This is a genomic window from Terriglobales bacterium (genome assembly GCA_035561515.1).
Taxonomy (GTDB): Bacteria; Acidobacteriota; Terriglobia; order Terriglobales; family Acidobacteriaceae; genus DATMXP01.
Genome location: DATMXP010000023.1, coordinates 1 through 194,196 on the forward strand (window position 1 = coordinate 1; position 194,196 = coordinate 194,196).

Annotated in this window: 161 protein-coding genes and 1 tRNA gene; 85 read left to right on the forward strand and 77 right to left on the reverse strand. The window is 56.9% G+C overall.

Features of this window, described 5'->3' with window-relative positions; translation table 11 throughout:
• Positions 1–1,504: pyridoxal-dependent decarboxylase (locus VN577_10310; GenBank protein HWR15213.1), on the forward strand; the 1,504-nt coding region annotated here is incomplete at its 5' end.
• Here VN577_10310 and VN577_10315 read toward each other — a convergent pair.
• The 3 genes from VN577_10315 to VN577_10325 all read right to left on the reverse strand — a co-directional run bounded on the left by VN577_10315 (position 1,501) and on the right by VN577_10325 (position 3,252).
• Positions 1,501–1,851, reverse strand: a complete 351-nt coding sequence (locus tag VN577_10315; protein HWR15214.1) for a hypothetical protein — start codon at positions 1,849–1,851, stop codon at positions 1,501–1,503. The two genes, VN577_10310 and VN577_10315, sit on opposite strands and share 4 nt — an antisense overlap.
• Complete coding sequence (locus VN577_10320) at positions 1,848–2,771, reverse strand: serine hydrolase (GenBank protein ID HWR15215.1); 924 nt, start codon at positions 2,769–2,771, stop codon at positions 1,848–1,850. Before VN577_10320 ends, VN577_10315 begins: the two co-directional genes overlap by 4 nt.
• A gap of 127 nt (positions 2,772–2,898) precedes the next feature.
• A complete protein-coding gene (locus tag VN577_10325) occupies positions 2,899–3,252 on the reverse strand; it encodes a hypothetical protein (GenBank protein HWR15216.1) in 354 nt (117 codons plus the stop codon).
• Positions 3,253–3,432: 180 nt separating this feature from the next.
• Between VN577_10325 and VN577_10330 the strand changes: the two genes are divergently transcribed.
• A complete protein-coding gene (locus VN577_10330; GenBank protein ID HWR15217.1) occupies positions 3,433–4,011 on the forward strand; it encodes a hypothetical protein in 579 nt (192 codons plus the stop codon).
• A gap of 469 nt (positions 4,012–4,480) precedes the next feature.
• Here the strand turns inward: VN577_10330 and VN577_10335 are convergent, their stop codons facing one another.
• The 7 genes from VN577_10335 to VN577_10365 all read right to left on the reverse strand — a co-directional run bounded on the left by VN577_10335 (position 4,481) and on the right by VN577_10365 (position 12,164).
• Positions 4,481–5,656 carry a glycosyltransferase family 2 protein gene (locus VN577_10335; GenBank protein HWR15218.1) on the reverse strand — a complete coding sequence of 392 codons (1,176 nt, stop codon included), beginning with the start codon at positions 5,654–5,656 and terminating at the stop codon, positions 4,481–4,483.
• Positions 5,656–6,885 (reverse strand): MFS transporter, encoded by a 1,230-nt coding sequence (locus VN577_10340; GenBank protein HWR15219.1) that lies wholly within the window; start codon positions 6,883–6,885, stop codon positions 5,656–5,658. Before VN577_10340 ends, VN577_10335 begins: the two co-directional genes overlap by 1 nt.
• A 76-nt stretch (positions 6,886–6,961) precedes the next feature.
• Positions 6,962–7,927: a signal recognition particle-docking protein FtsY gene (ftsY, locus tag VN577_10345; protein ID HWR15220.1), complete on the reverse strand. Its 966-nt coding sequence runs from the start codon at positions 7,925–7,927 to the stop codon at positions 6,962–6,964.
• Positions 7,928–8,044: 117 nt separating this feature from the next.
• Positions 8,045–9,853: an HD domain-containing phosphohydrolase gene (locus VN577_10350; protein ID HWR15221.1), complete on the reverse strand. Its 1,809-nt coding sequence runs from the start codon at positions 9,851–9,853 to the stop codon at positions 8,045–8,047.
• A gap of 140 nt (positions 9,854–9,993) precedes the next feature.
• Positions 9,994–10,524 carry a hypothetical protein gene (locus VN577_10355; protein HWR15222.1) on the reverse strand — a complete coding sequence of 177 codons (531 nt, stop codon included), beginning with the start codon at positions 10,522–10,524 and terminating at the stop codon, positions 9,994–9,996.
• A 102-nt stretch (positions 10,525–10,626) separates the two neighbouring features.
• Positions 10,627–11,241: a PAS domain-containing protein gene (locus VN577_10360; GenBank protein HWR15223.1), complete on the reverse strand. Its 615-nt coding sequence runs from the start codon at positions 11,239–11,241 to the stop codon at positions 10,627–10,629.
• The gene (locus VN577_10365; GenBank protein ID HWR15224.1) at positions 11,238–12,164 is read right to left on the reverse strand and encodes a prepilin peptidase; all 927 of its coding nucleotides are present in this window, start codon (positions 12,162–12,164) and stop codon (positions 11,238–11,240) included. The genes VN577_10360 and VN577_10365 overlap by 4 nt, the downstream gene beginning before the upstream one ends.
• Before the next feature lie 310 nt (positions 12,165–12,474).
• Here VN577_10365 and VN577_10370 point away from each other — a divergent pair, with 310 nt between their 5' ends.
• Positions 12,475–14,049: a radical SAM protein gene (locus VN577_10370; GenBank protein HWR15225.1), complete on the forward strand. Its 1,575-nt coding sequence runs from the start codon at positions 12,475–12,477 to the stop codon at positions 14,047–14,049.
• Here VN577_10370 and VN577_10375 read toward each other — a convergent pair.
• Together VN577_10375 and VN577_10380 are read right to left on the reverse strand one after the other, a co-directional pair.
• Positions 13,992–15,506 (reverse strand): alginate export family protein, encoded by a 1,515-nt coding sequence (locus VN577_10375; protein ID HWR15226.1) that lies wholly within the window; start codon positions 15,504–15,506, stop codon positions 13,992–13,994. The two genes, VN577_10370 and VN577_10375, sit on opposite strands and share 58 nt — an antisense overlap.
• Positions 15,507–15,570: 64 nt before the next feature.
• On the reverse strand, positions 15,571–16,044 hold the full coding sequence (locus tag VN577_10380) for a glycosyltransferase (GenBank protein HWR15227.1): 474 nt from the start codon (positions 16,042–16,044) through the stop codon (positions 15,571–15,573).
• Positions 16,045–16,133: 89 nt separating this feature from the next.
• Between VN577_10380 and VN577_10385 the strand changes: the two genes are divergently transcribed.
• Together VN577_10385 and VN577_10390 are read left to right on the forward strand one after the other, a co-directional pair.
• Complete coding sequence (locus VN577_10385) at positions 16,134–17,081, forward strand: L-lactate dehydrogenase (GenBank protein HWR15228.1); 948 nt, start codon at positions 16,134–16,136, stop codon at positions 17,079–17,081.
• A gap of 120 nt (positions 17,082–17,201) precedes the next feature.
• Complete coding sequence (locus VN577_10390; GenBank protein ID HWR15229.1) at positions 17,202–17,843, forward strand: hypothetical protein; 642 nt, start codon at positions 17,202–17,204, stop codon at positions 17,841–17,843.
• On the opposite strand, the gene VN577_10395 is transcribed toward VN577_10390, so the two are convergent.
• Both VN577_10395 and VN577_10400 read right to left on the reverse strand, forming a co-directional pair.
• Positions 17,827–18,435 (reverse strand): tetratricopeptide repeat protein, encoded by a 609-nt coding sequence (locus VN577_10395; protein ID HWR15230.1) that lies wholly within the window; start codon positions 18,433–18,435, stop codon positions 17,827–17,829. The genes VN577_10390 and VN577_10395 overlap by 17 nt on opposite strands.
• 112 nt (positions 18,436–18,547) lie before the next feature.
• Complete coding sequence (locus tag VN577_10400) at positions 18,548–19,312, reverse strand: OmpA family protein (protein HWR15231.1); 765 nt, start codon at positions 19,310–19,312, stop codon at positions 18,548–18,550.
• Positions 19,313–19,677: 365 nt separating this feature from the next.
• Here VN577_10400 and uvrC point away from each other — a divergent pair, with 365 nt between their 5' ends.
• The 3 genes from uvrC to VN577_10415 all read left to right on the forward strand — a co-directional run bounded on the left by uvrC (position 19,678) and on the right by VN577_10415 (position 22,469).
• Complete coding sequence (gene uvrC / locus VN577_10405; GenBank protein HWR15232.1) at positions 19,678–21,504, forward strand: excinuclease ABC subunit UvrC; 1,827 nt, start codon at positions 19,678–19,680, stop codon at positions 21,502–21,504.
• 229 nt (positions 21,505–21,733) lie between these two features.
• Positions 21,734–22,111 (forward strand): hypothetical protein, encoded by a 378-nt coding sequence (locus VN577_10410; GenBank protein ID HWR15233.1) that lies wholly within the window; start codon positions 21,734–21,736, stop codon positions 22,109–22,111.
• Positions 22,112–22,256: 145 nt separating this feature from the next.
• The gene (locus tag VN577_10415; protein ID HWR15234.1) at positions 22,257–22,469 is read left to right on the forward strand and encodes a hypothetical protein; all 213 of its coding nucleotides are present in this window, start codon (positions 22,257–22,259) and stop codon (positions 22,467–22,469) included.
• A 222-nt stretch (positions 22,470–22,691) separates the two neighbouring features.
• Here the strand turns inward: VN577_10415 and VN577_10420 are convergent, their stop codons facing one another.
• Positions 22,692–24,434: a tetratricopeptide repeat protein gene (locus VN577_10420; GenBank protein HWR15235.1), complete on the reverse strand. Its 1,743-nt coding sequence runs from the start codon at positions 24,432–24,434 to the stop codon at positions 22,692–22,694.
• Positions 24,435–24,554: 120 nt separating this feature from the next.
• On the opposite strand from VN577_10420, the gene VN577_10425 reads away from it, so the two are divergent.
• The 19 genes from VN577_10425 (at position 24,555) to VN577_10515 (ending at position 40,519) form a co-directional block, all read left to right on the forward strand.
• A complete protein-coding gene (locus VN577_10425; GenBank protein ID HWR15236.1) occupies positions 24,555–25,490 on the forward strand; it encodes an ABC transporter ATP-binding protein in 936 nt (311 codons plus the stop codon).
• The gene (locus VN577_10430; GenBank protein ID HWR15237.1) at positions 25,487–26,263 is read left to right on the forward strand and encodes an ABC transporter permease subunit; all 777 of its coding nucleotides are present in this window, start codon (positions 25,487–25,489) and stop codon (positions 26,261–26,263) included. The genes VN577_10425 and VN577_10430 overlap by 4 nt, the downstream gene beginning before the upstream one ends.
• On the forward strand, positions 26,260–27,195 hold the full coding sequence (locus VN577_10435; GenBank protein HWR15238.1) for a hypothetical protein: 936 nt from the start codon (positions 26,260–26,262) through the stop codon (positions 27,193–27,195). Before VN577_10430 ends, VN577_10435 begins: the two co-directional genes overlap by 4 nt.
• A 14-nt stretch (positions 27,196–27,209) precedes the next feature.
• Entirely contained in the window at positions 27,210–27,893 is a 684-nt protein-coding gene (lolA, locus tag VN577_10440) for an outer membrane lipoprotein chaperone LolA (protein HWR15239.1), read from the forward strand.
• Positions 27,894–27,988: 95 nt separating this feature from the next.
• The gene (locus VN577_10445) at positions 27,989–29,206 is read left to right on the forward strand and encodes a type II secretion system F family protein (protein ID HWR15240.1); all 1,218 of its coding nucleotides are present in this window, start codon (positions 27,989–27,991) and stop codon (positions 29,204–29,206) included.
• Positions 29,207–29,232: 26 nt separating this feature from the next.
• Entirely contained in the window at positions 29,233–30,894 is a 1,662-nt protein-coding gene (locus VN577_10450) for a GspE/PulE family protein (protein HWR15241.1), read from the forward strand.
• Positions 30,894–31,784, forward strand: coding sequence for a hypothetical protein (locus VN577_10455; GenBank protein HWR15242.1), 891 nt, complete (start codon positions 30,894–30,896; stop codon positions 31,782–31,784). Before VN577_10450 ends, VN577_10455 begins: the two co-directional genes overlap by 1 nt.
• A 1-nt stretch (position 31,785) precedes the next feature.
• Complete coding sequence (locus VN577_10460; protein HWR15243.1) at positions 31,786–32,403, forward strand: hypothetical protein; 618 nt, start codon at positions 31,786–31,788, stop codon at positions 32,401–32,403.
• A gap of 41 nt (positions 32,404–32,444) precedes the next feature.
• Positions 32,445–32,939: a hypothetical protein gene (locus VN577_10465; protein ID HWR15244.1), complete on the forward strand. Its 495-nt coding sequence runs from the start codon at positions 32,445–32,447 to the stop codon at positions 32,937–32,939.
• Complete coding sequence (locus VN577_10470; protein HWR15245.1) at positions 32,939–33,577, forward strand: hypothetical protein; 639 nt, start codon at positions 32,939–32,941, stop codon at positions 33,575–33,577. The genes VN577_10465 and VN577_10470 overlap by 1 nt, the downstream gene beginning before the upstream one ends.
• A 4-nt stretch (positions 33,578–33,581) precedes the next feature.
• On the forward strand, positions 33,582–34,562 hold the full coding sequence (locus VN577_10475) for a type II secretion system protein (protein ID HWR15246.1): 981 nt from the start codon (positions 33,582–33,584) through the stop codon (positions 34,560–34,562).
• Positions 34,563–34,586: 24 nt separating this feature from the next.
• A complete protein-coding gene (yacG, locus tag VN577_10480) occupies positions 34,587–34,829 on the forward strand; it encodes a DNA gyrase inhibitor YacG (GenBank protein HWR15247.1) in 243 nt (80 codons plus the stop codon).
• Positions 34,810–35,316, forward strand: a complete 507-nt coding sequence (locus tag VN577_10485) for a phosphatidylglycerophosphatase A (protein HWR15248.1) — start codon at positions 34,810–34,812, stop codon at positions 35,314–35,316. Before yacG ends, VN577_10485 begins: the two co-directional genes overlap by 20 nt.
• Positions 35,317–35,318: 2 nt before the next feature.
• Complete coding sequence (locus VN577_10490) at positions 35,319–36,383, forward strand: hypothetical protein (protein HWR15249.1); 1,065 nt, start codon at positions 35,319–35,321, stop codon at positions 36,381–36,383.
• Between the two features lie 97 nt (positions 36,384–36,480).
• Positions 36,481–36,861 (forward strand): hypothetical protein, encoded by a 381-nt coding sequence (locus VN577_10495; protein HWR15250.1) that lies wholly within the window; start codon positions 36,481–36,483, stop codon positions 36,859–36,861.
• 98 nt (positions 36,862–36,959) lie between these two features.
• Positions 36,960–38,207 (forward strand): competence/damage-inducible protein A, encoded by a 1,248-nt coding sequence (locus tag VN577_10500; protein ID HWR15251.1) that lies wholly within the window; start codon positions 36,960–36,962, stop codon positions 38,205–38,207.
• A 4-nt stretch (positions 38,208–38,211) separates the two neighbouring features.
• Positions 38,212–38,793: an RNA 2',3'-cyclic phosphodiesterase gene (gene thpR / locus VN577_10505; GenBank protein ID HWR15252.1), complete on the forward strand. Its 582-nt coding sequence runs from the start codon at positions 38,212–38,214 to the stop codon at positions 38,791–38,793.
• 26 nt (positions 38,794–38,819) lie between these two features.
• On the forward strand, positions 38,820–39,491 hold the full coding sequence (gene plsY / locus VN577_10510; protein HWR15253.1) for a glycerol-3-phosphate 1-O-acyltransferase PlsY: 672 nt from the start codon (positions 38,820–38,822) through the stop codon (positions 39,489–39,491).
• Positions 39,488–40,519, forward strand: a complete 1,032-nt coding sequence (locus tag VN577_10515; GenBank protein ID HWR15254.1) for an NAD(P)H-dependent glycerol-3-phosphate dehydrogenase — start codon at positions 39,488–39,490, stop codon at positions 40,517–40,519. The genes plsY and VN577_10515 overlap by 4 nt, the downstream gene beginning before the upstream one ends.
• 41 nt (positions 40,520–40,560) lie before the next feature.
• Here VN577_10515 and VN577_10520 read toward each other — a convergent pair whose 3' ends face one another.
• Positions 40,561–41,625: a BON domain-containing protein gene (locus tag VN577_10520; protein ID HWR15255.1), complete on the reverse strand. Its 1,065-nt coding sequence runs from the start codon at positions 41,623–41,625 to the stop codon at positions 40,561–40,563.
• Between the two features lie 179 nt (positions 41,626–41,804).
• Positions 41,805–42,233 (reverse strand): hypothetical protein, encoded by a 429-nt coding sequence (locus VN577_10525; protein HWR15256.1) that lies wholly within the window; start codon positions 42,231–42,233, stop codon positions 41,805–41,807.
• Between the two features lie 10 nt (positions 42,234–42,243).
• On the opposite strand from VN577_10525, the gene VN577_10530 reads away from it, so the two are divergent.
• On the forward strand, positions 42,244–43,239 hold the full coding sequence (locus VN577_10530; protein HWR15257.1) for an L-threonylcarbamoyladenylate synthase: 996 nt from the start codon (positions 42,244–42,246) through the stop codon (positions 43,237–43,239).
• Between the two features lie 92 nt (positions 43,240–43,331).
• Positions 43,332–43,793, forward strand: a complete 462-nt coding sequence (locus tag VN577_10535; protein HWR15258.1) for an SET domain-containing protein-lysine N-methyltransferase — start codon at positions 43,332–43,334, stop codon at positions 43,791–43,793.
• 30 nt (positions 43,794–43,823) lie between these two features.
• Here the strand turns inward: VN577_10535 and VN577_10540 are convergent, their stop codons facing one another.
• The 3 genes from VN577_10540 to VN577_10550 all read right to left on the reverse strand — a co-directional run bounded on the left by VN577_10540 (position 43,824) and on the right by VN577_10550 (position 45,908).
• Positions 43,824–44,180, reverse strand: coding sequence for an STAS domain-containing protein (locus tag VN577_10540; protein HWR15259.1), 357 nt, complete (start codon positions 44,178–44,180; stop codon positions 43,824–43,826).
• Between the two features lie 80 nt (positions 44,181–44,260).
• Entirely contained in the window at positions 44,261–44,860 is a 600-nt protein-coding gene (locus VN577_10545) for a DJ-1/PfpI family protein (GenBank protein HWR15260.1), read from the reverse strand.
• Positions 44,861–44,864: 4 nt separating this feature from the next.
• Positions 44,865–45,908, reverse strand: coding sequence for an aldo/keto reductase (locus VN577_10550; GenBank protein HWR15261.1), 1,044 nt, complete (start codon positions 45,906–45,908; stop codon positions 44,865–44,867).
• 150 nt (positions 45,909–46,058) lie between these two features.
• Between VN577_10550 and dnaX the strand changes: the two genes are divergently transcribed.
• From dnaX to VN577_10580, 6 genes are all read left to right on the forward strand, one after another.
• Entirely contained in the window at positions 46,059–47,828 is a 1,770-nt protein-coding gene (gene dnaX / locus VN577_10555) for a DNA polymerase III subunit gamma/tau (GenBank protein ID HWR15262.1), read from the forward strand.
• Between the two features lie 30 nt (positions 47,829–47,858).
• Entirely contained in the window at positions 47,859–48,173 is a 315-nt protein-coding gene (locus tag VN577_10560) for a YbaB/EbfC family nucleoid-associated protein (protein HWR15263.1), read from the forward strand.
• Positions 48,174–48,231: 58 nt separating this feature from the next.
• Positions 48,232–48,831, forward strand: a complete 600-nt coding sequence (gene recR / locus VN577_10565; GenBank protein ID HWR15264.1) for a recombination mediator RecR — start codon at positions 48,232–48,234, stop codon at positions 48,829–48,831.
• Positions 48,832–48,909: 78 nt separating this feature from the next.
• On the forward strand, positions 48,910–50,622 hold the full coding sequence (gene ggt, locus VN577_10570) for a gamma-glutamyltransferase (GenBank protein ID HWR15265.1): 1,713 nt from the start codon (positions 48,910–48,912) through the stop codon (positions 50,620–50,622).
• A gap of 243 nt (positions 50,623–50,865) precedes the next feature.
• The gene (locus tag VN577_10575) at positions 50,866–55,374 is read left to right on the forward strand and encodes a hypothetical protein (GenBank protein HWR15266.1); all 4,509 of its coding nucleotides are present in this window, start codon (positions 50,866–50,868) and stop codon (positions 55,372–55,374) included.
• Positions 55,375–55,532: 158 nt separating this feature from the next.
• Positions 55,533–57,515, forward strand: a complete 1,983-nt coding sequence (locus VN577_10580) for an ATP-binding protein (protein HWR15267.1) — start codon at positions 55,533–55,535, stop codon at positions 57,513–57,515.
• 61 nt (positions 57,516–57,576) lie between these two features.
• On the opposite strand, the gene VN577_10585 is transcribed toward VN577_10580, so the two are convergent.
• The 3 genes from VN577_10585 to VN577_10595 are packed head-to-tail and all read right to left on the reverse strand — an operon-like array spanning position 57,577 to position 60,229.
• Positions 57,577–58,167, reverse strand: a complete 591-nt coding sequence (locus VN577_10585) for a 2-oxoacid:acceptor oxidoreductase family protein (protein HWR15268.1) — start codon at positions 58,165–58,167, stop codon at positions 57,577–57,579.
• Complete coding sequence (locus VN577_10590) at positions 58,158–59,075, reverse strand: 2-oxoacid:ferredoxin oxidoreductase subunit beta (protein ID HWR15269.1); 918 nt, start codon at positions 59,073–59,075, stop codon at positions 58,158–58,160. Before VN577_10590 ends, VN577_10585 begins: the two co-directional genes overlap by 10 nt.
• Positions 59,072–60,229 carry a 2-oxoacid:acceptor oxidoreductase subunit alpha gene (locus tag VN577_10595; protein HWR15270.1) on the reverse strand — a complete coding sequence of 386 codons (1,158 nt, stop codon included), beginning with the start codon at positions 60,227–60,229 and terminating at the stop codon, positions 59,072–59,074. The genes VN577_10590 and VN577_10595 overlap by 4 nt, the downstream gene beginning before the upstream one ends.
• A 515-nt stretch (positions 60,230–60,744) precedes the next feature.
• On the opposite strand from VN577_10595, the gene VN577_10600 reads away from it, so the two are divergent.
• From VN577_10600 to VN577_10610, 3 genes are all read left to right on the forward strand, one after another.
• Positions 60,745–61,539, forward strand: coding sequence for a protein-disulfide reductase DsbD domain-containing protein (locus tag VN577_10600; GenBank protein ID HWR15271.1), 795 nt, complete (start codon positions 60,745–60,747; stop codon positions 61,537–61,539).
• 10 nt (positions 61,540–61,549) lie between these two features.
• A complete protein-coding gene (locus VN577_10605; GenBank protein HWR15272.1) occupies positions 61,550–62,155 on the forward strand; it encodes a thioredoxin family protein in 606 nt (201 codons plus the stop codon).
• A gap of 254 nt (positions 62,156–62,409) precedes the next feature.
• Positions 62,410–62,610 carry a cold-shock protein gene (locus VN577_10610; GenBank protein HWR15273.1) on the forward strand — a complete coding sequence of 67 codons (201 nt, stop codon included), beginning with the start codon at positions 62,410–62,412 and terminating at the stop codon, positions 62,608–62,610.
• A gap of 320 nt (positions 62,611–62,930) precedes the next feature.
• Here VN577_10610 and leuS read toward each other — a convergent pair whose 3' ends face one another.
• On the reverse strand, positions 62,931–65,645 hold the full coding sequence (gene leuS, locus VN577_10615; protein ID HWR15274.1) for a leucine--tRNA ligase: 2,715 nt from the start codon (positions 65,643–65,645) through the stop codon (positions 62,931–62,933).
• Positions 65,646–65,982: 337 nt separating this feature from the next.
• Between leuS and VN577_10620 the strand changes: the two genes are divergently transcribed.
• Positions 65,983–66,309 carry a GIY-YIG nuclease family protein gene (locus VN577_10620; protein ID HWR15275.1) on the forward strand — a complete coding sequence of 109 codons (327 nt, stop codon included), beginning with the start codon at positions 65,983–65,985 and terminating at the stop codon, positions 66,307–66,309.
• Positions 66,310–66,939: 630 nt separating this feature from the next.
• Here VN577_10620 and VN577_10625 read toward each other — a convergent pair.
• On the reverse strand, positions 66,940–68,151 hold the full coding sequence (locus VN577_10625; protein ID HWR15276.1) for an ATP-binding protein: 1,212 nt from the start codon (positions 68,149–68,151) through the stop codon (positions 66,940–66,942).
• Between the two features lie 846 nt (positions 68,152–68,997).
• Entirely contained in the window at positions 68,998–69,936 is a 939-nt protein-coding gene (locus VN577_10630; GenBank protein HWR15277.1) for a deoxyribonuclease IV, read from the reverse strand.
• A 100-nt stretch (positions 69,937–70,036) separates the two neighbouring features.
• On the opposite strand from VN577_10630, the gene VN577_10635 reads away from it, so the two are divergent.
• The 4 genes from VN577_10635 (at position 70,037) to VN577_10650 (ending at position 73,201) form a co-directional block, all read left to right on the forward strand.
• On the forward strand, positions 70,037–70,336 hold the full coding sequence (locus VN577_10635) for a hypothetical protein (GenBank protein ID HWR15278.1): 300 nt from the start codon (positions 70,037–70,039) through the stop codon (positions 70,334–70,336).
• Between the two features lie 97 nt (positions 70,337–70,433).
• Complete coding sequence (gene aroF / locus VN577_10640) at positions 70,434–71,483, forward strand: 3-deoxy-7-phosphoheptulonate synthase (protein HWR15279.1); 1,050 nt, start codon at positions 70,434–70,436, stop codon at positions 71,481–71,483.
• Between the two features lies 1 nt (position 71,484).
• On the forward strand, positions 71,485–72,633 hold the full coding sequence (locus VN577_10645) for a beta-propeller fold lactonase family protein (protein ID HWR15280.1): 1,149 nt from the start codon (positions 71,485–71,487) through the stop codon (positions 72,631–72,633).
• A gap of 85 nt (positions 72,634–72,718) precedes the next feature.
• On the forward strand, positions 72,719–73,201 hold the full coding sequence (locus VN577_10650; GenBank protein HWR15281.1) for a CoA-binding protein: 483 nt from the start codon (positions 72,719–72,721) through the stop codon (positions 73,199–73,201).
• A 31-nt stretch (positions 73,202–73,232) separates the two neighbouring features.
• On the opposite strand, the gene VN577_10655 is transcribed toward VN577_10650, so the two are convergent.
• Positions 73,233–74,156: a YihY/virulence factor BrkB family protein gene (locus VN577_10655; GenBank protein ID HWR15282.1), complete on the reverse strand. Its 924-nt coding sequence runs from the start codon at positions 74,154–74,156 to the stop codon at positions 73,233–73,235.
• 162 nt (positions 74,157–74,318) lie between these two features.
• Between VN577_10655 and VN577_10660 the strand changes: the two genes are divergently transcribed.
• The 10 genes from VN577_10660 (at position 74,319) to VN577_10705 (ending at position 83,573) form a co-directional block, all read left to right on the forward strand.
• Positions 74,319–75,614 (forward strand): efflux RND transporter periplasmic adaptor subunit, encoded by a 1,296-nt coding sequence (locus VN577_10660; GenBank protein HWR15283.1) that lies wholly within the window; start codon positions 74,319–74,321, stop codon positions 75,612–75,614.
• On the forward strand, positions 75,614–76,582 hold the full coding sequence (locus tag VN577_10665) for a tetratricopeptide repeat protein (GenBank protein HWR15284.1): 969 nt from the start codon (positions 75,614–75,616) through the stop codon (positions 76,580–76,582). The genes VN577_10660 and VN577_10665 overlap by 1 nt, the downstream gene beginning before the upstream one ends.
• Before the next feature lie 152 nt (positions 76,583–76,734).
• A complete protein-coding gene (locus VN577_10670; protein HWR15285.1) occupies positions 76,735–78,060 on the forward strand; it encodes a TolC family protein in 1,326 nt (441 codons plus the stop codon).
• 178 nt (positions 78,061–78,238) lie between these two features.
• The gene (gene hpnJ, locus VN577_10675; protein ID HWR15286.1) at positions 78,239–79,756 is read left to right on the forward strand and encodes a hopanoid biosynthesis associated radical SAM protein HpnJ; all 1,518 of its coding nucleotides are present in this window, start codon (positions 78,239–78,241) and stop codon (positions 79,754–79,756) included.
• 69 nt (positions 79,757–79,825) lie between these two features.
• Complete coding sequence (locus tag VN577_10680) at positions 79,826–80,260, forward strand: hypothetical protein (GenBank protein ID HWR15287.1); 435 nt, start codon at positions 79,826–79,828, stop codon at positions 80,258–80,260.
• A complete protein-coding gene (locus VN577_10685; GenBank protein ID HWR15288.1) occupies positions 80,257–80,637 on the forward strand; it encodes an EamA family transporter in 381 nt (126 codons plus the stop codon). The genes VN577_10680 and VN577_10685 overlap by 4 nt, the downstream gene beginning before the upstream one ends.
• Positions 80,638–80,707: 70 nt before the next feature.
• Positions 80,708–81,463, forward strand: a complete 756-nt coding sequence (locus VN577_10690) for an MBL fold metallo-hydrolase (GenBank protein HWR15289.1) — start codon at positions 80,708–80,710, stop codon at positions 81,461–81,463.
• Positions 81,464–81,507: 44 nt separating this feature from the next.
• Entirely contained in the window at positions 81,508–81,990 is a 483-nt protein-coding gene (locus VN577_10695) for a DUF4149 domain-containing protein (GenBank protein HWR15290.1), read from the forward strand.
• Between the two features lie 126 nt (positions 81,991–82,116).
• The gene (gene ychF, locus VN577_10700) at positions 82,117–83,202 is read left to right on the forward strand and encodes a redox-regulated ATPase YchF (GenBank protein ID HWR15291.1); all 1,086 of its coding nucleotides are present in this window, start codon (positions 82,117–82,119) and stop codon (positions 83,200–83,202) included.
• Positions 83,203–83,222: 20 nt separating this feature from the next.
• The gene (locus tag VN577_10705; GenBank protein HWR15292.1) at positions 83,223–83,573 is read left to right on the forward strand and encodes a hypothetical protein; all 351 of its coding nucleotides are present in this window, start codon (positions 83,223–83,225) and stop codon (positions 83,571–83,573) included.
• Here the strand turns inward: VN577_10705 and VN577_10710 are convergent.
• Positions 83,564–84,241, reverse strand: coding sequence for an EcsC family protein (locus tag VN577_10710; protein ID HWR15293.1), 678 nt, complete (start codon positions 84,239–84,241; stop codon positions 83,564–83,566). The two genes, VN577_10705 and VN577_10710, sit on opposite strands and share 10 nt — an antisense overlap.
• Before the next feature lie 134 nt (positions 84,242–84,375).
• On the opposite strand from VN577_10710, the gene VN577_10715 reads away from it, so the two are divergent.
• The 6 genes from VN577_10715 (at position 84,376) to VN577_10740 (ending at position 92,660) form a co-directional block, all read left to right on the forward strand.
• The gene (locus VN577_10715) at positions 84,376–86,043 is read left to right on the forward strand and encodes a ribonuclease J (GenBank protein HWR15294.1); all 1,668 of its coding nucleotides are present in this window, start codon (positions 84,376–84,378) and stop codon (positions 86,041–86,043) included.
• Between the two features lie 66 nt (positions 86,044–86,109).
• Entirely contained in the window at positions 86,110–87,237 is a 1,128-nt protein-coding gene (locus VN577_10720) for a hypothetical protein (GenBank protein ID HWR15295.1), read from the forward strand.
• Positions 87,237–88,202 (forward strand): threonine/serine dehydratase, encoded by a 966-nt coding sequence (locus VN577_10725; GenBank protein ID HWR15296.1) that lies wholly within the window; start codon positions 87,237–87,239, stop codon positions 88,200–88,202. The genes VN577_10720 and VN577_10725 overlap by 1 nt, the downstream gene beginning before the upstream one ends.
• 45 nt (positions 88,203–88,247) lie before the next feature.
• Positions 88,248–89,171: a hypothetical protein gene (locus VN577_10730; protein ID HWR15297.1), complete on the forward strand. Its 924-nt coding sequence runs from the start codon at positions 88,248–88,250 to the stop codon at positions 89,169–89,171.
• Positions 89,172–89,214: 43 nt separating this feature from the next.
• Positions 89,215–90,072, forward strand: a complete 858-nt coding sequence (locus VN577_10735; GenBank protein ID HWR15298.1) for an undecaprenyl-diphosphate phosphatase — start codon at positions 89,215–89,217, stop codon at positions 90,070–90,072.
• Between the two features lie 191 nt (positions 90,073–90,263).
• Positions 90,264–92,660 carry a DNA translocase FtsK gene (locus tag VN577_10740; GenBank protein ID HWR15299.1) on the forward strand — a complete coding sequence of 799 codons (2,397 nt, stop codon included), beginning with the start codon at positions 90,264–90,266 and terminating at the stop codon, positions 92,658–92,660.
• Positions 92,661–92,724: 64 nt separating this feature from the next.
• Here the strand turns inward: VN577_10740 and VN577_10745 are convergent, their stop codons facing one another.
• Positions 92,725–93,237 (reverse strand): hypothetical protein, encoded by a 513-nt coding sequence (locus tag VN577_10745; protein HWR15300.1) that lies wholly within the window; start codon positions 93,235–93,237, stop codon positions 92,725–92,727.
• A gap of 178 nt (positions 93,238–93,415) precedes the next feature.
• Between VN577_10745 and VN577_10750 the strand changes: the two genes are divergently transcribed.
• The 4 genes from VN577_10750 to VN577_10765 are packed head-to-tail and all read left to right on the forward strand — an operon-like array spanning position 93,416 to position 99,420.
• Positions 93,416–96,385: a DUF2339 domain-containing protein gene (locus VN577_10750; GenBank protein ID HWR15301.1), complete on the forward strand. Its 2,970-nt coding sequence runs from the start codon at positions 93,416–93,418 to the stop codon at positions 96,383–96,385.
• Positions 96,382–98,094, forward strand: coding sequence for a M48 family metalloprotease (locus tag VN577_10755; GenBank protein HWR15302.1), 1,713 nt, complete (start codon positions 96,382–96,384; stop codon positions 98,092–98,094). Before VN577_10750 ends, VN577_10755 begins: the two co-directional genes overlap by 4 nt.
• A gap of 12 nt (positions 98,095–98,106) precedes the next feature.
• Complete coding sequence (locus VN577_10760; protein ID HWR15303.1) at positions 98,107–98,520, forward strand: secondary thiamine-phosphate synthase enzyme YjbQ; 414 nt, start codon at positions 98,107–98,109, stop codon at positions 98,518–98,520.
• Between the two features lie 36 nt (positions 98,521–98,556).
• Positions 98,557–99,420 (forward strand): helix-turn-helix domain-containing protein, encoded by an 864-nt coding sequence (locus tag VN577_10765; GenBank protein HWR15304.1) that lies wholly within the window; start codon positions 98,557–98,559, stop codon positions 99,418–99,420.
• Positions 99,421–99,736: 316 nt separating this feature from the next.
• Here the strand turns inward: VN577_10765 and treS are convergent, their stop codons facing one another.
• The 8 genes from treS to VN577_10805 all read right to left on the reverse strand — a co-directional run bounded on the left by treS (position 99,737) and on the right by VN577_10805 (position 110,405).
• Positions 99,737–103,105, reverse strand: coding sequence for a maltose alpha-D-glucosyltransferase (gene treS / locus VN577_10770; protein ID HWR15305.1), 3,369 nt, complete (start codon positions 103,103–103,105; stop codon positions 99,737–99,739).
• Between the two features lie 100 nt (positions 103,106–103,205).
• Positions 103,206–104,339: an ABC transporter permease gene (locus VN577_10775; protein HWR15306.1), complete on the reverse strand. Its 1,134-nt coding sequence runs from the start codon at positions 104,337–104,339 to the stop codon at positions 103,206–103,208.
• 5 nt (positions 104,340–104,344) lie between these two features.
• Complete coding sequence (locus VN577_10780) at positions 104,345–105,478, reverse strand: ABC transporter permease (protein ID HWR15307.1); 1,134 nt, start codon at positions 105,476–105,478, stop codon at positions 104,345–104,347.
• Positions 105,478–106,425 (reverse strand): ABC transporter ATP-binding protein, encoded by a 948-nt coding sequence (locus VN577_10785; GenBank protein ID HWR15308.1) that lies wholly within the window; start codon positions 106,423–106,425, stop codon positions 105,478–105,480. The genes VN577_10780 and VN577_10785 overlap by 1 nt, the downstream gene beginning before the upstream one ends.
• Positions 106,422–107,381, reverse strand: a complete 960-nt coding sequence (locus VN577_10790) for an ABC transporter ATP-binding protein (GenBank protein ID HWR15309.1) — start codon at positions 107,379–107,381, stop codon at positions 106,422–106,424. Before VN577_10790 ends, VN577_10785 begins: the two co-directional genes overlap by 4 nt.
• Complete coding sequence (locus tag VN577_10795; GenBank protein ID HWR15310.1) at positions 107,371–108,360, reverse strand: efflux RND transporter periplasmic adaptor subunit; 990 nt, start codon at positions 108,358–108,360, stop codon at positions 107,371–107,373. Before VN577_10795 ends, VN577_10790 begins: the two co-directional genes overlap by 11 nt.
• Before the next feature lie 10 nt (positions 108,361–108,370).
• Complete coding sequence (locus VN577_10800) at positions 108,371–109,717, reverse strand: TolC family protein (protein HWR15311.1); 1,347 nt, start codon at positions 109,715–109,717, stop codon at positions 108,371–108,373.
• Positions 109,718–109,721: 4 nt separating this feature from the next.
• Positions 109,722–110,405 (reverse strand): TetR/AcrR family transcriptional regulator, encoded by a 684-nt coding sequence (locus VN577_10805; GenBank protein ID HWR15312.1) that lies wholly within the window; start codon positions 110,403–110,405, stop codon positions 109,722–109,724.
• 45 nt (positions 110,406–110,450) lie between these two features.
• Between VN577_10805 and VN577_10810 the strand changes: the two genes are divergently transcribed.
• Entirely contained in the window at positions 110,451–111,098 is a 648-nt protein-coding gene (locus tag VN577_10810; GenBank protein ID HWR15313.1) for a YceH family protein, read from the forward strand.
• A 66-nt stretch (positions 111,099–111,164) separates the two neighbouring features.
• Positions 111,165–112,829 (forward strand): B12-binding domain-containing radical SAM protein, encoded by a 1,665-nt coding sequence (locus VN577_10815; GenBank protein ID HWR15314.1) that lies wholly within the window; start codon positions 111,165–111,167, stop codon positions 112,827–112,829.
• A 2-nt stretch (positions 112,830–112,831) separates the two neighbouring features.
• On the opposite strand, the gene VN577_10820 is transcribed toward VN577_10815, so the two are convergent.
• From VN577_10820 to VN577_10840, 5 genes are read right to left on the reverse strand one after another with little or no spacing between them, the layout of a single operon-like run.
• Positions 112,832–114,259, reverse strand: a complete 1,428-nt coding sequence (locus VN577_10820) for a Ni/Fe hydrogenase subunit alpha (GenBank protein ID HWR15315.1) — start codon at positions 114,257–114,259, stop codon at positions 112,832–112,834.
• A gap of 9 nt (positions 114,260–114,268) precedes the next feature.
• Positions 114,269–114,799 (reverse strand): hypothetical protein, encoded by a 531-nt coding sequence (locus VN577_10825; protein HWR15316.1) that lies wholly within the window; start codon positions 114,797–114,799, stop codon positions 114,269–114,271.
• Positions 114,796–115,512: a bidirectional hydrogenase complex protein HoxU gene (gene hoxU, locus VN577_10830; GenBank protein HWR15317.1), complete on the reverse strand. Its 717-nt coding sequence runs from the start codon at positions 115,510–115,512 to the stop codon at positions 114,796–114,798. Before hoxU ends, VN577_10825 begins: the two co-directional genes overlap by 4 nt.
• 11 nt (positions 115,513–115,523) lie before the next feature.
• Positions 115,524–118,682 carry an FAD-dependent oxidoreductase gene (locus VN577_10835; protein ID HWR15318.1) on the reverse strand — a complete coding sequence of 1,053 codons (3,159 nt, stop codon included), beginning with the start codon at positions 118,680–118,682 and terminating at the stop codon, positions 115,524–115,526.
• A complete protein-coding gene (locus VN577_10840) occupies positions 118,682–119,221 on the reverse strand; it encodes an NAD(P)H-dependent oxidoreductase subunit E (GenBank protein ID HWR15319.1) in 540 nt (179 codons plus the stop codon). Before VN577_10840 ends, VN577_10835 begins: the two co-directional genes overlap by 1 nt.
• A gap of 425 nt (positions 119,222–119,646) precedes the next feature.
• Here VN577_10840 and VN577_10845 point away from each other — a divergent pair, with 425 nt between their 5' ends.
• The 6 genes from VN577_10845 to kynU are packed head-to-tail and all read left to right on the forward strand — an operon-like array spanning position 119,647 to position 126,610.
• Entirely contained in the window at positions 119,647–121,101 is a 1,455-nt protein-coding gene (locus tag VN577_10845; protein HWR15320.1) for a 2-hydroxymuconic semialdehyde dehydrogenase, read from the forward strand.
• Positions 121,102–121,103: 2 nt separating this feature from the next.
• On the forward strand, positions 121,104–121,520 hold the full coding sequence (locus tag VN577_10850) for a RidA family protein (GenBank protein ID HWR15321.1): 417 nt from the start codon (positions 121,104–121,106) through the stop codon (positions 121,518–121,520).
• Positions 121,521–121,523: 3 nt separating this feature from the next.
• Complete coding sequence (locus tag VN577_10855; protein ID HWR15322.1) at positions 121,524–122,054, forward strand: 3-hydroxyanthranilate 3,4-dioxygenase; 531 nt, start codon at positions 121,524–121,526, stop codon at positions 122,052–122,054.
• A 6-nt stretch (positions 122,055–122,060) separates the two neighbouring features.
• The gene (locus VN577_10860) at positions 122,061–123,971 is read left to right on the forward strand and encodes a tryptophan 2,3-dioxygenase family protein (GenBank protein HWR15323.1); all 1,911 of its coding nucleotides are present in this window, start codon (positions 122,061–122,063) and stop codon (positions 123,969–123,971) included.
• Complete coding sequence (locus tag VN577_10865; GenBank protein HWR15324.1) at positions 123,968–125,332, forward strand: NAD(P)/FAD-dependent oxidoreductase; 1,365 nt, start codon at positions 123,968–123,970, stop codon at positions 125,330–125,332. Before VN577_10860 ends, VN577_10865 begins: the two co-directional genes overlap by 4 nt.
• Positions 125,333–126,610: a kynureninase gene (kynU, locus tag VN577_10870; GenBank protein HWR15325.1), complete on the forward strand. Its 1,278-nt coding sequence runs from the start codon at positions 125,333–125,335 to the stop codon at positions 126,608–126,610.
• Positions 126,611–126,650: 40 nt separating this feature from the next.
• On the opposite strand, the gene VN577_10875 is transcribed toward kynU, so the two are convergent.
• Positions 126,651–128,099 carry an aminoacyl-histidine dipeptidase gene (locus VN577_10875; protein HWR15326.1) on the reverse strand — a complete coding sequence of 483 codons (1,449 nt, stop codon included), beginning with the start codon at positions 128,097–128,099 and terminating at the stop codon, positions 126,651–126,653.
• Positions 128,100–128,242: 143 nt separating this feature from the next.
• Here VN577_10875 and VN577_10880 point away from each other — a divergent pair, with 143 nt between their 5' ends.
• Positions 128,243–129,553 (forward strand): cation:proton antiporter, encoded by a 1,311-nt coding sequence (locus tag VN577_10880; GenBank protein ID HWR15327.1) that lies wholly within the window; start codon positions 128,243–128,245, stop codon positions 129,551–129,553.
• 80 nt (positions 129,554–129,633) lie between these two features.
• Here the strand turns inward: VN577_10880 and VN577_10885 are convergent, their stop codons facing one another.
• The 5 genes from VN577_10885 to VN577_10905 are packed head-to-tail and all read right to left on the reverse strand — an operon-like array spanning position 129,634 to position 138,403.
• A complete protein-coding gene (locus VN577_10885; GenBank protein HWR15328.1) occupies positions 129,634–131,646 on the reverse strand; it encodes a DUF4962 domain-containing protein in 2,013 nt (670 codons plus the stop codon).
• Between the two features lie 59 nt (positions 131,647–131,705).
• Positions 131,706–135,191 (reverse strand): carboxypeptidase regulatory-like domain-containing protein, encoded by a 3,486-nt coding sequence (locus tag VN577_10890; GenBank protein ID HWR15329.1) that lies wholly within the window; start codon positions 135,189–135,191, stop codon positions 131,706–131,708.
• 37 nt (positions 135,192–135,228) lie between these two features.
• The gene (locus VN577_10895; protein HWR15330.1) at positions 135,229–135,996 is read right to left on the reverse strand and encodes an SDR family oxidoreductase; all 768 of its coding nucleotides are present in this window, start codon (positions 135,994–135,996) and stop codon (positions 135,229–135,231) included.
• Positions 135,997–136,004: 8 nt separating this feature from the next.
• Entirely contained in the window at positions 136,005–137,324 is a 1,320-nt protein-coding gene (locus VN577_10900; GenBank protein ID HWR15331.1) for an MFS transporter, read from the reverse strand.
• A complete protein-coding gene (locus tag VN577_10905) occupies positions 137,321–138,403 on the reverse strand; it encodes a LacI family DNA-binding transcriptional regulator (GenBank protein ID HWR15332.1) in 1,083 nt (360 codons plus the stop codon). The genes VN577_10900 and VN577_10905 overlap by 4 nt, the downstream gene beginning before the upstream one ends.
• A 266-nt stretch (positions 138,404–138,669) precedes the next feature.
• Between VN577_10905 and VN577_10910 the strand changes: the two genes are divergently transcribed.
• The 10 genes from VN577_10910 to VN577_10955 all read left to right on the forward strand — a co-directional run bounded on the left by VN577_10910 (position 138,670) and on the right by VN577_10955 (position 149,488).
• Complete coding sequence (locus VN577_10910; protein HWR15333.1) at positions 138,670–139,845, forward strand: MFS transporter; 1,176 nt, start codon at positions 138,670–138,672, stop codon at positions 139,843–139,845.
• Positions 139,845–140,924, forward strand: a complete 1,080-nt coding sequence (locus VN577_10915) for a hypothetical protein (GenBank protein HWR15334.1) — start codon at positions 139,845–139,847, stop codon at positions 140,922–140,924. The genes VN577_10910 and VN577_10915 overlap by 1 nt, the downstream gene beginning before the upstream one ends.
• Before the next feature lie 2 nt (positions 140,925–140,926).
• A complete protein-coding gene (locus VN577_10920) occupies positions 140,927–143,149 on the forward strand; it encodes a molybdopterin-dependent oxidoreductase (protein HWR15335.1) in 2,223 nt (740 codons plus the stop codon).
• The gene (locus VN577_10925; protein ID HWR15336.1) at positions 143,146–143,772 is read left to right on the forward strand and encodes a 4Fe-4S dicluster domain-containing protein; all 627 of its coding nucleotides are present in this window, start codon (positions 143,146–143,148) and stop codon (positions 143,770–143,772) included. The genes VN577_10920 and VN577_10925 overlap by 4 nt, the downstream gene beginning before the upstream one ends.
• Positions 143,769–144,296: a Rieske 2Fe-2S domain-containing protein gene (locus VN577_10930; GenBank protein HWR15337.1), complete on the forward strand. Its 528-nt coding sequence runs from the start codon at positions 143,769–143,771 to the stop codon at positions 144,294–144,296. Before VN577_10925 ends, VN577_10930 begins: the two co-directional genes overlap by 4 nt.
• Positions 144,297–144,533: a DUF6755 family protein gene (locus tag VN577_10935; protein ID HWR15338.1), complete on the forward strand. Its 237-nt coding sequence runs from the start codon at positions 144,297–144,299 to the stop codon at positions 144,531–144,533.
• A gap of 137 nt (positions 144,534–144,670) precedes the next feature.
• On the forward strand, positions 144,671–145,369 hold the full coding sequence (gene araD, locus VN577_10940; GenBank protein ID HWR15339.1) for an L-ribulose-5-phosphate 4-epimerase AraD: 699 nt from the start codon (positions 144,671–144,673) through the stop codon (positions 145,367–145,369).
• Positions 145,370–145,385: 16 nt separating this feature from the next.
• A complete protein-coding gene (locus tag VN577_10945; protein HWR15340.1) occupies positions 145,386–146,798 on the forward strand; it encodes an L-fucose/L-arabinose isomerase family protein in 1,413 nt (470 codons plus the stop codon).
• 12 nt (positions 146,799–146,810) lie between these two features.
• Positions 146,811–148,397, forward strand: a complete 1,587-nt coding sequence (locus VN577_10950) for a ribulokinase (protein ID HWR15341.1) — start codon at positions 146,811–146,813, stop codon at positions 148,395–148,397.
• A gap of 50 nt (positions 148,398–148,447) precedes the next feature.
• Positions 148,448–149,488 carry a LacI family DNA-binding transcriptional regulator gene (locus VN577_10955; protein HWR15342.1) on the forward strand — a complete coding sequence of 347 codons (1,041 nt, stop codon included), beginning with the start codon at positions 148,448–148,450 and terminating at the stop codon, positions 149,486–149,488.
• Positions 149,489–149,507: 19 nt separating this feature from the next.
• Here VN577_10955 and VN577_10960 read toward each other — a convergent pair whose 3' ends face one another.
• Positions 149,508–150,752: an SGNH/GDSL hydrolase family protein gene (locus VN577_10960; protein HWR15343.1), complete on the reverse strand. Its 1,245-nt coding sequence runs from the start codon at positions 150,750–150,752 to the stop codon at positions 149,508–149,510.
• 268 nt (positions 150,753–151,020) lie between these two features.
• On the opposite strand from VN577_10960, the gene VN577_10965 reads away from it, so the two are divergent.
• Entirely contained in the window at positions 151,021–152,124 is a 1,104-nt protein-coding gene (locus VN577_10965) for a LacI family DNA-binding transcriptional regulator (protein ID HWR15344.1), read from the forward strand.
• A 7-nt stretch (positions 152,125–152,131) separates the two neighbouring features.
• Here VN577_10965 and VN577_10970 read toward each other — a convergent pair whose 3' ends face one another.
• The 19 genes from VN577_10970 to VN577_11060 form a co-directional block, all read right to left on the reverse strand.
• Positions 152,132–155,116 carry an alginate lyase family protein gene (locus VN577_10970; protein ID HWR15345.1) on the reverse strand — a complete coding sequence of 995 codons (2,985 nt, stop codon included), beginning with the start codon at positions 155,114–155,116 and terminating at the stop codon, positions 152,132–152,134.
• A 41-nt stretch (positions 155,117–155,157) separates the two neighbouring features.
• The gene (locus VN577_10975) at positions 155,158–157,701 is read right to left on the reverse strand and encodes a DUF4861 family protein (GenBank protein HWR15346.1); all 2,544 of its coding nucleotides are present in this window, start codon (positions 157,699–157,701) and stop codon (positions 155,158–155,160) included.
• Between the two features lie 94 nt (positions 157,702–157,795).
• Positions 157,796–158,149 carry a cupin domain-containing protein gene (locus tag VN577_10980; protein ID HWR15347.1) on the reverse strand — a complete coding sequence of 118 codons (354 nt, stop codon included), beginning with the start codon at positions 158,147–158,149 and terminating at the stop codon, positions 157,796–157,798.
• 61 nt (positions 158,150–158,210) lie between these two features.
• Positions 158,211–159,002 (reverse strand): 2-dehydro-3-deoxy-D-gluconate 5-dehydrogenase KduD, encoded by a 792-nt coding sequence (gene kduD / locus VN577_10985; protein HWR15348.1) that lies wholly within the window; start codon positions 159,000–159,002, stop codon positions 158,211–158,213.
• A 57-nt stretch (positions 159,003–159,059) separates the two neighbouring features.
• On the reverse strand, positions 159,060–159,890 hold the full coding sequence (locus VN577_10990; protein HWR15349.1) for a 5-deoxy-glucuronate isomerase: 831 nt from the start codon (positions 159,888–159,890) through the stop codon (positions 159,060–159,062).
• Positions 159,891–159,959: 69 nt separating this feature from the next.
• Positions 159,960–163,259, reverse strand: a complete 3,300-nt coding sequence (locus VN577_10995) for a carboxypeptidase regulatory-like domain-containing protein (protein HWR15350.1) — start codon at positions 163,257–163,259, stop codon at positions 159,960–159,962.
• Positions 163,260–163,440: 181 nt separating this feature from the next.
• Positions 163,441–164,277, reverse strand: a complete 837-nt coding sequence (locus VN577_11000) for an IclR family transcriptional regulator (GenBank protein HWR15351.1) — start codon at positions 164,275–164,277, stop codon at positions 163,441–163,443.
• A 146-nt stretch (positions 164,278–164,423) separates the two neighbouring features.
• Complete coding sequence (locus tag VN577_11005; GenBank protein ID HWR15352.1) at positions 164,424–165,836, reverse strand: efflux transporter outer membrane subunit; 1,413 nt, start codon at positions 165,834–165,836, stop codon at positions 164,424–164,426.
• Entirely contained in the window at positions 165,833–168,904 is a 3,072-nt protein-coding gene (locus VN577_11010) for an efflux RND transporter permease subunit (GenBank protein HWR15353.1), read from the reverse strand. Before VN577_11010 ends, VN577_11005 begins: the two co-directional genes overlap by 4 nt.
• A 6-nt stretch (positions 168,905–168,910) precedes the next feature.
• The gene (locus VN577_11015; protein HWR15354.1) at positions 168,911–170,035 is read right to left on the reverse strand and encodes an efflux RND transporter periplasmic adaptor subunit; all 1,125 of its coding nucleotides are present in this window, start codon (positions 170,033–170,035) and stop codon (positions 168,911–168,913) included.
• A 31-nt stretch (positions 170,036–170,066) separates the two neighbouring features.
• Positions 170,067–170,612, reverse strand: coding sequence for a hypothetical protein (locus tag VN577_11020; protein HWR15355.1), 546 nt, complete (start codon positions 170,610–170,612; stop codon positions 170,067–170,069).
• Positions 170,605–170,910, reverse strand: coding sequence for a hypothetical protein (locus VN577_11025; GenBank protein HWR15356.1), 306 nt, complete (start codon positions 170,908–170,910; stop codon positions 170,605–170,607). The genes VN577_11020 and VN577_11025 overlap by 8 nt, the downstream gene beginning before the upstream one ends.
• Positions 170,911–171,074: 164 nt before the next feature.
• Positions 171,075–173,168 carry a sigma 54-interacting transcriptional regulator gene (locus tag VN577_11030; protein HWR15357.1) on the reverse strand — a complete coding sequence of 698 codons (2,094 nt, stop codon included), beginning with the start codon at positions 173,166–173,168 and terminating at the stop codon, positions 171,075–171,077.
• 179 nt (positions 173,169–173,347) lie between these two features.
• Complete coding sequence (locus tag VN577_11035; GenBank protein HWR15358.1) at positions 173,348–174,352, reverse strand: ROK family protein; 1,005 nt, start codon at positions 174,350–174,352, stop codon at positions 173,348–173,350.
• Between the two features lie 114 nt (positions 174,353–174,466).
• The gene (locus VN577_11040; protein HWR15359.1) at positions 174,467–175,645 is read right to left on the reverse strand and encodes an MFS transporter; all 1,179 of its coding nucleotides are present in this window, start codon (positions 175,643–175,645) and stop codon (positions 174,467–174,469) included.
• A 15-nt stretch (positions 175,646–175,660) separates the two neighbouring features.
• On the reverse strand, positions 175,661–176,410 hold the full coding sequence (locus VN577_11045) for an SIS domain-containing protein (protein HWR15360.1): 750 nt from the start codon (positions 176,408–176,410) through the stop codon (positions 175,661–175,663).
• 48 nt (positions 176,411–176,458) lie between these two features.
• Positions 176,459–178,720 carry a beta-galactosidase gene (locus VN577_11050; protein HWR15361.1) on the reverse strand — a complete coding sequence of 754 codons (2,262 nt, stop codon included), beginning with the start codon at positions 178,718–178,720 and terminating at the stop codon, positions 176,459–176,461.
• A gap of 68 nt (positions 178,721–178,788) precedes the next feature.
• Positions 178,789–182,259, reverse strand: coding sequence for a carboxypeptidase regulatory-like domain-containing protein (locus VN577_11055; protein ID HWR15362.1), 3,471 nt, complete (start codon positions 182,257–182,259; stop codon positions 178,789–178,791).
• A 238-nt stretch (positions 182,260–182,497) separates the two neighbouring features.
• Entirely contained in the window at positions 182,498–182,935 is a 438-nt protein-coding gene (locus VN577_11060; GenBank protein ID HWR15363.1) for a hypothetical protein, read from the reverse strand.
• 224 nt (positions 182,936–183,159) lie between these two features.
• Here VN577_11060 and VN577_11065 point away from each other — a divergent pair, with 224 nt between their 5' ends.
• On the forward strand, positions 183,160–183,588 hold the full coding sequence (locus tag VN577_11065; protein ID HWR15364.1) for a hypothetical protein: 429 nt from the start codon (positions 183,160–183,162) through the stop codon (positions 183,586–183,588).
• Here the strand turns inward: VN577_11065 and VN577_11070 are convergent.
• From VN577_11070 to hutU, 8 genes are all read right to left on the reverse strand, one after another.
• On the reverse strand, positions 183,585–186,062 hold the full coding sequence (locus VN577_11070; GenBank protein ID HWR15365.1) for a CHAT domain-containing protein: 2,478 nt from the start codon (positions 186,060–186,062) through the stop codon (positions 183,585–183,587). The genes VN577_11065 and VN577_11070 overlap by 4 nt on opposite strands.
• A 29-nt stretch (positions 186,063–186,091) precedes the next feature.
• On the reverse strand, positions 186,092–186,937 hold the full coding sequence (locus VN577_11075) for a choice-of-anchor P family protein (protein HWR15366.1): 846 nt from the start codon (positions 186,935–186,937) through the stop codon (positions 186,092–186,094).
• Positions 186,938–186,980: 43 nt separating this feature from the next.
• A complete protein-coding gene (locus VN577_11080) occupies positions 186,981–187,661 on the reverse strand; it encodes a zf-HC2 domain-containing protein (protein HWR15367.1) in 681 nt (226 codons plus the stop codon).
• Positions 187,662–187,797: 136 nt separating this feature from the next.
• Positions 187,798–188,382 carry a sigma-70 family RNA polymerase sigma factor gene (locus tag VN577_11085; GenBank protein ID HWR15368.1) on the reverse strand — a complete coding sequence of 195 codons (585 nt, stop codon included), beginning with the start codon at positions 188,380–188,382 and terminating at the stop codon, positions 187,798–187,800.
• 146 nt (positions 188,383–188,528) lie between these two features.
• Positions 188,529–188,604: transfer RNA gene (locus tag VN577_11090), tRNA-Phe, on the reverse strand.
• A 149-nt stretch (positions 188,605–188,753) separates the two neighbouring features.
• The gene (gene hutI / locus VN577_11095) at positions 188,754–190,010 is read right to left on the reverse strand and encodes an imidazolonepropionase (GenBank protein ID HWR15369.1); all 1,257 of its coding nucleotides are present in this window, start codon (positions 190,008–190,010) and stop codon (positions 188,754–188,756) included.
• Positions 190,011–190,520 (reverse strand): DinB family protein, encoded by a 510-nt coding sequence (locus VN577_11100; GenBank protein HWR15370.1) that lies wholly within the window; start codon positions 190,518–190,520, stop codon positions 190,011–190,013. It abuts the gene before it with no gap.
• A gap of 2 nt (positions 190,521–190,522) precedes the next feature.
• Positions 190,523–192,202 carry a urocanate hydratase gene (gene hutU, locus VN577_11105; protein ID HWR15371.1) on the reverse strand — a complete coding sequence of 560 codons (1,680 nt, stop codon included), beginning with the start codon at positions 192,200–192,202 and terminating at the stop codon, positions 190,523–190,525.
• A gap of 124 nt (positions 192,203–192,326) precedes the next feature.
• Between hutU and VN577_11110 the strand changes: the two genes are divergently transcribed.
• Positions 192,327–192,656, forward strand: a complete 330-nt coding sequence (locus VN577_11110; GenBank protein HWR15372.1) for a hypothetical protein — start codon at positions 192,327–192,329, stop codon at positions 192,654–192,656.
• Between the two features lie 193 nt (positions 192,657–192,849).
• Here the strand turns inward: VN577_11110 and VN577_11115 are convergent, their stop codons facing one another.
• Positions 192,850–193,350, reverse strand: coding sequence for a hypothetical protein (locus tag VN577_11115; GenBank protein ID HWR15373.1), 501 nt, complete (start codon positions 193,348–193,350; stop codon positions 192,850–192,852).
• Positions 193,351–194,196: the final 846 nt, after the last annotated feature.

The window sequence follows — 194,196 nt, forward strand, 5'->3', positions numbered from 1 at the left end:
TCTAAAGACCTCAGGACGTCCATCCGCCCAGCGGAGGGCGATCAACCGCATGAACTTTCAACTCGATCACTCTTCCCGCCAGCGCCTCGGCTACAAACTCATCGACCTCATCAACGAGTACTTCGACTCCCTCTCTGACCGCCCCGTTCAGCTGCCCCTTGAAGAACGCACCTTCGGGCAGTTGCGCGACGTCATGCCCGAAATAGGCGAAGAAGCCAACGCCGTCCTCGACGAAATGGCCCACGAGCTAATCAACAAGGGATTCCACGTCCCGGCTGCCAACTACTTCGGCCTGATGAACCCCACGCCCACCTATATGGCGGTCCTCGCCGAAGCCTTCGTCGCCGCCATCAACCCGCAGCTCGCTTCCCTGGCCCGCTCGCAACTCGCCTCGAAGATTGAAGCCGAAACAGTCCGCTGGATCGGCGAGCGCATCTGGGGCGCCAACGGCCAAAAACCAAAATTCGACGGAACCTTCACCAGCGGCGGAAATGAAGCGAACTTCAGCGCCCTTGCAATGGCGCTCGCAACGCATCATCCTTGCGCGCTCGACGACGGATTCGCTGGTTGCGGCGATCGACCCGTTCTTTACGCTTCCGCCGAAAGCCATCATTCGCTCGACAAATCCGCAGGATTGCTTGGTATCGGTCGCAAAGCCCTTCGCCGAATTCCCGTCAACGCGCGTCTGCAACTCGACGTAGCCTTGCTCGACCGTCAGATCCAGGCTGATGTAATTGCTGGCTTCAAACCGTTCGCTGTCGTCGGAACCGCTGGAACAACGAACTCAGGCGCAGTTGACGACCTGAACGCGCTCGCCAACATCTGCGAGCGCTACGGACTTTGGTTCCACGTCGACGGCGCTTACGGCGCAGCTGCAACCTTCAGCGACAAGCATCGCAACCTCGTCGCTGGAATCGAACGCGCTGATTCGGTCACGATCGATCCGCACAAATGGCTCGCGATGCCGTTCGCCGCAGGTGTCGTTCTCACCCGTCGCGCTGAGATGTTGCAGAAGACCTTCGGCGTCGCAACGCCTTACATGCCGAAAGTCGCAGGCGCGACGATCATCGATAACTTCAAGGTCAGCGCGCAATGGTCGCGCCGAATGAATTCCCTGAAGCTCTGGCTCACGTTGCGCGTTCACGGTCGTCAGGCTTACGAGCAGCTCATCGACGAGCAACTGAGACTCGCCCGCAAGTTCGCCGACTGGATCAAGCAATCCGAGCACTTCGAACTTGTCCACGAACCGCAACTCACGATCGTCAACTTCCGCCCGCGCGGAATTGCCGATTCCGATGCTGCGGCCGCAAACGCTACCATCGTCGATGAGATCACGCGCGATGGTCGCCGCTGGCTTTCGCAGACTGTTGCCGGCGGAAAAGACGTTATCCGCATGATGGTCATCAGCTATCTGACTTCGGAGAAACAGCTTCAGGAATTGCAGGAAGCGCTCACGGCAGCAGCGCTGAAGACGGCTCGCGTGCGCCAACGTGCGAACGTCTAATCAACGCCGAGCGTTGCCAGCAGCTCTTCAAGGTCTGTAGGACTGATCAGCAACTGTCGGCCTTCGGTCATCATGTGCTCGACCTCGTCAAAGCCTCGGAACAGCCGCATCTTCGCGGATGCGTAACGTTCCGCATCGACGAGCTTGCGCTCATGCTGCTGTTCCCACTCTTCGAGCGCACGGTCCAGCAGAAACACGCTGACCGAATAAGTGGTCTTACGATCCGTTGTCACGTCGAAGACGAACTCTGTCGCCGCTTGGGCCAGCGCTCGTCGCTGCCCGACAAAGTAATACTGGTACACAAAACCGGTTTCTCCGGTGTATGACTTCATGCGGCGGATCGTCATGGCTCCGGCGCCGCCATTGCACGCCCGTAATAGGAAGACCGCCCCAAGCGATCGAAATAGTTGTAAGCCGCTTGCGTGACTTCGACGATCGCTGTCTCGCCTTCATCCATATCTTTCAGGAACGTCGTCATCACGGCGATTACGAACGGACGATTTGGCGCGTAAACGACGCCGAAGTCGCAACGCACCGCGTCCAGTTCGCCCGGTTTGTCTGCCACTCGCACCGATTCACCAAGCGCCCGTTGCATCGGACTGCTCTTGGAAGTCGAGAGCATCTTCAGCAGGTCGTTCGTAAGCTGCTGATTCGCCACTTTCCCGCGATAGATCGCTTCCATCAGCATCATCAGCTCACGAGGTGTCGAGACGTTCTCGCGGCCCTCTTTGGCCGCATTCACGTCCATCATCTTGCGCTGTAGTTTGGTCTTCGTCAGCGTAAAGTCGTGAAGCATGGCGTTGACGTTCTGCATGCCAACCTTGTCGATGAGCACGTTGGTCGCGGCGTTGTCGCTGACCGCAACCACCATCTGCGCCAGGTCGCGCAAGGTCAGTTTTGTCACACCGGGAGTTAAGCCGTTGAATATGGCGCTGTCCGGCGCATCGTCTTCCTTACGGACGATGTATGTATCCGTCAGGTTGAGTGTTCCCTTCTCTGCCTGGCGATACAGTTCGGCGAGCAGCGCAACCTTGATCGAACTGGCTGTCGGGAACACTTCGTCCGCGTGGTAATACATCGTTTCGCCATTCGTCAGGTCGAGAATGGCGACTCCCATATAGCCATCGAGACGCCTGTCCACGTCCTTGATCGTCTCTTCCAGCTTGCCCTTCAGCCCGCGCTGCTTCTCCGAGGCAGCGGGCGGCGTACTCTGCGCCTGCGCGTACAAAACACACAACATCATGACTGCCAGAAAGATCTTGTTCATCTAGGCCTCTTGTATGAGGAGGCCATTATAGGCGGATTAGCGGCGGATTTTGTGATCGAGTGACAAACTGATGCGAGTCGGTAGCAGCAGAGATATGCAAGGATTTGCACAGTTTCTCAAGAAAAATTCAACTTTGACGTAGAGCACGCTTCAATGCCAAGGCGATCTCACCGGCCGTAACGGGCTTGTGCAACACCGTTGCATTGCATTGCTCGAGGTCGCGGAGGAGGAACGACAATCGCAGCGGCAGTAGCGCAATTACATGCCGCGCGTGGGTGCAAACGAGTGCTAGTTGCGCACGCGATTGGGTCAGATCCGGCCGAAGAGTATCCATGTCGAGTATCGCCACAGCCCAGTTCTGTTGCGGAGGCATCGATTCCACGTCCGTGATGACTTGCGGCGCGAGGGCCAGTTCTGGAAGAATTTCTGTGAGTGTTCCGGTCCACTGTCTTTGGCGGGTAACGCAAAGGGGGCGCAACATGCAACCACCTTACCCTCGTTTAGGGGAAATGCTCTGAAAATCCGCCCAGGCTGCGGACTTTGGAAATTCATTCCGGGCCGAGTTCCTCTTTGGGAACACTCCGAATATCCCGAACCCCCAACTTGCACGCTCCAGTCAGCATCTCAACCAGAGTAACAACAGCCGATTTCGAGGTACGCCATGCAAGGTAAGAGATTGCTCTATGTTTCTTTCGCCGTTGTGTTGCTATGCACACTTGCTGCCGCGCAGACATCGACGATTCCCAGTGGTACTGAAATCAAGGTACGCACAGACCAGCAGATTACCGCTACTGCGGCCAACGCAGGCCGCACATATCCAGGCACAATCAGCGATGCAATTACGGACAGCTCCGGAAACACGGTGATCCCGAAGGGCGCTCGCGCGCAACTGAGGGCCGTAAAGGACGGAGAGAAGGTGATGCTCGACCTGACGTCCGTAACGGTTGATGGTCGCAAGTATGCGATCGAGTCTTCGAGTTACAAGCAAGGAAGCCTGGGCAAGAACAAGACTACCGCTAAATATGCGGGTGGTGGAGCACTAGCAGGAACCCTGATCGGTGCGGTTGCCGGTGGCGCGAAAGGGGCGCTCATCGGTGCAATCGCGGGTGGCGCTGCCGGTGCCGGCGCACAAGTCCTTACTCAGGGCAAGAAGATCGACATCCCGGCCGAAACCGAGCTGACGTTCAAAACCGCCCAGGATCTGAGCATGCGCCAGGTACGCGCAGGAACCCGCCGCTAATCCCGAGGCCGAAACATGCTTCCGAGCCCGCCGGTTGAGGCGGGCTTTTCTTCTGGCAAGTCTCGCCTATGATTTGCGCTTGCCGTTACGCGAATCGAAGGAATGGCGAACTTTTGATTCGCTCAGTCCCGCGCGGCGCCAGAAGTACCAGGACCGCCTAGCCTCGGCAAGATTGCCCAATGCGATGTACCCACCTGCGGTTGGCTCAACCAGTCCACGTTCCCAGCGAGACACAGTCATCGCCGTAACGCCAATGCGGTTGGCCAATTGTGTTTGGGTCAGATGCAAACGCTTGCGGAGATCTCCGATGCACCTGGCCCATTCAGAAAGAGAGCTTGCTTGCTGCCCTGCCATTTTTGAACCACTCAAACCAGGAACTTGTCTTTAAAAGTTCGACACGCCACTATAGCACATAACGCCAACGCTAAGCGGCCAAAAGCCAAGCTGCTATTGGCGATTGGAAAGGCGGTCAGCCTTTCACCAACCCTCGTCTGAGTTCAGCAAGCGAATAGTGAGTTCCACGCCAGATCACACCGTTGTGGCGCAAGGTGTGGAGCATGGATCGAAGGAAAGTGAAGATCAAAAGTCCGGCGCTAATGGGATGGAAGAAGAAGTAGAACGGCCAAATGGGTGAGTACCACGACATGCCGACATAGAGGCAGAAGACTGAGAACAACGAAAGCACATAGCCCAGTTTGGCGAGCCCCGGGGCAAACCAGAATCCCACAAACGGCATAAGGTTGAACAAAGCGATGAGAAAGCACATTCCGAGGGCCCGGGCTACGGAGAAATGCATCAGAGCGAAGAAGTTCTTGGTGAGATTGCTGCTCAGGGCCCATGCGCCCGCACCCCACGGCAACAGCAACAAGTCCCGTCCGAAGACGTTGTACTGAAGAAATCCCGAGTCCTTGATCAACTTCCCCATGCGCATATCTTCGATGATTTCCATCTTGAGCTTTTCCATTCCGCCGATGGCATCGAAGACGCTCTTCTTGACCAGGTTAAAAGCACCTACTCCCATATGGTCCCGTGCCTTTGGGTCCGACGTTTTCCACGGCCGGTGCCCGAAAACGAAGAGCATGTTGAAACCGGCGAGCATGATCTTCTTACTGACGCTCCAATCGATGTGCGTCGGAAACATCACGAGGTGGTCGGCATTGACGCTGATGGCGTAAGCCATTGCGCGACGCAATGCATCATGACGAAAGACAACATCGGCATCAGTGAACAGAAGCCAATCGCCCGTCGCGTGCTTCGCACCAACCGACATGGCGTGGGGCTTCCCGAGCCACCCTGAAGGCAGATTGTCGAGGTGAACGACCCTGAGGCGGTGATGAGCGTCGTGTTCGCGGGCGACATGCTCCATGAGGGCGCCGGTACGATCGGTGGAGCGATCGTTAACGGCGATGACTTCGTAGTTCGGCCAGTCAAGCGTAACGAGCGAACGCAAGGCGGACTCAATCTCTTCTTCCTCATCACGCGCAGGGACGATGATGCTGATTCGTGGTGGATGGAGCGGTGGCTTTTTGTCCCATGCCGGCTGTGAGATTTCAGCAACTTTGCGCATGCCGAGACCGGCGTCAGCCGCACGCCACACCCACAGTGCAGCAAGCAGCACGCCCATCGCCCACCAGAAGATCAGCATCACGCAGTTACTCCTTCGTCTTTATGGGGAGGCAACTGCGGCGCATACTTCATTCCGAAGAACAGGACCGCAACACCCAGAAGCACTGCCGCCACTGCTGACAGGAACCCCGTCTGCAACGACGATCGATCGGAGATCTCGCCAATGATGCGCGGCGACGCTGCATCCCCGAGGAGATGGATGGTGAATAGATTCACTGCGATTGCAGTGGCGCGGATGCTGGCGCCGACTGAGTTCACCACGGCCGCATTCAAGGGTGCCGTGTTCAGAAACAACAGGAACTCCGCGACGAAGATGGCGGGATACATCAGCGGTCCGGTGGTATAGATCGCGATCAACATGGCCGGGACCCCGATGAGCAAAGTGACCGCCGAAACCAGGTAGTACGCACTCCGGGAGCGGGTTAGCAGCCGATCACCGAGCCAACCACCGATCAGCGTGCCCGAAATGGACGTCACGGCTGTGATGGCGCCAAAGATGAGGTTCCCTTCCGCCAGCGGAATCTCGCGCGTTCGATAGAGGAACGTTGGCATCCACGCTGACATCCCCCCTAAAGCAAACGTCACCATGGCCATTCCCAGGCTGGCCGTCCAGAAAGCACCATTGCGAAAGAGTCCCCAGAAGTTACTGCGCTCCGGCGCCTCTTTAAGCAGATCCTTCTCGCCCCGGCGGGGTTCGGGAAGGAATATCAGTGCAATCGCGAGCAGGAAGCCAGGAGCGGCCGCTACGTAGAACGGGAACCGCCAACCGAAGTGATGGCCGAGGGAGCCGCCGAGCATGTATCCCGCGGCTGCACCGAGACCGATATTGAGATAGAACCAACCGAAGACTCGCCCGCGCTTGTCTTCCGAGAAGAGGTCGGCGAGGAACGACGGAGCGATCGTTACAAACGTCGCTTCGCCCAGTCCGACGATGGTGTGCCGAATAAGAAGCGTCTCGAAGTCGTAGGTGATCGCGGTCATCAACGTTGCCACGCTCCAGACCATTGCGCCACCGATCATGAGCCATTTCCGCGAATAGCGGTCGGCAAGGAACCCGACGACCGGCGCGGTGAACATATAGCAAAGAAAGAACGCAGTGGTCAGGAAACCGTAATCGGCATCGCTGCGCGGGAACTCCTGCTGAAGTAACGGGACCACCGCGAAAAGCACGTAGCGGTCCACGTAGTTGAAGAAGTTAAGGCCCGACAGGATGGCCAGTGCGAGGAGTGGGTGATGTCGGCGTGACATTCGGGATTGCCGGAATATATCAGCGGAGGAGCCGCGAAGGAAGTAAGACCACGAGCACCTTCCCTGCGGCTCTCATCTAGTCGAACAATGAATCCACGAAGGCCTGTGGATCGAACGGGATCATGTCTGCTTTTTGCTCTCCGACGCCCACGTAGCGCACTGGCACGCCGAGCTCATTTGCAATGGCGACTACAATTCCGCCCTTTGCCGTGCCGTCTAATTTCGTGAGCACGATGCCGGTCACGCCCGCGGATTCCGTGAAGAGTTTGGCCTGCTGCAGGCCATTCTGTCCGGTGGTAGCGTCAACGACCAGCAAGGTCTCATGGGGCGCGCCAGTGATGAACCGTTGTGCGGTACGGCGCATTTTCTCGAGCTCGGTCATGAGGCTCGACTTCGTGTGCAGACGACCGGCGGTATCCACGATCACATAGTCGACACTACGGGCCTTTGCGGCTTGTAGTGCGTCGAACAATACGGCTGCCGGGTCTCCGCCGGGCTTTGTCTTGATCACTTCCGTGCCGGTACGTTCCCCCCAGACTTCGAGCTGCTCGATGGCCGCCGCGCGGAAGGTATCCGCAGCGCAAAGCAACACGGTCTTGCCTTGGCCGCGAAGGACATTCGCCAATTTTCCGATGCTCGTGGTCTTGCCTGTCCCGTTGACGCCAACCACCAGAATGACTTCGGGTTCGCCATCTACGGCTTTTACCGGCTCGATATTCGCGCGCGTAAGGACGTTGAGGACCTCCTGCTTGAGAAGAGTTTTGAGCTCGGAAACGTTGGCGATCTGCTTCCGATCAGCCTTATCGCGAAGGCGCGCAAGCAACTGATCCGTGGTCTTCGTTCCGAGGTCGGCGCCGATCAACGTGGCTTCCAGATCGTCCAGCGTGCCGCGGTCGATCTCCTTGCTCAGGGACACGACTTCCTCAATGCGCTCGCTCAGGTTCTCGCGCGTGCGCGTGACCGCCTGCTTCATGCGCTCAAAGAGGCCCTGTTTCTTCTCTTTCGGCTGTTCCTCGGTATTTCCGAATAGCGTCTGGATCATCTATGAGTCCGGTTTTAAAGGGATAGAACACTCATTATACGGGGATGCAAGCAGGAGGCTGCACGGGCACGAGAAAAGGCACAGTTGCCTGTGCCCTTGTGGTTAGCGGAGATGTCCTTAGTCGCCGGCGACCGTTGCCGCTGCCTTGGCCTCTTCCGGCACCGGAGGCGCTTGGGCCGGCTGAGCCTCTGTTTCGCTTACCGCTCCAGCCCGGTGGATGCGCAGATCTCCGCGCTCGAAGATCTTGGTTAAGGCGGCGACGACCCTCGGATCGAGGCGATTGCGTCCGAGTGTGTTGATGATCTTCAACGCATATTCCGGTTCGTGCGCGGCCTGATAGGGGCGGTTGGTGGTCATGGCGTCGAAGGTATCGGCGACGGCGATGATGCGCGCGCTAACCGGAATTTCTTCACCCTTAAGTCCGTACGGATACCCCTTGCCGTCCATTGACTCGTGGTGGAGTTCGATACCGGGGATCATCTCTCGCAGTTGTTCCACCGACCGCAGGATGTTTGCGCCGCGGACGGTGTGCGACTTCATGATCTCGTACTCTTCCGGCGTCAAAGCGCCCGGCTTCTTGAGGATGCGATCCTCGATACCGATCTTGCCCACGTCATGGAGTTGAGCGGCGATGCGGATCTTCTCGACTTCGTCCTGCTGCATCCGCAACTCCTTGGCGATCATGACGGAATACTTCGTGACGCGATCGGAATGGCCGCGGGTGTACGGGTCCTTTTCGTCGACCGCTCCGGCGAGCATCTGGATCGAGTTCAAGAAGAGCTGGCGGTTCTCTTCGGCAGCCCGCTTCAGGTCCTCGACGAATTGCTCGAGGTCCTCGCTCATGACGTTGAACGTGTGAGCAAGTTCGCCGATCTCGGTTCGGCTCTTCAAGTTCACGCGCTGGCTGAAATCGCCCTTAGCAATGGCCCGGCTCTTATCGGTGAGAACCTGGAGGGGGCCGGTGATGCGGCGAGCAGCACCGATACCGACGAATGCGCTGATCAGCACCATCAGGAGCGCCAGCAGGTTCGCGGTCTTTTGCATTTCGAAAACGTCGTGATAAGCCTCGTGCTGCGGCTTCTGGGCGATGACAGCCCAGTTCAGCGAGCTAACCGGCGAATACGTTCCCAGCATGTCGATCTTGCGGCCATTGTCGATCATCGGGAACTCGGAAGTGACTGGGCTTTTGCCACTCGACTCCTCGAAGCTCTTCACGATGTCGAGTTTCGACATGTCGAGGCCTGTCGCGAAATGCGCGACCGTGGGACCGACTACGAGCCTGCCTTCGCGGTCAACCACGTACGTCAGCAACCGGCTGCTAAGTTGATCGAGATTGTGGGACAGGAAACTGAGATCGACGGCGGTCCCGACCATGCCGACAAATCGGCCACCAGCCGTAACGGGCACCGTGACCACAATGACGGTCCGGCGGTCCTTTCCGGAACCAAGCGATAACGCCTGACCCGTATAAGGACGGTTCTCACGTGCCGCCGAAAAGCCGCGGTACAACTCGCGCTGCAGGAACTCGTCCGGAGTGACCTTGCCGACGGACTGGCCTTTGCCTTCTCCGTTGAGTAGGGTTGCGTATGCAATGTCGTTGGAAGAGGAGACGAACCGCTCAAGGAGTGCCCGGAGTTCCGGCGTACTCACCTTCCCGCCACTGATGTCGCCACCACTCATGACCTGGATCGCCGAAGACAAGTTGATCAACATCGATTCCAGGTTGGTCATGCGTTGCGAGATTTCGTCTGAAAGCGCACGGGTAATGGTGTTCTGCAACAACATTTCGTTCGTTTTCAGGCGATCTCGGTTAATGGCAACGACTTGGCGGGCGTAGAAGTACATCGGGACCACCGAGACGAGCATCAGCACGCCGATGATCAGGTACAGAATCGGAATTCGTTGTGGAACCGCGAGTTTCGGCAAAAGACTCTTCCCCACGACAGGAAACCGTGGCCCGCTTGTTGCGGAAACTTAAGCCGAAATTCTATCCCGAGTTGCTGAATTTCGAGCCGATTAGTAATTAGGGTGGTTAATTACTGAAGTACCGGGACTCCCGGATGTCGTTACTCCAGTTGGCCCACGGGAACGCCTGCCTTGCGAGCGTCCTCTTTCGTGTCTTCAAGTTTCTGCTTCGCGGTCGCCAGCGCCTGTTGCTTTGCCTTGTGCTCGTCTTCGTACTTCTTCTCGTCTTCGAACCACTTCTTGGAATCGCGCAGCTGGTTGCCGGCGTCGGCGTAGTAGGTGGCGACGCGAACCTGATGCTCGCGTTCCATCAGGTTTAGTTCTTTGTCCAGTGCGGCGACGGACTCCTTTTGGGCGGCTACTTTTTTCTTCCAGTCGCTGGCCTTCTCGGCTGCGGCTTTATCGTCACCGGCGGCTGATTTCGCCGTGGTGGAACTGCCGGCGTTCGCAGGGGCGGGAGCCGGTGCTGCGTCCGGAGAAGGCGCTATATCGTCGTTTGTGTATACCTTTGTGGCGGCAGGCTTGCGTTCGCTACGGGCTTTCTTCGCGGCGTCGCCGAGGGACTGAGACCACGCCAAGCCGCACACGAGCAGCATCGTCATTAACACTACGCAGCTAAACATGCGCTTCATAACCGCCTCCAAGTACCTGAAACTCGAGAAAATTCTACTCCGATTCTCTTCTCTTTCTACTTCGATCCGGCGCCGGAAACGATAAGGTAAATGCCGGACGCACTAGCTCAACAGGCAAACCACTACGGTCACCAGTTGCGATGTATCACGAATCGGCAATAGTGAAAGATGCAATTCCCTGGCCGCTCCCGAGGGCGGAGCGTACATCGCGGGGACATCTCGGTATTCCACGCCAGTCGCCAGCACATCACGGATTGCCTGCGAGATCCCGCCAACGGCTCCGTTGGAAGACGGCAGATCCACGGCCTGTAAGCCGCGAAAGACTTCCATGGCGCTCATGTTCACAGGCGATGCATATCCGAGTAGCTGCCTGGCGGCGGGATTCGCTTTCTGAACCATTAACGTCGGGGTGAACATGATGACGCCAACACCGACGTTCTCGAAAACAACTTGCGACAAAGTTTCTGCATGCGCAAACCGTCGGGCTTCCGCAGCCAGTTGCGACTGGAGTTCCTTTTCGCGATTCTTCAGGTCAGCTATAACACCCTGGAACGCTGCCGTGGCGAAGTTGGTCGTTTCGGCGCGGGGAGTATTCGCCCTCACCGGGGTCGAGGCGACCGTTTCCTGCCGAACGTAACGCAGCATGAGGAAGCCGAAAAACAGGACTCCGCCGACTATGAGAATCGTGCCGATCAGCTGAAATGCCAACGGGCTCACAGGTACAGCCTCCAGTACCAGTGCAACAGTTGGTTTCCGAAGAAAAGTGCGAATAGAGCCATGCCGCCCAGAAATACCCCAAACGGCATCTGGTAATAGCGATAGACGAGCTTGGCCGAACGCCACGCGCGTTGTCTTGCCAGCTCCGGGGTTTCGCGATGGCGTAGCATGCGTCGGCGAGTGCGCTGGCTCCAGATATGCAGGATCATGGCCATGCCGAAGATCGTGCCCAGCAGCGACGCAGCAAAAATCGTGAAGACGGTCAGCTTCACTCCAAGAAAGGCGCCGACCATGGCCATTAGTTTCACGTCTCCGAATCCCATGCCTTCCACGCCGCGCGCGTGCAGGTAGACGAACCCGACTCCGAAGATGAACGCCGCGCCAACGGCAGCCCCGAAAAGAGAGTCGGTGAAAGACAGGAGTCGCCACGACCAGCCCCTCATCGTGGGTGGGCTGAAGAAGGCGGGCAGAATGTCGGCGAGCAACTGATCAACCGGGACAAACCAGCTGAAACCCAGTCCGATCGCGAGTCCAGGCAGAGTGAGCTTGTCAGGTAACAGTTTCCATTCGGCATCGATAAAAATCAGGCCGATGATCAGGAAAGAGAACACGCAATATTTCAGCGTGCTGAATGTCAGTCCGAAATTCCAGTAACTCGCGAGGAAGAAGAACGCTGTCAGCAACTCCACCATCGCATAGCGGGGTGTAATCGGCGTCCGGCAATTGCGGCAGCGGCCGCCAAGAAAGAGCCAGCTCAATACGGGAATATTATCGTAAGGCTTAATTTCTTCGTGACAGACCGGGCATGCCGATGAAGGAAAAACTACCGATTGTTTGCGCGGAATGCGATGTATGCAGACGTTCAGGAAACTCCCGAACAGCAGCCCAAAAACAAAACTGCCGATGGCGAAAAAGATGTCCATTGAGTGACGTGATGCCGATTATATGTCGCTTTCGCGCAACCTTGATCGTACTCCGCACCTCTTAGGTACATGTCCTGCGGCGAAACGCAGCGCGATTTTGGGCTCGATCACAGTCCGGAAGGTGACATTTGGCGGCAACGCAACGTATAGTTGCTGGTCGAACACTGACACTTTTCTTTCCGCGCACCAGAGGGCAACAACGCCCAGCAGGCTTCCAGTTTCGCGCTGGCCTATTCCCGGTAAACCCGCATGATGCAGTGGGTTCACCTGCTTCCCGGCTTCTAAAGCCAGATCTCTGCAAAGGACTTAAATGAGAGTTCACCTGGTTCATCCGAGTGACACCGCTTATGGCACCGCCGTAGTAACTCCCCGTTGGCTGTTTGTGCTCGCTGCGGCTACTCCCCGCAAGTTCGGGGATCCTCTTCTCATCGATGAATCGCTGGCTCCCTTTGACCTCGATACCGTTCAACGCGGCGACGTAGTCGGGATCGGCATTCACACGGCGAATGCGCTGCGTGGATACACTCTCGGGAAACTCGCGCGCGAACGCGGGGCATACGTGATCTTTGGTGGTATTCACCCGACGATTTTTCCGGACGAGCCGCACGAAACGGGAGGCGCCCACTCTGTCGTTCGAGGCGATGGAGATCTTATCTGGGCACAGGTGCTCGAAGACTGCACTTCCGGAACCCTGGGTCGTGTTTATGAGGGCGGGAGAGTCAGTTCTGAATCGTTCAAGTCTGCGCGGTGGGATCTGCTTCCCCCAAAGAAGTACATGTGGGCAACGGTGCAGACGCTTCGCGGTTGTCCCAAGCACTGTTCGTTCTGCTCAGTGTGGAAGACGGATGGCCAGAAGCCCCGGCAGCGGACAAGCGATGCCGTGGTGGAAGAACTCGTGGAACTGCGCAGGCGTGGCTTCCGGTACGTGGTTCTGGCCGATGACAATTTTTATCCGGTGAGCCTCACGGACCTGAAACTCGCGGCAAAGAACAACCCGGGACGCCTGAGCGAACTGCAAGCCATCCGAGCGGAACGCTTCGAGCTCATGTCGCGTCTCTCACGGTTGCCCTCGGACATGGTCTTCTTCACTCAGATCACGATGGAGGCGGCTGAGGATCCCGATTTCCTCCAGGCCATGCATCGAGCACATATCAAGGGTGCACTCGTGGGCATCGAGGCCGTAACTCCGGAAGGGCTGAAAGACGTATTTAAGGACTTCAACTCCGCCGGTGAAGAACTCGTGCAACGGCTACGGACATTCCGCAAGCATGGAGTGCATGTGCTGGGCTCGTTCATCTTCGGCTTGCCAAGCGACCGTGAAAATACTTTCGCTGCAACTGCCGCTGTTGCAGAGCGGGCTGATCTCGCCTTTGCGCAGTTCGTAATGCTTACCCCATTTCCAGGTACGGTGGATTACAAAAAGTGGGAAAACGAGATGGGCGGCAATGTCACGCACATCTCAGGGGTGCCGATAACGCGCCGTTGGCTGATTCCACATGAGCAGCGGCCCAAGTTGTACTGCAAGCATCCGGTGATGTCCGAAGAGGATATCCGCCAGCGTACACAGGCCGTTTGGGACAGTTTCTACAGCTTGCCGTCAATCTGGAGGCGCGCCCAGTTTATTAAGACGCTGAAGAACCGACTGGCTTTCGTGCTGATTTCCAAGATTTACCGCCAGATGTACGCCGACACAGGAATCGCAAACGACAGCGCTCGTGCCGCGCGATCAACGAAATTCGTGCGTTGGCTTACCGTGCCGTGCCAGCGGCTGTTTGCGGGACGTCCGATGCCGGACTTGCAGGTGCCGCAACATAACACGGTGGTCCTTCAGAACCTTACGACCGTTTCAACGTATCCGAAATTGGAGTCCTGCTCGCCGGAGTAAATGTTCTTCGGCACTCCTTTTCCAAAGACGTGACCGAAATAGCCGCCGATAGTGAGGTTGCGCGAGACCTGGTAATCCGCACTGACGTCCCAGAGATTACCCAGACCTCGTGCGCCCGTGCTGGGCCGCCCCGTGTACCCAAATGTCCTGGGCTGGAATGCACCGCCGCCCTGGTACCACAAGTCTTTCCTTGAAGTGAGCCATAGCGCATGGGCATCTGTGCGGACGGTCAGCTTGCCCGGGCGAAGCATCAGGGAAACGAACGCGTCCGTGTTGTTCATCTGGTTGAAGAACGGATACCGGGCATAAATGCGAGGCGTCGGCATCACGGAAAAGAACGTGTTGTGGTCACTATCAGTGGGATTCCCATCGCCTGTGCTCACAAAGTATCCAGCGCGGAGCCAAGGTTTCAGAGAGGTGTTCTTAGGCTGCCATCCCCCCTCGAGCGCTACCGCGCCCGCACGATGGTTCTGCAAACCCCACTGCCCTGTTTGTCCCGCGGCCCACAACAGGAAATCAAAGGTGCCGCTGTTCGTTTCCAGCGCGTGCAGGTAGTGGAAACCAAAGGTACCGATGTTGATGTTCTCCAGTTGGTCCAGTCCTGTTCGCATTACCGCCGGACGATTATCGGTCTTCAACACACCGCGGACATCCTGGTATCCCAATCCAAAGACGCGCAGTTCACCCGCACTGGTTTTCGTTCCCACTGGGACAGTGAGGGCGCCATATTCCCAAGAGACGTCCAATTCACCCAGACCATCCACCTGAAACACACCGCGAGTGGGCCTTGCGGCGGCGAATGTCAGGTTCGAGCTTCCCGCATTAGCTGAGAAACGTACACCATCCTGACTGCGTCCCGTAACCGAGAAGCCAAAATCGCCCAGGAGGCGGTGCGCGATACGAGTCTGCTTCAGAGATGCCAGAGTTTTGTTCTGGGGTGTGGTTTCCGTTCCGTCTACAAAAGTAAACCGCCCTAAGGTCAGGTCGTTGGAGCGGCCTCCGAGATTCTTCAACTTGATAAATGCCTTGCTGGGAAATATGAATGCCGCGTTCCGGCTTGCGCCATTCGACACGTAGTAGGTTGCACCCAACCCGAGTTGTCCTGCTGGCGCAGGCGCCACAGCATTTTCAGGAAGGCCCAGCAACGTGGGTTGGGCCAGTTCGATCTGCCAATCCCACCCCTTTCGCTGCTGCCCGATGGCGAGCCGCAGGATCGACTGGACAAAGGCGTAGTTGGCATCCCGGTTCGGGGCCTCAAACCAACCCCAGAACTCCGGCCGTAAGCGCCAAGTTCCACTCACATTCAAGCCATTCCACTTAATCGGCGGGGGACTTCCTGCTGCGGTCGGTGGCTGCTTCTTTTCGGAGGATTGCTGTGTCGTTTGCGGTTGGGCGCCAGTAACCAAAAGCGCCACAATTAGCCCCAGCAAGAAAATCCGCTGTAGCGGGAAGAGCATATGAGTCCCTTGCGGTGAAATATAAAAGCGTCTTGAGGATGATAACGAACCAGCAGCGAGTGTTCTAGGGATTGTGGAAGCGCAAGATGTCGCCGTGAATGAGGTCGTTGACGGTTGTCGTGGGCGGAAGATCACCGGTCCAGTTCAGCTTCTTGCGATTGACCAGACGGGTTTCGGGGCCAATCTCTTTCCAGCCGCTGCCGTTTTCTTCCCTCACCCGGACGTTGAACCCGACCGCCTTCTCGTGCTCGGCATTCTTCCATTCAAACAGCGCCGCCTCCAAACCTTCGCTTAGCGATTCATTCGCGCCCAGGCAGAGGATCCAATCGTTGCTCGCATCCACAGCGTACGTGCCCTTGTCGACACCGGCAATGCCCGTCTTGAACTCCGCGCCATGCTCTTTTGCAATCTTCTCGGTGTTATCACTCGAACCATGGTCGATCACGATAATCTCGTCACAGGCACGCAACGAGTCCAGGGATCGCCCGAGGCGCAGTCCGTCGTTATTCGTATGAATGAGAGCCGATATTTTGGGCATAGCATCTACTTGGATGCGTTGTTCGATTCGCCGACAACGAAATTTTCGAGCGAACCTGGGCACCTGATCTGCCGTCCTAAGGAGTTCCAATGTTAAAGCAAAGCACGGTGCGGGTTGCAGTTGTTGGCATGGGAAATGTCGGCGCGACGTTTGCCTACACGCTATTGCTTCGCGGTCTTGCCTCCGAAATTGTCCTTATCGACGTCAATCAAGCCAAGGCACAGGGTGAGGCGATGGACCTCAACCACAGCGCACCTTTTGCGCATCCCACGCGGATCTGGGCCGGAGACTACTCCGATTGCACGGGCGCGGCCGTCACAGTTGTCACCGCAGGCGCCGCTCAGCGAACAGGCGAGACTCGTCTGGATCTCGTCAAACGCAACTACGACATCTTTGCGAAGGTGGTCCCCGCGATCGCAAAGGCGAATCCCGAAGGGATCATACTGATCGCCACCAACCCGGTGGACGTCCTCACGTATGCTTCCCTCAAATTTTCGCGTCTTCCGGCGCAACGCGTGTTCGGCTCCGGAACGATTCTCGATACCGCCCGCTTCCGTCATTTGCTCAGCGAGTACTTTGACGTCGATCCCCGCAGCGTCCACGCACATATCATTGGCGAACACGGCGACAGTGAAGTGCCTGTCTGGTCGCTCGCGAATATCGCCGGCATGCGACTGCCCGAATTCGCCCGGGCCGCTGGAGTTCCTCACGACGAATTCCAGATGGAAGAAATCTTCAAGCAGACCCGCGATGCCGCGTATCACATCATCGAGCGAAAAGGCGCAACCTATTACGCCGTCGCTGCCGGACTGATGCGCATCGTGGAAGCTATCCTCCGCGATCAGAACACCGTGCTCTCTGTTTCGAGCCTGGTGACGGGCTACTACGGTATCTCTGATGTTTGCCTCAGCCTGCCGACGATCGTGAACCGGAGTGGAATTCACAAGGTTCTGCACCTTGATCTCACCCAGGAGGAGCAACTCCAATTGCAACACTCGGCAGAGGTTCTCAAGAGGAATTTTGCCGTGCTCTCGTGATCGGTCTGGCGCACACGGTTCTATCGCCATCTAAGTTACTAAGGGCGAAGAACCGGTGTGTCCGTGCTCGCGCGCCTGCCGCTGTACAATTCTTCGTTCACCCATCAGTACGGAGCCTAGATGAAGAAAGCCAGCACGTTTGCCGTTGCACTTTTTTGTATGCTGATCCTGGCCGCCTGCAGTTCCGAGCCGCAGAAACCGGCATCGGAAAACAAGGCTGCTGAACCCAAAGCCGCATTCCAGCCCACCTACCTGACCGGACGCGAGGCTCTCCAGAAGATGTACATCCAGGCACGTTCCTGGGCAGCAGACGCCAAACCTTACAGTCTTATGTCGCAGGCCACCGAGGGTGCCAACGGACAGGACGGCAAGTCCGGACTCTGGTCTGCCGGATTCGCTTCGCCGTCACGTCGTGGCGTGAAGGTCTACACCTGGTCGGGCGTTCAGATCGATGGTGCTCCTGAACCGGGAGTCGGCGCGAAACCCGAAGACACGTATAACCCGTCGAATACGTCTACTCAGATTTTTGATCTTGGTTTTCTGAAGGTGGATTCCGACAAGATCGCCGAAGAAGCGAAGAAGAACGGCGGCGACAAAATCCTGAAAAAGACGCCCGATTCGAACGTCTTCTACAACATCAGCTTCAACCCGCGCGAGAATAAGCTGTACTGGCACGTGCTCTACGGACCGTCGCGGAACGAGGCGAAATTGCGTATCGCCGTGGACGCATCCACGGGATCGTTCATCAGGGTCGAGAAGTAGGCTTCGCCGCAATCTTTCCTGAGCTCTCGACTGACGCCAAGCGGTCGAGAGCTTTTTTGCATTCCTGGGCAAAGTCGCCGTTCGGCAGAATCTTCAGATAGCTTTCGTAGAATTGGCGGGCTTCGTCTTTCTTGCCGACTTTATCGAGGGTATTCGCGAGCCTGTAGGTCGCTTCCGCGTGATTGTCTTGCCAGTACAGCGCCTCGCGAAACCGGCTCTCCGCAGCTTTGTAATTCTTCTGCTTGAAGTAGTAGAGCCCCACTTCGACGTCTTTGTCAGCTTTGTGCGGATTCCACGGCTTCATCTCCGTGATGCCGGATGCCTCATCGGGACCTTCGAGCGTGGACCCGGGATGCCGGTTGTCTCCTGGAGGAGGAGAGATATCGACGTTGCGATCTTTGCTGGAACTCTCATTCGGGCCGCGCACGCTGCCCTCTGAACGAGGAGGTTCATTTCCGGGCTTAAGATCCGGATTAATCTCCCGGCGCTGGGCGTCGTCCCTGTCAACCGGAGGCGTCACGGGGCGGTTTTGTGCAACAGCTACTCCAACCAGCAGTCCGAACGAAAGCGGCAAAACAAGAAAGTGCTTCATTGGGATATGTCTATTTTAGACGGCTCGAGCAGCGCATAGTTGCGGCAGGGCTCTGGACAAATGAAAAAAGGGCCGCACAAGGCGGCCCGGCTGAAGGAGTAGAGAAAAGAACTTATCGGCTCTGCGGTGCAGCGGCTGCGCTGGGCGGCGTTTGCTGCTGTTCCTGAGCCTGCGAGCCAGGCTGTGCGCCCTGGTCCTGGATATTGGTCATCAACTGCACGTCGACGCGGCGGTTCTCGGCGTTTACCTTCGATCCGCGGCCCTCTTCGGCAGGCTTATCCTCGCCCAATCCGATAATGTAGAACTTGTGCGCGGGGACGTTGTACTTCGCGGCCAGGTAATTCACGACGGCATCGGCACGGCGGCGGCTCAGCTGGTAGTTGTACTCCGCAGGACCCACCGGATCGGTGTTCCCGTTCACCACGATGATGTAGTTCCGGGTCTGCTGAAGGCCGTTGGCCATCTCGTCGAGCGCTTCCTTGGCCTGCTTGGTGAGGCTAGCCTTGTCAAAGCCGAAGTGGACAGTCGCTTCGGTTACCGGCCGGTAGTTGTCGAAATTCGCCACCTGCGTTGCGATCTGGTCAACGCGCGTGGAGGCCGTGGAGGCGAGCTGCTGAGCTTCGCCGGCACGCTGGTTCGCAGCGGCGGCACGCTGATCAGCCTGAGCTGCCTTCTGGTTCACGCCTTGGATACCCTGCTGAGCGCGCGCATCGACATCTTTAATGTCGTTGGTCGTCTTCGCGGTCAGTTCGTCGAGTTCATTGACTTTGTTGATCGTCGGGGCTGTTTCATTGCGGACATACTTTTTTGTCGCGCAGCCAACTGTGGTGGCCAGGCTCAGCGCCGCAATCATCGGTAGTACGAAAACTTTCTTCATGGGGGAGCTCCTTGTGCGACCTAGTCGCTCGTATCAGAACTTTTGTGATGCCATGCGGTTCCGGGCCTTCTGCCCCAGGGGAACACCGGCATCGCGACCAGCACGATGCCGGAAAACGCATCGCCAACCAGAAAAGCACGCCGCTTGCCATTGGCCCAGAATCCACAGGCGATTTAAGTTCATCTAAATGAGACGCTTACAGTGGGTAGGCTAAAGACTCACAACCGGTCTTCGCCCTGCAATCGGGTACAACAGGCGACGGCCATAGAAAATTTACATTCAGGGCCTGAGGCGCTTTGCCAGGTTTCTTGTTTCCGATTACCCGATTACCATTAATTCAGTAGCCGTCTTCAATCCACTACCTCATGGATCTGTTTGCCAAAATCCGGACACTTCCCACTTCGCCCGGCGTGTACCTCTATAAAAACGCCGAGGGGCAGGTCATTTATGTGGGAAAGGCGAAGAGTCTGCGGGCTCGCGTCCGGAACTATTTCTCCGATGACGCCCTGGCCGACGCCAAGACCGGCACGCTTATGCGAGAGGCCGTGGACATCGACTATATCGTCGTTGCAAATAACGGCGAAGCGCTGGCCCTCGAAAACAACCTTATCAAGCAGCACAAGCCGCGCTACAACATTCTCCTTCGCGACGACAAGACGTACCCATACATCAAGCTCACGCTGGGGGAGCGCTTCCCTCGTGTGTACGTCACCCGCCGATTGAAGAAGGACGGCAGCGAGTACTTTGGTCCCTACTTTCCGGCCAATCTCGCCTACCGAATCGTGGACCTGATCCACCGGCATTTCCTGATCCCATCGTGCAACATCGATCTACGTCGTTTCCATCCACGCGCCTGCTTGCAGTTCTATATCGGGCGCTGCCTGGGCCCATGTGTCAGCGGCCTCGTCACCCCCGAGCGATACGCCGAAGCTGTTCAGGACGTGCGCATGTTCCTGGAGGGCAAGCAGACAGAACTCGCGCGCTCACTGCACACCCGGATGATCGCCGCTGCCGAGGCCGAGCAGTTTGAACTCGCAGCCAAGTACCGCGATCTGATCTTCACGGTCGAACAGCTTCAGGAGAAACAACGAATCGCCGCAGCAGAAGGCGACGACGCCGACGTCTTCGGATACCACTACGAAAACGGCATGCTCGCGGTGAATCTCTTCCATATGCGTGGAGGCAAGATCCTCGATCGACGCGAGTTCTTCTGGGACAAAGTCCCTTTTCTTGAAGCTGGCGAATCGTTCAGCCCCGGCGAGTTTTTCTCTTCGTTGCTGACCCAGCTTTATGTGGACCAGAAGTACATGCCGAAGCACGTCTACATCCCGGTGGATTTCGAAGATCGAGTCACGCTGGAAGACGTCCTTTCCGAACATTACGGCGCCCGAATCGAGATCCACGTACCCCAGCGCGGCGATAAGCGTTCGCTGATCGACCTCGCCGGCAACAATGCGAAGCAGTCTTTCGACCAGCGCTTCCGCACCATGAAGCCCAATGCGGAAGCCATTCAAGTCGCGCTGCAAGATGCGCTGACACTTCCGGAAAAGCCCCGCCGGATCGAGTGTTTCGATATTTCTCACATCCAGGGCGCCGAAACTGTCGCCTCGATGGTGGTGTGGGAAGACGGCACGATGAAGAAATCCGACTACCGAAAATTCATCATCAAGTCTGTCACCGGCGTCGACGACTTCGCTTCCATGCGTGAAGTGGTAACGCGCCGATATAAACGATTACTGGACAACAAAGAGAAATTCCCCAGCCTCGTCCTGATCGACGGCGGCATCGGCCAGTTGCACGCCGCCGCTGAAGCACTTGAGGCGCTCCAGATCACCAACCAACCACTTGCTTCTATCGCGAAGCGCGAAGAAATCATCTACGTCCACGGACAAGAGGACGAGCCAGTCGTCCTCGACCATCACTCACCGATTCTGCACGTCGTGCAGACGATCCGCGATGAGGCGCACCGATTTGCCGTCACATTTCATCGCAAGCGACGCCAAATGCGCGACCGCGCCAATGAGTTGCTTGAGGTGCCAGGTATTGGTGAGACTGCGATGAAGCGCTTGCTCGAACATTTCGGCAGTGTGAAAGCAGTTCGCGAAGCGGATGCCGCGGCACTTAGCGCAGTTGTAAACCGGACGCAGGTAGAAGCAATCTTGAACTACTTCAAAACCACAACGGTTTCTTAAGCGCAACAACTGGTCCCAACCCTTGCTGCTGAACTGACAAACGCGAAAGAATTTTCTCCCTCCCTCTCTGAAAATTCTTCACTCGGTGTTCCGATAGATTCCGGGAAAGTTCTGTTTTTTCAACGCTGTTCGTTTGGCACTCTTGTTGCATTAACTACCAGCAGACGAAGTGGCGCATGGGATGGGGTTCTCAGTATTGAGTGCCCCATTCCCTTTTTAGGAGTGAGATTTGCAGTCCCCAGGCAACCATCGGCGAATCCGCATCCTTAACATCAGTCCCGACGAGTCATCGTTGATGTCTCGACAGGCTCTATTGCAGTCGTGCAATTGCGACGTCATCTCCGAGCGGCGTCCGCATGAAGGCATCGCCCAACTTAAGTCGGGACCTTTCGATCTCGCAATCGTCTGTTACTCCATCCCTACCGAGCAGCGAAAGAAACTGATTAACGACATCCGCGCCACACGCCCAGTTCCTGTTTTATCGATCTACAGCGGACCGGAAACGCGAGACGGAATCGCCGATTGCGAACTGGATGTTTACGAAGGACCTCGCGCATTGATCGACGCCGTTCAATCCTGTATCGACAACAACTCCACGGCTGCGTAACGCTAACTGTAAGTCATTGCGTTTAGGGCTATCCTCATCTTTCGACAGTTCCAACCTTGGCCTGGTCGATTAAAAATATCCGGCTTTGGCAACGATCGTGACAAATCCTGCATCTCACAATTTCTTCCTGAGATGGAGTTTGTGCGTGAAAAACAGCAAGTCCCTCCAAGAACTCGCGCGGGTTCATCTGGCCCTGGTTGGCATGCTCGACTGCATTGTGATTTCTCCAGTAACGCGCAGTCATATCGAACGACTCTGCGAGGAAATTGAGCAAGAGATGATCCATCTCCACAATACTGAACCGCAGACGGAAAGCGAACTGGAGGGCACCGCTGACCTGGCGACTGACACAAAGTAGCGACAAAAACTGTCATTCTCACAGGTAGCGTTATTGGATTCTTCCCTGCTCCTACCCGAACCACCAATGCTAACTGTCGTATATTCAGCTACTTACCTTTGATTCCCACCTTAGCAGGATTTCCGTCGTAGTTTGGCGAGACAGATGCATTTATCACGGGCGTACAACAAGTTGGCGAAGTACCTGGGGGAGGGTACAAGCCGGGGCGCAGAGAACACCAGTTCACTGCGCCCTTAGTTTTTGCAGCGCTTCCAGGTGCTGGCGCACTGGCGTATCCGTTTCCGGGTGCTGCCGCAGTTCTTCCTCGTATTCCGTCTTCGCCTCGTCCAGTCTTCCCTGCCGCTCCAGCGCAACGCCAAGCCAGAAGTGATAGCGAACCCGATTTGCGCCCGTGCGGATAGCGTTCCGGAACGATTCTTCCGCCTCAACAAACTTCCCGATTTTGAATCGACTCAATCCTTGATAGAAGTACTCATTCGGGTCGGTATTCAAGATTGAGATTGCCCGATCCATCTGACGATCAGCCCTGTCGAACTGGCCCGTATAGAACAGAAGTAATCCGTACGCCATATTGATCTTCCAGTTCCTCGGTTCCAGTTGGATGGCCTTTTCGTACTCCTCCTCGGCGCCTTTGCCGTCTCCCCTGCGGTAAAGCTCATTTCCGAGTTGCGATTTCGCGATCGCGCTGTGCGGCGCGATCTTTGATCCCCTTGCGAAAAGTACCAAACCGTTGGTCCAGTAGGTCGTTTCGACACCAGTCGTGTATGCCATGGCCGCCACCAGAACCAGCACCACCGCGGCCGGCGCAGCAGGAAGCCTGAACAGTTCTCTTTCTGACGGAAGCTGAGAAATCGCGTGCACCAGCAGCACGCAGAATCCGAATGACGGCAGATAAAGATAGCGATCGTGAACCCATTCGCCGATTGGAAATACCGGCAGCCCCATAATCGCTGGCGTAAGAAAGATGAAGATCCAGAGCAAGGAGAGCGCCACAACTCGCGACCGCTTGGCGATCCTCCAGCCAATCAGTAGAGCTAATATCCACGCTAGTGTAGGTAGCCAAAAACGCCATTGCAGAACATTCGTGACAGGGGGCGTGTCATAAAAGACGCTTAAGTTCACCGGCCATGCCAGTCGCCGCATATATCCCCACATGATCGTGGGGATCGTCAGCAGGTTCTCGATGATCGGCGCTTCCAGGGAGTGGGCAAATCCCTTCAATACAAGCCTGCGCACTATCAGATAAGCAAGTGCCGTCAACCAAAGCGGCCAACTCCGCAACGTCGACTGGATCAGGCCCTTCCACGAGCGCTCTTCGCGTCCGAAGAGAACGTCGTACACCACTACGACGACTGGCAGAAAAACTGCCGACTCTTTCGACAGACACGCTGCCGCGTAGAACACAATCGCGAGCGCTTTCCAGAATATCTTTCCGATCTCTGCCCGCTCGCCTTTCACCCATGCCCAGAATGCAGCGAACGCAAACACTGCCATGAGTGGATCCGTCACACCTGACACCCACGCCACGCTCTCGACGTGAATCGGGTGCAACCCAAACAGCAGCGCGACGAATCCCGCGCCAACTCCGTTGTGTAACCACTGACGGGCCACAAAGAAGGCCATCGCCGTAGCGAGCAGATGCAGCAGCACCGTCGTGGCATGCCAGTATGCCGGATTCAACCCAAACAGCATCCGGTTCACTAGAAGCCAGGTCATGAACAGCGGACGGTAGTAGTTCCCGGGCCAGTCCGGCAGCAAGAACTTCCAGTTATGCGAGACGAATAACGTCGGGAGCGTCTTCCAGGTGGTCAGAGTTGGGTTCGAAACGATCTGCGGATTATCGTCGTAGACGAACTGAAACCGCACGGTGGCGGCGTACACCAGCGCGGTCAGGATCAACGCGAGCGCGAGAAGCCGATAGCCGCGTGCATCTGAACGCCGCTCTGAAACTGAAACTGGTACCAAGGACACCTCTCTGGCCGTTGCTTTCAGCTCATCCTATTCCGATTCTGGTTCCACATGGAATTACACGCGAGGTTCGCTGTCCGAGTGCGGATATAATCGTCTCCGATTTCACCGTACACCATGGCTGCTATCGAGACCTTTGCACTAGAAAAGATCTATCAGGTCGGTTTTTGGCGCAAAGCTAAGAAGCGCGCCCTCAAACCACTCACCTTCGCGGTTCCGGAAGGGGAGGTTTTCGGATATCTCGGCCCTAATGGCGCAGGAAAGACGACCACTTTGCGCCTCCTCATGGGCCTCGTCGATCCCAGTGGCGGCTCGTTCAAGATTCTTGGCGGATCCATCTCTAGTTCGCTCATCCGGTCGCAGATAGGATTCCTTCCCGAACAGCCTTACTTCTACGATTACCTGACTGCACGCGAACTGCTGAACTACTTCGCGACACTCTCGGATGTCCCGGCAAAGGACCGAACGCGGCGCATCGAGGCCACGCTCACGCGCGTGGGATTGGCCCCCGACTCCTGGAGCACCCAACTACGCAAATACTCGAAAGGCATGTTGCAGAGAGTAGGGCTGGCTCAGGCAATCCTGCACGAGCCCAAATTGGTCATCCTGGACGAGCCCATGTCTGGGCTTGATCCCATGGGACGCCGCGAAGTACGCGACCTCATCGAGGAACTCAACCATGAAGGGAAAACAATCCTCTTCTCCACGCACATCCTCTCCGACGCGGAAGCGCTCTGTGATCGCGTTGCGGTGATAGCGAACGGCGAATTGCGGGGAGTGGGCGTGGTCGCCGATCTTACGGCTAGCGTAAAAGGCAACGTTGAGGTTGTCTGGCAAGATGCCAACACAGTTCCAGCGATTACCGCTTTGGGTCTGCAGTGTCACACGGTTGGAGAAACCGTTCGGGCGACCGTTCCCGAAGCACAGGTTGATACGGTCATCGACACCTTGCGCGCTCACAATGCACGGCTGGTGTCGCTCACTCCGGTCCGCACAACATTAGAGGATTACTTCGTGGCGCGACTTGCGGTTCCGGCGGAGGAATCCCAATGAACCGCCGCATCACCGCCATAGCGACGAATACATTCCGCGAAGCCGTTCGCGACCGTGTCCTTTACAACCTGATTATCTTCGCGCTGATCATGATCGGTGCTTCCCTGCTGCTCGGTCAGATCACGATCGGCGTGCAGCGGCAACTGCTCATTAATCTTGGACTCACCTCGATTTCCGTTTTCGGCGTCCTGATCGCGATCTTCATCGGCATCGGACTCGTCTCGAAGGAAATCGACAAGCGCACCCTCTATACCGTCCTCACACGGCCGGTGCAGCGATGGGAGTTCATCCTGGGCAAGTTCTTCGGACTCGTTCTCACGCTGATCGTGAATGCCGGGTTCATGACGGTCGGGTTCTTCATCGCACTTCTTTACCTCATGCGCGGACTGCAACCCGCCGACGCCTACATCCTGGTTGCGATCTACTTCATCTTGCTGCAGTTCATGATCGTAACGTCGCTTGCGCTTCTCTTTTCGTCGTTCTCGACGCCGATCGAATCCGCGGTGATGACGTTCGCGTTCTTTGTCGTGGGTAGTTTTAGCAGCGACCTGCACGCGTTCGCGCAAGCATCCACCGGCCTCACCCACTACACTGTCACCGTGATGTCGTACCTCGTTCCCAACTTTTCCGCGCTGAACGTGATCGCGTCAGTGGCCCAAGCGAAGCCAGTGGCGGCAGGACTCGTGCTGATGAACACTCTTTACGTTCTCGGATATGCGGGCGCAGCCGTCTGTGCCGCGAGCCTGATCTTCCATAAGCGCAGCATGAAATGACGCCGGCGTCTACATCACGCGTTTCTATCGTGCTGATAGCAGCAATCGTTTTGCTGTTCACTACGGCATTGATGTCCAAGCATCAGGTGGATCGGATCCGTTCGCAGGAGGCCGAGGACGAAGTTCTCTACATTCCATCTGCCAAGGCTCTTAAGCGGATGAGCCTCGGCTACACGGGACTTCTGGGCGACATCTACTGGACTCGCGTGGTGCAGTATTTCGGCTGGAAACATAAGCAGCGCGCTGCCGAATACCCGCTGCTTTATCCGCTGCTGGATATCACGACTGAACTTGACCCACAGCTCGTGGTCGCCTATCGCTTCGGTGCGACATTTCTTGCGCAACAGCCGCCCGACGGAGCGGGGCAGCCCGACAAAGCCATCGAACTCGTTGAAAAAGGGATTCGCTACAACCCAGACGAGTGGCGTCTTTATTACGAGCTCGGCTTTCTTCAAGCCATGGAGCGCCACGACTACATCGCGGCCGCCGACGCCTTCAATCGCGGATCTAAGGTTCCGAAGGCCCATCCGTTTTTACGCGTTATCGCGGCAGCCATGGCCCAACACGGAGGCGACCTTGAAACCGCCCGTATGCTCTGGCGGACCACCTACGAAACGACGGAAGACGTGATGATCAAGCAGAACGCGGAACGGCATCTCCGCGCTCTGGAGGTCGACGAGACTGTGCCGAAGTTGGAGGCCGTCGTTCAGGCATACCGCGACAAAACCGGCACTCTCCCGAGAAGTTTCATGGAGCTTGTGAACGCCGGATACCTCCGCTTCATTCCCACCGACCCCCTTGGACGCCCCTATAAATTGCGGCCCGATGGCCAGGTGGTCGTGCAAGATCCAGCCGACCTGCCGTTCATACGTCAGGGGCTACCACCGGGGTACAAACCCTTGTTACGCTCCCTGCCTCAAATTCCAAGGTAAGCTAGTCTGTGATCGTGACCAAGGTACGAACGACAACTCTGGTTTTCTTACTTTGTATCTGCTCCTCGCTGGTCCTTTCGCAGGGGAAGCAGGACAAAAACGACGAGCTCAAAGCCTTGGCGAACAAGGTGGACGAGCATTACAACGGCCTTAAGTCCCTTCGCTCGCAATTCCACGAGTCCTATAGCGGAATGGGAATGTCCCGAAGGGAATCCGGCATGCTTTACCTGAAGAAACCCGGCCGGATGCGTTGGGAATACCAGACTCCGCGCGAAAAACTGTTCGTCTCCGATGGCAAGACAGCCTGGTTTTACGTCCCGGGAGAGCAACAGGCCCGGCGAGCACCCGTCAGCAAGATCGACGATATCCGCTCTCCCCTTCGTTTTTTGCTCGGCAAGACCAAGCTGCTCAAGGAGTTCCGTGAGTTATCGTTTTCGAGCAGCCTGAAGCCGCTGAACCCGGGGAACTTCGTTCTGCGCGGCGTTCCCAAAGGCATGGAAGACCGGATTTCGATGGTGACTTTGGAAGTCTCCCCCGGGGGCCGGATTGACCGAATCACCATGGAAGAGGTTGATGGCGCCACGACCGATTTCATCTTCTCGCAGGAACAGGAAAACGTTCCCGTGGCCGACAATCTGTTCAAATTTCAGCCGCCGCGGGGAGTGGAAATCGTGGAGGCAAAGGAACTCGGGAATTAAGCCTTTACTGGCTGAAACTGCTGCAAGTTGTTGAACTTTGCGGTGTTACACTTAGGGATTCGAACAGAGCTTCCCGACCGATTTCGAGTTGGCCCATGGCTGAATTTCTCGTAAAAGTCGCCGACGACCGTGGACATATGCAGGAGCAGGTAGAGAGTGGCTTCTCCGCCGCCGAAGTCCGCGACCGATTCACCCAGCAGGGATTTCTTGTCTACTCGGTCAAGCCACGAGGCTTATTCCAGGGGGGCACTTTCAACCTGCCGCAGCAGCGCAAGATCAAGTCGGACCAATTCCTGATCTTCAACTCCCAGTTCCTGACCCTGATCCGTGCCGGCCTTACCATCGTCAACTCAATCGACCTGCTCATTAAGCGGCAGCGCAACCAGTTCTTCCGGGCGACGCTGGAGAACGTACGCGACCGGGTAAAAAGCGGCGAACTGCTATCCGCAGCCTTCGCCGAACAGGGTGTCTTCCCTCGCATGTACACCACCACCGTGCTCGCGGGAGAAAAGAGCGGCAATCTCGAGGAAGTGCTGGGACGCTATATCGGTTTCCAGCGAATGGCGCAGACCTTCCGCAAGAAGCTCCAGGCTTCACTGATTTACCCGGCGGTTCTGGTCGTGCTCGTCGTAGGAATGCTCAGTTTCCTGCTCACCTATGTTGTGCCCAAGTTCGGCGAGCTGTATGAGCAGATCAGCACCCAGGGACAGCTCCCCGCACTTACGCTGTTCATGCTCGCGGTCGGCGAAGTGGCCCGAAAATATGCCCTGGTTATTGTGATCGCGGTGGCAACTGGGGTCTTCCTGCTGTGGCGTTGGAAAGCTACGGAAGCGGGTGCTCGCCAGATCGACAGCGTCCGGCTTCGACTGCCGATCATTGGTCCTATCTGGCTGAAGTATCAGATCGCCATCTTTTCGCGAACACTTGGGACGCTTCTCTCCGGCGGTATTCCCTTGGTCCCGGCCATTGAGACCGCAGCCGCATCTATGCAAAGCCGTTCTCTTGCCGACGCCCTGATGAATGCGTCCGTCCGTGTCCGCGAGGGCCAACCGCTCGCCAAAAGCTTGGAAGAAACAAAGAAGTTTCCGGAACTTGCCGTCGAAATGATCGAGGTCGGCGAATCGACAGGTGCACTTCCTGCGATGCTCACCTCCGTGGCAGAGTTCTACGAAGAAGACGTGCAGACCTCTCTATCGGCTGCGATGTCTTTGATCGAGCCCGCCATCCTGATCGTGATGGGAGTGGTTGTGGCTTTTGTATTGTTATCGCTCTACCTTCCCATCTTCACATTGGGAGCGGGTGGAATAAAGTAACGAGGCTTTTTAGCAGTAAGGATTTCATGGCTACGAACAAGGCTTTATTTGTAAACGGCGGAACACTGGTAGCACCGCAGCAGTCTCCAAGCGGCGCGGACGAAGAAGCACGCGCGCGCGAACTCGCCCAGCGTTATCGTTGCGAATTTCTCGACCTCAAGAACACCCATCTCCAGCCGGACCTGTTTAAGAAGATTCCGGTGGACATGATGTTCCGCTACAACTTTGTCCCACTCGAAGAGCGTGATGGACGTCTTGCCATCGCGATCGCCGATCCCAGCCAACTCATGGCGATTGACGAAATCAGCGTGCTTCTTGGCAAACGCATCCTGACCAAGGTCGCCACCGGCTCGCAGATCAAGGACATCCTCACCAAAACCGAGCAGTCGCAGCGCGTTCTGGAAGAAGCCGGCGAAGGCTTCATGCTCGATGTCATCACTGAGGATGAATCGGGCGATGAGACCATCTCCATCGAGCGCCTGACTGCCGAGACCGACATCTCGCCGATCATCCGTCTCGTCGACACGACCATCTTTACTGCGCTCCAGCGTCGCGCCTCCGACATCCACATCGAAACCCGCGACGATTCCGTGGTCATCAAGTACCGCATCGACGGAGTCCTGCAGCCTGCAATGTCGCCGATCGCCAAAGAGCATCATTCGACGATCATCTCGCGTATCAAGGTCATGTCCGAATTGGACATCGCCGAACGCCGCGTGCCGCAGGACGGCCGCTTCCGCGTCCGCTACAGCAACCGCTCGATCGATTTCCGCGTTTCGATCATGCCGTCGATTCACGGAGAAGACGCCGTACTCCGTGTGCTCGACAAAGAATCGATGAGCGAGAAGTTCCACAAGCTCACGCTCGATGTGGTCGGATTCAGCGACGAAGACCTGAGAAAGTTCCGTCGTTACATCCAGGAACCCTATGGCATGGTGCTTGTTACCGGACCCACCGGTTCCGGCAAGACCACGACCCTCTACGCCGCGCTGAACGAGATCAAGAGCGACGAAGATAAGTTCATCACCATTGAAGACCCGGTCGAATATCAGATCCGTGGCATCACCCAGATTCCGGTAAACGAAAAGAAGGGTTTGACGTTCGCTCGCGGTCTGCGGTCGATCCTGCGTCACGATCCCGACAAGATCATGGTCGGCGAAATTCGAGACACCGAAACCGCGCAAATCGCCATTAACGCCGCCCTGACGGGTCACCTGGTGTTTACCACCGTCCACGCCAACAACGTCGTCGACGTAATCGGACGCTTCCTCAACATCGGTGTAGAGGCCTACAATTTCGTTTCCTCGTTGAACTGCATCCTGGCTCAGCGGTTGGTACGTGTGATTTGCGAGCACTGCAAGCACAAGGTGAATTACACGGCTGACGTTCTCGAAGACAGTGGACTCGATCCGAAGGAATGGTCCGGTGTCAGTTTCTATGAGGGTCAGGGCTGTATCGAGTGTGGCGGTACTGGTTACCGCGGACGCACCGCAATTCACGAATTACTTGAGCTTACCGACCGGGTTCGCGAGATGATATTGGCGAAAAAACCTTCGTCGGAAATCCGTAAGGCCGCCCAGGAAGAAGGGATGCATTTCCTTCGCGAGTCGGCGCTCATGCGGGTAAAGGCTGGCATTACGACTTTGAAAGAGATCAACAAGGTCACGTTCATCGAGACGATGCGTTAATGGCGACCGCACGAAAAATCGGACCAACGCTGGCATGCGAGATCACGCCGGAACGCGTGATTGCCGCTCGCCGTAGTGACGATGGGGCCTCACTCGACTCCTACACCGCTCGTGCGCTTGCGGGAGGCGTTGTAACGCCCCACTTGGCGGAAGCGAATGTTAGCAACGCGGAAGCCCTCCGTCAGGCCATCAGCGATGCCCTCACCACGGTGGGTTCGCGCTCGCATGATGTCATCGCGATTGTTCCTGACGCTGCCGTCCGTGTGGCCTTGCTCGAATTCGACACTCTCCCGGAACGCAAGGCTGAAGCCGACGGCGTGATTCGTTTCCGTCTTAAAAAGGCGCTGCCCTTCGATGTAGAGAAAGCCCACCTTAGTTACGAGATCATCCGCGCCGACGGTAAGGTTCGCGTCGCATGCGCAGTCGTGCTCTCCTCGGTCTTGCAGGAGTACGAGACGATCTTCCGCGACCTCGGCTTCTCGCCCGGCATTGTGCTGCCGTCGAGCGTGGCGTCGCTGGGGAATGTCCACTCTGCCGATCCGGTCATGATGATCAAGTCCGACGCTTACACGACAACACTGGCCATCATCGGCGACGGACAACTGCTCCTTTTCCGGACACTGGAAAACACCACTGGTTCCGCTCCGGTCACCGATCAACTGGTGGAGGACGTCCACGCTTCGCTGGTGTTTTTTGAAGACACGTATAACATGAGGGTCCAAACCATTATGCTTGGCGGGCAGATCGAGATCGACAGTCTCGCCACCGCGCTGGAACAGCAGACCGGGGTTCGCGTCCAGACACTCGTGTCTCCCGACCTTGTAGGCACGGCACGCCCGAATTTCCCGCCTTCGGCACTCGCCGGGGTGGTAGGAGCTTTGCTCGGCTGATATGCGACTCAACATCAATCTCGCGAGCCAGCCGTACGAAGACGCCCGCCGGTTCACCGCGCTTTGGACTGGCATCCTCGGCGCACTTGTCCTGCTTGCCGTAATCCTGGGTGCTGCCGCAATCCACCACTGGCAGAGCTACCGCCAGATGACCAACAACATCAATCGGGAGAAACAGATACTCGCCGACTACGATGTGAAGCAGCAACAGGACCTAGAAATTCTCAACCGGCCACAAAACCGTGACGTCCGCCAGAAATCTGAGTTTCTTAATGAGCTTATTCGGCGCAAGGAGCTCTCCTGGACCCAGATCTTCAATGACCTCGAGAAAATGATGCCTCCGCGGCTTCGTGTTCTCGCGGTCGAACCGCAAGTTCGCGACGACCAGATCGTTCTAAAGATGGAATTGGGGGGCGACTCCCGTGAACGCGCGGCCGAACTCGTGCGTCGCATGGAGCGCTCCAGGACCTTTCGTTACGCCCAGGTCGTAAGTGAAGCCGATGCGGCCACCACACCCGGCGAGTCCGATGTCATGCGCTTCCAGATTACGGCTGAGTATGTCCCCGCCAATGAACGTCCGGCACAAGCGCCGGCAGGAACCACCGGAGGCGGACAATAATGGCCAACGTACGACAGCTCCGGTCTAGGCTGCAGATTGCCATGGCCATCTTGGTCGGCATCAACGTGTTTGCTGCGGGCGCGCTTGCCTACATGTTGGTCCGTACCAGCGCACTGCCAGGCGACTTCCAGCAACTCCGTCAGCAGGTTCAGAACCGCAAGGGTAAGGTCGTTCCGCCCGAAATCGTGAACGAACGCGTGAAGCAGGCGCGAGAGGAAATCGGCAAATTTTACGAGCAGCGCTTTCCGAACAGCTCGGCCGCCGTTTTCGAAACACTTGGTAAGATTGCGAAAGAAAACCGCGTCAAACTGAACCAGGCTACCTACCGTGTGGACGAAACGGACATGCCCGGACTGCGCCAGGTAGTGATTTCCGCTAACCTTGACGGAGACTACGTCCAGACGGTGAAATTCATCAACGCGCTTGAGCGCGACAAGAATTTCTTCGTCATCGGACGCGTTGCGCTCGGCGATCAGAAGTCGGGGCAGGTTCGTTTGACACTTCAAATCGAGACATTCATGAGAGGCCAGGCGTAGTGAAGATCGGCGCCGAAAACTCGAAGAAGACCATGGTTGCGATCGGACTCTTCCTCGTCGCGCTGGTCCTTACCATTCGGATGATTGCCGGCAGCTTCTCATCTTCACCCGCACAGCCCGCGACCACCACCAGCACGTCGACGGCTACGACTCGCGGCACCACGCGAACTCGTACTGCCGCCCGCGGCACTGGCCGCGTAAATGTGAAGCAGAACACCGCCGGACCAGTCACTCCAAACCTGGATCCGCGTTTGCGCCTCGACGTTCTCCACGAAGTCGAGTCCATCGAGTACAGCGGTGACGGTCGCAACATCTTCCTGGCGCATGCCGAGCCAGCGGTTGAGATTCCCAAACCAAAAGCGTCGGGATTCAAGAACAATGCCACGCCGCAGCAGGTGGTCAACACGCCTCCACCGCCGCCTCCGCCGCCACCGATCAACCTGAAGTTCTTTGGCTTCGCCAGCCAACAGGGTTCTACGAAGAGAATTTTCCTCTCTTCCGGCGATGATATTTTTGTCGCGAGCGAAGGCGAAATCGTGCAACGTCGCTACAAAATCGTGAAGGTCAACCCCAACTCCATTGAGGTTCAGGACGTACTGAGCAATAACCGCCAGACGATTCCCCTCACTGCCGGCTAGAAGTATGCGTCTCGGCCATTTTCATTACCGTCCTTCGGCAACACATAAACACCAATCGGGGTACATGCTGATTGTGTTGGTGTTTGTCATGGTCGGCCTCACCATTGCCGCACTCGCCACGGCCCCCAAGATCGCCACAGCGGTACAGCGCGACAAAGAAGAGGAAATGATTCACCGCGGGGTTCAGTACGCCCGCGCGGTGAAGAAGTACTACAAGAAGTTCGGGCGCTACCCGTCAACGATTGAGGCCCTTGAACAGACCAACAACATCCGGTTCCTTCGTAAGCGTTACAAGGACCCCTTCACGCAGGACGGCAAATGGCAGCTTGTCCGCTACGGCCAGGTACAGATCAGCGCAACAGGACGTCAGGGTGGAACCTTCGGCGGTCCCAACCAGCCCGGTCTTCCTAATATTCCCGGCGTGACGGGACTTGTTCAGGGAACCCAGCCCGGAACCAGCAACTTCGGCGGATTTGGTACCACGGGTCAGGGCGCTACCGGAAGCAGCGGATCCGGCGTGACCGGCACAACGGGAACCGGCACTGGCGGAACTGGGACGACTGGCACCACCGGCACCTCCAGCACCACCGGCACACAATCGGATCGCCCTGTCGGCGGAACCTTTGGCACGGCTGGCGGGGGATCGTCCAGCACGGGCACCAGCGCAGGCCAGACACTCGGCGGAGGTGCCATCATCGGCGTCAGCAGCGCAAGTGAACGCGAGTCACTGCGTGTCGTCGCCGACAAGAACCACTACAAGGACTGGAAATTCATCTACGACCCGACGATGGACCGTGGCCTGATTACCGGGCCTTACGACCCGAAACAGCAGGTGATGGGCCAGGTCCCGGGTGCGCAGCAGATCGGCCAGCCGATCGGTCAGCCCATTGGCGGCCAGCAGCCCCAAACCGGCTTCGGCCAGAATCAAAACGTTTTCGGAACGCCTAAACTTCCGCCTGATACTCAAGCTCCGCCCAACAGATAATCATCCAACCGATACAATAGAATCATGCCGAAGAAAAAGGTCGTCAGCCTGCGTTGTCCAACGTGCAGCAAGCTCGTGCTGCGCGATGAGCCTGACTTCCCTTTCTGCAGCGATCGGTGCCGGCTGATCGACCTCGGCAAGTGGGCGAGTGGAGGTTACGTGATCTCCAGTCCCATCACCGATCCTGAAGACATCGAACGCGTCGAAAAGACGCATGAGGAACAGCATCGCAAGAGCTTCGACAAACATGGACGCCACATCAACTGAGCCGGCGACATCAAAGCCGCCACTCTGGGCCACAACAATCGCCACGTTTATCGGGACTGGTTATGGAAAACCCGGTCCTGGAACTTGGGCGTCGGTAGCGACTGTTCTCCTTTGGGCGGCGTTCGCTCCTCACGTCAGCCAGCACCAACTCCTGTGGACTGCCGTGGCAGTATCCGCGTTCGTCACTCTCATCGGAATCCCGGCTGCAACCGTTTACTCGCGTGCCGTCGGTTCAGGTGATCCCTGCCAGGTTGTGATCGACGAAGTCGCCGGACAGATGATCGCCCTCATCGGTGCGCCGTTGAATTGGAAGTGCCTTGTCGCGGGACTTATACTTTTTCGTGTCTTCGACATTACGAAGCCCTTCCCGCTGCGCCGCTTTGAAAAGCTGCCTGAAGGTATCGGCATCATGATGGACGACGTGGGTGCGGGCCTTTACGCTCTCGCCGTTATGCAAATTTTGCTGTACATCGGTTTCTTGAAATAGGAATGGGGATCTCGAACCACTTGCTGGGAAAGAAGAACGTCAACGGATATCCACACATCGACACCGTCGAGCCGGCTGCCGGCCTCGTGGGAGGCGAAGTTCGCATCCATGGAAGCAGCTTGAGCGCTCCCGAGTTGCGGCGTCCGCGCGTGCGCTTCAACGAAGTCGACGGGCCTGTAGTTGTGAGCACCAACCGCTTCGTCATCGCGCGCGTTCCCGAAGGCGCCACTTCCGGTCCCCTGACGGTAACCACCACCGGCGAACCCAGTAATGCGCAGGAGTTCCGGGTCGGGTCCACGGTAGCCGAAAATCTTCACCCAGTTACAAATCCTGCAATCGATTCGGAAGGCAATCTCTACGTCACCTTCTCCGGTTCTCGTGGCCAGAAAGTACCGGTCGCGATCTTCCGCATCGACACCAACTTCGTCGTGAAGCCGTACATCACCGAAATGATGAATGCGACGGCTATCGCCTTTGATAACGACGGCCAGATGTATGTCTCGTCGCGTTTCGACGGGACCGTGTATCGTGTCGCGCGCAACGGGACGATGGCGGCTTACGCCGAGGGCATGGGGATCGCCACCGGCATAGCCTTTGACGCCGAGCAGAATCTCTATGTCGGTGATCGCAGCGGAACGATTTTTAAGATAGGCCGCAACAAGGAGATTTTTGTCTTCGCCCTGCTCGAGCCCAGCGTATCGGCGTACCATCTGGCTTTTTCACCCGATGGCGATCTCTACGTTACCGGTCCGACCGTCTCCAGTGTCGATGTGGTGCATCGCATCAGACCGAACGGAGATGTCTCCATCTTCTTCAAAGGGCTGGGCCGCCCACAGGGTATCGCATTTGATGTTGACGGCAATCTGTACGTCGCCGCTTCGTACTCAGGACGCCGCGGTATCGTTCGTCTCACGCCCGATGCGCAACCCTCAATGGCAATAGCCGGACAGGGACTCGTCGGCCTCGCTTTTGCTCCCGGAAGAACGGTGTTCCTCGCCAGCAACACCGCCATCCATCGCCTCACGTGGGATGTGCAAGGAAAAGTCCTGAGCACTCCGGAATTCTAGCTCTCATTTTCGAAACTTATCGACGGCTTCCTGCGTCTAGTTAGTTAGGGGAACACCAACAATCTCCTGTTGGTGCTGGGGCTTCTGGAGAATCAACATGAAAATCTACAGGAGCATTTTGTTCTTCTGCCTTGTCACATTCCTGTCCACAGTTCTTGCCTTTGCTGCGGACAAGCAGGATTACACCAACCATGCAAGTATCACCTTCGACCGTCCGATAACCATCGGCAACACCCAACTCCAACCACAAACCTATACGCTGCGCTGGAATGACACTGGAAACACAACCGATGTTCATTTCTTTGATGGACACAAAGAAGTCGCCTCTGCCCCTGCCCACATCAACAAGGTGAACAAGAGCCAGGAAGATGGCTTCACCTTGGATAACGTTGCAACCAAACCACAACTCGAGAACGTTTTTTCAAAACACGAAACACTGGTTTTCAAGGGCGTCTCGGGCTCAAACTCCGGAATGTGAACCACACCTGGTTCGCATTCGGGCGCGGGTTGAACCGCGCCTTTCTTCTACCTTGAAGCACTACACGGTTTTACTTACCCGGATGCTATCCTCTTAGCGTGATCGCCGAGATTATCGCTATCGGATCGGAACTTCTCGACCCGTATCACCAGGACACCAACTCTCTTTACCTCACCGAGAAGTTGAACCTTCTCGGCGTTGTTGTTGCATTTAAAACAGTTGTTGGCGATAACGCGCAGCACCTCACAGATGTCGCCCGCACCGCGATCGGGCGTTCCGACATCGTCATCTTCATGGGTGGACTCGGCCCCACCGAAGATGACCTCACCCGCGAATGCGTTGCCGCCGCCCTGGGCCGCCAACTCCATCGCGACCCTACGCTCATCGCCGAACTCTACGCCTGGTTCGCATCTCGCCGTCGACGCATGGCCACGAACAATGAACAACAGGCGGACGTGATCGAGGGCGCCATTGTTCTTCGGAACTCCCGCGGAACCGCGCCCGGCCAGTATCTTGAAATTGAGGTCGAAGGCCGCCCGAAGTACATCATGCTGCTTCCCGGACCTCCCTACGAAATAAAACCAATGTTCGAGGAACAGTGCTTCCCTCGCCTCAAAGAGAAACTACCGCCGGCTTTCATCGCCACGCGTCGGCTTCGCGTCGCCATGATGGGCGAATCCGACTGCGACATGCGCATCGCCCCCATCTACAAAACGGCCGAGGGCGTGGAGACGACCATCCTTGCCGGCGCGGGAGAAATCAATCTGCATCTTCGCGCACGGTCCGACAACCTTGAGCATGCAGAACAACTGGTCGAGGATCTTGCCGGCAAACTCGAGGACGAACTCGGTGACGCCGTTTACTCGCGCGGCGAATCGCTCGAAGAGATCGTCGGCTACTACCTTCAGCTCCGGAACGCCACTCTCGCGGTCGCCGAATCCTGCACCGGGGGCATGCTCGGTCGCCGAATCACGTCTGTCAGCGGAAGCTCTCGCTATTTCCTCGGTGGAGCGATCGTTTACTCCAATGAATTCAAGACGCTCTTTGCCAACGTGCCGCCCATGATGATCGCGGAACACGGTGCCGTCAGCGAGCAGGTCGCGCTCGCACTTGCCGAAGGCATCCGCGATGAAACCCGCGCCAGCATCGGCCTGGCGATCACTGGCGTTGCAGGTCCTGCGGGTGGCACCGAAGACAAACCTGTTGGCTTGGTTTATCTCGCCCTAGCCGACGCAAACGGAACTGAAGTGCTGAAGCGTCAGTTCCCCGGCGACCGCGAACGAATCCGCACCTTTGCGACGCAGCAGGCACTCGACATGCTACGTCGACGACTCATGGAAGCCTAATCGTATGCGCCTCTTCGTCGGACTCGACATCCCGGAAGCGATTCGCACCGCAATTGCCAACTACGTCGATGAACTCCGTCGCGTCGCACCCGATGCGAAGTGGGTCCGTCCCGAGAGCTACCACGTGACGTTGAAGTTCATCGGGGAATGGCGTCGTGATGTGCGTGAGGTCACCTCCGAACTCGATCAGATTGAGGCACCATCGCTCGACGTGTCGTTCCGCAATTGCGGATTCTTCCCGAACGCGAAGGCACCGCGCGTGTTCTGGATCGGCATCGCGGCCGACTCAAAGCTTCCGTCCCTTGCCGTACAAGTCGACCGGGCCTGCTCCGCGTTTGGAATCGAATCGGAAGACCGCGAGTATTCTCCGCACCTTACTCTCGCCCGGTCTGGTTCCGGTTCGCCTCGTCCAAAGCGCCATGAACCATTGGCTGCATCCATGAAGCGCCTCGCCGAAAGAATCGCGGGAATCCAAGCACCCGATTTTGGTACCATGCACGCGACAGAATTCTTTCTATACGAAAGCAAGTTGTCGCCCGGCGGAGCGAAGTACATCAAGCTGAAGTCGTTCCGGTTGGGCGATTAGTCGTCGATCATTAGTCGTTCGCAAATATGCAAACATACGTAATCGTCGCGATCATCGCGTACCTTCTCGGCTCCATTCCCTTCGGATACATCCTCGTCCGCCTCTTCCGCAAACAAGACGTTCGAACGATTGGCAGTGGCAACATCGGTGCGACGAACGTCGCCCGCTCCGGAGCCAAAGGTTTGGGAATAGCGACGCTGATCCTCGACGCGGCGAAAGGGTATGCAGCAGTCGCATTGGCGAGACTATTGGTTTATCGAATGCCCCCAGCCGGTCTTCATTTGGACTACACGGCTGCCTGGCTTGAGGCGGCATTTTGGGCCGCCGCCCTTGCCGCCATCTTCGCCATCCTCGGCCACATGTTCCCGATCTGGTTGAAGTTCAAGGGCGGGAAGGGCGTTGCGACAGGAGTGGGTGTCTTCCTTGCTATTGCCCCCAAGGCCGTCGGATTGGTTCTCGTCATCTTCTTGGTGATCGTCTGGTTTTCGCGATACGTTTCTCTTGGATCTATTATCGCCACCGCTGCATTTCCAGTACTGGCCTGGGTCCTGTACAGAGACTCAAAGGCTCCAATAGTCTTCATTGCTGCCGCGTTCGGTGCCTTCCTAATCATCGCCAAGCATCACCAGAACATCCGCCGCTTACTCGCCGGAACCGAACACCGTCTAGGTGAAAAGAAAACCGAGGTGCGCGCATGAGTAACATCGCTGTGATCGGAGCCGGTGCCTGGGGTACCGCTTTAGCCGTTGCGCTTGCGCGTCAGCATCGCCACAACGTCACGCTGTGGGCCTTCGAGAAGGAGGTCTCTGAATCTGTCCGGCAGCGTGGGATCAACGAAATGTTTCTGCCGGGCCAGACGCTTCCCATCGAAATCCAGGTCACCAACAGCCTGGAAGAAGCTCTGCGCAATCAGCAGATGGTTGTGAGCGTAATGCCGTCACACCACACGCGACGCGTGTTCAAGAACATGGCGCCATTCCTGCACCGCGAAATGATTTTCGTATCTGCCACTAAGGGCGTCGAGAACGAGACCCTGCTGCGCATGAGCGAAGTCATCCGCGAGGTGATTGCCGAAAAAGGCTGGAATCCCCGCATCGGCGCGATTAGCGGTCCATCATTTGCCAAGGAAGTCGCCAAGGGCGATCCGACGGCTATCACGGTTGCCTCCAAAGACGCCGACCTCGCCGCGCTGGTACAGCGCGAATTCAGCGACCATACCTTCCGCATTTACACCAACGACGACATTATTGGCGTGGAGCTCGGTGGAGCGCTGAAGAACGTAATTGCCATCGCCGCCGGTGTCTGCGACGGACTCGGCCTTGGCCACAACACCATCGCCGCGCTCATCACGCGAGGCCTCGCCGAGATCGCCCGCCTTGCCGTCGCTTGCGGCGCTCGCCAGGTGACCATGGCGGGACTAGCGGGCATGGGTGACCTCGTCCTCACCTGCACCGGGGGCCTTTCCCGCAACCGCACCGTCGGCGTCGAACTTGGCAAGGGACGCAAGCTGGACGAGATCATCGCCGGAATGCACGGCATGGTCGCGGAAGGCGTGCTCACCACAAATGCTGCCGTTGGCCTCGCGAAGAAAATGAACGTAGAGATGCCCATCACAGAGCAGATGTACGCCATTCTGCACGACGGAAAATCACCGAAGGAATCGATGCGCGAACTCATGACGCGCCGCGGCACCAGTGAAGTGAAACTGCTCACTGCCGACCAATAAAGAACGGCGGCCCGCAGGCCGCCGTATTCACTTCCTTTTTGTTATTCGCTTTCAGAACCAGTGCGGTCGGTCAGCACCGGACGATCACCGCGAACTGCACCCGGCGTAACCGTTAACGGATTCGTCAGGCGGAAGTTCATTACCGTTTCGGAAGGCAGCCGAATCTGCTGTCCCTTCGTTACGGCCTGCGCGCCGGTTCCAGCGCCTGCGCCGATTACGGACCCGATCGCTGCGCCCTTCCCGCCGCCGGCAATTGCGCCGATGATCGCGCCCACCGCTGCGCCACCGCCGACCTTAGCCGCGGTGTTCTTGCCACGGGCCGCGCCTTCACGTCGCCACTCTTCGGTCCGGACTTCGTAGTTCTTGCCGCCCATCGAAACGTTCGTCAGTTCGACTGCCAGCACCGACTTCCCGCTGAAGTGACCTGCATCCTTCACATCGACAATGCGGCCCATCACGTCCGCTCCGGAAGGAATCGCCAACTGGTCACCAACGGTGATCGAGTGCGCCAGCGTTCCGCGGAAGCGGTCGCCAACCTGGTTCTTTTCGCTGTCGAGCGGATCGAGCAGGCGGATGGAAATCTCCGTTCCGTCCGGAATAGTGACCGTGGTCGGCTTGGGCTTGGCGGCTGGCATCGCCGAAGACGCTGTCGCCGGAACTGTGGTCACCGGAGTCGAAGGCGGAGCATAGTCGTTGTTTCCGCGGTTCCCGCGAGAGCCCGCGGTGTAACTGGACGACTTACGCGCGGAGCTTTTCGCCTGCTTCACAGGCTCCTGTTGCTCCACTACTGGTTCCTGCATCGGCGGTGCCGCCGCTGCTGCTACCGTGAGATTGTTCACAACCGTACGTACACCAGCGATTTGGCTGGCATCATTCCCTGCTGCAACCCGTTCCATTTCGCTCGAGACCTGGCCCGCCAGTGTCACCACGCCGTCCTGCGACTGGACGGAAATAGTCTTGGTGGCGATGTTGGGGTCGGCCTGGATCTTCGTCGCTACTTCACCGATGATCTGGCTGTCGCTGGGCTTCTTCGAACACCCAATGGCCAGAGCCATGATCACCAGTAAGCTCAAGAACACAACCATCAGCGAACGATTCGCCTTCATACATTTCTCCTCTTCAGGGTTCCTGTCTCGCATTCCGTGCAGAGTACCTGCTCGCTATATCCTGAAATTCTGCTAACTGTGTTAACCCGTAACGAAAGCATGTGGCATCAGCCGTCACGCCCTAAAACGGCCGGATTTCTACTTAGCCTGACTACCTTAACCCAAACTTGGCCGGGAAGTTACTGTGCAGTGTTGAGGTTCACGGTACTCAAGGGCAGGTCCCAATGGGCAAGCAGGATTTCGAATCTCCGTTGCTCCTCCTTCTTGAACGTCGCCTGATCCGGATACATCTGCCTGGCCAGGGCCTGTTCATCGAAGGGCGATCTGTCCTTGAAGACGATGGTTACGCGATAGTCCCACCGCGCGTCCTCGGTCATATGATTTTCGGGAGCTTCCATTTTTACGGACGCAATCCTGCCCATCTCGATTTGCTTCTTCAGGATCGGATAGTGGTTTTTCTTAAACAGTTCCAGAAACTCCTGCTGATGTCCCCACTGGACCTTGTAGTAGTACTCGACCACCGTCGGTTGAGGGGTTGCTGGCGTCTGGGCCTGGGCTCCGAGTCCGATGAGCAATACCGAAAACAGCAAGAGAAACACTCTCCGCATGGGTCCTCCAATGTCACGGGCGAAGGGTGACATTCCGTGTGGCCGAGATTCTATACTCATCGTAGTGGCTGGAGTATCCCAATCCGACCTGAAGCATGCGGCGGAACTGCTACGGGCGGGTAGGCTCGTGGCATTTCCGACGGAGACTGTTTACGGTCTGGGAGCGAATGCCCTGTCCGCCGAAGCCGTAGCGCGCATCTTCGAGGCTAAGGGACGCCCACGCACCAGCCCGCTTATCGTTCACGTAGCCACGCCGGACGAAGTCAGCAGCGTTGTTTCCCATTGGCCAGAGGTCGCCCAAAGGCTCACCGCAAAATTCTGGCCAGGACCGCTGACATTGGTGTTGCCAAAGACCGAAGCCGTGCCCGACATCGTCACAGCCGGATTGCCAACGGTCGGCATTCGCATGCCGCGGCATGACATTGCCCTTGCGCTGCTGCGCGAATGCGGACTGCCGCTCGCGGCTCCGAGCGCGAATCGCTTTACCCAGGTTTCTCCGACAACAGCCGAACATGTTCGACGCAGTCTCGGAGACCGCGTCGATTTCATTCTCGACGGAGGCCCTTGCACGGTGGGGATCGAATCGACCGTGCTGTCTCTGGCCACACCGCAGCCAACGATTTTGCGTCCGGGCGGAATCTCTCGGACGGAAATCGAGTCGCTCATTGGCTCCGTTGCCGTTTCCACAGAAGCGGCTTCCGGTGCGCACGCATCTCCCGGCATGCACGCGAAACATTACAGCCCGCACACTCGGCTGTTGCTGAGCAAAGACGGCGAAGTCCCCCACGCAGGACATGGTATCTACCTGCGCCTTTTTCATGACGCTCAGCATCCGTGTGAAGCGATGTATATGCCCACCGATCCGCGCGAATACGCTGCCGCCCTCTATGGGACTCTGCATGACTTGGACGCACGCTCACTCGATTGGATCGCCGTCGAACTTCCCCCGGTCAACCATGCCTGGGAAGCCGTGCTCGATCGCTTGCGTAGGGCCGCTCACCCCTGAAACTGAAACACCTCGCCGCCGCGCACGGCTGCGAAGCGTAGCTCGCCTCGTGGTAATCTCAAAGAACCAATTCAGGAGCATTGCACCACTGTATGGGTATCATTGTTCGCTCTTCCGACGTCCACGCCGCCGGCGTGTTCACCACCGCTCCCATCCGCAAGCGCAGCAAGGTTGTGCGCTATACCGGACCGCATATCACCAAGGAAGAAGGCGACAAGATTTACGAACACCGCGACATCACTTATCTCTTTGCGCTCGGCAACGGCGACCGCGTGATCGACGGACACGGGATTGCAGCTTTCATCAATCACTCCTGCGACCCGAACTGCGAAACCGATGAAATAAAAGGAGAGATTTGGATCATCGCGACCCGCGACATCAGGCCGGGAGAAGAACTGACCTACGACTACAACCTGTTCGACGGAGAGGAAGACGATCCCGCTACGTGCCACTGTAAGTCGCGGCACTGCCGGGGATCTTTGTACTCTGAGGGCGAACTGCGGAAGCGAAAACGCGAAGCAAAAAAGAAAGCCGCAAAAGAAAAAGCGGCGTAATCTCGCCGCTTCTCCTGCTATCAGAATGGTCTATGCTGTTGCGCGCTGCGCGAACGACTTCACCGCCTCTTCTTCCGTGTCGTACACATCGAACACGGTCAAAAGCTTCGTGACCTGCAGCAAATCAACCACGCGCTGTTGCAACTTGGCCAACTTCACCATACCGCCGGAATGCTGGGCAGACGAATACAAGCCCACCAGCGTACCCAGTCCACCGCTGTCGATATAAGTGGTTTCACCAAGGTTGATAACGACAGATTTCGTCTCAGCAAGCAGATTTTTTACTGTGTCACGTAGCGCGCTCGCTTCATCGCCGAAGAGCAGCCGGCCACGACAGTCCACGATCGAAACGTTGTCCACCACCCGGACCCCAAGCTTCAATTGCATAGCGAACCTCCCCAGAATCTCACGGCGAAAACTCTAGCTGGTCGCTTGGAAGATGGCAAGTGATCTATCCACAAAATCGGCTAAACTCGGGCCGTTTTCCACTGCCCGGCCCTGTCCCACTCCAGCGTTTCAGCCACCCGCCCCGACAGTTCCTCACCCCAGTGCCGCTGCACAATAGCCAAAGCCAAGTCGATCCCGGCCGTTATTCCCGCGGACGTTGCGATCCGGCCATCGAAGATCACCCGTGCATCCGCATCGACCGTAATAGCGTTGTATTCCCGCAGCAGTTCGACCCGGCTGCGATGGGTTGTGGCACGTTTCCCGTCCAGCACGTGGGACGCAGCCAGGATCAAAGCCCCCGTGCAAACTGAAGCCACCTCTCCAGGCTGCTTCCGGACAAACTCAAGTGTCGCCCCGTCATGACGCACCGGTCCGCGGGCGCCTGGCCCCCCGGGCACAATCAGCAAGTCGAGAGGAGGACAGGAGGCAAACGTCGCATCCGGTTTGAAGGTCAAACCAAAGTGCGCCCTGACTTCGGCATGGGTTTTCGCCACCAGCACCGCTTTGCAGGGCGCCCCGTGTTTGGCCGCAATCCCGAAGACTTCCATTGGGCCGACAAAGTCCAGCTCCTCGACATCGTCGAATACAAGAATGCCAATCGTGAATTGCGGCTTCGTCATCTGATTAGCTCCACTTGCGGAAGAACAGGGCCTGGCGCATCACGGGCGCGGTCTTCTCCGCGAGAGAAGCCAACTGGGTCTCGTTGAGCGGTGTGAACTCACGCGCCAGTTGCACGTTTTGCTCGAGTTGTGCCACGGAATCACACCCAATGATGATCGTGCTCACCGGCAACGAAAGCACGTAGTACATTGCTTCCTTGATATGCAGCGTGCCGGGACTCTTTGCCGGTCCTTCCCAGCCACGCTGTTCTTCGGCCGGCGGAGGCGTGAACGTCGAAAGGATTCGTCCCCGGGCAGGAATCTTCATTCCGATAATGCCCATCTGCTTCTCCACCGCCATCGGCAGCAGCTTCTCGATGAAGCTCAAGTGGTGTTTGTCGGCGGCGTTCAGCGCCATCAGGACGGTGTCGAATGGGAACCGGCGGATACCCTCCATCAGCACTTCAGGATCAGCATGTCCGGTTAGGCCTAAATACCGCACGATCTTCCGCTCGCGAGCCTGCTGCAAGGCTTCTATGGCGCCGCCCTTCGCGAAAATGCGATCCAGTTCTTCCATGCGCGACAGGTTGTGTAGCTGCCAAAGATCAAGGTGGTCCGTTTGCAGGAGTTTCAGAGACTCGTCCAGGAGCTTCAAAGATCCGTCTTTTGTTCGATCATGAGTCTTCGTCGCTAGAAAAGCTTCCTTGCGGCGACGCTTCATCACCTGCCCGATATAGCCCTGGCTAACTCCGCCACCGTAAAAAGCCGCCGTGTCGATGTAGTTCACGCCGAGATCGAGGGCACGCTCCACGATCGGCACTGCAATCTTGTCGTTGTCCTTCTTCTCCACCGAAGCCTGTCCGCCCAGGCTGAAGATACCGACCTTGTATCCGGTCTTGCCCAGGTTGCGGGTGGGCATAGCTTTCGTCGTTTCTGGGTTTTCCGGCAGCGGCGGCATGGCATTGGCCGACGTCGTGAGGGTAGATCCCGCGATAATTCCAGCGGCAGCGGTGCCGCCCAGTTTCAGGAAGTCACGGCGTATAAGTGCAGGGTTTTTGGTATCTTCCACGAACTCCTCCTGTGCGGCGAATCCTACTCCTGCCCCGCCGTATTGCACAGTGACCCGCAACACAGCCCGACGCTTCAGCAGCTCAATTCACCTCGACCATCCTTGACACCAATATTCCTCGCTGCCGCTCCGATATAATCGAGTTTTCCCATGAGCTACCAGGTCCTCGCCCGTAAATACCGACCCCAGAAGTTCTCCGACGTCATCGGACAGGACCACGTAACCCGCACGCTCAAGAACGCCATCGAACAGCAGCGCATCGCCCACGGCTATATCTTCAGCGGGCACCGCGGCATCGGCAAAACCACCATCGCCCGCATCCTGGCAATGGCCCTGAATTGCCGCTCTACCGATCATCCCGTCCCGGAGCCCTGCGGTGTTTGCGATTCCTGCGTCGAAATTCGCCAGGGCAATTCCGTGGACGTAATCGAAATCGACGCCGCCACCAACCGCGGCATCGACGAGGTCCGCGAGCTCCGTGAAGCCGCCCGATATCGTCCGGCGCGCGATCGCTTCAAGATCTGGATCCTCGACGAAGCCCACCAGATCACGGACGCCGCCTTCAACGCCCTGCTCAAGACGCTTGAGGAACCGCCCGGTCACGTCATTTTCATGATGGCCACCACCGAGCCCGAAGACATTCCGCAGACGATCCGCTCGCGGTGCCAGCATTTCTCGTTTCACGCCGTGCGCTTCGACGAAATCGTCAAGCAGCTCCGCTCAATCGCTGAAGCCGAAAAGATCGAGGCCGACGACAACGCTCTCGCGCTGCTTGCCGAAGCCGGTGACGGCTCCATGCGCGACGCCCTTTCCATCATGGACCAGGCTATCGCCACCACCACGGCTCGGCTTACCGCCGACGACGTCCGCGGGCTCGTGGGAGCCGTTTCCTCCGACATCCTCGAAGAGATGATGGAAGCGGTCGAGCGCAACTCGAGCGAGGAAGTACTGACGCTCGTGGATCGCCTCATGGTCGAAGGCCACAACCCGACGCACTTCGCGCGCCAGATGGTCCGATTCCTGCGCAACTCGATCGTCGCCAAGGTCGCGGGCAAGGGCACTTCCCTTTTGCAGATCTCGCAGGACGAATCCGACCGTGTCTCGCGCGTCGCTGAAAAGTTCAGCGAAGAAGACCTCACGCGCTTCCTGCAAATCATGCTCCGCACGCACAGCGAACTCGGCTATAAGCACGAACAGCGTTTCCACCTCGAACTCGGTCTCCTGAAGTTGGTTCACGCGCAACGGCTGCTGTCGCTGGAGCAGATTCTAAGCAACGAGCCGCTCCCTAAGTCGGCTCCGACTTCTTCGCCCAGCCGACCCGCACCTGCACCGGCCCGTAGTGCGGAACCTGCTGCTGCACCGCCTCGACGACCTTCGCCTTTTGAGAGCGACGTCGCCCGCCGAAAGGGTGAGCCACCCCGCGGCAGTATGAGCACCGCGCCTTCCATCGAAGGCACCAGCGCGATCGCCGTTGCCCCTGCTCCCGATCCGGTTCCCCAGCCGCAGGCGCAGCTCGGCGAGGTATCGCTACCGAAGATCCAAACCGCCACTCTCACCGCTATGGAGAAGGCCGGCCAGAAGATCATCGCCCACTGGCTCGAACTGGGAGAGTGGAAGATCGAAGGCTCCGAAGTCATCATTGCTGTCGCCGCCAAGCAGCCGATGATTGACGCTGCCCTCAAGGGAGAAGCCCAACGTGTGCTGAATCAGTCCGCGACTGAAGCGGTTGGGCAAAACGTTCGCATCAAGGTGGTTGCCGGAGCCAATGGCAACGGTAATGGCGCTGCCATCGCAAAACCGATCATGTCCGATGGGTCCGACGCCCGTTCGCGCGCGATGAAAGATCCGATCGTGCAGAAGATGAAAGAGAAGTTCGGCGCAGAGATTCGTACTGTCGTAGATCAGCGCAACAAGCGCTAAGCCCATCACGGGCAGGCAAAGAGGAAAGAAATGGGCGGTTTTAACCCCAAGCAACTACAGGAAATGATGTCGCAGGCGCGACAGAAATACGAAGAATTGCAGCATAAGTTGGCTTCCACGGTGGTCGAAGCCTCTGCCGGTGGCGGCTCCGTGAGCGTCAAGATGAACGGCCAGAAACAGGTCCTAAGCGTCGTCATCGACCCGGAGATCGTAAAGTCCGGCGACGTCGAAATGCTTCAGGACCTTGTCACCGCTGCTGTCAACGCCGCAGTCCGCAAGGTCGACGAGCAACTGCAGTCATCCATGGGATCGATGCTCGGCGGACTCAACATCCCGGGCCTGTAGCGCCGGCGATTCGCCGGCATGTAATGCGGGAATCTTGCCCGCATCCGAAGGAAACAGAATGTCCCGTTTTGCCGAGCCGATGGCTCGACTGATCGAAGAACTGAAAAAGCTCCCGGGCGTCGGATCGAAATCCGCACAACGCCTGGCGTTTCACATTCTCCGTTCTTCCGATGACGACGCCACCGCGCTCGCCGATTCCATCCGGGACGTCAAGGCCAAACTCCACCTCTGCTCCATCTGCAACAACATCACCGACGTCGACCCATGTACCTACTGCTCGAATGCCACTCGCAACCAGCGACTTGTGTGCGTAGTCGAGGAACCCACCAACATCACGGCGATCGAAAAGGGCAAGAACTACAACGGCGTGTATCACGTGCTGCACGGCACCATCTCTCCGCTGCATGGTGTCGGCCCGGAACACCTCCGTATTTCCAATCTTGTGAAGCGCATTGACTCCGGCGACGTGGACGAAGTCATCCTGGCCACCAACCCAACCGTCGAGGGCGAGGCCACCGCCCACTATCTATCGAACGTGATTAAGCGTCCGAACGTAAAAGTGACCCGCATCGCCACCGGCATCCCCGCGGGGGCCGACATCGAGTACGCCGACGAAGTCACTATCCTCAAGGCTATGGAAGGCCGCCGGGAGCTATAGTCGAAAGTTCGCATCTCGCCTGCCATTAAGGTGTACTCTTCTTTTTCACATTCCAACCGCTCTAACGAGGAAGCGATCATGTTTCGATTCGCATTGTTAGTGCTGTCGATATTCTGCATGGCGTCAATTTCAGTTGCACAAGAAAAGAAAGAAGCCGCACCTCTTCCCGTCCAGGGACGCTCCGTCATTCAAACCAAATTTGGCATCGTCGCCACCAGCCAACCGCTGGCTTCAATGGCTGGAGTGCAGATCCTCGAGCGCGGCGGAAACGCAATTGATGCCGCCATTGCCGCCAACGCCACGCTTGGACTGATGGAACCTACCAGCAACGGTGTGGGTGGCGACCTGTTCGCCCTCGTTTACGACGTCAAAACGAAAAAGTTATACGGACTGAACTCCAGCGGATGGTCGCCGAAGGCACTCACTCCCGCGCTCCTCGCATCGAAGGGAATCACCACCATGCCCGAGCGCGGCGTCTGGACCGTCACCGTTCCCGGCACCGTCGCGGGATGGAACGCCCTGCGTGAAAAGTTCGGCACACTCCCGTTCTCTACCATCCTCGCGCCGGCGATCTACTATGCCGAGAACGGCTTCCCCGTAAACCAGGTAACCGCCGGACTCTGGTCTCGTTCGGTGAAGTTCCTTTCGTCGCATCCGAACTCCGCCGCCACATATCTCATCGACGGTAAAGCTCCCGCCGCCGGCCAAGTATTCCGCAATCCTGATCTCGCCAATACGCTTCGCCGCATCGCCTCTCAAGGCCGTGACGGCTACTACAAGGGCCAAACCGCACAGGCAATCGTCGATATCGAAAAAGAATTCGGCGGCGTGATGACGCTCGAAGATCTTGCGGAGTTTCAACCCGAATGGGTCACACCCATTTCCACCACTTATCGAGGCTGGACGGTCTACGAGATTCCTCCCAACACGCAAGGCATCGCCGCCCTCATCATGCTCAACCTGATGGAGCAGTTTCCCCTCGGCGAATATGGATTCCACAGCGTGCGCGCGCTGCACACCATGATTGAAGCCAAGAAGCTCGCGTACGCCGATATGCTCCGCTACGTCGGCGACCCGAAGTTCTCCGCCATTCCCGTCGCGCAGATGCTCGACAAAACACACGCCGCCGAACGCGCCAAACTCATCGGCGAGACGCCGAACTGTAAGCCCGAGCCATCACAATTTGCCGGCCTCACCGGCAGCAAGGGCAACGACACCATTTACATGACGGCCATCGACAAGGACGGCAACATCGTTTCGCTGATCCAAAGCAATTATTCGGGCTTCGGCTCCGGGCTCGTGCCAAAGGGCATGGGATTCATGCTTCAGAATCGCGGTGCTTTGTTCACGCTCAACCCCAATCAGCCGAACACTCTTGAAGGACACAAACGTCCGCTGCACACCATCATTCCGTCGTTCATGGAAAAGGGAAATACGCGTATCGGCTTCGGCATCATGGGCGGATGGAATCAGGCGCAGGCCCACGCCCAGTTCGTAGCAAATATCGTCGACTACGGAATGAATATCCAGCAGGCGCTTGAGGCCGGACGTTTCACTAAATCGTCCTTCGATGGCTGCGATGTCCAAATCGAAGAGCTCGTCCCGCAAGCCACCCGCGATGCGCTCACCAAACTCGGCCACCAGGTCGAAACCGTTCCTCGACGCACACCTATCTTCGGTTACGGACAGGCCGTGATGGATAACGGCACGGGTGTCCACTTCGGTGCCAGCGATCCTCGCCACGACGGTGCAGCCATCCCGCAACCGGGACCAGTTTTTATGGGTAAATGATTCCGAATCAGCAACGCGGAGCTTTCAACAGGCTCCGCGTTGCACCCGATCAAAGTGGCCCTCGACCTGCTGTGTTTCCCGTAACTGCACTCATGGATGTGACCTAGAACCCCTCATTTCGTTGACAGAGTCTCTGGACGGGCAACATACTTTTTTCATAGACCCCGCAACTTAGGAAAGCTGGTCCGGCGACTGATGCCCTCGAAGTGTGGTTCCACTCATGCTCGCTTCTTTCTAGCATTTTTGCTGCTTCTTTTTGTAAGCCTCGTTTCGTTCGCAGCCGAACCGGACAAGGAGCGGGCCGAAAAGGCAGAGCGCGATAATCCGCGCGAGCGCGAGTCATGGTTCCTTCGCGGACGCACCTTTAAGGGCCGCCCAGCGCCCCAACTTTTGAAGCAGGCGCACCAGCAGCGGGACACTCTGCGGTACCAAGCCATCCGTCGCGCACAGGTCCGCACAGCCGCCGTTGCGTCGCCCCTTCCCTCGCCCATATGGAGCCCTCTCGGCCCAGCACCGCTGAAATCAGTTCCGAACGTTGGCGATCAGCAGGACTACGGGTTCACTACAGGTCGTGCGACTGCCGTTGTGGTCGACCAGAACGATCCCACTGGAAATACCGTTTATCTGACCGGCGCGTATGGTGGAGTTTGGAAATCCACTTCCGCCGCGAATACCGATCTCGCAAGAGTTTTTTGGACACCGATCATCGACGATCAGGAGACGATTGCTGTCGGATCGATGGCCATTCAACCCGGCAACAGCAACCTGCTCCTCGTCGGCACCGGAGAGGCAAACAGTTCCTCGGATTCCTACTATGGACTTGGCATTCTTCGCTCCACTGACGGAGGAGTTTCCTGGAGCCTGATCTCGACAGCTAACAACGGTGCCCGCCTCTTCCACGGCCTCGCCTTCGCTAAAATTGCATTCAGTACCGACAATCCGAACATCGTTGTCGCTGCTACCGCTGCCGCTAGCGTGGGTACTGCGAACGGCCTCGACCAAAGTCCTTCGGCTGCGGAGTGCGCTGATCTTTCACTCACGCGGGTCTGCCGCGGAATCTACTATTCCTACGACTCCGGCCAGAGTTGGACCCAGGCCACCATGGTTGACCCCGGTGGTGCTCCCGATGCTGGTTCCGTTTCCTCGGTTCATTACAACCCGCAACAGCACAAGTTCTACGCAGCGTCTCGCTTCCACGGCTTTTACGTTTCGTCCGACGGCGTCACGTGGTACCGGATGAGTTCGGACCCCAGCGGGTTCAATCAACCCTCAAGTGGCCTGAATCTTACGGCGTGTCCTACCGTCCTTCCGACGAATACCAGCTCGCGTGTCTGCCCTCTTTATCGCGGCGAAATCACCCAGGTGCCCGGACGCGACGAGATGTACGTCTGGTATGTGAATGCCGACAACCCTCCAGTGAACGGAGGCATTTACCAGACTAAGGATGGCGGGAAAACGTGGGTCTCTCTGAACGTCAGCGGCATCACAAATTGCGGCGACACACAAGGCTGCGGAACTGAGCAGGGCGATTTCAACCTCGCCCTCATGGCAGTTCCGAATGGCGCCACTGCCACCGATCTCTACGCTGGTGCCATCAACATCTTCCGCTGCCAGATCAACTCGAATAACTCCACGTGCAGTTCAAACGCATTCGTCAATCTCACGCACGTGTACGGATGCGACCCGTTCGGCTCATTATCCAAGGTGCACCCTGACCAACACGGCTTCGACATGGTCCAGGCGAATGCCAACATTCTCTATTTTGCGAATGACGGCGGCATCACTCGCACGCTCTCCTCTTATTCGACGCAGGCCAAGTACTGCGACTCCAAGAATCCGAACGCACCCACCATTCTCTTCGACAACCTGAATGGAACCATGGGCTCCATGACCCAGTTCGTATGGTTCTCGCAGCATCCCACCGATCAGTACACGATGCTCGGCGGCACGCAGGACAACGGCTCGCCCATGATTGACTCCGACAATTCCGGCCCTAACGGGTTGGCGTGGCGTTCGGTCCTGCTCGGCGACGGCGGCTACAACGATATAAATCCTCAGTCGCCAAACGACCGTTTCGCTTCCTTTCCAATCAGTCCAAGCCGCGTCCTGGTGGCCCGATGCACAACTGGCGAGAACTGTAGCGACAGCATCTTCAGCAGCAACCAGGTAGTTACTTCAGCCAAGCTCGGAAACGACACGGCTTCCTTTTATATGCCTTACATGCTCGACCCGCAGGACTCGAGCAAACTCGTCGTCGGCACGTGCCGCGTGTGGCGCGTCGGCACCAATGGGTCAAGCGCCGTCGCGCTCAGCCAGAACTTTTCCAACGGAACCACCAACTCATGCGCGAGCGGCTCGGCCTACATCTCCGCTCTTGCGGCCGGCGGTCCTGTGAATTCGAGCGGCTCGCAAGTCCTCTACGCCGGAACAGACAACGGAAAGGTCTTCTTCACCCCCGACGCCACCGATTTTCGAGTAACGTGGACGGAGATCTCCAACAACGGAGCCTTCTCGAATTCCGCCGTTTGCGGATCAACTTCAAGCCCCGCCCGTTGTCCGATCTCAGGTATCGCCATCGATCCCCGCGATGCAACCGGTCGCACCGCTTACGTCACCATCATGGGATTCAACACACCGCACGTCTGGCAGACGACCGACGGCGGAAATTCCTGGTCCAACATCACCGGCAATCTCCCTGACGCCCCGGCTAATGGTGCTGTCGTCTACTCGGGTGATGGAAGTATTTATGTCGCGACCGATGTCGGCGTTTACTCAACCGCAAGTCCGTCAGGCGGAAACACGATTTGGACAGAAGTCGGTCCGGCCACCGGCGCTGGCACACTACCGAACGTTGCCGTTACCCGCATCGCGATCTTCGCTCCGACCGGAAGTCCCGCACGTCTTCGCGCCTCGACATACGGACGCGGCGTCTGGGAAATTCCGATCGCCGGTAGTTCTGCACCTGACTTCGCGGTCACAATTCCCGATTCCGCACTGGTAACCTTCCCCGGGCAAGTCGTTACCTTCAACGGCTCCATCACTACAGCGAATGGCTATAGCAGCGCCATCAATCTCTCCTGCGACGCCACCACCAACGGAACCCCAGGTCCATTGCCGCAAACCTGCTCGCCCAGCATGCCGGTGAATGGGATCTTCACCGTTACCGCGGCCAATCCCACCGTGCAGGACTTCGGCTTCCGCATCGTGGCCGCCGGCACCGACCCGAGTATGCTCACCCGTCAGGTGCCGGTCAGCCTTCGTGTGATCGACTTCACGCTCGGCACCCCGCAACCGTCCTCCATCACGAATCTCATTCGCGGCAACAGCACCACCCTTCAAGTCACAGTCGCATCGGTCGGATCATTCAATCAGCAGATCACCTTCGGATGCAGCGGCCTTCCCGCTGGATGGAGGTGCTCCGCGTTTCCGGTGACGCTCACCCCTGGCGGAAGCACGCAGGTCGCCCTCACCATTTACACTACTGCTGCCACCGCGGAAAACACGTATAACTTCAGCCTCACCGCGACTTCGCCCGGCTTGATTACACCAAAGCAACAGCCAGTGTCGGTGCAGGTCGTTGCCGGACAGGATTTCAGTATTGGTGCTCCGACATTCTCTTCGCCCACTCGCAAGATCGGCGAACAGCTCAGCACAACCTTCACCGTCACGCCGCAGGATGGCTACAACGGAACCGTCATTTTCTCTTGCGCCGGTACCAGTGCCGGGATCGCACCATCCGCGTGCGCATTCAATCCACCTTCCACCGTCGTAGACACAACTCCCGTTCCAGTAGCGTTGACCGTGCTCACAAACGCGGGCACCGCTTCGTCCGGTCAAATCACCATTCAGGCCAATGACGGAACCCGTACGAAGAACGCGAGCGTTCCCTTCTCATTGACCGACTACTCGTTCTCGAATCTCACTCTCCCGAACAACACCAACCCCGGTGGCACCGTTAAGTTCAGCTTCCACTTGACGCCCCTCAACGGTTACAGCAGCCCGGTGACGCTCAGCTGCGATACCAGCCAATTCACTGTGCCGGTATCGTGCCAATTCAATCCGGCTTCCGGCATCGTCCTCACGCCCGGCACGACAACCACCGTCAATGCCTCCATCGCCATTCCCAGCAGCCTCCCGGAGGCTACATATTCGGTTCTCGTCCGGACGAGCGACCAGTCCTTCCCGGCTCTCTTCCATGACCTGACTACGGCTCAGTTCCAGATATCCGCGACACCGAATTTCGCCATGGACTTCGGCACTAAAACCAGCGCCACCGTCGCCGCAGGACAATCAACGACGTCAGCCCTCAGCGTGACGGCGCAGGGGAGTTTCAATTCGCCGGTCGCGTTTACGGTCGCGGGCTGTCCGTCCCAGGCCACCTGCACGCTTTCGCCCAACCCGATCACGCCCACCGGAGCCACTCCTGCCACGGCGACACTCACCATCACCACCACGGCGGCCTCCTCTGCCAGCGTTCGTTCAACGGGGCGTAACCTGTTTGCGCTCTGGCTCGGTCTGCCATTTGGCGCCATCGGATTCGTTCTTCTCGACCGCAAACGCCGCAGCCTGGCCCTGCTTGTAATCACCTTTGCGACCATGTGCGCGCTCTCGGCTTGTGGCGGAGGCGGTGGCGGCACTACCAATCCGCCCACTTTCCGTCCGGGGACTCCAGCCGGAACCTACACGATTACGGTCACCGGAACGGGCAGCACCATCGTCAAGCAGGCTAATTTCACCCTTACGGTGCAATAGTTCTCAGGCAAACACGTAACCCCAGAGGGTGAACCTTAACCTTTTTCCTTTTTTCCCGGTTTGGGCCTATTGACGGATTTTGATAGTAGAATCGCTTGAGTTCTGCATCTACCTTATTGGGCTGCTGCTCTGATGTACCTAAACCAAACCTGGGGCCGATGAGGAAATACTTCCAACAACCTAGCGTCGGACTGGCGCTTGTACTTATTGCAACCGCGTCGGCCATCCTCGCCGGATGGCATTTCCGTATCCCGTGGTTGAAAGGGTCCATGCTGGGCACCTATGTGGCCCCAACCACCGCGCTCTGCTTCATCCTGTTATCGGCAGTCATCCTGTTTTTTGCCACTGAAAACAGATTCGCCGTTTGGCTCGGCTACCTGATTTCCGCCTCCGTCCTGGTCTTTAGTTTTGCCACTCTTATCGAATGGATTACCCAGCTCGACTTCGGCATCGACAGAATCTTCTTCGCCCATCGCCTCTCGGACTGGGACTTACCGTACCCCGGACGCTTCTCGGTAAATTCGGGGGTTGCGTTCATCCTCGCGTCGTCATCGCTTCTTACCATTCGACGCACGTTCGCATCCGTAGTGGGCGAAACACTTGCCGGACTGATCCTCCTGGTCTCTTACCTTAGCCTGATCGGCTACGTATATTCGATTCCGGCACTCTACTCCATCGGCAACGTTATGGCGTTGACGACGGCCCTGCTTTTCGCAATCCTCTCCGTAGCTATCCTGTACTGCGGAAATCGCCATCTAGTACGGATTATCTCCAGCCCATACGCCGGCGGAATCGTCTCGCGCCGTTTCATCAGCGCGGTCCTGCTTACCATGCCGCTGCTGGGATGGATTGCCATCCAGATTCGCGTCCACAATCTCCTTTCGCGCGAGATGAACATCGCGCTGCTCGTATTGGCTTCTGTCCTGATCTTCACCATCCTTACCCTTCGCACCGCCACCGCACTCAATGAGATCGACCGTCAGCGGCTCCAGACTCAAGACGCCCTCCGGTACTCCGAGCAACTTCAGGCCGACGCCCTCCAGCAGATCAAGGTCAACCTCAAGCGACTGGAACTGATCGAAAGTTCCGTCGGACTTGGGACATGGGAATTCGATCCCCTTACCGGCATGTCGCACTGGCCGCCGGGCATTTCGGCTGTATGGGGACTGCCGCGCCGCGAGCACCGAGTCACCCTTGATGAATTCAAGAGCCGAATTTACCCGGATGATCGCGAAAACGTCGTGCGTACGGTTGAGAACGCGCTCAAAGAACGCGACAACTATGACCTGGAATTCCGTGTCATCTGGCCCGATCTAAGCATTCACTGGCTATCCGCGCGGGGTACAGTCATCCGGGCCGCCGACGGTACGGCAACCAAGGTCTTGGGCATCGCTCTCGACGTCACCGAACGCCACCAGACCGAGAAGGCCCTGCGCGAGTCAGAAAAACTCGCCGCCACCGGACGCCTCGCCGCTACCATCGCCCACGAGATCAACAATCCACTGGAGGCTGTGGTCAACCTCGTGTTCCTGGCGAAGAACGATCCCTCACTTGCCACCGAGGCGCGCAATCTCCTCGATGCCGCCGATGTGGAACTCGCTCGTGTCAGCCACATGGTTCGCCAGACGCTCGGCTTTTATCGCGACTCCTCCAAGCCCGTATGGGTCGATGTCTCCGAGACCGTCGTGCAGATCGTCAATCTGTACCGGAACAAGCTTCAGCGGAAAAATGTCCAGCTCGATATGGAAACCAGCCCGGCGCGCATGCACGGATTCGAAGGCGAACTCCGCCAGGTCATCTCCAACCTGATCAGTAATGCCATCGACGCCGTTCCCCTCGACGGCCATGTCACCATACGCGTGCGCCAGCTGCGTAACCACGTGTCCATCACCGTCGGCGACAATGGACACGGTATCTCACCCGAAAACCGCGAACGCCTCTTTCAGCCTTTCTTTACGACCAAGCGCGACATCGGAACCGGCCTCGGCCTCTGGGTTTCCAAGGGCATCATTGAGAAGCACCGCGGACACATTCGCTTCCGCTCAAGTACTCGTCCCGGCGCTTCGGGAACAATCTTCAGCATCCGTCTGCCGCTCGACAATTCTTCGGCCATTGCGCAGACCGCCGCCCTCGCCGGATAGAACCGTACACACACAAAAAAGCCCGGCCTGCTCAGCCGGGCTGTTGCACAAGGGGATACGACTAAACTTCAACTTCCAGTGCATGCGAGGTTGCATGCTGAGGCATGGCTTCCGGATGTTCGGTTCCGTATTTGTAGCCTGCTTCGAAAGCCTTCGCATTCAGTTCCTTGAAGGCTGGCGGCACCGAATCCAGCACCGCTTCGCGTAGAGACTCCGGCTTCAACGTCCCGCTCACAGCCGCGAAGAAACCGACCATCACCACGTTCAGCACCATGCGCTTGCCGAGTTCTTCGGCGATGCGAGTGGCCGGACAGCTATAGATCCGCGTGCCTTCCGGCACATTGCCGATCCGCACCAGGTCCTGCTCAATGATCAGCATTCCCTTCGGCTTCACTTCAGGCGAAAACTTCGAGTACGCCTCCTGCGACATCACCACAAGAATGTCGGGGCTTGTCACATAGGGATAGAGCACCGGTTGATCGGACGTGATCACCTGCGCGCTACAAGCTCCGCCGCGAGCTTCCGGACCAAAGTTCTGCGTCATCGTCGAGAAGCCACCTTCGAAGATCGACGCCGCTTTCCCGATCACCGCCGCCGCCAGAATTACACCTTGTCCGCCAAAACCTGCGACCCGGATTTCCGTTAATTGCATGACGATTCCCCAATTCCGCAGCCGCCGTCGCTGCATCCGCCGTCCAGCGAAAGATTCGCTGCCACTTCGTCCACGTAACGGTCGCCCAGCGAGTGCTGCATCTGTTCGCGCATCATGTCGTTGAAGTGCGGGCGCTGGCGATCAACGAACTTGCCCACGATGATCTCCCCGCTCTTCGTCAGCCCAACTTCGTTCGTCGGTGCGCCGTGCTTGACCTTGCTCTTCTCTTTGTAGAACTTCATCGTATCCAGTCCGTCGCCCATGCGGTTTCGGCGCTGGTAGAGCGTCGGACATGGCGAAAGAATTTCGATGAAGCTGAAGCCCGGCTTTGCGAAAGCTTCCTGTACCGATCGAGTGATCTGCCGAACGTGGTAAGTGGTCCAGCGTGCGACGTAAACCGCGCCCGCCGCTTCCATCAGATGAGGCAGGTTAAACGTCGGATCGAAGGTTCCGTACGGATTCGTGGAAGTGATCACATCCGACGGGGTCGTCGGAGCCGTCTGGCCGCCCGTCATTGCATAGATCAGGTTATTAACGCAGATCACCTTGATGTCCACATTGCGGCGTGCCGCGTGGATCAGGTGATTGCCGCCAATCGCGCTCAGGTCGCCGTCACCCGAGTACACAACCACGTTCAGCTTCGGGTTTGCCAGCTTCATGCCCGTCGCAAACGGAATCGCGCGGCCATGCGTAGTGTGGAATGAATCGAGTTTCACGTAGCCCGCTACGCGCCCGGAACAACCGATACCGCTTACGATCGCCACGTTATCCAGGTCAACCTTGGAATCCAGCAGCGCGCGCGTAAAGCAATTTACCGTCGTTCCAATTCCGCACCCGGGACACCAGATGTGCGGCATGCGATCGCTGCGCAGAAATTGCTCTACCGGATTTGCAATCATCATTGTCATCGCGCTCCCTCCACGATCGCCTCAAGAATTCTCTCCGGACGATGCACGCTTCCGCCCGCATGTCCAACCAGGATCGTTTTCGCTTTTCCATCCGCGGCACGTTCTACTTCGTACTTGATCTGGCCCAGGTTCAACTCGGGTACCACGAACGCCTTCACCTTCGGCGCCAGTTCCTTGATCTTCTTTTCCGGGAACGGCCAAACCGTGATCAGCCGCAGCTTCCCGACTTTCAGGCCCTGCGCCCTCGCCAGGTCGACTGCTCTCTGTGCCACGCGCGAGGTGATCCCGTACGACACCACCACGACGTCGGCATTTTCCAGGCCGTCCTCTTCCCACATCGCGATGTCGTCGACGTTGTTCGAAATCTTCGAAATCAGCCGCTTTACCAGCCGGTCCTGTGTCTCTGGCGTCATCGCCGGATAACCACGTTCATCGTGCGTCAGTCCGGTTACGTGGAAACGGTATCCTTCGCCTGCATGCGCCATTTCCGGCACGCCAAGCTCATCCGGCTCGTAAGGCCTGTAATCGCGTGGAGTCTTCGTCGTGTGTTTCCGTGGCTCCACTTCGATCTTGTCGGCCTCGGGAATCACCACCTTCTCGGTCATGTGTCCCACCACTTCGTCCATCATGAACATTACCGGGACACGGTACTTCTCCGAGAGATTGAACGCTCTCACCGTCAGGTCAAAGCACTCCTGCGGCGAGTTCGGCGACAACGCGATGATGCCGTAGTCGCCATGCGAACCCCAGCGTGCCTGCATCATGTCGGCCTGTGCTGGAAGTGTCGGTAAGCCCGTCGAAGGTCCGCCGCGTTGCACGTTCACAAACACGCACGGCGTTTCCGTCATGGCGGCGTAGCCGATATGCTCCATCATCAGCGAAAAGCCCGGCCCCGAGGTCACTGTAAACGCCTTCGCTCCGCCCCAGACCGCGCCTTGCAGGCAGATCGAAGCCGCCAGTTCGTCTTCCATCTGGATGAACGTCCCACCGATGGTTGGAATACGGGCAGCGAACCGCTCAACGACTTCCGTTGACGGCGTAATTGGATATCCAGCGGAAAACCGCGCCCCTGCTGCCAGTGCTCCTTCACAGCATGCGTGGTCTCCGTCAATGAAATGGACGCCCGTCAGGACGCCCTTTGGATCAGCTTTCATTCCTTGTGTCTCCGGCTTTGCCCGCTGCTACCTTGTGTCCATGGATAGCGAAGTCGGGGCAGTACATGCCGCATAGATCGCAGCCACTACACTTCTCGGGATCTACGACATGCGGCGGATGGTAACCCTTGGAGTTGAATGCGGAGGAAAGTGCTAATACATGCGTCGGACAAAATTCGACGCAAAAACCACAGGCTTTACAACGTTCGACTTCGATCTTTACGGTTCCCTTTGGCATTGCTTCCTCAAACGCCTGCGTCACGGCTAAGGCCTTGGGCAAACGTGTCTGGCTAGTTCAATTCGCGTCCCCCGGATCACAAAGTCATCCGGCGTAAAACGCTTCCGTTTAGGAGATTGCTGGGAACGCTCCCCTTGTTCTTGATTGTGCTTGGAGCATGTCATTCGGGGGTATGACGAACATCACAACGTCATGTGAGATATGGGCAACACCGCCTCAAATGCGGTATTCAGCCCCGATTTCAAATGTTCGCGTCGGAGGAGTTTAGAATCTACGCATGCTCAAACGTGGCTTGCTCCTGTTTCTGCTGTTTGGCATAGCGGTGGTGGCCTGTGCGCAGGCGCCGCCAACCCTGGTATCACTCATCTCCGATCAGTCCGCGGCAAAACCCGGATCTACCGTTTGGGTCGGCATCCGTTTTCAACTTCCTTCCGGCTGGCACACCTATTGGGCTAACCCGGGCGATTCCGGCGAGCCCCCCAAAGTGCAATGGGTGCTTCCTTCAGGATGGACTGCTGGTCCCATTGAGTGGCCCGCGCCCTCGCGTATGGAGAGTCCCGCTGGCGTCGACTACGGTTATCACGACGCCGTCACCTTGTTGACTCGCATAAAAGTCCCAACTTCTGCCAAGCCTGGCAACATGCAATTAACCGCAAATCTAAGTTGGTTGGTCTGCAAGGACATCTGCGTACCACAAAAAACCACCGCTACCCTCCCGTTGCGGATCGGGCCGGCAGCGGTTCCTAACAATGACGCCAAGCAGATAATTGCCGACGCAAAGGCAAAGCTTCCTAAAGCCGTTCCCGCGGACTGGAAGATGAACGTGATGCGCAACCCTGCGCAACTTTTGTTGAACTTCATGCCGGGCGCGAAGGTGAGCGAGGCTTTCTTCTTTCCCCTGGAACAGCAGATCATCGAAAACGCTGCTCCGCAAAAACTCTCCGCTACTTCTGTTCGGTCGCAGCTTGCTTTAAAACGCGACTCTGGCTCGACCGCCGCCCCAGCGCTCAAGGGAGTACTTGTGCTCGACGGATCCAATGCCTACGCCGTCAATATCCCCATCAAGAAGTAGGAGGACAAAGATGAAGCGGTCCCTCGCGACTATCATCACCGCACTTGCACTCACCGCTCTTTCATTTGCGGCCGTCAAGCCGGGAGATGCCGCACCCGATTTCACCGCAGTCGACAGCAACGGAAGAACCCACAAGCTCTCCGACTTCAAAGGCAAGTACGTTGTCCTCGAGTGGACCAACCAGGGCTGTCCTTACACCGTGAAACACTACGCCAGCGGCAATATGCAGAAGTTGCAGAAGGAATGGACTGGCAAGGGAGTAGTCTGGCTCACAGTTCTGTCGTCTGCGCCGGGCCAGCAGGGCCACGTGAGCGCGCAGGAGGAAAACGCCTACCTCAAGAAACAGAATGCTTCCCCAACTGCGGCCTTGATCGATGAGAAAGGTACAGTTGGGAAGCTGTACGGTGCCAAGACGACGCCGCACATGTACATCATTGATCCGCAAGGAAAGCTCATCTACGCGGGCGCTATCGATAATAAGCCCACCACGGATCAGTCTGACGTCTCTTCAGCGAAGAACTACGTCTCGGCGGCATTGACAGAAGCAATGTCTGGCAAACCAGTCACCACGGCCAGTACCTCGCCTTATGGCTGCTCGGTAAAGTACGCGAACTAAGCGGACCTCGGATAGCGAACTAGGCGAAAACCTGTAACCGGAGGTAACCAAACTACCGCTAAGTCTTTTGTTTTCAATGTGTAAATTTTGCCGATCGCACCTTTTCCCTAGCAACTATCACCATAGTTGTTGTATCTTATGGGTGCGTTTGTAAGAAGCGGTCGTGAGCACGTTTCTCTCCTCAGAGTTTCTGCCTCGAGTACCCTCCGATTCTAACCAGCGTAAATTCAAGAGATTTGAAGGTGTTTAGCAACATGGAACAAGGAACAGTAAAGTGGTTCAACGACGCCAAAGGCTTTGGCTTCATCACTCGTCAGAGCGGTGAGGACGTTTTCGTGCATTTCTCGGCTATCCAGTCGAAAGGCTTCCGTAGCTTGCAGGAAGGCCAGTCGGTGCAATTCAACGTCGTCCGCGGACCCAAGGGTCTCCAGGCAGAAAACGTTCAGGTTCTCTAATCGAGATCCGAAAGTTTCTGTAAAAAAGGGCAGCCTTCATTGGCTGCCCTTTTTGCTGCTTGTTAGAAAATCGCGACGAACGATGCTTTAAGCCGCCTGCGGCATCGTCGCCGAAGGATATGGCGTTCCGCATACGGCACAGGTTAACAATAGGCCGGTTTCCTGGAGCTGCTTCTTCTTTTCCGGCAGGTATTCCGGATGATTAAACGAGAAACAGTTTGGACACTGTGCCGCTTTTGAGCTGAACGCGATTGGATCACGAATCGTTCGTTGCTCTGCCATGTCTATTACGATGCAGCAAAGCAACGAGGTGCTGCCAACTAGCGCACCACCACGTTGACCAATCTTCCCGGCACCACGACTGCCTTCACCAACTGCTTCCCTTCCATTGCCGCCGCAACCTTAGGATCTGCCAGGGCCGCCGAGCGCACCTGATCCTCCGGCGCATCCGCCGGGACAACCACACGCCCGCGCACCTTGCCATTCACCTGTACCGCGATCTCGATCTCATCTTCCTTCGCGAGTGCCGGATCGAACTTCGGCCACGGATGACGCAACAGCGCCGTCCCATCGCCAACCTTCTCCCACAACTCGTGCGCAAGATACGGCGCAAACGGTGCAAGGATCAACACCAAATTCCGCTGAAGTTCCGCCAACAACGCAGGAGGCACCAGTCCCTTCGCAATCGCGTCTTCCGCCCCGTAAAGCTCGTTCATGAAGCTCATGATGGCCGACACGCACGTGTTGAAGTGCCAGCGACCCTGCAACTCGTCGGTCACGCGCTTGATCGTCTGGTGAAGCTTGCGCTGCAAATGACGCGCTTCCGGAGCCAGTTCAGCCGGAACCGTACCCGCCTTCGCCGACCCATACTTCACCACAAACCGGTACACACGATTCACGAAGCTGTACGTGCCGTTGATCCCCGCATCTTGCCAGTCGAGGTCGCGATCCGGAGGCGCCGCAAACAACACATACATACGCGTCGCGTCGGCCCCATAACGTGCCACCATGTCGTCCGGCGACACCGTATTCCCTAGGCTCTTCGACATCTTCGCGCCGCCCTTGATCACCATGCCCTGCGTGAACAGGCGTTGCGCCGGCTCGTCGTTCGAGCACATACCCAAATCGCGCATGAACTTCGTCCAGAAGCGCGAATAGATGAGGTGCAGAATCGCGTGCTCCACTCCGCCGATGTACTGATCAATCGGGAACCAGTAGTCCACCACCTGCTTGTCGAACGGCGCGCGACCGTTGTGCGCATCCGTGTAGCGATAGAAATACCAGGACGAATCCACGAACGTATCCATCGTGTCCGTCTCACGCCGAGCCTTCTCGCCGCACTTCGGACACGTGGTATTCATGAACTCCGGCACCCGCTCCAGCGGAGACCCGCCCTGCAACGTGATGTTCACGTTCTCCGGCAACAACACCGGCAACTGGTTCTCCGGCACCGGCACCACGCCGCACTTTGCGCAATAGATCATCGGGATCGGCGTGCCCCAATACCGTTGCCGCGAAATACCCCAATCCTTCAACCGATACGTAATCGCTGCCTTACCGAATCCGCCCTTCTCCGCATCGGCAGCCATCTTCTTCTGCGCTTCCAGGCAAGCCATACCGCTGTACTCGCCGGAATTCATCAGCAAGCTGTCTTCGCCGACAAACGGCAGCACCGGGCTCTCTGCTTCCCCAGCCTCCGGCGGTTCGCCTTCACGACGCGGCAGAATCACGACCCGAATCGGAATGCCGTACTTCTTCGCGAACTCGTAGTCGCGATCGTCATGCGCCGGCACCGACATAATCGCGCCCGTGCCGTAGTCCATCAGGATGTAGTTCGCAATCCAGATCGGCACCTTCTCCTGGTTGAACGGGTTCAGCGCAAAGCGACCCGTGAACACGCCATGCTTCTCGATGGCACCCACATCGCCGCGTTCTTTCGCCCTGCGCTGTTCCGCCAACAAGTCTTCAACCTTCGCGTGCAACTCCGGATCATTCCCAACCAACTCGCTAACCAGCGGATGCTCCGGCGCCAACTGCACCGACGTCGCGCCGAAGATCGTGTCGATACGCGTCGTGAAGACCGTAATCTTCGCCTCCGGAATGTCCTCCACTCCGAAGTCCACCAGCGCGCCCTCGCTCCGGCCAATCCAGTTCCGCTGCATCGTCCGGACTTTCTCCGGCCAGCCCTCAAGCTTGTCGAGCCCCTGCAACAACTCCTCGGCGTAGTTCGTCGTCCGCACAAACCACTGCTCCAACTCCTTCTGCTGCACCGGAGTCGTTTCGTGACGCCAGCAGAAACCGCCCGCCACCTGCTCATTCGCAAGTACGGTCGCGCACTCCGGACACCAGTTCACCTTGCTCTTCTTTCGGTACGCCAACCCCTTCTCGTACAGCTTCAGGAAGAACCACTGGTTCCACCGATAGTAGTCAGGCAAACATGTCGTGACTTCGCGGTCCCAGTCATACGCGAACCCCAGGCGCTTCATCTGCGCCTTCATGTTCGCGATGTTCGACAGCGTCCACTGACGCGGAGGCGTATTGTTCTTGATGGCTGCATTCTCCGCCGGAAGCCCAAACGAATCCCATCCCATCGGATGAAGCACGTTGTAACCCTGCATCCACATGAAGCGCGCCAGCGCATCGCCGATGGCGTAATTGCGCACGTGCCCCATGTGCAGCGCGCCCGAGGGATACGGCAACATTTCCAACACGTAGAACTTCTTCTTCGACGACGCCTTCTCCGCCGCATAGATAGTCGAATCCGACGCCCACGCCGCCGACCACTTCTCTTCCACCGTCTTGTGGTCGTAGCGATTGTCGTCATCGCGACGCGGCTCGCCTCCGTTGCCCGAAGCCGGCATAGTCGAAGCCGGCACAGTCGCCACAGGCGCAGCATCTCCGTCGCTCGGAATGTGCGGCTCCTTCAACCCAAGCTCGGTCATCACCTGGTCAACGTCTTCCTTGACCTGCTCGACAAATTCCTTAATGTTTTCCTTTACCTGCTCAACAGGGTCGTTGCTCTTCTTCTTAGACATGATGATTGCGTCCGCGCACAGTTAGAAATAACGATGTGCGGTGAATACTTGATTTTACAGGATAGGTCAGCCGCGGAGCGGCGCAACGCTTTCTGCCCAGCGCGTAGCGCTGGGACAACTCCGCCCCATTCTCCTCCCAGCCCCGGAGGGCGACGCCCGTTTTCCATCTAACGCCCTTTTTGTAGTTCTGATTCTGAGTGAAACGAAAACTTTTTGTGATTCAACCCGCACCTCCATTTGTCATGTCGACGCCGAACGAAGTGAGGCGGAGATATCCCTACCGTTACGGCGTGCTCTCAGTCACAGCGAAGTACGCCGCCAGTGGCTAAGGTCAAGCATGCCTCGCGCCTATCTGTTCTTTGTTTACATCATGGTGAGTTCAAGTGGAACGTTGTACGTCGGAGTGTCGAATAACGTGTATGCCCGGTCGAAACAACACAAACAGGGCATAGGCTCGGTGTTCACGCGCAGGTACGATGTGGACCGCCTCGTCTACTACGAAGAACACAACTACATCCTCAATGCAATCGCGAGGGAGACGGAAGTCAAGAAGTGGAGGCGAGAGAAGAAGGTCGCTCTAATCGAAAGCATAAATCCAAGTTGGCGCGACTTGAGCAAAGACTTCGAAAAGCTCGTGTTCCTGAAACGTCCTGATGTGGGGTAAGGGTATTCACAACTTTCGGGCCCAGGATGCACACCCGACCACAGCTCTACAGGTCCACCACCGCTCTCCCCTTTGTCATTCCGACTCTGAGCGAAGCCGAAGAGGAGGAATCCCTATCGTCACCACAACTTCTCAGGCCAGGATGCACACACGGCCACAGGTCTCCAAGCGCCACCACCACTCTCCCGGACTCTGAGCGAAGCCGAAGAGGAGGAATCCCTACCTCAACCACAACTTCTCAGGCCTAGGATTCACACCCGACCACAGCTCTACAGGTCCACCACCGCTCTCCCCTTTGTCATTCCGACTCTGAGCGAAGCCGAAGAGGAGGAATCCCTACCGACACCACAACTTCTCAGGGCTGGTGGCCTAGGTTTCGCGATTTTCATGTCATGGAAACAGTTTCCGTGCCCCAGGTTCGCGCGCGTTCTTTGCGCGTTAACCTGGGAGCTACTACCGGACTTCCAACCTGCAGGGCTTGCCTTTGATTTGTTTTCACGGTCGCGTTCACGACGGGCACGCTACCAAAACCTCTACTCTAACCAGTCTCGTCAGTCCTGGAGCGGCTATGCTTTTCCGTTCCCGATGATTCGCACGAACGCCCACCTTTTTGCTGAGCGGCCCGACAGTTCATTTCGCCGCTCGCCCTGCTCGCCTGAGATTAAGGGGGACCGTGAGCGTTTCCGAAACGTTCACCGGCAGGAACACGGAGACAGACGTGCCCTTTTTTGCGCCGCTAACAGCGCTGCGAAGGCTGATCGAGCCGTTATTTCTCAAGACGATGGCACGCGTTGCCCATAGTCCAAGACCTGTGCCCTTCTCTGATTTCGAAGTGAAGAATGGCTCAAAAACACGCTCGCGCAACTCGGGCGGAATTCCCCGACCGTTGTCCCCGACAGTGATACGGGCCCCGGTCCTTCCTGGGGAACGTCTCTCGGTTCCAAGTTCAACCCGAATGCAAACCTTGTCGGCGCCGGATTCCATGGCATTCGTCAACAGGCTTGCAATCAACTGTTTCATCTTCAGTGGGGAGGCGATGATCTTAAGATCAGCTCTAAATTCGCGCGTACATTGAATGTTCTTAAAGCATTCCGCCGAGTTCAAGGTGGCGGCGACTTCATCAACGATATCGCGAAGGCGCACTGGAAGCTGGACATCCTTCTCGAAGAAGAAGCCCATAGTCATGCGTGAAATGCGGATGACACGATTCAGGTTATCCGTTCCCGCGGCCAACAGTTCCTGTGAACGCGAGTCGAGAGGCTGCTCGTTCAGCAGGAACATGACATTAGTCAGAGCAGCAAGAGGATTATTGATCTCATGCGCCAGCATGGAAGCCATTTGCCACGACGCTGAGAGTCGTTCGGTTCTCAACAGGGTCTCTTCTGCCTGCATCCGATGTTCTTCGCCCTTTTGTGCCGCCCGTATGCGGGCATGGACAAGGAGAATCACCCCGAACACAACGAACACATAAACGCCAAACCCAACCGCATCGCTGACCCCGGCGAATCCCCACTCGGATCTCGGTGGTACAAAACAGAAATAGGCAACAACCGTGCCCAATGCTCCTGCCACCAACGCAGGACGGACCCCCGCATACAGGCCCGTGATTGCTACGGCAATCACGAACAGAAGGTATGGGCTCTGATCGCCCAGCCACGGATCTACCGCCAATCGCAGCAGCAGTGCGAACAATACCGAGATGATCGCGATCGAATATCCGCCGATGCGTATCTTTGCGCGCAGGCCTTGCACAGGGCTCTTCGGCAACCGGCTCGATATCGCCCGTACGCGCACGGTCTCTCCGGTCGGTCCGACCGAAGACGAGCGGGAGTCGGATGACATGTAAGCTCCGATCCCAGCGATCACTAAGGACTGGTTCTCTTAGAACAGCCGAAGTCGCGGTGACCCCTGAGGTTGCGTAGGCTAGCTTCCTGGGCAGCGCCCGTCAACGCGCTAATAAAACGAACTCAAAGTTGGCCGATATTGGCGCGTATGTCGTGACTCCGCCCAATTGACCTAACCCGTTAGGATGCACACTGTTTCGCGTCACCCTACATAAAAGGTGCTGGCGGGTCACGCTTGGTGACTTCCATGTCACCGAAATGGTTTGCGTACCCCTCGCTTTGCCAACGGCTATCGACCAACGCCGAGCGACCGTTCTCTCCCATTTGGGGAATTCCTGACGACCAACGGCCAACAACCAACGACCGTTCTTCCCCTGTCAAGAACTTTATTTATCGCTGGCGCTAATCCGCTGATTCCAAACGAACTCCCAACTTCCGCGCGCACGCTCCCACCTACCCGAACTGCTAACATGAATATAGGCCGCATTTTTGGCGGCCATCCCAAGCTGTTCTTTGAAATTTCGACTAAGCGGTGCCCCATATCTGCCTTCCTATCGGGGATGTGGGATTCCACTACTTTCGCAGATGTGGGTCTCTCTGCCCCTTCGCGCCCTCTTCGTGGAGCCTTGGATCCCGCTGAAAACCGCCGGCCGGCAGTTAACTCCTTTGTTATGTTATATGCGACCTGTAAGTTCTTTGGAATGTTATACGAGTTCTACATATATGATTCCAAAGGACTTATAAGTCCTTTGGAATCATATATGGACGGCCCTTCCCTCGCGTAAGTGCTTTGTTTTCTTATTTGGAGCGAAAACAGGGGGGGAGGGGGTAGCACCCTCATCGTCTAGCTTGCGGCGCGCCGTCGCGTGCTCACCAAAGACTTCAGCGCCTCCACATTCTTCAAATCATCCAGCGGCTCATCAATCGGCGTCTCCGCAATAAACGCCGCGTGCTTTGTCCTCGGATCATTCAGCAACCACCGGAACGGCTCCAGCCCAATCATTCCCTGCCCGATATGCTGATGCCTATCCAGCTTCGACCCTCGTGCCGCCTTCGCATCATTGCAGTGCCAGACCTTCACGCGGTCGAGGCCGACCGTGTCGTCCAGCCTCGACATCGTTTCCGCAAAGCCCTCTTTGGTCGTGATGTCGTATCCCGCGACATGCGTGTGGCATGTATCAATGCACGCGCCGACTGGGATCTCCTTCGCCAGGTGCTCGACCAGAACCGCGACCTGTTCGAACGATCCCCCCAGCGAATACTCCGCTCCCGCCGTGTTCTCGATCAGGATCGTCAACCCGGCCTTCCTCAGATCCAGTCCATCCGCCGCGGCGCTCAGGCTCTCGATCACCCGCACGAGTCCTTCTTCCCGTGTCATCCCGCGAAACGATCCCGGATGCAACACCAGGTACTCGGCACAAAGCGCCAGCGCCCGCTCGATCTCGCCACGGAACGCATGAATCGACTTCTCCAGGAACACCGGGTTCACCGCCGACGCATTGATCAGGTAATTCGCGTGGATCACCAGCGGCTTCAGGTCGTACTTCTGGCGCAAACTGGTCATCACCCGGCACTGCGAGGCATCCAGTTCGTACGGCTTCCACTGCCTCGGACTTGACGAGAACACCTGCAGCGCATTGCACCCCAGCCGATACGCCCTCTCCGCCGCATTCTCCACCCCGCCGGCCGTGGACGTATGAATCCCGATCCGCCGCGACGTCACCTTCGGCCGCTGCTTCGGCGCCGGAATCAGCTTCAGAATGTCCTTTTCGAATTTCGCCATCCTGGATCTCATTTTTGCACAAGGATTGGTCATTCTTGCCTGTTGCCAAACGCTCGCCTTGCCCTCAAACTATTGCCCTCCGAGGAACTCTGGTTTCTGTATGACGTGGACCGAATCGTTTACCTGCAATATCTGTGGCAAGGCCAAGGGTGATGTCGACCATTGGTGGATCGCCTGGGTCGAAACCGTTCAGCCCAGCGACGTCGAGGCCCCGAAGCCCAAGTTCCAGCTCCTGCCCTGGTCGGAACTCATGGCTCGTCATCCTGATGTCGTTCATCTCTGCGGAGCAGGTTGCGCCATGAAGGAAACCGAGCGCTGGATGCGCACCACTTCCGAGTCCTCGCGCGCCGCCGACAAGGCCGCTTTCGGACGCACTCAAAGAGCAATGGCCAGCGACTGAAGTTTCCCATTTGCCCCGCATTCGAACGACCGTTAGACTAATTAGTTTCCAAAGGTCATCGTAGACGCGGGTTTCTTCCCGTGCTCGAGGGGTTTTCATGCTTGTAGTAATGCAGGCTCATGCCACGGAGGAACAGGTCCGTGCCGTCTGCGCGAAGATCGAAAAAGCCGGATTTCGCGCACACGCCATTCCTGGCGCTCAGCGCACCGCCGTCGGAATCACCGGTAACCAGGGCTCCGTCGAAATCGGCCTCGACGACATGGAAGGCGTGCAGGAAGTCATTCGCGTCTCCAAACCGTATAAATTGGTCAGCCGCGACGCGAAGGATTCCAACACCGTCATTAACTTCCCGAACAGTGACGCAACCATCGGCGGTCACGAATTGGCCATCATCGCTGGCCCCTGTTCAGTGGAAAGCCGCGAACAGACGTTTGCGGTCGCGGAGCGTGTAGCTCGTGCCGGAGCGCGATTCTTCCGCGGTGGCGCATACAAGCCTCGCACGTCGCCGTATTCGTTCCAGGGAAAAGGCGAAGAAGGCCTCAAAATCCTCGCCGAAGTCCGCGACAAGTTCGGCCTCCTGATCGTCACCGAAGCCGTCGATAACGAATCGCTCGAGCTCGTTGAGAAGTATGCCGACGTCATCCAGATCGGCGCCCGCAACATGCAGAACTATTCCCTGCTCAAGCGTGCTGGACGCGCCCGCAAACCCGTCCTGCTGAAGCGCGGCATCTCCGCGACGCTGGAAGAGTTACTCATGAGCGCCGAGTACATCATGAGCGAAGGCAACTACAACGTCGTACTCTGCGAGCGTGGCGTGCGGACATTCACCGACCACACCCGAAATACGCTCGACCTCAGCATCGTGCCTGCAGTTCAGCGCTTGAGCCATTTGCCTATCATCGCCGATCCGAGCCATGGAACCGGCAAACGCAACAAGGTCATTCCGCTTTCCCGCGCCGCAGCCGCTGTCGGCGCCGATGGGTTGATCATCGAAGTCCATAACGATCCCGACCGCGCCTTATCCGACGGGCAACAATCCATCTACCCGGATCAGTTCGATCAACTCATGCATGAGATCCGCCAGATTGCTGCTGTCGTGGGTCGCACTGTATATTCAGGTGCTGTCCAGTCCACATCGGCAGATTAAGTTGAAAGTCACACGTAAGTTGTTCCTTGTTCTCCTCGCGACCGCGCTCTGCCTCGGCGCAGCATGCCGTCGTAAGGGACTCACCTACCCCGCGGGATATCACGAGTTCGGCTACGTCACCAACGGACGAAGCGACACCGTCTCCGTGCTCGACCTCACCACCTTCCAGAACATAAAGACTCTCAAGGTCGGACAGAATCCCACCGGCGTCGTCGTCAATCCCGCGAAGAACGAAGTGTATGTCGTCAATACCGAGTCGAACAACGTCAGCTTTATCGACGCCGAGAAGAACGAAGTCGTAGCTACTGTAGGCGTTCATCGCGCGCCGTACTACATCTCCGTTTCGGATGATGGCAAGCGCGCTTACGTCGCGAACTCGGGCTCTTCGAACGTTTCCGTGCTCGATCTTGAGCAACGCAAAGTCGCTGCGACCATTCCGGTGGGCGCTGCTCCCGGACTTGCGCGCGTATCGCAGGATGGAACCGTCGCCGTCGCTTCCAACCGTCAGGACAACACTGTCTCCATCATCGATGGAACCAAGCTCTCCGTCCGGGCCACGCTGCCTGTCTGCCAGGCTCCCGAAGATATCGTCATTCTTCCCGATGCAAGCAAGGCCTTCGTAGCGTGCAGTGCTTCCTCGCAGGTAGCGGCCATTGACCTAAAAAACGATCGTCTGCTCACGCTTCTCGATGTCGGCAAAACTCCGGTTCGCATGGTGATGAAGCCAGATGGAGGCGAAATCTTCGTCTGCAACTTCGATTCGTCAAGCATCTCGGTGATCGAAACCGCCGCCAACGAAATCGGCCAGACCTTCCTCATCGGCAGCAATCCCGCGAACGCCATCGTCAGCACCGATAACACCACGCTTTACGTCAGCAACCTCGGCTCAAACACTGTTTCGATCTACGGCATCGACATCGGCCGTGTTCTAGGCTCGCTTCCCACCGGCTCACGTCCCGACTCCATCGCGCTCACTGGAAACGAAAAATTCGTCATCACCGTGAATACCGCGTCGGGCGACGCCGCCGTCCTCCGCATCACCAAACTTCCCGGCAGTTCCAAGATCAGCGCCGACCGAGCCATGGTCACCATGATTCCCGTAGGTATGCAGCCAAACGGCATTGCAGTGAAAGCATTCACCACGAAATAGTCATCCTCAGTCTCCTCCATCGCCAGCGTTCAAGATCACAGACTGCAACGGTAACTTCGGCGATGCTATCGGACTAGGAGGCCCCATGCCGGCCAACGTCTCCCTGAACACCATCGAATCCTTCCTCTCGCAAAAGCGGATTGCCCTCGTCGGAATCTCCCGACAACCTCAAGACATTGGCAAATCCCTCCTCGAAGAACTTCGTCAGCGCGGCCACGAAGTCTTCCCCATAAATCCTGCCGTTTCAGAAATATTCGGCCAGCGCTGCTTCGCACGCCTTCAGGAGATTCAGCCTCCACCCGACGCTGCTCTCATCCTGACGTCGCCTTCGGTTACGAACTCGGTCGTCCGTGACTGCGCCGCTGCCGGCGTCAAGCACGTCTGGATGTATCGCGCTGGCGCTCGGACCCAGGGCTCCGTATCCGAAGAAGCCGTCCAGTTCTGTCGCGACCATGGAATCGAGGTCGTCCCCGGCCAGTGTCCGTTCATGTATCTGTCACCTGTTCGGCACGTCCACTGGGTCCACCGCCTGATCTTCAAGATCAAGGGCCGCTACCCAAGCAAGTGAGTTGGTTACAAGGGGATCCGAAGTAAAAACTTTAAGCTGCTTTGCGTTCCTGGTCCTCGGAGGTGTCTTCTTCCCATGCAGGCCGTGCGAAGATCACCTTTGGTGGAGGCTGCTTCAACCTAAGCCGGCCGTGACCCTCAGCCTTGAGAAGTTCCGAGTTGATCTCCGCCCCGGCCAAGATGAAGAACCACGACCAGTAGAGCCATACCATCAGCGCCACCGCCGCGCCGAGCGCACCGTAGGTTTTGTTGAAGTGTGCGAAGTGTTGGAAGTAAAGCCCTAGGCCGTACGACGCAGCAATCCAGAAACCAACGCCGACCAGCGCGCCTGGCAGCGTCGCTCGGAAGCGCTGTTTCACATTCGGCGCCCAGTAGAACATCAGTTCGACTGCGAGTACGGTGAAAGCAATCGAGAGTACCCATCGCAGATACGGCCACACTGCGGCAAACACCCAGCTCAGGTGTAGTTTCTTGGCCAGCCAATCTCCGAATTGGGGCCCCAAGAACATCGAGACCGCACCGCCGATTAGCAGTCCGCCGACCACCACCATTAAGCCAACAGCGAGCAACCGCGTCTTCCAGAACGGTCGCGTCTCGGGAACGTCGTAGGCGACGTTGAGTGCCTCAATAAGGCTGGCAAATCCGCCGGAGGCCGCCCAAACCGTGCCGAGAATGCCGATCGTCAGGAAGCTGCCCTTGCTGGGCGAGATCACGTCCTTCATGATCCCTCGCACCAGGCCCATGCTATCGGCTGGGACGACTGTCTGCATCGCCCAGAGCACCCGGTCGAAAAGGTTCGGAATCGGCAGAAAGCTGACGACCGCTGCCGCCAGGATCAGCAGCGGAAACAGAGACATCACGAAGTAATACGACAGGCCGGCTGCGAGCGCCATCGTGTGATTGCGCATGATGTCCTGATAGGTCTTCTTAAGAGTGCAGCCAATGGCCCGAAACATGGAACCCCGAATACCGAGAGCTTTGGGTTGTTGGATGGCATCTGCAATCGCAGAGGATGCGACTCTTGAAGCAAACTGAAAACCCAGGACATCTAAGCACTTAGTAACATTTGGCGTCACCAGGACGAACGCTGGAAACAGCGCGAACGAGGTTCAGAGCCAATGGGCTATACTTTCCCGTTCGTGTGTTTCCTGATAACGATGGCACTGCAAACGCAAGAAGAAAAAGCACTTAAAACCCGCAGGTCGAAATGGATCTCCGCTGCTCTGGTGGTCGGCGCGATTGTGGCGATCTGGCTTACGTTCTCCATGCGCGGCGGCACCGTTTTGATCCGGGCGGCGAAAGCTCAACGCCAGCCGATTTCGGCCACCATATCGACAAATGGAACGGTTGAACCAGTTTCGGGAATGCAGGCGCACGCTCCTTCCCCGACTACGGTGAAGAAGCTGCTGGTAAAAGAAGGCGATCAGGTCCGTGCTGGGCAGCTTTTGTTGCAACTTGACGACGCCAGCGTCCGTGCCGATGCCGCGCGTGCATTGGCCCAGGTTCGCGCCGCCGAAGCCGATCTGGCCGCTGTCTCTGCAGGCGGATCGCGCGAAGAGGTCACGGCAAACCGCGCGGAGTTGAACCGGGCGCGTTCGGAATTTCAGGCCGCGCAGCGGAACCTCGAAGCCGTTCGGCGACTGCAGCAAACGGGCGCTGCTTCGGTTGCGGAACTTCGCGACGCGGAAGCGCGGCTGAACAATGCACAGTCTCAGGTCAACGTCCTTGAGCAGAAAACCACAAGCCGCTACTCGAACGAGGATCGCCAGCGTGCTCAAGCAGCGCTGGAGCAGGCGCGCGCGTCCTATGCGGCTGCCCAGGATTTGCTCAATAAGACGAATATCCGCAGCACCGTCAACGGCACGGTTTATTCCATGCCCGCGAAACTGGGTGCATTCGTGAACGCAGGCGACCTGCTGGTCCAGGTGGCGAACCTGAGCAAGATGATGGTTCGTGCGTTCGTGGACGAACCAGACATCGGCCGTTTGGCGCCAGGGCAGAAAGTCCGAGTTACGTGGGATGCCCTGCCGGGCCGGTCGTGGGAAGGCACTGTCACGCACGTCCCCACCACAGTCGTGCTGAAAGGCTCTCGCACCGTCGGCGAAGTCACCTGCGAGGTGGACAACAGCGACCGCAAGTTGCTGCCGAATGTGAACGTTTCGGCGGTGATCATGACCGCGCGCCACGAGAACGCAATCGTGGTCCCGCGCGAAGCCGTCCACCAGGACGCCTCGAAACGTTACGTCTTCCAAGTTGTTAATAACAGGACGGTTCGGCGAGACATAGAAACTTCCATCTCCAGTATGACGTTAATAGAAGTAACCAGTGGCCTCAAGGAAGGCGATGTCGTCGCACTTGGCGCCGTGGGAGCACAAAATCTCAAAGATGGATTATCGGTAGAAATACAGAAGTAATGGGACTGACTTCAAAATTCGTTCGTGTTGTCCTGCTGACCGTAGCACTGTCGGCAAGTGTCTTTGCGTCGCCTACTCCGGCTGCTGACCTGCTCAAGGCCGGGCGGATAGATGACGCGATCAATACCTTGAATGCGCGCCTGCAAGCATCGCCCAATGACGCCGAGGCGCAGCACTTGTTGTCGCGTGCCTACTATCACCTGAAGGACTGGGACCGTTCCGTTTCGTACGGCGAAAAAGCCGTGCAATTGGCTTCCAACCGGTACGACTTCTACCTGTGGCTCGGACGGGCTTACGGCGGCAAGGCTGATGATGCTAATCCGTTCAGCGCGGCGCGGATGGTGGGCAAGATCCGCAACAACTTTCAAAAAGCGGTGGAGTTGAACCCAAACGACGTGGCGGCTCGCACCGATCTCGCCGAGTTCTACCTTGAAGCTCCGGGATTCATGGGCGGCGGCACCGATCGGGCATTGGCAGAGTCAAAACGTATTGAGCAGCAGGATGCGGCGCGTGCTCATTGGGTGCTGGCGCGCATCGCTGAGAAGAAGAAAGACAACGCTACGGCCGAGCGTGAGTACAAGGAAGCCCTGCGGCTCTCGCCCAGCGCCGACTACTGGAACAATCTGGCATCGTTCTACCGGCGCACGAACCGCTGGGCCGAGTTCGACGACGCGATCGCCAAGTCGACGGCTCCTAATATGAAGCGCAGGAGCAACGATCTATATGACGCTGCCGAGATGTTGTACACGACCGGGCGAAACCTGCCATTGGCAGCCGATCTCGTGCGCCGTTATTTGAACTCCAACGCGATGAACGAGGAAGCTCCGGCGTTTATGGCCCACTTGTTGCTGGGGCGTATCCAGGAAAAGATGGGCGACAAGGCTGGAGCTGAGAAGGAATATCGCGCTTCCCTTGCGCTCGCGAGCACCTATCGAGAAACGCTCGATGCGCTGAAGAAGCTTCGATAGTGCGAACAGAATCACGCTTCACGGCAGGGCTTCGGTCCTGCCGTTTCTACAAATGTCATTCGCGAGTCACGCAACCGTAAGTTGCTATACTCGGCGTCTTTAGTTGGTTCGAGTCATATTTCTTTCGTTTGGAAGGTGCTGCAATGTCCTTCATGCGCCGTTCTAAATTACTGCTCTTGGTCTCTGTGTTGAGCTACGGCATCGTTGCGGGCGCAGAGCAGGTTCCGTTTCAGCGGGTCATAGAGTTGGCAGTCGCGCACAGCCCCGCGATGGGAATCGCCGCGGCCGAACAGTCGAAGGCCCAACAGGCTTACCAGGAAGCGAAGAATGCATACCTGCCGAACCTTGTACTCGGCTCAGGTCTTGGGTATTCGTACGGATATCCGTTAAGCCTGGAGGGATCAGCGCCATCGATCTTCAACGTGAACTACCAGTCATCTCTCTACAATCCGGCGGTGCGTGAGTTTATCAAGTCGGCAAAGCTTGAATGGAATGCTGCGGCGACCAGCAAGGAAGATCAGCGTAAAGACGTCATCCTGGATGCGTCGGCTACTTACATTCAGCTCGACAGAGTACTGGCCTCGCTGAAGTCGATGAGAGAGCAGGAAGTAGAAGCCAACCGGCTGGCAGATCTGGTTGCTCAACGCGTACAGCAGGGGCTTGATAGCCAGGTGGAGCTGACGCGGTCGAAGCTGGTGGCGGCACGAACGCGGATGCGGATCGCTGAGATGGAAGGAAATGCCGATCTGTTGCGGAACAGGTTGTCGCAACTGACCGGGCTCACCGCGGATTCGATCGACACGATTACTGAGTCGATTCCAGCATTGCCGGAAGTAGATCAGCAAGCGGACCTGGCTTCGAGAGCTGTGGAAAACAGTAGCGCCGTGAAGGCGGCGCAACAGCGCGCGGAAGCACAACAGATCAGGGCCAAGGGAGAATGGAAATCTCTTTACCCGTCATTCGATCTCGTGGGTCAATACGCGATGTTTGCGAAATTCAATAATTACGAGGACTACTTCAAGAGATTCCAGACCAACAATGCGACTGTCGGGATCGCGATCAAATTGCCGTTACTGAATTTTGCGCAGCGGGCACACGCGGCGCAGGCCGATGCGGATGCGCTTAAGGCAAAAAAACAGGCCGACGCGGTAAAGGGCCAGGTCTCGGCTGAGACCCTGAAGTTGCAGCGGGCGGTGAAGCAGTTGGGAACTGCCCAGCAGGTCGCGCAACTAGACTACGAACTGGCGAAGGCAGAAGCTGAGGCTGCCCAGATTCGGGCCGAGTCCGGAGCAGGTGCTCCGACCGAACCCAACCAGCCTTCCGGAGTAGTCACAGCACGAGACGCCGCGACTGCTCGCATCCAGGCCAGCGACAAGTACTCCCAATACCTGGACACCAGCTTTGAATATGACAAAGCCCGACTGCAATTGTTGAGGGCGACGGGTGAGTTGGAGGCCTGGGCAGGGGCGCCCAAGTAGCTGAACGGAGCGTCTCTTCAAGCGCCTCAAATCGCCCCTCAGTGCGAAGAATCACCGTTCGCACCACGGCACTTTCAGCCGGGCGTTAAGGCTGATAGCTTTGGGGGATGTAGGGGATGAACCGCAGTTACTGGCCGGACTGCATAGTAGAAGATGTTAGGATAGTGAAATCAACAACATGCCTTTAAAGACACTGTTTCTGAATCCGCCGTCGTTTGAGAATTTTGACGGTGGCGCCAGTTCGCGGTGGCCTGCCACCCGCGAGATCGAATCGTATTGGTACCCGGTTTGGCTGGCCTATCCTGCCGGTATGCTGGAAGGTTCGAAGCTGCTCGATGCACCTCCGCACCACGTAAGCTTTGAGCAGACCATCGAAATGCTGAAGGACTATGAGTTCCTGGTCCTGTTCACCTCGACGCCGGGCTTCCCTGGCGACATCAAGCTGGCAGAGGCGGCGAAGCAAGCGAATCCTCATCTGAAGATTGCCTTCGTAGGCCCGCACGTAACAGTGCTGCCGGAAGAGACCCTGAAACAGTGTCTCGCGATTGACTTCGTGGCGCGTAAGGAATTCGACTACTCAGTCACCGACTATGCCAAAGGTAAGCGGCTCGAAGACATCCCGGGCGTAAGCTACCGCAAGAACGGCAGCATTATCCATAATCCGGATGGTCCGCAGATCACGGATCTGGACGCACTTCCGGACGTGACGGACGTTTATCACCGCGATCTCGACGTTCGCCGGTACAACGTTCCGTTCCTCCTCCACCCCTTTGTCGCGCTGTACACAACGCGCGGCTGCCCGGCGCAATGTACGTTCTGTTTGTGGCCGCAGACGTTGAGCGGCCATCCGTGGCGCAAGCGCTCGGCCGATGCAGTAGCCCGCGAAATGGCCAAGGCGAAGGAATACTGGCCGTGGGTGAAGGAATACTTCTTCGACGACGACACGTTTAATATCCAGGGGCCTCGCACGATTGAACTCTGCGAAAAGCTGAAGCCGCTGAAGCTGACCTGGTCCTGCACGTCGCGCGTGACTACGAGCTACGACACGCTGAAGGCGATGCGCGATGCGGGCTGCCGTCTGCTGATCGTCGGGTACGAATCGGGCGATCCGCAGGTGCTCAAGAACATCAAGAAGGGCGCGACGGCGGAGCGCGCACGGCAGTTCACGAAGGACTGCAAGAAACTGGGGTTGGCAATCCACGGCGACTTCATTCTTGGGTTACCCGGGGAGACTCGCGAGAGCATCGAGACCACCATCAGCTTCGCAAAGGAATTGGACGTGGAAACGATCCAAGTATCCGTGGCGCACGCTTATCCGGGAACGGAGTTCTACGACTTCGCCGTCAAGAACGGCTTTATCGTTCCGGGCAGCGCAATGGTGGACCAGGCGGGTCACCAGTTAGCGCACATCCAGTATCCGAATATCTCGCCCGACTATGTGTTGGAGTCGGTGAACCGTTTTTACGATGAGTACTACTTCCGTCCGAAGGCGGTGTTCCGGATTTTGAGGAAGGCTGCTTTCAATGGCGAAGAGCGTCGGCGGTTGTACAAGGAAGCGAAGGCTTTCCTGAAACTCCGCGCTACACGCCAGAAGTACGTGAAGGAGAAACGCGGACAAGCATTGCCGCCGATCGTGCCACAGAATCCCAAGAAGGGCGCGGAAGAAGAATCGCCATTAACGGTTCTGAACGCATAAACAACCCGAAGACTTGATGGCCCGCTAAGGCGGGCCATTTTACTTTGGTGTACTGCTAAACTGAAACGGATGTCCTTCCGCAAGATTGCAACCCTGACCGGAGTCATTGTGTTCGGATCTGCCGGCGATATCTGCCTGAAACGCGGTATGTCGGAAATCGGTGAGATCACGCTGAACAACTGGCATCTGCTGTTCCACGCTATTTTCAGCCCGTGGGTTGCGATTGGCATCGCACTGCTGATCCTGTTTTTCGCGAATTATCTTTCGGCTCTCTCGTTCGCAGACCTGACTTACGTATTACCCGCCACGTCGATCGGATACGTTGGCATGGCGCTATTGGCGAAATTCTTTCTGCATGAGGACATCAGTGCCTTCCGGTGGGCAGGAATTCTGCTGATTGCTGTAGGGGTGGGCTTCGTGGCGCGTGGCCCTGCTTTAACCGTCGAGCCTTCGCCTGCGGCGAACCTGCCTATTCTGGATCCTTCCGCGCGAGGCGAACTGTGAGGCACATCTACACCTGGGTGAGCATACTTGCGGTCGTGACCTGTTCCACGATTGGCGATGTGCTGATCTCGCACGCGATGAAGCGTGTGGGCGACGTAGGGCATGTGTGGCAAGAACACGGTTTCTTCGCGGTGGCGAAACGAATGTTTACAAACACACCGTTGTGGCTCGGCGTGTTCTTCATGGCACTGGCGTTCTTCAGCCTGATGTTCGCCCTGTCGTGGGCTGACGTAAGTCTGGTCGCGCCGGCCTCCGCTTCCCTGACGTTCCTGACAAACGCGATTGCGGCGAAGTTCTTCCTCCGAGAAAAGGTGGACCGCCGCCGCTGGATTGCCGCCATCCTGGTGGCCTGTGGCGTGGTTCTGATTGCCGGCTAACCCTGAAAGCCGTCTGCCCAACTAAAAAGCTGGAATCTGGTAGTATCTTTCGCCAGATGTGGGGAGGCTCATGAGTCAAATCTACGAGATCGCACCAGATGTATACCGCTTTTCCATTTACGTACCCGAGATCAATCTGGCTTTCAACCACTTCGTAGTGAAGGACGACGAACCGCTGCTATTCCATACGGGATCGCGGGCGATGTTTCCGGCATTAAAAGAAATGGTGGCGAAGGTGATAGATCCCGCCAAGATCCGTTGGATCGGCTTCAGCCATTTCGAGACTGACGAGTGCGGCGCGCTGAACCATTGGCTTCAGGTAGCGCCAAATGCCACACCGGTTCATGGCATGATTGGGTGCCTGGTGAACCTGAACGATTTTTCCGACCGCATTCCTAAAATGTTGAATCCTGATGAAACGCTGAGCACAGGCAAATACCGATACCGTTTCGTTCACACGCCGCAGCTGCCGCATGGCTGGGATGCCGGAGTGCTCTTCGAGGAGTCGCAGCGGACGCTATTCTGTTCGGACTTGTTCCACCAGGAGGGTGATGTGGAGCCGATGACGACGTCAGATATTATCGGCCGATGCCGGCAGGTGCTGACGGCGTACCAGAAGAGTCCGCTTGCCAATTACATCCCGTACACGCCGGTCACAGGCAGATTGATGGAAGGTGTGGCGAACCTCAATCCGCGCACTCTGGCGATCATGCACGGATCGAGTTTTAGCGGAAACGGTGCACAGGCGGTGCGCGATCTCTCGGCCCTGTTTAAAGAAGTGCTGGGAACGGAAGCCACGGCACAGACGGCATCGTCTTTCGCTTAGCCATCTTGTTTTCGGCTGCGAATCCGGACGACTAGAATAGGCGCATGCAAGCTCTTCGTTTTGTCATGCTCCTTTCCTTAGTCGTCTGGATTGGTGGCATCGTTTTCTTCGCTTCCGTTCTCGCGCCAACTGTTTTTTCCGTTTTGCCCACTCGACACCTGGCGGGCCAGGTCGTAACCCGTTCGCTTGGCACTCTGCACTGGATGGGGCTGATCAGCGGAGCCGTTTTCCTGATCACGTCCATGTGGTACTCCCGGCTGGATGTGGGGTTTGCACAACCGTTCGCGACAAGGCACGTGCTTGTGATGTTGATGATTGCGCTGACGCTGATTTCGGTTTTTGCCGTCGCGTCGAAGATGGAGCAATTGCGCGTTGATATGGGAATCGTCGACGATGTGCGCCAGGACGATCCCCGACGGGTGGAATTCAATGCGCTGCATCGCTGGTCGACGAGGTTGGAAGTGGGAGTGCTGGCGATGGGAATCGCGGTGTTATATCTGACCGGCAAAGCCCTCTCGGTCCGTTGAGCAAGTTTTGGGAATCAGTGCAGGAATCCTTTATCCTGTAGTTGGGCTATTACGTCTTCATCTCGAAATCCACGCCAGAGGCGCTGCGGCTTCGCTCGCTGACGGCTGAAAGCTGAAAGTTATCTCATGAAATCTGGAATTATTGGCCTGCCACAGGTCGGAAAAACATCGCTGTTCAAAATACTGACCAAGTCGCAAGTAGCGACCGGACACGGCGGATCGCGCGAGGCGCACATCGGAGTAGCGAAGGTGCCAGACGAGCGACTGGACAAACTGGCGGCGCTCTACACCCCGAAGAAAACAACGCATGCCACCGTGCAGTATGCCGATGTGGCGGCGATCGGACAGGAAGCCCTGAAGGAAGCCAATTTCCTGAACAATCTGCGACAAGTGGATTCGCTGACGCACGTGGTGCGGGCTTTCGATGATCCGTCGATCCCGCATGTGAAGGGCGACATCAACCCGCTTCGTGACATTAAGGATGTCGAGTTCGACATGATGGTCAGCGATCTGGGGCAGATCGAAAAAAGACTGGAGCGTCTGGAAAAAGATCTGAAGAAGATGAAGACGCCCGACCTGGTGAAAGAAGACGAGATCCTGAAGAAATGCAAGGAGTGGCTCGAGACCGAAAAGCCCCTACGCGAATTGGAGATGACGCCGGAAGACAAGAAGCGGCTGAAGGGTTTCATGTTCCTGAGCGAGAAACCGATTCTCTACGTGCTGAACATCAGCGAGAGCACGCAGCTTGGCAAAGATCTCGACGCGGCGGTCGAGAAGTTCGGGATCAAAGAGGCTGCGTCGCGCCCCAATACCGGAGCCACTGCAATCTGCGGCAAGGTAGAGGCGGAGCTGGCGGAAATGAGCGACGAGGACGCGGCAGAGTTCCTGTCGAGCTACGGGCTGCATGAGAGCGGATTGAGCCGACTGATCAAGAAGACGTACGAGTTGCTCGGGCTGATTTCGTTCCTGACGGCAGGCGAAGACGAGTGCAGGGCGTGGACGATCACCCGTGGAATGCGCGCGGTTGAAGCGGCGGGCGCAATCCATAGCGATCTTGAAAAGCACTTCATCCGTGCGGAGACGATTCACTGGGACCAGCTACTGGAGGCAGGTTCGGAAGCGGCCGCGAGAACAAAGGGAACGCTGAGGCTGGAAGGTAAGGATTACATCGTGAAGGATGGCGACGTGATGCACATCCGGCACAGCGGGTAAGTTACTATCGCCGCTCAAGTATGTGGGACACTCGGACACTTTGGTTTGATGTCGCTGTGGTGATGGGTATTTTCGCCGTCGGGAACATTGTGTTCGGGCACTTCGAGGAGCACAAGCCGAAGTATCTCCGGTTGTTGAAGGTGCTGGGAATTCTGGCTGTGACGCTGGTGCTTTCCGGGCTTGGACTGCGGTGGGTGGCATACGGATTCATCGGGCTGCTCGGGTTAGCCGCGCTTTATGTTCATGGAATCTGGCTGCCGCGTCATGGAGTGAACGGATTTAGTGGCGAGCCAAAGGAAAAATACTACGAGTTGATCGGAGCCAAGGCGAAGAGGAAAGAATCTCGCCCCACTGATCATGCTCAGGGCTGAAGCAAGACGCCTGAAGCCGCCTGAATTGCCTGGCGCCGGTCCAGGTGTTTCTGGCGAAAATGTGCGACTGCTCTTTCGCTCCAGGCACGAACGAATAAATAGTTGAGGCCAGCGCCCAGAATGGAACTCAGAATCGGGATTACGCGTCCCACCCATTTCTCCACTACTTCGGCACTCGCCTGAGTAGCGATTCGTTGAATCACTCTGGGCACAAATCTCTGAACGATCTGGCGTTCAAGTAGCTCGCGGCTGATATCCACGCCCGCCGCGCTTGCCATAGCGATCCAGAGTTCTGCAATCTCATCATCGGTGTTGTACTGGAACCCGTAGATCAGGCTCAGCTTCTGAATGGTGCGAAGGGTGATCGCCGAGAGGATCCCGAGATCGGGAACGAGGGTTAGCATTCCTCCGATGCCGAGGCCAGCGCCCTCCAGGGCCGCGATCTTCATACTGGCACGAATTGTTTCCGCGGCGGTGTCGTCGAGTTCCTCGATGGAGACACTGAAAAGACCTTCGTAGGTGTTCACGGGAAGGCCGTGGGCGGTGCGGAGGTGGAGCAGGTAGTGGGCCGGATCGACCTTAACGCTTTCATAGGCTTTGGTGAATCCGCTCTTGAGGGCGGTTTCAGCCCGTCGCATCAGCCACGACGATTCGCTCTTTGCGGCCATTGATTCCCTTCGCCGTACGGGAAAAGAATACCGCAATCGGACAGCCGTCAGTTCCATATTGGAGCCTTAATTCGCTGGGCACCTTTGAGTTGCCGCATGGTTGATGCTGCTTGTGCTAGCATCAAAGGTTCCAAATGCCAGCAGGAAAATTACATGTCGTTCCCTTGGGCGGACTCGGCGAGTTCGGAATGAACTGCATGGCCGTCCGCTGGGGGGATGACATCCTTGTAATCGACGCAGGCCTGATGTTTCCCGAGGCTGAACTGTTGGGCGTCGATATCGTCGTTCCGGACATCAGCTACCTGCTGGAGAACCGTGACCACGTTCGAGCCATCGTTCTGACACACGGACATGAAGACCATATTGGCGCCTTGCCGTCGATCCTGACCGACCTGAACGTTCCGGTGTACGGTACCGAATTCACGTTGGCGTACGTCGAAAACAAGCTGGAAGAGCATGGCTTGCTGGACGACGCGAAGTTGATCGAGATCAGTCCGGGCGAACGCTTTAAAGTCGGTCCATTCACGATCAACCCGATTCGCGTGACGCACAGTCTCGTGGATTGCGTGGCGCTGGCGATCCATACGCCCCTTGGCGTGCTCATCCACACGGGTGATTTCAAAGTCGACCCGACTCCTACCGACAATAAGCTGTTCGACCTACATAGCTTTGCCGAATATGGCAAAGAAGGTGTGTTGGCGCTGTTCCAGGATTCCACGAACGTCGAGCGTCCGGGCTACACGCCGAGCGAAAGGGCGGTACGGCGAAAGTTCGAAGAAATTTTCACGATGACGAGCAGGCGGTTATTCATCGCATGCTTTTCGTCATCGATTCACCGTATCAAACTGGCGATCGATCTGGCTTACGAGTACGGACGGAAGGTGGCGCTGGTCGGCCGCTCAATGTCGGAATCGACCGAGATCGCGCAGGACCTCGAATACATCGACATACCCGACGGGCACCTGATCCATCCGGGCGATATCAAGAAATATCCGCCGAACAAAGTTTGCGTGATGATCAGCGGAACGCAGGGAGAGCCGATGTCTGCGCTGTCGCGAGCCGCGGTCGACAACCACAAGCACGCAAAGATCGAGAAAGACGATACCGTTGTTCTGTCTTCCAGGATCATCCCCGGAAACGAAAAAGCAATCTATCGCATGGTGGATCACCTCTTCCGTCGAGAGGCCCACGTAGTGTATGACGACGGATCGAATCCCCCAGTCCATGTAAGCGGACACGCCAGCCAGGAAGAACTGAAGCTGATCATCAACCTGGTGAAGCCACAGTACTTTATTCCGATTCATGGCGAATACCGGCAACTAAAGCGTCACGCGGAACTGGCGAAGAGCATGCACGGGGCGGTTGGATCCGTGATGATGATCGAGAGCGGCGACGTCCTGGAATTTGACGAATTGGGTGCGCGCAAAGCCGGGCGGGTCAATGTTGGGCGAGTATGCATCGATTCGAATTCCATGGGCGACGTGGTGGAAGAACTGATCATCCGCGACCGACGTCACATCAGCGAAGACGGGATCGTGCTGCCGATCATTGCGATTAACAAATTGACGGGCCGTGTGGAAGGACCGCCGGAGATCGTGACACGAGGCTTTGCAGGGATAGGGGAGAACGGATTCATGAACGAGGCCCGCAGCGTCGTCGTCAACACACTGGAAGTTTCAAGCGATGAAGAGAAGGCGGACTACGGCGTAATTAAGGAAAAGATCCGGCAGGACTTGAAGCGTTTCATCGTTAAGAATACGTCACGCCGTCCTCTCATCATGCCAGTCATCCTCGAGATCTAACCGGCACAGCGCATGGGAACAGCTGCTCATCCCCAGCCGATTCGTCGAAAAAGAACTTACCTTTTCATGCTGCTGTTGTTGCCGATCGCGGGGCTCGCTTCCGCGCCGTTCATTTCTTATCACCTTCGTGCCGCTTCTTTACTGCTGCGAATTGAAAACCCCAACAGTGCGGATCCCCTCGCTCGATACCACACCTACCAAATCGGTGAAGCGACTTCGGAACTTCCTGCGTTGTTCGGAAAGGTGAGAGCAAGAACATATACGCCACTTGGGATGGCGGACCCACCCGCGATGGTGGTGGTGCATGGAGTCCACCATCTTGGCATCGACGAGCCGAGGCTGGTGGCGTTCTCTCGCGCGCTGTGCGCCAGCGGCATCAAGGTGTTTACGCCCGAGATCGCACAACTGGCGGACTACAGGATCACCAGATCATCCATTGATCTGATTGGCGCGATCTCGGTCTGGTACAGCCAACAGATTGGCAAAAAGGTGGGATTGCTCGGGCTGAGTTTTGCAGGAGGAGAGTCGCTGATCGTGGCGGCCGATCCGAATTACTCAAAGAATCTGGCGTTCGTGGTGTCGATTGGCGGCCACTACGATATGCAACGAGTGTCCGAATTCTATGTCACCGGGCAGATTCCGCGTCCTGACGGTTCGATCTACAAAATGGCTCCGCATGAGTATGGTGCCCTGGTACTGGTCTATTCCCGCCCGGAAGAATTCTTCCCTGCCAAGGATGTACCAAAGATAACGAATGCGCTCAAATTGCTGTTGTGGGAACAGGTGGACGAGTCGAAAGCCGCAGCTCAGGGTATGACTCCATACAGCTCGGCCAAGTTGCAGAAGCTGTATGAACACGATCGGTCGATGATCGCCGGGGAATTGAAGTCCGCCATTCTGAAGCACACGAAAGAGATGGAAGAGGTTTCTCCCAAAGGGAAGCTGAAGGGTGTGAAAATCCCAGTCCTCCTGCTGCACGGGGTTGCAGACGACGTAATCCCCGCGACTGAAATGGAGTGGATCGAGAAGGAAGTGCCGAGGCAACACCTAAGGGGGGCGCTGACCAGTTCCCTGCTGAGTCATGTGAGTATCGCCGGTGAGCCGCCGTGGAAAGACAAAATGGCGCTGGTGAACTTTATGTCTGAGCTGATGAAGCTGGTGGATGAATCGAATCAGGAGAAATTGAGTAATTGATGGTAACCCTGGAAAGAATTAACGAGGCACGTGAACGGCTGAAGGGAGTGGCAACCAGGACGCCAATCGTTCCATATTCGCAACCGATTGACGGACGCGTGCTGTATCTGAAGCCCGAGAATTTTCAACCGATTGGCTCCTTCAAACTCCGAGGCGCGTACAACAAGATCTGCTCGTTGAGGGAAGATGAGCGACGCAGGGGAGTTATCGCCTACTCCAGCGGAAATCATGCGCAGGGTGTCGCTTACGCAGCGCGTGCGATTGGCGTGAAAGCTACCATCGTGATGCCAAGGAATGCGCCGCCGATCAAGCTCAATGGAACAAAGGCGCTTGGCGCAGAAGTGGTAATGGTTGGTCCGGGCAGTCACGAACGGAAAGCCAAGGCCGAAGAGATTGCCAAAGAGCGCGGATTGGCTATCGTTCCTCCTTACAATGACGAGAACATCATTGCGGGAGCTGCGAGCGTTGGAATGGAGATTGTCGAGGATCTCGCCGGCGTTGAAGTTGTGTTGGTGCCGGTGGGCGGGGGCGGCCTTGTGAGTGGGGTGTCTACGGCTGTGAAACTATCGAATCCGAAGGTGCAAGTGATTGGCGTAGAACCGGAGTTCGCCAACGATGCCCAACAGTCGCTCAAGACAGGCAGAATCGTGGAACTTAGCGCGGAAGAAGTGACGAGAACGGTCGCGGACGGGCTGCGGACCCAAAGCATCGGAGAGATTAATTTCCAGCATATTCGACAATATGTCGACGCTATTGTCACGGTGAAGGAAGACGAAATTCTCGCGGCGATGCGCCGGCTTGCCACGGAAGCGAAACTCGTAGTTGAGCCGAGCGGCGCAGTGACGACGGCTGCCTTCATGTTCCACGCCGGCGAATTCCGGTCTGGAAAAACAGTCGCGGTTATCAGCGGCGGCAGCGTAGAGCCGGAGTTCCTCGCGAAAGTGATCACCGGAAGTAGCATTTAGGGAGACGTACCTGGGCAAGTTATCCTTTTTGGCAGAGGTGTAGCGATGAGGCGATTTCTACTGGCAATTGCGTTGATGATGTTGTCTGCGTCACTGTTCGCACAGGACGCTCCGCCGGACAACACTCACGGCGTGATGGTACGAGTGGCACAGATCTACGTATCGCCGGATGCAGGTTCGGCAAAGCTCGGTGAGGTGACCAGAGGGCGTGAGGTCGTCGTACGCGGTCAAAGCAAGGGCTGGCTTCAGGTGACCGCCTACTTCCCTCCGCAAAAGGAGATAGCCGGGTGGATCGTGGACAAGGGCGTGATTCGTCCCAACACGCCGGACGGGGACCGGATAGCGTTCGGTGAAGCGACCGCATCGGAACTGATCGCCAGCCAAAGAGGTGGCCGCAAAGGTGCGGCCGATGATGCACGTCGTCTCTACTATCGCGTTTACGAGTTCTTTCCAAAATCAAAATTAGCCGGCGAAGCCCTGTATCGGGCGGCGGACATTCAGTGGCAGATCGAAGCCGGCGACCTCCGCGCGCGGCCACGGCGCGATCCGAACCTTCGGGACGACATTGACGACACGTGGATGAAGCTGGTTATGAAGAAGTTCCCAGGGACGAAGTGGGCGGATTTGGCGGCATACCATTTGCTCGACAACAAGACCTGCGGTAACTGGGACGATACGAAGTGTCCGGAAAAGGAAGCCGAGTTGTACGAGAAGTATGCGGTGGAACATCCGGGTTCTCCGAGCGCTCCGGAGGCGCTCTACAACTCCGCCTACCGTCGGGCGGTGCTGAACGACATGTATAAGTCGGAGAACAAGCAGAAGCAGGCCGATGAAAGCAAGAATCGGGCGAAGGCTACGGCCCAGAACGCGATTGCGAAGTACCCAGATACGGACTGGGCATACCGGGCGCAGGCTCTGATATACATGCTGGAGCAATCAATTCCGATCTACGGCAACGCCGTGGAGTAGCTTTCAACCCGATTCGGCGGAGGAGCTTTTGCACGATTACGTATTGGCAGTAATTCTTGGCATTGTGGAAGGTTTGACGGAGTTCCTGCCGGTGAGTTCGACCGCCCACTTACGGATCGTCGAGAACTGGATGAGTGTTTCGCTCGAAGATCCTTACTGGAAAATGTTTTCGATCGTGATCCAGTTGGGAGCGATCCTCTGTCTGCCCATTTACTTTCGGAAGCGAATCGCTGAATTCCTCTCCACATTTCCGACGGGAAAGAACGGCAACCGGACTTTGTTCAACCACCCGGTTAGCCTTACCCTGGTGGCGTTCTTCTGCACGGCAATTCCCTCGTTCCTTCTGACCAAGATCATTGGAAAACACCTGGAAAGCCTGGTGGTGATGGGAACATCGTTGCTGGTGGGCGGAGTCATCATGTGGCTGGTAGATGTGCTCTATGCGCGAGGAGCGCTCCCACGCCGAACGGAAACGATGGACCAGATGAGCCTGGGTCAGGCTGTCTGGATTGGCTTCATGCAGGTACTCTCGGCAGTGTTCCCGGGGACATCACGCTCCATGGCGACGATCGCGGCCGGCCAGTTGGGCGGGATGAGTCGCTCGGCAGCCCTGGAATTCTCGTTCTTTCTCTCGATCCCAACCATGGTAGCCGCTACCGGATATGACCTGTTGAAGTCGCTCCGGCCGCACGATGGGGTGGGGCACTCTATAGGAACTGGCCCTTCCACAGCAGCAGAATGGGTGACCTTGGCCATTGGTTTTGTGGTTTCGTTCATCGTTGCTTATGGCGTGGTGGCGTGGTTCATGCGATGGGTACGGACGCGTGGATTTGTGCCATTTGCCTTTTGGCGGATCGTGATTGGAATCGTGGTTCTAGCGACCGCTGCCCGCATGGGCTAAGCCCTTGTAACCCAATCCGTTACCCCTGATCTAAAATCCGCTTCCCGAAGCTCCTGGTCGTGTCATAATCGATTTGCTCTGGCGTTCTCGCGCGGCGGCGCGAAGGACCCTTACCTCTTGGTTCCTCAGTTGGCGCGGTGAAGATACCGCGTGTTTGGAGGTATTCCTTTGCGTTTGACCGGCACGCCTTCATGAAGTTTCTTTCGGTTGCGTTTAACCCGACGAAGAACCGCCGGCTCAATGAGCTGGTGGGATTTCTTCTGTTCGTCTCCGCGCTCCTCCTGTTCCTCGCCCTCGCTTCGTACTCGCCGTCCGATCCGTCCCTGAATACCGCCTCGAACCGTCCAGCTTGGAAGCCGACTGGCAACTGGATCGGCATTGTCGGTGCCTATGGAGCCGACTTCGCCCTCCAGGTGTTCGGGTTCGCGGTGTTCATGATTCCAGTTTTCATCGTCATGCTTGGCATGCGGTGGTGGAAATCGCGCAATGTGGATGCCTACATCGCGAAGACGATCGGATGCACGGCGCTGTTCCTGTTCTTCTCTGGATTTCTTGGCCTGCTTCCGTGGCACTGGCGCTGGATGAAATCCGTGCCGATGGAAGGCCTGCTTGGGCGCATTGTCGCTGATGTCCTTTTGCACCTGCTGAACACAGCAGGCGCTTACATTGTCTCGCTCGCCGCTATGGCGGTGGCGCTCTATCTATGTACGGCGTTCTCGTTTGGTGAAGTCAAGACCTGGGCACTGACGCGCTTCGCGTTCCTTTACGCCCTTCGCGACCGGTATCGCGACTGGCAGGCAGCTCGGGCGAAGGCTCGAGCCGCGAAGGAACTGGAGAAGAAGCGATCGGAAAAACCGGTGGTAGCAACCAAGCCCGTCGTTGCCACGAAGCTGGTTCAGGCGAATCGCGAAGAAACCAAAGCTGCCGCAGGGCCTCCACCGGTCGCGGTTCCCATGCCGGCGAACGTTTTGCCCATGCAGCCGGTTAAGACCGGGATCGAACGCACGATGGAAGAGATGTCCTCAAACGGGACAGAACACACGGAACCTCCGGTTACCAGTCGGGCAGATACGACCTCCAAGCCGAAAACCACCATGCCCCGTGCTACCGGAGGATTCAAGCTCCCCTCGAGTGTGCTGCTACATCGTCCGGAAGATGCTTTTGCCGTCAACGAGGACGAGCTCAAGAACCTGGCGAAGGTGTTAACAGAGAAATGTTCCGAGTTCGATGTGCACGGCCAGGTGACGCAGATCAATCCAGGGCCGGTGGTTACCACGTTTGAAATGAAGCCGGAGGCCGGCATCAAGTACAGCCGGATTACCGGCCTTTCAGACGACCTCTGCCTGGCATTGCGGGCCGAAAGCATTCTGATCGAGCGAATGGCCGGCAAGAGCACAGTAGGCATTCAGGTTCCAAATCGCGAGCGCGAGACGATCTGGCTTCGTGAACTCATCGAGTCGCAGGAGTTCCTGGGCAGCAAGTCGAAACTTACGTTGGCGGTCGGTAAGGACATCAACGGGCGGATCAACGTTGCCGACATGGCGACGATGCCTCACCTGTTAATCGCAGGTTCTACAGGCTCGGGCAAGTCGGTGGCCATCAACGCGATGATCATGTCCATGCTGTACAAATCCACTCCGGACCAGGTGCGGTTAATCCTGGTGGATCCAAAGCGAGTGGAACTGGGCATGTATGACGGTGTGCCGCATCTTTATACGCCCATCATTACAGAACCCAAACTAGCGGCGAATGCGCTCCGAAATGCGGTCCGCGAGATGGAGCGCCGGTTGAAGCTCCTGGCATCACGCGGGGTCCGCAACATCGACCAGTACAACAAGCTTTTCGAAGAACAGCGCACGCCGAGCCTGTTCGAGGAAGGAACGGAGCAGGAAGGTCCGATTCCTTACATCGTCATCATCATCGACGAGCTGGCCGACCTGATGATGCTCGACAGCTCGAACGTGGAAGAGAGCATTACGCGTTTGGCGCAGATGGCACGAGCGGTCGGAATTCACCTGGTGCTGGCGACACAACGTCCGTCGGTGGACGTCATCACGGGATTGATTAAGGCGAACTTCCCTGCTCGCATGTCTTTCCGAGTGGCGACGAAAGTTGACTCGAGAACGATTCTCGATGCAAACGGCGCCGAGGCCCTTCTGGGACGCGGCGATATGTTGTATCTACCTTCAGGATCGGCACGCGTGCTGCGCCTGCATGCTCCATTTGTTACCGAGAAGGAGATCCATAGCGTGGTTGAGTTCTGGAAGTCACAGGCGACGGCGCAATACCAGCAGGCATTCCTGGAGCCGCCTAAAGACGAGAATGGGCGCGCGGAAGATGGTGGCGGAGGTTCGGGCGAGGACGAACACGACGAGCTTTACGAAGATGCAGTACGCCTGGTCCTCGAGTTCGGGAAGGCCTCGACGTCTCTGCTACAGCGCCGGTTGAGAATCGGGTACGGTCGTGCGGCGCATCTTATCGACCTGATGGAGCGCGACGGTATCGTCGGGGCTGCGGATGGTCCGAAGCCAAGAGAAGTACTGAAGCGTCCTGACTGGATCACCGAAGTGGAACAATCACTGCGGTAAAGGATCCCTGAATGAAAGAGGGGCAGCCGTTGAGCTGCCCCTCTTTTATTGCAGTGAGAGAAGACTAGAAGCGGAACACGATGCCCGTCGAGATACGAGCATTGTTCTGCGTCTGCGAGCCGAAGCGGGTCATCAAGTAATCTACCTGCACAAGCCTGAACGCAACATTGCTGTGAACCCCAACATCCAAGCCGCCGCCGAGCGCCATTGCGAAGGCGTTATCAGAAGCTCCGCCGATGCCATCCACTGAGCCGGACGCGTGCGATACGCCGAAGAGAACGTGCGCAAAGGGCTTTACCTTTTCATATTGGTTGTAGGAAACGGTGGGTCCGAACAGGAAGTTGTGAACCTTCACCTTCACGCCACCAACGGACTTATAACCACCGCTGATATCGCCAGTGATCCCAAGCCAGTTATTAACGTTGCCAGTGACGGCTGCATTCCATCCGTTGAAGCTTTCCCCTTCAACGCGGGTGTACTGGTAACCGCCAAAGACTTCGGCCTTGTAGTCGTTCTGTGAAAACGCAGGCAGGGCAAAAAGCACCGCCAACGCGAAAATCAAAGCAACTCTACGCATTATTTCTCCTTTATTTTTTGACCCGATTTGCTGCCTTAACGATACCGGTTGACACTGGTTCCCGCGAGTTACCAAGGTATGAATCCATTAGTCACAAGTTGGAAGTCCGTCGAGATAAATGGCTTTAGGGTTTCTCGGCGCCTTGAACTACAATGCCAGCTCATAACCAGCAATCCTTATGGAAGAACTTTTCTTCTTTGGGTTTCTCGCCATTGTTCTCCTTTGCGGGCCATGGATCGGCCTGCTGCTGCTTCGTTCTCGCGTTCGGCAACGAGAGCGGCAGATGGACGAACGCTTCAGCCATCTGACGCAGCGCATTTACGAACTGGAGTCTCTGTTTCGCCATACTCCCGCCAGCGCACGTACTTCCGTGCAGCCGGAACGAGTTCCGGTGGCTGAAATGCCGCCTCCGGCAGAAATTCCTATTGTCGAGCAGTCTCCAATCTTTGAACCCATCGCCGAATCCAGAGTTTCTGCTCCGCCGCCACCACCATTTGTGGATATTCCACACTCGGTCACAGCAGAGCAGCAATTCGAACCTGCGCCTGTGGAAAGCCGTCCAAGCCTTGTCGACAGAGTTCGTAGCCTCGGTTCCATCGAAGAGATTCTTGGCAAGAACTGGCTGAACAAGCTGGGTGTGATCTTGCTTGTCATCGGCGTTGCCTTCTTCCTTGCTTACCAACTGCAAACTCTTGGACCTGCCGGGAAGATTCTGGTCGGATTCACGGTTTCCGTCGCCCTGCTCGGTTCCGGCATCTGGTTCGAGCGTAATGAGCGATATCGGATCCTGGCACGAGCGGGCATCGGCGGCGGATGGGCGCTGGTGTTCTTCACAACGTACGCGATGTACCACGTCCCTGCGGCACACGTCCTATCATCGCAGGCAGTAGATCTCGTACTAATGCTGGCCGTTGCGTTCGCGATGGTGTGGCATACCTTGCGCTATAACTCGCAGGTAGTAACGGGCCTGGCCTTCCTGCTCGCCTACAGCACGGTCTTCATCAGCCGGGTGAATGTCTACTCGCTGTCGGCTGGAGCGATCCTCGCCGTGGGGATCGTGCTGATTACGCTTCGGCGATGCTGGTTTGAGCTTGAAGTCTTTGCCATACTCGGCAGCTACCTGAATCACTTCTTCTGGTCGCGCCCCATCATTGAGCCGATGAATGGGCACAAACGTCCGTTCCCGGAATTCTTCGCCAGCGCCGGCATACTCATTTCCTATTGGCTTATTTACCGCGTGTCCTACGTGCTGAGGAAGCCGGCGAACCAGCGCGAAGAGAACATTTCCACGGTAGCGGCATTGCTGAACAGCGTGATGCTGCTTGCGATTTTGAAGTACCAGTCCGTCCATCCGGAGTGGGCTTTCTGGGCGCTGCTGGTGATCGGCTCCGTTGAGATGGTGCTGGGACAGTTGCCGGTAACGAAGCGTCGTCGTATCGCCTTCACCGTACTGACGACGATCGGGGCAATCCTGCTGGTCGCGGCGATTCCGTTCCGATATTCCGGAGCGCGCGTATCGGTACTTTGGGTCTTTGAAGCCGAAGCGCTGGTGCTTCTCGGTCTTTGGACGCGCGAAGTGCTTTTCAGTCGCCTTGGCCTACTCGCGACGCTGGCCGCGGCCGCACAGATGATTGCAATCGATGTCTCGGCAACATTCGGCCGGCGCATGGACGGAGCAGATCTTTCTGCTGACTACCGAACGGGACTGCTTGTGCTTTGCGTCGCGGGGTTGATCTTATACGTCAACGCGCATTACCTGAACCGCCGGTGGCCAGAACTGCTGGGCCATTGGATCGAGCAGCGATTACTTCGTTATGCCTCTTATTCAGCGGCCATCCTGATTGTCGCTGGGCTCTGGATGACCTTCCCTGAGATGTGGACGGCTGTCGTCTGGGGAGCTTTTGCACTGGGACTTGCAATCGCCGCAAAACGTTGGGGCATACAGGACTGGGCCGTCCAGGCGAACGTCGTCGCAGCGCTGGCGCTCTTGCGAGTGCTCGTACTGAACTTTACTTCCACTCTTCAGTACAGACACATCAGCCTGAGGCTGGTCACAGTTGGAGCCGTGGCCATCCTGTACTACCTCACATCGCGGTGGACCGGTTTCGCTGATCGCGCCCGATTGCGGCGGCTTCCCGACGCCTATACCTGGACTGCATCCACCCTGCTCGCGGTGCTCATGTGGTACGAACTACAAGCAACCAGCGTCGCGCTGGCATGGTGCTTATTTGGTCTGCTGTTGTTCGAGATAGGCGTCAAGCGAAACACAGACTCGCTTCGCTGGCAGGCTTATGTGGCTCTTGCCTCGAGTTTCCTGCGAATGCTCTTCGTAAACCTGAACGCCGATCCCAATCCGGGCGAATTGAGCGCGCGGGTATATACGATTGTGCCTTTGGCAATTGCGTTCTTCTACGTCTACATGCGGCGCTCAGAAGTAAGGGGAACGCGGTGGGAAGGGATCGTGCTCGCCTTCCAGGCGTGGGCGGGAATGATCACAATAGCGTCGCTGGTAAGATTCGAGCTTCCTCAGAACTGGGTGGTGACTGGTTGGGCCGCAGAGGCATTAATCCTGTTCGCCACGGCCTACCTCCTGAAGAACAGGGTGTTCCAGCAGCAGGCGCTGCTACTGAGTGCGGCAGTCCTCTTTCGCAGCCTGTTTCATAACCTGTATGCGCGAGGCCCACAGCCTTGGAGTACAGCCGCTATCGCCGTAGCTGTATCGGCGACCGTACTGTTCGCTGGACTTTGGCTGGCGTTCACACTTCGCGAACCAAGCTGGCCGGAATGGAAGGGACCGCGATCGCTGTTCACAGTACTCGCCGCTCGTCCCGAACAATTGATGTTCTTCATCCCGCTGGTGATCGTCACCGTGCTACTGGCAGTGGAGATGCGAAGCGGATTGATTACGGTCTCCTGGGGACTTGAAGGCGTGCTCGTCTTCTTATTTGCCCTGTGGGTAGGAGAACGAAGCTTCCGCATCAGTGGCCTGGCGCTATTACTGCTTTGCGTAGGAAAGATCGTAGTGATCGACGTATGGGGACTGAACCCACGCGATCGATACGTTACTTTCATCATCATGGGTTGTGCGCTGTTGCTGGTGAGCTTCCTCTATACCCGTCATCGGGAGGCAATCAAACAATATCTATGAGACGGTTTGGTCTGTTTGTCGTGATTGCATTGCTGGTGGGCGGTCTGGCCTTGAGCCAATGGCGGAAGCCGCAGGCGTACGCGTCGCCGGACGCAGTGCTGCATTTCATCGGCGAAACCGAGCGCGAACTAAGCCGCCTTCCGCTCAGTGCGACCCGATTGTCGAATGCCGACGAAATCCGGTTGGGCAACCGTCTGGCAGAACAGTACGCGTATATCGAGGAACGAGATCAGGACGACCCTGATATCAACGAAACTCGCCAATACATCGATAAAGTCGGACGGATGCTGGCCTTGCGAGCGAATCGCAAGCTTCCGTACAAGTTCCATTACATCCCCGACCGAAACATGGTGAACGCTTTTGCAATTCCGGGCGGGCACGTTTACATCGGACTTGGACTGCTCGACATGATGGATAGCGAAGATGAACTCGCGTCCATACTCGGACACGAACTGGAGCACATCGACCGCTACCACGCCATGGATCGCATGCAAGTCGAGGCTCGCTTACGGCATCTGGGCGTGTTCCGGGTTATTGCGCAGGTTCCCATCGCGCTGTTCCAAGCCGGATACAGCAAAGAACAGGAACTGGAAGCGGACCGGGAGGGCACACGACTGGCGGTAATGGCCGGATACTCGGCAACCGGAGCTGTCCGTATTCTCGAAGCATTTCAGCGCAAGTATGAGGAAGTGGAGAAACGCGCTAAATCGCCTCAGGAAGAAGTAGGGAAAGTCGTGCTGGCGACAATGTCTGAATATTTTCGTTCGCATCCACCGACCAACGAGCGTGCCGCACAAATCCGCGACTTGATGATTTCGGAAAAGTGGGCGCCTGGGGGTGAAAGGCCACTGCAGATCGCATACCTGTTATGGACCGGAAGAGCTGAACAAGCCTTGGAGTCGGACAAGTACCGCGCAGCCGAAGGATTTGCCACTCAGGCGCTACAAAACAAGCCGGAATTTGAGCGTGCCCTCCGATTGTTGGCGCGAGCACAGTATTTGCAGGCCAATTTCAAGGACGCCTCCGCAACGTATGCTCGCCTACTGAAATTGAAGCCCTACGACGGAGAATACATTCGAGCGTTCGCCGACGGGATCACCGACATGCTTCCGGAGGACAGCGGCAGCGTCCGCCAGATGTTTGAAACATGGATGAAATCCGCCGAGGCTAGTTCGACTGACACCTGGGATGTGAAGGCTGGAATCGAACTTCGTGACGGACGTCCGGCAGAAGCGGAACGCCTAATCGCGGACTTGAAAGCACATCCCGCATCGGAGAACAATCCCGAGCGCATGAGCCGGATCGCTTGGTGGTATTACCGAGCACAGGATTACCCCCGCGCGTTCTCGCTGTTAGAGTCGGCAGCCCAGCAACGGCCGGGTGATGGCCGCATACTGACTGATTTCGCGTGGGCAGCAATTGAGCTACAACGGTATCAACAGGCAATTGCTAACCTGCAAGGCACAAGATCGAAAACAGATTCGGCAGAAATGGCGATGGCTTCCGCCGTCGCGCATTGGCTGGCTCAGGACAAGACCGCAGCCTTATCAGAGTACCGGCAGGCAGTGAATCAGGAGCCGGCGTGGGAGAACCGCGCCTGGGTAGCACCCCAGTATTCAACAACGGTGCTGCGAGCCATATCGGAGATCAAGCAGGAATTGGAATGGCAAAAGAGATCAACCTCTGTTGCGGACAGGCGAGCGCAGTAGAATTTCTGCGTCATGATCTTCCACACCGAATACCACACCTTTAACACTAAGCGGCATCGAGAGTACATCCACATCACCCCGCAGGTTGATGCGGCGGTAAAGAAGAGCGGCATCCGCGAAGGGATGGTGCTCGTATCGGCGATGCATATCACCGCTGGCGTATACGTCAATGATAACGAGACGGGATTGATCGAGGACATCGACGAGTGGCTCGAAAAGCTGGCTCCATTTCGCGAGGACTATCAGCACCACAACACTGGCGAAGACAACGGCGACTCCCACCTGAAGTCCATGATTGTGCATCACCAGGTGATCGTTCCGGTCACGAACGGCAAACTCGATCTCGGGCCATGGCAGCGAGTGTTCTACGCAGAGTTCGACGGACAGCGGCCTAAACGGCTGATTATCAAAGTCATGGGCGAATAACGGCGATTTGCCGCAGTTTTGCATCCAACAACTGCCATGGCCCGTAAAGACCAAGCCGCCGAACTACTTCGGCAAGGATGCTCGCCGACCCAAATCGCCCAGCAGATGCGGACAACTCCGGCCGCCGTTATGCAATACCTTTGCGTGAAGATCGGCGAGGGTGAGTTGCGGCGGTCGGACATCGCCTTCTCTCTTCCTCCGGAAACCCGAACGGCAATCGAAGAAGCTATCAAGAAGACAGGCTCTACTTCTGCCGGGGTCGTCGGCCGCGAACTGCGCAAGCGTGGCATTCGTGCCAACCGAGTGGATGTGGGCATTTACATTCATTACCGCCGTGCGCGAGTCGTGCTCGGCGATATGTACGAACTGGTCCGGACAGTAGAGGTCCGCCTGCACAGCTTCCTCAAGCAGGCGTTTATCACAGAGTTCGGCGAGGAGCAGTGGTGGCGAAGCGGCGTTCCGGACAACATCCGGGCAGATTGCGCGGCCCTGCTCGAAAAAGATCCCGAGCCCGCCGACGAGCCATACTGCTATACGCACCTGATCAACCTGCGCGAGATTCTGGACAAGCGCTGGTCCGTTCTCACGAAGTACATGCCGAAGGCGTTGCTGAACCAGAAGAAAGAGCTGCTCGATCGAATCACAAAGTTAAACCGCATCCGAAACAGCGTTATGCATCCCGTGCGCAACGCAGCACCGTCGGAAAGTGACTTCGAATTCGTGCGTGACCTGGAACGTGATCTGGCGGACCTGAGAGTTCATAATCCGGCTGAGAAGGAGGAGGTGCCTCTGGCAGAAGCCATCGAGGCTGCGGAACAGGGTTCTGCGCCCCACGAACTGGTAACCACCATCACCGATGCGAATGCCGAAGAAACTCCGCCGCAGGAGGAAGTCGCCTGACCTTCCCGAAAAGCGCTACACGTCGTGAAAATTCACTTACGCAGAAGCGACGCAAATCCCATATCCGTGCATCTTTAGTCTTCAGCGCTGCATTGCACCAAGCCATGCTTACGGGTACCCAGATGTTACAAAAAGTGCCGGCTAATTCCTCCGTTGAGTCCGATCGCAAGAACAGAATCCACAGCGTTTCTAACTCGATAAGTGCAGCCAAAACCATGCTTGCAGCGGAACTCCGCGACATACGCCGGAGGCTCTCTCAACTCGAACGTGAACTGGTCAACGATGTGACCAACGACAGTTCCCAACAGGAAGCTGCCTAGGATTGCTTCGCACCGGGAGAAGTCTCGCCGGACATCCTTTGAAGCTGGTCTACGATCCCTCGCACCGGGATTCGTAGCCAGTCGGGCCGGTACTCCAATTCGTGAGTAACTTCAATCAAGCATTTCTCGATCAGGTACGACCGTATTAGAATTCTGCGTTCTTTGTCCGACGCCGGAAGGTACTCGGCATTTCCGGCATTTTCCAGATAGGATTTCAGGAAAATAGCGCTCATCCAGGTTCGCCACGCATTGGCCCACTGCTGAAGTGTCGGCAAGCGATCGTAAGCGACCACGATACCCGGCACCTGTCCATACAGCACCGCGTAAGAGATGTAGTGGAACGAGCGGATCATCGAAGCTACATCTCGCAGGGCAGAACGTTTGATTCGACGTTCACTCATCGGACGCGTGGCTTCACCGTCGAAATCCATGATGAGCACATCATTACCCGTGAACTGCAGATGGCGCAGATGGAAATCGCCGTGAATGCGAATGCGGCTGCACGAGATTCGCTCATCACGCAGATCCTGCAAATGGCGGCGCACGTCCGACTCGCGCCCGAGCAATTCGTTGACATCGTCCCTCAGAGCGCCCGTCAGGCTTTTATGGCGGACCCGCAACGCGTCAAACGTTCGCCCAATCTGGCCGAGCATGCCGTGATAAAGGCCGTGCCGATAGAAGTCGGTGAACGGTTCTGGAGTAAACTCCGGGATTTCCGGCTTGCTGGAAAGCGCTGAATGTAGTTCCGCTGTTCGCTTACCGAGTTGGCCGATCGTATCGAGCCGCGTCCCCAGCAGGTCGCGCATGATAACCGGGACGGGCATAGAAGCGGCCGTTAGCAAGTCAACCGACGGATTCATTTCCCGTAATCTCGAATCGTCGGCAGGTATCGTCAGCGCACGTTCGAAATATAGGCCGAGGTGATCGAGCATGTAGTCCCAACCGTTCGTCCCGTTTCTAGCGAAAGAAGTCAACAGACCAAGGGTTGTGGCTTGAGCTCCCTCGTCAAATGCCTCTTGGTATTCGAGGAAGCCGAGGGCTCTCGGCATATTGCAGAAGTCGGTATGCTCCGTGAGGAACTCCATGATTTCGCGATCAGGATTCGGTCCCGGCTCCAGCCGACGGTAGAGCTTGAGCGTGAAATCTTCTCCGAACCGGATGTAAGAGTTCGGCTGATCGGTGGGAATGCGATGAGGGGCAAGGTCAGAGCGTTTCCGCCCCCATGCCTTGCGAAACGCGCGCGTATGGCCGGCTTTCAACTCGCCATTATCGCTCTTGAAACGGCGGCGCTTTACCATTGCACCAAGAAGCGAATTACTGAAATCGGTATCGAATACCGCACCGTAAAGAACGGTCGTTTCGGCCGACATGCCGGCAACTTTTGCCAGCACTGCTTCTCGATTGTCCCGCAGGAGCGTGTCGGCTTTCTCGCCAGAGACGAGCGACAGCGCCACCAGATATGTATCCGGATCCCCGTCGGTGTACTCGATGTCCGTTAAGAGTAGATACCCTCGTGACCCACCGACTGGGATTACATCCTTCAATGAAACTTCACGAATGTGCCGGTTGCGGCCGAGAAACCAGGAACGCTTCGGAAGTAGTCTCGGCAGCAGACGGACCACGCCCGTCCAGGCGGAGTAGGAAAATACGTCCTCAGTTGCTTCAGCCACAAGCGTGGGGACTTCATCCTTGGAACCAACCGCGAGCGACTCCAGGCTCACTTCTTTCGGCTGCATGTGAAACCAATGGAAGGCGTTCGGCCCCAGAGAAAGGAAATACGGCTGGTCGGAGGTAACGGGAAACCTGCTACGTCCGAAAACCTCTACCGGTACCAGACCGGCGTGCCGCGAAAGGTCCAGTTCTACGCTCTGGGCGAACCGGGACAAGTTTGCGACGACCAGAATCTTCTCGTCTTCAAACTGCCGGATAAACGCCAAGACCTTGTTATTGCTGGGGTGCAGAAACTCCAGCGAGCCCCGCCCGAACGCCGCAAACTGCTTGCGCTGCGCAATCATGCGCTTCATCCACCAGAGCAGCGAGTGGGGATTGTTTTGCTGCGCCTCTACGTTGATGGCCTCGTAATGGTATTGCGGGTCGATGTTGACCGGCAGGTATAAACGTTGCGGATTCGCACGTGAGAATCCTGCATTACGGTCGGCGCTCCATTGCATTGGCGTACGGACACCATTGCGATCGCCAAGATAAACGTTATCCCCCATCCCAATTTCATCGCCGTAGTAAATGACAGGCGTTCCTGGAAGAGCGAACAATAATCCGTTCATCAACTCGATCTTACGGCGGTCGTTTTCGAGCAGTGGAGCCAGTCGCCGCCGGATTCCTAGATTGATTCGCATCTGGCGATCGTGGGCATAGCTCCGGTACATATAGTCGCGCTCTTCGTCCGTGACCATTTCGAGCGTCAACTCGTCGTGGTTTCGAAGGAACATCGCCCACTGGCAATTCTCAGGAATAGAAGGCGTAAGCCGGAGGATGTCGATGATCGGATAGCGATCTTCCATCCGCAGCGCCATAAACAGGCGCGGCATGACGGGAAAATGGAATGCCATATGGCATTCGTCGCCGGTCCCAAAATAAGCGACGGAATCTTCCGGCCACTGGTTGGCTTCGGCCAGTAGCATTCGGCCGGTGTACTTCTTATCGACGTGCGTCCGCAATTCCCGTAGTACCCGGTGCGTTTCCGGCAGATTCTCGCAATTTGTCCCCTCGCGCTCGATCAGGTACGGAACCGCATCAAGGCGTAACCCGTCGACGCCCATATCGAGCCAAAAGTCCATGGCAGCGAACATCGCGTCGCGAACCTCCGGGTTGTCCCAGTTCAAATCGGGCTGATGCGAGTAGAACCGGTGCCAGTAGTAGGCCTTTGCGACCGGGTCCCACGTCCAGTTGGAGGTTTCGAAATCCTTGAAGATGATGCGTGTTTCCTTGTAGAGCTCTGGCGTATCGCTCCATACGTAGAAGTTGCGCCAGCGACTCCCGGGCGCGGCACGGCGCGAACGCTGAAACCAGACGTGCTGGTCGGAAGTGTGGTTCAGCACCAACTCGGTAATGACGCGAATGCCACGTCGGTGCGCTTCTTTCAGGAATTTCTGGAAGTCGCCCAGAGTCCCATAAGACGGATGGATGTCGTTGTAATCTGCAATGTCGTATCCATCATCTTTGAGCGGCGAAGGACAGAATGGCAGAAGCCAGATCGCCGTTACGCCCAAATCCTCCAGATAGTCCAGCTTTTGGGAAAGGCCAATGAAGTCTCCGATTCCGTCCGTTACGCTGTCGTAAAACGCGCGTACGTGCACTTCATAGATAATGGCGTCTTTGTACCAAGTGGGATTCGAGCGCAAGTTCATGTCTTGGATTAAGCCCGGGAAATGACTGATCTACTCGGATGCAGTTTAAGACAAATTGGTAGCAGCCGGCTTTAAATCTCGTATTCCGACCCACCGTATTTTAATCGAGCGACTTGCGGAAACGCAGGATACTGAAACTCAGGATGAGCAACGCAAATGCCGCCATGCTGGCCATCTGCGGCCATAACACCGAAAATCCAACTCCCTTCAAATACACCCCTCTGAGGATTACCAGAAAATAGCGAAGCGGGTCCGCATACGACACGATCTGTAGCCACTCGGGCATGCTGCTGATCGGAGATGAAAATCCCGAAAAGATGATCGCCGGCATGATGAAGAAGAAAGCCGAAATCATCGCCTGTTGCTGCGTGGAAGAAACCGTGGAGATGAGCAACCCTGTCCCAAGCATGCAGAGCAGGAACAGCACGGTTCCAGCAGTGAGCACCATCAAACTTCCACGCAAAGGAATGCCAAACCAGAGCGTCCCGACTGCAGTAATAAGAGCGGCATCCATCAATCCGATCAAGAAGAACGGAATCGTCTTGCCAAGGATGAACTCTGACTGGCGGATCGGCGTCACCATGATCTGCTCCAGCGTACCGATCTCCCTTTCCCTCACGACGGCGAAAGCGGTCAGGATGATGATGATGACTAGCATTAGGTTACCCATCACCCCGGGAACAAAGAACCACTGGCTGCGCAGGTCAGGGTTAAACCAGGGACGGTGCTCCACTGACACAGATGGCATTTGTGACGCCATCAATGGTGACGTTCGTCCCAAGGATTCCTGTTGATACGTCTTCGCGAAATCGGCCGCAACCCGGTTCATGTAGCCAACCGCAATCAAAGCCGTATTCGAGTTGCTCGCGTCCACGATCGCTTGTACCGACGCGGTCCCTCCCTTCTGAAGTTCCCGTGAGAAGCCAGAATTGATTTGTAGGGCGAGCACAACATCCCCGCGATCAATCAATGTGTGCAACTCATTCCGGTCCTGGGTACGAACCTGGATGTCGAAATATGGGCTTCCTTCCATCCTGGAAATGAGTTCCCTGCTCTCGGGGCTATTGTCGTAATCCACAATTGCAGTCGATGCATGCTTGATTTCAAGTGTGGCGGCATAGCCGAATATCAACATCTGAAGAATCGGTGGCCCTATCAGGACAAATCGCGTGCGCTTATCCCGGAACACCTGGATGAACTCTTTGATCAGCATCTGCCACAATCGCATCCACATGGCGGTCACCCCAACTGCTTTCTGAATGCACGGGTGGCGACAAGCACGAGCACCGTGGCAAAGATGATCAACGCCAGCAGGTTCGTCCAAAGCAGCACGATCGGAGTTCCCTTCAGGAACACCGCACGAATCATGGCCATGAAGTACCGGGCCGGAATAATATACGTGACCACCTGGATCACGCGTGGCATCTGGTCGATGGGGAAGATAAATCCCGACAACAAGAATGCAGGCAGAAACGTAACGACCATCGACATCTGGCTGGCGGCGAGCTGCGACTTCATCACCACGGACAGCACGTATCCCATGGAGAGCACAACCAGCAGGAAGAGAACCGACGTAAGGAAGAATAGCGACAAGGTTCCTCGAAACGGCACCTGGAACCACCACACGCCAATCGCCGCGCAAAGGAACGTATCCAGCAACCCTATAACAAGGTAGGGTGCCAGTTTCCCAATCATCAGTTCAATGGGCGATATTGGAGTGGAGACAAGTTGCTCCATTGTGCCTCGTTCCCATTCACGAGCGATCGTAAGCGAGGTGAGGAACGTTCCGACAACCGCCATAACGATGGCAATCACTCCTGGAACGATATTCGCCATGCTCTCCAGGTCCTCATTGAACCAAGTGCGCGCGGCGATATTCAAAGAGGCTTCCGGCGACCGTTGCCCACGCCTCTCAATCCACGTAGCTTGAACTCTTCGCGCATAATCCTGACCGAGCGCCTCAACGTAGTTCATTGCCACGTTAGCGGAATTCGCGTCCGTCGCATCCACGATCACCTGCACGGAAGCCATACCGCCGGACTTCACCTTCTCCGAGAAGTCTGGCGCTATCACCACACCGAGCACGCAGTCTCCCCGATCGATACCATCGATCAAATCGCGGTAAGTTTCGACCCCACGGACGATATGGAAGTATTCCGAAGCCTGGAGGCGCTTTAGGAAGTCCTGGCTCTGCTGCGAGCCGTCACGGTCGAAAACGTATGTCCGCACATGTTTAATGTCGAAACTTACGCCATACCCGAACGCCAGCATCAACACCAGAGGCATGATGACCACGATGGCAATCGATCGTGAATCACGGGAAATCTGCACCAATTCCTTCCATGCAATCGCTCGAAGGCGGTGGTAGCGCATTACGCCACCTCCTGCACTTGGTCGCGCGTTGTCAGTGACACGAAGACATCCTCAAGACTGGGAAGGATCTTTTCGAGTTTCCCGACCGTGATGCCCCGCTCTTTGAGTCGTTGCTGGATCGCTGGAACGGATACTTTGGAGTCATTTACAACCACGTGCAGTGCGTTGCCGAACACGGCTACGTCGACGACGTCGCTCCCCTGCAAGGCATCAATGGCATCAGCCAGTCTGTCGCACTCGAGTAACAACAGTTCGCCGTGCATGGCGTTTCGCTTCAGTTCCGCGGGAGATCCCGAGGCAACGATCTTGCCTCGGTAGATAAGGACCAGGCGATTGCAGTACTCGGCTTCATCCATGTAGTGCGTGGTTACGAATACGGTCACGCCATCCCCAGCCATTTGATGGATCAACTCCCAGAACTGCCGGCGCGAAATCGGATCGACACCGGACGTCGGCTCGTCCAGAAAAAGGATTCTTGGCTTGTGCAGCACCGCGCATCCCAGTGCTAGTCGTTGTTTCCAGCCGACAGCGAGCGTTCCTGTCAGCGTGTTCTCGCGCCCTTGCAGCCCGGCCATTTCCAGCGCCCAGTTCGCTCGTTCCGCAAAAACCGATGAAGGCACGTTGTACATCCCAGCGAAGAAGCGAATGTTCTCGAGTACAGTGAGGTCGTTATACAGCGAAAACTTCTGCGACATATAGCCGATCTTCTGGCGTACGATTTCGGGCTGTTTTGCTACGTCGGTTCCGTCCACCGTGGCTACTCCCGAGGTCGGATGCAGGAGCCCGCAGAGCATGCGGATCGTGGTTGACTTCCCCGCTCCGTTTGGCCCCAGGAATCCGAATATCTCGCCGCTTTTCGCCTCAAATGTGATGTGATCCACAGCGGTGAAGTCCCCGAACCGCTTCGTCAGGTCGCGCACCACGACCGAAGTGCCGTTGCCATTCATCGACCTGCCTCTTGTCCGGAAGTCACCGCCCACACAAATACGTCTTCGATACTGGGCGTGATCTCCTCAATCGTGGAGTGCGGCACAGACTTGTCCTCAAGGAGTCGCTTCACCAGTGGTATCTGTTGTCGCGCGTCATCCACCAGCAAGTGCACGCCGTCCCCTACAAGCACGGCGCTGGAGACTCCTGTCGCGCTCGAGAGCGCATCGCGCACGCCACGCGGATCATCTGACTGGACCATCAGAATCGAGTTATGCAAATGTTTCTTTAACGAGTCTGGCGTGTCGCAGAAGAGCAAACGTCCCCTATCCAGCAGTGCGACGCGGTGGCACCGCTCGGCTTCGTCGAGATAAGCCGTGGATGTGAGAATGGCTACACCCTCACCAAGAAGCGAGTACAAAATCTTCCAGAAATCGCGCCGGGAAACTGGATCGACGCCGTTCGTAGGCTCGTCCAGCAGGATCAGCTTCGGGGTGTGAATGAGTGCGCAGACGAGGCCAAGTTTCTGTTTCATCCCTCCCGACAACTTGCCGGCCAGTCGCTTACGGAACCGATGCATATCGGCGGCTTCAAGCAGTTGCAGTGCCCGTTCCTCGCGCGCTTGGGGCTTCACCCCGAAGATATCGGCGTAAAAGCGAATATTCTCGTCAACCGTGAGGTCCTCATACAAACCGAACCGCTGAGGCATGTAGCTGATGTGGTGCTTCACCGCCTCCGCCTGAAAGGCGAGGTCGTATCCGGCGACGATTGCTTTCCCTTTATCCGGAGCGAGAACTCCGGCAAGCATGCGCATGGTAGTCGTCTTCCCTGCACCGTCAGGCCCGACCAAGCCGAAGATCTCTCCATACTTCACATCAAAAGAAAGATCTGCTACGGCCTGGACTCCCGGAAAGGCGCGGGATAGTCCATGCACATCAACCGCAAGTTGGGTCTGCTCTAGCATCTCAGTTGGCAAATTTGATCGTCACATCGGCCGGCATGCCCGGCTTCAATTCATGGTTTGGGTTTTCAACCGCAACTTTCACGCGGTAAACGAGCGCCACCCGCTCCTTGTGCGTCTCCACACTCTTGGGCGTGAATTCTGCTTGTGACGCGATGAACGACACGCGTCCCTTGTAGCGCTTGTCGGGATACGTATCTGTGTGGACACTAGCTTCCTGTCCCAGCCGAATCTTCGCAAGTTCTGTTTCGCTGATATACGCGCGCACCCAGATGTTGTCGAGATCGGCGATACTCACCACCGGAGTTCCCGCAGTGACAACTTCGCCCAGTTCAGCCTGACGAACCAGGATCACCCCACTGATAGGCGAGTCCAGAACAGTGAACCCAAGCCGAACTTTGGACATCCCAGCATTCTGTTTCGCTGCAGCCAGATTGGCGCGGTTCACCGCGATCTGCTCTTTTCGCGTTCCTTCTCGGATTGCGGAAAGGTTCTCTTGCAGCCTCGCGAGGTTCGCCTGCGATCGCTTAAGCGCCGTAGCGGCTGCGTCGCGCGTCTGGGCCGAGATCGCGTCTCGTTTATAGAGAGAGTCATATCGCTCGAAGTCAATCCGCTTTAGCTCAAGATCTGCCTTGGCATCTGCGACGGCCTGTTCGGCGGCCCTAACGTCCTGATCACGCCCCCCAGCCGTGGCAAGTTGTAATTCGGCCGCGCGCGTGCGGATCATGGCATCGTCGATGGCTACCTGTTGGCGATAATCGGAGTCGTCCAACTTGGCGATGAGGTCTCCGCGATTGAGCGTCATGCCCTCTTGGACCGGAAGCTCAACGATCCGGCCCTGAGTACGGAAACCAACTACGCTTTCGTGCGCTTCAATGTTGCCCGAAAGGACGACCTGATCTTTCGGTTGCTTCCCGTTACTACTGCGACGGTACGCAAAAATGCCGGCAGCAATTGCAGCGATGAGCACAATGGGAATAATCACGCGTTTCATTGATGTTTCCTCAGTGCGATCCCAAGTATTGCGAGTAAGTGTTCTCGGTATTGCCAAGTGCGCGAGACAGCATGATGCGAGCGTCTGCGTGATGTGTCAGGGCCACAATGTGGTTCTGCTGGGCTCGCGCAAGTGAATCCTGGGCGTTGACGACTTCCACGTTGTTCGTCACGCCGTTCTGAAATCGATATTTCGCAAGGTCGAGTTCCTTCTGTGCGAGGTCGAGCCCCGCAACTGCAACCGTTACCTCTTCCGTCGCGGAGTCAAGGCGCAGAAGAGCCTGCCGGATGTCCTGCTCAATTCCGAGTTTCATGTCAGCGGCTTGCCTCGAAATTCGATCAAGACGTGCTTCCAGTTCTTTCCGCTCTCCCTGCCGATCGCGATCAAACACGGTAAAAGAAAGCGAGAGTTGCGCTGCACCTGTTCCCGTTATCTGGGAGAATGTGCGCCCAATCCCTCCGTAGTTTGCGTTTGCGCTCAGGCGTGGATAGAAACGCGCGTTTGACGCCTTCACCTGTTCATTCAGAACATCGCGTTGTTTTGCCAACGCCTGGTAATCAGGACGCGTATCCAATGCGTTGGCGAGAGCCTCCTCCGGCGTGGGCATTGGGACGTTCGTCGCCGATAGCTTCTCTGCGAGTTCGATAGGGGTTCCCGGAGAGAGCCCAATGTTGCGTGCCAGCACCAGGAGGCTTTCCTTCGCGGCGTTGCTGGCCTGAACTAAGCCCTGCTTCTCGTGAGCTAGCTGAACTTGCGCCCTGAGCACATCGATCCCGGTCGCGACACCCGCGTCTCTCTGATCAAGAGCAAGCTGATATAGCACCTGCGCCGTATCGACTCGAGACTTCGCAGATTCGGTAAGCGCCGCTGCCGACTGGCAACTCAAATACAAGGAGGCGACATTCCGTATCACCTGATCCCGAGCATCCTGATAATCGCTGCGAACCGCCTTGACGCTCTCCTTCGCAGCCCGCGATGCGTGAAGCGCGGTTAGATCCAAAATGCTTTGATCCGCGCTTGCCCGAAAATCGTAGGTAGTGAAAGGCCCCACTACGTCGGGAAGCCCCGGAAAGCTGATTCCCTGTGCACGCAGGTTGCGAGTCTGGATGGTTATCGGCGTGTCTATGCGTACCCGCGGATAAAGTGCTGATTGGCGTCGCTCTGCGGTACCACGTGCCTCGGCCACCCGACTGTCGGCGACAAGCACCGCCAAGTTCGACTTCAATCCGCGCTGGATGGCATCTTCCAGCGTCAAGCGCAACGGCGCTGTCTGTGACCAACCCGGCACTGCAACCAGAAAGATAGCTGTTAGCTTAAGTCCGATTCGATACATGCTGATTCTCGCTTCAGGCAACATCCGGTTACTTCTTTCGTTGCGTCTTTACCGGCATGGGTACCCGCATTCCACTCCACATGACTTCGAAGGTCCGTTTCAGAATTCCCGTGATCGGCTCTGCTGGATGCAGTGACCAGAGCAGGAGCGTTCCAAACATGCACTGCTGAAATGTGCGCGCGAGTTCGTAAGCTTCCATGTCGGTCCGAATTTCATTTCGTGACTGACCTATTTCAAGAATCTGCGCGAGTATCCGCCGTCCGCGGTCCGCGATCTGCTCCCGCACCACCTTGCGCACTTCCTCGCTGCTCATGAAAGAAGCCAGCATGCTGCGCGCAAGTTCGGGCGTGCTTGACGGCAAGACCAGAAGATCTTCTGCCATGGAGCGTACTAATTTGCGAATCGGCTCTTCGCCAGCGGTGGCCTGCTCCAGGCATAGTTCGACGCGGCCGATCTGGCGCGAAGCGAAATAAAGCAGGACGTGATCTTTGCTCGGGAAATAGTTGAAAAATGTCCCCTTTGCCACATCAGCGGCCTCGGTGATCTCTTCCACCCGCGTGGAGGCGAATCCGTTCTTCGCGAAGAGTTGCAGAGCTGAGTGAAACAGCTTGTCGCGAGTTTCATTGCGCTTCCGCTCGCGCCGCCCGACCGGCGTTGCGAGGGATGTCGAATTTGGCTTAATGACCACAGTCCATATTTGACTATTGGTCATATTTAGTTGTCAAGTCATTTTTGTGAGAGTGGTAAGGTAACGTTGATGGATCTCATTTTCAGTCCAGTGGAAATCCGCGTGCTCGGCTCCTTGATGGAGAAGGACATCACCACTCCGGATTACTACCCTCTCTCACTGAATGCCCTCGTAAACGCATGCAATCAGAAGTCGAACCGTGAGCCGGTGATGGAACTCGACGACAACAGCGTGCGCGATGCTCTCAGTTCATTGGCGGAGAAAAGGTTGGCTGGTCCTACCAGCAGTGCAGATTCGCGGGTCACCAAGTACGAACACCGCATGCAGGAGGTCTTCAACTTTACTCGGCGCGAAACGGCGATCATCTGCGTCCTCCTGCTTCGCGGGCCACAAACTCCGGGCGAACTTCGTGGACGCACCGAGCGAATGTTCCAGTTCGAAGATCTTGCCGATGTGCAGGCGACGCTCCAGAAACTCATGCAGCGCGAACCATCGCTCGTGAAAGTGCTGCCTCGTCAACCCGGAACCAAGGAAGCGCGTTACATGCACCTATTCTCAGGCGACATCGAGTCATACGAGGTTCCCGCAGCAGCACCCCCGACTCAAGCGGTTTCGGATGATCGACTGGTCCATTTGGAGGGCGAGGTCTCCACGCTTCGCCAGGAAGTGGCGGAACTGAGACAGCAAATTGCCGAGATGAAGAAGGTTTTCGAGTAATTGCGCAAATGTAATACTTTTGTCTTGTCACCGATAACTACTTGATCATCTTCGTAGTATCGGATCGTGACAACATCGCCATCTTTCCCCGTTCATCCCAAAGGCACGAAAGCACGTATTCTTCTTACCTCCGTTTTTGGTCCCTACGCTCGCGACGATGAGTATGGCAGCCGCTTCATTAATCCGATGGAGCTCTACCACAACCAGGTGACGCGCGCGCAGGGCAGCTTCTCGTTGCGTATGTTCCACCGCTCGTGGGGCATCATGATGATCCAGCGCAACATCTCCGCGCCCTGCACGGTGCTGGACTTCCCTACCCTGGAAAAGTTCGAGTGCGAGTTGCTCGAAAATCACTACGACGTGGTTGGTATCTCTTCCATCATCGCGAACGTCGGAAAAGTTCGCGAGATGTGTAAGCGCGTGCGGAAGATTGCGCCGAAGGCCACGATCATAGTTGGCGGACACGTGGCGGCGATCCCCGGACTCAGCCACATGATCGACGCCGACCACATCGTGAGAGGCGAGGGCATTTCCTGGATGCGCCGTTATCTCGGCGAGGACGAGACCGCGCCGGTGCAGCATCCTGCCATAGTTTCGGGATTCAAGATGCGCGTGATGGGGATTCCAATTCCCGAACGGCGCGGCCAGACAGCGGCAACGATTATTCCTTCTGTCGGATGTCCGATGGGCTGCAATTTCTGCACCACGTCGGCGTTTTTCGGCGGCAAGGGTAAAGCCGTTCACTTCATGAAAACCGGCGAGCGGTTGTTCGAAGTAATGGAGGACATGGAGCGGAAACTCGGCGTGAGTTCGTTCTTCATGATGGACGAGAACTTTCTGCTGAACCGTCCGCGCGCGATGGAACTGCTCGACCGCATGCGTAAGGGCAATAAAGCGTGGGCGTTATATGTGTTCTCGTCGATGAACGCCATCAGGCAGTACACGATTACGGAGCTTGTTGAGCTTGGGATTTCGTGGGTATGGATGGGTCTGGAGTCCCCGAATTCTAAATATGAAAAGCTAAAAGACGCGGACACCATCAAGACAGTGAAGGAACTGCGTGCGCACGGAATCAAGCTGCTGGGGTCGACGATCGTCGGCCTGGAGCATCACACGCCGGAGAACATCCGACAGGAAGTGGAGTACGCCGTGAGCCACGGGACGGACTTCCACCAGTTCATGCTCTACACGCCGGTTCCGGGGACGCCGCTGTTCAAACAGATGTCCGACGAAGGGCGAATGCTAGACGGCGTGGACTTGGCCGATATCCACGGACAATTCAAGTTCAACTTCAAACATTCGGCGATCTCGCGCGAGCAGTCGAAGAACTTCCTCGACTGGGCGTTCAAGTACGACTTCGACACAAATGGACCAAGCGTGTACCGCATTTCGCGAACCATGCTCGAAGGATGGAAGCGGCACAAGAACGATCCGGACAAGCGCGTCAGGGCACGGTTTGAAGACGAAGTCGCGAACCTACGGACAACCTACAACGCGGCGCTGTGGGCGATGGAGAAGCGGTTGAAGAACGTGAATTCGGCGGTCAGCCAGAAGATTCGTGACCTCCGCAAGGAAGTGGAGGGTGAATTCGGATTCATGTCGCGGCTGACACGGGCGGTGGTAGGCCCGGTGCTGTTGATCTCGTCAAAGCTGGAAGACCGGCGATTGGCGAAGGGCCGCACGTACGAGCCCCCCACGTTCATCGAGCGGCATCACTGGACGACGGTCTAGAATCAATCGTTCGACACTTCATCCAGTACTTCACCTTTGGGTGATAGTAACTTGATGTGCATCGCTATCTGACCGTTCGCATGCGTTGAGCAACTGAGGCACGGGTCGTAGGCTCTCACCACTGCCGAGACCCGGTTCAGCATGCCTTCCTCGATCTTGTCACCTTTCACGAAGTGCTCCGCGACCTGGTGGACGCTCTTCCCTATCGCCAGGTTGTTGTGTCCGGTGGCAACGATCAGGTTCGCCCAGGTGATCACCCCCTCATCGTTCACCTTATAGTGATGGATGAGCGTTCCCCGTGGAGCCTCGATCATCCCGACACCCTCCGGTGCATTCACGCCGCCAGTCGCACGTACATGCGGATCGAGAATCACCGGATCATTCAAGAGCAGTTCGATTTTTTCCAGGGCGTAGATAATCTCGATCAACCGCGCATAGTGGTAGAGGAACGCGCTATGGACAGGCGAGCCAAAGCGCTGGCGGAACGTCAGCAGTTCGGCATCTGCCTTTGGTGTACCGCAGCGCTCAACCACATTCAAGCGTCCCAGCGGACCCACCCGGTAAATGCCCTTCGGGAACCCACGCGGCTTGAAATATGGCGCCTTCAGATACGACTCTCGCAGACTCGCCTCGCCGATCCACGTCGCATAATCCTCAGCCGGAATCTGGTCATGTGATACTTCTCCCGTCTCACTGCGAAAACGAAGAGCGCCGTCATACAACTCAAGGTTCCCATAAGGATTGACCAACCCGGCGTACATCGTCGGTGTCGAGCCGAAGAACTCTACTTCTTCCTGGTAGTCACTCACCACCGCCTGGAAAAGCTTCAACGCCCGGTCGACGATCGCCTTCATGTTGGGTACGTCAAAGAACAAACGGTCGCGGACCTGTTGCGATAGCGGGCTGGCGACTCCCCCTGGCACAATCCACGATGGGTGTACTCGCTCACCAGCCAGGCTTTCGATGATGTGCAGCCCGAATTTGCGCAGTTCAATTCCATCTCGCGCGAGGTCCGGATGATTTGCCACAACCCCTAGCACATTTCTTGTGGCTGGGTCGGAATCCATACCAAGCAGGAAATCAGGCGCTGCAAGATAGAAAAAACTGAGCGCATGTGACTGAACGAACTGCGCGCAGTGGACCAGTTCGCGTAGCTTTCGCGCTGCTGGCGGAATACGGAGCGCCATGATCGAGTCGCACGCCTTCGAGGACGCGAGCGCATGGCTTATTGGGCAAATTCCACAAATGCGCGAAGTAATGCCCGGCATCTCGTAAAACGGACGGCCCTCGGTGAACTTCTCAAAACCCCGCACCTGCGTCACGCTGAACTCCGTTCCCGCGACGGCTCCCTTCTCATCGAGTTGAATAGCCACTTTCGCGTGGCCTTCGATCCGGCTGACGGGTTCAATGACGATTCGTTTCGTAGCCATGTGCTTTCCTTATCCGAACTTCACCACAAGGTTGGGGTCTGGTTTGCCGCTTTCAAGGAGGTCCGTCAAAAGCGACGAAATGGATTTCGCGGGCGGAGGGCATCCCGGCAATGTGAGGTCCACCTTCACGTATTCCCGCAACGGACGTGCCTGCTTCAGCAACGCCGGCACCTTTTCACCCGGGATCACATGATTTTCCTGAGTGTTCTCCACATAAATGCTGTGCAGCATCTTGTTCACCGGCAGCGAATTACGCATGGCCGGGACATTGCCGGCGACCGCACAGTCGCCCAACGAGATCAGCACCTTCGTGTGTTGCCGGATCTTCTGGATCTTGTTGAGGTCGTCCTGCGAACTAATCGCACCTTCCACCAGGGTTACATCCACTTCCTCGGGAAACTCCTGCGCATCGACCAGCGGCCCGTAGACGATATCGATCTTGCGCGCCAGCGGGATGATTGCGGCGTCCATATCCAGAAGCGACATGTGGCAGCCGGAACAGCCGTCGAGCCAGACTGTGGCAACCTTCACCTTCTTCATGCGATTACCGCCTTTCTACGGCGCACCAGCTGATCCAGATTGTCCGTACGCTTCACCATCTCCTCTACGGCTTTATGTTTCTCGGACAGTGCGCCCGTCGGGCACGCCTGCACGCACTTGCCGCAGTTTGTACAGGTGTGTGCGTCACCCCACTTGCTGTTCAGCTCGCTGACGATACGTGCATTGATGCCGCGTGAGTTCATCTCCCAAACGTGGGCGCCCTCGAGTTCCGCACAAACGCGCACGCACCGGGTACACAGGATGCAACGGTTGTGATCGAGTACAAATCTCGGGTGCGACGCGTCCAGTGACAGTTTCGGGTAGTTGTACGCAAACCGGACAGTCGCGACGCCCATCGAAGTCGCCATGGCCTGCAATTCGCAATGCCCATTCGAAACACACACTGAGCAGATGTGGTTTCTCTCCACCAGCAGAAGTTCGATCGCGATACGCCGGTACCGGGCCAGTTTCGGCGAGTTCGTCGTCACGGACATTCCGTCCTGGATCGGCGTGGTACATGCGGGTAACAGCCGGTCGATTCCCGAAACCTCCACAATGCACAAGCGGCACGCTCCAACCGGCGTGATGCCATCGAGGTCGCAGAGCGTCGGAATGTATTTCCCTTCGGCCTTCGCTGCCTGAAGGATCGTCTGACCTTCATCGGCGCTGATCAATTCGCCGTCGATTCGGATGGATACTTTTTTCTTGGCCAAGTTGCGCTCCTTTAACTCGCTGGGACCACTTCCACGTCACATCTCAGGCATCGGCACGCTTCCTCGAGCGCCTCTTCCTGGGTAATGCACCGCACCACTTCCTGCTCCGAGGTGGCGCGCGCTGGGGCAGCGGTGTGATGTCCTGAATGACGATGTGCCTGGCTGGGCTCTTCGGGCGGCAGCATGCTGTACTCCACATTCGGAAACAACTCGCTCCAGCGGGAGGTTTCCATCAATTGAGTATCGATATTCCGCGCTGCCAGCTTGCCGTAAGCCATGGCGTTCGAAACGTTTGACGCTCCGGTAATTACGTCACCGCCCGCATAGAAGCGCGGACGGCTTGTCTCGAGGGTGAACCGGTTCACCTCAATCGTTCCTGACTCCTTCAGGCTCAGTCCTGACGCCCGCGCAAAATCAAGATCAACTGTCTCGCCCACGGCATAGATCACAGAGTCGCAGTCGTAGCGTTGAATCTCATTGGTATTGATCGGCTTGCGGCGGCCGGATGAATCGTATTCACCGAGCCGTGTCTTCACGATCTCGATACTCTTGATATTCCCCTTCTGGTCGCCAAGAACGCGGTGCGGCGCCGCCAGGAAGACAAACTTTACGCCTTCCTCCCTCGCCGCCCGTGTCTCTTCTTCGATGGCCGGCATGTCTTTGCGTTCGCGGCGGTAGAAGACGGTCACGTCGGCGCCGCGACGCAGCGCCGTACGTGCCGAGTCGATCGCAGCGTTGCCGCCGCCGATGACGGCGACCTTCTTGCCGATCGACACCTCGTCACCTTTCGCTACTGCTTCAAGGAAATTAAGCGCGGGATACACGCCCTTCAATTCCGTCCCCGGCTGGTATACCCACGACTCCTTCCACGTGCCGATCGAGATGAAAACGGCGTCGTACCGGTCGTCGAGGTCGTTCAGCGGAACGTCGAAACCTACGCGCGTGTTGAAGACAAACTTCACCCCGAGATGCTCGATAAGTTCGATCTCCCGCTTCAGCACCTCTTTTGGCAGACGGTACTGAGGCAAGGCGAACCTAAGCATTCCACCTGCTTCAGGCATTGAGTCGTAAATCGTAACGTCGTGTCCGAGCAGCGCCAGGTAGAACGCCGCTGTCAATCCGGCCGGACCGGCACCTGCAACTGCAATTTTGCGTCCGGTCGAGGGCAGCTTCCGCGCCGCGATCCGCGCAAACGCCTTCTTATAGTCGTCGCTCAAGAGGATGGAATCGGCAATGAACCGATGCACCTCTCGCATGTTCACTGATTCATCCAGCATCTGGCGCCGGCAGCGACTGTCGCACGGATGCTGGCACACGCGCCCGGTAGATGCCGGCAACGGGTTGTCCAGAAGAACGGCCTCAAACGCATCTTCGAGGCGGTTCTCTTTATAAAGTTGCAGAAAACGCGGAATGTTCATGTGCAGCGGACAACTGTTCTCGCACGGCGAAAGCGCAAGCTCTTCGCATACACCCGCGGCGCAGCGACGAGAAACAATGTGGTCCTCAAATTCCGCCCGGAAGTGCCGCAGGGTCGTCAGCACAGGATTGGGCGCCGTTTGACCTAATCCACACAGCGAACAATCGCGGATGTAACGGCTGAGTTCGTCGAGCAAATCTATATGCCGCGGTGCGCCTCCTCCCTCCGTGATCTGGTTCAGGATGCGCAAGCACTTATTCAGTCCCACCCGGCAAGGAATGCATTTACCGCACGATTCCGAGTGCGTGAACTCGATGAAGTAACGGGCGACATCAACCATGCAGTTGTCTTCGTCCATCACCACCATGCCGCCCGACCCCATGATCGAACCCAGAGCGCCGAGCGACTCGTAGTCCACCGCCGTGTCAAACATGTCGTGGGGGATACATCCGCCTGACGGTCCGCCAGTCTGAATCGCCTTTACCTGCTTTCCGTTCGGGCCGCCCTCGCCAATGTCGTACACAAACGTCTTAAGCGGAGTGCCCAGGGGCATCTCCACGAGCCCGGTGTTCTGAACCTTTCCGACGAGCGAAAACACCTTGGTGCCTGCGCTACGGGGGCTCCCCGTCTCCGTAAACCACGCCGGACCCTTCATGACGATCGGCGCAATGTTGTACCAGGTTTCAACGTTATTAATGTTCGTAGGGCGTCCCCACAGGCCCTTTTGTGCTGGAAACGGCGGACGCGGACGCGGCCTGCCCGCCTGCCCCTCGAGAGATGCGATCAGTGCGGTTTCTTCACCACACACAAACGCGCCTGCGCCTTCCACCAGTTCGATGTCGAACTTGAACCCACGCCCAAGGATGTTCTCACCAAGCATTCCGTACTCGCGGGCCTGCTCGATCGCGCGATTCAGGCGGTGAACCGCAAGTGGATACTCCGCGCGAACGTAAATGATTCCCTGCGTCGCGCCCATCACGTAGCTGCCGATGATCATGCCTTCCAGCAACGCATGTGGATCACTCTCGATTTCGTTCCGGTTCATGTACGCGCCCGGATCGCCCTCGTCGGCATTGCAGATGATGTACTTGTGATCCGCTACTGCCTTCGCAAGAAACTCCCACTTGTTACCGGTGAGGAATCCTGCCCCGCCGCGGCCGCGCAACTTCGACGCCTTCAGTTGTTCGATCACCATCTCCGGCTTGGCTTCAATCAGCACTTTGTAGAGTGCCTGGTAACCACCGATCGCAATGTACTCTTCAATATCGTCCGGATTGATGAATCCGCAGTTCCGCAGAACGATCTTCTTCTGGCCTTTGAAGAACGGCACGTCGAACCAGTTCGGCACCTCGGGATAGCCATGCCCGTAGCGGATGATTGATGTGATGTGCTCCCATTCTTCGATCTTGCAGTAGATCAGGTCGGGAGACACCAGCCCTGTAGAAAGATCGTGCAGGATTCGCGGGACGTCGTTGGGCTGCACCCTGCGTAGAACCAGCACTGGCTGTCCGGGCATGCGGATGGTAACCAGCGGTTCCTGGAAGCACGGACCAAAGCAGCCCACTCCGGCCAGGATGATGTCGGCTCCGCTGCGCTCGATTTCCTCAGTAAACGCATGATAGACACCTTCCGCTCCATTGCCCCGGCCGCAGGTTCCCATCCCCACCGTGATACGCGGCATCGCCGGCACCAGTCGTGCCATTCCCATTTCCCGCACTTCGTTGAAAACGCCAATGTCTTGAATGCGGCCCATCAGTCATTCTCCCGCTCTATGTTCTCGATCTCGCGCTGTAGAGTCCGTTCATTCATGTGTCCGCAGATGCGGTGATTAATCTCGACCACCGGTGCCAGCGCGCACTGGCCAAAGCACGCCACGGTTCGCACTGTGAACTTCTTGTCCGCCGTGGTCATCAGCATCTTGTCGCCTTCCGTGGAATCGCTTGTATTCTCGAGTCCCAGCCCCAGTTCAAGCCTTACGCTCTGCAGCAGGTTTCTTGACCCACGCGTGTGACACGCCGTGCCGCGGCATATGCAAATCGAGTTCTCGCCCTGCGGTTGCAGGTTAAACAGCGCGTAGAACGTCACCACGCTATATATGTGCGAGAGTGGAATGTCGGTCTTGTAGGCGATGTAGCGCAGCGTTTCCATTGGAAGATACTTGTGCGGGTTGTGTTCCTGCACCGCTTCGAGTATCCCCAACAGTGCTCCAGGGCGACTGCCTTTATTGGCAATGACCTCATCAATGAATGCCTGCTCTTTCAGATTTCGGCGCTCTTGCACCACGGTAGGCATAGCTGTCCTTTCAAGCTTTGTCGGCAATAGGGGCTCATCGTGACCCGGGAGGCGGGGTGACCGGGCCTGGTCCTTCATGCAAGCGGACGTGATACTGGTGTGTTCTTACGTCCGCCGCGAATCCTGCGTAACGGATTTACGTGCGCTCTCCTGTCCAAAGGCACACGCATGGTCGCAGTCTTCAGATCGGTCGCTCCGAGGGCTGAATGTGGAGCGCCACTGCGCCTAAATGTTCAGCATCAGCATCGAACCAAACATGGCCCCTCGCAGTGATGGGAGTCACGTGGAGGCGTGCGACAGAACGCCAGAACCCGCTTTCCCTACGGCACGAAAGCCCCCGGCTGTCCTACGTCACCTCGCATCCTTATAATGTTCGGCAGCGAAGTGTGGGTCAGGGCAGTGGGTCCCGTCACGAAAGGTCAAACTTGAAGCTGCTCCAGAACTACGTGGATGGTCGGTTTGTGTCCGCAAACTCCACCTTCCCCGACATCAATCCTGCCGACGGCACCACCATCGCCGAGGTCTCTGAGGCCACTCCGGAGCTCGTCGACGAGGCCGTTCAGTCGGCTCATCGCGCAGTCGATCACGAATGGGGAAAGTCCAAGGTTCGCGAGCGCGCCGCCATGCTCTACAGAATTGCGGACGCTATCGACTCCCGTTTCGACGACTTTGTTCAAGCCGAGGTCGCCGATACCGGCAAACCCATTTCGCTTGCCTCCAAGCTCGACATCCCACGCGGCGCAGCAAACTTTCGCGTATTTGCCGATATGATCAAGACCGCCGCTCTTGAAGCCTTTGAAACCGAAACTCCCGACGGCCGTACCGCCCTCAATTACGCCGTCCGAAAGCCGATGGGTGTTGTTGGCATCATAACTCCGTGGAACCTTCCTCTTCTCCTTTTGACTTGGAAGGTCGCACCCGCGCTCGCGTGCGGAAACGCCGTAGTAGTCAAACCGTCGGAAGAGACTCCCGCCAGCGCCACCCTGCTTGCTGAAGTCATGCAGCAGGCCGGAGTCCCCAACGGCGCCTTCAACCTCGTCCACGGATTCGGTCCCAACTCTGCCGGTGAAGCTCTCGTACGCCATCCCGACGTGGACGCCATCACCTTCACCGGCGAATCGCGTACGGGCGCCGAAATCATGCGGGCCTGCGCACCACACGTGCGTCCGGTCTCGTTCGAACTCGGCGGCAAGAACGCAGCTATCGTCTTCGCCGATTGCGATCTAGACGAAACCATAGCGGGTCTGGCTGAAGCGGTTTTCACCAACACCGGACAAGTCTGCCTCTGTGCCGAGCGTGTTTACGTGCAGCGCTCGATCTTCGATGAATTTGTATCCGCGCTGAAGAAGAAAGCCGAAAGCCTGAACGTCGGATGGCCTACCGACCCTGCTACGAACTTCGGCCCGCTCATTTCGGCTTTACACCGTGACAAAGTTCTTTCCTATTACCGGCTTGCGCGTGAGGAAGGCGCGACCGTTGTCACCGGCGGTGACGCGCCCCACTTCGCAGACGCCCGCGCGAACGGCTTTTACGTGCAGCCCACCATCTTCACCGGACTCAATGAATGCGCGCGCTGCGTGACGGAAGAGATCTTCGGACCCGTTTGCAGCATCACTTTCTTCGACTCGGAAGAAGAAGCGATCGCGTTGGCGAACAACACCAAGTACGGACTTGCCGCTTCCATCTGGACGCAGAACCTCAAGCGCGCCCATCGCGTCGCACGCCAGATGAATGTCGGCATCACCTGGGTTAACTGCTGGTTCCTGCGCGATCTCCGCACGCCCTTCGGAGGTGTGGGCCTATCCGGTATCGGCCGTGAGGGCGGCATTCATTCGCTCAATTTTTATTCGGAACTGAACAACATCTGCATCAGGACATAAACATGGCTAGCACCGTACTGGAAGGGAAAGCAAAACCCCGAGGCAAGTATCCGCACATCAAGCGCGCCGGAGACTTCCTCTTCGTCTCGGGCACCAGTTCTCGCCGTTCCGACAACACGATTGCCGGCGCCAAAGTTGACGCCATGGGCACCACGCAACTGGATATCCGCGAGCAGACCCGAGCCGTGATCGAGAACATTCGTGACATCCTCGCCAGCGCCGGTGCCAATCTCAAAGATGTGGTCGAAATCTCCACGTTTCTTGTCAACATGAATGACTTCGGCGGGTATAACGAGGTCTACGGTGAGTTCTTCGACTACGACGGTCCCGCTCGCACCACAGTTGCTGTTCACCAGTTACCGCATCCGCATTTGCTCATTGAAATCAAGGCAGTGGCATACAAGCCAATCAAGGATTAGAAAATGCCATCGATTGCGACGCTGAAAGCTTTCAACCTCCAGAAGTGGATCAAAGAACACAAGGACAAACTCAAGCCGCCTGTCGGCAACGCGCAGGTCTGGGAAGACGGCGAGTTCATGGTCACCGTAGTCGGAGGACCCAACCAGCGCCGCGACTTTCACGACGATCCTACCGAGGAATTCTTCTATCAGCTAAAAGGCGACATCGTCCTTCGCCTCATGCAGGAACCCGGCATGCCGCCGTTGGAAGTTCCCATCCGTGAAGGAGAAGTCTTCCTGCTTCCGAAGCACGTGCGCCACTCGCCTCAGCGAAAGTCTGACACCATCGGCCTCGTCATCGAAATGCCGCGGCCAGAAGGTGCACTCGACGCATTCGAGTGGTATTGCCCGAACTGTCATCAACTCATTCATCGCGCCGAGGTGCGGCTCAAAAGTATCGTCAAAGATCTTCCACCGCTCTTCGAAGCCTTCTACGGCAACGAGGACGCCCGGCGCTGCAAACATTGTGGGACGGTACACCCAGGCAGGTCATAACAGAAGATGCCGACCATCGATATCCATACTCACTTCTTCCCCCAGCAGTGGCCCGATTTCACGGAGCAATTCGGCACACCTGACTGGCCATCCATCAGACACACCGAGCCCGGCAAGGCGGTCATCATGCTGGGAAACCGCGAGTTCCGTCGCATTTACTCAGCCTGCTGGGATCCGCAACTCCGTCTCGAGGAAATGGATCGCGACGGCGTCGACGTGCAATTGATGTGCGCGACTCCTGTCCTGTTCTCGTATCAGCGTCCGGCGGAACATGCCCTGGAGGTCGCGAAGTTTTTCAACGACGCCGCCTTAGAACTGTGCAGTAGCAACCCTTCTCGCTTGAAGGCGCTGTGCCAGGTTCCGCTGCAGGACATCGATGCTGCGTGCAAGGAACTCTCTCGCTGCATGAAGGCCGGTCACCTTGGCGTCCAGATCGGAAATCACGTCGGCGAAAAAAATCTCGACGATCCTGGCGTTCTCACCTTTCTCCAGCATTGCGCAAACGAAGGCGCCGCCGTTCTCGTACATCCGTGGGACATGATGGGACGCGATCGCATGACGAACTACATGCTTCCTTGGACTGTAGCCATGCCTGCGGAAACCCACCTTGGTATAGTGTCGCTGATCGTAAGTGGTGCGTTCGATCGCCTGCCGAAATCACTGCGCCTCTGTTTTGCCCACGGGGGTGGAAGCTTCGCCTTCCTGCTTGGCCGCCTTCAGAATGCGTGGGAGCACCACCCCATTGCTCGCGGCTGCTGCGAACGTTCGCCGAAGGAATACGTCGACCGCTTTTATGTCGATTCGGCCGTCTTTGACGAGCGCGCGCTCAAGTTTCTCATCGAGACAATGAGCGAAGACCGCGTCGTTCTCGGCTCCGACTATCCCTTCCCTCTCGGCGAAGAGCATGTCGGACGCCTGGTTCGCGAAAGCCACCTGCCAGTTGCGGTAAAAACAAAGATCCTCGGCGATAACGCCGCTCAATGGTTGAATCTTCCTGTGACACAGAAAAAGACAGATACCGCACCCCTCCCGGCTGAGATCGGATGTCCCTTCAAAGGCGAAGGAAGTAAGGCCAGTTTTACCGATATCGATCAAACCTCCGTCGAAAAGCTGCTCACCTATGGCTCCTACCTGAAGATCTCCGATCTGTTGGCTCTTCAGGAGCTGAAGTCGTCACCGCCAAAGCACGACGAGCTTTTGTTCATCATCATCCACCAGACATACGAACTCTGGTTCAAGGAACTACTCCACGATCTCGATGCCATCGTCGCCAGCATGAAGGCCGTCGCCGTGAACTCGGCATCACGCGACGAAGTCTATGAAGCAGCGCGTCTGCTGCGCCGCTGCACTGAAATTATGCGCGTACTGGTTTCGCAGTTCACCATCCTCGAGACCATGCTGCCCACTCATTTCCTCGCGTTCCGCGGCAAGCTTGAGCCAGCCAGCGGATTTCAGTCCGAGCAGTTCCGGGAAATCGAGTTCGTCTGCGGCATGAAGGACGCGAAGCTCCTTCACCATCACGAGCACGCGCCACAAGCTCATGCCCGGCTTCGCCGCCGCATGGAAGAGCCTTCTCTTCATGACGTCTTCTTCGACGCCTTGCATTCAATCGGCAAGCTGAAGACACCGCGACCAGAGTCGAACTTTGACGAACGGGCCGAGGCCATCCGGGACCTCTACGAAGATGAACGCAATTATCGCGACTGGCTGGATGTCTGCGAACGGCTCACGGAGTTTGACGAACTCGTCGTCGGTTGGCGCTTGCGTCACATCCAAATGGTGGAACGCACTATCGGACTCCGCATGGGTACCGGAGGCAGCGAAGGATCTTCCTATCTACGCACCACTCTCGATAAGCGCTTCTTTCCCGAACTTTGGCAGGCTCGCACCATGTTGCGGCAACCGGAAGGCGAATGAGCAAGGGAGCAAAGGAAATCACGCTTATCGGCTCCGGACTCGCTGGGCCGCTGCTTGCTATTTCGCTCGTTCAGCGCGGCTTTTCCGTCCGCATCTTTGAGCGCCGTCCCGACATGCGCAGGGTGCGCATCAGCGCCGGGAGATCGATCAATCTCGCCCTTTCCACCCGCGGCATTCATGCGCTAACCGAAGCTGGCCTCTGGAACGAGATGAAGAAGATCATCGTCCCCATGAAGGGCCGTATGATGCACTCCGTCGCCGGTGAGCTCACGTTTCAACCCTACGGAAAGGACGAAAGCGAGGTCATCAACTCTATCTCGCGCGCCGACCTGAACATTGCTTTGATGAATGCCGCGGAAAAACGGGGAGTGAAGATTGAGTTCAATCAGCGCTGCGTTGGCTACGACACCCGGACTGGCGACATTACCCTGCGCGACGCCGAATCTCACTCGGATCGTGCCGTCGCTTCCGACATTGTCATCGCGACGGATGGAGCAGCATCAGCTGTTCGCTCGGAAATGCTCTCCATTCCGCGGTTCAACTTCTCGCAGCAGTATCTCGATTACGGCTACAAGGAGCTGACGATCCCGGCTGGCCCCGGCGGCAAGCCCGCTATTGAAACCAATGCGCTCCACATCTGGCCACGCGGAACATACATGCTGATCGCGCTGCCAAACATCGACGGTAACTTCGCATGCATTTTGTTCCTTCCGTTCGAGGGGCGCGACAGTTTCGCTGAACTCAGTAGCGAAGGAAAGGTGCAGCGCTTTTTCGAGGAGCGATTTCCAGATGCCGTGGCGCTTATGCCGCAGCTTACCGAGAATTACTTTTCCAATCCTGTGGGCGCCATGGTCACAATCAAGTGTTCTCCCTGGCACCTCGACGGACGAGCGCTCCTTCTGGGCGACGCAGCGCACGCCATTGTTCCCTTCTTCGGACAAGGTTTGAACTGCGCTTTCGAAGACTGCTCCATATTCCTCGAACTGCTCGACCGGCACGGTCCGGACTGGCAAACGCTCTTCGACAAATTCCATACTGCGCGCAAGGAGAACACCGACGCGATTGCCGACCTCGCCATCGAGAACTTCGTCGAGATGCGGGACCAAGTCGCTGATCCGCATTTCCTGTTCAAGAAGAAGGTCGAACTGGCGCTCGAATCGCGGTTCCCTGGGCACTTCGTTCCCAAGTACGCGATGGTGACCTTCCTCCGTGTTCCCTACTCGGTTGCCCTCGCCCGCGGAAGAGTTCAAGATCGCATCTTGTCGGAGCTGTGCGATTCGGCAAAGAGCCTCGAAGATATCGACTGGAACAAAGCAGAGCGTCTCGTGCACCAGCAACTCACGCCGTTAAGGGAGCTCTAAGTGGCCAGTGCAAGTATCGACACCTCTCTCGAATACGCCGAGACCTTGGATTCTCGCGATTCCCTGGCGTCGTTCCGCCAGCGCTTCCACATTCCCAAAAAGACGGATGGCTCCGATTGCGTTTACCTGTGCGGACACTCGCTTGGTCTTCAGCCAAAGAGCGTGCGCCAGTATCTGGAGCAGGAGTTGAAGGACTGGGCTGAGCTCGGAGTAGAGGCCCACTTCCACGGAAAAAATCCGTGGATGCCATATCACCGCTATCTGACCGAACAAACGGCTCACGTCGTTGGTGCGAACCCATCCGAAGTGGTGGTTATGAATTCGTTGACGGTAAACCTGCACCTGATGATGGTTTCGTTCTACCGTCCGACAAAACTGCGCCACAAGATCGTCATCGAGGCGAGCGCATTTCCTTCCGACCAGTATGCGGTCAAATCGCAGGTCAGCTTTCACGGATTCGACCCAGCGACATCACTCGTCGAACTCAAGCCTCGCGACGGGGAAGCCACCATTCGCGACGCCGACATCCTGTCGCTGATCGAACGCGATGGTGATTCGATTGCTCTGATCATGCTCGGTGGCGTGAACTACTCCAGTGGTCAAGCGTTCGACATGGAGGGCATCACCAAGGCCGGCCATGAAAAAGGTTGTGTGGTTGCTTTCGACTTGGCACACGCTGCGGGAAATCTCCTCCTGCGGTTGCACGACTGGCATGTCGACTTCGCTGTGTGGTGCAACTACAAGTACCTGAACGGCGGACCAGGCTGCATCGCCGGATGCTTCGTCCATGAACGGCACGCCCGCAATTTCGACCTGCCACGCTTCGCAGGTTGGTGGGGCCACAACGAGGAAACCCGCTTTCGCATGGGGCCCGACTTCGAGCCGATGCTCGGCGCCGACGGATGGCAACTGAGCAATCCGTCGATTCTTTCGATGGCTGCGCTTCGCGCCTCGATGGACATCTTCGCAGAAGCTCGCATGGACCGCTTGCGTCAGAAAAGCGTCGCGCTCACCGGGTACGCAGAGGCCTTACTCGACCAGCACAAGTCTCCCAAGTTCACGATCATCACGCCTCGTGACCCCGATCGGCGTGGAGCGCAACTCTCGCTGCGAATCCCGCAGAACGGCCACGCCATCTGCGACCGTCTCATCGCCGAAGGTATCCTCTGCGACTGGCGCGAGCCCGACATCATCCGCATCGCACCTGTTCCGCTTTACAACTCATTCACGGACGTTCACAAATTCGTGCAGCACTTCATCTCCGCACTACAAAAGTAAAGGCGCACTCGAAGGTGCGCCTTCACCAATTAGACTGCCTTTACAGCTTTTCCAAGACTGCCTTCAGGTACTTCCAAAAGCTCTCAACCGTCGAGATCTGTACCCGCTCGTTCGGGCTGTGCGGATCCACGATCGTCGGGCCGAAGGAAATCATCTGCATTCCGGGATACTTTTCGCCGATGACGCCGCATTCCAATCCGGCATGCATTGCGATCAGTTTCATCTCTTTGCCGAAGACATCTTTCGCAACCTGCTGATGTTTCACGACAATGTCGCTCTGCGGTTCCGGTTTCCATCCGGGATACCCTCCGCCGCTCTCGGCTTCGAATCCGGCGAGGCGACAGGCGGTCGCTACCATCTTCCCGGCAGCAAGGATGCTGCTGCGAATGGCGCTTCGCTGACTAGTTGAGATCTCAACCGAGTCGTCTTTGGTCGCGATCACAGCCAAGTTGGTCGAAGTCTGCACTAGGCCCGCTATGTCAGGACTCATTGCTAGGACACCGTGCGGAATCGTCACCAACAGATCGACGGTTGCTTTGGCGTCTGTGGCGTCGAGCACTTTTGCCGGACGCTCGATAGGCTCGACGGAGATCTTCAATCCCGGATCGAATCCGCCGAGATCGGTTTGTTGTTCGCTCTCTACCGTCGCAAGCACCTTCTTCAGATCGACTTCTTTGGCACCATCAACCACAACGATGGCCGAGGCCTCACGCGGGATCACGTTGCGAGCGCTTCCGCCTTTTAGCTCGGCGATCTCAACCGGAACGGCTTCGAGCGTGGCTTGCAAGGCGCGACCGAGAATGCGCAGTGCATTACCGCGGCCTTGATGAATGTCGACTCCGGAATGTCCGCCCTTCAGTCCGGAAACCTTGATCCGAAAAGCGGCATTGCCCTTGGGAGCAACGAACGTCACCTTCCGTTTTGCCGTGGTGTTCAAACCACCGGAACATCCAATGCACAGCGTTCCGGTTTCTTCGTTGTCGAGATTGAGGAAGTACTTCGAGCGAAGCATTCCCGGAGGAAATTCCGCCGCGCCGGTCAGACCGGTCTCTTCGTCGATGGTGAAAACAAACTCGAGCGGACCATGAGCGATGTCGTTGCTTTCCATCACAGCCAGCGACGCGGCCACGCCGATGCCATTGTCGGCACCGAGCGTCGTGCCCTTGGCTTTCAGCCAGTCACCGTCGCGGGTGACTTCGATCGGGTCGGTATCGAAGTTGTGCGCTGTGCCCTCATTCTTTTCACAGACCATATCGAGATGACCCTGCAGCAGCGTAGGAACTGCCTTCTCACGCCCGGGGCGAGCGGGCTTGCGGATAACGATATTGCCGACTTTGTCGGATTCGGTCTCAAGCCCGAGGCGCTTCGCGACGCCGAGGACGTACTCGCGCATGGCGGCTTCCTTCGTCGAGGCGCGAGGAATTTTCGTGATGGCCTCAAAGTGCTTCCAAAGCTCTTTCGGTTGCAGGTCTGCAAGAACAGTTGTCATAGCGGCTCCGTATTAAAGTGAACCAAATATCGTACAGGAGCGGGACGAATTGGCGAATCCACGAATGAGTTAAGGCAGCTTGTTTCCAGCAGGTTACATCCAAACTACCTGCCGTAAAGCACTTTTGAATCTGGGGTTGCGGGTTGAACGAGCAGGAAATCGCTGGCCTTACGTTAGTCCTGGTTCTGATTCTTGGACTGGCCCACCTTCTCGGGCATTTGTTCACGCGGTTGCGCCAGCCGCGAGTCATAGGCGAAATTCTGGCCGGCTTGCTGCTTGGCCCGTCGATTCTCGGATTTGTCTTTCCCCAAGGGTTTGCCTGGCTTTATCACACTCATTCGGCTGCTGGGCCGAAATACGCGGCTGTCATCGGCTTCCTCTATAACTGGGGTTTGTTGCTGCACATGTTCTTGTCGGGTGCGAAGGTGCGGCAGTTGTTCACGCGCGAGGAGCGCCGTGAAGTCGGCTGGCTTGTGAGCGTGGGGACGTTGCTGCCTTTCCTTGTGGCGCTCTCGGTTGCTCCGTTCCTCGACCTGAGCAGCATCGCCGGGCCGAAGGCGAATACGATCTCGCTTGTGATCGTACTGGCGATCGGCGTGGCGGTAACTTCGATTCCGGTTATTGCTCGAATCTTCGCGGACCTCCAGATTCTGCACACTCGCTTCGCACGGCTTGTACTCGGCGTTGCCGTGCTGGAGGACATCGCGCTGTGGGCGGCGCTCGCGGTGGCGACTGCGCTGGCGGGCGCTTCCATCCTGAATCCGGGGAGCATTGCGCTTCACCTGTTTACGACCGCCGCGTTCTTCCTGCTGGGGCTCACGTTGTTGCCTCGAGCGGTGAAGAAGCTGAACAAACAGCGCTGGAACGTGCTCGCACAGCAGACGCCGGTTGCCTACGTAATCGGCGTGCTTCTGGCGTATTGTGCAGTGGCTGGAGTACTTGGCGTTAGCCTGGTCTTTGCCGCCTTTCTGGCGGGATTTGCGGTCATCCACAAGAAACGTCAGCTCTTTGCGGAACCGATGGCCGTGGTCGATAAGATCGGCTTTTCCGTTTTTGTGCCGATTTACTTTGCCATCGTCGGCTACCGCCTCGATCTGTCGAAGTCGTTCTCGCTCTGGCTGCTGGTGGTGTTCGTGGTTGCTAGCTGCGTCATGAAGCTGGCGTCGGTATCGTTGGGCGCGAGGCTGGCGGGGTTCCGTGGACTCGACATGGTCAACCTTGCGGTGGCGACGAATGCGCGAGGGGGGCCGGGGATCGTGCTGGCGAGCGTGGCCTTCGATGCCGGCGTCATTAATCCTGTCTTCTACACAACGCTGGTGCTGGCGGCGGTGCTTACGTCGCAGGCGGCGGGGTTCTGGCTCGAGTACGTCATTCGAAAGGGGTGGCCATTGCTCACTCCCAAAGAAGGCGCGCCATGTGAATCGGCTACCGAGCCCGGCCACGCTGCGGCTTAACTCCGCCTTTCCTGAAATCAGGAACCTACGTAAAAAAGGGGGCCTTGGCCCCCTTGACATCGCCGTTCCCGAATCGGGACTTACTTGCCAGTGCTTTCCTTCGCGCTCTCCGGCACCTGGAAGGAAACAAAGAACTGAGTCTCCGTTGAGGGTTGCGTGGTGCTGATAGCAAGGCGTTCGCCACGTTTCTGCAGTTCCCCTTTGTCAACGGATCCAGGACGGCCCGGCGCCATCACCAGGTTGGGTTCCGTCTGGATACTGGCGTTTTGCGGATAGCGAAGTTGAAGCAATAACGTCGCCGTGCCGTTCTGGAGCTCAAACATGTTCTTGCCTGAATTCTTAACGGTACTGTCGGAGTGGATCAACGACGTAACGGTACGCGGCGCACTGGTTTTGATCGCATCCCAGACGTAGAAAGATCCGGGTGCGATGAACAGGAAGTTGCGATTGAATGACTGCACACCGAATGAGCCGTCGTACGCTCCGGCGGCTTCCCCACTAATGTGCGCGAAAGTCGGCGCCAGTTGAAGGTCGAGGAAACGAACTTTGTTCAGTTCCTCATAAGGCATGCCGCGCCAAGGGTCGTGGCCCTCTCCCTCAAGTCCCTGGCCCTTCTTGTCAACGAGGACAGTATTGTGCTGCTCGGTCTTGGGGACACCTGAATATCCGCTGTCACCCGTAAGATAAGCGCCGTTGGCCCAGATGATGAAGCTGTTTGCGTCAGGATGAGAATGCCCGGCCGAGAGGTGCCAGTCGGGAAACTTTTTCAGAATTTCGGCGGTGTGGTGGCCTTCAGGCGGACCGCACTTGAAAGCGAAGGCGGTTGCGCCTGACGTCCAATCAGAACGCCAGAACACGACCTCGTGGTCCGGGAAGTAGTGCCAGGGGGTGAGGGATTGAATCGGGGAGGGCCTCAGCTTAGCATCGAACCAGGGGAGCGACCACCAGTTCTCAAAGTTGACCTGTTGTTGCTCCCGCATCCAGAGAGCAACGCCCTGGGCATCAGGGTTTTGATAGCGCTGTGCCAGCCTATATAAAAGGTTGTAGTTGGTATGAAGCTTCCAACCGGGATTGGCGCGGGCATATTCGTCTCCCTGCCTGGCACGCGTGATCGGGCCTTCGTAGACGTCGCCAAAATCGAAGATGGTTTCTCCACCGGGAAGGATTACGTGAGCGAGATAAAGGTGCGCCTGCTTCAGGCCGGGATGTTCGTAGAGATCCTCTCCGGTGGCGTGCTTGTGAGCATCGAGGTAGTGGATGATCCAAGGAGTTGAAAACACCCAGTACTCGAAGCCCTCATAGTAGTACCCGTCTGGCGAGTAGGTGGCAAGAACGCGGTCGTAGATGGCACGCGAAAGAGCAGCCCACTGCTTGGCTTCGGGTACTTCGTCGTATACCGCGTAGGCGGCAACGGCGAGTCCGGATATAGGGATGAATACATGGTTCTGCGAATACGAAAAAGTGCGTCCAGGCTTTGGACGATAGTAGTCTGCCAGGAGCTGCGCCTGCCGGGCGATCTTGTCGCGGTAACGAGTGCGCTCGGCGGGCGTGAGGTCGCTGTATAGCAGGTCGTAGCCTATGCCCATCCCATAAAGAAGGTGCCCAGCAGCGAGATCAACGTTGGGCTTGTTGAAGCGGTATCCCCAGACGTCGTAGCTGACGGCAGCATCCATCCACTTCTTTGCCGCGTCGAGATACTTCTTATCGCCTTCGATACGGTAAACAAAGGCGGCTTCGGCGATGGCGAGTCCGACGGTGTTCTGGGCTCGTCGTTCTTCCGCGGGAGGCGGAGGAGGTGTGGACTTCGTCGCGCGAACATCATTGAGAACTTCCTGCCACATCTGCCGGTGAGTGGTGCGCGAGGCTTCGCGGAGTTGCTGCAATTCCGAGTCGGTGAAGTAAACGCGGGGATGTTTCCCACGTAATTCCGGCTTGATCTGCGACTTAAGACTGGTCATCAGCGCCGAGAGCGGATGGGGTGTCTTGCGGGTCGAGGCGCTATCTTTTGGCCCTAGAGCTTCATGCGCATCCTGCGCAGTTGCAAAAGTAATAAGAAGTATTAGGCTCGCTGCAAACCTCAAAGTCAGTCTCATTCGGTTCCTTCAAAAAGGGGACGGTGGCGAGAGGGACACCGTCCCCATGTTGGCCGTAACTAGAACGACAGTTTCAGAGCGAACTGCAGTACACGCGGATCTTCCGTCTCCGTTAACTGACCAAAATTCGAGGAACTGAAGTTGGTCTGCACCGTACGGAAGTTCGGTCGGTTGAAGATGTTGAACGCCTCAGCGCGGAACTGGAACTTCACCCGCTCGGTGACGTTTGTCCACTTCATCAGCGACATGTTCCAGAACTGTGACATCGGCATTTCGATAACGTTCCGTGGAATAGCTGCAATGAAGCCACGACGTCCGGTAAAGGCCGCCGGGTTGATCCAGAGGTTTTCGCTCGAGAGTGCCGGCAAATCACGCCAGTTGGCAATTTGATCGGTGTTGCCACCGAAGCCGATACTGGGAGCAGTGCTCGCGCGGGTTCCGCCGGAAAGGCTAAAGTGGCGGCCAGACTGGATGGTAGTAGTACCTGAAAGCTGCCATCCGCCAAGGAACTTACCGCTTACACCGCGCTGGTTCTTCATGAACGGAAGCTCATACACGTAGCTCATGGCGATCACGTGCCGGCGATCGAAATCGGCGTAGCTGCGATCGTATGAGGGGTCGAAGGGTGCGCGGAGGTTGGAGGTTTCGGTGTCGAAGTTGTTGAGGGTTTTGCTCCAGGTATAGGCAACGCTGAGCGACAGACCCCGCGTGGTGCGCTTGACGTAGTTTGTCTGCAGACCGTTGTAATTGGAGACGCCATTGTTCTCCTGCTGTTGGATGGCCTGATAGCCGAGGTACTGACGAACAGTGTCGGTGTTCGGGTTCAGGTACGTGCCGTCCGCCTTCAACTGAAGCGCCTTTTCGGCCAGAACATAGTTGATATCGCGACGATGTGTGAGGAATCGTCCCTGGTTGCCGACGTAGCTTATCTCGAACATCGACGACCACGGCAGTTCTCGCTGAATGCCGAAGCTGTAGGCGTAGATGGCTCCCGGCTTCATTTCGCCCGCAAAGACATTGAGGGTCTGAATGAGGGGCTTGCCGGTACCGCCAGCGCCAACCGTATCGAGTGGATTGTTGAAAGTCGGAACCACCGAGGACGGAGTGGTGTACTGACGGCCATTGGTGATATTCGGCTGATACGTGAACGGCGGATTGGCACCCGCATCGCGAATCGGGTTCAGCAAGGTGCGATCGTAGTAGATACCGGCTCCGCCACGTATGGAAGTCTTTCCGTTACCGAAAGGATCAATGGCAAAGCCGAAGCGCGGCGCGATACCTCGATTGCCACTCGTAGCTAGTCCGCTGGGACGGCAATCGAGCAAACGAGTGAGATTCGGATCGCCAAAGTTGTTGTCACAGCCCGGCAGAACGATTCCGTTATATGGATCGTAGTATCCCTCAGCGCGAGTGTGAGTACCGGTTGGATCGGCAATCAGGTTGATGGTGCCACTGGAGATGTTCGTCCCAAGCGGAGCCTTGTTGGCGTCGAACCGGCTTGGGTCGAAGCCGATAATGCGAGCATCTTCAGCAACCGGCCACGGTATGTACTGATAGCGCAGACCGAGAGTCAAGGATAACCTCGGATTCACACGCCACTGGTCGTTGATGTAGAACTCCCACTGGTTGTAGTGCGAGGGCACGTTGGTTGTGTTGGAGTATTCCTGGTAACGCTGGTAGGCGCCCAGCAACAGGTTCGCAACGGCGTTGCCGCTGTCCTGCGGGCGGAAAGAAGAGTCGCTTCCGCTGCTGAAGGTGATGGTGCCGCCGTCGCGCACGCGCGTGTTTTCCTGCTTGAAGCTGCGGAGGTAAAGCATACCGAACTTCATGGTGTGTGCGCCGATGGACTTGGTGAGGTTATCGCGAATCTCCCAGCTTTGCGCCTGAATGTCATACGGCAGTCCGTTGCCGCTGATGGTGCTGTAGCCCTGAATGCTGACTTCGGGAATCTTATTGAGCCGGTTCTCCGGGAAAATCTCCGTGAAGTTGATTCCGCGAGCCGTGCGGTCGATCTGATTCAGGTCCTGGTATTCAATCGTCTGATCGTTGCGCTGCCAGGCAAATGTCAACTCATTGAGCAGTGTGTTCGAAAGAATATGAGTGTAGCTGCCCATGGCGGTGTTTCCGATGCGCTGGTGCTTATCGGGAGCGATAGGCAGATTCTGGTTATCGAAGCTGGACCCGAGCGGATTGTCGGAGTCGAAGTTGTCGCGTGTCCAACGTCCAAAGAGGCTGATCTTGTCGGAAACCGTCCAGTCAAGGCGCGCCAAGTCCTGACGTACCGTGCGATCCGTGACCGGAGACGCGATATACGTAGCGGTGCCCGAGTTCGGCTGCGGGAACAGATTCAGGATCGCTAGGCCGTTCGGCGAAATCTTGTTCGCCGGGATGATGTTGTTGGGGAACGGCGTCCCGGTGGTGGAGGCGCTCTTGTCGCACAGGATGAACTTGCCTTTATCGGCGGCTGAAAGCGTTTGTGTACATGAGGTGATTGGGCCGGAGTTGGTGGGCAGGAAGGCGCTAAAGTTACCTTGTCGCATTGCCAGCGTGGGAACCTGCTCGTTCAGCGAACGGCCGGTTTTCGGGATCTTCCATTCGACGCCGGCGAAAAAGAACAGCTTGTTTTTATACACCGGGCCGCCGACAAATCCGCCGAAGTTGTTGAACCGCAGATGAGCCTTTTCCGGCGTGCCGCTGACGCGCTTGCTTTCCCATGAATAGGCGTTCAGTGCGTCGTGACGGAAAAATTCAAACAGCGTTCCGTGAAACTTAGTCGTTCCGCGCTTGGTAACGACATTGATGGCGGGCCCGGCCTGTCCGCCGAACTCGGCGCTGTAAGGAGTGCTGACGAGCTTGAACTCGGCAATCGCGTCGATACTGATGTTGTTCACCTGCGTTCCGACGGATCCATGATCGACGTTGCTGACGCCGTCGATTGTGGGAGCAAAGCGACGACGTGTGCCGTTGATAGCCGTATCGTCGATGCGGACGTTGGTTCCCTGCTGCGAATCCTGGGTGAGAGCCGCGGTGCCCGGCGCAAGGTTAATTAACTGAGCCCAATTCCGTCCATTAAGCGCAAGGTCGCGAACCTGGGTTCCGGAGATGAGGGTCTCGACGTTCGCGGTCTCGGTGTTGAGCGTCTGATATATCTCTCCGCTAACGGTGACGGATTCGCTCTTCGAGCCGACAGTGAGCGAGACCTCGCGATTGAAGATGCTGCCTACATCGAGCTTGATGTTTGTCTGTTCATACGGCGCGAAGCCGGGAGCGTTAACCTTGAGAGAGTAGATTCCGACCTGGAGGTTAGGGACGTTGAACCGTCCCTCTGCGTTGGTTTCGGCGGTTCTGGTTACGGCTAGTTCTGAGCTTTCCACCACGACGGCGGCTTTGGGGACTACGGCCCCGTTCGGGTCGGTAACACGACCAGTGATGGTGGCAGTTGCCTGGCCGTACAGCCCTGAACTCATCGTGAAAACGAGAGCAGCCAATAACAAAACGGTTCCTACTAACTGAGACTTCTTCCTTGAGAAACTCTGTAGCATCATTGCCTCACTCCTTTGTGTCCACTGCTATCCGAAACAACTAGGAGAAAAACAGGCCCCCGTTTACGTCGATGTTCGTCCCATTGAGGAAAGAGGATTCCGGGGAGACGAGATACGCGACCAGATTGGCAACCTCGCAGGGATCCCCTTCACGTCCAAGCGGAGTTGCAGCGGCAACTTTTACGCGCACTTCCGGCTTGGTGAATGTGTTGTGGAAAGTGGTGTTGATCATGCCTGGACAGACGGCGTTGACGCGGATCTTGCGCATGCCGAGTTCCTTGGCGAGGCCGCGGGTGAAGGTCATAATTCCGCCCTTCGCCGTGGCATACGCGAGTGATCCCGGGCCGCCGCCGTCGCGTCCCGCCTGCGAAGCGAAGTTGACGATGGCAGCGCCGTCGGGCATGAACGGAAGGACTGCCTTTGTCATCAGGAAAGTACTCTTGAGATTCAGATCGATGACGAAATCCCAGAAAGCCTCATCCATCTCAGCGACGCCTTTGCGGGCGACCAATCCGCCGGCGACGTTGACGAGAATGTCGATGGCAGGCCCAACGGATTCTCGCGCCTTAATGACAAACGCCTCGATGTCCGCAGGCTTCATAACGTCGCACGGGACGGCGAAAGCGGTTCCACCGTTCGCCTGTATCTGCTGGACGGTTTCTTCCGCGAACTTCGGGTCCTCAAAGGGTGGGTAGGAAAAGACGACCTTGGCTCCGCATTGAGCGAGGCGAACGCTGGTGCAACGTCCGATGTCTCGCGCGCCGCCGTTTACCAATGCAACTTTTCCTCGCAGGTCCATGTTGTTCATTTCGGCTCCTATGAATTGCGGCCCGGCTTGAGGTTGACGCGGTCGATCTTTCCGGACAGCGAGAAGAGCAGCACTGTCCCGATCGGTGCGAGCACGCCAGCGGTAATCAAGATGGGGCTATATGAAAAGCGTTGAACCACCCATCCGGTGGCAAAGGTGAAGATCATGCTTCCGATCGCAGCACCGGTGCCGCCGAGTCCGGCGACTGATGCTACGGTGCGATCGGAAAAGAAATCGCTGGGAAGCGTTTGTACGTTGCTAATCCAGGTCTGGAAGGCGAAAAGCTCCATGCTGATAAAAGCGAGAGCAAGGAAGGGGCTCTCCACCTGGGTCACGAATATGCCGACGGGCATTACGCAGGCCGCAACGCCGATGAGGGTTTTACGGGCTCGATTTACGGACCATCCGCTCCTGATGAGACGTCCGGCCAGATAGCCACCAGTCAGGCTTCCCAGTCCGGCAAAGAGGTATGGCACCCAGGCGGAGGCGCCAATGGCTTTCATATTGAAGCCGCGGGCGTCGGCAAGATATTTGGGAAGCCAGATAACGAAGAGCCACCACACGGGATCCACACAGAGGCGCGCAAGGACAATGGCCCATACCTGCTTGTAACGGAAGAGTTCGAGCCACTTCGGTGAAGCGGTAGATGAAGCCGTGCTGCCGGCTACCTTCTGCCCTTCCAGAATGTAATTGAGTTCCTCGCGACTGATGGAGGAGTGTTCCGACGGACGCCGGTAAAGGAACCACCATGCTATGAGCCACAAGAAGCCGAGGGCACCGGTGATGACAAAAGTAGCCTTCCAGCCATAGAGAATATTGAGCCAGATCACCAGCGGAGGCGCAATGACGGCTCCGAAAGATGCGCCGCTGTTGAAGATGGCCATTGCAAGGGCGCGCTCGCGAATCGGAAACCATTCGGCACTGGCCTTAGCGGCGCCGGGCCAGTTTCCAGCTTCACCTAGGCCCAGGGTGGCCTGGCAAGCGATGAAGCTGCGGACCCCGCTGGCAAGAGAATGAGCCATGGCAGCGATAGACCAGATAACGATCGACACGCTAAAACCTTTGCGCGTGCCGATACGGTCGTAGAGACGGCCTGAGAGCGTCTGGCTAACAGCGTAAGCAAGCAGCAACGCAACGCCGATGTATCCGTACTGCTGGTTGGAGATGTTCAGCTCTCGGGTTATTTGCGGCGCGAGCAGCGCGAGACACTGGCGGTCTACATAGTTGATCGCAGTGGCAGCGAAAACCATGCCGATCATCCACCAGCGCAAGCCGGAGATGGTGCGAGGACGACGAGCTTCTTTTGTCGCGATTGGCGCCGGAGTCATGATTGGCCTGCCTTTCGGGAGAGGCGAGATCCGCTCGAAGCACGCACAATAAGGTGGCACTCGAGGCAGACTTCCCTGCCGGGCCCTTTGAATCGGCCCTCAATGCGGTCTAGCAAAAACTGGGCGGCGTGACGGCCCTGTTCGGTGATGGGCTGAGCGACAGTGGTCAACGGGGGTGTAGTGAACTCAGAAAGCGGCGTGTTATCGAAACTGGCAACGGCGAGATCGCGCGGAACGTGAAGACCAAGTTCCTGTGCGGCACGCAGGGCTCCGATCGCGGTGTAGTCATTGCGGGCAAAAATCGCGGTAGGACGCTGCTTGAGTTTGCCCAACTGCGTCATGGCAGCGTATCCGTCCTGCTCGGTCGCGTAAGCGGGGCTGACGGCAGGTCCGACGACATACTCGGATCGGACTGGGATACCATGGGCGGCCAGTGCGTCGGCATAGCCCTGATAGCGGCGAAGATTCGAAGCGTGGTCGGGAGAAACACCGACAAAGCCGATGCGCTTGTGTCCCTTGTCGATCAGGTGCGTGACGGCCTCGTATGCGCCTTTCCAGTGGTTTGCCGTAACCATGTCCACGGTCGCATTCGCGATCGGGCGGCCGACGGTCACGACAGGAACGCCCTGGCGAATGATCGCGGCGATCGTCTCGTTACCGAGTTCAGTGCCACGAGTGGCAACGAGAATTCCGTCCACGCGATGATCCACGAACGCCCGTAAGGCAGCTTTCTCCTGCTCGACGCTACGATTTGCAGTGGCGAGAAAGGCGGAGTATCCAGCCTGATTGAGGACATCCTGCAATCCGGCGACGAGTTCCGCGGAAAACGGGTTGGCGATGTCGGGGAGCATAATGCCGACCGCATGAAGCCGAGAGACCTTGAGGCTGCGGGCGAGCATATTGGGGCGATAGTTCAGCTCCTGCGCTGCTTTCATCACGCGTTGCCGAACCGAATCGCTGACGTAACCGGTCCCGTTGATCGCGCGGGACGCCGTCATTGCGACGACGCCTGCGGCACGAGCGACATCGGCGAGGGTAGCAACCTTGCGTTTTTTGGCAGACTGCGTGGGATTTGCCATTTGGGAACCGCTCAGCATGTTATCGTTAACATATGTTAACGTTCACACGTTGCCTTACCTGAAATCTCGTTGTCAAGAGATTTCTTTCGTTTCAAGCGCACGATTCCTGAATCAGGACACTCGCGACGACCAGTTTGCTACCTCCCCGCTGGACAAAATCAACGTGTGACAAAAGTCGTCGTGCAGACACCACACCACCTGTTGTCCTATCCTGTGTGCCAGCGAACAACCGGGCCACGTTGTTACCTAATCAAAGCGTTCAACTCATGCAAAAACAATCATCTGCAACACTGCAGTTATCACTCGCAACCGGTGCATTTGCTTTGTGTTTCGCCGTTTTCGGGACCATGTCGGCGATGATGCCGATCCTGAGCAAGCAAATGCACTTGAGTTCCGTTCAGAAAAGCATGGCAGTGGCATTGCCCGTGTTGCTGGGGAGCCTGGGGCGCATACCGCTGGGCATGCTGACGGATCGTTACGGCGGGCGAATCGTTTTCAGCGCAGTGATGGCGCTGTCGATCATCCCAGCCTTCCTGATGGGAACCGTCTCGAACTACTCCGAACTCCTGCTGTATGGGTTCTTCATCGGAATCGCGCTGGCGAGTTTCTCCGTGGGTGTTGGTTTCGTGAGCGGATGGTATTCCCCCGAACGACAGGGGTTTGCACTGGGCGTATATGGCGCAGGTAATATCGGACAGTCGCTAGCAGCATTCGGATCACCGTTCATAGCTGCCGCGGCCGGCATCCGCTGGGGATTCTGGACGTTCGGAATCCTACTCACGATCTGGCTGTTGATCTTTGCGGCATCTGCGCGTAACGCACCACGTCGTGGCGCGGTAAAATCGTTTCACGATATATTTCGGCCGCTCGGTGACCCGCGAAGCTGGATTCTGAGTCTGTACTACTTCCTGACGTTCGGTGGTTTTGTAGCGATGGGTGTGTACCTGCCGATCTTTCTGACCGAAATGTTCAAGCTGACGCCACAAGACGCGGGGTTGAGGACAGCGGGGTTTGTGGTGCTGGCAACGGCGATGCGTCCGATCGGGGGCACGCTAGCGGATAAGGTTGGCGGACGGGCGATCCTGAAATGGGTTTTTCCATTCACAGCAGTGATGGCACTGTTGCTTGCTTGCCCGATGATGCTGACATTTACGATCGGTGCCCTTGGCATGGCCGCTGCGATCGGATTAGGGAATGGCGCTGTCTTCAAACTCGTTCCGGAATACTTCCCCAATGCAGTGGGAAGCGTAACCGGACTCGTAGGCGCGGCGGGTGGACTGGGCGGGTTCTTCCCTCCCCTGGTATTAGGACTGGTGAAGGAACAGACCGGTAATTTCACTTTCGGATTTGTACTGCTCGCTCTTTTCTCGCTCGTGTGTCTTGGCGTAGTTCTTCGGGCACCGCTGGTACGAATGACCTCGGCGATCGAACAAGGAGGATAATGCGCAAGCCTATCTCACTTCCGCGCGGATCAGACGCGCGTCACGCCATGATCTGGGGACTGTTAATCGCCGCAATCGTTATCGCCGGCATCTACGTTGGCAGCCGCGAGATGCGAGATTTCGATCCGGCGCTGGTTTCCTATGCTGGAGCCACGGTGTTTGCGGCGTTCGGGCTTGGATATCGCTACGCGATGTGGCTGAGAAGACCACCCACGCGGGTCTATTGGTTTCGGGGCTGGCAGATATTCCTCGATCCCAAACACCTCCTCAGGAACGTGGCGCACCTGGCACGGATTTTCTGGAATAATTTCGTACTGCAGCGGTTTATCGATCGCCGCTCGCACGTCAGGTGGACGGCGCACTGGTTTCTTGCCTGGGGATGCATTCTGGCCGCAGCCGTCACGTTCCCACTTTCGTTCGGTTGGGTACGGTTCGAGACGCCGCGAGACAGCCAGGAAATCTACAACGCTTTCATGTTCGGGATACCAGTGGGCAGTTTCCGGCTAGGGACACTGACCGCAACCCTGGCGTTTAACATTCTCGACATATCGGCGATCATGGTACTGGTGGGAGTCTTCTTTGCGCTTTGGAGGAGAGGGCGCGACCACGGAGCCATGACGGTGCAGCAGTTTTCGAATGACCTGTTGCCGTTGTTGCTGCTGTTTGCAATCTCCATCACGGGGCTATTTCTCACGGCCTCGACACACCTGATGAACGGCTTGCACTACGTGTTCCTTTCCCAGGTACACGCCATCACGGTGATCCTGACCCTGCTGTACCTGCCGTTCGGGAAGTTCTTCCACATCTTCCAACGACCCGCGCAACTTGGCGTGGACTTCTACAAACGCGAAGGGGAGCTTGGTCCACAGGCACTGTGCATACGGTGTGGACAGCCGAACAGCTCGCGTCTTCACATCGATGACTTAAAAGAAGTACAGAGAGCACTGGCCATCAAATTCGAGATGGCAGACGGCACACACTACCAAGATGTGTGCCCGACATGCCGGCGCAAGAACCTGGCGCTAACTCAAGACGGCCTCTGGAAGGCCACAGCAAGCCCCATGCAGGGGATGAGGTAGAGATGGCAAAACTTCCTGTCGACATACCCGAACTGGTGAAAGAGTTCGGGCCCCACGTTCATCGCGTGCCACCGGGAGGGTGGGCGCATACGGGACCAGACGACAAACTAGTGAAGACGCACTGCTGCTTCTGCGGACAACAGTGTGGGATCCAGTTGCGCGTACGAGACAACAAGGTTGTGGGATTTGAACCGTGGGAAGACTTCCCTTTCAACAAGGGGAAGCTCTGTCCGAAGGGCGTGAAGCGCTACATGCAGGATGAACATCCCGACCGGCTAAAGGCGCCGATGATGCGTGTTGCAGGTAAGGGCTTCCAACCGACGACATGGGATGAAGCGCTCGACAAGACTGTGGCCGAGATCCGGCGGATACAGCAAGCATATGGCAACGACTCCTTCGGGGTGTTGAGCGGTGCCTCTCTGACCAACGAAAAAGCCTACCTGATGGGCAAATTTGCGCGCGTGGCGCTGCGAACCGCGAACATCGACTACAACGGTCGGCTCTGCATGGTATCGGCAGGGGCGGCTTCCCGAAAGGTGTTCGGGATGGACCGGAGCGCCAATCCGTGGAGTGACATCCCCAAGGCGAAGGTGATCCTGCTGGCCGGGTCGAACGTGGCGGAGTGCTCGCCGATCACGACGGACTACATCTGGCAGATGCGGGAGAACGGCGGAAAGCTGATTGTGCTCGATCCGCGGATGACTCCCATCGCGCGCAATGCGGATCTGTTCATCCCGGTGCGAAGTGGTGGCGACATTGGCGTGTTCAACGGAATGCTGCACGTGATGATCGAGCGTGGTTGGATCGACTACGACTTCATCGAGAAGCACACAACCGGATGGGAGCAAGTGGCCGAGACGGTGAAGAAGTACACGCCGGAATATGCGTCGAAGATTGCCGGTGTGCCTCCGGAAATGATTGTGAAGGCAGCGGAGATGTGGGGCCCGGCTCCAACGAGCTTTGTACTGCATGCGCGCGGAATTGAGCACCACTCGAAAGGCGTGGAGAACTGCGTGGCGGCGATCACCCTGGCGGTGGCGACCGGCCGGATCGGCCGCGAAGGTTGCGGCTACGCTATGATCACGGGACAAGGCAACGGACAGGGCGGACGCGAACAGGGTCAGAAATGCGATCAATTGCCCGGCAACCGCAGCGTAGAGAATCACGAACATCGGAAATACATCGCCGGCGTTTGGGGCGTCCCCGAGGAGTCCATTCCGCGAAAGGGCCTGTCGGCAGTCAAGCTGATCGAGGCGATTCACGATGGCAAGATCAAGGGTCTGATTTCCATTTGCTTTAATCCCGCCGTTTCTCTTCCGGACGCGAATTACGTGCGTGAAGCGTTCGAGAAGCTGGAGTTTTACGCAAACATCGATTTCTTTCTTTCCGAAACTGCCAGGTACGCCGATGTGGTGCTGGCCGGGTCGCTGATGGAGGAAGACGAGGGCACCACGACGAATGTGGAAGGCAAGGTGATCCTGCACAGGAAGGCGGTCGATCCTCCCGGCGACGCACGCGTAGATTGGCAAATCATTTGCGACATTGCGACGCGGCTGGGATACGGCGACAAGTTCCCTTACAAGAATTCGCATGACATATTCGAGGAACTGCGAGTGGCTTCCAAGGGCGGCATTTCCGATTACTACGGAATGTCGTGGGAGATGATCAGCGAACAGAATGGAGTTTACTGGCCATGTCCGGAAGTGGGTCATCCGGGGACTCCGCGTCTGTACGAAGGCGGGAAGTTTGCACATCCGGACGGCAAAGCGCATTTCGTTCCGGTCGAGTGGCGACCGTCGGCAGAGATGCCGGATGAGGAGTACCCGATCATCCTCACGACAGGACGCGTGGTGTCGCACTTTCTTTCGGGAACACAGACCCGACGGATCGGCGGCTTGCTGGACCAGTATCCACAGCCAAGGTGCGAGATTCATCCGAGGCTGGCGGAGAAGCTTGGCATTGCCGATGGCGATTTCGTGAAGGTGGAAAGCCGTCGCGGGCACGTGGTGGTCCGCGCGCAGGTGGTGAAGACGATCCGGCCCGACACGGTTTTCATTCCTTACCATTGGCCACTTGGACGCTCAGCAAACAACATGACAGTACGGGCGATCGACCCCGAATCGAACATCCCTGAATACAAAATTTGCGCGGTGCGGGTGATCAAGACGGTAGAGCCGACGGATGAAATTGCGCGTCTGGAAGTCGAGGCGGGAGGCATCCGATGAGCGCGATGGCCTTCTTCATCGACTACTCGCGCTGCATCGGGTGCCAGGCGTGTGTGCAGGCATGCGCAGAGTGCGACACGCACCGCGGCACGAGCATGATTCACCTGGAGACGATTGAACGTCGCGACAGCGTACAGACCGCACCGCAGGTCTGTATGCATTGCGAAGACCCGATCTGTGCCCGCGTGTGCCCTGCCGATGCGATCAAGAAGACACCGGACGGAGTGGTACAGAGTTCACTGAAGCCTCGGTGTATTGGCTGCTCGAATTGCGTAGTGTCATGTCCGTTTGGGGTTCCGAAATATAGCGCGGAAATAGACCAGATGATGAAGTGCGACATGTGCTACGACCGCACCAGCATCGGCAAGAAACCGATGTGTGCCACGGTGTGTCCGTCGGGCGCGTTGACTTTTACAACCATGGAAGACATTCAAAGAACACGGCGCGGCATTCCGGTGAACTCATGGCGTTTTGGCGAAGAAGATGTCAAAACTAAGGTGTACGTGATGGTGCCGCGCGAAGTGGAACGGGTGAACGTGGAACTGGTGCAGATCACGCCCACTCCCGCGTCCCTGCCTGAGGATCCATACGACATCGCTTTAATGCTGGAGGAAGTCCGATGAGTTCGGAACTGAAGTGGCCGACAAACGATCAGACGAGAAGCAATGTCCCACCTAAGTGGCGAACGGACTTTCCGATTGAATGGGAAGGCGACCATTACGTAAGCCGCCGGGAAATGGTGAAGTTCCTTACTCTCGGTTCCCTTCTGCTGGCGGCAGCGAACTGGATCACGGCGATTGCGGCGAGATTTCTGCGCAAGGAATCGACGGCGGTGCGTTCGATTGGGACGATGGACATGCTGAACCAGAATGGATCTCTATTGTTCCGGTATCCGACGGACCAGGACCCTTGCATTGCGGTTCGCACACCAGAAGGGAAACTGGTTGCGTATTCACAGGTCTGCACTCATCTTTCCTGCGCGGTCGTTTACAGCAAGGACGAGAACAAACTGCTCTGCCCGTGTCACAAGGGAGCGTTCAATGTCGCGGAGGGAGCGCCGACGGGAGGACCTCCGACCAGGCGCCTGCCGAGGATTCGAATCGAGCAGCGTGGAAACGAGATATTCGCCAGCGGAGTGGAGGTCTAGATGAGTGTACGTTCGCAAGGCACAACGCTATTCACAGCCATCCTGATACTTGTGGCGAGCACGGTGGTAATCCAGTTGTGGCTGCTGACGGTCTCGATGGAAGCGCTCCTCGCGCATGAGACGAAGATACTTGTTCCGGCGGCGATCGGCTCGACCGTGCTCTTAGCAATCAATGCGGGTCTGCTCACCTACGTTTTTCGGTTCGATCGCGAAACTTCAACCGGAAAACAGGAATAAACCTCAACCGGCTATTCGGAGTGTTCAGCTTCGATTGGCTTCCTCAGTATTGCGAAAAACTCTAGTGGTTGCCGTATCGGCAAGTCATAGCTATCCTTGTGCATTCAGCGAGTAAACGTTTTCTCACCAGGAGCACTATGCTGCTGAAAAGCCTTCGCGAGGAAGTTCTGGAAGCCAATCTTGAGCTCGTGCGGCGCGGTCTTGTGCTGTACACCTTCGGTAATGCCAGCGGCATCTCGCGTGACGAGAACCTCGTCGCCATCAAGCCAAGCGGCGTCCCGTACGAGGGCATGACAGCAGCCGATATCGTCATCTCCGACCTCGACGGCAAGGTGGTTGACGGCAAGCTGCGACCTTCATCCGACCTGGCGACACACCTCGAGTTGTACAAGGCTTTTCCCAAGATCGGCGGCGTAACCCACACGCATTCCGAGTTTGCTACGGCCTGGGCGCAATCTGGAAAACCGATTCCCTGCTTCGGAACTACGCACGCGGACTACTTCCATGGACCGGTGCCAGTGACCGACTCAATGTCGGCCGAAGCAATCGAGGGCGAGTACGAGAAAGATACCGGAACAGCCATCATAGAAGCCTTCAGACAGTTGGACTACGAGAGTGTACCGGCAGTCCTGGTGCTGAATCATGGGCCATTCACATGGGGCAAGGATGCAGCTTCCGCGGCATTCAACGCCGTCATTCTGGAGCATGTGGCGCGAGTTGCGTACCGGACGGTAACGCTCAATAGCGAGGCGCCAGCGATTTCAAAAGTACTGCACAATAAGCATTTCTTACGGAAACACGGCAGCAAGGCCTACTACGGCCAAAACAAACATTAAGTATAAGGACGCACTTATGAAGAAGATGACGATGGGCATTATCGTCGGCAATCGCGGATTTTTTCCTGACCACCTGGCGAAGACCGGACGCGAAGAAATGATCGCCGCGGTACAGCAGGCCGGCATGGATGCAGTGGTACTCGACCCTTCGCAGAGCAAGTACGGAGCCGTGGAAACCCACGACGAAGCACACCGCTGCGCCGAGCTTTTCCGTGCAAACGAGGCAAGAATTGATGGCGTCATCGTGACACTGCCGAACTTCGGCGACGAGCGGGCGATTGCGGACACGCTTCGGTTGGCGAATCTGCGGGTTCCCGTGCTGATTCAGGCCACGCCAGACGATCCTTCGAAGATGACGATCGCACACCGCCGTGACAGTTTCTGCGGAAAGATGTCCGCCTGCAACAACCTCCGCCAGTACGGCATTCCGTACACGCTCACGACGCTGCACACCGAGAGCCCTGACTCGGTGGAGTTCAAGACCGATCTCAAGAAGTTCGCTGCCGTGTGCCGCATTACGGGCGGCTTGAGAAATCTTCGTATCGGCAGCATCGGCGCTCGCCCGACGGCATTCAATACGGTTCGTTATAGCGAAAAGATTCTTGAGCGCAACGGAATCTCGGTGGAGACGCTCGACCTGTCCGAGGTCATTGGCCGTATCCAAAGAATGAAAGATACCGACGATCGCGCACAACAGAAGTTGGCATCGATCAAGAATTACGTTGGCACTAGCGGCGTCCCAGCGGAAGCGTTGATGAAGATGGCGAAACTGGGTGCGGTGATCGATGAATGGATGAGGGCGACAGCGGTTTCCGTGTCCGCCGTGCAGTGCTGGACGTCCATGGAGGAGAACCTCGGGGTCGTTCCCTGCACCGTGATGAGCATGATGTCCAATGGCCTGCTCTCCAGCGCGTGCGAGGTGGACGTCTGTGGAGTGCTGGCGATGCACGTTCTGCAACTCGCCTCGGGTACGCCTTCCGCGCTGCTCGACTGGAACAACAACTACGGCAACAATCCCGACAAGGCTGTCTGCTTCCACTGCTCGAACCTGCCCAAACACTTCTTCAACGATGTGAAGATGGACTATCAGGCCATCATCGCCGGTACGGTTGGGATCGAAAACACGTTCGGAACTTGCGTCGGCAAAGTCAAAGCCTCCCCGATGAGCTACGCGCGCTTTTCGACCGACGACACTTCCGGACGCCTTCGCGGCTACGTCGGAGAAGGCCGATTCACGGACGATTCGCTCAACACCTTTGGCGGCGCTGGAGTGGTAGAGATTCCATCGATGCAGGAGCTGCTGCATTACATCTGCGCCAATGGATTCGAACATCACGTTGCGGCCAACATGTCTACCGTTGCATGGGCGGCTTACGAAGCGACCACCAATTATCTGGGCTGGGACATGTATCACCACGAACCGCGGTAAACGAGGACGGGCATGGCAATCGTCGCAGGAGTAGATTTCGGAACGCTAAGTGTTCGGGTGTCGATTGTGGACAGCGAGCGCGGGGTACTCGGAACTGCAGTGGCCAGCTATCCCCTCCACCGAAAACGCGAAGACCCGGAGTATGCAACGCAGTCGCACGAGGACCACATCCGTGCGCTTGCGGAAGCGACTCGTGCGGCAGTGAAGAACGCGGCCGTCAACGGTGACGACGTGAAAGGGATCGCCATCGATACCACAGGTTCCTCGGTTATTCCGGTTGGGAAGGATATGGTCCCGCTCGGCGAATACTACTTGTGGTGTGACCATCGGGCAAAGGGCGAGGCCGCTGAAATCACGGCGGCCGCCCATCGCGAGGGGTTGGAAGCGATCAAGTGGTGCGGCGGTGTGTACTCGTCGGAGTGGGGATTCTCCAAGCTCCTCCATTGGTTGCGAACGAATCCCGACAAGCGCAGCAGTTTCGTGACGGCTTTTGAACATTGCGACTTTGTCGCGGCAACGCTTTGCGGGATCACCGATTCCACAAAGGTAAAACGCAGTGCCTGCGCAATGGGACACAAATGGTTATGGAACGAGTCGCTCGGCGGCCTGCCTCCAGAGAAGTTCCTGGCCGGTGTGGACCCGCTGCTTGCGGGGGTACGCGATAAGTTGCAGGGCGAGTACGCAACGTCCGACAACATTGCCGGAACCCTCTCTCCATTCTGGGCTGACAAACTTGGCCTGAAACCGGGCATTCCGATTCCGGTGGGCGCCTTCGATGCTCACTGGGATGCCATCGGCGCAGGATGCGGCACCGACGACATGGTGAACGTGATCGGCACCTCCACCTGCATCATTGGTATCACGAGGTCGCCGAACCTGGTGCCCGGCGTTTGCGGCGTGGTTCCGGGCAGTGTCCACCCGCAGCGCACAGGTATCGAAGCCGGATTATCGGCCGTGGGAGACATTTTCAATGCGATCGCAGCCCGTGCGGGAACGGACGTGGAAAAACTGTCGAAAGGCCTGGAGAAATACATAGCAGGACAGACTGGGCTTCTCCGCATGACCTGGGATAACGGCGATCGCACGGTGTTGGTGAATCCGAACCTGCGCGGCATTACGCTCGGATGGAATCTGCAGACCACGGCACAGGACGAACTGTTTGCGGCCATTGAGGGCACGGCATTCCACACGCGGGTGATCCTCGACCGCATGGCCGAGAACGGTGTTCACATCAAGCGCGTAATAAATGGCGGAGGCATTCCTCCGAAGAACTCAACATTGAACCGCGTATATGCGAATGTGCTCGGGCGCCCTGTCCTGGTTCCGGAAAAGAGCGTGGTCAGTCTCGGTTCTGCAATCTTTGCCTTCCTCGCCGCGGGAACTTTCAAAGGGGTTGAAGAGGCGCAAAAGGCCCTTTGTCCTCCGCACAAGACGTACATGCCAGATGCGACAGAGCAAGAGGTCTACGAAGACCTATACACCTGCTACCGAAACCTCTATTTTGCGTTCGGTGATCCCAAGTCGGCGAGGATGGGAGATGTTCTTCCCACTCTGATTCGTACTGCCGAATCGGTGAACAACAAGATCAGCGCTCATTGAGGTTTGTTAAACCGATTTGTTGTGGCGCCTGAAACTCGAAGAGCTGCTCAATGAATATCCGAGAAGTCGCGAAGAAAGCGAAAGTCTCGACGGCGACGGTATCACGCACGATCAATCACGTTTCGACAGTTGATCCGCAACTGGCAAAACGCGTGTGGAAAGTGGTGGAACAATTCGGCTTTCATCCCAACGTGCAGGCACGCGCGCTCGTTTCCGGACGAAGCCGGATTGTGGGACTCGTGGTTTCGGAGATCACCAACCCATTCTTCCCTGAAATTGTCCGCGCGTTCGAAGAGATTGCGGTCGATCACAATTACGAGATACTGCTCGGCTCAACCGGCTCCGATTCGAAGAGAACAGAACTGGCGGTGCGTCGCATGATCGAGCGGCGCGTGGATGGCGTTGCGGTCCTGACGTTTGGGATGGAAGAAGACCTGATGGCTCACTTGCGTTACCGGAAGGTGCCGTTGGTCTTCGTAGACGTAGGGCCGCCAGTGAACGGAGTCAGCAACATCAACATCGATTATCAGACCGGCATCCGGCAAGGGGTACAACACCTGGCGGGCCTTGGTCACCGGAGGATCGCATTCATCTCCGGCCCGCTTCGGCTTAAGTCCGCACAGGCACGCAAAAAGGCCTTTGAAACTGCCATACGCGAGAAACAGTTGCGGATTCCGAAAGGGTTTGTCATCGAAGGTGATCATACGCTGGAAGGCGGAATGCGGTGCCTGGCCCGACTGGCAGCTCTGAAATCTCGACCGACGGCGGTCATGTGCTCCAACGACATGACCGCGATCGGAGTCCTTCGTGAAGCTTATGAGTTGGGAATCTCCATTCCCGATCAACTTTCAGTTGTAGGTTTCGATGATATTCACCTTGCGCAGTTTGTGACACCGCCGTTGACCACCATTCAGATGTCACAGACGGCTTTGGCTCGACTTGCGTTCGACGCACTGATGGATGCGCTAAAAGTCGAATGCCCCTCCGAAACGTCACGCAACTACGTACTGACAACAAGCCTGGTACTCCGAAAGTCCACGGCATTAGCTGCACAAGTTCGTGAATCCGGCATTTGCCAGAGTTTGTTCTGAGCTCTTTTCCGGACAGAACTCAGCGAAAGAGTCTGAGATCGATGGCATCTCCCATCATTTTGTATCCGAGGGCGTTGGGGTGTAGATGATCACCCGTATCGGCAGTCGGGAGCAATCGTGCGGGATCTTTCGGATCGCGCAGCGCCGCATCGAAGTCGATGACTGCATCGAATTTTCCGCTGGTTCGGATCCACTTGTTTATGGTCTGCCGGTCCGCTTCGATGTCAGGGGCAAAGTAGAACGATCCGCCAAAGGGCAGAATGGTCGCGCCATACACCCGGATACCTTTTGCGTGGGCGCGAGTTATCATCTGCTCGTAAGCGGCGATGATGTCATCAGCTGTGGCCCATGATTCCTTTCGTTCGCGGGCCCGAATGCGAGTGCCAAGGTCGTTGACTCCTTCGAGAATAATCAGCCACCGAACCGCAGTTTGGGCGAGGACATCACGGTCAAACCGGGCAAGAGCATTCGGGCCAAGGCCATCGTGCAAGAGGCGGTTGCCGCCGATGCCGTGATTCAGTACACCTACGTTACGGGTCTTTTTGTCGCCTTGAAGGCGCCGGGCGAGTTGATCCGTCCACCGATCGTTTCCGTTAGTTGTGGATCCGCGGCCATCGGTGATCGAGTCGCCTAGCGCGACGACTGCACAACAGGCACCGGCATCAAGAACATCTACGCCGTTGATAACGTACCAGCGATCAGCTTTGACCCCATCGGGCATCGCTGCGGCGTCAACGGTCTCACCCTTTTGCAGATAAGAGGTCGTGCGCGATCCGGGATGACTCGTTACCGCCTCTGGCACCTCACCGAAAGCGAGGGTAATGGCGACGTCAGTCAGGGGAGCGAGTCTGAAATCCAGCGAATCTGAAATCAGAAGTGCGCCGGCGGGAATTACGGCACTGCCCTTACCGTTGAAAGTCAGCGGTTTGTCGCTCTGAGGTGTAATAGCTCCGCCTCCAGCGGAAAGTGCCACATGTGCGGCTTTGACGACAAGAGGTGTCCTTCCCACCGCATTCGAGAGTCGCACGCGGATGCGAGCACCGCCTACTGAAGCACGGATCACCTGCCGCAACGTGGAGTCGGTCAGGCCCGGCGGCGGGGGCACATTCTCCGCAATCGCAAGGTACGGAGACGATGCCCATGTGCCCACCCAACGGGCGTCTTCACTGAAACCTGAAGAAGACTTCTGAGCAACTGCCGAGGTCACACAATGCGTACAAAGAAGAAAGATGAAGACCAGTTGAATGTTTCTTTTCAATTTCACGAGTGATCCTCAGTAAGAACAAGATTGAGTGATTGGAATGTCGTCCAAGGGTGGTTCGACGGTACGCCCGTGTAGGAGAGCAAAGAGTTCGCCAAACATCATCTGCCCATATAAGTTCGCGGCCCGAATTATATGAGTGTTTCCAGTCCCTGTCGAGCGTCCGTGTAGACGACAGTTACAGTATGACGCTTCTGACAACGTTCGTCCCAGTAGTACGTTTTTCGAGTTAAGTTGCTGGAATCGATTTCCCTGTGACACACTTCCCTTAATGTCCAAAAAGAAAGCAAGACAGCGGGCGCGTGTCTCCATTGGAGCCGCAAAACCGACGCTGAAGCAACTGGCCGAACGGGTTGGCCTTTCGCAGACCACAGTCTCCCTGGTGATGAATGGCGCCGAAGCGGCAATTGGAATTTCCGCAGACACACGGGAACGGATCCTGGCCGCAGCGCGCGAGATCAACTATCGACCCAGCTTCTTGGCGCGTTCGCTTCGAACCGGACGCAGTTACATGATCGGCGTCATGGTTCCAGCCATTACCGAAGGGTATAACGTCGGAGTGCTGGGGGGCATTGAGGAGCACCTCGTTAAGGCTGGCTACCTGCACATCACGGTAAGCCACCATTTCCGGAGCGAACTCGTTCAGCGATACAGCGCGACTTTCCTGGACCGCTCGGTGGATGGCGTGATCTCCGCTTGCGGTCCCTGGGACACGGAACTTCCTGTGCCGGCGGTGACGATCTCCAGCTACCCGTCGACGAAAAACACACCGTCGGTGATTCTGGATCACCAAGCCGCAGCAGAACTGGGGATGCGGCACCTTTACGACCTTGGGCACCGGAAAATCGCCGTTATGAAGGGCGTTGACTTTGTCCCGGATGCGAAAATTCGGTGGGAAACCATAAAACAGTTCGCATCTACGCTGGGCGTCGCGATATCGCCGAAGCTCGCCATGCCGATTGAAGCGTCTCAGTTTCCGAACACGACGCCGCGGAATGGATACACAGCGACCAAAAAGCTTCTTGCTTCCGGCGAGCCATTCACCGCAATTTTTGCCTTTAACGATGTAAGCGCCATCAGCGCTATGCGTGCATTAAGTGAGGCAGGGCTTCGAGTGCCCGAGGACATCTCCGTGATCGGTTTCGACGATATCGAGAGCGCCGCATACCAGACACTCGGACTTACCACGATTCGTCAGCCGCTTAGGAAAATGGGATCTATCGCCGCCGAGACATTGATCCGACGCATTGAGGCTTCGAAAGCTGAGCTGGAGGGGATTCCAATCAAGATCGTCGTGGCCCCTGAGCTCGTAGTACGCGAGACCAGCGGACCGGCACGAACCGTGAACACCAAACAGCGCTTTCGTCGCGGCTGAATGAGTACTACATTCCGGCCACATTCGCCGACAGGCGCAACAGCATGAGGCCGGAGTTGCTAGTCGGCTCGATTTGGTGCGCCAGTTTACTGTATCGGCTGTTCTTGTAGGCGACTGCCGCTCTCCAGAGCGACGGTGCGAAATCGCCCAGCTTCATCTCCGTTATTTGCGGATAGTCCCACTTCTTCGAGCCATCCGCATATGGAACCAGAAAATCGACCGCCCGGCGGATGCTTCGGCCATCTTCTGTTTCGAAATTCCAGAGGTCTTCCCCCACCAATTCACCGAGTGTCGCCAAGTCAGTGAGGCCGAGAAGGTTCATGCAGCTATAGCTGAAGGCTTTCGTCCGCAGTAATTCCAGCGGTTGCCGTCCGTCGGGTTCCACTTGTGTGGCGATACGCTTCTGCATCGCCTCGTGAAGCACGTTTTTAGCCAGCGATGAATCGCCAATGAACAGCGCGAAAGTTGCTACTTGGACGTCATAATACGTGCCGTGGTTATTTTTCGATTTGGACTCCGCAATCCCAAGCGGATTTTGTCGCAGCCAGGCCAGGAAGTCGCCCAACCATCGCTCCATTCCAGCTTGGTCGGCTGCGGTCCATGCGTGGGAATCTTGCAGCAGCCCTACTGCGTCCACGACCATGGTGAGATTGCGGCTTTCGATAATGCCCGACTTCCCACCCCGGTAACGCCCTGGAATCCCCTGCGCGAAGTTTAGGTTTGGGTTCATGCGCGTGGCGGGATCGAGGAAAAACGTCCGCAGCAGCAACGTCGCGCGATCCGCGTACTTCTGCGAACCCGTCAGCCACCACGCCAGAGCGAGCGCGCGGACCGACGAAACCATCTTGTCCATTTGCTCGTTGTCGCCGATCTTATAGATCTCCGGGTTTCTTTCGCCGTCTCGCCGGATATATGGCAGGCCATCCGGCTTCGCTGAGTCAGGCCACCAGTACGGACCTTGGCTCATATAGTCATGCTTGTCTCCGCTGGGCGGGACGACTTGCTTTTGCATCACCGAGAACTGGCCGGCGCTTAATGCGCGATCTCCGTCCCTTGTGACTTTGAGTGTCAACTGGTCCTTCGCTCCACTTGATTGAGAGTGGGCACGCGCTTCGTTTAGCGCGTTTGCGTCCATCAGAAATACTCGTGGAGATTTCGGGTGTTGCACCGCGACTCGCGCTTGCCGAGGAGCAACTGTCATCGTCATCGCCCACGAGAGAGGCTCTTGCGGACTCAGTTCAAAGTCCTCTCGCTCTATCTCCAGCAATACCGGTACCGCTCCGCGGCTTCCCTTCCCCAGTGGCGAATCTCCTGTGAACCGAATTTCCCTGGATGTGTTCTGGCCCCATCCGGTGAACGCAAAAGTCATTTCGCCTTCCGGACCCGCGAAGTTATAGGTTTCACCGTTCCCAACCCGCACGCAATGTTCGGCACTGCTGGAAACCACCATCCACATGCGTCGTATCTCTATTGGCTTGGAAACGGAGAGGCTTTCTTTTCGAACCAGGGAGGTTCCCTGTAATTCCCAACGAACGTCGGCGACGATGCCAGGGGCTGTTAGTTCCCCAGCCTTGGTTCCGATTACTGCCCATCGCCGCCAGACAGCTCGCAGGGACTTCCCATCTGCTCCCGGTTGGATTTCATCAGCGCCGTCGCTTGCGACAATCGTGCGACCATCCGAAAGTTGGATAAAAGGAGTCATAACCGGCAGGATTTGCTCAACCGGAGGCACGAAGTTCAGCAGGTTGTAAGGGGACGGAAGGTAGTCCGACGTTCCCGGCTTGGTACCCGATGTGATCGGCAGCGCAAACTGAATGCCCGGCTGCCTCACCAGCCAAACCCCGAACTCCCGGTCCCCTCTTCTGAAGTACTCAAAGCGGGCGACGTTCGGTAGAACCACTTGCGTGGAAATAGTCGCAAGCTGCTCTGCCTTCATCGCACGCTGGAAGCTGTACTGCGCTCCCGCCACTTTCCCCAGGAACGCGGATGTCTGCTGCCATTCACGTTCCCGGTTGATGTAGCTGTAGTTGCCACGACCGTAGCCGAATACGTTAAGCACGTGACGTTCCGGTAAGACGTCATGCTTCAGCCATTGCCAGGCTGTGTAATACGCACTGGCCAGTTGCGACATCGGGGCCGGGCGGAATTGCGGGTGTTCACCGAGGAAGGCAACAATCTCCATCGTGTCCATGTAGCTGATCGCACCCAAGCTGCGTCCCCATGGATATCCGTACCCATCGGGCGAAATCAGATCCCACCATGTTTGCATCTGTCGCTTGAGGGTGGGCTCCAGGGCCTTCATTACGTCCTTACGGCCAGCCAGTTCGGCAGCCATATAGACGTAACGAGCGTACTCATTCGAATAGCGATCGAAGCGGCCGGCTGGCAGTCCGTCATCAGAATAAAGATTCCCGCTCACAAACTGTTCCGCTGCGCGATCAATCACGTCGTCAACGAATGCCTTGTCGTTGAGTACTCCCAATTTTTGGTCGAGCGCAACAATCCGAGCGGCAACCCCGAAGTAGTTCTCCGGAAGATTAATCACGCGCCTTGTGTTGCGATCGTAGAAGCGCGACGGATCCAGCAGTGACCTCCACGCCTGTTGCTCTTCAGGCGTAAGCGACTGCCAGACAGCGTTGCTGCTGAGATTGGCACCGAACGATGACAACGCAATCGCGCCGTAGAGTTGCGCGAATGTCTTGCCGCCTTTTCGGGCTTCGATCAGACCGATCTTCCCGATGAACTCTGCTAGATCGCGGCCCGCCAATTTACGCTCACCAGTAAGTGCGTAATACGAACCGAGCGCCCTCGCAAAGGCTCCCCACGAAAACTCGCCCATTGTCAGCGCGCCCATCACGCGATCGGGCGGAGGATCGAGAGTCGTAATATCTGCGACATGCGCCGTCAGTTGTTGTCCCAGAAACCTGGAGACGTCCAGGTTGAATATTTCAGCTTCGATTATCGGAGGATGTTGCTGTGCAACTGCCGACAAGCAAGTAAGAAGGATTGCCGCAATACAACACACCGCACGTCTCATTGTGCCGCCCGCCGTGCGCCTGACTGCCTCTCCAAGTCGAGCAGGGTCTCAAGCAGGTAGTATTGCCCGTAGATGAGCGGAGTATCGCCGGGCCGGGTCGAACTCCCATGGCGCAACACTCCTTCTGGCGTGCTATCTCCCGCTGAGACCGGCGTCAGGTATCGGTTGATTAGCGACTGCACGATCTTTTCCGCCGTCTGGCGGTACTGAGTTGCGAGCTTTGCATCCGAAGTACCCTGGGAGAGCCGTAGCAACCCGCCGGCAGTGACCGCCGCAGCGGACGTGTCGCGATTGCGATAAATAACGCCCTCATCATAGAAGTCGTACCACGGCACGTTGTCCTCCGGCAGTTCTCTCAAAATGTAGGAAGCAATACTCTCCGCTGTCTGCAGGAGACGCGGGTCCTTCGTTTCCTGATAAGCGGCGGCGAATCCATAGAGCGCCCACGCCTGACCGCGAGACCACGACGTATCAGCGGTGAACCCCTGGTGAGTGTGGCGGAAGATGGTTTCCCCGGGCGCCGCATTGTTCTTCCACTTCAGTTCCACCATGGGCGCGCCGCCCCGCAACTGGAACTGCTGTCGATCGTCTCCCGGGTTGTAATGCACCGACTGAAACGTCGAGCCATCCGGACGCACCAATCGCTTCGCCGTTTGGAGCGCATGGTTGATCCCGATGTCCTTCCATTTCTCGTCACCGGTCTGCTTCCACGCCCACCAGAGCAATTGCAGGTTCATCATGGTGTCAACAATGGTGTCGTCGCCGCCGACCGACCAAGCCGCTATAAGCTGCGTCTTCGGGTTGTAAAGCTGCTCCAGCCTTTGTGCGCCGCGCAACGCGCTCTCACGAAACTCGGCGTTCTTAGTGAGTTCAAAAGCCGGAACTGACGAGTAGAAATAGAGGAAACCGGAGTCGTGGTTCTGTTCGAGTTCCTTGCCCATCAGCGCGCGGGTCCATAGCTCGCCCCACTGCCGGTATTTTTCGTCATGCGTTTTCTCATACATCTTCCACAGTTCGCCAGTCCAGAAACTTCCAGTCCAGAAAAATCCATTCTGCTTCTGCCATTTACCGGTCTGGTTGTTGCCTTCGGTGAAGAAGCCGTCGCCCTTGTTCGTCGCTATTGTGTCACTGCCTTTCAGGACGGGCTCCCACTGGGCAGCAGTACGATCGATTTCTTTCTGAAGCAGCGATATCGCCTGCGCGTACGTTCTTTGATTTTTGGATTTCAGGGTGTCGGGCGGAGCTGACTGTGCCTCAGCCTTCGACGACAGCACTGTTGCGGTGACTGGCGAACTCAGCCGGACAGCGGTGTCTTTCATGAATTGGAGAAATTCTTCCCTGGAAGCAATCCGCGGTCCGTCGCGCTGAACGTACCGACGTATGTCATCAGGGCTCCCGACAGATACTCGATCTTCCGTTCCCTCCTGGTCCCAGGCAGCCATCACGTACCATGCGGCATGTCCCTGCTTCACTGAAAATGAAATCAGGTGATTATCGGCATCCTGGGCCGTCTTGGCGTCACGTTCGAGAAGGACAATCCCTAATCCGAGTTGCGTTCCGGTCAGAGCTTCCGTGGCCGTCGCGCCTGGCATCAGCACCTGTTCGCCATAAGTAGCCACCCAGATGGGACCAGAGGTCGCCGATGAGCGGTACTCCGGGACGTTCTTTTTCAGTGGCAATCCAGTCGCAAAAACCAGGCCGTCCCCGCCCTTCGCATCGAGGTTGTGATAGAACCCACGTTCATTCGCCCACTGCGTGATTCGCGAACGCAACGTGAGTTTTCGGCCAGCCACATTCCAGTTCGTGTAGACAATGTCCACGATTGCGCGCACCGGTCCCGTGGACACTATCCGGTAATTGCGGCTGCCAACGTCCGCCACCTTGATGAGTTTTCCATCTACCCATGCTCCGACTGCACCAATACCGAGAGCGTTGCCGATTTTGTATATGTCTCGGCCGTAAGGCGAAACCGAGTGGTAGTCGTACTCGGGCGTGGCCAGGTTGCGCAGTAACAAGGAGTGTCGTTGTTTCCCGTACAGGTCGATCGCGTTGCGTGGGTCGAAGTAAAGCCGCCAGCCATTGTATTCCGATTCCCACCCTATACCCTCGATCTTCGTGGCAAGAAGAGCATGAGTCCGGTCGGGATATTCGCTTCGCAAACGGCAAATCCGATTGGCCTCGCCATAAGTGACAGTTACGATGCGCGTCTGTTTCGGTTTCAGGTCGATCTGAAACGCCAATTCATCGGCCTTATTGTCACCGTCAATGTCGTCCACCTGCGACGGGATTTCCGTCGCCTGCAGAATCGCACTGTCCTCCTCGATCGATGTGGCATCGGTTGCAGTGACAAGCAACTGTCCCGCATTCAGGTCGGGAGCGACTCTTCGCAGTTCCGTGAGCGGGATAACCATGTTCTCGTGGGGTCGAGCCATGTCCGTCGAGTTCGTGATGGACAACTTCACCCCTCGCAGATGTGGGGTCGCCCACGCCGAAGCTGTTGTAAGAATTATGAGGATCGCAGTACGGAAAGCAGCGCTCATGCTGGTCACCTTTGCAAGTCAGCGAAAGGAATAGCAACGTTCGAAAAGAGGCGCTGGTGCAAAGTACGCCCGCGGACGCACCAGCGCCGTTCCCTTACAGGTAATCGAGTCTGCAAGGTGTAAACACATCAATGACGACGGACGGTTCCAGCGCCGCAGCCTGGTGTTCCACTCCACCACGTACGACGAAGCTTTCGCCTGTCCTGACTTCGAAGTTCTGTTCGCCGCAACTGACCTTCAGATGACCCTGCACGATATACACAACTTGATCATGCGGATGACTGTGTCGTGCTCCAACCCAGCCTTTCTCCATCCGATGTTCGGCGAGAAACAGCTTGTCGTTGTGCGCGCCGACGCGCCTCGTGAGACCCGGTTCAGGATTCGTGCTCGTGATCTGCTTCTGATAAACAACCCCCACGTCGGGGAATCCTCGTTCTGGCTTCTGCATGTCTCCTCGCGGACGATCAGAGACTGACCGTCGTTCTCTTCAACTCAGTAATTCGTTCCATTCACCTGGCGAGCCAACCGCCATCGACCACCAGCACGTGTCCATTCACATAGTCGCTGGCGGAAGAGGCAAGAAAGACGGCAGCACCGCCAAGGTCTTCCGGCGTACCCCAACGACCCGTGGGAATACGATCCACGATTTGCTGGTTCCGAATCGGATCGGCTCTCAACGGTGCAGTATTGTCCGTTGCCATGTAACCGGGTGCAATGGCGTTCACGTTGATTCCCCTGGGTGCCCATTCATTTGCTAATGCCTTCGTTAACTGCGCGACGGCGCCTTTGGCCGCAGCATAGGAAGGAACGAACACGCCGCCCTGAAAAGCCAGCAAAGAGGCGATGTTGATGATCTTTCCATGCCCCTGTTGCAGCATGTGTCGGCCGGCTATTTGGCATAGACGAAAAACGGCATTCAGATTTACTTCGATTACGTCGTACCAGTCCTCTTCGGAGAACTCCGACGCGGGAGCGCGCCGGATGATTCCCGCATTGTTGACGAGGATATCCAGCGAGCCGAACTTCTCGACTGTGAACGACACAAGTTCTTCGCACACTTTTGGCTCTGAAATATCCCCGGAGAATTGTTCCGAGGTGGATCCCGCCGCTTCGATCGCGGAACGGACCTCGTTGGCTCCGCGGTTATCACGACCATGCAGCACGATATTGGCGCCGGCCTGTGCCAGCGCGATTGCAATGCCCGCTCCTAAACCGGTCTGTGAACCTGTCACGAGCGCCGTTTTTGCGGTGAGCTTAAAAGAATCCAGAATTATTGCGCTTTCGAGCTGATGTTTACTCACTCTTTGCGGTCTCCATTGTGGTAAAGGCTCAAACGTTTTTTCCCGAACCGAATCGGCCTATTTCGCCCTACCCTTTTCCAAACCGCTGCCGCCCTGATCGAATCCGGGTTGAACGTTTACCACCCCGAATTTACGGTCTTCCACTTCCTTATGCGCGGCCATGGCCCAAATGAAGCAGATCTTATGTCCTGGCACAGACACGTTGGGGTGATAACCACTGGGCATGAGAACGGCATCACCCTCGCGCACGGGAACCACCAGTTCCGGATACTCAGTGTCGTGGTAGACAAGTTGCAACCCAAAGGCAGGCGCAGGCATGTTGAAATACACGTACATCTCTTCCAACATCGACGCGTGTTCGTGCGGGGGCCAGCTCGTCCAGTTTCCCGGGTCCGAATACGTCCACCCGAAAACTATCCTTCCAGCCTGCACATTCTTTGCACACGACATATGAAGGTGCCGTGCCGCACCGGTTCCTACCCCGGCGTCGAACTTAAGCCCAGGATCTTTGCTCATTTCGGCGTAATTCACATATTGCAGCGGATACGCGTTATCCACTGGCGCCGAGAATTCTGCGATATCCACCTCGCTCGTCGTTTCTACTGAAATCTGCGATCCGCGCGGAATGTAGATCGCGTCATATTGCCCCATTTTGATAGTCTCGCCAGCCGCCTTGACCTGAGCTGCGCCGGAGAGGACGAGGAAGCCCGTTTCCTCAAGGCTGTTTGCGAATGCGACCGATCGCACTTCCTTGTTCAACCGAATACGGCCGTAACTCAGATGCCTGTTGGTGCTGTTCTTCGGCGTCACGGATATGTGTCGTCCGACTTGGGCATCTGTATGACGAAAGATCATTTTCTCGGCAACCAAGGGTGCAGCAATAGACATAATGGCAACTCCCACATAGTAAAATTCACGGCTCCTCCGACAGGTTTATCTTCGGAGCCGTATTAATAGTTAGTACGTCAAACGCAAGCCAAACTGCATCTTGCGCATCGGTGCAGCAGAGGAGATAACGCCAAATGTTGTTGAAGTTGCGCCCGAGGGAACGCTGGCTCCCGGAGTACCCAGGCTTACCATGTTGAATGCATTCGTGCCTTCCGCACGGAACTTGAGCGTAAACCGCTCCGTCAGGCGGAAATCGCGCGAGATAGCCAGGTCAATCACCCTGAAGCCGGGTCCATCGAGTAAATTGCGTGGCGCGCTGCCGTCGGTCGCAACACCAGTAACAATCTTGTTCTGCTTGAACGCCGCGGTATTGAACCACATGTCGGCGGTCGGATTATCGAGATACGGATCGCCGACGAGTTGCGCGCGATCATTCGTATTGCCGTCGAGATTGGCATCGACGTTGCCATTCGTCACCGTAAACGGAACTCCGCTGCGCAGTTTTACGATCGGCGATATTGACCAGCCATTCAACACGTGCTTCCAGAGCGCACTGCCGCCGTTGTAATAGTCCGGCTGGTAGTTCAGCGCGAGCGAGAACGTATGGCGTTGATCAGTGTCAGCCCGACCGCGGTCCTCTGCCAGATTGCTGTAATTCTGCGCAAGCCCCTGCGTGGTGTTGTTATGCAATTGGACCGTGCTCAACGTTTTGCTCCATACGTAGTATCCGTTGAAGGCCAGGTGACGGTTCATCCGCATCGTCGCCGTCCACTGCATCGCGTGATAGGAAGCATTCTGGTCGGAGTCCAACAACAGCACTGCTCCGAACAGCGGATTGGGACGCCGCGACAGAACGTTAGCTCCCGAGTTGGTAGCAGTCGGCGTCAACGCCGGGTAGTTTACGTCGCGACCGAACGGCAGTCTGTGACTGAGTGTTCCGACATAAGCGCCAGTCACGCTGATCGCGCTCGTCACCTGCTGCTGAACCGAGAAATTCAACTGATACGAGTACGGCCACTGGAAGTCTTTCGACACGCCAAAGATTCCACCGCCATTCACAAACGTGCCTTGGTAAGGAAACGGATTGCCGCCGACGTAATTATGGTAAGGATCCCGAAGGGTTGCACCCAGCGGATTTCCACTCGCATCCGTCTTGGTGTTCGCGTTACTGAACGTTAGGCGGATAGAGTAGGGCTGGAAGTTGGTCATCGTGTTCCATTCATTCCCCGACACACTTCCGAAGAAAAGGCCTGCTGCCGCACGAATCGAAGTTTTCCCGTCTCCCCAAGGATCGTATGCAAAACCAATACGCGGAGACACATGATGCCACCGCATAGGAACCACACCACGCTCGACGCCCGGGTCGCCGTAGAAGAGCTGCCCGACAGGCGCGAGGCTATTTACAGTCGACTTCTGACCCGCAACATAAGTCGTCGCACGGTCCTGAGGATCCGTAGGGGGTGTCTGTATATCCCACCGTAACCCAAGATTCAGAGTCAGGCGCGGCGCGATGCGGAAATCGTCCTGCGCAAACAAAGCGGTGTACCAGCTGTTGGTGTATCCAGTGACCGGCGCATCTTGCGTAAGTGAACTGGGTATTCCCAGTAGAAAGTCCGCCAGCGCGTTCTTGGTCACCGCGTTGCTGAACGTGAACGTCCCGTAATTGTTAAGTAGCGTCTGCTGGATATCCTTGTTCAGCGATAGCTCACCGCCAAACTTGAAGGCGTGACGCCCTTTGCTCCAGCTAAAGACGTCGCGCAGTGAGTAGAAGTTCGTGCCTGCGACAGGCCCGCCAATGGAGTTCGTCAGGTTGAAGTAGCCGCTCACATTGATCTGCGGCAGTGACGGTGTGCCCTGTATGGCGAACGTAGAGCCCAGGTCGCCGAGAGAAGTTTGGGGAATGTTCAGGCGTCCACCGAAGTTGCGCGTGTAGGTTACCCATGCCTGGTTAACACGAGTGTTGCCGATCACCCACGTATCACTGATATTGATATTGTGTTGCCGCCACTCGAACTGCTGCTGTCCCCACGGCAGGTTACCGCTGCCTGCTCTCACCGTGTTCACACCCGAGGTCTCGAAGTAGCTGCCACTTAACCGATGGCTGTTGCTCAACTGATGATCGAGTTTGATCAGGAACTCATTGGTGTCGTACGGGCTCGGTACATACCCTTGCCACTTGCTCCCTGCCAGGTTTGATAAGGGAATGTAATCGGTGATAATCCTCATCGCCACCGGGTCCAGCCGACCCGGGCAGATCACACCGCTAACACCGTTACATACGAAAGTGGCCCCCGTCGCGGGGTCGGTGGGCTTCGTCTTCGACTGAGAGAAATCGCCTGTCCGTTCCAATGCGGTGGGTACAACTGCACCGTTCAGGAACGTGCTGGTTGTCTGGCGCAGTCCCGAGTAGGAGAAGAAGAAGAAAGTCTTGTCCTTGATGATCGGGCCGCCGATCGTGGCGCCGAACTGGTTGCGATGGAAACTCGGTTTCTCCAACTTCGATGCCCAATCGTTGGCGTTGAACATCGTGTTGCGGACGAACTCAAAAAAAGAACCGTGGAACTTATTCGTTCCGGTCTTCGTCAGTACGTTGATGATGCCACTCGCAAAACGTCCATATTCCGCACTGTAACTGTTGGTTTGAACGCGAAACTCTTGGATTGCGTCGGGGTTCGGCAGAATATTGCCCGTGTTACGAAGGCCGGTCATATTGACGCCGCCATCCAGAAAATAGTTCACCGATCCCGTGCCGCCGTCCGTACCGCCGTTAATCAACGTGCGCTGTTCGGGATAACCGAGCACCAGCGAACTAGTTCCGGACGATGCCGTTGCCACGCCGTTGTTATTCGATTGCACCCCCGGCGTAAGGTCCAGCAGCGTGTACACGTTGCGATCGACAAGAGGCAGACTGGAAATTTCCTGCGACTCGATCGTGCGGCCGATCTCGGCTGTTGTCGTGTTGATCAGCGGCGTCGCCTCCATCACCGTGATCACTTCGTTTGTGACTCCGACTGCCAGCTTCACATCGATGCGTGCAATCTGGTTCACAGTGAGCACAATGCCCTGCTGCTGGTAAGTCTTGAATCCGGAAGAAGTAGCTTCCAATTGATAGTTGCCGACTGGAAGAAACTCGACACGGTACGAGCCGTCAGCGTCGGTTTTTACGTTTCGCACCAGGTTCGTATCTGTATTGGTAATCGTTACAGTGGCCCCCGCGACGGCGGCGCCGGTGTTGTCAGTCACGGTGCCGACGACAGTGGTTGTGGTGTTCTGCGCCAAGGCACCAGCGGCAAGCAACACGCAAACGATGCCTGTGATCAGGCTGCGAATCTGGGAAGCGAAAATTCGAGGGAACCGGACAGCGCTCATGAATCATCTCCTAATCAGGCCCTCAGGATCAGGCCCTCAGGGGCTGCGATGGATGCGGGCGCTTCGTACCACGATGCGAGACGCGGTTTCGATTTCATTTTGGTTGCAAGAAAAACTTGGCTCATTGCCAAGTGCTCAACTGCAATCCAGAACTGCGTCTTCGCTTTGCTTCTCGGCAGTCCTAACGGGCTGCTTTCGCTAAACCTAAACTCATCTCCCTCGGCGCATACCCGAACTCACGGGATAGCGTCGCGGAAGCCTTGCACACAAACTCTGCGAGCATCGGCACCTTTGCAAGCGTGATCCGGAATGATGGCGCGGACACGCTGAGTGCGGCGATCGGATAGCCGAAGTGATCCATGACCGGTGCCGCTACGCAGCGAACGCCTTCCTCATGTTCTTCATCGTCGATGGCATACCCGCGCTGACGGCAGATCTTCAGGTCCGACTTCAATTCAGCCGGTGTGACCAGAGTCTTTGGAGTGAACCGTGGTAATCCGTGCTTTCGGATAATGGCGTCCACTTCGCGCTCCGGCATCCACGCCATAATTGCCTTTCCGACGCCCGTACAATGGGCGGGATTGCGCCGGCCTATGCTCGACGACAGTCTCACGCTGCGGGCCGGCTCCAGTTTGTCGAGGTACAACACCTCGCCCTGGTCCATGACGCACAAATGGCCAGTTTCTTCCGTGTCGTATACGAGCTTTTCCAGGTGGATGCGACCGCGATCCCGAATGTCGAACCGCGCCACCGCAATGCTTCCAAGTTCAAAGAGCCTCAACCCCAGGCGGTAGTGCCCGGTTTCAGGGTGCTTCTCGACGATTCTCTCGCGCTCCAGTGTCATTACAATCCGATGCACTGTGCTTTTATGCAGGTGAACCATGGCCGCGATGTCGGCCAGGCTTAGATCGTCATGCTTGCTGGCTAATGCGTTCAGGATTGCCAGTGAACGATCGAGGACTTGTACCCGGTAAGGATCGTCTCGTTTCGAAACGCTTTTCTTTTTGGTCTCAACCACGCGCCCCGCATTCTAGGTGAATTGCAGATGAAGTCAACAGGAAAATGCAACGGTGTTTCACAATACGAGACGACTTACTCCATAAAGAAAATGCTCCGCGTCGAAATGGGGGTTCCCAACGCGGAGCACTTACTCTTGCCCGAAGCTTACTGCCAGCCTCCGCCAAGTGCCCGATACAACTGGACGATAGTGACCAGCTCGTTGCGGCGCAACTGTGCCAGCCGGAGTTCCGCGTCGAACAGATCACGGTCGGCATCCAACGCATTCAGCAGCGTGTCCACGCCACCGCGATACCGCACATACGACAACCGCGACCTATCCTGCAACGTTCCGACCAGCGCTTCCTGACGACCGCGCACGTCACGAACCTTCTCGTACTGGATCAGCGAATCCGACACCTCGCGGAATGCCGTTTGGATCGTCCGCTCATACTGCACGAGCGCCAACTTCTGCTGGGCTTCCGCGAACTTCACGTTGGAGCGTAGGCGTCCTCCCGTAAAGATTGGCTGCGCCACCTGCGGAGTGAACTGCCAGGTCTTATTCGCCCCGGTAAACAGGCTCGAAAGTTGATTGCTCTGGAATCCGAGCAAACCCGTCAGGCTGATCTGCGGAAAATACGCAGCACGGGCTACGCCGATCAGCGCGTTGGAGGAAATCAGGTTTTGCTCCGCTGCACGGATGTCGGGCCTGCGCGCAAGTAGGTCTGACGGCAATCCCGCCGGCAGAGATGGTGGTTGTTCCTGTTGGGTCAGTGCCAGCGTTCGCTTTACAGGGCCGGGACTTTCACCCGTCAGCAGGCGTAGCAGGTTTTCCGTCTGGGCGATGTTCTGCTCTATCTCCGGAATGGCCTCGCCTGCAACCTGCACCAGTTGCTCAGCCTGGCGAACGTCGAGAGTAGAAGCCACACCCACTTTCTCGCGACTCCTGATAAGTTCCAGCGAGTTCTCGCGGCTTGCCAGCGTACGCTTCGCGATTTCCAATTCCGAATCCAGTTCCAGCAATTGGAAGTACGCAGTAGCGACATCCGCAACAAGCGTCGTCACCACGGCCTTTTGTGTCTCTTCCGTGGAGAGCAACTGTGCTCTCGCTGCTTCTGTGGCCATCCGCAGACGGCCCCAGACGTCCAATTCGAACGACAGTAAGTTCAGTCCCACGGATCCAAAAGTCCGTGTTGTGTCTGCGTTCTGTGGAACCGTGAACGAGCCATTTCGTGAAAACCGCTGGGTTGTCACGCCGGCACTGCCGTACACCGTCGGCAATTGATCGGCCCGGGTGATGCCGAGTTGCGCTCGCGCAGCTTCCACGCGAGCCACGGCCTCGCGGAGGTCGTAGTTACTTACCAGTGCCTTGCGAACCAGTTCCTGCAGTTGTGGATCCTTGAAAACCTGGAACCACTTCTCGTCCGCAAGCGACGCAGCATCGCTTGCTCCCGCCGGAGCGGAACGGAACTCCGGCGGTGTAGCGACCTGCGGACGCTGGTATCTCTTTCCGACGGTGCAGCCCGCAAGCAGCACGAGGACAAGAACAAGTGAGCTGAGATGAGCGATTTTCCGAATCATGCAACCACCTCCAGGGCGGTTTCTTCTTCATCGCTCTGCACAACCTCGTGAACACGATTGCGCGCAACGACCATGTAGATCGAAGGCACCACGAACAGCGTGAATACCGTACCGATGATCATTCCGCTCACCAACATGATGCCGATGCTGTTGCGAGCGCCTGCTCCCGGTCCCGTTGCCAGGATGAGCGGGAAATGGCCTACCACCGTTGCAGCCGTCGTCATCAGAATCGGACGCAACCGCGTTCCGGCCGCTTCTATGACCGCACTAAGTTTTTCGTGTCCGGCCTCCTGCAGTTCATTGGCGAACTGCACGATGAGGATGCCGTTCTTTGATACCAAGCCGACCAGCGTAATTAGTCCAACCTGGCTGTAGATGTTGAGCGTGGTGAATCCCAGGAACGAGAACATCAACGCACCCGAGATCGCCAGTGGAACTGACCCAGCAAGAATGATGAACGGATCGCGGAAGCTCTCGAATTGCGCCGCCAGCACCAGGTAAATCAGGATGCCAGACAGGAGGAACGTTCCAAGGAACTTGCTCCCTTCCACGCGCAGCTGCCTCGACTCACCGGCATAATCCACCGTAAAGCCGTTGGGCATGATCTTCTTTGCTTCCGTCTCCAGGAACGTAAGCGCCTGATCCAGCGACACGTTCGGCGGAATCACGCCTTGAATCCTCACCGCATTGAGCTGCTGGAACTTTTTCAGTTCACGCGGCTCAGTCGTGGTGCGCAGAGTTGCGAACGTTGACAGAGGCACCAGCTTGCCACCGCTGCCACTGACATAAATTTGCTCGAGCTGATCGGGCGTCAGGCGCTCCACTCTCTTAGCCTGAGGGATCACCTTGTAGCTCCGTCCCTGAATACTGAAACGGTTCACGTAATTGCCGCCCATCAGTGCTGAGAGATCGCGTCCCGCCTGGCTGAGATCGACCCCCTGCGAGCGAACCTTGTCACGATCGAAGACAACTTCCGTCTGCGGCTGATCGAATTTCAGATCCGCATCGGCGAAGATGAACATGCCGCTCGCGAACGCCTTCTGTACGAGTTGGTTCGCTAGATCGACAAGTTCCTTCGGTTCGGCCGACGAGGCAATCACGAAGTCCACCGGGAAATCGCCGCCACCGGGTAGCGGTGCGGGCGTAAGTGGAATTACGCGGATGCCGGGAATCTGTGACAGAGGCCCGGTGGAAGCCACCAGTAGTTCCTGCGTGTTTCTCTTGCGCTCGCTCCAGGGCTTCGTCACCATGCCGCCAAATCCGCCACTTGGTGAGGTGATTTGGAAGATGCTGCCCGCCTCTGGAAATGAGTGATACACGTCATACACCTTCTGCGTGAACAGCTTCGTCTGGTCGAGCGTGGCATTGGGCGCCGCTTGGATCACTCCGAATACAACACCCTGATCCTCCGCAGGAGCCAGTTCCTTCATCGAGAACATGTAGAACGGGACTGCCAGTAACAGCACGATGGCCCAGACAGTGATCACCACTGGACGGTAGTGAAGCGTTCCCGTCAGCCTGCGCTCGTAGCCGCGACGAACCTTCTCGAAGTTCCGGTTGATCCATCCTGCGAAACCGCGGTCCGTATCACCGGCTTTGAGCAGCCTCGAACTCATCATCGGCGACAGAGTCAGCGCCACGACGCCTGAAACCGTTACTGCACCAGCCAGCGTGAACGCGAATTCCCGGAACAACGCACCCGTAAGTCCGCCCTGCACACCCACCGGCGTGTAAACGGCAGCGAGCGTAATCGTCATCGCAATGATCGGACCGACCAGCTCGCGGGCCGCATCGATAGCGGCTCGCATTGGCGTTTTGCCATGATGCAGGTGACGCTCGACGTTTTCGACTACGACAATCGCGTCGTCCACCACCAATCCCACGGCCAGAACGATTGCCAGCAGCGTCAGCAGGTTGATGGTGAATCCCGCAACCAGCATGAGGAATACCGCACCGACCAACGAAATTGGAATCGCCACAATTGGGATCAGCACCGACCGCACCGAACCCAGGAACAGGAAGATCACGATGATCACGATGATCAGCGTCTCCGACAACGTGCTCAGCACTTCGTGGATCGCATCCTGGATGTAAGCCGTCGAGTCATAGGGAATACCGAGCTTCATCCCGGCGGGCAGTTGTGACCGCAGTTCTGGAACTGCTTCGCGAACCTTCTGAATTACTTCCAGCGAGTTCGCGGTCGGCAAAACCCAGATGCCCATAAACGTGGCGGTCTCGCCGTTGAAGCGGACATCCTCGTCATAGTTCTCGGCGCCCAGCACCACATCCGCGACATCGCCCAACCGCACGATCGTGCCCTTCTCTTCCTTCACGACCATGTTCCGGAACTCTTCCGGCGAACGGAGATCCGTATTCGCGACGAGGTTCACCGACACCATCGAACCCTTGGTGCGGCCCAATGCAGACAGGTAGTTATTCTTCGCCAAGGTGTCCTGCACCATCGACGGAGAAATACCCAGCGCTGTCATCTTGTCGGGCTTCAACCAGATTCGCATCGCAAAGGTCCGGTTACCCAGAATGTCAGCTCGCTGAACTCCATTGATGGCGCTCAACTTCGGCTGAACCACACGCGTAAGATAGTCGGTGATCTGGTTCTGATCCAGGTCCGCCGAAGAGAAGCCAAGGTACATCGCTGCAAACTGCTGGTCGGCAGTTTCCAACTCGATGATTGGCGCCTCCGCTTCCGGCGGAAGGTCGTTGCGCACTTGCGCTACCTTCGCCTGGATCTGCGTCAGCGCTGCATTCGTGTCGTAGTTCAGCTTCAGGTGAACCGTGATCGTGCTAGCACCCTGGGCACTCGACGACTCCATGTAATCGATGCCGTCGGCGCTGGCAATCACGCGCTCCAACGGAGTCGTAATGAATCCGCGTACCAGGTCAGCGTTCGCTCCCACATAGACTGTGGTCACTTTCACAACTGCGATATCGCTACGCGGATACTGCCGGACGCTCAGTGAGCGGATCGATTGCAGGCCGGCAATCAAGATCACCAGGCTCACCACAACCGAAAGAACAGGCCGCTTAATAAATAGATCCGTAAACTTCATAACTCCTCAGTTGTCTTCCGGCTTAGGGTCCGGACTGTTCGAAGGTTGAACCGAGTTGTTGACCGTGATCGGTGCGCCATTGCGGAGGCGGAACGTGCCCGAGGTGACGATCTCTTCTCCTGGCTTGATGCCGGATAGAACTGCTACTTGATCACCACGCGCAGGGCCAACCTTCACGAATTGTTGCTTCACTCCGCGATACTGCTTCCCGTTCGGGTCTTTCAGGTCCGAGATAACGAAGATTGAATCTCCGAATGGCGCATAATTGATTGCCGACGCCGGAACCGTCATGATCGACTGCGCAGCGCCCGTCTGCAATTCCGCCTCGACGAACATGCCCGGTCGCAGAGTACCCTTCGGGTTCGAAACCGTGACCTGAACATTGACGTTTCGCGTGGCTTCATCGATGACGGAATCAATCGCGCTTACCCGCCCTTGAAGCTTCAGTCCCGGTATGTCGCTCGCCGTCAGATGCACCGTTTGGCCTACTTTCACGCTCAAGGCATTCTGTTGGGGCACGCCAAAGTTCACGTAAATCGGGTTGAGTGACTGAAGTGGCACAATCGGGCTTCCCGGAGACAGATACTGTCCGAGGTTTACCTGTCGGATGCCGAGCGCTCCGCTGAACGGAGCACGCACGGTTTTGCGTTCAATCGTCGCGCGGATCTCGCCGACTTTGGCTTCGGTCGAACTCTTCTCTGCTTCCGCCTGGTCATAGTCAGCGCGGGCGATTGCTCCTTGCTCGACCAGCGTCTTCATACGGTTGTAGTTCAACCGCGCAAGATCGCGCTGCGCTTCGGCCGCCGCAAGTTGCGCGCGTTCCTGGCGAGTATCGAGTTGCACCAGGACATCGCCGGCCTGCACTACTTTTCCGGACTGAAAGGTGATCTTGTCCACGATGCCGGGCAGGTCAGCACTCACCGTCACACCTTGTACTGGCACGACCGTGCCGACCGACTTCATCGACGACGACCAGTTGTCGTTCTTCACCACGATCGTGGTCACAGCGGTTGGTGGCGGCGTGAAGCTCATCTGCTTCATGGCCGCCTGCACCTGCTGAAATTTCGCGAATGCCAAGCCCCCTATAACAATGAGAGCGATACCTAACGTTAGAAATATCTTCTTTGCCATCTTTCACCCCTGAACTTCTCTCGATCGAAACTTAACTGGCGAGGCGGTGGGCCGCCATCGCCGAACTCTTGATCGTCTCTGCTGCGTTCCTTCCAAGTATCTCCATGGCCCGCAGCTTTGCGTTCTCCACCTCTTGCGGACGGCACTTGAGAAGGATCGCCGCATCCTGAATGGTGAACTGATTCAATACGGTGAGAACGAATACGAATCTTGCAAACGTGTCCAGTCGTAGCACCAGGTCAAACTCTGGGCTCGCGCCAGCGTATGCGGCGTTTCGCGTATCCATCTTGCCCGCGCTTGGACCGATCATCTCGATTGCATTCTCAATCACCGCAATTCGCGCCCACGAACGCGCCCAATCGCGGAACACCGTCGTTGATTTCCGGCACTTCTCCAGCGCGGCGAGGAAGCACTTCTGAGCTTTAGCTTCGTCGCCAGTTAGCACCATCGCCAATTGGAATAAGGAATCCATATCGCGGTTGAAAATCGTGCAAAACTCATCCGCTGAGGTATAAAACGCCGCCCGACCGGCACGAACTGCGGTCGCGCTAAGAGCCATCGTCTCTGCGCTAGTCATGCTTTGTGCTCCTCTCCGTTGAGCAGTAGCGGGCTAATTGCTTCACCAGGTGCTTGATCATGATTCCGCGGCAGCAACTGAACTGTGCGCCCTCTGTCTTCATATGACGGAGCAACAGTTCGCCCTTTACACTTATGTCCGTCACGTCTTTCAGTTCGATCAGCACTTTTGTCTTTTCATTAAGCTGGCGTATTTCTCGCCAGGTACGTTCCAGTTCCGCGAGCCACGGATCCGTAAGCTTGCCTTCTAGAACCAGAGTCCTTTGGCCCGCGCGCATGAATGAAGTGATCTTCAGCATTGCCATTCGGAAGAATGCACGAGTGCTGCCATTCCTTCTTCTAGACAAGTGATCAGCTAAACGATGTGGTGAGAGTAACTTGCGAGTGTTAGAGCGGGATCACACTTAGCGAAAGTGTCGAAAGTAGTGTCGAACGGTGTCGAAAGTGTCGACAGGTGTCGAAGCTACGACACCTGTTGACTCGGAGCAGTGATACCCAGTTTTTTCATTCGCGAGATGAAAGTGGTCCGTTTTAAGCCAAGACGTGCAGCGGCGCCCTTCGTTCCACCGACCTGCCAATCGGCTTCGTTAAGAACGCGGAGCATTTCCTGCCTTTCATCGGACGGAACCGAAGCAGCAGGCCCGGTTCGTCCCACTCCATTGCGGAGTTCCTTCAATGGGAAATTCAATGCCGACCCACGGGATAGGATCACCGCGCGTTCGACGAAATTCTCCAGTTCGCGAATGTTCCCTGGCCAGTGCCATGCCATCAGTTCCTTCATCGCTGAGGCAGGAATGGCATCGATCTGTTTCTCCATCCGGCGTGCGTATTTCTGGGCGAAATACCTTACCAGCAGAGGAATATCGTCCGGTCGCTCCCGAAGCGGAGGAATGCGGATCGGAAACACATTCAACCGGTAATAGAGATCGCTGCGGAACTCCCGGTTTTCGATCATCTTTTCCAGGTCGCGATTCGTTGCCGCCACCAGGCGCACATCCACTTTCTTCGTGACTGTGCTTCCGAGGCGCTCAAACTCGCGTTCCTGCAATGCGCGCAACAACTTCGGCTGGATCTCGAGAGGAATATCGCCAATCTCATCCAAAAACAGCGTACCCTTATCCGCCAGTTCCAGTCGCCCAAGTTTCTGCGTAACGGCGCCCGTGAAGGCTCCCCTCTCGTGGCCGAAGATTTCGCTCTCCAGCAATCCGGTCGGGATCGCCGCACAGTTCATCTTCACAAAAGTTCTCTCACTGCGACGGCTCCGTTCGTGTATCGCGCGTGCGATCAATTCTTTTCCTGTGCCGGTCTCTCCGAGCAGCAGGACTGTGGAATCGCTGCCTGCAACGGTATCCACCAGATGCAGCACATTTCTGAGCACGGAACTCTGGCCGACGATACCTTCGAAGTCGATCTCCCCGCGGATTTCATCTTCAAGGTAGAGTTTCTCTTGTGCGAGTTTCTCCTTCAACTCGGCAATCTGCCCGTACGCCAGCGCGTTCTCGACGGCGATTGCAATCTGGCCCGCAATCTGCCGCAGGAAACTGATTTCCTCCGCCCCAAAACCTTCTTCCGTGAACCGCGACAGCGCCAACACCCCCAGTGCCCTTCCGCGACTGATAAGCGGCACAAAACAGCAGGAGTTCAGTCCTTCTCGCAACGCCGGATGTGGGTCACACCCTGGCTCCAAGTTCACATCCGACTTCTTTTTTGTCTGGGGCTGCCCTGTTCGAAAGGCCACCCCAAGCGGCGAATGGTCGATATCGATCGGGGTCTCCGAGGTGAGGAACCCCTTCCCGTCAGGAAAGTCCAGCGCATAAAAATGAAGCTGTGTCCCGTCCGCGTTGGGAAGCGCGACTCCAGTAGCATCGCACTTCATTACATTACGGACACTAACGGAAACCTCACGCAGCAGATCGCGCAAATCGAGGCTCGTGACAAGCCTGTTCGTCAGGTCCAACGTGAGTTGCAGGAGATCTTTCTTGCGCTGCAATGCAGCCTGTGCCTTGGCAGACTCTTCTGCGCTCAACGCACTGTCGACCGCCAGCGCAAGGTGGTCGGACACCAGCGTCAAAAATCGAACCTCGTCCTCAGAGTAGGCGTTGGGAACCGACACACCAATGGCTAATGTTCCCAGGCGGCGCTGCATGGTGCTGAGCGGCAGTGCGACCGACGACCGAATTCCGTAATACTCCAGCATTTCCCGCAGCCGTGGATAACGGGTTTCCTCCTGCCAGTCGGCGATGATCACCGGCTGCTGGCTCTCATACGCGAGTCCGGTGGGCGATTCGTCCGGAGGAAATTGCGGAGTCGGAACCTCTCCGGGATCATCGAAGGCTTGAAAAACACGCCATTTCACATGGCCGGTCGCCTCGTCGATTACGGTGATCAGGACATAGTCGAATCGGACGAATCTTTGCAACTCGCGGGCAAACCGTTCCATGACCGCGCGCGAGTCCCGGCGGCACACAGCGACTGCAGCCGACGCGCGCAGGAGTGCCTCGTAACGGCGGATAGACGTATCGTAAGGAACTGGGATTGCAACCGAACCAGAGACCATGATCCCCAACCTGCGAACTTAGGCTTGTAGTGTGGGATTTCGCTCGGTTGTATTTGGATTCAAAAAAGCAGCGCCTTAATATCTCTAAGTTGTGGATTTTTCGGTCAGCACGCCAAATCCAGCAATCCGCGACAGGCGAATCATCGCAGGCAACGACGCTGAATCGACAGCACTTAGGGTCAGGCGCCGGCTCGCATCTTAGCCGAGAGTTCCTGGCTCCACGACATGCGCCGAAGTGGTGGTGCACCCGCGGCCTCCCATGCCAGCCTCGCGCAGCCGAGCAAGTTCACCACATCGCCCAGCTTGCTGACGGCAACTTTTACCTGCTTCACGGCCAGGGGTTGCCCACTGGCGAGCATCGTCTGTTTCAAGGACTCTATATAGAGGTCAGCAGCCGCGGCCATACCTCCGCCGATAACGATGATCTCGGGATCGAAAAGACTGACAAGGTTCGCGAGACCTCGTCCGAGGAGCTCACCTACATTGTGGAATATCTGAATTGCGACTTGGTCGCCACGCCTGGCAGCTGCCGCGACATCGTAAGCGGTGATTCGAGCAGAATCGAGGCTTGCCAACTCCGTCTGCGCACCAGCTTCGATCTGCTGCCGTGCTGAGCGCGCGATGCCTGGCCCGGCCGTGAGCGATTCCAACTGGCCCACGCGTTTGGAATTCGCGTTGTCGCATTCAGATACGACCAACCAGCCTGCGCAACCAGACAATTCATGAGCGCCGCGGATGATCCGGCCGCCACTCAGAATTCCCGCTCCGATGCCCGTTCCAATAATGACTACAATCGCGTCCGACTTTCCTTGTGCCGCCCCTCGCCAACACTCTCCCAGTACTGCCGCGTTACGGTCACTTTCCACGATGACCGGGATTCCCAGCGACCGCTTTAGGCGGGCCGCCAATGGCATCCGCTCCCAGCCGGGCAAGTTAGGTGCCCACACGGTTCCCGAGGGGCGAGCCAATCCCGGCACCGCGACGGCGGCCGCCGAGTAAGCCTCCTTGGGACTCTTTAACCCTGCAAGATCTTTCGCCAGTTGACGAATCTGGAGGACCGGTCCGGAAGGGGAACTCAAATCCACCGGGACGGTTTCTCGCGCAACGATTCGACCTTTCTGGTCCACGACTGCTGCCGAGCACTTCGTGCCGCCGAGGTCGGCGGCGAATGCGTAGTAGGGCACCTTCGATCCTTTTACTCTCTTCAGCTCTTCAGCGGCAGCGCCTTTAGCGCGCCACCTTTACAGCATTGCTGCGAATCATACCAGCCGAACATCCATGTGTTAATAAACCAGCCGCTACATCGCCGCTTTCTGGGCATTGCGCACGCGGGCTGTTCTCTCCTGCACCATCAGTACGGCTGCCAATATAGAGATTCCAATTGCTCCGGCAAGCGGAACCACCATTCCGATCCGGATGCCGAACTGCTGCGAAACCTGTCCTACTCCCCAGGGAAATGCCATTCCACCAATCAGCGCTATCGCAAATAGTAGACCGAACACGGTTCCCGTATTGGAATACCGGTCGCCGGCAATGGCGAGCGCCGTGGGAAAGATCGGGGCGTAAGACACCCCAATGATCACAACGCCAAGCACCAGCAGAGGCAAAGACTGCGCTGATAGCAGGATGGCGCATCCTAGAAGCGACAGCACAGCGCTGCCCAGAACCACCCTCGCTTTCGGCACGTTCGCCAGCACGGTCGCGGCGATGATGCGGCTAAACATCAATGCGGCCCAGTACCCGGCCAGAACGAGCGTGGCGATGCGTGGCTCAAATCCATTCGCATTTGCATATGTGGATGTCCACCCGCCAATACACGCCTCGTTGCCGGATTCAAAGAACAACAGAAATGCAAGCAACAACACGCCCGGATACCGTGCCACGCTCAACGTCGCTCGCAGCGAAAAGCCTTGTGGGCTGAGCGCCGGCGGAAACTTCATCACGGCATAAGCGACAGCGCATGCCCCGGATATTGCCGCACAGAAAAACAGCAACTGCGGGATCGTGAAATGTCCCTGGATACTTGCGGCCAGCAGCGGGATGCACAAAGCACCCACTCCGAAGAAGATTCCGAGCAGGTTCAACATCGGCCCCCGCTTGTCTCCGTAGAGATCGGACACAAGCACGTTGGTCGAGGTATTCAAACCACCCCCGCCGAAACCAAGCACCACCGCGGCAACCGAAGCGGTGGACAGCGAACTCGACATCGCGAACAGCACCATCGCCGCCGCCACCAGCAACGACGAACCGAGCAGGGTCAACTTGTTCCCGAGATGATCGATCATGGGTCCCGCAATCATGGACGCCAGAAAGATACCCAGGTACAGGAACAGGAACATGTTTCCCTGCTCGGCCAGGTCAATGTGCAGACGCTCGCGCATCTCGGGCATGCCGAAAAGCGTGCCGAGAATCGCAAGCACGATGCCGAACACCAACATACCGGCGCATGCGCTAATGAACAAAGCCCGCTGTCGCACCGAATCTCCCAAGGCTTACCTCTTCAGTGAGCGCTCGTATTCTTCGTAAACGCGATTAGTATTGTCCGCGGGAATGCCCGGGACGTTCGGCGATACGAACACCGGGGGATTGATTCCCTTCTCCGACAAGCACTCCGCTACTCCCGCCATGATCGCCATAGCAATCGTCACCGTGGCCACGGTCGATCCCGCGGCAACCGGAGCTTTCCAATTCTTGATCTTCACCAGCGCGTCTTCGGGCGGCATACAGTTGTCGATTACGTAATCGGCAACATCGGCCAGTTTCTTACCGCTCGAGTGCGTCGCTTCGCGAACCTTGTAGTTCTGCATTGACGTGACCGCAACCGTGGTCAAGCCGCGCTTTTTCGCCTCAAGCAGTACCTCGATGCCGGCGGCATTCAGTCCACCGTGAGAAAACACCATCATTACGTCGCCGCTTCGGATTGGCTCATTCTCGAACAGCACCTGGGCGTAGCCTTCGCGCCGCTCTAGCCATAGCAATCCTTTGGCCCCTCCAGACCCGATCACGTTCGTCCACATCAACCGCATGTCCATCAGCGGTCGAAACCCAGGATAGGCACCATACCGGGGAAACATGTCCTGGACTGGCAACACGGAATGGCCACTGCCGAATAAATGTACAAGTCCTTTTTTAGCAATGCAGTCGGCCATCACGGCCGAGACCTTCTGGATATTCTCTGTCTGGGTGCTCCAGATCTGGTTCAGAACTTCCGTTATACGATCACGATATTGGGTAACGCTCACCTTCTCCTCCAGCCAATTAGTAACAGGCGTTCTGTTGTAACGCTGTGATTAAAAGTCGATTCTATAAATACGTACGCTCTCGCCCGGAACTTCCGCTTTCAATTGCAGGTTCGTTCCAGACGCGTTGACCTTCTCTCCACTTACGATTTCCCTGACCGCGGTAGCCGGCTTTTCCAATGTCCGCTCAAAGGTTACCTGGGCTGGCGTATTGGCATGGTTAAAGAGAAACACCAGCCTGCCCTTGTCCGCTGTCATTTGCCGCAACTCCAGAAGGGCTGGCGCCTGCAACTTCGGCGAACTGAGACCGGCCCACTGCGCCAACAGTCCACCTAGCGGATTCATTGCCACAGGCATCTGCTGGTTCTGTTGTCCCGGGAAGCTGCCGAAAACGATTGTGCTTCCCTTTTTGTATTTGTTCTCGTAGCCAACCGGAGTTCCGTCTTGGGAAAATGCGATCGCCTTCGCCGAAGGGTTCAGAACCTCGAACGTCTCCAGGAAGCTCATGCCCGGAATCGTGGCGTCTCCCCAGCGAATCGTAAACTCCTTCCCTGGGATCAACGTCTTCTCCCTCACGCCCAGCATCTCGTGCCATCCGAAACCCGGAATAATAGGTTCCGCATGTCCGCGTTCGTCCACCCAGCCGGGGCGAGCTTCCACGAACATATGGCCTCCATTGGCGACGTAACTCTGCAGAGCAGAAGCCTCTTCCTTCGTCAGCATCAGAGGATACGGCACAATGACGAGCTTGTAACGCCCGAGTTTTTCTGCCGAAAGCTCACGGGAACTTAATACGTCGAGCGGCACATTGCGTTCAAAGAACATCCGGTGATATCCGGCCACCGCCTGGTGAGTGGCGTTGCGGCTTCCATAAGCCTGGTATCCACCCAGCAGCGGAGCCAACGGGCTGAACACAACGGCCGCTTCCGCTGGCTCCGTGCGTGCTTGCAGTAGCAAATCGGAATTCGCGTCAATCACCTTCGCGTAGGCGCCAGCCCGGCGACTGCGCTCAGTGAGGGTGCCATCGAGGTTGACCATCCCGTAACCGCCGGACTCATACCCGGCATTCATCGGATAGAACGCGTAGTGGTTGATGGCCCGCGCTCCGCGGGAAACCATACCCCACGCCCACATCTCCATGTCGCTCGGGGTTACCTCGGAGCCGATGACCGTGCCATGCACGCCATAGCCACTCTGCAACTCCCCGACATAGAAACCGCGCCCGTCGGTGATCGCGTTCGTCAGGTCCATGGAAAGCACCCGCCGGTTTAGGTCCCAGTTGCGGTCCACGGACGTCAGCTTCGGATACAGGCTGGTCCCGAAGTAATCGACGGAATCCTTCATCAGGAAGTCGTCCGAAGGATCGTAAGCATCAGCCAGTGTACGAGCTAAGGGGGAGGGATTCGGCGCATGACTAGTCGTAACGTGACCCGGATCGACGGCCTTCACGGCTTCGTTGCGCATCTTCAGATCCTCGGCCAGTTTGTAGCCGTAGTAGATGCGCCAATCCATGAAATCTGTATAAGAAAGGATGGTCCCGAACCGCGGCGGTTCGACTTCACTCCAATCGGCAAAGGTGCGATGCCACGCCTCGTTTAACGCATCGATGTTGCCGTACTTGCCCTTCAGCCATTCGCGGAAACGCTCCATGCTGCTCGGGCAATAGCAGAACATCGGCTCGGACTTGTAACCGATGCGAGCCCAATTCATCGCCGCCGGCTCGCTCCATAAATCGTAACCAAAGAACGCCGGACTCTTCTCGGCGTGGCGTGCCACTTCAGAATAAAAGCCTAAAATTGCTTTTCGTACACCGCGATGATCAATGCAATAGCCCGGTGCTGCCTGGGACTTAATCGGCTGCCCGTCCTGGGCTGCATAGTGGCCGTCAGGATATTTCTTCCCGACCCACTGCGGCGCAGAGTCAACGTATACCTGCACTATCACTTTCAGCCCGACCTCTTGCGCCAGTTTTAGCAGCAGGTCGAGGTTCTCCAGGTGGTACTCGCCGTCGCGCGGCTCGCCCACGTTCCATTCCACCCAGGTGCGGACCGTATTGAACCCGAGGCCCTTGATCTTAAGCAGATCCTCTTTCCAGACTCGCGGCGAATCAGCCGTGATTCTGTCTAGCATCGGTGCGCGGGCTTTGCCGCCGCTATACCAGACCGAAACGGGAAAGAAAGTAGGCTTCGAGTGATCGACGCTCGCGCTTGTCACTGACGCCGGCTTTGGCGTCGCCACCTTCTTCTGTCCCGACTGCGCAAACCCCAGAACCGAACACACGAGCAGCACTGCTGCGATTTTGACGGCCTTCATAACTCTCCTGGAAAAGACGGCTTGTTACAGGTGCCGTTGGTTGGCGACACCTGTAACAAGCTGGTCGGCTAAAAGAACAGCTTCACAGAGTACTGCAACTTGCGAGGTTCACGAGCCGCGTTGTAGGCACCAGTGACGTAATTGCCGCCAGTGTCTTTCACGAGGATCGGATTGTTCGTCGCATCAAACGCTACTGAGCTGTTGAACGACTTGTATTGCGTGTGATTGAAGACATTGAACGCTTCCGCCTTGAACTGCAGGTAACGGCGTTCGTTGCCCAACGGTACGCGCTTGCTCAGCGTCATGTCCCAGTTATTGATTCCAGGTCCGCGCAGAACTCCTGGCCGAATAGTGCCGAAACTCACGTTGCCGTAAGTTCCCTTCGGCGTTGCCCGGAACGCTGCCGGATTGAACTGCATGCCGGCGGGAATGTTCGCGAACGGATCGCCGATGATGTCACCGCGCGCACCGTCAGTGGAGCCGGTAACGTCACGACCGTCGTTCCAGTAGACCGACGGCGTAACCGGCGACCCGCTGATGAAGCTCGTGATTCCGCTCACCGACCAATCGTCCGTGAAATAGCCCAGGACAGAGTTGCCCGTGGCCTTGCCGAGTTTCGGCAGTTCGTACCAGTAGTTGAATACCAGCGAGTGCGTGCGATCGTAACCAGTCGGTCCGTAATTGTAATCACGAGGATTCAGGTACGAACTTACCGCTTCACCATCGCCGCTGGCGACACCAAGGGTTCTCGACCACGTATACGCCGCACCGATCTGGAAGCCGTTCCGGAACCTGCGATCGGCTTTCACCTGGAGAGCGTTATAGTTGGCCGTTCCGTCGTAGAGCTGCGCCGTCACATCCGTATAGCCCGGATAGGTGCGGAAGAAGTCGTCCGGCAATACGCCGCCGGTCGTCGGGTCCGCATTAGCCGGATTGAAACGGGCACCCACCGGTATCGGGTTGATGTCCTTGTTAATCCAGATGTGCCGGGAAATGTTTCCAACGTACGAAACATCCACCACGACGTTCTGGGGGAGTTCCTGTTGGATACCGAAGCTGTAGCTGGTCGTCGTTGGGGTCTTTAGTCGGCCGTAAAACGCCCACGCGCCGGAGGTCCAGAAACCGCCGTTCGGGAAGCGATAACCCGTGGCTCCCGACAACTGATCCAGGGTCGTGTAGTACGCAGTCGACGTATATCCGATCGGCGCACTGCCCGTCGCATAGACTGGAGGCAGAATCGATCCGCGGTCTTTGAAGATACCTCCTCCAAAGTGCAGGGCCGTTTTGCCGTTGCCGAACACGTCGTAAGCCAGTCCAATTCGAGGCCCGACATCAATTGCCGAGTACTCAGCAAGGCCCTCGGGGCAACCGTTCTGTCCCGCTGCACACGAGCCGTTGTTGAAGTCACCGCTGTTCGGAACCATCGCCCCGATGGCGACACGAGGAACATAGGTGTTCGTTACAGCGTCGTAACCTACGCGATTTCCGCCCTGCATCACGGGTTGATACAAGCGCGGTGCTTTCGTCCGATCGTATAAAGCAGGGTTGAAGGTCGACATCTTATTGCTGTAATCGACCACTGGCCCCATGTGGTAGAAGCGGAGTCCGGCATCGAGCGTCAGCCGTGAGGTCAACTTCCAGTTGTCCTGCACGTACCATTCAAGATTGTTAAACCACCAGTCGCCACTGCCGCCCTGCGTGCTCTGCTGGAATGAGTTAACGATACCCAGCATGGCATTCGCAAAGCCGTCGTTGGCGCTGATCGGATTCAATGCCGAATGGCCGAATGACAGCGTCCCACGATAAGTGCTCCACAAAGGAGACACCTTCCCGTCACGCTCGAAGTAGAAGCCGAACTTAAGGTTGTGTTTGCCCCGCACCATGCTGAGGTTGTCAACGATGGTGTAAATGTCGTTCCAGTTGTCGTACGGGAACGACCCAATCACGCTGATATTTGCCGGCGTGTAGTGACGGGATCCAAACGCAATGTTCGGCAGGTAATCCGCATTACCGTACCAGTCGGGTATTCCGAGCTGTGAACGCTGCCATTTGCTTGCATCGCTCGGGAATGCCGTCAGGTGGTTGTAGCTCTTGCCGAATGCGAAGTCGTTCACCAGGGTGGGTGAAAATACCTTGGTTACGTGCAGGTTGTAGCCGTGTCCCGGCTGATTGAACGAAATGTCCGACAGCACCCAGTTCATACTGGTCACCCAGTTGCCCCAGGGCTGATTCTGTTCGTCCATGTCGTTGTTGAACCGGAAATACGCGCTCAAAGTTGGAGTGATGTTGGCGTCGATGCGGAACATGTCCGAACGACGGTTGTAGTTTCCGCTGTACTGGGAAATGTAGTTCCCCAGATAAGCGCCTTGCGGGTTCGTGTAATTCGGCTCGGGGAAGAACTTGAGGATGTCCTGCCCCATCTGGCTGATCCGGTCCGTCGGAATGATATTTCCGGGAAACTGCGCGTGCGTCAGCGGATCGATGACCGTGATCAACGCACCCGAACTGTCACGACTCTGCGAAAAGTCACCATTCCTCTCCGCCAACGTCGGAACCGTCACCACCTTCGTGGACGCAGGCTGCTTCCAATGGCTCCATTCTTCCGACACGAAGAAGAACAACTTGTCTTTTTTGCTATTGAATTTGTCTGGGATAAAGATTGGGCCGCCTAAGCTGAAGCCCTTGATACCGGCTCTCTCGACGCTCTTTGGAATTGGGTATTTGTAGTGGTGTGCATCCCAACTCGTGGCGTTCAGGCTTTCGTTACGTCCATAGTAGTAGCCGGTGCCGTGGAAATTCTGGGTGCCGCTCTTGGTAATGACTGTGATTGCGCCGCCGGCGCTGCGTCCGTACTCGGCTTGGTAGTTCGAAGTAAGAACGCGGATTTCCTGGATCGAGTCTGGGGTAGTGGTGTAATGGGTCGTCTGGTTGGAACCGGTATCCAGGTTGGTGATGCCGTCGACCGTGAAATTCTTTTGACTATCGCGGCCGCCATTAATCACGGTGCCGCCGACTTGTGTAGGCGCCGAGATAACGCGCTGTGCCGTCCCGTTGTCGACAACACCGGGAATGACCGAAAGAACCGTGAATACGTCACGGCCCTTGACTGCAAGATTTTCCAGCTGGTTGGCGGAAATCGTGCCCGATTTCTCCGCGCTCGCCAATTGGATCTGGGCCGCTTCATCGGTGACGGTCACGGTTTCCGAACCGGCTCCGATGGTTAGTTTGATGTCGCCGACAGTGCGAATCTGGCTCGCTGAAATATTGAGCGCCATCTCAGCAGGCTTGAAACCCTTCGCTTCGATCCGCAAGGTGTAATCGCCAGCCAGCACATTCAGGAAAGTGAATAAGCCGTTGGCATCCGATTGAACCTCAAGTGAACTCCCTGTCGCCCGGTTCGCAAGCTGGCAGGTTGCGCCTGGAATCAGCGCTCCGTTGGGATCAACGACAGTACCCTTCACCGAACTCGTCACGTTCTGGGAGAACATGCAGGTAGTGAGCAGGGCGATGAGGGCAACGATGGACAGTATCTTCTTCACGCCACCTCCTAGCGATGCAGTGAAGCACGGCAGAGTCCGCGGGGTATCGGCCGTGCCATGGCAAGTGCACCGCACTGGGACAATCGATGCAGCCGTTAACCATCCATCACAGTGTGTGATTATCTGCTAAGGTGGTTATCTAACCGCGGCAGGAAGTTATCACCATCCCGAACCGAAGTCCAGCATCTTTTTAAGTTCTTGTGGAAAAAATCTGGGCTGCCCTACGAGGCCTCGCCTCCTACCCGTGCCACGCCTCGATGCACTTCAGCAGGAGTCGATCAAAGTCCGCCTTTTCAGCGTCGCTGAGATGGTCGGTAAATTTTCCCAGCGCCTTACCGGTGGCTCGTTCCATCTGCCGAAGCAATTTCTTGCCTTCCGGCGTTATCCGCACCAGGTATTCTCTTCGGTTCAGGGGGTTCTGCTCCCGTCGTGCCATGGACCTCTGTTCGAGCGCGTCGATCAGCCCGATCACTGCGTTGGGATGAGTCCGGGTAGCCTCGGCGATCATATTCTGGTTAAGCGTCTGGTCCTCGGCCAGGGCAAGAATGGCAGCATGCCTGCTATGAAAGCCTGTCGGTAACAGTTCACGGTCCACCAGTTCGATGGCTCGCTCTCCCGCAACCCGGAGAAGGAACGCGACATTGGAACGCAGTGGCTTTGGCACCTGATAGTTCATGGCTTCACCTCACTTTGAAGTGACATCTTCAACTTACCACGAGCAACAAGCAGCCCGGGACCCAACAGGATCGAATCTCCCCGCGCGGCCCGCAAAACGGATACCGCAGCCCCTTGAACTTTTTTAACAATCGCTGAAACGATCTGCCACCCTGCTTCACTACTCTGTTGAGCACGCCCAACGACATATGCCGATGTGCCATGGCTTGCTCGACGGAGAATCGAATGCAGTTTTTGGTTGCATCAGGCCAGTGTATGCAGTTTCTGGATTTGGAAGCCAAGGTGACCGTGCCGGTGGCGGCTGCGGAGCTTGAGCCGAATCACAGGTATGCCGTGCTCTTGTTTTTGCAGAATAATGAGTGCGTCGCTTACGAGAACGTGAGGGTCTGCATTTCGCACGATCCTTTTGAGATGAGTGCCCGCGGCTTGTCGTCCTTGATCATCCAGCCGCCTCCAGTCGATGTTCCCGCGCGCGTGCAGGACGCACAGGGCGTGGTAATGGTTCGCTTCTGGTTTATTACGCCGTCATCAGGAGGCGGTCGTCTAACTGCCAGTGTTTTGCCGAACGGACCAGCCATTGTGCAGCCGGTAACCATCAACGCATCCGCGACCTCCCGCTACATTCCCGACGCTTCCTCTCAAGCCACCGCTTAGGTTGGATTTTTCGTGGCAGCCGGAATGCTCGGATTGGCGGAATGCGGCCTTCCGTTGAACCCGGTTGCCACATACAACTGAAACGGCGCCCAATAAAAAGGACGCCGAAACACGTTGTTCGATTTCATCATCTCAAGCTTTGCTGTTCTCAATGCAGTAGCCGGATCTTCACCCCGGCTCAGGCCGTTGTACATGGTATCCATCAACTGAGGCGTGGAAGCGTCGTTCGCCTCCCAAAGGGCTGCGATTACGTTGCGTGCTCCAGCGCGAAGAAACGCCCACGACAAGCCTACCAATCCCTCGCCGCTGTAGGCCCGGTTGCCCGAGCCGTAGCACGCGGAGATTGTCACTAGGTCGGCTGTCAATGGCTTCTGGACGATCTCACGGGCGTACAGCTTGTAAGCATCGCCACGGCGAGAAAGGACAACAGCAGAATCCAGCGGACTCAGGCGGCTCGCCGTCGCGTGAGCCACAAAGTGTATGTACGAGTATCTCTCAGGGCTGCTGGCGAGATATGCATCGGGCGTGGCGTTGGCGCCCTCAATCACTAGTTTTCGGTTATGATCAAAGTGCGTAACTACATCGCGCATTTCCTCGTCTGCCTGCTCAAGGGCCGGAAATTCACTACTGGGCGACACAGGATTGCCGATCAGCAGCAGGCTAGGGTTTCTGCCATCTGGCACTGCCAGCGCTGGACCGAGCAGAAGCAAGGAGTTGGCGTTGCGAATCGTGACGTCTTCTATCCAGTAGTGCAGTTTGGGTGTGGTCGCCAAAAGCGTTTCAAAATTCAGTTCGTGCAATGAGCCTTCGGCAATCACCACCACACGTGAGCCTGCCGCGATCAGTTTCTCCGCCGGCCCAACCAACAATTTGTATAATTCTTGGCCACTAGGGTTAGCAGTTTCCAAGGGATCGCGTGGCCCGGTCAGCGCTTTCCGATAATTCCGCACCAGCGCATTGATCTCGGAATCGGCCGGTAACGAGAAAAGCTCAATCTTCGCCGCGGTGATCGCCCATAAATAGGAACGTTCGGGCTTCAACCAGTACGCAAGAATGACTGCTCCCTGACGTCGAGCGATGTCGCTTGGCTCCAATCTCCCAGTCGAGGGCGACTTGATTCCTAAGCCTTCCGCAAGTGTCTGCGCGCGGCTGTGTTCCGCAACGGCAAGTGCGTCTTCGATCCTTCCTCGTGAGATCAGGAAATCAATGTAGTTGTCGTAAAACTCCGTGGCAGTATTCAGAAACGAAAGACGATATTCCTCCTTCGAGAGCGAGGATCGGGCTTCATCGATTCCCGCCAGCGCTTTCCGGAATTGACCTTCCGCTTGCATCGGCAAACCGGCTTCGGCGAGACCTTTTGCTAGAGCTGCCTGAGCTTCCCAACGCAAAGACAAGTTTTCCGCCGAGTCGTTGATCACCCGCTGAAAGTGTTGTTCGGCATCGCGGAGATCGCCTTGCCCCGCTGCGATTTCTGCCCGGTAGAAGACCGAGTACAGCGCATACGTTCGATCATCGGCGATTCGATTTAGCTGCTCAGCCTGCGCGTTGTATTCGGCCGCTTGCTTGAAGTTTTTCGTCGTGATGGCAACGCGCGTCATCTCGTTCAATGTGATTGCTTCCAGAGCCTTGTTCTGAAGCTTCCTTGCGATGTCCAGTGCTTCTCGGAGCTTTTCTTCGGCCGCCTCATACTGCCGGTTCATCGAGTAGACGGTCCCCAGATTGGCCAGCCAAACCTGCTGGTCTTTGAAAGATCCCAATTCAGCTGATAACCGTTCTGCCTTTTGAAGCAGATCCTGGGCTCGCTCCAGATCGCCCAGCATTAGGTAGCACCATCCAAGATTCCCCATGACCTTGGCGATCGACGCGCGGTTACCTAGCGCTTCCGAAACTCGCAGCGATTCAGCGTAGCGGTCAATGGCTTCGTCGTAACGTTGCGTGCGTGTGCTGACGATCCCAAGATTGCCGAGCGCGCTTGCCTGAAGTAACAACCGATTCTGCGAGCGACCAATCGAAAGCGCCTTTTGGAAGGATTGCTCCGCTAACGGATAATTGCTTCTCACGACAGCCGTCACACCTTGCGCCAGGAATACATCTCCCATCAAAACTGGCTGGTGTTCGGAAGCAAGAACTGCTGCTTCGGCAAGAAGCCTGTCGGCCTCTTCGAAGTGCTGTAGAAAGCATTCCGCCAGGCCGAGTACGAGTTTCCTTCGTGTGAGAGTTTCGAAAGACAGGCTGGCCGGCGGCTCCTCATTGATTAGCGGTAAGGCGTCCTTACTTATCCCGCGCCATACCAGCGCTTCCGCGCTGAGTACGCGGAAGCGCCATGACCACTCAACTGACTTGGAACCGTATTGTTTGTATCCTTGATTGGCGAGTTCTTCCGCGACCGTCAGTTCGCCGCGCTCGAGAGCTGAGCGCCCCTGTTGATACAAGGAATCAGCGGAAACTTTCTTCTGTTGTCTGGCCAGAAACACGCCCAACAGGATCAGAAGAGCCAGGCTGCTTATGGCCAGGTAGATCCATTTGCGCCGCCGCTTGCCACTGTTAAATCCCCCTCCACCGGGGATCCGAGCTTGAATCGCATCATCGTCAAAGTGCGGGCGTCCTTCTCCATCAAGAGTTCCCCGAGAAATAGAACTCCGAAGTCCGGGATTACCAGGACATGGCGGTAAGTCTGAAAACTGCTCTTTCCCGAGGCGCCTTTGACCACCGAACACGGAACGATTCCCTTCGCTTCCGGCAACGACTTCTGCTTCTCAGTAAACGCGTATTGTTCCTTTAAGCAGGCAGGAACTTCGTCCGGTTGGAGGTCGCCCCATAAGAAGCGCCGCCGTATGTCTTTCTTGAACGTAGGGTTCCGGTCGAATTCATTCTTGAACGCGTTGTAAGTGTTCAGATTATTGAACAGCGCATCGTCGAAGTCTACCGTGACCGGTTGCCCCTGTACCTGCAGATTGGTGATCGTGCTGCCGGAAACGCTGATTCGCGGTTCGTTCTCGCCCGGATAATGCTCCGATAGAAGGTCTGCGACTACGCTATCTGCGGTGACAATCCCGAGCACATTCAGCCCCGTAACGCTGGCGGCTACCCGCGTACGATAGACACCGTCGTTGTCCAGAGTCCCTGTGATTTCTGTGAGAGCACTCTCGATCGTCACCACTTCCGGGAGCCCTGCACATTCGGGATCTTTAAGGTCTGGAACGGCATGCTTCCCCGAGCTTGCCGAGGCTTTGCCGCCTGTTATCGGAAGAGAAGTTGCTGCTCTTGAATCGATGAGTTGCTGAAAGGGTCGAGTTACAACTCCCCCCAACCCGACACCCAAGCCATGAAAGTAAAAAGTTTTCGCCATTGTCGCCTGCCAATCAGTTTGATTTACAAACTACTGAACAGACCTATTGGAATCGAATCGTAAGTGGGTATCGTGCAATTTCGGTCGCCGCAGGATTTTGTCCCGCGTGACCCTCCACCACCAGCGTGGCGTTTCCAGGTTCGATTGCGCCGGCAGGTATCAGGATCTGGACGGTGTCCTTAGCTTGCTCGGCGGAAACCTGCACCCGGACTGGACGTTGCCCCGATTCCGTCTGAAGGTCCACCGTATAGTACGCAAACGATTCCTTGGCGGGAATATCTATATAGAGCCCGAATGGGCGATCTTTCGGCGCGAGAATCTCAGCCGCTCCGCCGCTGCGTGAGCCGGCTGTTACCAGTGAAAAAGAAGCTAACGTCTGTGGCTGCGAGGTCGATCGCTTGAGTGAGGGAATCGTCACCAGATTCTGATACGAGAGCACTCCGGCAAGCACCACAACCGCGGCCGCAAAACCCCACGCCGGTCTCAACCAGGCAAGCCAGCCACGAGTGCCAGTCGTCGGCACCAATACCGTCTGCATGGGAGCCGCTTCGTGCGTAAGCACATGGCGCGCATTATCCAGAAGCACAGCGCCATTCCGGATGTCGCTTGCGCATTCCATGCAGCCGAAAAAGTGCTCCTCGAACTGATCTCTCTGTTCAGCGCTCAATTCGCCAAGCAGGTATCGTTCGGCAGCTTGCATCTGGATGGCTTCAGAATGGTCCATTTTCACTGCTTTCCTGTGGCGCTTTTTCGCCAAGTCGCCAAAAAACGGTGCCCCCGGATCGCTACTCCCCCATTTCGCAACCCGGGAAGCACCAAGTGCGCGTCTGGTAGATAGTGTCGGAATCCGGCTGACCGTTTCATAATGTTTTTACTCTCCGGCCCTGGGCGGCAATCGTCTTCTCATAACAGGACTTAAAGTTCTGCTTGGCACGGTGCACCAGTACCCGAAGGTAATCCCGGTCGATCCCCAGGCTCTGGCATATCTGGTCCTTATTTCCTTCGTCCAGCAGCACGGCTCGTATTAGGTCCTGATCCTTGCGCGAAAGCCTCTCCAGAACCTGGCGCACACTTGACTGCGCCTGTTCGGATATCAATTGACCATCAAGGTCGATCGTCTTATCGGGAATTTCCTGAGTGTCTTCATCGGCCTGCTCGTGCCGGTTGCTCGATCGATAGTGCTCTAAAAGAATGTTGTTGCAGACCGAATTCACGAACGCACCTAGCCGCTCTGGCTGCTGTACACCACCGTCTTTTCGGATTGCTGTCAGCACTCGCAGGAACGTTTCCTGCCGAATGTCTTCGATAGCATCCGCCGCGAGATAACGGGCGCGCAGTTTGATCAGGACTAGATCGCTGAAATAGGACACGAAATGGCCTTCAGTAGCGGGGTCTCCCGCCCGCAAGCGCTCTAGATAAGGCCGATCGAACGAAAAGAGTTCCACATGTCCTCGGGATCAAACGACTGAGTATAAATTTGCGCTGCCACGTAGGCAAAGGTAGAGAATGCTTTTTGCCACGTGTGCCCACGCAAATCGGCCGACATGCCGAATGCAATGGCACTTAGGAGACTGATTTAACGGAATTCTGATGGTGGCCAGGGACGGAATCGAACCGCCGACACGCGGATTTTCAGTCCGCTGCTCTACCAGCTGAGCTACCTGGCCACGCTTGTTTGCGCTAGGAAGTCGCGCAGGACTGCAAGGCCGTCCGTTACGCCATCGGCTGCGAATGCCTTGGCTGGGATGTGTCTGCTAACGGACTCAGCAATTGTAACAACTCACCCCGATTTACTCCAAATCCCGCTTGTGGAATGCTATACCTTCAGTCGCAACTCGCCATTCATCATCACACCCGAGCACGTCTCCGATGCAAACCAATACGGAATCTCCCGATAATCCTTCACCCCAAAGATCGCCAGGTCCGCATCTTTCCCCGGCTCAACGCTTCCCTTCCGATCCGCCATCCGCAGTGACCACGCGCCATTAATCGTCGCCGCCGCAATACCTTCCGCCGGCGTCATCTTCATATGCGTGCACGCCAGCGACAACACAAACGGCATACTCACTGTCGGTGACGTTCCCGGATTAAAATCCGTCGCCAGAGCGACCGCCGCTCCAGCATCAATCAACTTCCTCGCCGGCGGATACTGCTTTAGCCCCAGGAAGAAGTTCGCTCCTGGCACCAATGTTGCCACCGTATCCGATTTCGCCAGCGTCGCGATGTCCGCGTCGTCCATGAAGTCCAAGTGATCGAACGAGGCCGGCTTGTACTCATACAGCGAATCCAGTTTCGCCGGACTCAACTGCCACACGTGCGCCCGCGTTTCCAATCCGTTCGACACCGCCGCCGCCAGAATCCTCTCCGACTGCTCCAGCGAAAATGCACCCCGCTCGCAGAACACATCCACGAACTTCGCGAGCTTCTTCTTCGCGACTTGCGGAATCAACTCCTCGCACACGACTCGCACATACTCATCCGGATCGCCTTTGTACTCCGGCGGAACCACGTGCGCACCCAGCAGCGTCGGCACCAATGTCCCCGGCCACTTCTTAGCCGAATCCCGAATCGCCTCCAGCGACTTGATCTCCGACTCCGCACTCAACCCGTACCCCGACTTCGCCTCCACCGTCGTCGTTCCTTCCGCCGACATCTGGTTCAGCGCCGCCACAACCTTCTCCGCCAACTCCTTCCGCTTCGCCTCGCGCACGCCCGCGATACTCGACCGGATCCCTCCGCCCGCCTCGGCGATCTCCTCGTACGTCGCGCCTTCAATTCGCTTCTCGAAATCCACCAGCCTCGGCTGCATGAACGCCGGATGCGTATGCGAATCCACGAACCCCGGCAGCACCACGCCACCACGACAGTCAACTTCGATGACACTTCCGTTCTTCAGCCACGCATCCCGATTCGCTTCCTTCCGCGTGCCGACCGAAACAATCCGCCCACCCGCGCAAAGCACCGCGGCATCTTCAATCAGGCCAACTTGGCGCAGATCCCCACCCCGACGCGGCCCATCCGCACCACGCATCGTGAGCAATTGATTGATGTTCGTAAGTAAGAGCGATTCCATCTAGAACGGCGCCTCATCGGCAGACGGCCCATAGATCGCCGGAACCGGCACATCATTCAGCCGCAGATACACTCCCAATTGCGCCCGATGATGAATGTTGTGGTTCATCACCCACGTCCGCAGTACCGCCACCTTCGGCAGCGTCATCAGCTTCTGCCCGCGCTTCAGCAACGACCAGTTCTCCATCATCTGCGCATCCGACGTCGCGGCAATCTTCTCTCGCGCCGCCTTCACGTTTTCGTCGAAAGCCTTCAGCACTTCGGCCCGATTCGCCGGAACCCGCGTTCGCGGCGGTTCTCCACCCGCAGGCTCCAGGTCGAGCGAATCGCTCTCCAGCGTGCTCTTCACCCACGATGGAATATTCGCCAGATGCCCGGCCAGCCATCCCATCGTCGGAGACTTCTCATGCGGCTTCCATCCAAACTTTTCATCCAGCACGCGCTCCAGCGCCTTCCGTGTGTTCGCCATCTCGTGATCGAATTCCGGCAACATCGATTGCGCAATCATCATCGTTAGCCCTTCATCGGGATCTTGATCCCCTTCTCACCCGCGAACTCCTTCGCCTCGTCGTATCCCGAATCCACGTGACGCGCCACGCCGATCCCCGGATCATTCGTCAGCACCCGTTCGATCCGTTTCGCCATCGCGTCCGTTCCGTCGGCAACGGTGACTTGCCCCGCGTGCTGCGAATAGCCAATCCCAACTCCGCCGCCGTTATGAATCGACACCCACGAAGCACCCGACGCCGTATTCAGCAGCGCATTCAGCAACGGCCAGTCCGCCACCGCGTCCGACCCATCCTTCATGCTCTCCGTCTCGCGATACGGCGACGCCACCGATCCGCAATCCAGATGATCGCGTCCAATCACGATCGGTGCCTTGATCTTCCCTTTCTTCACTAGATCGTTAATCGCTAGCCCGAACTGCGCTCGCTCGCCATATCCCAGCCAGCAGATACGCGCCGGAAGGCCCTGGAACTTGATCCGCTTCCGCGCCAGATCGATCCACCGGCTCAGAATGCGGTTCTCCGGAAACATCTCCAGCACCAGGTCATCGGTTACGGCAATATCCGAAGGCTCGCCCGACAGTGCCGCCCACCGGAACGGCCCGCGTCCTTCGCAGAACAGCGGCCTGATGTACGCAGGCACAAACCCCGGAAAGTCATACGCGTTCGCCACTCCGCGCTGATGCGCAAATGTTCGGATGTTATTCCCATAGTCGAACGTCACCGCGCCCATCTTCTGTAGCTTCAGCATGCCTTCCACATGCCGCGCCATCGCATCCAGCGACTTGTCCAGGTACGCCTTCGGATTGCTCTTCCGCAGCTCCAACGCCGCCTCAAGGCTCATTCCGTTGGGAACATATCCATTCAGCGGATCATGCGCCGACGTCTGGTCCGTCAACAAATCCGGAATCACGCCTCTCTCGGCCAGTTCCGGAATCACGTCCGCGCAATTCCCCACCAGCCCCACCGACACCGCTTCCTTCTTCCGCACCGCGTTCTTCAGGATTCGCAACGCCTCATCCAGCGTGTTCACCATGAAGTCGCAATAGCCAGTCTTCAGACGCTTCTTGATCCGCTCTGGATCGACATCAATCCCCAGGAACGCTGCGCCGTTCATCGTCGCCGCTAGTGGCTGAGCTCCACCCATGCCGCCCATGCCGCCGCTCACCACCAACTTCCCTTCCAGCGATCCGCCCAGGTGCTTCTCGGCCGCGGCCGCAAACGTCTCGAACGTGCCCTGCACAATTCCCTGCGACCCAATGTAGATCCACGAGCCCGCCGTCATCTGCCCGTACATCATTAGTCCGGCGCGCTCCAGTTCGTTGAACTTCTCCCAGTTCGACCAATGACCCACCAGGTTCGAGTTCGCGATCAGCACTCGCGGCGCGTACTCATGCGTCTTGAAAATCCCCACGGGCTTGCCCGACTGCACCAGCAAGGTCTCGTGGTTGTCCAGCGACTTCAACGAGCGCACAATCGCCTCGTAGCATTCCCAACTCCGCGCGGCCCGTCCCGTTCCGCCATAAACCACCAGGTCTTGCGGACGCTCCCCAACCTCTTCATCAAGGTTGTTCATCAGCATGCGCATCGCGGCTTCCTGGTTCCATCCTTTACAGGAAAGCGCCGTTCCGCGCGGGGCTTTGATCTTCGTGTAGGTATGAGGGCTCACTTCGGTTTCAACTGGCATAAGCAGTCATGGTAGTAGCCCCGAATCCCGCAAGCAAGAACCGTGTGGACACAGGCGCCCTCGCCTGTGTGCTCGGTGCGAAGCACCGAGTTTATTAACTATCCAATAGGACTAAACTATCCCCATGAAAGCCGCACTCCTCCTCCTGCTCCTCACTCTCTCCGCCGCCGCCCAGACTCCGCCGAAACCATCCCCCTGCCCCGATCGTCCCGAACTCCAAGGCGAACTCACCGACACCCGTGCTCTCATCGCGCGCATGCAGAACCGCATCATTACCATGCGCAACTCCGCCGGAACCATTCGTGACTTCGAGGTCCGCAACGCCCTTCAGGTCAACGCCGACGCCTGGCAGGATCTCCACGACAACCTCAAGCTCCGCCTCGACCGCCTCCAAACCATCCTCGACCGCTGCGACGCCCGCGAAAAAATCGAGTCCGCCAAACCCAAACCGTAGCGCCGGCGTCTAGGCCGACTGTTTTCATCCCCAAGAGAGGGCATTAATCTCGCCGGCAGGCGAGGTGTCACAAGTGGGAGCCCAAGGCGTAAGCCTTGGGTTAGCGCCCGCTAGAGTCTTGCCCCTGGCGGTGCGCAGCACCGCTATCCTGTCTTCCCATTATGGAATTCAGGAATTCCTCTGACTGTCAGTTTTAAGCCAACCGGCGAGAACCAAACATGTGCGAAAGTCCCAGCCGGATCCACGGGCTCAGGAAGATTGCCAGGTAGATCAAACTGATCCACGGCTGGTATTCGACGTAGAATTCGTGCGGAGTCAGCGACCACTGGTTCTTGATCACGACAAAACCGACGAAATCAACCAGCATGGCAGACACCAGCCAGAGCATGGCGAGCTGAAGAGTCTGCTTGCGTTCCTGCTGCGCGTTTAACGGACGACGCTTGCGGAAATACAGCCAGGCAAATACCGGCCATACGAGAAACATAATCAGCACGTGATAAGGAACCGTGGCCACGAAGGCAGGCGCCCGCAAAATACTCTCACCCGGCTGCGGACCGGGGGAGTGATTGATGGCCGCGTAGGTCTGGGACACAGTAGCTGCCATAATCGTCACGAGCACATAAGCAACCAGAAAGTAGATGAGGGCAGGAATAATAGCGAGGCGATTCCCCAATTGGCGCTTTGCGTCAGCCACGTAATGTTCTCCTGCCAGAGACTTACGTGTGAACGGGCGTTAATGTTCCCTACAGGCCAACAAAATTGACGAAACGTTAATGCCCGGCTGGTGGCCGGGCTGAGGTTCATGTAATGGGGGCGAGTGGGCCCCGGTGAAACCATGACGTTAAACTCGGCGGGTGCCTCATCCTTTAGCCCCGAAGCGGCGTAAGGCTGGGGTCGGGCGGATTTCACTCCACCAACGCGGCGGGCGGCCGGACCCCGCGTTAGGACTGATTTGGCTGCCCGGTCCTTTCGGCGTTCTGTGCCGAAAGGGCCGGACTACCACCAGCGTGAGTCCGACTACTTTCCTATTCAAGTCTCTGTGCCTCTGTGTCTCTGTGGTGGATTCTGTCTTTCCCATTTCGGCACAATCCGCTCCGTCCTATGTCAAGGGGGTCACCGAGCCCTTTTCCCCGCAAAGTCCTGATAACGCTCGCAAAATAAATTCCCAAACCTTGGCATGATGCCCCCACCCCAATTGCTATCCTGAAAATGTAGGCGGTGAAGACGAATTTTCCGTCTCACCACCGTTTGTTTTTGTTTTGTCATTCTGAGGCGCAGCCGAAGAACCTCTGTACTTGGGTTTGTCATTCTGGCCCTGACGCCGAAACGAAGTGAAGCGGAGGTGGAAGAATCTCTATAAGTCACGCAAAGTCTTCAGGAAGAAAGCTTTTGCCAACGACCAACGACTAACAACTAACGACTTGTTTATTTAACTCCTTTGTTTTCATATACAAGCTGTATCCTCTTGATTTCAAAGGAATTACAGGCCCTTTGTTTTCATATATGTAGAATTTCACGCTCTCGTAACTGCTTTGTTTTC

Coding starts and splice junctions, on each gene's coding strand:
- VN577_10315 (HWR15214.1), bottom strand. CDS start 1,851: ATGACGATCCGCCGCATGAAGTCATACACCGGAGAAACCGGTTTTGTG.
- VN577_10320 (HWR15215.1), bottom strand. CDS start 2,771: ATGAACAAGATCTTTCTGGCAGTCATGATGTTGTGTGTTTTGTACGCG.
- VN577_10325 (HWR15216.1), bottom strand. CDS start 3,252: ATGTTGCGCCCCCTTTGCGTTACCCGCCAAAGACAGTGGACCGGAACA.
- VN577_10330 (HWR15217.1), top strand. CDS start 3,433: ATGCAAGGTAAGAGATTGCTCTATGTTTCTTTCGCCGTTGTGTTGCTA.
- VN577_10335 (HWR15218.1), bottom strand. CDS start 5,656: ATGCTGATCTTCTGGTGGGCGATGGGCGTGCTGCTTGCTGCACTGTGG.
- VN577_10340 (HWR15219.1), bottom strand. CDS start 6,885: ATGTCACGCCGACATCACCCACTCCTCGCACTGGCCATCCTGTCGGGC.
- ftsY (HWR15220.1), bottom strand. CDS start 7,927: ATGATCCAGACGCTATTCGGAAATACCGAGGAACAGCCGAAAGAGAAG.
- VN577_10355 (HWR15222.1), bottom strand. CDS start 10,524: ATGAAGCGCATGTTTAGCTGCGTAGTGTTAATGACGATGCTGCTCGTG.
- VN577_10365 (HWR15224.1), bottom strand. CDS start 12,164: ATGGACATCTTTTTCGCCATCGGCAGTTTTGTTTTTGGGCTGCTGTTC.
- VN577_10370 (HWR15225.1), top strand. CDS start 12,475: ATGAGAGTTCACCTGGTTCATCCGAGTGACACCGCTTATGGCACCGCC.
- VN577_10375 (HWR15226.1), bottom strand. CDS start 15,506: ATGCTCTTCCCGCTACAGCGGATTTTCTTGCTGGGGCTAATTGTGGCG.
- VN577_10380 (HWR15227.1), bottom strand. CDS start 16,044: ATGCCCAAAATATCGGCTCTCATTCATACGAATAACGACGGACTGCGC.
- VN577_10385 (HWR15228.1), top strand. CDS start 16,134: ATGTTAAAGCAAAGCACGGTGCGGGTTGCAGTTGTTGGCATGGGAAAT.
- VN577_10390 (HWR15229.1), top strand. CDS start 17,202: ATGAAGAAAGCCAGCACGTTTGCCGTTGCACTTTTTTGTATGCTGATC.
- VN577_10395 (HWR15230.1), bottom strand. CDS start 18,435: ATGAAGCACTTTCTTGTTTTGCCGCTTTCGTTCGGACTGCTGGTTGGA.
- VN577_10400 (HWR15231.1), bottom strand. CDS start 19,312: ATGAAGAAAGTTTTCGTACTACCGATGATTGCGGCGCTGAGCCTGGCC.
- uvrC (HWR15232.1), top strand. CDS start 19,678: ATGGATCTGTTTGCCAAAATCCGGACACTTCCCACTTCGCCCGGCGTG.
- VN577_10425 (HWR15236.1), top strand. CDS start 24,555: ATGGCTGCTATCGAGACCTTTGCACTAGAAAAGATCTATCAGGTCGGT.
- VN577_10430 (HWR15237.1), top strand. CDS start 25,487: ATGAACCGCCGCATCACCGCCATAGCGACGAATACATTCCGCGAAGCC.
- VN577_10435 (HWR15238.1), top strand. CDS start 26,260: ATGACGCCGGCGTCTACATCACGCGTTTCTATCGTGCTGATAGCAGCA.
- VN577_10445 (HWR15240.1), top strand. CDS start 27,989: ATGGCTGAATTTCTCGTAAAAGTCGCCGACGACCGTGGACATATGCAG.
- VN577_10450 (HWR15241.1), top strand. CDS start 29,233: ATGGCTACGAACAAGGCTTTATTTGTAAACGGCGGAACACTGGTAGCA.
- VN577_10455 (HWR15242.1), top strand. CDS start 30,894: ATGGCGACCGCACGAAAAATCGGACCAACGCTGGCATGCGAGATCACG.
- VN577_10460 (HWR15243.1), top strand. CDS start 31,786: ATGCGACTCAACATCAATCTCGCGAGCCAGCCGTACGAAGACGCCCGC.
- VN577_10465 (HWR15244.1), top strand. CDS start 32,445: ATGGCCATCTTGGTCGGCATCAACGTGTTTGCTGCGGGCGCGCTTGCC.
- VN577_10475 (HWR15246.1), top strand. CDS start 33,582: ATGCGTCTCGGCCATTTTCATTACCGTCCTTCGGCAACACATAAACAC.
- yacG (HWR15247.1), top strand. CDS start 34,587: ATGCCGAAGAAAAAGGTCGTCAGCCTGCGTTGTCCAACGTGCAGCAAG.
- VN577_10485 (HWR15248.1), top strand. CDS start 34,810: ATGGACGCCACATCAACTGAGCCGGCGACATCAAAGCCGCCACTCTGG.
- VN577_10490 (HWR15249.1), top strand. CDS start 35,319: ATGGGGATCTCGAACCACTTGCTGGGAAAGAAGAACGTCAACGGATAT.
- VN577_10495 (HWR15250.1), top strand. CDS start 36,481: ATGAAAATCTACAGGAGCATTTTGTTCTTCTGCCTTGTCACATTCCTG.
- thpR (HWR15252.1), top strand. CDS start 38,212: ATGCGCCTCTTCGTCGGACTCGACATCCCGGAAGCGATTCGCACCGCA.
- plsY (HWR15253.1), top strand. CDS start 38,820: ATGCAAACATACGTAATCGTCGCGATCATCGCGTACCTTCTCGGCTCC.
- VN577_10515 (HWR15254.1), top strand. CDS start 39,488: ATGAGTAACATCGCTGTGATCGGAGCCGGTGCCTGGGGTACCGCTTTA.
- VN577_10520 (HWR15255.1), bottom strand. CDS start 41,625: ATGAAGGCGAATCGTTCGCTGATGGTTGTGTTCTTGAGCTTACTGGTG.
- VN577_10525 (HWR15256.1), bottom strand. CDS start 42,233: ATGCGGAGAGTGTTTCTCTTGCTGTTTTCGGTATTGCTCATCGGACTC.
- VN577_10530 (HWR15257.1), top strand. CDS start 42,244: ATGTCACGGGCGAAGGGTGACATTCCGTGTGGCCGAGATTCTATACTC.
- VN577_10535 (HWR15258.1), top strand. CDS start 43,332: ATGGGTATCATTGTTCGCTCTTCCGACGTCCACGCCGCCGGCGTGTTC.
- VN577_10540 (HWR15259.1), bottom strand. CDS start 44,180: ATGCAATTGAAGCTTGGGGTCCGGGTGGTGGACAACGTTTCGATCGTG.
- VN577_10545 (HWR15260.1), bottom strand. CDS start 44,860: ATGACGAAGCCGCAATTCACGATTGGCATTCTTGTATTCGACGATGTC.
- dnaX (HWR15262.1), top strand. CDS start 46,059: ATGAGCTACCAGGTCCTCGCCCGTAAATACCGACCCCAGAAGTTCTCC.
- VN577_10560 (HWR15263.1), top strand. CDS start 47,859: ATGGGCGGTTTTAACCCCAAGCAACTACAGGAAATGATGTCGCAGGCG.
- recR (HWR15264.1), top strand. CDS start 48,232: ATGTCCCGTTTTGCCGAGCCGATGGCTCGACTGATCGAAGAACTGAAA.
- ggt (HWR15265.1), top strand. CDS start 48,910: ATGTTTCGATTCGCATTGTTAGTGCTGTCGATATTCTGCATGGCGTCA.
- VN577_10580 (HWR15267.1), top strand. CDS start 55,533: ATGAGGAAATACTTCCAACAACCTAGCGTCGGACTGGCGCTTGTACTT.
- VN577_10585 (HWR15268.1), bottom strand. CDS start 58,167: ATGCAATTAACGGAAATCCGGGTCGCAGGTTTTGGCGGACAAGGTGTA.
- VN577_10590 (HWR15269.1), bottom strand. CDS start 59,075: ATGACAATGATGATTGCAAATCCGGTAGAGCAATTTCTGCGCAGCGAT.
- VN577_10595 (HWR15270.1), bottom strand. CDS start 60,229: ATGAAAGCTGATCCAAAGGGCGTCCTGACGGGCGTCCATTTCATTGAC.
- VN577_10600 (HWR15271.1), top strand. CDS start 60,745: ATGCTCAAACGTGGCTTGCTCCTGTTTCTGCTGTTTGGCATAGCGGTG.
- VN577_10605 (HWR15272.1), top strand. CDS start 61,550: ATGAAGCGGTCCCTCGCGACTATCATCACCGCACTTGCACTCACCGCT.
- VN577_10610 (HWR15273.1), top strand. CDS start 62,410: ATGGAACAAGGAACAGTAAAGTGGTTCAACGACGCCAAAGGCTTTGGC.
- leuS (HWR15274.1), bottom strand. CDS start 65,645: ATGTCTAAGAAGAAGAGCAACGACCCTGTTGAGCAGGTAAAGGAAAAC.
- VN577_10620 (HWR15275.1), top strand. CDS start 65,983: ATGCCTCGCGCCTATCTGTTCTTTGTTTACATCATGGTGAGTTCAAGT.
- VN577_10625 (HWR15276.1), bottom strand. CDS start 68,151: ATGTCATCCGACTCCCGCTCGTCTTCGGTCGGACCGACCGGAGAGACC.
- VN577_10630 (HWR15277.1), bottom strand. CDS start 69,936: ATGGCGAAATTCGAAAAGGACATTCTGAAGCTGATTCCGGCGCCGAAG.
- VN577_10635 (HWR15278.1), top strand. CDS start 70,037: ATGACGTGGACCGAATCGTTTACCTGCAATATCTGTGGCAAGGCCAAG.
- aroF (HWR15279.1), top strand. CDS start 70,434: ATGCTTGTAGTAATGCAGGCTCATGCCACGGAGGAACAGGTCCGTGCC.
- VN577_10650 (HWR15281.1), top strand. CDS start 72,719: ATGCCGGCCAACGTCTCCCTGAACACCATCGAATCCTTCCTCTCGCAA.
- VN577_10655 (HWR15282.1), bottom strand. CDS start 74,156: ATGTTTCGGGCCATTGGCTGCACTCTTAAGAAGACCTATCAGGACATC.
- VN577_10660 (HWR15283.1), top strand. CDS start 74,319: ATGGGCTATACTTTCCCGTTCGTGTGTTTCCTGATAACGATGGCACTG.
- VN577_10665 (HWR15284.1), top strand. CDS start 75,614: ATGGGACTGACTTCAAAATTCGTTCGTGTTGTCCTGCTGACCGTAGCA.
- VN577_10670 (HWR15285.1), top strand. CDS start 76,735: ATGCGCCGTTCTAAATTACTGCTCTTGGTCTCTGTGTTGAGCTACGGC.
- hpnJ (HWR15286.1), top strand. CDS start 78,239: ATGCCTTTAAAGACACTGTTTCTGAATCCGCCGTCGTTTGAGAATTTT.
- VN577_10680 (HWR15287.1), top strand. CDS start 79,826: ATGTCCTTCCGCAAGATTGCAACCCTGACCGGAGTCATTGTGTTCGGA.
- VN577_10690 (HWR15289.1), top strand. CDS start 80,708: ATGAGTCAAATCTACGAGATCGCACCAGATGTATACCGCTTTTCCATT.
- VN577_10695 (HWR15290.1), top strand. CDS start 81,508: ATGCAAGCTCTTCGTTTTGTCATGCTCCTTTCCTTAGTCGTCTGGATT.
- ychF (HWR15291.1), top strand. CDS start 82,117: ATGAAATCTGGAATTATTGGCCTGCCACAGGTCGGAAAAACATCGCTG.
- VN577_10705 (HWR15292.1), top strand. CDS start 83,223: ATGTGGGACACTCGGACACTTTGGTTTGATGTCGCTGTGGTGATGGGT.
- VN577_10710 (HWR15293.1), bottom strand. CDS start 84,241: ATGGCCGCAAAGAGCGAATCGTCGTGGCTGATGCGACGGGCTGAAACC.
- VN577_10715 (HWR15294.1), top strand. CDS start 84,376: ATGCCAGCAGGAAAATTACATGTCGTTCCCTTGGGCGGACTCGGCGAG.
- VN577_10720 (HWR15295.1), top strand. CDS start 86,110: ATGCTGCTGTTGTTGCCGATCGCGGGGCTCGCTTCCGCGCCGTTCATT.
- VN577_10725 (HWR15296.1), top strand. CDS start 87,237: ATGGTAACCCTGGAAAGAATTAACGAGGCACGTGAACGGCTGAAGGGA.
- VN577_10730 (HWR15297.1), top strand. CDS start 88,248: ATGAGGCGATTTCTACTGGCAATTGCGTTGATGATGTTGTCTGCGTCA.
- VN577_10740 (HWR15299.1), top strand. CDS start 90,264: ATGAAGTTTCTTTCGGTTGCGTTTAACCCGACGAAGAACCGCCGGCTC.
- VN577_10745 (HWR15300.1), bottom strand. CDS start 93,237: ATGCGTAGAGTTGCTTTGATTTTCGCGTTGGCGGTGCTTTTTGCCCTG.
- VN577_10750 (HWR15301.1), top strand. CDS start 93,416: ATGGAAGAACTTTTCTTCTTTGGGTTTCTCGCCATTGTTCTCCTTTGC.
- VN577_10755 (HWR15302.1), top strand. CDS start 96,382: ATGAGACGGTTTGGTCTGTTTGTCGTGATTGCATTGCTGGTGGGCGGT.
- VN577_10760 (HWR15303.1), top strand. CDS start 98,107: ATGATCTTCCACACCGAATACCACACCTTTAACACTAAGCGGCATCGA.
- VN577_10765 (HWR15304.1), top strand. CDS start 98,557: ATGGCCCGTAAAGACCAAGCCGCCGAACTACTTCGGCAAGGATGCTCG.
- treS (HWR15305.1), bottom strand. CDS start 103,105: ATGAACTTGCGCTCGAATCCCACTTGGTACAAAGACGCCATTATCTAT.
- VN577_10775 (HWR15306.1), bottom strand. CDS start 104,339: ATGTGGATGCGATTGTGGCAGATGCTGATCAAAGAGTTCATCCAGGTG.
- VN577_10780 (HWR15307.1), bottom strand. CDS start 105,478: ATGCGCTACCACCGCCTTCGAGCGATTGCATGGAAGGAATTGGTGCAG.
- VN577_10785 (HWR15308.1), bottom strand. CDS start 106,425: ATGAATGGCAACGGCACTTCGGTCGTGGTGCGCGACCTGACGAAGCGG.
- VN577_10795 (HWR15310.1), bottom strand. CDS start 108,360: ATGAAACGCGTGATTATTCCCATTGTGCTCATCGCTGCAATTGCTGCC.
- VN577_10800 (HWR15311.1), bottom strand. CDS start 109,717: ATGTTGCCTGAAGCGAGAATCAGCATGTATCGAATCGGACTTAAGCTA.
- VN577_10805 (HWR15312.1), bottom strand. CDS start 110,405: ATGACCAATAGTCAAATATGGACTGTGGTCATTAAGCCAAATTCGACA.
- VN577_10810 (HWR15313.1), top strand. CDS start 110,451: ATGGATCTCATTTTCAGTCCAGTGGAAATCCGCGTGCTCGGCTCCTTG.
- VN577_10820 (HWR15315.1), bottom strand. CDS start 114,259: ATGGCTACGAAACGAATCGTCATTGAACCCGTCAGCCGGATCGAAGGC.
- VN577_10825 (HWR15316.1), bottom strand. CDS start 114,799: ATGAAGAAGGTGAAGGTTGCCACAGTCTGGCTCGACGGCTGTTCCGGC.
- VN577_10835 (HWR15318.1), bottom strand. CDS start 118,682: ATGGGCCGCATTCAAGACATTGGCGTTTTCAACGAAGTGCGGGAAATG.
- VN577_10840 (HWR15319.1), bottom strand. CDS start 119,221: ATGCCTACCGTGGTGCAAGAGCGCCGAAATCTGAAAGAGCAGGCATTC.
- VN577_10850 (HWR15321.1), top strand. CDS start 121,104: ATGGCTAGCACCGTACTGGAAGGGAAAGCAAAACCCCGAGGCAAGTAT.
- VN577_10855 (HWR15322.1), top strand. CDS start 121,524: ATGCCATCGATTGCGACGCTGAAAGCTTTCAACCTCCAGAAGTGGATC.
- VN577_10860 (HWR15323.1), top strand. CDS start 122,061: ATGCCGACCATCGATATCCATACTCACTTCTTCCCCCAGCAGTGGCCC.
- VN577_10865 (HWR15324.1), top strand. CDS start 123,968: ATGAGCAAGGGAGCAAAGGAAATCACGCTTATCGGCTCCGGACTCGCT.
- VN577_10875 (HWR15326.1), bottom strand. CDS start 128,099: ATGACAACTGTTCTTGCAGACCTGCAACCGAAAGAGCTTTGGAAGCAC.
- VN577_10885 (HWR15328.1), bottom strand. CDS start 131,646: ATGAGACTGACTTTGAGGTTTGCAGCGAGCCTAATACTTCTTATTACT.
- VN577_10890 (HWR15329.1), bottom strand. CDS start 135,191: ATGATGCTACAGAGTTTCTCAAGGAAGAAGTCTCAGTTAGTAGGAACC.
- VN577_10895 (HWR15330.1), bottom strand. CDS start 135,996: ATGAACAACATGGACCTGCGAGGAAAAGTTGCATTGGTAAACGGCGGC.
- VN577_10900 (HWR15331.1), bottom strand. CDS start 137,324: ATGACTCCGGCGCCAATCGCGACAAAAGAAGCTCGTCGTCCTCGCACC.
- VN577_10905 (HWR15332.1), bottom strand. CDS start 138,403: ATGGCAAATCCCACGCAGTCTGCCAAAAAACGCAAGGTTGCTACCCTC.
- VN577_10910 (HWR15333.1), top strand. CDS start 138,670: ATGCAAAAACAATCATCTGCAACACTGCAGTTATCACTCGCAACCGGT.
- VN577_10915 (HWR15334.1), top strand. CDS start 139,845: ATGCGCAAGCCTATCTCACTTCCGCGCGGATCAGACGCGCGTCACGCC.
- VN577_10920 (HWR15335.1), top strand. CDS start 140,927: ATGGCAAAACTTCCTGTCGACATACCCGAACTGGTGAAAGAGTTCGGG.
- VN577_10925 (HWR15336.1), top strand. CDS start 143,146: ATGAGCGCGATGGCCTTCTTCATCGACTACTCGCGCTGCATCGGGTGC.
- VN577_10930 (HWR15337.1), top strand. CDS start 143,769: ATGAGTTCGGAACTGAAGTGGCCGACAAACGATCAGACGAGAAGCAAT.
- VN577_10935 (HWR15338.1), top strand. CDS start 144,297: ATGAGTGTACGTTCGCAAGGCACAACGCTATTCACAGCCATCCTGATA.
- araD (HWR15339.1), top strand. CDS start 144,671: ATGCTGCTGAAAAGCCTTCGCGAGGAAGTTCTGGAAGCCAATCTTGAG.
- VN577_10945 (HWR15340.1), top strand. CDS start 145,386: ATGAAGAAGATGACGATGGGCATTATCGTCGGCAATCGCGGATTTTTT.
- VN577_10950 (HWR15341.1), top strand. CDS start 146,811: ATGGCAATCGTCGCAGGAGTAGATTTCGGAACGCTAAGTGTTCGGGTG.
- VN577_10955 (HWR15342.1), top strand. CDS start 148,448: ATGAATATCCGAGAAGTCGCGAAGAAAGCGAAAGTCTCGACGGCGACG.
- VN577_10965 (HWR15344.1), top strand. CDS start 151,021: ATGTCCAAAAAGAAAGCAAGACAGCGGGCGCGTGTCTCCATTGGAGCC.
- VN577_10975 (HWR15346.1), bottom strand. CDS start 157,701: ATGAGCGCTGCTTTCCGTACTGCGATCCTCATAATTCTTACAACAGCT.
- VN577_10980 (HWR15347.1), bottom strand. CDS start 158,149: ATGCAGAAGCCAGAACGAGGATTCCCCGACGTGGGGGTTGTTTATCAG.
- VN577_10990 (HWR15349.1), bottom strand. CDS start 159,890: ATGTCTATTGCTGCACCCTTGGTTGCCGAGAAAATGATCTTTCGTCAT.
- VN577_10995 (HWR15350.1), bottom strand. CDS start 163,259: ATGAGCGCTGTCCGGTTCCCTCGAATTTTCGCTTCCCAGATTCGCAGC.
- VN577_11005 (HWR15352.1), bottom strand. CDS start 165,836: ATGATTCGGAAAATCGCTCATCTCAGCTCACTTGTTCTTGTCCTCGTG.
- VN577_11010 (HWR15353.1), bottom strand. CDS start 168,904: ATGAAGTTTACGGATCTATTTATTAAGCGGCCTGTTCTTTCGGTTGTG.
- VN577_11015 (HWR15354.1), bottom strand. CDS start 170,035: ATGGCAAAGAAGATATTTCTAACGTTAGGTATCGCTCTCATTGTTATA.
- VN577_11020 (HWR15355.1), bottom strand. CDS start 170,612: ATGACTAGCGCAGAGACGATGGCTCTTAGCGCGACCGCAGTTCGTGCC.
- VN577_11025 (HWR15356.1), bottom strand. CDS start 170,910: ATGCTGAAGATCACTTCATTCATGCGCGCGGGCCAAAGGACTCTGGTT.
- VN577_11030 (HWR15357.1), bottom strand. CDS start 173,168: ATGGTCTCTGGTTCGGTTGCAATCCCAGTTCCTTACGATACGTCTATC.
- VN577_11050 (HWR15361.1), bottom strand. CDS start 178,720: ATGAAGGCCGTCAAAATCGCAGCAGTGCTGCTCGTGTGTTCGGTTCTG.
- VN577_11060 (HWR15363.1), bottom strand. CDS start 182,935: ATGAACTATCAGGTGCCAAAGCCACTGCGTTCCAATGTCGCGTTCCTT.
- VN577_11065 (HWR15364.1), top strand. CDS start 183,160: ATGCAGTTTTTGGTTGCATCAGGCCAGTGTATGCAGTTTCTGGATTTG.
- VN577_11075 (HWR15366.1), bottom strand. CDS start 186,937: ATGGCGAAAACTTTTTACTTTCATGGCTTGGGTGTCGGGTTGGGGGGA.
- VN577_11080 (HWR15367.1), bottom strand. CDS start 187,661: ATGGACCATTCTGAAGCCATCCAGATGCAAGCTGCCGAACGATACCTG.
- hutI (HWR15369.1), bottom strand. CDS start 190,010: ATGGAATCGCTCTTACTTACGAACATCAATCAATTGCTCACGATGCGT.
- VN577_11100 (HWR15370.1), bottom strand. CDS start 190,520: ATGATGATTGCGCAATCGATGTTGCCGGAATTCGATCACGAGATGGCG.
- hutU (HWR15371.1), bottom strand. CDS start 192,202: ATGCCAGTTGAAACCGAAGTGAGCCCTCATACCTACACGAAGATCAAA.
- VN577_11110 (HWR15372.1), top strand. CDS start 192,327: ATGAAAGCCGCACTCCTCCTCCTGCTCCTCACTCTCTCCGCCGCCGCC.